This window comes from Hymenobacter sp. 102 (genome assembly GCF_049949205.1).
Lineage (GTDB): Bacteria > Bacteroidota > Bacteroidia > Cytophagales > Hymenobacteraceae > Hymenobacter.
Window position 1 is genome coordinate 1 of sequence record NZ_CP188174.1, and the last position, 167,872, is coordinate 167,872.

General features: G+C 59.8%; 156 protein-coding genes and 7 pseudogenes. 67 read left to right on the top strand and 96 right to left on the bottom strand.

The annotated features are described in order from the left end of the window. Window positions 1-284: 284 nt before the first annotated feature. Together ACN19L_RS23810 and ACN19L_RS23815 are read left to right on the top strand one after the other, a co-directional pair. Complete coding sequence (locus tag ACN19L_RS23810; protein WP_426491370.1) at window positions 285-1,115, top strand: 3'-5' exonuclease; 831 nt, start codon at window positions 285-287, stop codon at window positions 1,113-1,115. A gap of 3 nt (window positions 1,116-1,118) precedes the next feature. After that, window positions 1,119-2,672, top strand: a complete 1,554-nt coding sequence (locus ACN19L_RS23815) for a hypothetical protein (protein WP_426491371.1) — start codon at window positions 1,119-1,121, stop codon at window positions 2,670-2,672. Window positions 2,673-2,875: 203 nt separating this feature from the next. Here the strand turns inward: ACN19L_RS23815 and ACN19L_RS23820 are convergent, their stop codons facing one another. Next, window positions 2,876-3,061 (bottom strand): hypothetical protein, encoded by a 186-nt coding sequence (locus ACN19L_RS23820; protein ID WP_426491372.1) that lies wholly within the window; start codon window positions 3,059-3,061, stop codon window positions 2,876-2,878. A 206-nt stretch (window positions 3,062-3,267) separates the two neighbouring features. Between ACN19L_RS23820 and ACN19L_RS23825 the strand changes: the two genes are divergently transcribed. Then, entirely contained in the window at window positions 3,268-3,579 is a 312-nt protein-coding gene (locus tag ACN19L_RS23825) for a hypothetical protein (protein WP_426491373.1), read from the top strand. 274 nt (window positions 3,580-3,853) lie between these two features. Here the strand turns inward: ACN19L_RS23825 and ACN19L_RS23830 are convergent, their stop codons facing one another. After that, window positions 3,854-4,045 carry a hypothetical protein gene (locus tag ACN19L_RS23830; protein ID WP_426491374.1) on the bottom strand — a complete coding sequence of 64 codons (192 nt, stop codon included), beginning with the start codon at window positions 4,043-4,045 and terminating at the stop codon, window positions 3,854-3,856. A gap of 204 nt (window positions 4,046-4,249) precedes the next feature. Between ACN19L_RS23830 and ACN19L_RS23835 the strand changes: the two genes are divergently transcribed. From ACN19L_RS23835 to ACN19L_RS23875, 9 genes and pseudogenes are all read left to right on the top strand, one after another. Beyond that, window positions 4,250-4,741, top strand: a complete 492-nt coding sequence (locus ACN19L_RS23835) for a recombinase family protein (protein WP_426491375.1) — start codon at window positions 4,250-4,252, stop codon at window positions 4,739-4,741. After that, window positions 4,717-4,842, top strand: a pseudogene (locus tag ACN19L_RS23840) (hypothetical protein); the annotation flags it as partial. The gene ACN19L_RS23835 and the pseudogene ACN19L_RS23840, both read left to right, overlap by 25 nt. Before the next feature lie 93 nt (window positions 4,843-4,935). Next, on the top strand, window positions 4,936-5,613 hold the full coding sequence (locus ACN19L_RS23845; RefSeq protein WP_426491376.1) for a response regulator transcription factor: 678 nt from the start codon (window positions 4,936-4,938) through the stop codon (window positions 5,611-5,613). Then, a complete protein-coding gene (locus ACN19L_RS23850) occupies window positions 5,610-6,395 on the top strand; it encodes a hypothetical protein (protein ID WP_426491377.1) in 786 nt (261 codons plus the stop codon). The genes ACN19L_RS23845 and ACN19L_RS23850 overlap by 4 nt, the downstream gene beginning before the upstream one ends. Further along, window positions 6,341-6,883, top strand: a complete 543-nt coding sequence (locus ACN19L_RS23855; RefSeq protein ID WP_426491378.1) for a sensor histidine kinase — start codon at window positions 6,341-6,343, stop codon at window positions 6,881-6,883. Before ACN19L_RS23850 ends, ACN19L_RS23855 begins: the two co-directional genes overlap by 55 nt. Window positions 6,884-6,973: 90 nt before the next feature. Next, window positions 6,974-7,726, top strand: coding sequence for a phosphatase PAP2 family protein (locus ACN19L_RS23860; RefSeq protein ID WP_426491379.1), 753 nt, complete (start codon window positions 6,974-6,976; stop codon window positions 7,724-7,726). 108 nt (window positions 7,727-7,834) lie between these two features. Beyond that, window positions 7,835-9,247 (top strand): Omp85 family outer membrane protein, encoded by a 1,413-nt coding sequence (omp85, locus tag ACN19L_RS23865; RefSeq protein WP_426491380.1) that lies wholly within the window; start codon window positions 7,835-7,837, stop codon window positions 9,245-9,247. 93 nt (window positions 9,248-9,340) lie between these two features. Continuing rightward, window positions 9,341-10,060, top strand: a complete 720-nt coding sequence (locus ACN19L_RS23870; RefSeq protein ID WP_426491381.1) for a DUF4158 domain-containing protein — start codon at window positions 9,341-9,343, stop codon at window positions 10,058-10,060. Further along, entirely contained in the window at window positions 10,033-12,360 is a 2,328-nt protein-coding gene (locus ACN19L_RS23875; protein WP_426493614.1) for a Tn3 family transposase, read from the top strand. The genes ACN19L_RS23870 and ACN19L_RS23875 overlap by 28 nt, the downstream gene beginning before the upstream one ends. Before the next feature lie 15 nt (window positions 12,361-12,375). On the opposite strand, the gene ACN19L_RS23880 is transcribed toward ACN19L_RS23875, so the two are convergent. From ACN19L_RS23880 to ACN19L_RS23915, 8 genes and pseudogenes are all read right to left on the bottom strand, one after another. Continuing rightward, on the bottom strand, window positions 12,376-13,152 hold the full coding sequence (locus ACN19L_RS23880) for a bestrophin family protein (RefSeq protein WP_426491382.1): 777 nt from the start codon (window positions 13,150-13,152) through the stop codon (window positions 12,376-12,378). 40 nt (window positions 13,153-13,192) lie between these two features. Continuing rightward, entirely contained in the window at window positions 13,193-13,981 is a 789-nt protein-coding gene (locus tag ACN19L_RS23885; RefSeq protein ID WP_426491383.1) for a ZIP family metal transporter, read from the bottom strand. Between the two features lies 1 nt (window position 13,982). Further along, window positions 13,983-14,987, bottom strand: coding sequence for a cation diffusion facilitator family transporter (locus ACN19L_RS23890; RefSeq protein WP_426491384.1), 1,005 nt, complete (start codon window positions 14,985-14,987; stop codon window positions 13,983-13,985). 83 nt (window positions 14,988-15,070) lie between these two features. Then, the gene (locus tag ACN19L_RS23895) at window positions 15,071-15,901 is read right to left on the bottom strand and encodes a hypothetical protein (protein ID WP_426491385.1); all 831 of its coding nucleotides are present in this window, start codon (window positions 15,899-15,901) and stop codon (window positions 15,071-15,073) included. Window positions 15,902-15,959: 58 nt separating this feature from the next. Continuing rightward, window positions 15,960-17,150, bottom strand: coding sequence for an efflux RND transporter periplasmic adaptor subunit (locus tag ACN19L_RS23900; RefSeq protein ID WP_426491386.1), 1,191 nt, complete (start codon window positions 17,148-17,150; stop codon window positions 15,960-15,962). Window positions 17,151-17,189: 39 nt separating this feature from the next. Beyond that, entirely contained in the window at window positions 17,190-17,744 is a 555-nt protein-coding gene (locus ACN19L_RS23905; RefSeq protein WP_426493615.1) for a TolC family protein, read from the bottom strand. Between the two features lie 159 nt (window positions 17,745-17,903). Beyond that, a pseudogene (locus tag ACN19L_RS23910) lies at window positions 17,904-21,625 on the bottom strand (CusA/CzcA family heavy metal efflux RND transporter); the annotation flags it as partial. Window positions 21,626-21,722: 97 nt separating this feature from the next. After that, complete coding sequence (locus ACN19L_RS23915) at window positions 21,723-22,115, bottom strand: hypothetical protein (RefSeq protein WP_426491387.1); 393 nt, start codon at window positions 22,113-22,115, stop codon at window positions 21,723-21,725. A 160-nt stretch (window positions 22,116-22,275) separates the two neighbouring features. Between ACN19L_RS23915 and ACN19L_RS23920 the strand changes: the two genes are divergently transcribed. Next, complete coding sequence (locus ACN19L_RS23920; RefSeq protein WP_426491388.1) at window positions 22,276-23,508, top strand: MFS transporter; 1,233 nt, start codon at window positions 22,276-22,278, stop codon at window positions 23,506-23,508. A gap of 121 nt (window positions 23,509-23,629) precedes the next feature. Then, window positions 23,630-24,037 (top strand): hypothetical protein, encoded by a 408-nt coding sequence (locus ACN19L_RS23925; RefSeq protein WP_426491389.1) that lies wholly within the window; start codon window positions 23,630-23,632, stop codon window positions 24,035-24,037. A gap of 48 nt (window positions 24,038-24,085) precedes the next feature. On the opposite strand, the gene ACN19L_RS23930 is transcribed toward ACN19L_RS23925, so the two are convergent. The 4 genes from ACN19L_RS23930 to ACN19L_RS23945 form a co-directional block, all read right to left on the bottom strand. After that, on the bottom strand, window positions 24,086-25,123 hold the full coding sequence (locus ACN19L_RS23930; RefSeq protein WP_426491390.1) for a DUF1259 domain-containing protein: 1,038 nt from the start codon (window positions 25,121-25,123) through the stop codon (window positions 24,086-24,088). Between the two features lie 57 nt (window positions 25,124-25,180). Next, window positions 25,181-25,993 carry a DUF2490 domain-containing protein gene (locus tag ACN19L_RS23935; protein WP_426491391.1) on the bottom strand — a complete coding sequence of 271 codons (813 nt, stop codon included), beginning with the start codon at window positions 25,991-25,993 and terminating at the stop codon, window positions 25,181-25,183. Between the two features lie 104 nt (window positions 25,994-26,097). Beyond that, window positions 26,098-26,943 (bottom strand): chromate resistance protein ChrB domain-containing protein, encoded by an 846-nt coding sequence (locus ACN19L_RS23940; RefSeq protein ID WP_426491392.1) that lies wholly within the window; start codon window positions 26,941-26,943, stop codon window positions 26,098-26,100. Window positions 26,944-26,971: 28 nt separating this feature from the next. After that, the gene (locus ACN19L_RS23945) at window positions 26,972-27,583 is read right to left on the bottom strand and encodes a recombinase family protein (protein ID WP_426491393.1); all 612 of its coding nucleotides are present in this window, start codon (window positions 27,581-27,583) and stop codon (window positions 26,972-26,974) included. A 150-nt stretch (window positions 27,584-27,733) separates the two neighbouring features. Here ACN19L_RS23945 and ACN19L_RS23950 point away from each other — a divergent pair, with 150 nt between their 5' ends. Then, window positions 27,734-30,799: a Tn3 family transposase gene (locus tag ACN19L_RS23950; RefSeq protein ID WP_426491394.1), complete on the top strand. Its 3,066-nt coding sequence runs from the start codon at window positions 27,734-27,736 to the stop codon at window positions 30,797-30,799. A gap of 141 nt (window positions 30,800-30,940) precedes the next feature. Here ACN19L_RS23950 and ACN19L_RS23955 read toward each other — a convergent pair whose 3' ends face one another. From ACN19L_RS23955 to ACN19L_RS24005, 11 genes are all read right to left on the bottom strand, one after another. After that, on the bottom strand, window positions 30,941-31,252 hold the full coding sequence (locus ACN19L_RS23955; protein ID WP_426491395.1) for a conjugal transfer protein TraO: 312 nt from the start codon (window positions 31,250-31,252) through the stop codon (window positions 30,941-30,943). 233 nt (window positions 31,253-31,485) lie between these two features. Further along, the gene (locus ACN19L_RS23960; protein WP_426491396.1) at window positions 31,486-32,373 is read right to left on the bottom strand and encodes a hypothetical protein; all 888 of its coding nucleotides are present in this window, start codon (window positions 32,371-32,373) and stop codon (window positions 31,486-31,488) included. Between the two features lie 22 nt (window positions 32,374-32,395). Next, on the bottom strand, window positions 32,396-33,814 hold the full coding sequence (traM, locus tag ACN19L_RS23965) for a conjugative transposon protein TraM (RefSeq protein ID WP_426491397.1): 1,419 nt from the start codon (window positions 33,812-33,814) through the stop codon (window positions 32,396-32,398). Window positions 33,815-33,824: 10 nt separating this feature from the next. Continuing rightward, window positions 33,825-34,727 carry a DUF4138 domain-containing protein gene (locus ACN19L_RS23970; RefSeq protein ID WP_426491398.1) on the bottom strand — a complete coding sequence of 301 codons (903 nt, stop codon included), beginning with the start codon at window positions 34,725-34,727 and terminating at the stop codon, window positions 33,825-33,827. Window positions 34,728-34,756: 29 nt separating this feature from the next. After that, entirely contained in the window at window positions 34,757-35,521 is a 765-nt protein-coding gene (locus tag ACN19L_RS23975) for a conjugal transfer protein TraK (protein WP_426491399.1), read from the bottom strand. 64 nt (window positions 35,522-35,585) lie between these two features. Further along, window positions 35,586-36,212, bottom strand: a complete 627-nt coding sequence (locus ACN19L_RS23980) for a hypothetical protein (protein ID WP_426491400.1) — start codon at window positions 36,210-36,212, stop codon at window positions 35,586-35,588. Window positions 36,213-36,230: 18 nt separating this feature from the next. Then, window positions 36,231-37,346, bottom strand: coding sequence for a hypothetical protein (locus tag ACN19L_RS23985; protein ID WP_426491401.1), 1,116 nt, complete (start codon window positions 37,344-37,346; stop codon window positions 36,231-36,233). Beyond that, window positions 37,343-39,958 carry a type IV secretion system protein VirB4 gene (locus ACN19L_RS23990; RefSeq protein WP_426491402.1) on the bottom strand — a complete coding sequence of 872 codons (2,616 nt, stop codon included), beginning with the start codon at window positions 39,956-39,958 and terminating at the stop codon, window positions 37,343-37,345. The genes ACN19L_RS23985 and ACN19L_RS23990 overlap by 4 nt, the downstream gene beginning before the upstream one ends. Continuing rightward, window positions 39,927-40,256 (bottom strand): hypothetical protein, encoded by a 330-nt coding sequence (locus ACN19L_RS23995; RefSeq protein ID WP_149072702.1) that lies wholly within the window; start codon window positions 40,254-40,256, stop codon window positions 39,927-39,929. Before ACN19L_RS23995 ends, ACN19L_RS23990 begins: the two co-directional genes overlap by 32 nt. 9 nt (window positions 40,257-40,265) lie before the next feature. After that, window positions 40,266-40,646, bottom strand: coding sequence for a DUF4134 domain-containing protein (locus ACN19L_RS24000; protein WP_073288146.1), 381 nt, complete (start codon window positions 40,644-40,646; stop codon window positions 40,266-40,268). A 129-nt stretch (window positions 40,647-40,775) separates the two neighbouring features. Continuing rightward, window positions 40,776-41,444 carry a hypothetical protein gene (locus ACN19L_RS24005; RefSeq protein ID WP_426491403.1) on the bottom strand — a complete coding sequence of 223 codons (669 nt, stop codon included), beginning with the start codon at window positions 41,442-41,444 and terminating at the stop codon, window positions 40,776-40,778. A 287-nt stretch (window positions 41,445-41,731) separates the two neighbouring features. On the opposite strand from ACN19L_RS24005, the gene ACN19L_RS24010 reads away from it, so the two are divergent. After that, window positions 41,732-42,142 (top strand): hypothetical protein, encoded by a 411-nt coding sequence (locus ACN19L_RS24010; RefSeq protein ID WP_149072666.1) that lies wholly within the window; start codon window positions 41,732-41,734, stop codon window positions 42,140-42,142. Window positions 42,143-42,245: 103 nt separating this feature from the next. Further along, entirely contained in the window at window positions 42,246-44,849 is a 2,604-nt protein-coding gene (locus ACN19L_RS24015; RefSeq protein ID WP_426491404.1) for a toprim domain-containing protein, read from the top strand. A gap of 19 nt (window positions 44,850-44,868) precedes the next feature. Here the strand turns inward: ACN19L_RS24015 and ACN19L_RS24020 are convergent, their stop codons facing one another. Further along, the gene (locus ACN19L_RS24020) at window positions 44,869-45,345 is read right to left on the bottom strand and encodes a protein NO VEIN domain-containing protein (RefSeq protein ID WP_426491405.1); all 477 of its coding nucleotides are present in this window, start codon (window positions 45,343-45,345) and stop codon (window positions 44,869-44,871) included. 567 nt (window positions 45,346-45,912) lie between these two features. Between ACN19L_RS24020 and ACN19L_RS24025 the strand changes: the two genes are divergently transcribed. After that, the gene (locus ACN19L_RS24025; RefSeq protein WP_426491406.1) at window positions 45,913-46,206 is read left to right on the top strand and encodes a hypothetical protein; all 294 of its coding nucleotides are present in this window, start codon (window positions 45,913-45,915) and stop codon (window positions 46,204-46,206) included. A 364-nt stretch (window positions 46,207-46,570) separates the two neighbouring features. On the opposite strand, the gene ACN19L_RS24030 is transcribed toward ACN19L_RS24025, so the two are convergent. The 5 genes from ACN19L_RS24030 to ACN19L_RS24050 form a co-directional block, all read right to left on the bottom strand. Then, complete coding sequence (locus tag ACN19L_RS24030; protein ID WP_426491407.1) at window positions 46,571-46,720, bottom strand: hypothetical protein; 150 nt, start codon at window positions 46,718-46,720, stop codon at window positions 46,571-46,573. A gap of 45 nt (window positions 46,721-46,765) precedes the next feature. Beyond that, window positions 46,766-47,350: a hypothetical protein gene (locus ACN19L_RS24035; protein ID WP_426491408.1), complete on the bottom strand. Its 585-nt coding sequence runs from the start codon at window positions 47,348-47,350 to the stop codon at window positions 46,766-46,768. A 120-nt stretch (window positions 47,351-47,470) separates the two neighbouring features. Then, window positions 47,471-49,159, bottom strand: coding sequence for a UvrD-helicase domain-containing protein (locus ACN19L_RS24040; RefSeq protein ID WP_426491409.1), 1,689 nt, complete (start codon window positions 49,157-49,159; stop codon window positions 47,471-47,473). 90 nt (window positions 49,160-49,249) lie between these two features. Beyond that, window positions 49,250-49,606, bottom strand: coding sequence for a helix-turn-helix domain-containing protein (locus ACN19L_RS24045; RefSeq protein ID WP_426491410.1), 357 nt, complete (start codon window positions 49,604-49,606; stop codon window positions 49,250-49,252). Between the two features lie 40 nt (window positions 49,607-49,646). After that, window positions 49,647-49,931, bottom strand: coding sequence for a type II toxin-antitoxin system HigB family toxin (locus ACN19L_RS24050; RefSeq protein ID WP_345228239.1), 285 nt, complete (start codon window positions 49,929-49,931; stop codon window positions 49,647-49,649). A gap of 559 nt (window positions 49,932-50,490) precedes the next feature. On the opposite strand from ACN19L_RS24050, the gene ACN19L_RS24055 reads away from it, so the two are divergent. The 3 genes from ACN19L_RS24055 (at window position 50,491) to ACN19L_RS24065 (ending at window position 52,119) form a co-directional block, all read left to right on the top strand. Beyond that, window positions 50,491-51,513: an ArdC family protein gene (locus tag ACN19L_RS24055; RefSeq protein WP_426491411.1), complete on the top strand. Its 1,023-nt coding sequence runs from the start codon at window positions 50,491-50,493 to the stop codon at window positions 51,511-51,513. Window positions 51,514-51,651: 138 nt separating this feature from the next. Further along, window positions 51,652-51,879: a hypothetical protein gene (locus ACN19L_RS24060; RefSeq protein WP_426491412.1), complete on the top strand. Its 228-nt coding sequence runs from the start codon at window positions 51,652-51,654 to the stop codon at window positions 51,877-51,879. Window positions 51,880-51,888: 9 nt separating this feature from the next. Then, on the top strand, window positions 51,889-52,119 hold the full coding sequence (locus tag ACN19L_RS24065) for a hypothetical protein (protein ID WP_426491413.1): 231 nt from the start codon (window positions 51,889-51,891) through the stop codon (window positions 52,117-52,119). Between the two features lie 66 nt (window positions 52,120-52,185). Here ACN19L_RS24065 and ACN19L_RS24070 read toward each other — a convergent pair whose 3' ends face one another. From ACN19L_RS24070 to ACN19L_RS24080, 3 genes are all read right to left on the bottom strand, one after another. After that, on the bottom strand, window positions 52,186-53,412 hold the full coding sequence (locus ACN19L_RS24070; RefSeq protein ID WP_426491414.1) for a hypothetical protein: 1,227 nt from the start codon (window positions 53,410-53,412) through the stop codon (window positions 52,186-52,188). A gap of 185 nt (window positions 53,413-53,597) precedes the next feature. Then, window positions 53,598-54,131: a hypothetical protein gene (locus ACN19L_RS24075; RefSeq protein ID WP_426491415.1), complete on the bottom strand. Its 534-nt coding sequence runs from the start codon at window positions 54,129-54,131 to the stop codon at window positions 53,598-53,600. Continuing rightward, the gene (locus ACN19L_RS24080) at window positions 54,131-54,910 is read right to left on the bottom strand and encodes a ParA family protein (protein WP_426491416.1); all 780 of its coding nucleotides are present in this window, start codon (window positions 54,908-54,910) and stop codon (window positions 54,131-54,133) included. Before ACN19L_RS24080 ends, ACN19L_RS24075 begins: the two co-directional genes overlap by 1 nt. Before the next feature lie 783 nt (window positions 54,911-55,693). On the opposite strand from ACN19L_RS24080, the gene ACN19L_RS24085 reads away from it, so the two are divergent. The 11 genes from ACN19L_RS24085 (at window position 55,694) to ACN19L_RS24135 (ending at window position 64,927) form a co-directional block, all read left to right on the top strand. Further along, window positions 55,694-56,212, top strand: coding sequence for a BfmA/BtgA family mobilization protein (locus ACN19L_RS24085; RefSeq protein ID WP_426491417.1), 519 nt, complete (start codon window positions 55,694-55,696; stop codon window positions 56,210-56,212). Between the two features lie 14 nt (window positions 56,213-56,226). After that, complete coding sequence (locus ACN19L_RS24090; protein WP_426491418.1) at window positions 56,227-57,246, top strand: DUF5712 family protein; 1,020 nt, start codon at window positions 56,227-56,229, stop codon at window positions 57,244-57,246. 53 nt (window positions 57,247-57,299) lie between these two features. Next, entirely contained in the window at window positions 57,300-59,648 is a 2,349-nt protein-coding gene (locus ACN19L_RS24095) for a TraM recognition domain-containing protein (RefSeq protein ID WP_426491419.1), read from the top strand. Window positions 59,649-59,695: 47 nt separating this feature from the next. Continuing rightward, window positions 59,696-59,965, top strand: a complete 270-nt coding sequence (locus ACN19L_RS24100; protein WP_426491420.1) for an antitoxin VbhA family protein — start codon at window positions 59,696-59,698, stop codon at window positions 59,963-59,965. Next, window positions 59,965-61,374, top strand: coding sequence for a Fic/DOC family protein (locus ACN19L_RS24105; RefSeq protein WP_426491421.1), 1,410 nt, complete (start codon window positions 59,965-59,967; stop codon window positions 61,372-61,374). Before ACN19L_RS24100 ends, ACN19L_RS24105 begins: the two co-directional genes overlap by 1 nt. 18 nt (window positions 61,375-61,392) lie before the next feature. Next, entirely contained in the window at window positions 61,393-61,608 is a 216-nt protein-coding gene (locus ACN19L_RS24110) for a hypothetical protein (protein ID WP_426491422.1), read from the top strand. A 523-nt stretch (window positions 61,609-62,131) separates the two neighbouring features. Then, window positions 62,132-63,163, top strand: coding sequence for a hypothetical protein (locus ACN19L_RS24115; protein WP_426491423.1), 1,032 nt, complete (start codon window positions 62,132-62,134; stop codon window positions 63,161-63,163). A gap of 115 nt (window positions 63,164-63,278) precedes the next feature. After that, window positions 63,279-63,554 (top strand): hypothetical protein, encoded by a 276-nt coding sequence (locus tag ACN19L_RS24120; protein WP_426491424.1) that lies wholly within the window; start codon window positions 63,279-63,281, stop codon window positions 63,552-63,554. A gap of 60 nt (window positions 63,555-63,614) precedes the next feature. Next, complete coding sequence (locus ACN19L_RS24125) at window positions 63,615-64,067, top strand: hypothetical protein (RefSeq protein ID WP_426491425.1); 453 nt, start codon at window positions 63,615-63,617, stop codon at window positions 64,065-64,067. 8 nt (window positions 64,068-64,075) lie between these two features. Beyond that, window positions 64,076-64,420 (top strand): hypothetical protein, encoded by a 345-nt coding sequence (locus tag ACN19L_RS24130; protein WP_426491426.1) that lies wholly within the window; start codon window positions 64,076-64,078, stop codon window positions 64,418-64,420. Between the two features lie 192 nt (window positions 64,421-64,612). Beyond that, the gene (locus ACN19L_RS24135) at window positions 64,613-64,927 is read left to right on the top strand and encodes a hypothetical protein (RefSeq protein ID WP_426491427.1); all 315 of its coding nucleotides are present in this window, start codon (window positions 64,613-64,615) and stop codon (window positions 64,925-64,927) included. A 30-nt stretch (window positions 64,928-64,957) separates the two neighbouring features. Here ACN19L_RS24135 and ACN19L_RS24140 read toward each other — a convergent pair whose 3' ends face one another. The 16 genes from ACN19L_RS24140 to ACN19L_RS24215 form a co-directional block, all read right to left on the bottom strand. Beyond that, window positions 64,958-65,800, bottom strand: a complete 843-nt coding sequence (locus ACN19L_RS24140) for an agmatine deiminase family protein (RefSeq protein ID WP_426491428.1) — start codon at window positions 65,798-65,800, stop codon at window positions 64,958-64,960. Continuing rightward, the gene (locus ACN19L_RS24145) at window positions 65,788-66,804 is read right to left on the bottom strand and encodes a hypothetical protein (RefSeq protein WP_426491429.1); all 1,017 of its coding nucleotides are present in this window, start codon (window positions 66,802-66,804) and stop codon (window positions 65,788-65,790) included. Before ACN19L_RS24145 ends, ACN19L_RS24140 begins: the two co-directional genes overlap by 13 nt. Before the next feature lie 614 nt (window positions 66,805-67,418). Continuing rightward, a complete protein-coding gene (locus ACN19L_RS24150) occupies window positions 67,419-68,330 on the bottom strand; it encodes a hypothetical protein (protein WP_426491430.1) in 912 nt (303 codons plus the stop codon). Between the two features lie 3 nt (window positions 68,331-68,333). Then, window positions 68,334-69,197, bottom strand: coding sequence for a hypothetical protein (locus ACN19L_RS24155; protein WP_426491431.1), 864 nt, complete (start codon window positions 69,195-69,197; stop codon window positions 68,334-68,336). 98 nt (window positions 69,198-69,295) lie between these two features. After that, entirely contained in the window at window positions 69,296-70,423 is a 1,128-nt protein-coding gene (locus tag ACN19L_RS24160) for a replication initiation protein (protein ID WP_426491432.1), read from the bottom strand. Between the two features lie 720 nt (window positions 70,424-71,143). Beyond that, window positions 71,144-71,683 carry a hypothetical protein gene (locus ACN19L_RS24165; protein ID WP_426491433.1) on the bottom strand — a complete coding sequence of 180 codons (540 nt, stop codon included), beginning with the start codon at window positions 71,681-71,683 and terminating at the stop codon, window positions 71,144-71,146. Between the two features lie 150 nt (window positions 71,684-71,833). Beyond that, complete coding sequence (locus ACN19L_RS24170; RefSeq protein WP_426491434.1) at window positions 71,834-72,229, bottom strand: hypothetical protein; 396 nt, start codon at window positions 72,227-72,229, stop codon at window positions 71,834-71,836. Window positions 72,230-72,293: 64 nt separating this feature from the next. After that, the gene (locus tag ACN19L_RS24175) at window positions 72,294-73,244 is read right to left on the bottom strand and encodes an Abi family protein (RefSeq protein ID WP_426491435.1); all 951 of its coding nucleotides are present in this window, start codon (window positions 73,242-73,244) and stop codon (window positions 72,294-72,296) included. Between the two features lie 205 nt (window positions 73,245-73,449). Continuing rightward, window positions 73,450-75,540 (bottom strand): GmrSD restriction endonuclease domain-containing protein, encoded by a 2,091-nt coding sequence (locus ACN19L_RS24180; RefSeq protein ID WP_426491436.1) that lies wholly within the window; start codon window positions 75,538-75,540, stop codon window positions 73,450-73,452. A 39-nt stretch (window positions 75,541-75,579) separates the two neighbouring features. Continuing rightward, the gene (brxL, locus tag ACN19L_RS24185) at window positions 75,580-77,625 is read right to left on the bottom strand and encodes a protease Lon-related BREX system protein BrxL (protein WP_426491437.1); all 2,046 of its coding nucleotides are present in this window, start codon (window positions 77,623-77,625) and stop codon (window positions 75,580-75,582) included. A 13-nt stretch (window positions 77,626-77,638) separates the two neighbouring features. Next, window positions 77,639-79,972, bottom strand: a complete 2,334-nt coding sequence (gene pglZ / locus ACN19L_RS24190) for a BREX-1 system phosphatase PglZ type B (RefSeq protein ID WP_426491438.1) — start codon at window positions 79,970-79,972, stop codon at window positions 77,639-77,641. 55 nt (window positions 79,973-80,027) lie between these two features. Continuing rightward, entirely contained in the window at window positions 80,028-83,267 is a 3,240-nt protein-coding gene (locus ACN19L_RS24195) for an Eco57I restriction-modification methylase domain-containing protein (RefSeq protein WP_426491439.1), read from the bottom strand. Between the two features lie 205 nt (window positions 83,268-83,472). Then, the gene (brxC, locus tag ACN19L_RS24200) at window positions 83,473-86,910 is read right to left on the bottom strand and encodes a BREX system P-loop protein BrxC (protein WP_426491440.1); all 3,438 of its coding nucleotides are present in this window, start codon (window positions 86,908-86,910) and stop codon (window positions 83,473-83,475) included. A gap of 20 nt (window positions 86,911-86,930) precedes the next feature. After that, window positions 86,931-87,476, bottom strand: a complete 546-nt coding sequence (locus tag ACN19L_RS24205; RefSeq protein ID WP_426491441.1) for a BREX protein BrxB domain-containing protein — start codon at window positions 87,474-87,476, stop codon at window positions 86,931-86,933. Continuing rightward, the gene (locus ACN19L_RS24210) at window positions 87,460-88,218 is read right to left on the bottom strand and encodes a hypothetical protein (protein WP_426491442.1); all 759 of its coding nucleotides are present in this window, start codon (window positions 88,216-88,218) and stop codon (window positions 87,460-87,462) included. The genes ACN19L_RS24205 and ACN19L_RS24210 overlap by 17 nt, the downstream gene beginning before the upstream one ends. A 101-nt stretch (window positions 88,219-88,319) precedes the next feature. Beyond that, window positions 88,320-89,372: a tyrosine-type recombinase/integrase gene (locus ACN19L_RS24215; RefSeq protein WP_426491443.1), complete on the bottom strand. Its 1,053-nt coding sequence runs from the start codon at window positions 89,370-89,372 to the stop codon at window positions 88,320-88,322. 686 nt (window positions 89,373-90,058) lie between these two features. On the opposite strand from ACN19L_RS24215, the gene ACN19L_RS24220 reads away from it, so the two are divergent. Genes ACN19L_RS24220 through ACN19L_RS24230 form a run of 3 tightly spaced genes read left to right on the top strand, consistent with a single transcriptional unit; the run spans window position 90,059 to window position 95,343 of the window. Then, the gene (locus tag ACN19L_RS24220; RefSeq protein ID WP_426491444.1) at window positions 90,059-92,509 is read left to right on the top strand and encodes an Hsp70 family protein; all 2,451 of its coding nucleotides are present in this window, start codon (window positions 90,059-90,061) and stop codon (window positions 92,507-92,509) included. A gap of 29 nt (window positions 92,510-92,538) precedes the next feature. Then, window positions 92,539-93,723 carry a 3'-5' exonuclease gene (locus ACN19L_RS24225; RefSeq protein ID WP_426491445.1) on the top strand — a complete coding sequence of 395 codons (1,185 nt, stop codon included), beginning with the start codon at window positions 92,539-92,541 and terminating at the stop codon, window positions 93,721-93,723. Window positions 93,724-93,726: 3 nt separating this feature from the next. Then, window positions 93,727-95,343, top strand: a complete 1,617-nt coding sequence (locus tag ACN19L_RS24230) for a hypothetical protein (RefSeq protein WP_426491446.1) — start codon at window positions 93,727-93,729, stop codon at window positions 95,341-95,343. 141 nt (window positions 95,344-95,484) lie between these two features. Here ACN19L_RS24230 and ACN19L_RS24235 read toward each other — a convergent pair whose 3' ends face one another. Further along, window positions 95,485-95,670 carry a hypothetical protein gene (locus tag ACN19L_RS24235; protein ID WP_426491372.1) on the bottom strand — a complete coding sequence of 62 codons (186 nt, stop codon included), beginning with the start codon at window positions 95,668-95,670 and terminating at the stop codon, window positions 95,485-95,487. A 206-nt stretch (window positions 95,671-95,876) separates the two neighbouring features. On the opposite strand from ACN19L_RS24235, the gene ACN19L_RS24240 reads away from it, so the two are divergent. Continuing rightward, window positions 95,877-96,188 (top strand): hypothetical protein, encoded by a 312-nt coding sequence (locus tag ACN19L_RS24240; RefSeq protein WP_426491373.1) that lies wholly within the window; start codon window positions 95,877-95,879, stop codon window positions 96,186-96,188. A 274-nt stretch (window positions 96,189-96,462) separates the two neighbouring features. Here the strand turns inward: ACN19L_RS24240 and ACN19L_RS24245 are convergent, their stop codons facing one another. Continuing rightward, window positions 96,463-96,654: a hypothetical protein gene (locus ACN19L_RS24245; RefSeq protein WP_426491374.1), complete on the bottom strand. Its 192-nt coding sequence runs from the start codon at window positions 96,652-96,654 to the stop codon at window positions 96,463-96,465. 204 nt (window positions 96,655-96,858) lie between these two features. Between ACN19L_RS24245 and ACN19L_RS24250 the strand changes: the two genes are divergently transcribed. From ACN19L_RS24250 to ACN19L_RS24280, 7 genes and pseudogenes are all read left to right on the top strand, one after another. After that, complete coding sequence (locus ACN19L_RS24250; protein WP_426491447.1) at window positions 96,859-97,350, top strand: recombinase family protein; 492 nt, start codon at window positions 96,859-96,861, stop codon at window positions 97,348-97,350. Continuing rightward, window positions 97,326-97,451 (top strand): annotated as a pseudogene (locus ACN19L_RS24255) (hypothetical protein); the annotation flags it as partial. The gene ACN19L_RS24250 and the pseudogene ACN19L_RS24255, both read left to right, overlap by 25 nt. Window positions 97,452-97,544: 93 nt before the next feature. After that, a complete protein-coding gene (locus ACN19L_RS24260) occupies window positions 97,545-98,222 on the top strand; it encodes a response regulator transcription factor (protein ID WP_426491376.1) in 678 nt (225 codons plus the stop codon). After that, window positions 98,219-99,493, top strand: coding sequence for a sensor histidine kinase (locus ACN19L_RS24265; RefSeq protein WP_426491448.1), 1,275 nt, complete (start codon window positions 98,219-98,221; stop codon window positions 99,491-99,493). The genes ACN19L_RS24260 and ACN19L_RS24265 overlap by 4 nt, the downstream gene beginning before the upstream one ends. 90 nt (window positions 99,494-99,583) lie before the next feature. After that, window positions 99,584-100,336: a phosphatase PAP2 family protein gene (locus tag ACN19L_RS24270; RefSeq protein WP_426491379.1), complete on the top strand. Its 753-nt coding sequence runs from the start codon at window positions 99,584-99,586 to the stop codon at window positions 100,334-100,336. Between the two features lie 108 nt (window positions 100,337-100,444). Continuing rightward, complete coding sequence (omp85, locus tag ACN19L_RS24275) at window positions 100,445-101,857, top strand: Omp85 family outer membrane protein (RefSeq protein ID WP_426491380.1); 1,413 nt, start codon at window positions 100,445-100,447, stop codon at window positions 101,855-101,857. Window positions 101,858-101,950: 93 nt separating this feature from the next. Next, window positions 101,951-104,967 (top strand): annotated as a pseudogene (locus ACN19L_RS24280) (Tn3 family transposase). 15 nt (window positions 104,968-104,982) lie between these two features. On the opposite strand, the gene ACN19L_RS24285 reads toward ACN19L_RS24280, so the two are convergent. The 7 genes from ACN19L_RS24285 to ACN19L_RS24315 form a co-directional block, all read right to left on the bottom strand. Beyond that, on the bottom strand, window positions 104,983-105,759 hold the full coding sequence (locus ACN19L_RS24285) for a bestrophin family protein (protein WP_426491382.1): 777 nt from the start codon (window positions 105,757-105,759) through the stop codon (window positions 104,983-104,985). A gap of 40 nt (window positions 105,760-105,799) precedes the next feature. After that, on the bottom strand, window positions 105,800-106,588 hold the full coding sequence (locus ACN19L_RS24290; protein WP_426491383.1) for a ZIP family metal transporter: 789 nt from the start codon (window positions 106,586-106,588) through the stop codon (window positions 105,800-105,802). A 1-nt stretch (window position 106,589) separates the two neighbouring features. Then, complete coding sequence (locus ACN19L_RS24295; RefSeq protein WP_426491384.1) at window positions 106,590-107,594, bottom strand: cation diffusion facilitator family transporter; 1,005 nt, start codon at window positions 107,592-107,594, stop codon at window positions 106,590-106,592. 141 nt (window positions 107,595-107,735) lie between these two features. Continuing rightward, entirely contained in the window at window positions 107,736-108,503 is a 768-nt protein-coding gene (locus tag ACN19L_RS24300) for a hypothetical protein (RefSeq protein WP_426491449.1), read from the bottom strand. 58 nt (window positions 108,504-108,561) lie between these two features. After that, entirely contained in the window at window positions 108,562-109,752 is a 1,191-nt protein-coding gene (locus ACN19L_RS24305) for an efflux RND transporter periplasmic adaptor subunit (protein ID WP_426491386.1), read from the bottom strand. 39 nt (window positions 109,753-109,791) lie between these two features. Further along, entirely contained in the window at window positions 109,792-114,228 is a 4,437-nt protein-coding gene (locus ACN19L_RS24310; protein ID WP_426491450.1) for a CusA/CzcA family heavy metal efflux RND transporter, read from the bottom strand. A gap of 97 nt (window positions 114,229-114,325) precedes the next feature. Then, window positions 114,326-114,718 (bottom strand): hypothetical protein, encoded by a 393-nt coding sequence (locus ACN19L_RS24315; RefSeq protein ID WP_426491387.1) that lies wholly within the window; start codon window positions 114,716-114,718, stop codon window positions 114,326-114,328. Between the two features lie 160 nt (window positions 114,719-114,878). Between ACN19L_RS24315 and ACN19L_RS24320 the strand changes: the two genes are divergently transcribed. From ACN19L_RS24320 to ACN19L_RS24330, 3 genes are all read left to right on the top strand, one after another. Continuing rightward, a complete protein-coding gene (locus ACN19L_RS24320) occupies window positions 114,879-115,865 on the top strand; it encodes an MFS transporter (RefSeq protein WP_426491451.1) in 987 nt (328 codons plus the stop codon). Next, window positions 115,862-116,110 (top strand): hypothetical protein, encoded by a 249-nt coding sequence (locus tag ACN19L_RS24325; RefSeq protein ID WP_426491452.1) that lies wholly within the window; start codon window positions 115,862-115,864, stop codon window positions 116,108-116,110. Before ACN19L_RS24320 ends, ACN19L_RS24325 begins: the two co-directional genes overlap by 4 nt. 121 nt (window positions 116,111-116,231) lie before the next feature. Further along, a complete protein-coding gene (locus tag ACN19L_RS24330; protein ID WP_426491389.1) occupies window positions 116,232-116,639 on the top strand; it encodes a hypothetical protein in 408 nt (135 codons plus the stop codon). A gap of 48 nt (window positions 116,640-116,687) precedes the next feature. Here ACN19L_RS24330 and ACN19L_RS24335 read toward each other — a convergent pair whose 3' ends face one another. The 5 genes from ACN19L_RS24335 to ACN19L_RS24355 all read right to left on the bottom strand — a co-directional run bounded on the left by ACN19L_RS24335 (window position 116,688) and on the right by ACN19L_RS24355 (window position 120,183). Next, window positions 116,688-117,260, bottom strand: coding sequence for a DUF1259 domain-containing protein (locus ACN19L_RS24335; protein WP_426491453.1), 573 nt, complete (start codon window positions 117,258-117,260; stop codon window positions 116,688-116,690). Beyond that, window positions 117,145-117,723 (bottom strand): DUF1259 domain-containing protein, encoded by a 579-nt coding sequence (locus ACN19L_RS24340; RefSeq protein WP_426491454.1) that lies wholly within the window; start codon window positions 117,721-117,723, stop codon window positions 117,145-117,147. The genes ACN19L_RS24335 and ACN19L_RS24340 overlap by 116 nt, the downstream gene beginning before the upstream one ends. Before the next feature lie 57 nt (window positions 117,724-117,780). Next, window positions 117,781-118,593, bottom strand: a complete 813-nt coding sequence (locus tag ACN19L_RS24345; protein WP_426491391.1) for a DUF2490 domain-containing protein — start codon at window positions 118,591-118,593, stop codon at window positions 117,781-117,783. Between the two features lie 104 nt (window positions 118,594-118,697). Further along, window positions 118,698-119,543: a chromate resistance protein ChrB domain-containing protein gene (locus tag ACN19L_RS24350; protein WP_426491392.1), complete on the bottom strand. Its 846-nt coding sequence runs from the start codon at window positions 119,541-119,543 to the stop codon at window positions 118,698-118,700. A 28-nt stretch (window positions 119,544-119,571) separates the two neighbouring features. Continuing rightward, window positions 119,572-120,183, bottom strand: coding sequence for a recombinase family protein (locus ACN19L_RS24355; protein ID WP_426491393.1), 612 nt, complete (start codon window positions 120,181-120,183; stop codon window positions 119,572-119,574). A gap of 150 nt (window positions 120,184-120,333) precedes the next feature. Here ACN19L_RS24355 and ACN19L_RS24360 point away from each other — a divergent pair. Both ACN19L_RS24360 and ACN19L_RS24365 read left to right on the top strand, forming a co-directional pair. Then, window positions 120,334-123,244: pseudogene (locus ACN19L_RS24360) on the top strand (Tn3 family transposase); the annotation flags it as partial. Between the two features lie 24 nt (window positions 123,245-123,268). Beyond that, window positions 123,269-123,397: a hypothetical protein gene (locus ACN19L_RS24365; protein WP_426493624.1), complete on the top strand. Its 129-nt coding sequence runs from the start codon at window positions 123,269-123,271 to the stop codon at window positions 123,395-123,397. A 141-nt stretch (window positions 123,398-123,538) separates the two neighbouring features. Here the strand turns inward: ACN19L_RS24365 and ACN19L_RS24370 are convergent, their stop codons facing one another. From ACN19L_RS24370 to ACN19L_RS24420, 11 genes are all read right to left on the bottom strand, one after another. Beyond that, window positions 123,539-124,078: a hypothetical protein gene (locus tag ACN19L_RS24370; RefSeq protein WP_426491455.1), complete on the bottom strand. Its 540-nt coding sequence runs from the start codon at window positions 124,076-124,078 to the stop codon at window positions 123,539-123,541. 6 nt (window positions 124,079-124,084) lie between these two features. After that, window positions 124,085-124,708, bottom strand: a complete 624-nt coding sequence (locus tag ACN19L_RS24375) for a hypothetical protein (RefSeq protein WP_426491456.1) — start codon at window positions 124,706-124,708, stop codon at window positions 124,085-124,087. A gap of 285 nt (window positions 124,709-124,993) precedes the next feature. Then, window positions 124,994-126,412, bottom strand: coding sequence for a conjugative transposon protein TraM (traM, locus tag ACN19L_RS24380; protein ID WP_426491397.1), 1,419 nt, complete (start codon window positions 126,410-126,412; stop codon window positions 124,994-124,996). Window positions 126,413-126,422: 10 nt separating this feature from the next. Then, window positions 126,423-127,325 carry a DUF4138 domain-containing protein gene (locus tag ACN19L_RS24385; protein ID WP_426491398.1) on the bottom strand — a complete coding sequence of 301 codons (903 nt, stop codon included), beginning with the start codon at window positions 127,323-127,325 and terminating at the stop codon, window positions 126,423-126,425. Window positions 127,326-127,354: 29 nt separating this feature from the next. Continuing rightward, window positions 127,355-128,119, bottom strand: a complete 765-nt coding sequence (locus ACN19L_RS24390; protein WP_426491399.1) for a conjugal transfer protein TraK — start codon at window positions 128,117-128,119, stop codon at window positions 127,355-127,357. Between the two features lie 128 nt (window positions 128,120-128,247). Further along, window positions 128,248-128,808 (bottom strand): hypothetical protein, encoded by a 561-nt coding sequence (locus ACN19L_RS24395; protein ID WP_426491457.1) that lies wholly within the window; start codon window positions 128,806-128,808, stop codon window positions 128,248-128,250. An 18-nt stretch (window positions 128,809-128,826) separates the two neighbouring features. Continuing rightward, on the bottom strand, window positions 128,827-129,942 hold the full coding sequence (locus ACN19L_RS24400; protein WP_426491401.1) for a hypothetical protein: 1,116 nt from the start codon (window positions 129,940-129,942) through the stop codon (window positions 128,827-128,829). Next, window positions 129,939-132,554, bottom strand: a complete 2,616-nt coding sequence (locus tag ACN19L_RS24405) for a type IV secretion system protein VirB4 (RefSeq protein WP_426491402.1) — start codon at window positions 132,552-132,554, stop codon at window positions 129,939-129,941. Before ACN19L_RS24405 ends, ACN19L_RS24400 begins: the two co-directional genes overlap by 4 nt. Then, a complete protein-coding gene (locus ACN19L_RS24410) occupies window positions 132,523-132,852 on the bottom strand; it encodes a hypothetical protein (RefSeq protein ID WP_149072702.1) in 330 nt (109 codons plus the stop codon). Before ACN19L_RS24410 ends, ACN19L_RS24405 begins: the two co-directional genes overlap by 32 nt. 9 nt (window positions 132,853-132,861) lie before the next feature. Next, entirely contained in the window at window positions 132,862-133,242 is a 381-nt protein-coding gene (locus ACN19L_RS24415; protein ID WP_073288146.1) for a DUF4134 domain-containing protein, read from the bottom strand. 100 nt (window positions 133,243-133,342) lie between these two features. After that, entirely contained in the window at window positions 133,343-134,041 is a 699-nt protein-coding gene (locus ACN19L_RS24420) for a hypothetical protein (protein ID WP_426491458.1), read from the bottom strand. 287 nt (window positions 134,042-134,328) lie between these two features. Between ACN19L_RS24420 and ACN19L_RS24425 the strand changes: the two genes are divergently transcribed. Together ACN19L_RS24425 and ACN19L_RS24430 are read left to right on the top strand one after the other, a co-directional pair. Continuing rightward, window positions 134,329-134,739 (top strand): hypothetical protein, encoded by a 411-nt coding sequence (locus tag ACN19L_RS24425; protein WP_149072666.1) that lies wholly within the window; start codon window positions 134,329-134,331, stop codon window positions 134,737-134,739. A gap of 103 nt (window positions 134,740-134,842) precedes the next feature. Further along, on the top strand, window positions 134,843-137,446 hold the full coding sequence (locus ACN19L_RS24430) for a toprim domain-containing protein (RefSeq protein WP_426491404.1): 2,604 nt from the start codon (window positions 134,843-134,845) through the stop codon (window positions 137,444-137,446). A gap of 19 nt (window positions 137,447-137,465) precedes the next feature. Here ACN19L_RS24430 and ACN19L_RS24435 read toward each other — a convergent pair whose 3' ends face one another. Beyond that, window positions 137,466-137,825, bottom strand: coding sequence for a protein NO VEIN domain-containing protein (locus ACN19L_RS24435; protein ID WP_426493617.1), 360 nt, complete (start codon window positions 137,823-137,825; stop codon window positions 137,466-137,468). Between the two features lie 683 nt (window positions 137,826-138,508). Between ACN19L_RS24435 and ACN19L_RS24440 the strand changes: the two genes are divergently transcribed. Continuing rightward, a complete protein-coding gene (locus tag ACN19L_RS24440; RefSeq protein ID WP_426491406.1) occupies window positions 138,509-138,802 on the top strand; it encodes a hypothetical protein in 294 nt (97 codons plus the stop codon). Window positions 138,803-139,166: 364 nt separating this feature from the next. Here ACN19L_RS24440 and ACN19L_RS24445 read toward each other — a convergent pair whose 3' ends face one another. The 5 genes from ACN19L_RS24445 to ACN19L_RS24465 all read right to left on the bottom strand — a co-directional run bounded on the left by ACN19L_RS24445 (window position 139,167) and on the right by ACN19L_RS24465 (window position 142,526). Further along, a complete protein-coding gene (locus ACN19L_RS24445) occupies window positions 139,167-139,316 on the bottom strand; it encodes a hypothetical protein (protein WP_426491407.1) in 150 nt (49 codons plus the stop codon). Between the two features lie 45 nt (window positions 139,317-139,361). Further along, window positions 139,362-139,946 carry a hypothetical protein gene (locus ACN19L_RS24450; protein WP_426491408.1) on the bottom strand — a complete coding sequence of 195 codons (585 nt, stop codon included), beginning with the start codon at window positions 139,944-139,946 and terminating at the stop codon, window positions 139,362-139,364. A gap of 359 nt (window positions 139,947-140,305) precedes the next feature. After that, a complete protein-coding gene (locus ACN19L_RS24455; RefSeq protein ID WP_426491459.1) occupies window positions 140,306-141,754 on the bottom strand; it encodes a UvrD-helicase domain-containing protein in 1,449 nt (482 codons plus the stop codon). A gap of 90 nt (window positions 141,755-141,844) precedes the next feature. Next, the gene (locus tag ACN19L_RS24460; protein ID WP_426491410.1) at window positions 141,845-142,201 is read right to left on the bottom strand and encodes a helix-turn-helix domain-containing protein; all 357 of its coding nucleotides are present in this window, start codon (window positions 142,199-142,201) and stop codon (window positions 141,845-141,847) included. A 40-nt stretch (window positions 142,202-142,241) separates the two neighbouring features. Beyond that, window positions 142,242-142,526 carry a type II toxin-antitoxin system HigB family toxin gene (locus ACN19L_RS24465; RefSeq protein ID WP_345228239.1) on the bottom strand — a complete coding sequence of 95 codons (285 nt, stop codon included), beginning with the start codon at window positions 142,524-142,526 and terminating at the stop codon, window positions 142,242-142,244. Window positions 142,527-143,084: 558 nt separating this feature from the next. Here ACN19L_RS24465 and ACN19L_RS24470 point away from each other — a divergent pair. The 4 genes and pseudogenes from ACN19L_RS24470 to ACN19L_RS24485 form a co-directional block, all read left to right on the top strand. After that, a pseudogene (locus ACN19L_RS24470) lies at window positions 143,085-143,288 on the top strand (ArdC-like ssDNA-binding domain-containing protein); the annotation flags it as partial. Window positions 143,289-143,316: 28 nt separating this feature from the next. Continuing rightward, the gene (locus ACN19L_RS24475; RefSeq protein ID WP_426491460.1) at window positions 143,317-144,105 is read left to right on the top strand and encodes an ArdC family protein; all 789 of its coding nucleotides are present in this window, start codon (window positions 143,317-143,319) and stop codon (window positions 144,103-144,105) included. Window positions 144,106-144,243: 138 nt separating this feature from the next. Then, window positions 144,244-144,471, top strand: a complete 228-nt coding sequence (locus tag ACN19L_RS24480; RefSeq protein ID WP_426491412.1) for a hypothetical protein — start codon at window positions 144,244-144,246, stop codon at window positions 144,469-144,471. Window positions 144,472-144,480: 9 nt separating this feature from the next. Beyond that, window positions 144,481-144,711 (top strand): hypothetical protein, encoded by a 231-nt coding sequence (locus ACN19L_RS24485; protein WP_426491413.1) that lies wholly within the window; start codon window positions 144,481-144,483, stop codon window positions 144,709-144,711. A gap of 66 nt (window positions 144,712-144,777) precedes the next feature. On the opposite strand, the gene ACN19L_RS24490 is transcribed toward ACN19L_RS24485, so the two are convergent. The 3 genes from ACN19L_RS24490 to ACN19L_RS24500 all read right to left on the bottom strand — a co-directional run bounded on the left by ACN19L_RS24490 (window position 144,778) and on the right by ACN19L_RS24500 (window position 147,502). Beyond that, complete coding sequence (locus ACN19L_RS24490; RefSeq protein ID WP_426491414.1) at window positions 144,778-146,004, bottom strand: hypothetical protein; 1,227 nt, start codon at window positions 146,002-146,004, stop codon at window positions 144,778-144,780. Between the two features lie 185 nt (window positions 146,005-146,189). Further along, complete coding sequence (locus ACN19L_RS24495) at window positions 146,190-146,723, bottom strand: hypothetical protein (protein WP_426491415.1); 534 nt, start codon at window positions 146,721-146,723, stop codon at window positions 146,190-146,192. Further along, window positions 146,723-147,502 (bottom strand): ParA family protein, encoded by a 780-nt coding sequence (locus ACN19L_RS24500; RefSeq protein WP_426491416.1) that lies wholly within the window; start codon window positions 147,500-147,502, stop codon window positions 146,723-146,725. Before ACN19L_RS24500 ends, ACN19L_RS24495 begins: the two co-directional genes overlap by 1 nt. 783 nt (window positions 147,503-148,285) lie before the next feature. On the opposite strand from ACN19L_RS24500, the gene ACN19L_RS24505 reads away from it, so the two are divergent. The 10 genes and pseudogenes from ACN19L_RS24505 to ACN19L_RS24550 all read left to right on the top strand — a co-directional run bounded on the left by ACN19L_RS24505 (window position 148,286) and on the right by ACN19L_RS24550 (window position 156,144). Then, entirely contained in the window at window positions 148,286-148,804 is a 519-nt protein-coding gene (locus tag ACN19L_RS24505; protein WP_426491417.1) for a BfmA/BtgA family mobilization protein, read from the top strand. Window positions 148,805-148,818: 14 nt separating this feature from the next. Then, window positions 148,819-149,837, top strand: a pseudogene (locus ACN19L_RS24510) (DUF5712 family protein). Between the two features lie 53 nt (window positions 149,838-149,890). After that, window positions 149,891-150,199 carry a hypothetical protein gene (locus ACN19L_RS24515; RefSeq protein ID WP_426491461.1) on the top strand — a complete coding sequence of 103 codons (309 nt, stop codon included), beginning with the start codon at window positions 149,891-149,893 and terminating at the stop codon, window positions 150,197-150,199. Further along, window positions 150,190-150,771 (top strand): hypothetical protein, encoded by a 582-nt coding sequence (locus ACN19L_RS24520; RefSeq protein ID WP_426491462.1) that lies wholly within the window; start codon window positions 150,190-150,192, stop codon window positions 150,769-150,771. The genes ACN19L_RS24515 and ACN19L_RS24520 overlap by 10 nt, the downstream gene beginning before the upstream one ends. After that, window positions 150,689-152,215, top strand: coding sequence for a TraM recognition domain-containing protein (locus tag ACN19L_RS24525; protein ID WP_426491463.1), 1,527 nt, complete (start codon window positions 150,689-150,691; stop codon window positions 152,213-152,215). Before ACN19L_RS24520 ends, ACN19L_RS24525 begins: the two co-directional genes overlap by 83 nt. Before the next feature lie 70 nt (window positions 152,216-152,285). Beyond that, entirely contained in the window at window positions 152,286-152,555 is a 270-nt protein-coding gene (locus tag ACN19L_RS24530; protein ID WP_426491420.1) for an antitoxin VbhA family protein, read from the top strand. Next, window positions 152,555-153,964 (top strand): Fic/DOC family protein, encoded by a 1,410-nt coding sequence (locus ACN19L_RS24535; protein ID WP_426491421.1) that lies wholly within the window; start codon window positions 152,555-152,557, stop codon window positions 153,962-153,964. The genes ACN19L_RS24530 and ACN19L_RS24535 overlap by 1 nt, the downstream gene beginning before the upstream one ends. An 18-nt stretch (window positions 153,965-153,982) precedes the next feature. Continuing rightward, on the top strand, window positions 153,983-154,198 hold the full coding sequence (locus tag ACN19L_RS24540) for a hypothetical protein (protein ID WP_426491422.1): 216 nt from the start codon (window positions 153,983-153,985) through the stop codon (window positions 154,196-154,198). A gap of 523 nt (window positions 154,199-154,721) precedes the next feature. Next, window positions 154,722-155,753 carry a hypothetical protein gene (locus ACN19L_RS24545; RefSeq protein ID WP_426491423.1) on the top strand — a complete coding sequence of 344 codons (1,032 nt, stop codon included), beginning with the start codon at window positions 154,722-154,724 and terminating at the stop codon, window positions 155,751-155,753. Between the two features lie 115 nt (window positions 155,754-155,868). Further along, a complete protein-coding gene (locus ACN19L_RS24550) occupies window positions 155,869-156,144 on the top strand; it encodes a hypothetical protein (protein WP_426491424.1) in 276 nt (91 codons plus the stop codon). Between the two features lie 57 nt (window positions 156,145-156,201). Here the strand turns inward: ACN19L_RS24550 and ACN19L_RS24555 are convergent, their stop codons facing one another. Then, entirely contained in the window at window positions 156,202-156,489 is a 288-nt protein-coding gene (locus ACN19L_RS24555) for a hypothetical protein (protein ID WP_426491464.1), read from the bottom strand. A gap of 175 nt (window positions 156,490-156,664) precedes the next feature. On the opposite strand from ACN19L_RS24555, the gene ACN19L_RS24560 reads away from it, so the two are divergent. Next, entirely contained in the window at window positions 156,665-157,009 is a 345-nt protein-coding gene (locus ACN19L_RS24560) for a hypothetical protein (RefSeq protein ID WP_426491426.1), read from the top strand. A gap of 192 nt (window positions 157,010-157,201) precedes the next feature. Beyond that, the gene (locus ACN19L_RS24565) at window positions 157,202-157,516 is read left to right on the top strand and encodes a hypothetical protein (RefSeq protein ID WP_426491427.1); all 315 of its coding nucleotides are present in this window, start codon (window positions 157,202-157,204) and stop codon (window positions 157,514-157,516) included. A gap of 30 nt (window positions 157,517-157,546) precedes the next feature. Here ACN19L_RS24565 and ACN19L_RS24570 read toward each other — a convergent pair whose 3' ends face one another. From ACN19L_RS24570 to ACN19L_RS24620, 11 genes are all read right to left on the bottom strand, one after another. Continuing rightward, the gene (locus ACN19L_RS24570; protein WP_426491428.1) at window positions 157,547-158,389 is read right to left on the bottom strand and encodes an agmatine deiminase family protein; all 843 of its coding nucleotides are present in this window, start codon (window positions 158,387-158,389) and stop codon (window positions 157,547-157,549) included. Next, on the bottom strand, window positions 158,377-159,393 hold the full coding sequence (locus ACN19L_RS24575) for a hypothetical protein (protein WP_426491429.1): 1,017 nt from the start codon (window positions 159,391-159,393) through the stop codon (window positions 158,377-158,379). Before ACN19L_RS24575 ends, ACN19L_RS24570 begins: the two co-directional genes overlap by 13 nt. A gap of 613 nt (window positions 159,394-160,006) precedes the next feature. Continuing rightward, window positions 160,007-160,252 carry a hypothetical protein gene (locus tag ACN19L_RS24580; RefSeq protein WP_426491465.1) on the bottom strand — a complete coding sequence of 82 codons (246 nt, stop codon included), beginning with the start codon at window positions 160,250-160,252 and terminating at the stop codon, window positions 160,007-160,009. Window positions 160,253-160,278: 26 nt separating this feature from the next. Beyond that, the gene (locus ACN19L_RS24585; protein WP_426491466.1) at window positions 160,279-160,836 is read right to left on the bottom strand and encodes a hypothetical protein; all 558 of its coding nucleotides are present in this window, start codon (window positions 160,834-160,836) and stop codon (window positions 160,279-160,281) included. A gap of 84 nt (window positions 160,837-160,920) precedes the next feature. Beyond that, on the bottom strand, window positions 160,921-161,784 hold the full coding sequence (locus ACN19L_RS24590; protein ID WP_426491431.1) for a hypothetical protein: 864 nt from the start codon (window positions 161,782-161,784) through the stop codon (window positions 160,921-160,923). A gap of 98 nt (window positions 161,785-161,882) precedes the next feature. Further along, window positions 161,883-163,010, bottom strand: coding sequence for a replication initiation protein (locus ACN19L_RS24595; RefSeq protein ID WP_426491432.1), 1,128 nt, complete (start codon window positions 163,008-163,010; stop codon window positions 161,883-161,885). 720 nt (window positions 163,011-163,730) lie between these two features. Further along, a complete protein-coding gene (locus tag ACN19L_RS24600) occupies window positions 163,731-164,270 on the bottom strand; it encodes a hypothetical protein (RefSeq protein WP_426491433.1) in 540 nt (179 codons plus the stop codon). Window positions 164,271-164,420: 150 nt separating this feature from the next. Further along, window positions 164,421-164,816: a hypothetical protein gene (locus ACN19L_RS24605; protein WP_426491434.1), complete on the bottom strand. Its 396-nt coding sequence runs from the start codon at window positions 164,814-164,816 to the stop codon at window positions 164,421-164,423. A 63-nt stretch (window positions 164,817-164,879) separates the two neighbouring features. Next, entirely contained in the window at window positions 164,880-165,743 is an 864-nt protein-coding gene (locus ACN19L_RS24610) for an Abi family protein (RefSeq protein ID WP_426491467.1), read from the bottom strand. Window positions 165,744-166,033: 290 nt separating this feature from the next. Next, window positions 166,034-167,560, bottom strand: coding sequence for a GmrSD restriction endonuclease domain-containing protein (locus tag ACN19L_RS24615; RefSeq protein WP_426491468.1), 1,527 nt, complete (start codon window positions 167,558-167,560; stop codon window positions 166,034-166,036). Further along, entirely contained in the window at window positions 167,538-167,855 is a 318-nt protein-coding gene (locus tag ACN19L_RS24620) for a hypothetical protein (protein WP_426493626.1), read from the bottom strand. Before ACN19L_RS24620 ends, ACN19L_RS24615 begins: the two co-directional genes overlap by 23 nt. Between the last annotated feature and the right edge of the window lie 17 nt (window positions 167,856-167,872).

Here is a 167,872-nt window from a genome sequence, read left to right on the forward strand (position 1 = left end):
GGGCGGTAGCGGCAACGTCTGGATAAAGGGCACGCTGGCAGTGGTAAGTCGGTACTGCTGGTACACGGGCTTCGTGACAAGCTAGTTGAAAACAAAAATCTAAAAGTGGGCGTTGTGCTGTTCACGCGGGCATTGGTGGATTTGATACGAACCGGCCTTGATGAGTTGGGAGTGGAGAAGGAGTTTGGCGTTCGGGTGCCTGTGATGACGTACTATGAATTGCAAAGACCAGTCAGCAATTTGACTTGCTGTTTTGCGATGAAGTACAGGATTTGCCCTCCAGTATGATAACGCTGCTGCGCAATAAGGCGAAACGAGTTATTGTAGCGGGCGATTCGCAGCAGTCAATTTTTACGCATGACCCACAGACTCGTGAGCCGGTAGTAAGACCAGAGGAAATTGGCGCTTTGCTGGGCGGGCAGTCCCACGAGCTGCCGACGATTTATCGGTTAACACGGTCCATTATTAAGATGGTCAGCAGCCTGATTGGCGGCACCATTCTCGGAGCACGTCGCGATGCTACCAAGCTCGATGTGCAGGTACGCCTAGGCTACACCAATGATGTATCAAGGGAAATTAAGTATGTGTGGCGTGAAGCCAGTAAGCGGGCTCAAGCAAGCGAGTCAACGGTTATCCTGTTGCCTTTCCGGGAAAACATCGCGGCTTTTTGTAACGCCGTATTAACGATCAATGGCAAACCCGCTTGGACTGTTGTTCCTGACCGGTGGGGCAAAAACGAGGATTTTGCAGCCATGAACCGGCATTTAGAAGCACAAGGCATCAAGCTCGAATACATTGGTAATGGGGTTGGTACACTCGATGGGGCTTATACCAACCATCGGGTCGCGGTCATGACTTATCACAGCTCGAAAGGATTGGACTACGAAAACGTGTATTTGCCATGGGTATCAGCAGGACTGCACTTGAACGGTGGTGGCAAAGACAAGACCCTATTCATGGTTGCCATGACTCGCAGCCGCAAAAACCTGGTTCTAACCTATTGTGGTACTCGCAGCAGCATGGTGGACACGCTGGCCGGCGACTGCACCTTGTTTGAAATCACAGATGCCACAACAGCCTCGGCTCAACCACAGGCTACTACTTACGACTTCTAATTTATGGCTGCTCAACGTGCCTTGCTGCCTATTTATAGGCTTCGGTTCAATCTGTTGTATCAATTTGGTTTCATTGAGGTTAATCCGGATGAGTGGGTCCTTTATGAAAAGGACACGCCTGCAGGGCACCCTGATGTATCAGAGGCAAGCTTACTCGCTAAAATTCCTGCCTTCAGCACAGCTGACGAGGTAATTCTGTTGGATATTGAATTGCCAGAGCAAAGCAAAGCTGCTTTACAAGCTGCTAGTGCATCTATAGGGATACACTATCCACAACTCAGCATAGAGGCCCAAGCAGCTTTTGATACCCTAGCCGCAGAATTGAGTAAGCCGCATTCTATTAGCGAGAAATCTCGGTTAAACATTGTGCAGGTGCGGCGTCTGTATCCGCTCACTACACAAGCCGGACAATTATTAGCTTCTCGTTTAGACCCGCGTATTAAGCGGCAGCCAGCGGTGTTTGAAGCTGTAGCAGAGCAGGCTGACCACCGGTTATTGGCGTCGGAAACCCGATTAGGCAGCGAAGCACTTCTGGAAATAGCTGGGGTCCCTAGTAAACATCTTGACGAAGGGTTATTGCAAGATGTGGAAAAGGCTGTGGCAGTACGCCTAGAGCGACGTGAAATTCAAACGAGCGATTCTTTCTGGGTGCATTTAATCGTTTATGGACGATATGAGCCTTTTCCCAAAAACGATTATGGGTACCTATATGACCTATGTGTAGTTTTTCATCGCAGCCTCAGCGCCCGCGATGGCCGTCGAGGACATGATAACAGCTACGAAGCAACCAGATTTTACAAAGCACTAGAAGCTAACAGAGCAGCTTCTACTCGCGAGAGAGTCACCCAGTTGCTTCTCAACGCTGAATGGGCCGAGAAGCTGAGAAATGAATTAACAGACACTCGTACTAACCTCAGAATGTACCTGAGCGCATTCATCTACCTTAAATTCCGGGGGGAATTTGAAGCAGAGGACTATCAGTTCAGCGGTAAACTTCTCGATTTAATTCGTCTGACGGCCGACCACTATCCATCGGAAACGAGAGTTGCCCTGCAATTACTAGGCGGTTTTTTAACATTCAATAAGATTTCAGGGGCTTACTATGAAGTAAGACAAATCCCCTTATTTCAGGAGCGAGGGCAGAAATATATTCCAATTTCAGAATATAAAACAAGTTCCCAGCGCAGGGCTGAATTATTTGCTGTGCCGCCGACAGCATCAATCCTTTCAGGGCCGAGTAAAAAGGTAGTTCCTGACGAAGAGGCCCCGGTTTTCGAGTGGAACTTGACAGCTGAACAGGATGCTAGGCAGAGAGCGCAGGCATCGCAGCAGATGGATGCTCCTACTCAGGAAGCAGCCTCGGTTGGGTTAGAGGAGTTGCAAAGCGGACCTAATATTGTTCCTCTTCCCGAAGCACCTGCAATCAAACCAAAGCGCTCATACCAGAAGAAAGGAAATACTTCAGCCGTTCCTAAAGCTGAGAAGCTAGTTAAGGTTAAGGAGTCAACTAAAACTAAAAATAGGAGGGGCTGCTTGATTCCATCTCTGGCCAGCTGACAATATCTTCAGAGGAATCGCATACCGAAGCACCAGCACCTGATTCTACGCCCGAGTCGTAAACCACTTTAATATGGAGCAAACTTCTTATTCGCCTCCTAGTGCTATCGATGATGCTTTCCGGTCCAGGTCTTTAGCATAAGAGCAAAGAAGCTCAACCATATCAGGGTTGAGCTTCTTTGCTCTTATGCTAGGCAGTAAATCTATTCACCGATTACATACACCGGCACAGCCTGCGCGTCGACGCCCCGGCCGGTTTCCTTCTTGACCTCTCTGCCATCCAGCAGGATAGAGCAGGTGATTTCCGAGGCCGCCGTGCCTCCGTCGATACTGGCCAGGATGGTCAGGTTGTCGCCTTGCTTCATGGTCCGCTTAAACTTGTAGCTCACCGGCAGCGGTGTGTTGCTGAGCGTCGTATTGCCGCCGCTTTCATTGGTGTAGCTCAGGTAGTCCGAGGTTGGAGCATTGGAGGTAACCTTGTATTCTACCTGATACTGGCCTTGGTTAAAAGTTTGGTCCCAAAATTACATCGGGCCACCCATGGTTAGTTCGCCACAGCAACACGGGCAGCCGTGTCGGCGGCACTGGTAACCACTTGAGCAAAGACCTTACTTGCTTGAGGGGCACTGATGCAACGGGATCCTTCGGCAAGTTCGATTATCGCCGCTTCAAGCAAGGAGGCTTCATGTGGTTATTAACCCGGCGCTCACGGGACGTCTTCGATGCCCTGTATTTCGCCCTGCGGGGAGTAGTAGAAGAGTTGGTGCTTCCGTACTATGTGGCCGAGCGTATCGCGAAACTGGTAGCGGTGGGACACGAAGCATACTCGCTGTCCTTGCTTTGTTTGACAGGTCTGCCGGCCAAACGCTACACTTTCGTAGCTGTCCGGATTCGACAGATGCTGTAGCAAATAGGAGTGCACCTCTTGTTCAGGTGAACTGCCCTTGGCGGTGTCAGTAGTGACTGATTCGGAATCCTGCTGCCACTCCTGGACTACCCGCCACCCAATCCACCCCCAACTACCAAAAGCCAGCAGCAACAGAATTGCGACGCTAGCGACGCTGACCACCCGCCATGTTGCCGTGGGAGCAGTCCTGGATTTTTTAGGAAAGCGACGCGCGTGCATGCCAGAAGTAGTGATGGTGGGTAGATACCTGAAAAGGCCCTGGTTGGCGTCAGGACTACAGCAGCACGCTGTCGACGGGCCGGGCAACGGCCGGCAGGACTGACTCACCCAGCATCTGCCGCAGGTCTACCTCGATGGAGCGGCACAGCGCGGTCATGGGCACGTCGTTCATGCGGTTTTCAAAAGGGTCTTCGCTCATGTCGCCTACCAACTCAATGGTGCTGAACACCCACGATAGGGGTCGCACTAGAGTAGGAACGGAAAACAACGCTAAGGCCAGTTGGTCGAATTTTGGCGGGTCGGGGTGTCTCAGAATACGTGCGTTTTTCCGCTCCGCTGGTCGCGCTCGTTTGGCCTCCTTACGAGTCGGGCAAAAACTGTCTCATATGCTGTTCTCACGAATCAATGGCTCGCTATCTTTGCTCCTGCTGACTTCCTGAGAATACCGCCTATGATTTTCGGCTACGCCCGTGTTAGTACCCCCGACCAGCAGCTACACCTGCAAACCGATGCCTTGCAGGCCTACGGCTGCGCGGAGGTCGCGCAGGAAAAAGTATCGTCCGTGAAAGAGCGCCCGGCGCTGCAGCACCTGCTGACCCGCCTGCGGGCGGGCGATACGCTCGTGGTCTGGAAACTCGACCGACTGGGCCGCTCGCTCAAAGACCTGGTCACACTGGTCAGCGGCTTTCAGCAACAGGGGATTCACTTTGTCAGCCTGCAGGACCATCTGGACACGACCACCGCCCAGGGCCGCCTCATGTTTAACCTGTTTGCCTCGCTGGCTGAGTTTGAGCGCGACATCATTCGGGAGCGCACCAAGGCGGGCCTGACGGCGGCCCGGGCAGGGGGCGCCAGGGCGGCCGGCCTAAAGGTCTTTCCAAAGAAGCCCTCTCCAAAGCCCAGGCCGCAAAAACGCTTTACCTGCAACAAGACAAGACGGTAGCAGAAATCGGGCAACTGCTGGGAGTGGGCCGGGCCACTATTTACCGTTACCTGGCCTATCTGGGGGTAGCAACCGGCGGAAAAGCGCAGGAAGCGGCGTAGTTCGGGCCGTTCTATCCAGACAGCTCAGTGCCCCCGTCAGAAAGTCTTCAGAATTGCCAGCTACCTTTCAGCCGTTCCTCACCTTGCACTCCCGTGAAGCTGCTGATTGTAGAAGACGAGCCGGCCCTGCGCACCTCCTTGATGGAGTACCTGCGCCAGGACGGCTACGTGGTGGAAGCAGCGGCCAGCTACGAACAGGCGCACGAGAAAATCAAGCTCTACCAGTACGATTGCGTGCTGCTGGATTTGACCCTGCCCGACGGCAACGGGCTGGACGTGGTGCGCACGCTCAAGGCCGACCGCTCCCCGGCCGGCGTGCTCATCGTCTCGGCCCGGGGCGCGCTCGACGACAAGGTGCTGGGCTTGGAACTGGGGGCCGACGACTACCTGGCCAAGCCGTTTCACCTCTCGGAACTGAGCGCCCGGCTGAAGGCCATCATCCGGCGGCGGCAGTTTCAGGGGCAGCGCCACCTACTGTTTCAGGAGTTGACCGTGTTTCCCGACCAGGCCCGGGTACTGGTCAACGGGGAACCTGTAACGCTTACGCGCAAGGAATTTGACTTGCTGCTGTATCTGCTCACCAACCCCGGCCGCGTGCTGACGAAGGAGTCCATTGCCGAGCACGTCTGGGGCGACGCGGCCGATGCGGCCGACTCCTTCGACTTCCTCTACACCCACCTCAAGAACCTGCGGCGCAAGTTGCAGGACAAAGGAGCCGGCGACTACATCCGCTCCGTGTACGGGGTGGGCTACAAGCTTAGCGCAGAATGAAGCTGCTGGCCGCCACCAACCGCTACTACCTGCTGCTGGCCACCGTGCTCTTCACGGCCGGCAGTGTGTTCCTCTACTACGGCGTGCGCTGGACGCTGCAAAGCGAAGTGGAGGAGCGCCTGTTTCAGCAGCGTGACTACTTGCGGGCGCAGGTGCAGCGCACCGGCCACCTGCCCGGCACCCCGTTTGAGGGCCGCATGCAGCTCAGTGCGCAGCCGCAGCCGGAAGGGCTGCGCGATACCCTGCTGCTGGAGCCCCTGGAAAACGAGTTGGAGCCCTACCGCCAGCTCACGTTTCGGCTGCCGCTGAACGGGCAAACCCAGTGGGTATCGCTCAGCAAGGCCCTGCTGGAAACCCATGACGTGCAGCGCCTGATTGTGCTGTTGCTGGTGGGGGTGCTGGGTACGCTGCTGCTGGGCGTGGTGGGGCTCAACCGCTGGCTGACCCGCCGCCTCTGGGCCCCGTTTGAGCAGACCCTCCACCAGCTGCGCGGCTACGACGTGCGCCAGCACCAGGTGCTGCACCTGCCTGATGCCCACATTGAGGAGTTCGCCCAGCTCAACCACACGCTCACCCACCTGAGCGAGCGGGTCGCGGCCGACTACATGTTGCTCAAAGCGTTCACGGAAAACGCCGCCCACGAAACCCGCACCCCGCTGGCCATCATGCAGGCCAAGCTGGAACAGCTGCTCCAGCTGCCGGATTTGCCCGCGCCGGCCGGCCCTTGGTGGGCGACCTGTACGCGGCCGTGCAGCGGCTGGCCCGCCTGCACCAGGGGCTGACGCTGCTCAGCAAAATTGAGAACCAGCAGTTTGCCGCCGCCCAGCCGGTGCCGCTGGCCGAGCTGCTGCGCGAAAAGCTGAGCCAGCTGGAGGAATTCATCCAGCAGAAGGAGTTGCAGCTGGACGTGCAATTAAATGCCGCGCCGTTGCTTATGCTGCACCCCGCGCTGGCCGATTCGCTGCTCAGTAACCTGCTGCACAACGCCATCCGGCACAACTTGCCGGGCGGCCTGTTGCGGGTGCAGCTGCGTGCCACCGAGCTGGTCATCACCAATGCCGGCCCCGCCCTGGCGGCGCAGCAGAAACCCGCACAGTTTTTCGAGCGGTTTCGCAAGCAGAATGCCGCTTCGGACTCGCCCGGCCTGGGGTTGTCCATCGTGCAAAGCATCACGACCTTCTATGGCTTTACCGTGGCATACGACTACGCCCCGGATTCGGCGCGGCATACGCTGCGTGTCCGGTTCGCTTCAGCGGTTCCCCGCCCCTGACCCCTACAGAATGTGCACAGAATTGCGCTCTACGTTTGGGGCGTACCTGCTGCTTTTTTGTATGCCCCGCTCCGTGTTGCTCCCCTGGCTGTGCTGGCTGCTCCCCTGTTCCCGTCCCGGGCCCAGACGGCGCCTGCTGTTTCGGTACCGCCTTCCCTGCGTGACTCCACCACCCGCCCGCCGCTCTGGCAGGGGCCGGTGGCGCGGGCGCTGCTGGTGCCTACGCTGCTGCTCACGGCCGGCGCCCTGACCACCCATCGGGTGGAGGCGCTGGAATCAGACGAGGAGCTGCGGGAGGAAATCCGCGAGCATATGGGCCGGCCCACGACGACGCTCGACAACCAGCTCCGGTACCTACCAGGGGCCGTAACGCTCGGCCTGGGCCTGGCCGGGGTGCCGGGCCGTCACAAACCCGTGGACCAGCTGCTGCTGGCGGCGCTGGCCTTCACCCTCAACGATGCGGTGACCAGCAACCTGAAGAAGCTCACGCAGGTGCAGCGCCCCGACGGTTCCGACTTCCATTCCTTTCCCAGCCAGCACACCAGCCTGGCCTTCGCCTCGGCTACGTTTCTGCACAAGGAATACGGCGGGCGTAGCGTCTGGTACAGCGTGGGCGGCTACTCGCTAGCAGCGGCCACGGGAGGTATTCGCATGGCCAAAGACGTGCATTGGTTTTCCGATGTGCTGGCCGGAGCCGGCGTGGGCATTCTGTCAACGCAGGCCGCGTACTGGCTGTACCCGCTGGTAACAAAACCACTGCGCAAGGTGCTGGGCAACCGGGCGCTGGTCGTGCCCAGCTACCAGCAGGGGGCCATCGGGGCCACCGCCGTCATGGCGTGGTAAGGCAAGAGAAGGAAACTACAGAATGCCTTCAGAATCGTGCGGGAGCTTTGTCGGGCTAACCTGCGCCAACGAGCCAGCGCATGGCTTCCTCACTAACGGTCCCTCCCATTGCCCAGCAAAAAACAGATAAAAACAAGCCTGTTGCGTACCTGGCTCACGGCCTCTCTGGGCCTGTGCGCCGCCGCTGCCTCCGCCCAACAAGTGGACAGCCTCTCCTTTATCCGCTCCAAGCGCATGTCGGATGCCGACCTGGCCAAAAAACGGGAAGGCCTGTTCGTGACCGGCTTGCCCGACCTCTCGTCCGACCCGGTGACGGGCTTCGGTGTGGGGGTTAAAACCAACATCATCTGGAACGGCACCCGCGACAACCCGCTGTTTGCCTACACGCCCTACCTCACACGCCTGCGCGCCAACGCGGCGTACTTTACCACCAACGCCCGCGAGCTGACGCTGTCCCTGGACGTGCCCTACTACAAAGGCACGCGCTGGCGTTACCGCGTGGACTTCAAGGCCCAGCAAAACCCGGCCAACCTGTACTTCGGCTCGTCCGAAACCACGCTCGGCCGCCTGCGCCTGCCCTCCAACCCGGACGAGACGTTTGCCACCTACGCGGAATATGACGCGGCCCGCAAAACCCTGCGGCCCGGGCAGGCCGGCGAAGCCGCCGAGGTCACCGATGCGCTGTCCAACCGGTTCCGGGAAACCGAGTTCATGCTCAACCTCAAAGCTGACTACGCCCTGGGCAAAGGTCGCTGGCGCGTGATGGGCGGCTACGAGATTCAGCACCTCTCCTACGACACGTTCCAGGGCACCAAGGCCGAGGCCACCCGTAACGGCGAAGAAACCACGGCGCCTAACGGCACGTCGCTACTGCAGCGCGATGCCCAGCAGGGGCGCATCTTTGGCCTGGACGGGGGGTGGGTGTCCATTATCCAGACGGCGCTGATTCACGACACGCGCGACTTTGAGCCCGACCCGACCCGCGGGGTATACTTTGAAGCCGCCAACGAGTTTTCCAGCCCCGCCATCGGTTCGCAGTTCAGTTTCAACAAGCTGTTTTTCCAGGGCCGGGCCTACCGCAAGCTGCCCGTGGGTCCGCGCACGGTGCTGGCCGGGCGGGTCGGCGCGGGCACCATTTTCGGGAAAGAAGCGCCGTTTTTTGAGTTTCAGGACCAGTGGAGCCCCGACGGCAGCATCAACGCCCTGGGCGGGCGGCAGTCGCTGCGGGGCTACCGGGCCAACCGCTTCCTGGCCCGCTCGCTGGCCTTTGCCAACGCCGAGCTGCGCATCCGGCTGGCCGATGTCAAGCTGGGCAAGCAGAACTTCGGGCTGGGCGTGGCCCCGTTCGCGGACGCCGGCACGGTGCGCGACCGGTGGCAGGACCTAGGCTTTCGCGACGTCCGGTTTTCGTACGGAGCCGGGGCGCGCATTGCCTGGAACCTGTCCACCATGCTCTACGCGGACTACGGGGTGTCCAAGGAAGACCGGCTGTTCTACTTCGGCATCGGCCAGAATTTCTAACCCCGTGGCGGCGCGGCGCTTCCCGGCCGGTTGTTCGGGTTTGATAGCGGCACCGTGCGCCATTTGGCTTATTCTTTCGCGCCTCCCTGGCCCATGCCCGTAGAATTCCTCAGTGACGAGCAGGCCGCCCGCTTCGGCTGCTACGCCGACGAGCCCAGCCCCGAACAGCTGGCCCGGTTCTTTTACCTGAGCGCAGCCGATGGCCACCTCCTGGCCGCGCGCCGACGCCCCGCCAACAAACTCGGGTGTGCCGTGCAGCTCTGCACCCTGCGCTTTTTGGGCACCTTTCTGACCGACCCGCTGCGGGTACCGGCCGTGGTGGTGCAGACGCTGGCCGAGCAGCTGCACCTGCCTGCGGACGCCTTGGCCGCGTACCGGACCCGGCCGAACACGTGGTACGACCACCAGGCCCGGATTGTGGCCCACCTCGGGTACACCCCGTTTGACGGGCGGCAGACGTTCCGGCTCACCCGCTGGCTCTACGCGCAGGTGCTGACGAGCACCGTCCGGCCCAGCGTGCTGTTTGATTTGACCACGGCCCACCTGGTCGCCCAGCGGGTCGTCTTGCCCGGCGTTTCGTTACTCGCCCGCCTGATTGCGCGGGTCCGCGAGCGCACCGGCCGCCACCTCTACCGCCAGCTGCGCACCCGCCTGAACCCGTCCCAGCAAGCGGCGCTGGAAACCCTGTTGACCGTGCCGGCCGGCGAGCGGCTCACCCACCTGGAGCGCCTGCGCACCCGCCCACCCGCGTGTCCGCCCCGGCGCTGGCGGCCGCTTTGCGCCGGGTGGGCGAAATCCGCGCCCTGGGCGTGAGCGCCGTGCCCGTGGCCGACTTACCCGAAGCCCGGTTGGCGCGCCTGGCCCGCCATGCCCAGCTGGCTTGGGCACAGACGCTGGTGCGCATGGGCGAGGAACGCCGGCTGGCCACGCTGCTGGTCTTCGCCCAGACCCTGGAGCGCACCGCTACGGACGACGTGCTCGACCTCTTCGACAGCCTGCTCACGTCGCTGGCCCTGCGGGGCGAAACCAAGCGCCGGCGCGAACGCCTGCGCTCGCTCAAGGACCTGGACCAGGCCGCGTTGCTGCTCCAACAGGCCGTGGAACTGCTGCTCGACGAGGCCGTACCGGCCGGGCAGGTACGCCAGCAGGTGTTCGACCGCCTGGGCCAGGCGCCCTTGCGCGCTGCGGCGGCCACCGTGCAGGAACTAGCCAGTCCGCCGGAGGACCCGCTGGCCGAAGCCTTGAGCGGCAGCTACGCCACGGTGCGCCGGTTCCTGCCCGCCTTGCTGGCCGGCGTCGCCTTCGAGGGGACGCCCACCGCCAAACCGCTGCTGGAGGCCTGGGCCTTTTTGCAGCAGCAGGAAGCCGGCGGTCGGGGCCGCCCGAAGTGGTCGGCCGCGCCCCGCACGGTCGTCCCGAAGGGGTGGGCCCGGCGGGTGTTTCCCGCCAAAGGGGAAGTGAATCCCCAGGCGTACACCCTCTGCGTACTGGAACGGCTGCAGCACGCCGTGCGCCGCCGCGACGTGTTCGTGCCGACCAGCGAGCGCCACGCCGACCCACGGGCCGAACTGTTGCGCGGGGACGCCTGGGAAGCCGCCCGGGATTCGGTGGCCCGGGCCCTGGACCGCTCCCTGGACCCGGCAGTGGAACTGGCCCGTCTGGGGCAACTGCTGCGCACGGCGTATGCGGACGTTGGGGAGAACCTGGCGCAGCACACCACCCTGCAGGTGGTCGAGCAAGACGGTCAGCCGGTCGTCACCCTCAGCGCCTTACCGGCGCAAGAAGAGTCCGAGCACCTGGTGCACGTGCGCGAGCAGCTGGCGGCGGCCCTGCCCCAGGTCGAAGTAGCGGCCCTGTTGCGGGAGGTGGACGCGTTTACCGGCTTTTCCCTCGCCTTTACCCACGTGGCCGACGGGCAGCCCGCCGCCGCCGACCTGCCGCTCAGTATCTGTGCCGTGCTGTTGGCCCAGGCGTGCAACCTGGGGCTAAAAACCGTGGCCCGGGCCGACGTGCCGGCCCTGACGCTGGCGCGCCTGGCGTGGGTGCAGCAAAACTACCTGCGCGCCGAAACGCTCACCGCCGCCAATGCCCGCCTGGTGGATGCCCAGGCGGGGCTGCCATTGGCCCAGGCCTGGGGCGGCGGGGAGGTGGCCTCGGCCGACGGCATGCGCTTCGTGGTGCCCGTGCGCACGCTGCACGCGGGCTGGAACCGCAAATACTTCGGCTCCCAGCGCGGGGTGACGTACTATAACTTCACCAGCGACCAGTTCACGGGCTTTCACGGCATCGTCATTCCCGGTACGCTGCGCGACTCTTTGTTCATCCTGGCCGGGTTGCTGGAACAACAAACCCGCCTGGACCCGCGCGAAATCATGGCCGATACCCACGGCTACAGCGACGTGGTATTTGGCCTGTTTTCGCTGCTGGGCTACCGCTTCAGCCCCCGCCTGGCCGACTTGGCGGACCAGCGCTTCTGGCGGCTGGAAAAAGAGGACGACTACGGTCCGCTCAACGAGTTGGGCCGCCACGTGGTCAACGCCCGCCTGATTCACGCCCACTGGGACGACATGCTGCGCCTGGCCGGCTCTCTGAAACTCGGCAAAGTCAAGGCCACGGCCGTCATGCGCACCCTGCAGCGAGCGGGCTCGCTCTCGGGGCTGGGGCGGGCGGTCGCCGAATTGGGCCGCGTCGAAAAAACATTGTATTTATTAGCCTACGTGCAGGACGAGGCCTACCGCCGGCGCATCCTGGTGCAGCTCAACCGGGGCGAGGGGCGGCACGCCGTGGCCCGGGCCGTCTTTCACGGCAAGAAAGGGGAGCTGCGCCAGCGCTACCGCGAGGGCATGGAAGACCAGTTGGGCGCCCTTGGACTCGTGGTCAACGCCCTGGTGCTGTGGAACACCCGCTATCTGCAGCACGCCCTGGAACGGTGGCAGCAGACGGAAGGCGTGCTGAACCCGGACGACGTGGCGCGCCTCTCGCCCTTGCTGCACGAGCACGTTAACATGCTGGGCCGCTACGATTTCAGCCTGCCCGAAGACATTGCCGCCGGCGAAATGCGCCCGTTGCGCAACCCCGCCAACTGGGAAGAACGGCTGGTCGAATTTCCTTAGCGTTGTTTTCCGTTCCTACTCTAGTGCGACCCCCGATACCAGCACCGAGAAGGGCACCGTCAGCCAGAAGTGGCCGTGGCCGAGCTTCTCGAACTCCGCCAGCAGCCCGAGCGGCAGAATCAGGATGAACACCCACACGAACACCAGGCTGGAGAAGGCATACTGGCGCGGGTACGGGGTATTCTTGATTCGTTCGCAGCCGCCTTGCAGGTTGGCTAGCTCCCGCAGCTCCTCCATCAGGGTCCGGCGCTGCAGGTCGTTGAACAGTCCCTCGGCCTGGGCTACGGCGCGGCCCTGTAGCAACAGCAACTGCGCCGGGGCGTTGGCCACCCGGCGCAGCTGGTTATCTTCTTCGGCGGTCAGCAACGGGGTCACGGCTTCGGCCCACAGCTCGGGCTGCCGGCGTAGGTGCAGGCGGAGCGCGTTGCACCACGCCAGCTGCCGCAGCACCAAGGCTCGTTGCGGAGCGGTGATGGTCGGTGCCGGCTCTGTATCGGTCTGCTGGGTGTTGGTTAGCACGAATACCGACCAGCTACGGCTGCGGTTGACGATGCCGCCCCAGAGCGTACGGGCCTCGTTGAAGCGGGCGTAGGCACTGTTGTTTTTGAAGCCGACGTAGAAGGACACGGCCACCCCCACAATGCTGACCAGCTGCCAGGGTACGTCCAGCCAATGGAAACCCAGCGGGCCGAACAGCACCGCCAGCGTGAGGTCATAGAGGGTAAACAGCAGCACATTTTTCCAGGCGTAGCGCCACGCTATGCGCCAATGAATATTGCGACGAACGTACATACAGGGAGAAGCAGGAAGTGAATGGGGGAGTTAGGTCCGGCTACGCCATCATGCCCAGCAGCAGGAACAGCAGAAAGCCGCCGAAGAAGGCCAGCGTCTGTAGCGTGGTTTCGGGTAGCTCGTGCGCTTCGCTCAACAGCTCTTCCGTGACCAGATACAGCAGCGAGGCCAGCCCGAAGGACAAGACGGCCTCCACGAACTGATCGGAAGCGCCCTGCAGCACAAACAGGCCCAGGCCGGCTCCCACCAGAATCATACTGGCCAGGGCCGTCAGAATCAGGACTGTCTTGCCCCGGCTCTGCCCGCTCCGGCGCAGCTCCACGGCCGTGGTCAAACTGAGGGTGAGCATTTCCAGCGCAATGGCAATGGCTAGCAACGTCCCTTCCTTGGCCCCCACCGCGAAGCCGATGCCCAGCAGCAGTCCGTCGATAACGACGTCGATACTCACGGCCGCCAGCATCCCCCAGGGCAGCGCCTCGGGCGCGTCTGGCGTCGGCGTTTCGGTCGTGGAACCGGATTTCTCCAGGCGCTGAGTGAAGTACCGCAGGCCGAACATCACGGCCAGCCCCAGCGCGAAGCCCAGCCCAACTTCCAAGGGCGCGCGACGCTCCACGATGTCCGGCAGCACATCAACGGCAACGACCGAAAACACGACGCCGGCCGCGAAGTGCAGCAGCGCCCCGCGTAGCGCGGGGCTCGGCACGCGCCAGACCCCAAGTAGGGCCCCAATGACCATGACGCCGACTGGCAGTAGGGCATAGCCCAGCACGGTGGTCCACGGGGCCAGTGCTTCGGTGGGCACGAGCAACAGGATGGTAGTTAACAGCATATTACACATCGGTTGGGAGTACCTGAACGTCCTGAGCGTGGGCGGTGCCGGTGCCGTGCTGGTGCCCGGCCGCCGATACCGGGTCGGTGTGGACCAGCGCGGTATTGAGGTACTGCACGTCGCGGATGAGCTGCGCTTCCACGCGGCTGCCCAGGTCGTGGGCCTGACTTACCGTCAGCGAGTCGTCCACCGCCACGTCTACTTCGGCGTTGAGCTTGTGGCCCAGCCAGCGCAGCCGAATGGTATCGACGCCCTGCACACCGGGCACTTGCTGGGCACTGGCCCGCACCGCGTCCACCATTGCCGGGTCTACGCCGTCGAGCAGGCGGGTGAAGATGTCCTTACCCGAGCGCCAGACGATTTTCAGGATGACCAAGCTGATGAGCAGCCCGATAATGGGGTCGGCCAGCGGGAAGCCGAGCCAAATGCCGATGACGCCCAGCAGTACCGAGAGACTGGCAATACCGTCGGTACGGGCGTGGTAGCCGTCGGCCACCAGCGCGGCGCTGCCGATTTCCTTACCCACCTTGATGCGGAAGATGGCCACGGCTTCGTTGCCCAGGAAGCCGACTACCGAGGCTACCGCCACGGCCCCAAGATACTTCACCGGCTCGGGGTGGTAGAAGCGCTGGATGGACTCGTAGCCCGCCACGATGCCACTGGCCAGGATGATGACCAGGATGATGAGGCCGGCCAGGTCTTCAATGCGGCCGAAGCCGTAGGTGAAGCGCTTGGTAGGCGGCCGGTTAGTGAAGCGAAACGCAATCCAGAGCGGGACGGCCGTAGCTGCGTCGGCCACGTTGTGGATGGTATCGGCCAGCAGGGCAGTGCTACCCGAGTAGAAGAACACCACGATTTGAAGCACCGAGGTAATGGCCAGGCCGATGAAGGACCATTTCAGGGCCCAGATGCCGCGTTCCGAAGACGTAACGACGGCATCCAAGCCCTTCTTGGCCCCAGCGGGTCCTTTCTTCAGGAAGTCCTGCAGGAATTGAGGGAGTTGCATGGGTGAATGGGTTGTGGTGGAAAAGATGATGGCCCGGTAGGCCACGGCGTACACCCAGCCGGATGCACGCCGCGGCACTGGGTCTACTGCCCGGCGGCGGTTGCCTGTTGAATGTCCTGGGCACCACGCACCACCACCCGCTCACCCTCCCGGACGCCGCTGAGCAACTGTACCTGTTGCCCGTTCGTCGCGCCGGTCTTCACCGACCGCAGCTGAAACCGCTCGCCCGTGCGCTGCACGTAGACGTGCGGCTTGCCCTTGACGTCGACCAACGCCGTGCGGGGCACCACCAGGCCGGTGGTGGCCTTCTTCCCGCTGCCCACGCTACCCTTCGTCAACAGCTGAGTGGCGAAATCCGCCAGCACCCAGGACTTTTCCTTGATGTAGGTGATGTCGCCGGCTTCCTCGTTCTTCGGCTGCTGACGCGCGGCTTCCGCGTTGGCGTACACCATCACGTTCGGGATGGTGAACTGGTCGGTAAACTCCGGCGTCACGATGTCGATGACCAGCGTGCCGGTGCCAGCCGGGGCGGGCGGCAGCTGAAACCGGAAGATGCCGGGTGCGGCCGGCGCATCCGCCGACGCCTTCACCGTGTTGCCGCCTACCTGCAGGCTGACTGTCACCTGCCCGGCCGTGTAGGGCTTGAAGGTGGTGCCGAGCTTGGTGAGGTGGGCCGTGAAGCGGTTCGGAGCCCCCGCAATGAGCGGCTTCGATTCGGCGTACAGCTCCGATTTGGTGGTGAACAGCGTGTACGATACCGTCGGCAGCGACGGGGCGGCGGGCTTGGCGCCCTCGCTCGGGCTGGGGTGCGGATGGCCGTGGTCGGCTTCCGAGGTGGTCGGCACCTGGGCTTGGGCGGCAAGGGGAGCAGCCGCCAGCAGGCAGGCGAGGACAACAAATGTGTTACGAGTCATGGAAATGAAATCAGAAGTGAAGGAATGCGCAGCCGGCAGCTACCAGCTGCGGGGTGGGTTATTCGTCACTGGCGTTTTTGAGCTTGCTCAGCAGGGAGTAAGCGCCTTCGGTCACGTAGCGGGCGGCGGTATCGGCCGTAGCTTGCCCCGGTAGGAAGACCTCGCTGTAGCCGTCGGCCTGCTCTCCGCGCCGGACTTCGAGCATGCGGTAGCTGCGCTGGCCGTTCGCCGCCGATTCCTGCCGGAACACGTACTGCTTGCCCTCGTAGTCCACCACGGCCTTGTCGGGCAGCGCCGGCACGCGCCGGGAGGTGGTTTCGATAACGGCCCGCACGAACATGCCGGGGCGGAGGGCCGGGTCACTTTCCCGGTCCAGGTGGCCGTGGACGCGCACGGTGCGCTGTTCCTCGTCCACGGTGCGGCCGATGAGGTACACTTTCGCTCCCCGCTCGACGCTGCTGTCGTTGGGCACCGTGAAGCGGATGCGCTGGCCGATTTTCAGCTGGGCCGCATCCTTCTCGAACACGGTCAGCTCGGCATGCATGTGCTCGGGGTCCACAAGTTCAAACAGGGCGTCGGTCGGCGTCACGCTCTGGCCCACGGCCACGTTGACTGCTTTCACGAAGCCGTCTTTCGGGGCGCGTAGCGTCGCCGTGGACACGAACGGCTGCTTACCCACCGGCAGCCCCGCCAGACGCAGCTGGGCCGACAAACCGGCTGCCTGCGCCACCAGCATATCGTAGCGGCTCTGGGCCTGCTGCTCATTTTTGGCCGGGGCTACCTCTTCGCGCACCAGCTCCCGCTGCCGAACCAGATCGGTCCGGGCGTAGCGCAGCTGGCTTTGGGTTTCCAGGTACTGCTGCTGCAACTGGATAAACGCGGGGTTGCGGATGACGGCCAGCGCCTGACCCCTGCGCACGGGCGTGCCCTGCAGCAGCGAGGTGCTTTCCACGATGCCGCCCAGAGGCGCGTTGATGGAGAGCATTTTATCCGGCGGCACGTCGATGACGCCGTTGACTTTGAGGCCGGCGCCCAGCACGCGCTGGTCCAGCGTGGTCGTCTGGATGCCCGCGAGTTGCTGCTCGTCCGCGGTCAGCGTAATCAGGTCCGGGGCCGCGGCTGCAGCGGTGCTGTCGGCTGGGGCGGCAGTGGTTTCGGCGGCCGGCGTTTCGGAGGGCTCGTTGCCCTGGCAGCCGGCGCCGAGTACCAACAGACTCAGGGCCGCTACCTTATACAAAGGAGAGTTCATGCAAGAAAATATCAGATATGGGAAAGACGGCGCGGTGGCTTACTCGCCGGCGCTCAGCAGGTAGTCCAGCTCGATGACGGTCTGGTTGTGCTGCAGCAGCGCATCGAGGTAGTCGGTACGCAGACGTAGGGCGCGGTCCAAGTTGAGCAGGTACTCGGTGTAGCCGTTTTCGCCCGCCTTGAAGGCTTTGGTCGATACGCGGGTAATCACGTCGGCCTGCGGCAGCGCCGTCTGCTCGTAGAACTGCAGGCGCTGCTGCTGCTCGGCGCGTTGGGTGAGCAGCGTTTCCAGCCGACCGGCCAGCTCCGCCTGGTAGCGCACGTAGCCGATCTGGGCCACCCGCTCCTGCAGCCGGGCCGACTGCACCCGCGCCCGCTGCGGACCCTGCACCAGGGGCAGGGCCACGCTGGCCTGCACACCCTGAAACCGGTCGCTGCCGGTGAAGGTCCGCGTACCGCCGCCGTCGACCAGCTGCTCACCCCGGATGGACTGGTTGAAGTACCCCACGGTGAAACCGGGCTTGCCCTGTGCCTGCGCGACGCGGGTTTCGGCCTCGGCCACCCGAATCTGCTGCCGCAGCACCTGTGACAACATGCTGTTGGCCAGCAACGTGGTGTCGTCGGCCGCAGCGGCTACTTTGGGTGTGAGCAGCGTCAGGGTACTATCAGCCACCACAACCGGCTCGACGCGCTGCAGCAGAGCTTGCAACTGACGGATGGCGACCTGGTACTCCACGCGGGTCTGGGCCAGCCGGGTGCGGGTTTCGCCCTGCTGCACCAGCGCCGTGGATACTTCCAGCCGGGCCGTTTCGCCATTGCGGAAGCGCACTTGTGAGGCCCGCACAAACTCCGTGTACAGGCTGTCCTGCACGCGCAACGTGCGCAGCCGGTGTCGGGCGTATACGGCGGCTTCGTACTGCAGCCGCACCTGCCGGCGCACGTCGGCGCGGGCTAGGGCCAGTTGCTGCTCCTTGGTCACCACCTGCGCCTTAGCCAGGGCCGTGAGCGTGCGGTAGTACCCCGGCCAGGCCAGCGGCTGCGTGATGGTGAACAGGTTGTCGTTCTTGATGGAGTTGTACTGCCCGTAGCTGCCCTGAATGGTGGTGCGGCCTACTTCGCGGGCCGCCCGTACCGATGCCTGCTGGGCCGCTACCTGCTGCTGCGCGCCCAGCACCGTGCCGCTCTGGCCTAGCGCCACGTCCACGGCCTGCGTGGCATTCAGCACGTCGCCTTCCGCTGCTCCCGGCTTCTGCGCCCAACTGGTGCCAGGCAGCAGAGTCAGCGCCAGCAAGATGCTACCCGCGACGCCCAGCTTGGTGGTGTTCACCGAATCATCCTTCTTCGCGTCCCGTTTCGCCGTCCACGCTTCTTCCAGGTAATAGAGCACCGGCAACACCAGCAGGGTGAGCAGCGTGGCCGTCACCAGCCCGCCAATCACCACCGTGGCCAGCGGCCGTTGCACCTCGCTACCACCCGACGTGCTCAGGGCCATCGGCAGGAAGCCCAATGAGGCCACCATCGCCGTCATCAGCACCGGACGCAGCCGCACGTGCGTGCCCTCCAGAATGCGCTGGCGCAGGTCCGTCATGCCTTCTTCCTTGAGCTGGTTGAAGTAACCGATGAGCACGATGCCGTTGAGCACGGCCACCCCGAACAGGGCAATGAATCCTACTCCTGCCGAAATACTGAACGGCATGTCGCGCAGCCACAGCGCCAGCACCCCACCGATAGCCGACAGCGGAATGGCGGTGAAGATCATCACCGACTGGGTGAGGGAGTTGAACGTGGCGTAGAGTAGCAGGAAGATGAGCAGCAGCGCTATCGGCACGGCAATCAGGAGTCGGTCGCGGGCCGACTGCAGGTTCTCGAACTGCCCGCCGTAGGTCGCATAGTAGCCCGGCGCGAACTTCATTTCCTTGTTGATGCGCTGCTGGGCTTCGTTGACCAGGCTTTCCACGTCGCGGCCCCGCACGTTGAAGCCCACCGTGATGCGGCGTTTGGCGTCGTCGCGCTGAATCTGGCTTGGCCCGCTGATGAGCGATACCTTCGCCACCTGGTCGAGGGTACTTGCCGGCCGCTGGGCGTGGCAATGAACAACTGCCGCAGGCTGTTGATGTCTTGACGAGAACCCTCTTTCAGGCGCACCACTAGGTCGAACCGGCGTTCCTGCTCGAACACCTGGCCGGCTACCTCGCCCGCAAACGCGGCCTGCACCGTGCGGTTGACGGCTTCTACCGTCAGGCCGTACTGGGCCAGCCGGTCCCGGTCAATCTGCGCCACAATCTGCGCCTGGCCGGTAGCCCGCTCCACGTACAGGTCGGAAGCACCGGGCAGCGTGCGGATGATGTTGCCCACGCGGCTGGCATAGTCATCGAGCTGCTGCAGGTCTTCCCCGAAAATCTTGATAACCACGTCCTGCTTGGCGCCCGAAATCAGCTCGTTGAAGCGCATCTGGATAGGCTGTTGGAAGCCGAACGTCACGCCCGGAATCCGTCCCAGCCGCTCCGACATCTTCTCAACCAGCCCTTCACGGGTATCGGCCGTGGTCCACTCTTTCTTATCCTTGAGTACGATAATCAAGTCGCAGGCTTCCACCGGCATGGGGTCGGTCGGGATGGCCGAGGAGCCGACTTTGGCTACCACTTCCTTCACCTCGGGAAACTCCTTGAGCAGGATACCGGCCGCTTGCTGGGCCTTTTCGGCGGTGTAGGTGATGGACGAGCCGGGCAACACGCGGGTCTCTACCGCGAAGTCGCCTTCCTCCAGCTGCGGGATAAACTCGCCGCCGAGGGTGCGGAACAGCAGCAGCGCCCCGACGAAAAGCGCCACCGCTACGCCCAGAATCAACGTTTTGGCACCGAGTGCCCACTCCACCACGCGCTGGTAGCGCACGGCCAGGTTGCCCAGCACCCGGTCGGAGAGATTGGGCTTGTGCTCGGTGTTGCGGCTCAGGGTCAGCGCCGACATCATCGGCACGTAGGTGAGCGAGAGAATGAAGGCGCCAAGGATGGCAAACGCCACCGTCTGGGCCATCGGGCGGAACATCTTGCCCTCCACGCCGCCCAGCGCCAGCAGCGGCAGGTACACGATGAGGATGATGATTTCGCCGAACGCGGCCGAGGAGCGGATTTTGCTGGAGGCGTGGTACACCTCGTCGTCCATCTCCTCGCGGGAAAGTATCGTTGCTCCTGCGGCCCGGGGCAGGATGGCGAGCCGGTGCACGATGGCTTCGACGATAATCACGGCTCCGTCCACAATCAGTCCGAAGTCAATAGCGCCCAGACTCAGTAGGTTACCCGATACATCGAAGGTGCGCATCAGGCCGATGGCAAAGAACATGGCCAGCGGAATCACCGACGCCACCACGAGGCCAGCGCGCAGGTTGCCCAGGAAGATAACCAGCACGAAAATCACGATGAGCGCCCCTTCGGCCAGGTTTTTCGTGACGGTGTGAATGGCCTGGTCCACCAGCTTAGTGCGATCCAGGAACGGCTCGATAACCAGGCCCTCGGGGAGGGTTTTCTGAATCGTAGCCATGCGCTCTTTCACGTTCTTGATAACCTCCGAGGAGTTGGCACCCTTGAGCATGAGCACCAGTGCGCCCACCACTTCGCCCTCCTGGTTGCGCGTCATCATGCCGTAGCGCACGGCATGGCCGAAGCGCACCTCGGCCACGTCCCGCACCAGCACCGGCACGCCGTTGGCGTCCTCGGGGGCTTTTACCACCATGCGGCCCACGTCTTCCAACGACCCGGCCAAGCCCTCCGTGCGGATGAAGTAGGCGGCCGGGTTCTTGTCGATGTAAGCGCCACCCGTGTTCTGGTTATTCTGCTCCAGCGCGTTAAACAGCTCGCCGATAGTTACGTTGTAGCTGCGCAGCCGCTCGGGGTCCACGGCCACCTCGTACTGCTTAATGTTGCCGCCGAAAGACGACACGTCGGCCACGCCGGGCGTACCCAGCAGCTGCCTACGCACCAACCAGTCCTGCAACGTACGCAGCTCCGTGGGCGAGTATTTCTTCTCGTAGCCCTTCTTCGGGTGCAGCACATACTGGTAAATCTCACCCAGGCCCGTCGTCACCGGGGCCAACGCGGGCGACGCGACACCGGCCGGAATCTGCGCTTCGGCTTCCTTAAGCCGCTCTGTTACTTGGTTGCGCGCCCAGTACACGTCCACATCGTCGGGAAAGACAATGGTGACGACGGACAGTCCAAAGCGCGAGAAGGAGCGGACCTGCTCCACGTTGGGAATGGTCGCAATGGCCTGCTCGATGGGGAAGGTCACCAGCCGCTCCACGTCGGGGGCACCGAGGGAGGGCGTTTGGGTAATGACCTGAACTTGGTTGTTGGTGATGTCGGGGACGGCGTCGATGGGCAAGTGCGCCACGGAATAACCGCCCCAGGCCACAAGGGCCAGTGTCAGCAACCCGATCAGCAGCTTGTGCTTGATCGAGAAGCGAATAATGGAGTCCAGCATGAAAAAAGTCTAAATCAACACGATGTGCCGACGGCCACAGACCTTCCCTTAGGAAAAGCCGGACGTCGGAACGTAACCCAGAAAAGCGGGGGGTGATTTAGGCCCGGGGGGGCTGCCAGCACGGGCGCAGCACTCCTTGGCGGGCGGCGGGCTCGGCATGGTTCGGCAACCGGCTGGCCGCAGCGTACTGGGCCGGGTTGGGTTGCCAGGTTAGCGCAACCGGTAGCACGTACACTGCCGCAGAGGCCGTATCGTGGCCGTGGTGCAGCGGCAGGGACTGGTGGTCGGCGGCGTGGTCACCGCTGTGCTCATGCGAGTCAGCGGCCACAAAGTGGTCGTAGACGAAGTCCAGTAGGGTGCTGCTGGCGTGCTCGTGCGTGCGGTGCTGCCAAGCCGAAGCCACTTCCGTTAGCTCACGCGCATCCCCTCCCGGCAGCAAGCTGACGGCGAGCAGGTGAAAGCTGAGCAACAGAAGCAGAAAACGCGACATGGGCACAAATATACCCAGCGTTGGGCAAAGCGTCTACGTGCGCAACTAATTCAGGTTCATTTTTAATTCCGCAGCCGCCGGGTGGTGTAAGTGTCGTATGCTGTTTGCCTGGCTGTCCTGGCGGCTGGCACGTACACGGTCACGCATCACACTTGCTGCTATGCCTGTCGCTACCTTACTCGCGCCTTTCCAGACATTACGAAACCCGGTCTTCGCCCGCCTGTACGCGGCTCAGACCATCAGCCTCTTCGGTGACGCGCTGACCTGGGTGGGGTTGGCCCTGCTGGCCTACGAGCTAGGCGGAGCCGAATCGGCCGGCGTGCTGGCCTTTGCCCTGACGCTACGCGTGACGGCCTTCGTGGTTCTCTCACCGCTGGCTGGTCTGCTGGCCGACCGCTTCAACCGTAAGATCATTATGGTCACTGCCGACGCGGTGCGCATGATGGTCATTGCTCTGCTGCCCTTCGTCACGCAGGTGTGGCAGGTCTATGCGCTGATGTTTACCGTTAACGCCTTCACCGCGTTTTTCACGCCCACCTTTCAGGCTACGTTGCCGGCCGTCACGACCGACGAGGAGCTGGCGCCCGCCCTGAGTCTGGCCAGTGCTACTCAGGAGTTGCTGGGTGTACTCGGGCCGGGCCTGGCCGGCGGCGTGGCAGTCCTACTCGGCGCCCGCGACATCTTCTTTGTGGATGCCGTTTCGTTTCTCTTATCCGGCGTGCTGATTCTGACCCTGCCCGCCCGCCTGCGCGCCGAGAACGAAAACCAAGATGAACAGCGCATCACCGTGCCGAACCTGCTGGTGGGCACGCGCCGCCTCTGGAGCGACGGCCCGATGCGCTACGCCCTATTGCTGGAGTTGGGGGCCGCTGTGAGCGGAGCCCTGATTCTGGTGAACACTGTGGGCGACGTGAAGGGCCGCCTGGGCCTGGGCGACGCGGCTTACGGCTGGGTGATGGCCGCCTTCGGCATCGGGGCCACGGCCGCCGCTCTGCTGGCTGGAGGCCTGGCCAAGCGGGTGGCCCATGCCACGTTTCTGCTGGCTGGGGCCCTGCTCACCACCTTAGCGGTGCTGCCGGCCAATTACGCGAGGCTGGGGGGACTACTGGCGCTTTGGCTGCTGGCCGGGGCCGGACAAAACGCGGTGAATCTTGCCACGCAAACCATCATTGCCGAGCAAACACCCGAGGAATACCAGGGCCGGGTGTATGGGGCGCACTTCGCCTGGAGCCACCTGTGGTGGGCTTTCGCCTACCCGCTGGCCGGCTGGCTGGGTACCCGTTTCCCCACCCACTCATTTTGGTGGGGTGGGCTGCTGGGCCTGCTGCTGCTTGCTGGTTCTTGGTTATTCACGTGGCAAGCCATGAGGCCATCGGAGCCACGAAAACCCTGAGTGTTTGTTGCTCGCTGCGCTGGAGGAGACACATTTTCCTGTTAATCGTATTCTTGCGGGCTATTCCAGCGCTTGGTTTACTAAGAGGTGGTATTTTCGCGCACTTTACCACTCGTGCCGTATGCTATTCCCGGATTCTGCAATACAGTTACCTGCCGCCTCACTGCAACTCGACGCGGAGTTGATAGTACGCGTTACCTGGACTTCTCACCGGTATCAACCAGCGGAATTCCGGGCCGTATTGGAACAGGTGCTGCGGCTATTACTCGCCAGTGGTAGCGGCAAAGTCTTGGCCGATCAACGCCTGATGATGCCCATTCCGCCGCCCGAGCAGGAATGGTTGCTGCACGAGTGGTTGCCGCGGGCTCTGCGCGACGGGGGATATCGTTACGCCGCTGTTCTGCCCTCTCATGAAGTATTTGCTCGCCTAGCCAGCACAAATGTCAGTATGCGGGTTATGACTCCCTATCCGGTGTATCGGTGGTTTGACAACGAAGGCAGCGCCCTGGAGTGGCTGCGGCAGCAGTAAGTGTTGTCTGTGCGCAGTCTGCGCTGTATTGAACAATACAGTGCCCGCCTAATGCTCCGTGCCAGGCATGTGCTGTGGCTTGCTTTTACCTAGCTGGTTGAGGGCCAAGCGGAAGCCGGCGGCCAGCTGCGCGGCCGGGCCCCGGCCGTAGTAGTGCAGGAACACCATGCGGGGCTGGTCAAAAAGCATGTGGTTGTGCACGGCCACCACTTCCAGCTTGTGCGCGCGCAGGGCTTTGATGACGGGATTGACTTCGCCTTCGAGCATGGCAATGTCGCCGGCGATGTGGGCATCGTCCTGCTTGCCGGCAAACGCGGCCCAGGAGTTCAGCCCGATGGCGGCCGTCATTTCCGTGTTCATCATCACCACCTGCAGGTCTTCACGGCCGATGGTATACTTATAGGTGGGCCCGTTAACGGTGCCCTGGGCCCCCACCAGCTTGTCCAGCGCCGGCAGGTCGAACAGCTCCTTGCCCGTGGGGGCTGCCGGGGCGGCCGGCGTTCCATTATTGCCCGTCGCGGCACTGGGCGCGGCGGCCGAGGCGGGCTGGTTGGCGGGCAGCAGCTTGGAATTTTTCAGCGTGGCGGCAAACTTCTGCGCCAGCTCGGCCGGGCTGCCCATGCCGTGCACGTGCATGTAGAAGATGCGCGGCTCCTCGTAGAAGAAGTGGTTGTGCACCGCCCCCACTTCCAGCCCGTTGGCGTGGGCCGCGTCCATCAGGGGGGCCACTTCCTCCTGCAGCAGCACCGTGTCGCTCATGAGCATGGCCGACTTGCCATCGAGCGTGTGCTTGATAGCCATCCAGCCGCCGAAGCCGAAGGGAATGGGCACCGGCTCGCCCTTGATGCGCATGTTCAGGTCGTTGCGCGGTAGACTCACCACGTGCGTGGCCTGGGCCTCGTTGTAGGTACCCTTCTTGCCCAGAGCGGCGTCGATGGCGGCCTGGTCGGGCGCAGCCAGCGGGGGCGTCTTGCCCTTGCCGGGGGCAGCCGCCGCAGCCAGCGAGTCGGCGGGGTGTAGCAGGGAGGTGGCGCCGAGCAGGGCGGTGGCGCGTAGCGCGTCGCGGCGGGAAAGTAGATGGTCCATGGCGGGTGGGGCTAGTAGGTTGATGGGGCGTTGCTATGCCCCTTTACGGGCGCCGCCTTAGCCCGGCGGGGCTGGTGGTACAGCCAGCGGAACGGCGGCCGGCGCGGGGCAAAAATCGAGGTTATGGAAGAAAAACAGGCGAATGGTGTGCTGGTTGCGGTAGGTGTCGCCGGCCGGCAGCTGCTGAAACAGGTGCATGTAGCCCGCGTGCAGCTGGGCCTGCTTGCTGACCTGGTACACCAGCCCGGCGAAGGCCCGGTTCTGGTCGAAGTAGTTGTAGCGGATTTCCCGGCCCAGGTTCACCATCAGCTCGTCGTTGAGCAGCAGTTGCAGGCCGCCGGGCTCAAACCGGCGCTTGGTCAGCGGCAGAAACAGCGCCAGGTTGTAGCGGGTGCGCCAGTTGAAGTCGAATGCGTCGGTGCGCTCGTTCTGCACGATATGACGCCGAAACCGTTCTTCCAGCCGCACCCATTGCATCAGCCGGGCCTGCGGAAAGCGGGTGAACCACTGCACCTGTTGCCAGGGCCGGTGCTCGGCCTGCCCGATGGTGCGGGCCCCGTCGGGGAAGTGGTGCACGTAGGCGTAGCCGCCAGTCAGACGCACATCGTCGGTGAGGTAGTATGTGAGCCCGCCGCGGGCCACCGTTTGAAACAGGGCCTGCACGAAGTGGTCGTGCAGCCGCACATGCAGGTCGGTCCAGGTGCCCCAGTGCTGGGAGAAGCGCGTCTGGTTGAAGTAGCCCACCCAAGTCTGCTGCTCACGCACGAACTGCTTCTGCGCCCGCGCCGGCAGGGCCAGCAGCAGCCCCAGACCCCCGAGCACCACGGGGCCCTGCCAGGTCGAAGTAAGAAAGGAAAGTCGGTTGCGCATCAGGTCCGGCTGCTGCTCCCTTCACGCGAGAGGCACCACCCGACGGCAATGCTACGGCCCGCCTAGTGGGAAAAATAGAACGGAATTTTCCGTTGGTAGAATCTTTACCTCGCCGTGCGTTTCCGGCGGTAGGCGGCGGGGCTCTGGCCGGTGTGCTGCTTGAAAATGCGGGTGAAGTGGCTTTGGTCGGAAAAGCCCGTCAGGTAGGCAATTTCGCCCACCGGGTAGGTGGTCGTATCCAACAGCTGCAGGGCCTTGTCGATGCGCATCTTACGAATATACTCCCCAAAGGAAAGGTCGTCGAAATACCGGGCAAACTCGCGAGAGAGGTAGGTCGGGTTGACCTGTAGGGTTTCGGCCACCTCCGTCAGGCGCAGCGCCAGGTTCGTGTCGAGGTGGTCCTGGATCAGCTCGCGCAGCTGCACGGTCCACGCCGGGGGCGGGGCATTGCGGTCCTTGGCGCGCTGCAGGTAAGCGGTGTATACCTGCACCAACAGCTGCTCCTCGGGCTGCTGGGTGTGGGCCTGCCCCTGCAAGTGTTGGGCCCAGGTATAAAGCGCGTCGTAGAGCACCAGCCCCTGCTGCAACAGTTGCTGGTCGTCGCGGATGTTGTAGGCCAGCCCGGCCGAAATGGCCCACAGCCCGGCCGCCTGCTGGGCCAGGGCGTGGTTGTCGGTGTCGGCGCCGCGCACCACCGGCGCCATGGCCAGCAGGGCTGGGTCGCTCAGCTGGTACTTGCGCAGGAAATAGTCGAAAGTACATTCCGCCCCGTAGTGGGTGAACTCCACCCCCGGCACGTCAAACGGAATGGCGCCGGTGCGCTCGGCCGTGGCCGTTACCTCCGCCGCGGGCACGTAGATGATTTCAGCGGCCGGGTCGATGAAGCGTAGAATCAGCCAGGGGCAGGCCAGCCGGTCAATCTTGGGACGCTCGCGGGTAATCCAGTGCATGGGCAAGAGAACAATGCAATTACGGCCCTCAAACCACCGGGGAGGATGGTGCGCCAACAATGGCCTGGCTGCCCGTAGGAACGCCTAAGTGGGCTAAGTACCGGTAAATGGTTGCCCGGCCAACGCCGAGCAGTTGCCCGATTTCGGCCACGGTTTTGTCTTGCTGGAGATACAGCGTCTTGGCGGCCTGCGCCTTGGCCAGCGCTTGTTTCGACAGGCCTTTCGGTCGGCCGCCTTGACGACCCCGGGCACGGGCGGCCGTCAGCCCGGCCGTGGTTCGCTCGCGGATAATATCCCGTTCAAACTCGGCCAAGGAAGCAAACAGGTTGAACATCAGGCGTCCCTGGGCGGTAGTGGTATCCAGGTGGTCGTGCAAGCTGACAAACTGTACGCCCTTTGCCTGAAACCCGGTCACCAGTGTCACCAACTCTTTCAAGGAACGGCCCAGCCGGTCAAGTTTCCACACCACCAGCGTATCACTCGCGCGCAGTTGCGTCAGCAGCCGCTGCAAAGCCGGGCGCTCTTTCCCGGAAGAGACTTTTTCCTCTACTACTTCAGCGCAGCCGTACGCTCGCAGCGCATCGGTCTGCAAATACACCTGCTGGTCGGGGGTGCTCACTCGGGCGTAGCCGTACATCATGCGGATTATTCTCACAAAGTCAACGAGGCCGAAGATAGTGAGTTATTGATTCGTGAGAACAGGAAATGAGACAATTTTTGGGTAGGTTGGCGCGCAACGAACCGGCCGGGACAGATGCCTCGGTAAAACGTCCGTTTCGCGAGACACCCGATGGCCCGTACCCTACCCTTGCTCGACACGGCTCAGCGCCGGGCGTTCGACGCCCCGCCCCCGTTTACGCCGCTGCAACGCGAGTTATTTTTTGCCCTGCCTGAATGGACCGCGGCTGTGCTCCAACCCATGACGGCACCCCACATGCGCGGCGGCTTCATTCTGCAGCTCGGCTATTTTAAGGCCGCCGGCCGGTTTTTTCCCGTGGAGCAGTTCATGGCCGCCGACCGGGCCTACGTCCAGCAGCGGTTCCAGTTGGGGGCCGTGGACTGGAGCCGGTACGAAAACGTAGCCAGCTTCCGCCACCGGCCTGTGCTCTTGCACCACTTCGGGGTGCGCCCCTTTGCTGACGTGCTGGTCTTGGTGCAGCAGCAAGCCATCCATTTCGCCCGTCAGCAGCCCAACCCGGCCGCCGTCTTCCGCACCGTAGCCGATTATCTGCGGTCCCACCGGTGGGAAGTGCCCACTTACGCGGCCCTGGCCGGGGTGGTCACCGATGCCTTTCGCGCCGTTGACCAGCAGGTCACGGCCCAGTTGGCCCTGTTGCTGACGCCGACGTTGCGGCAGCGATTGGACGCTTTGTTCACCACCGCCGACGATGAGCCGGCCCATGCGCACCGGCCGTACCGCCTCACCACGCTCAAGCGCAGCCTGGAGCTGATGCGCCCGGCGGCCATCCGTGCGAATGTGCAGGACTATGCCGTGCTGCAATCCTTATTTAAGCAGGTACAGCCCGTCGTGCAGGCATTGGCGCTGTCGGACGAACTGGTCCGCTACTATGCCCGCTACGTCGAGCGGGCCCAGGTCTTCCAGGTGCAGCAGCAAGCGGAGAAGAAATACCTGATGGTGCTCTGTTTCGTGGTGTATCAATACTATCAGGTGGGCGACCTGCTCACCGACACCCTGCTGCAGGCCGTGCAGACTCACCGCAACGCCGCCCAACGCGACACCCAGCAGCGGGTCTACCGCCAGCAACAAGATACGGCCGCGCAGCTGCAGCAGGTGCTCGACGGGGTTGTCACGCACGGTGCCGCCCTCCAGGAACTGGAGCGGATGGCGTTTGCCTTTGATCGAACCAATGCGGACAAGGTAGCCGCGCTGCTGGCCTGGTTGCATACCCCGTCCGTAGCGGCGTTTGGGCAGTTGCGCTTGGCCGCCCAGCAGTTGCGGCGCACGAGTGGAGGCGGCTATGACCCGTATTTCCGCGTCATTGAGGAGCGTTCCCGGGCACTACAGCGCCGGCTCGGCGATATTTTGCGTACGGTAGCCTATGAAGGCCCTTCCGACAGCCCGTTGGCCCAGGCGTTGGTCCACTATCGGATGCGCGACGGACAGCTGGGTAACCACCCCCCAACGGCGTTCCTCAAAGCCGCTGAGCGGGCGGCCTTGCAGCAGGCGGAGAGTCCTGTATCGCTCTACAAGGCTCTATTGGCCGGGCACGTGGCGGACCACTTAAAAGCTGGCAAACTCAACCTGGTGCAGTCGCTCAGCTACCGTCCCTTCGAGGCCTATCTGCTCGACGCGGCGGCGTGGGCCGCACAGCGGGACCACTGGCTGTTTCAGGCCAGCCTCTCGCACTTGGCTGCTGCCGGGCCGTGGCTGGACGCGCTCCAGGACCGATTAGCTACCAGCATCACCCGTACCCTGGACCGCTTGACGGCCGGCACAAATCCCGGCGTGCGGCAGCGGGCCGGTGGCCGGCCGTATTTTCTGACCCCGGCCCGTGCGGCCGAAGACGCGCCCGCCGGGAGCCGGCCGCTGTTTCCGGGGCCAGGGCAGATTGCCTTGCACGAAGTGCTGCATACGGTCAACCAGCAGTGCCGCTTTACCGACTGCCTCGAGCACTGGAACCCGCGGCATCGCCCGCCCCGTCCCGCCGACCGGGTGTTCTTTGCGGGCGTGATGGCCTACGGCTGCAATCTGGGCTTGACGCGCATGGCCCATGCCACCAAACACGTGGCGCAGGCCACGCTGGAGAATACGGTCAACTGGTATTTTGCGCTGGAAAACGTGCGCCGAGCCAATGACGCGGTGATTGCCCTGACGGGCAAGCTGCCGGTCAGCCGCTTGTTCCGGCGGGTTCCCGACCAGCCAGTGCACACGGCATCGGATGGCCAGAAATACTACGTGGCGGTGGACTCGATCCACGCCAATTACTCCTACAAGTACTTCGGGCAGGAAAAGGGGCTCGTCTTCTACAGCTTCATTGATGACCGTCACCGCCTGTTCCATTCCGCCGCCTTCAGCTCGGCGGAGCGGGAGGCCCCGTACATGGTCGATGGCCTGCTGCACAACGAGGTGGTCGAGTCCGCGCTGCACTCCACCGACACGCATGGGTTTACGGAGGTCAATTTCGCCCTGACGGCCCTGTTAGGCATCGAGTTTGCCCCCCGCATCCAGTCCTTCCAGGAGCAACTGCTGTACCTGTTCGCCGGCATGGGCGCCCCCGACGTTGCAGCAGTCGGCCTGCGCCTGGGCAAGCCGCTGGACCGGCACCTTATCGAGGCCCACTGGGAGACGATGCTGCGCCTGGTGGTGAGTCTGAAGCTCAAGCACGTAACGGCCTCCACTGTGCTCAAGCGCCTCAATTCCTACGCGCACCAGCATCCCCTGTATGTAGCCCTGCGCGAACTGGGCCGGGCCGTGCGCACGGAGTTTTTGCTGCGCTACATGGACGACCAGGACCTGCGCAAACGCATCGACGACCAGTTGGACAAGCTCGAAAGCGCGCACCATTTCGCCCGGGCTGTCTTTTATGGGCAAAGCGGCCAGTTGCGCTACGCCGGCAAAGAGGAGCATCAGCTGGCCGACGCCTGCAAGCGGTTGGTACAGAACGTGATCGTCTGCTGGAACTGCCTGTACCTGAACCAGCAGCTGTTTCAGACGCCGGTTGCCGAGCGTCAGGCCGTGGCCGATGCTATTGCCCGCACCTCCCCCGTGAGCTGGCAGCACCTCAACCTGCAAGGGGAGTTCGATTTCTCCGATGAGGCCTTAACGGATGCCCTTCAGTTTGATGTGCAGGCCTGGCTGACGACTGATTGGCACATGGACTCGCCCACTATGTAATTTTTGGACCAAACTTTTAACCAAGGCCGATACTCTTTCGGGCCGGAGGGCGTGGCATCGTTGTCTTTCGAGCAGCTAGTGACCAGAGCCGCGCAGCTCAGCAGTAGATAGGCAAGTTGTTTCATAGGTTAGAAGGAGTGATTAGCGAAAGTGATACCGCAGGCCAACGCTGGCCAAGCCTGGCCACTGGTCGACCAACGGATTATTGAACAGGTAGCCTTTGGTGCCCGTGGCCACGAGCGAGAGCCGGTTGCCGAGGAAGAAATCCGCTTCGGCTCCTATCTGGGGGCCGTAAGTGAAGCGCTGCGGCTCTTTCGCACCGGTCATCATCTCCCCAGTGCCGTTCTGGTTGGTCCACTCGTAGCCCGCGCCAGCCCCCACCAGCAGATGCACGTAGGCCACCTCCCCGAGGCGGAATAGCTGGGGCGAGAGCAGAACCCGGCCCTGATACACCGAGTATTCGCCGCGAGTAGTAAGGGTGCCGTGCTCATAGCCCCGCTCAGGCGCAGGGCCAGGTGGTTGGTGAGCATGGGCATATAGCTCAACTCATAGTAGTTGCCGGTTTCGGAGCGGCCGAGGTGTGCCCCCCAAGAGGCCAGGTGCTTGACGTGCCGCTGGGCGGAGGCCGGCAGAATGCCGACCCCCGCGAGCAGGAGCACCACTAACAGGAGCTTTTTCATAAGATGCTAGCGCGGCCGTGCACGGTCCATTTTAATCAGAGCGTTCCGGCTGAGGGTCGAAGCGTACACTGCTTCGGCGGCCTGGTGGGCAGGGCCGGACTGCGAGGCTTCCATGAACAGCCGGTCGCCCTGCTCGCGCAGCTGCATAGCCTTAATCAGGTTGTCGTTCGAGGAGTTCAGGGCAGCTATCCGCTCCCCTTCCGTCATGGCGTAGCGGCCCGGATTCTTCAGCGTGGCCTGCATTTCCACGCTTTGCGCGGTCATCTCGTCGGCAATCTTGTAGTAGTTCACCGCCATGGCCAGCTTGCGCTTGGCCATCATCTCTTCGGCTGCAAACAGGGAAACCGTGGATTCCTCGCGCTTGGCTTGGTACTGGTCGCTGGTCATGTTGCCGTTGGGGTCGGCCGAGCTGGTGCCGAAGCGCGAGAACACGTCGTACATCGTATTCACGTCTTGCACGGGGTTGGTCAGCTGCAGGGCTTGGCGCAGGCGCTGGGCCTTGGCGTAGACGGGCATCATCTGGTTGGTCTGGCTGCGGCCGGACATGGCCAGGGCCCGCGCAAACAGCTCCTGCGGGTTGGAGAGCCGCAAGTCCTGAATGCTCTGCACCTTCCGCAGATCAGCCTGCACCTGCTTCTGCAGGTCGAGCCCCTCCTGGGTGAGGCTGCGAACCTCGCTGGTGATGTCCTTCGTAACGCCGGCAATCTGACGGGCGTCCTTTACTACCTGGTAATTCTGCACCGTGGAGGACCACTGCTGCAGGCGCTTGGCAAACTCGCCAATCTGCACACCCATGTGCAGCGGGTCATTCACCACCATCTGCGCCCAGGCCTGACCGGCCGGGGCCAGCAGCAGCGCAACGGCCGCCAGGGCCGGAAAAAGAGTCTTTTTCATTGTCGTAGAATTGATGAAAGGATTAGCGTCCCGACGCCGTAGCCGACCCCATTTGGCCGGCGGCAGCCGTAGTAATCAGGATGGGGTAGCCGTCGGGCAGCAGCACGTCCCGCAGCTTGGTGCGGGTTTTGGGCCGACTGAGCACGCCCATGGCCACGCGTCCGCCCACGCCCACCACCGAGTTGGCCGCCGAGGCGGAGCGGTCAATGGCGGTGCTGACCTCCTGCATGGACTGCTGCTGCAGGTCCTGGCCAGCGAGGCTGGCATCTTTGGCTACCCGCTTCACGGGGTCAATCATGATGCCGGGCATGTAGTTGTAGTCGTAGATGCTGGCCGCGACCCGGTTGGGCCCGAGGCGGTTGACTTCCAGCATCACATTGTTGGTACCCACGGTGGCAACGGCGGCGAAGACGGTATTCTTTGGGAAGGTCACGCCCGACACCACGGCGTCTTCCTGCAGCCGCAGCAGCACCACGGAGCCGGTTCGCACCTTTTGCTCGCCGTTGATGACGCACTTGAAAAAGACGTCGGGCACCAGCTCCACCTGGCTGCTCTGGGCCATCATCCGAGCGGAGCCCGCGGCCTTGACAGTATTAAAGCCATCCATACCGGGCGCGCTGGTGCGGCTGGCCAACGTCTGCGCGACGGCCCTGGGGTCGCGGTAGCGCTTGCCGGTTATGCGCTCGTAGGCGGCGCGGGTTTCGGGCGGAGATGTGCTCAGCATGGCCAGCACGTCCGGGTCGGTTTCAAACGGGGTGCCGTCGGTGTCGGTCGCCGGCAGCAGCGCGGCCCGCGCCCTGCGCGCCGCGCCGGAGCTGGTCTGGCGGGCAACGCTGCCGGCTACCTGGCCCGGCCGCCGCCGGGGCACCACCAGCGTCTGGGCATGGTACGAGCCCGTTGCGGGGTCCTGCACCGTGGCTTCAATGGTGTCCACGTCGGCCGCGGCGAGGCGGGCTTCCTCCTGCCGGCGGCGCGCTGCCGCCGTGAGGGCCGCCGCCCGCTGCTTCCGCCGCTGGGCCTGCCCCATCGTATCGGCCACGAAGGCTTCCGCGACCTCGTCGGTATTGAGGCGGGTGGGCGTGCTTTGGGCTTCCTGCTCCAGCCGGCGCTGCTGCTCTATCTGCGCGGAGGGCGACACTGGCTCTGCCGCCGCCGTGGGGGCCGCCTTAATCTCGGGCTCGATGTTTTCCGAGGCTGCCGCTACGACTTCCTTCTTCTGCTGCGCGGCCTGAGTGGCGGAGCGCAGCCAGAGAAACAGGCCCATGCCGACCAGCAGCACCAGCAGGCCGGTCAGGAGTAGCCAGTTGTTGCGCAGCGTTTCCAGCGGCGTGGCCTTGGGCTGGCCGGCGGGGGCAGGCCGCTGCGGGCCGAAGTGCTCCGCGTCGTCGTGCGGCGCGGAGCCCATGGCTGGGGGTTGGGTGTGGGGATTTGCGGGTTCCATAGCAGCGGCGTTAGATGGTAGAGGCTCGATTGATGACCCGCGAAGGCACTGGCAGCACCAGAACCCGCGCCCCGTTCAGCTCTCGCAGGGTCACTTCCAGGTAGCCCCGGTCGGTGGCCGCGTAGAGCGGAATAGCATAGGTTAGATAGCCGGTGGTGCGGCCCGTAACCACTTGGTTGGCTAAGCCGCCCGAGGGAGCCAGCGGCCGGCGCGCTTCGTTCTTCTTGCGGGCCAGAAACTTCTTATGGGCGTTTTCCACCAGCTGGAAGTCGGTGAAATCGACGTTGTAGTCAATGGCCGAGTGGTTGATGACCTTGAAGCGCAGGTAGGTAAAATCCTTGTCGTTGCGCACGTTGGCCAGCGACAGTACTAGGTCGTTGTCGACGACGGCCACGGCCTGGTGCTCTTCCCGCGTTTTGCGCAGCTGGCTGAGCTTGCCCTCCACGGCCGCTTTCTTCTCCCGCTCCTTGTCTAGGGCTAACTCATTCTCCGGGGCCGCGCCGGCCGCCGTGCCCTCGCTGCTGCCGCCGCTCACGCTCAGCGCACCGTCTTTCTGAAAGTCGTAGAGCTGCAGCACCGGCCGGTTCACGTACACGAGGCGGCCCATCCAGTACTTGGAGCCGTAGCGGATGAGGATGGGCGTGGGCGGCGCGGACTTGCGGCGGGCGCGCACGAACACGGCGTTAGCTTCAATCTTCACCAGGTAGTTGTTGGCCATGCCCACGTCGACCAGCGACACGGGGCCGCCGAAAACGAGGTAAGTAGTGGAGCTGTCGGACACGGCCACGTCCAGCAGCGCCGGGGCCGCCGGTGGTGCCGCGGCGGGCCGCAGCACGGCCGTGGAGGATTGGGCTGACGTGGCCGACGCCAGCAGCAGGGGCAGGCTCAAGGCCAGCAAAAGCTTGGAAAACATAGTGCGATGCGCTTGGAGAAAGGATAGGATTAGTTGCCCGCTGCGGGGGCGGCGGGTGTAACCGGAGTTGCTGCCGGGGCGGGCGCGTCGCCGGCTGCCGGAGCCAGGGCCCCGGCGCTGCGCTGGGCTTCCAGCAGGGCCCGCTGCCGGTCGGCTTCCTGCTCCTTCAGTGCCTGTATCTCCTCCCGCGACACCTGCGGGTTGTAGGGGATGTAGTCGAAGTTGGTGATGAGCATCCCGTAGGGGTTGGCATCGGAGCGGTTGGTTTCCGTCAGGTTGAACTTGGCAGCCAGCGGCAGGGGCTCTTTCTGCTCACCCCCGATGAAGATGCGCTGCTTGATATACACCCGGCCCGACCAGGGGCGGTGGTTCATGTCGATGCTCACGCTGTCGACTGTTACCACGTTGCGGGCGGCGTACCGCTCGTAGTTCTGCAGCACCTGGCCCCGCGTGAAGCCGTCGTAGATGCGCCGGCCGCCGCGGCCCTCAATCAGGGGCAGGGCCGCGTCCAGATTGGTTTTGTAGGTGTATTGGTCGTGGCCGAACATGGTCTGCATGAAGTTGCGCACCAGGTTGCGGGCCTCATAGGGCGTGTGGGTTTCGGTGCTGGGCGCGGAGAGGGCGGCCACCGAGCCGGTTTGGCCTACCACGTACACGCGCCGGCCGCTGTTCTCGTAGGCGCGGTACACCAGAAAGCCCGCCGCCAGCGACACGAGCAGCAGGGCCAGGACGCTCCCCATCGCCAGGTTGCGCATGGTGGAGAATGAGGTACTTAGGTTTTTGGCGGAGTCCATTAAAAAGGCTGATTAAGTCAACGAGAGGAGGTTTTTAAGGCCGGGGCTTTCTTCCCCACTGCCCTTAGTTGGCCAGGGGCAGATACACTTGCTTTTCTTGGTAGGGGTACACCAGCAGCCGCTGCGCATTATCCCGGTCGAGGTAGGTGTAGAGCACCCCCTGCACCGTGATGGGCTCCCCGGGCCGCACCTGCACGACCTTGCTGCCCACGCTCATCTCCGAGATGTAGAAGCGCATCAGCGAGTCTTTTGGCGTCTGCAGCACCAGCAAGGCCGATTTGGGCTTGGTCTCCACGTAGCCCGTGGGCTTCCAGCGCAGCACCGCCTCGAACGGAATCTTGTAGCCGGGGCCTACTTTGGGGTAGCCCGGCTTCACCCCGATGCGCCACATAGGGGGCAGGCCGAGCGTGATGGGCTGCAGGGCCTGCCCCTTCACCGACACCAGCTCCAGGTAGCCTTCGGCCGGCAGCAGCTGCTCCACGCCGGCCCGCACGTCAACCGCCGAGGCCGGCCGGGCCGGGGGCAGCGCGTAAGCCGCTTTTTGCGCCGCCATACGGGCCTGCTCAGCGGGGCTTTCCGCTTGCGCTTCTAGCGCGTCGGCGAGGGCCGCGTTGGCTTTTTCTTCTTTGGATTGACAGGCAGTGGCCAGGCCCAGGGTCAGCAGGGCCAGGTAGCGGGTGGGATAGTTCATCGGAAAGGAGGGGATTGGTTAGGCCGTCCACAGCCCGGAAGGCCGTTGCCGGTAGGAAGGATTGAGGGCATCGGACATGGTAATGGAGGGCAGGCCCGCCGAGGCCGAGCTGCCGCCGCTTGGGGCCGGGCTAGGGTCGGCTGAGCCGCCACCCCCACTATTGCCCCCGCCGGAGCTGCCCCCGCCCGAGGAGCTGCTGCTGCTCATGGCCCGGCCGATGGCCCCGGACACGCCGTGGCCGCCGCCGGCCATGCCAGCCGAAACACCGGCCGCCGCCGCTGCCGCCGAAGTGGCCATGCCCACCACGGAGCCCACGAACCCTTGCGCGGCCGAGGAGCCGATAAACAGGCTCGTCAGGTAAGGCACCATGAGGTAGAGCATGATGAAAGCCACCGAGACAATCAGCTGGCGGGTATCCGACTCCGCCGCCACCGGGGCGGAGAAAACCCCGCCAAACGTGGTGTTGGAAGCCGTGTAGAAGGTGTAGAGCAAATCCAGTAGGGCGAACGAGAGCCCCCAGAACTGCACGGCCAGGAAGTTCTGCAGCCACTTGATGGCCAGCTGGCCAAAGGCCGGCACCACCGACAGGCACAGGGAAATGGGGCCGCACACGAACAGGAATCCCAGAATGAACTGCTGGATGAACTGCATGATTTGCCGAATCAGCAGCACCACTTCCCCGGTCACCAGCTGCAGCAGAATGTTGGTCAGGCTGAACGAGGTGATGGTTTTGAGCAGGTTGGCTATTTCCTGCGCCCCTTGCTCCACCACCGTTTTCTGCGAGAGCGTTTCCGAGGTGCTGATGGTCGCGCCCAGTGCCGAAGCGGCCGTGGAGCCGTCTGGGGTGGCAAACATGCGGGTGAACCCGGCAATGCCCGAGCTAAGCGTGTCAATCAGCTCCTTATAGAAGAAGAGCAGGAAGAATATCCATACTGCCTTGATGATGGGGCCCCAGTCCATGGCCAGCCCGTTGCCCGAGATAAAGCCGCGCCCGATGGTGTAGAGCAGGGCAATGAGCATGAAGGTGGGCGTGATGTAGCGGCAGGCGCGCAGCACGATTTGCAGGGTCTGGTCGCAGGCGCTCAGAAAGCCCGGGTCGGCCCCGTAGGCGACCATTAGGTACAGGCTGCTCATTGGGCCAGGACGCCCTTGCGGGCCTGTTTATCCTCCACAAACTGGTCAACGGCGTAGTCCAGCCGCTGCACCTTCACGGGCTCGTATTGCGTGTTGCCCTCGGCGTCCAGCTTCGGCCGGCCGTTTCGGTCGAGCACCGGCTTCAGGTTGGTCTGCTGATAGAACTTGACCAGCTTGTTGAGGTAGTTGCGCTCCACGGGCTTGGAGGTCAGGATGGCGTCGAGCTGCGGCGAGGCCTCCACCCCGAATATCTTGCCCTTCGCGCCCTGCTTGATGAATATCTCGCGCAGCGCCTCGGTGGAGCGCACCGACTTAATCAAATCCATCTCGTGGCCGGTCAGGCCCAGCGGGGCCTGCAGCTGGGCCAGCGAGTCGGGGTTGACGTGGCGCAGGATAATCTTGGTGGCCGAGTTGTTGATGATGGCCGGCCCGATTTTGCTGCTGGTAATCTCGGTGATGCCCTGGGTGATGATGGTGACCGAGCCGTTGGTTTTGCGGATGGTGCGGTACATCGACTCGATGAACTCCGAGAGCACGCCCGAGAGCATGGTCCAGGCCTCGTCCAGGGCGATGTACTTGATGTCGTCGGGAAACTTGCGGAACAGGTCCAGGCTTAGCTCGGTGATGAGCATGGCCACCACCGGGTAGAGGTCGGGGTCGGCTTGCACCTTGGCCAAGTCAAAGCAGATGAGCCGGTACTCCGACAAGTCCACGTCGCGCTTGGCGTTGAGCACCCGCTCGTAGCGGCCGCCGGTGATGTACTGGCCCAGCACCAGGAAGAACTGGTGCATGTCGATGTACTTCAGGTTTTTCTGGTACTGCCGGCGGGCCCCGTCCAGCGGGTCGGGCTCCACCCCGTCGCCGGGCACGGCCACGGGCTTCTGCATCTCGTGGTCGAACTGCTCCACGAAGCGGTAGAAGCTTTCCATGCCGGGAAACTCCTCGTCCTTCTGGTTCAGACGGTCACTTTCGTTCAGGCAGGCGTAGTACTCAATCAGAAAGCGCGATAGGATGGTGCGCTCCGACTTGTCCAGCCCGGTATCCTTGCCGCCCTTCCACAGGGCGGCGAGCAGGGCCAGGTGGAAGTTGGTTTTCTCGTCGTTGTAGAGCCACTTGCCCGAAGCGTCGCGGGGCACCACAAAGGGGTTGAACTCGATGGGCCGCTGCGGGTCGTACTCGAAGTAGGTGTTATCGAAGTCCTCGCCGTTGAGCGACTGCAGCACGTTGCGGTAGGTGCCGCCCACGTCCATGATGATTTGCCGGGCACCCTTCTCGAAGCGCTGCACAATCAGGTTGCCGAAGGTGTAGCTCTTGCCCGAGCCAGAAGGGCCGATGACAATGGCGTTCTGATTGTCCAGGGCCGTGTTGAAGAGGTTTACCTGCACCAGATTGCGGAACCTGTCGGTGAGGTACTCGCCCACCGGGTCGGTTTTGTAGGTGGCCGTCCAGTGGGTGTAGCACGCGCCCCGGTCCGACGAGCAGGTCAGCCAGCGGTCCGGCACTTGGTAGGCGTTGCCGGGCAGCAGGCCGAAGAACACGGGCAGGGCCAGGTAGCTTTCCACCACGCTCTCGGTACCGAACATGTATCGAAAGGCGGCCGTGGCCCGCTCCACGTTTTCCCGGCGGCTGGTGTCGTTGGTATCCCACAGTAGCAGGGAGAGGTGCAGGCCCACAATCTGCTTGTTTTCGGCCCGCACCTCGGCGGTAAATTCCTCAACCTCCGCCGCCCGCAGCGCATTGTCCTGCGTGGAGAGAAACGAGAGCGAGGCATTGAGCTTGCGGTCGGTATCCAGCGAGCTAAGCTCGGCGCGGGTATCCTGAACCAGCAGCGCCTGCGTCAGAATGTGCGGGCACTGCAGGACGTGGGTGAGCGGGTAGAGCATGGGCGCGGTGACGCCGTAGCTGTTCTTCACCGCCGGGTGGGCCTCGCTGCCCTGACCCACCATCGAGAGAATGTTTACCCGGTGCTCGCCCACGCTGAGCGCGCCCATGTCGTTGCCAATCTCACGCTCCTGCCGGGTAGGCTGGCCATCAAAGCTGAGGTTGAAATACTGCAGGTAAAGCTGGTGCATCTCCCTCCCGCCGAGGCGCTCAAACGCAACGCCGCCCAGGTTCTTGATGCCCTGCACGAATTCTACGGCGCTGGCCTCGGCCAATTCGAGGGTCTGAACGAGTTGCGCGAAGGGGTTTTTCATCAGCGCTTCGCCGGCGCGGGCCACCAAGGCATTCACGGCGTTGGTGCGGGGCGCTTTCACGGCCACCGGGGCGAAGGAGAGAAATAGGTAGGACTTCTGAAACAGCACCAGCCGCTCGAAGAAGTGCTTGTTCATCTTGCCCTCGAAGTAGGTCTGCTGGGTTTTATCCTCGCGGTAGGGCCGGTCGTAGTAGATGTCGGTTTTCTGCGCAATGGTGCCCACGGGCAGGGGCCGCAGCACGCCCACCAGCGCGGTCTGGAAGGCCTCGTAGTCATCCACCGTCCAGCTTTCCATCTCGGCCGGCTCAATAGCGAAGCCCACCGCGACGCGACCATCTTTGAAGACCACCTTGTCGCCCTCGAAGCTGTGCACGGGCATCACGGCGTCAAACGCGGCCGTTTTTGGTTTTTTTGCCATGAAGAGTGGGAATGGGAAGGGAGCCCACCGCCAGGCGGCGGGGCTGGATGAAGGTGTAGGAGAGCCAGCCCATCAGGAAGCCGGGAGCTTGCGTGCGGGTGAGGTAGCGCAGGCTCAGAATCAGGCCCACTTCCGTGAGGATGACCACCAGATAGACCATGCGCGGAATCTTGACGGCCATGCCCAGGAAGCCCAGCAGCAGCACGGAGCCGATGAACAGGCCCACCAGCAGCCCCAGGTCCTGCAGGTTCATGCCCAGCACCTGCGCGGGGCGCTCAATGGATTTGTAGGAACGCATAGCAGCGGCCTAGTCGGTGATACCACCCCCGTCGCTGCCACCCACGGCGCTGACCAAATCGTCCTTGAAGAGCTGGAAGCCGAACCAAAGCAGCACCCCGCCCACCAGCCAGCCTAAGGAGCCCAGCGCGTCGGGTGAGCCCTGGATAAACTTCATTACCACCCGAATCAGGCCGATAATCAGGATGATTGCGAAGATGACCTGCACGATGCCAATCACCTTTTCCTTGACCTGGGTGAGGGCCGCTTCGGCGCTTTGCGCCCGCGCCGCGCCGGTGGAGAGGGCCAGCACCGTCAGCAGCGCGTAGCCGCGCTGCTCCAGCTTGGAAGGTTGGTAGGCTTTGCCGGCTACCACCAGGTTTGCCGCCAGATTGAGGGGTTTGTTGAGCATAGGAGTAAGAAAAAAAGGGGAAGGAAGCAGGGCGCTTATCGCCCGAAAAGCAGGGCAGAAAGAGCGCGGAAATAAGGTGTAGTGCCGGAGGGATGCATGGCTAGGCGGAGCCTTCCTTGATGAGGGCGGTCAGGGCGGCTTTCTGGCTATCGGTGCCGTTGCGGAGGGCCGCCCGGTTGCTTTTCTCAGCTCTGCGGCGGCTTTGCGGTTGGCCTCATCATTCTTGGTGCGCGTGGCTTCCGTGAGCGGGTTGCTGTAGATGGCCTGGGGCACGGTGGCTTCCCTGGCCGCTTCTGGCTCGGCCGGTTCGCTGTCGGCAACTGTCGCCGCTTCGGCTGTGGCCGGTGCTACTGTGGGCGCAGGCCTATCAGTGCCGAGTATATCCAGCACATTCACCTTTGCGCCGGGCGCGTGGCGCGAGGACTGCAGCGGGGCCGCTGCGGCATCTTTGCCGGAAGCCAGCCCCGGCGTGTCTGGCTGTTGCGCCTGTTCAGCGGTGCGGTTCTTGGTCGCTTCGCTGTCAGCTGCCGCTGCGGCCCGGGCCTGCTCTTGCTGTACCCGCTGGTCCTCGTCGGGCATGAGCCGGGCCAGCGCATTGCCGGTAGCCGGCGGCGGACTTGGCGCGACTACCTCCCGGGAAGGTAGAATAGTTGCGGGGCCATAATGAAAAGACCACACCGAGTGGTGGTTGCTCTTGGCCACGAGGTCAGCCGGCTTGCTCTTACTCTTGATGCGCCGCCAGGCCAAGCCGGACAGGGCAAACAGTAAAAACAAGGTGAACACAACGATAAAGGCCATTTTCATATGAGCCCTGCTTACGGCTTGTGTTCTGAAAGAGTTCTGAAAGATTTCTAAAATGATTCTTTTAATATTCTGTAAAACTTCTGATAAGTTTCTTCGTTAGGGATGGGCAACCGCGTTTAGGCCGAGCCAACTGCTGTTGAGCTGCTACCGGAGCGCGGGGTACCATTGCGGGTTTTGTATTAGCCATTTGCAGCGAATGGCTTGAATTCGTGTCTTTGTAGATTATGCCTCTCGTTAGGTCTACTAGCACACCTGTTCACCCTCACAAAGCCACCTCTTGCATGGTACCATCTGCACACATTTCGGCCCCCTTGGGCTTTCCCGACCTAAATCTCACCGTCCCTTATGCCGACGTTTTACGCTATGCCCAATTCCGCCTGCTGATGCTTCCTAAAGGGGAGCTGAAATCGTTCTGCGAGCAGCATGAGCTGCCCTACACCAGTATTGTAGGACTAAAAAACAACTCCCTGAAGCGCGAAGAGCCCCGCCTGCTGCAGCGCTTGCTCCGCAACCTCGACGTGGCCACTGAGCTAATCAGGATTCCGCCCAACAGCGAGAGCCCGCGCTTTCTATTTCCCAGCCAGGAGGCCCTGACCACTTTCCAGAAGCAGTTGAAGTGCTTCGACAGCGGCACCCCTCCCCTGCCCGGCACCGAGCACGCCGCCGGCGCATCGGCAGCCCCAGCCCCGTAACCTCGACCGGATAGTTTTCTGGGTAGCCAGGCGGACTCATTCCCGTCTGCCCTTCCCCGCCCGGAGCTACTGGTCATCAACGACCACTTGTAAGCTCCCCGCGATGAATGCCCCTATTCGAGAAAACGACCCCACCGAGCTTGACCGGTTCAAGCGTGACATCGACCTCGTAGACTACGCCGAGCGGCAAGGCTACCAAGTCAGGAAGGAAGGCAAGCGCGGCGACTGGCACCAGCTCGAAAAAGACGGGGAAGTGCTCATTGTCACCCGCAAGGCCGACCACCAGGTATACCTGAACACCGGCGACGACCGGGACAAGGGCAGCGTTATTGATTTCGCGAAAACCCGGGGCGGCAACGGCCACGGATTGAATTTGGGGCAGGTTCGCCAGCAGCTACGCGAGTATCTGCATGACGGGCCTGTCCCAGCCCGTGTCTACACCGCCCCGTTGGAGGTGAGCCGACTCAATGCCCTGCCCGTGGGCGACCCCGACCATGAGCGCCAGCAGCAGGAAGACCGCAAAACGCGCCTCATTGCCGAGGTGCTGGGCGTGAATAAGGAGCTAACCGACCGCAGCTACCTGCACAGCCGGAGTATTACCGATAGCACGATTGACAGCCCGGCCTTTCAGGGGCGCATCTTCACCGCGCAGCAGAACGAGCACAAGAACACCGCTTTCCCGCTCTACAACGAGCAGGGCTTGGCCAGCGTCGAGCAGAAGAACGAGCACTACAAAAACCTGCTGCCGCTGCCCAAAAACGGCATCTGGGTATCGCACCCCACCCAGGGTAAGGATACGCCGGTCGAGCGGGTGGTCGTGTCCGAATCGGCCATTGACTCCCTCTCTCACTACCAGCTGAAGCACGCGCAGGCCCCCCGGAACACGCTTTACGTGGCTACCAGCGGCACGCCCACCGAAGCGCAGGTGGCCCTGATTCAGCGGGTGATTGACAAGCAGGAGCCCAAGGAAATCGTGCTGGCCAATGACCGCGACGCCGGCGGGCGGCAGTTCAACATGAACTACATGAACGAGCTGCACCCGGCCCGCCCGCTGGTTCCCGTAGCCGACCAGGAAGCATACAAAGAAGCCAGTCGACCAGTGGAATGGCATGCCACGTCGGACAAGTACCACACGGCCCTGAAAGTGAGCTACCGCCACGACAGCGCCGAGAGCGGGGCAGCCCAGGTGCAGCAGCTGACCGAGCGGGTAGCCCGGATGAACGGCACCCAGGAAGCCGGCCCTACCATTGAGCTGGAAGTGCAGCGCAGCACCGAGCGGGAAACCGTTCTGCGCCTGTCGGTGGCCAAGGCCGATACCGCCCAGCTCGAAGTAATCAGCCAGGAGCTGTATCGCCAGCGGGAGCAGCTGCGGCCTGAGCAGGAGCGCGGCCAGGAGACTTTCATTCGGGTCGATTATCCGCAGGCCAAAGACTGGAACCGGGAGCTGGAGCTAACGGCGCAAGGCCTGAGCGCCGAGCAAATCCGCGCCCAGGCGCAGCTGGACGAGCAGCAGCGCGCCGCCGAGCGTGACCAGCGCGAGCAGCAGCGACAGGCAGAGTACGCCCGCTCCGCCGCGATGGAGCGCGCCGAGCAGGAAACCCGCCGCCAGTACGACGAGCGGCAGCGGCAGCAGCGGGCAGACGACAACAGCCCCGAAAGCCAGGCCGAGCAGCAGGAGGAGGACCGTCGCTTCAATCAGGCAATGATGGGAGGGGCAGTCGCTGACGCCGGCCGCCAGGATGCGGAGCAGCCGTTCCGCTCTTACCGAACCGAGCAGGAAGCGGCAGCGCACACGGCGCAGTTCGTGCACGCCCGTGATGCGGGCCTAGTGCTGCTAAAGGAGTACATCAACGATAACCCCCCTCCTACCGGCCGCAAAGTTGATGAGGCCGAGCAGGCTGAGCTACGCGACCAGGCCCGCTTCGCGGCGCGCCCGGCGGCAGCCGACCTGCCGGTAGCCCAGGCGGAGGTGAAGGTAGCAACCTGGCAAATCGATGAGTTGGAGCCCAACACCACCGGCCGCGCCGAAGCCTGGAAGGAAATTCTGGATAATTCCGGCTACTCGATGCGGACGAGTGAGATTCGCAGCACCGTGGATGAGCAGGGCATCCGGCGGGCGGAGTTCGACATGACCTACCGCAACGACCAGCCCGATATTGCCATCATTCACGCCATTGTGACGAATACCAACGCCCGCGCCGAGGCTGGGCGGGAGCAGTATGCTGGTGTGCGGGTAGCGGAGAGCGAAGCCAACCAGGCAGCGCGCCAGGCGGCAGCCGAAGTTGCTCCCATTCAGCCCCACAACCGGGACCGTAGCCTGGATGTGGCTGATAAACCGCCGCTGGAATCTACGGCTAATGCGCTAAGCAGCGAAAAGCAAGTAATCATCAAAGTGGATGAGCCCGCCATTACCCCAGGCGAGCGGGGCCAGGCCGAGGCCGTACAGGCCGCGGTTATCGGCAGCGGAGCCAAAGCCGGCGACATTCAGAGCACCACCGCTAACGATGGTATCCGCCACTCGGAAATGAAAGTCACTTACCGCACCGACCAGCCGGAGCTTAGCCGGATTAGCCACACGCTGGACGCAGTGGCAGAGCAGCCCGGTAGCCACGTTGTGGAGCACAGCAGCGACCGGGCCGAGCGGCGCGAGCTAAGCAAAAGTCAGGAGGTGGCCACGCCGGCGCGGAATACGGAAATCACGCGGTGAGTGCGGCGGTTTCGGCCGACTACCCCGCAAACACCCGGGCGCTGGTGACTTTTTCAAATGACAACTCAAGGCCTTCCTCACTCACCCAAAGGTCAACGGTTTTAGAATAAGAGAAAATGTGCAGCAGGGGCTTGGTAAGCGCATTTGTTACCATGCACACCCGATAGTTGGGGCTATCTGCCAACAGACTGCTGTACTCGTTGGCCGTCAGCTCGGCGGCAATGGCGGTTCCGGATAGCCCTTTCACCTCCAGCTTCAGTCTGACATTTCCGTTGGTAGCGGTCAGGTCCCACCCGACCTTCGCGGCTTCTACGGACTCTATGTCGTACCCTAGCTTTTGATAGTAGTCCCACGTTGTTTCAATAGCCTTTTGCTCGATGGCTAGCCGTTTGAGTACGTCGGGCTGCCTGGGCGACTGGCCTTTATTTCGGGTAGCTGGAGGGGAAAGTATCCCGCCCCTGGCAATGTAGGCTTGCACCTGCTGCACAAAGTCCACGTTGGCTTCATCGTCGGCGTACCAGACGTTCGTTTTGGCTATTTTCTTCCGATTGTATTAAGGGGCTTGTAAAACTATCGACCCTCGCTACTCTTATGGCACATTTATGCCTTATCAGTAGCATTCAAGCTGTTTGGCTTCCGAGTCGGAGGTTTTGCCAATTTGTTTAACTACACATAACTTTGGAGGGGGGGGAGCGATAGGTTTGGGAAGTTGTTGAGGGTTAAAATAGGAAAGCGCGCCAACCTCAAGCCCACCAACTCTCCGTGGAGACCAGCACCCACGCTAAAAAACGGGCCTTACCAACCAAACGTGGCGACATTACGCACCAAGCACCATGAAGATGATACAGGAACTTTTTTACGTTTACTGGCGCTGCAAAAAGTGCGGAGCCGAGAGCAACAAAGGCACTAGTAATGCTCCTGACCGTGACGGCTGTCCTAAAGCTGGTGGTCGCCACGATTGGGTATCGGTGTAAGCGAAAGTTCACCCAAATCGCCTCAAAAACACCCCGCATAACCGTTTCGCGGGGTGTTTTTAAAGGGTAGCTGATTACCCAAAAGACCCATGCCAACGGTCGACCCGGAAGAATACCAGAGTCATGAGGGCCGGGCGCATCACTTGGCCCGAGCCCAACCGCTGGACTATGCTGCCCTGCTGCGTGATACCCTGGCCCTGGCCAAATGGAAGCTCACCAGCCACGACGTGTACATGGTGCACATAAAGCACATCTACCGGGCCAAAAACCCGGCCGGCGCGTTGCAGCGCAGTGCTTTCGACTTCGACTATTTCCCGAAGCGCGACAGCCTGGTGCTGGTAGCCAACAACCCCACCTACACCGACGGGCCGACCGCGCCATGAGCACCGGCCTGCCCACCCGGCTGCTGCTGGCCGCCCCTGTTGCCCGCACCCAAACCAGGCCCGCCCCCGCGCCCGCCGGCCCAGCCTGAAAACCTGGCCTTGGTTAAAAGCTTAGTCCAAAGGTTAAGCGGATTGCTTACGATGGACACATTCACCCTTCAAAATAGGGCGCCCACAGGTTAATGAGGCTGGCTTGTTCAGTAAAATGTCCGTATTCTGAAACAGCCGCCCACGCAGTTTTTCCCTACCGATACTTTCTGCTCCTACTCTTGTGCTACCCCTATAGAACTCCATCAGGTGGTCCTGCCACAGGTGACGGGAGTTAGCTGGGCGCGGCTGTTCCGTGCGGAATAACGTTGCGTTCTTATACCAACCCACGATGTAGCTGCCACCACCCTCCTTCCCACCCTTGCTCCCTGGTATGGGCCCCGCCTCCCGTGATGGTGTCGAGGTTCCGGTGGTTGCCCGCGTAAGAATCCATCCAGCCGGTATTGAAAAAGATGATGCGCGGCATGGATAGCAGGGGTGATGGTTTTAATAGATTTTGCGGATACAAGGCTTAGGCAAGCGCGGATTTCGGTTGTAAAGAACTTCCTCGCATTTTAACAGACTTCAGTGCCCGCTCAGTGCTGCCTACAAACGGATGCCATTCCAGTTGGTCGTAGTCAGTGGGCTTGGGTGGGATTGCGCCCCGGTAGAACCCGTACAGCTGGTAAGCCCGGTACTTCAGTATCTGTTTACACTCTGGGAAATGGTCCGCGAGACTGTGAATGGCACTCGGAATGAGCACCAAATTTGGCAGTGCACAGTAATACAGCGGGTCATATGCTTCGCCCTGCTCGTCGTAGATGTGGCAGGTATGAAACTTCTTGATTTCCTCCGTTTTGGTACGGTAACCAAGCGCCGTTTTGATGGCAATATTTGCTTTGGAGTTATCATCCAAGTAATTGCCATCGGCGAAAGCGCGGACCGTCTCGTTATTTTTCGTCCGGGCCCGGCGCACGTTGCGAAACCACCGGGCTGTATCGTTGCCGTCTTCCTGGCGCAGGGCTTCAATTACCTTGGGATGCACCCAGAGTGAAGTAGATGCTACAAGTTGCAGAAGCGGAGTAATATGGGCATGGAGTAGGTCGTTTCCATTCATAGTACAGCTAAGAAAAGACGCTTCACCGTCATCTTAAGACGCGGCGTCCGTGAATTGGAGAAAGTCCGTCACCGCATCTCCTGCGCGCTGGCAGATGAGCTTTTGGACTTTGGGGAGCAATTAACCATTTGGTGATTTGCTGCTTGCGTCCAGCTTCTGTTGCAGTGAGGCAAAGCGAGGGTCCAAAGTAACCTGGGCGGGAGTATACTCCACCCATTCTCTTCTATGAGCAGGAGCCGCTGCAGGTGCTGCGAGCAGGACCGTGCCGCCTGTACCGTGGAAGCCCTGCACGGCCGCGTGGGGCTCAAATCCATCGGGAAGGCAATCAGACGGTACATGTACCCGGGCCTTGGCCCGCGTCAGGGCGACGTAAAGCAGGTTGATTTCCTCGAATACACGGGCCCTGACGCCCGTCTCCGGGGGCTTGGCTGCAAATTCCTCTTCCAGCTTGTCAACGGTGGCCTGCGTGATAAAATCCGGGGTGAGCTGCACTTGGTCGTACTCCAAGCCCTTGCAGCGGTGTACCGTGGAGAAGTAGAGTTGCGCCTGGTCGCGGGCACCATCAGCAACGTGCAGGCGCTTCAACTCTTTGATAAGGTCGATAACGTCGTTGCCGTAATCCTCCACGATGGTGATGAGCATCTGCAGCTGCCCATCCTCGGTCTGCTCGGCGTAGTCGGCCAATTCATCCAGATTGGCCATTTTGCGAATCAACGGGTCTTTAATGGCCTCGCTACGGCCGTTATAGAGGGCCAGTACATCCGTTAAGCTCGCGCCCTCCCCCGCGTAGGTGTAGGAGTTAATGTTGCCCTCGAAGTACACCCGACGCAGCTGCTGCCGGTGCTCCTTAACGTACTCAATAGCCTTGAGCAGCAACCCCAGGTTGGTGCGGCCAATTACGGCGCGAGTAGTTCCCTCGCTTGGCGCTTCCTGCGCGGCACCCGTCACCACGAGTTGGGGACCCGCGCCCAGTTGCGTTTTCCAGCTCAGAACGTGTGAGGCCAGTTTGGCGATGGGAGGTCCAAACCGGAAGCTGGTACTTAGCTGCAGGCTGGGATAATCCGTTCTTTCCAGCGAGTTGACCGCGTGCCGCCAGCCGTAAATCTGCTGATGGGTATCCCCGACAATCACCTTAGTAGCGGGTTGACGGAAGAAGATATCCAGCATGGCCCCGGAGGCGTCCTGGCCCTCATCGAACAGGATAACATCAGCCGGCAGCAGGGTGTGGCTCAACTGAAATTTCTTCAGGTAGAAGTCATGGGTAATAGCAATTTCACCGCGGTCCATGCGGGCCAGCAATTCCCGGCAGCTTCGCTCGATAGTAGCGTAGTGCTTGCCGACAAATTCCCGAGCCTTCGGGTCGATTAGCGTGGACAGGTAATCGAGCCGTTGCACCTGCGCCTGGTCGCTGTTGCAGAAATAGGTCACGAACTTGGCAATGTGGTTGGCCAGCACATACTCCTGGTGGCGCTCCTGCCCGGTGCCCCGGGGCAGCTTGAGCATTTCTACCAGCTCGTGCGCCCGATACCCTTTGTTGTTGAGTTGGTAGCGGCTGCCGCGCACCACGTAGCGGTAGGCCAAGGAATGCGCTGTTTCTACCACCACGTTCGGTAAGCCAGCTGCCTGAAACTTGCGAATGGCCTCCTGCCGCACCGTCTTGTTGAAGGCGAGGTACAGGATGCGGGCCGTTGCCGGTTGGGCGCGGGCATATTCGACCATCGTAGTGGTTTTACCACTCCCGGCAACGGCGTTGATTTTCAAATGGCCACGGGAAGCCAGGATGGCAGACTGCTCAGCCGTAAGATTCATCACGAATTATTTCCGCCGGCCAGCGGCTAACGCCCTGCCGGACTTGGTATAGTGTTGTCTGCTGGAATACACCTAAAGCCCGCGGGGCAGCTACGCGTATTCCAAGATAAGTTCGGCAGAGATACCCAGCTTTTGGTAAAGGCGCTTGGCTAGGTCCAGGTTGATGGCGCGCTTGCCGTTGAGAACTTCGCTCAGTCGGCTGTTTGCAATGCCGAGCAGGGCAGCCATATCCTGCTTTTTCAGGCGGCGCGCTACCATCTCCCGCTCCAGCATGCCGACCAGCGAGGTGGGCGAGATGGGACGGTGGCCATGGTCGTTTTCGTATTCGTTCGCGGCGCGACCGAGGGACTTGATTTCGTCCAGGTTGCCGGGCTCGTTGTCGATGAGGTATTCAAGCCGCGTCATAGCGGCCTGATACTCCTTTTCAGTGTGCAGGATGAGTGCCATTGTGCGTGTGGGGTGAATGATTGGGATAGAAGAAGGTGGCTCAGACCGTCGAAGTGTCGGGGATGCGGTCGTACTCAGCGTGGGTGCCCACGAAGCGGACGTACACCTGGTAAGCCGGGAAAAAGATGCGGACAATCAGGCGGAAGCGGTTGCCCAGAATATTGAACACGTAGCGGTTGTTGCCGACGTAGCGAGCGGGTACATCAGCGGCTGTCTGCCACTCAGCCGCCTCGGCCATCTCGAACCACTCCAGCAGGGCTTGGGCTACATCAGGGTGTTGGGTATTTCCATAGTCTCTCAATGTTTTCTTAGTAAGTATCTCCATAGTCAATAAGCATAATGTCTAGCAAAAAGCGGCGCGAGGGCACGGGTTACAGGTCTTAAGTAAAGATACGTAAAATTTCTGGATAAGGTAAAAAAATTTACACAATACAGAAATTGGGGCGTGTCCCTTCGGGCCGGGCTGTTCGGAGCTGCGGCTGCGCCTACGGTCCTGCGGACTAAACCCCTGCCATCCCTCACGCAAAAGGCCGTCGCACAGGCCATCAGACGGAGCCGCCGGGCTGCCGACGACTGTGCTGCGCTACATCGACCGCAGGCCGGTGGCTCCGCCTGATGGCCTCTTCCATTGAAAAGAGAGTCGGAGCTGTGAGCCAGCCGGCTGAAAAAGCCGCCCCACTCCCAGCAGAGCGCGGATAAGTCTTCTGCCATTTCGTGGCCAAGCGGAATTAGGGGCGGTGGGGAAAAAAGGCGGAGATAGAGGGACTATAAGAAAGAAAATAACTTGTATAAAATACGAATTATAATCGCATAAAGTGCAACTAATTGTGTGCCGCTGCCGTTTAATAAGTATAACAAACGAACGGAACAACAGCCTTTTAGCCATGAAAAAGACCAGCAAGCCTGCCGCCAAGAAAGCCACCAAAGCAGCCGCAACCCGGCCCGACGTGTACCAGATTGTGACGGACCGGATTATTTCGGCGCTGGAAGGCGGCATCATTCCGTGGCGCAAGCCGTGGAACGCGGTGTATGGCCTGCCCCGCAACTACGCCACCGGCCGCGTGTACAGCGGAATCAACCTGTTTCTGCTGCATTTCAGCGGAGCCCTCCCCTTCTTCATGACATTCAAGCAGGCGCTGGCGCTAGGCGGCAACGTGAGAAAAGGGGCCAAAGGCCATCAGGTAGTGTATTACAACATCAGCAAGCGCGAGAACAAGGAAACCGGCAAGGAAGAGAAAACGCCCTTCCTGAAGTATTACACCGTGTTTTCAGTGGAAGACATTGAGGGCATCGAGTTCAATCTGCCCGAGGTAACCAAGCAGGAGTTCACCCCCAGCGAAGTGGCCGAAGGCATCGTGGAGGCGTGGGACGGCAAGCCCGCCATTCAGTACCTGCACCAGCGGGCCTACTATTCGCCGGCGCTGGACTTTGTGAACATGCCCAAGCCGGAAACCTTCACCACGTCGGAGGGCTACTATCAGACCCTGTTTCACGAACTGACGCACAGCACCGGCCACCAGAGCCGCCTTGACCGCGCCGACCTGACCGCTGGCGAGGGAAAGCAGAGCAGCAGCTACGCCCGCGAGGAGCTGACCGCTGAAATGGGCGCATCCTTTCTGAGCGCGGCGGCCGGCATTGCTACCGAGCAGACCGAAGAAAACGCCGTGGCCTACATTCAGAACTGGCTGGAACGGTTGAAGAATGATAAGAGGCTTGTGGTACAGGCCGCCAGCAAAGCCCAGCGCGCCGCTGAGATGATACTAGGGACGACAGCGGAGCCGGAGGGCGAAGCCGACGAGGTACAGGCCCCGGCAGCCGCGCCGGTAGCCAGCGAGCCGGTTGCGGTGCTCGACGACATCGACCGCGAGTTTATGGCCGCCGAGCTAAGCTGGCTGCAGCTCGCATAGCCCGCCGGGCGGGGCTGGCCGCTTGCGAGCGGCTAGCCCTAGCCTTAATCCTAGCCCTAGCTCTAATTCTAGCCTGCTTATGAAAGCCAGTGAAGCCCCACTATCCAGAGCCCAGCTTGGAACGAGTACCGCAGCCGGGTGATTGCCGCCGTTGCCGACGTAGAAAATCTGATGCGGCAGCTGGATAAAGGCATTAACAGCGAAGTGCTTACCGAGGAGGTTGCCGAGCGGCTGGAACTGGAGATTGACACGTCAGCCGCCTACGAGTCCCTTTTGAAGCTGGTACGGGCAGTTCGCCCCATTGCCTGCGAAGGTCTGCGCCGCACCAGCGAGCAGCACGGCGGGCAGTTCCAGCTAGCACTATAACCCCTAACGATGAGCAGCCCCCTATCCACCATCAGGCACGCTACCCGTGACGTGCAGCAGGCCCTTGCCAACAATTGCTGGGCGGTATTTCACCAGCCCGCCGCCACCGAAGCAGCGCCAGCGCCGGCAGCGTACCGCGTGAGCCAGGCCCGGACCCGGCGGGGCCAGTTTCAGGTTCGCTACCTGCAGACCGGAGAGTGGCACCAGGTAGCACCGGCCGACCTGCTTTTTCAACAGTAGCCCCTACCCTTTTACAGCAAAGCGTATCGAAGGCTACACATCTGGCTAGTGAGGCAATCTTCAAAATCAATCAACGGGTTCATGCCAGTCTTCCCAAGTTCCGTTTTGGCCGTCTGTCAATTCTTCCCAGTTTTCACGGTCTGAATCGTCGTCGGCTTCAGAATCTTCGGAACGCCAAAACGCTTGACGATTTTGCCACACTCGTTTACGCCTGAGGTCATATGTTTTGATGTTATTTTTAGATTCATACCACTGCTTAGTTAACTCGTCAACTTCATCTGAATGATAGGTAAATTGTAGAGAGCTGAAGTATTCATATAATATAGTAGTGTTGAATAGATTTTTATTTGGAAACGCCTGGCGGTTAATTGTGTATGATTCTAATATCTCATCGAGCAAATTTACTGGGGCATATATTGGAATTTTTTTCTTGGAATAGTATTCTGGTGTCCTTTTTTGCGCATTCGGTTTGCGCTCATGAAAGGCGACTATGTCAGCTTCAATTTCAGCATCTGTCATCTCTCGGTCTGATATCCGTTGATTTATCGTGAGATGATTATTTGCGATATGCAAGACACAGTCGGCATCGTCAGGTAGAATCCTTATCCATCCTTCTGTGCCAAAACCCATACCCTGTGGACGAAAATTTCGGCAGTCCATAGCTAATGCAAGGACAACTAAGCCGCTAGACAGTAATCGTATAACTTCAAAAGTCTTGACTCCTGGCGTACAATAAGCGGCATCATATTTTTTGAACGTTCCAAAGTCTTTGAAGTCTATAATTCTCACGGAGAATTTAATTTTGTTCTCTTCCTCTCTTGTTAATTCCTCCTGTATATATCCTTGCTTGGCATATTGCTCTTCTAATTCAACGGCTATACCTTTTGCATTAACTGTACTAGCTTTTGCTCTTTTGAAACATGCTTTTAGTGTTATTTTATCCGTATTAACATAGGCTATTTTATTAATAAAGGTTGATAATGGCCGATTGCGGCCTTCATCGTTGTGGGTATTATTTCTCAAAATACGGTTTACTTCGAATATTTTATTAATATAATATATAAAATAATTTCTACTTGTTTCATTATTGAAATACTCTTTGTCTTGATTGTATATAGCATTCCATCCACTAGTGGTTAACGTGAATTTTGGTATGCTTTCCAGGCAGAAACCAATGTATGATGGGTCCTGCTTGAATACGTCAATGACTGATTCCCCTTTATGCTTGCCAAATGGGAATATGGACTTATCATCGAACTGCCAGAATCGAGCGTTAGCCAAAATGTCTTTCATATCTGGTTGTCTTGCATACTATTTAACAAGTAAGGTAGTGTCCGGATACCAAAATGAGCAAGGGCAGCCCGGTTAGGAACTGCCCTTAACAAGCGATTTGGAAGCCGAAGCACTTAATGATGAGGACTAGTGGAATGTCGACGCCCGAACCGGCTAGTCACTCTTAACCAGTCCTGCCAAGCGCGCTAATTGACTGGGGGGAGCTTGCCCTGCTTGCGCAGGTGCGCCTCGTAGTGCCGGTGGGCCGCGTGCAGGTAGCCGATGATATTTGTCGGCATATCCGGCCCTTTAGGAAGCTGAACGATAATCCTGCGAATCTCCGACCACACAGATTCCGCAATCCGCACCCCTTTCAACTCACCCGTTGGCTCCGGTCCCGCTGCTGCCGGCTTGCGGCCACGGGGTCGGCGCTCAACCGGGGCCGCTGGCACGGAAGCAGCTGCGGCTTCCGCCACCGGCTGCTCAGCAGACGGCGCGGGCTCTGGTGCTGGCTCAACTGCTGCTACCGGCTCGGGCGTTGGCACAGGCGCGAGCGCTACTGGGGCCGTTACCGCTTCTGCAGGGGCAGCCGCCGCTGGGGTAGTTGCCTTGCCTTCGGCTTCCAGGCGGGTTTGCTCCCCTCCCATCCCGGCGCGGGCTTCGGCGCGCAAGGTCTCATCAACCGGAATACGCTTCCGGGGGCCTTCAATTTTCGCTTTTACAAAGGGAGACTTTGCCATTACTTGATTTCGGTTGGGGTGGTATCGGTCGTTTCTTCCAGCTCAGCTTCGACGTCGGCTTTGCGCCGGGGCAAGTCCAGCTTTTCTATCAGCTCTTCGCATACGCGCCGGATTTCCTCTGAGCTATCTTTGGTGCCCCCGGCGTAGTTGCGGTAGGCCGGGGTCAGCAGGCTGTGCAGCGTGGAGGCGCGGCTGTACACCATGCGGTGGCTCAGATAGGACTGGAAGCGCGAGAGGCCCAGCTCGTCAATGTAGTCGTCCATCTCCTTTTCCTCCCGTCGGCCGCTGATGCGCTTCGTGGCCAAGCCGAAATACTGGAAATCCACCTCGGCCTTGTCGGCCGCCTTTTTCAGCGCTTCGAGGATGCCCATAAACTCGGCCGTGGAGGCGCGGTCCAGGTAATCCGATACCAGCGGCACTATTACCGCGTCGCAGCCCGTGAGGGCGTTGAAAACGTCTTCCCCGTCGGCCCGGCCGGGAATGTCGATGATGATAAGGTCGTAGTCGTTTTCCGGATTGTCGATGAAATCAAAGATGCTCTTCAGCGACATGGGAAACACGTCGTAGGGGTAATCTGCCGCAGGGTCTGACTCACGCAGGATAGCCAGGCTGGGCTCGTCCAGCTGCTTGCGGGTTTTGACGATGCTCTGCTGGTAGTCACAATCCAGGATGGCGATTTTCAGTCCGTACTCGATAGCCAGAGGAGCCGCGAGGACGAGGGCCAGGGTTGACTTGCCCGAGCCCCCCTTTTGGGTAGCAAAGCTGATGACTTTTGACATGGGGTTACTGATTAAGGTAAGCTAGCGCTGATGCCCCAGATGGTCAGGCCCGGGGAAAGCAAATGTAAGCGGAAATGTCGCAAAGTAGTAAAGTAGCTTTGTCGCAAAGTTGTGTAGTAGTAAAATGACTAAGTAGTAAAAGCAACAAATTGCAAAGTATTATTTACTACAAGTAGTAAAGTTACTTTGTGGTAAAGTTGCAATGTCGTAAAATATCAAAAATAAAGAAGCGGTGCTTTGATGTACCTTGTGAGTAGTAAAGTTGCATTGTAGTAAAGTAGTAAAAATTCGGGCGGGGGTACTTCATAAACGTAGTAAAGTAGTAATGTAGTAAAGTGGTAATATGGGTGCTGGTAGGCAAGGCTGAGCTTGATGACGATAACAGTTATTATACATGGGTTAAAGTCGTAAAGTAGTAATGTTGTAAAGTAGTAATAAATCTTAAAAGGCCTTTCTGAGATAATGAGAGTGGGAAAGGATAGCAACTATAACCAGTACCCAGACACAAAATCAGGTCGGGGTAACGATAAATAAAGGCTAACCCAATGCCGCTCGTAATACGTATCCGTGATTCTGAAATAGTTCTCAAATAATTCTGAAAACCCTCTTGGATGTAGTGTATGTAGTCTTAGCAAGAAGAGTATCACATACAGGGTGCTAAGCACCTGTAAGCGTGAGACTTGTATTTAAGCAGAGCTTAAATTTGCAGGTTTGTTAAGATAACTAGCTGATTTGTAGGTTAAAAATAACCTAGAGAGGGCGGGCAGAAGATTGATTCTACCTATGCCAACCAACCCCGCTACGAAGAGCGTCAACGTACCTGCGGCTACTCATTTTCTGCTGAGCAAAGAGGCTAAGCGGCTGCAGATAAGCCAGGCCGACTACACCGGAGCGGCCGTGCGCTACTTCGCGGAGCGCGGACTACACCCGGTGGAGGATGTGGCCCGCGAAGGCCAGCTGATTATGCAGCAGGTAAAGAAGCTCGGGGACCGGGTATTTGGGTATCTGCAGGAGCAGGAGCGTAGTCTGCTGGTACCAATGCTGGAGGAAATGCTTCGTAGCCGGGTGACGCTGGAGCGCGTGCTGCGCATGAATGAAATCCTGGTAAATAACCTGACGCAGCAGCTGAGCAGCCTTAATGAGGCGCAGCTAAACGAGCAGCGGGAAGGCTTAAAGCAGTTGCGGGCGCAGAACGAAGACATGATTGAGCGGCAGGCAAAAGAGGCAATAGCTGCCGCTCAACAAGCGGGCGCAGGCAGAATAAATGATGGCGATACAGTGGCAAAAGCAGTCAAGAATTAAGCACACAGCCACCGATGTATATCAAGCTAATCAACCCCGCGACGCACGGAAAAGCGGCTTACAGCAACAGCGGAAGCAGCGCGCAAACGCTCAATTATCTGAAGCAGGAAGCCGGACGCGATGGAGAGGAAGCCACGTTTTTCGGGGCTAAACGCGACGACCTCAGCGCGGCCGAGGTGGGGCAGAATATCGATTCTAACGTGAAGGGACTGCGGGCCGGCGAGGCCAAATTCTATTCCCTGGTGATTAGCCCCAGCGAGGCTGAGTTGACGCATATTGGCAACGACGAGGCCAAGCTGAAAAACTATACCCGGCAGGTGATGGCGCAGTACGCCGCCAACTTCAAGCTGAAGGATGGACGGGAGCTAGGCAGCCAGGACCTGGTGTGGGGAGCCACGCTGCACCAGCAGCGCAGCTACCGGGGCACCGACCCGGAGGTGAGTATTGGTCAGGCCAAGATGGGCGAGCAGCGGCCGGGCCTGCAGACGCATATTCACGTCATCGTGAGTGCCCGCGACGCGCAGCAGAGAATCACGCTCAACCCCGGCGGACGCCGCAGCCGCTTCGACCTGATGCAGTGGCAGGCGGCGGCCGGGCGGCAGTTTGAAAAGCAGTTTGGCTACACGGCCCAGGCGCACGAAAAGCTACGACCCAAGCAGCGCGATGGTAGCCGGGATGCCGGCCGGGCAGTCAGGATTGGGGAGCGGGTGGCCGCCCTCAACCTGCGCGTGCTGAAGGAAGAGCGACTGGACCCGCAGCGGGTCCAGCAGATTGCCCAGGGCCGCGAGTACGACAAGACGTTTTACCGCTCCCTGGCTACCGTCGAGCGGCGGGCGCAGCAGGGCCAGCCCATTGATAACGCCTATCATCTGCTGAGCACGGGCCGCGAGCAGCCGGCACCGCAGCACGCGGCCAGTACCATGCTCCACGCCGTGCAGCAGGCGGTGCGCTCCAACACGGGCCGCGAGGAAAAGACCGAGCACCTCAGCGAGAAAAGGGGGCGCAACAGCGCGGAGCTGGATATTGAAATGTAGCGTGCCCACTCGCCCCGTCATCATCCTACCCACCTAAATCAGCTTTCAAGCCTATGACCAGTCAAGCACCCCGGCCGGCGGCCGGTACCCAGGGCGCGGGCCTCTTTGTTGTCCTGCTGCTGCTGGCCATTATCGGCGGCGACTACTACGTGCTCCTGCACGGCCCCGAAATTGCCGAGGCCCGCCGGGCGCAGTTCATTCAGGCGGCCGGCATACCAGCGGACAGCCTGACGCCCAAAGAGCGGCTGGCGGCTACCACGGCGCGCATTGCCGAGCGGCAGCGCCAGGCACGCATTGCCAAGGCCGAAGCCGCTGCCCGCCCGGTGGTAGGGGAGGGGGCAGCTAGCGGCGCGGTGGCCATAACGCACTCCACCGACCAAGCGCTTACTAAGACCAAAGGCGGGACCGACGCGCTGGCCAAAGCCGGCAGCGGTATGGGCAGCAAGCTGCTGGTAAAAGCTGCCCGCTTCTACGGAGCGGCTGGGGTGTACCTGCGGGCGCTGCTGCTGCTGGCCGGGCTGGTACTCGTATTCGTGCAGAAAGCCCCGCAGGCGAAGCCCGGGCAGGGCAGGCGCAACGTCATCAACCGGCAGGCCCTGCGCGTCGTGGCGGGCCTGTGCGGGGCCTTGTTCCTGGCAGCGGGCTATACCCTGCTGAACATGCACCGCTACTCACCGGGCTTTATCGAGTTTGGCTATCCGGGAGCCGCCGTGGCCGTGCTGGGCAGTGGGGGAGTAGTGGGGCTGCTGTGGGCCATGACTAAAAAGCCGGCTTTCGGGCTGAGCACCGAGCGCCGAAAGGTGAAAAGCCCGGATGCCGTGCACTTCCCCACGGCGGACGGGGGCTGGATTACCGTGGCCAACCCGTACCGGGGCACGCTGGTGCTGGGCGGCGCGGGCGCGGGCAAGACCTACTCGATAGGAGAGCCGCTGATTGAACAGTTTGCCTACCAGAACTTCGCCGGGCTGGTGTACGACTTCAAGTTTCCGGTGCTGGCCGAGGCGATGCAGAAAGCCCTGGTACTGGCCGAGCGCCGCAAGGAGCGCGAGCAGCAGCAAGCCACCAGCTACGCGGCCAGCTTCCAGGGCCGGCTGCAGACCAGGCTGACAGGTCTGTTCAGCAAGGCCGAGCCGCAGCCGGCGGCGGAGCCGCCCGTGCAGCTGCACATCATCAACTTCCGGGACCTGACGCGCAGCGAGCGGGTAAACCCGCTGCGACCGGCGGATATGCCAGTGGTGGCCTTCGCCGAGGAGTACAGCAAGGCCATCATCAACAACCTGAACCCGTCGAGCATCCGCAAGATGGAGTTCTTCGATACCAGCTCCGTGGCGTATCTGACCGGTATCATCTGGTTTTACAAGAAGCATTACCCGCAGTACTGCACCATTCCGCACGTGGTGGCCACGGCCATGTACAAGGACTACACCCACGTCCTGAGTATGCTGGAAACTGATTTGGAGTGCGGCGACCAGGCCCGAAGCCTTATCTCGGCGGTGCAGACCCGCGCCGACAAGCAGGTGGGCGCGGTGCTGGGCACGCTGCAGGTGAACCTGACCAAGATAAACAGCCCCGAGGTGGTGTGGGTGCTGACCCCGGACGAGGCAAACGGCGAGGGCTTTTCGCTCGACCTGAACGACAAGCAGCGGCCCAAGCTGCTGTGCATCGGCAACGACCCGACGCTGAAGGATACGTTTTCGCCGGTGGTCAGCTGCGTGATTACCGTGGCGCTCAAGCTAATGAATCAGCAGAATAAGCACCGCAGCTACGTGTTTCTCGATGAGGCCGCGACGCTCTACGTGCCGGGGCTGGAGGTGATTCCGGCCACGGCCCGCAGCAACAAGGTGGCGATGGTGTACATGACCCAGGACCTGAGCCAGATGACGGACGCCTACGGCAAGGAGAAAATGCAGGTGATGGTGAGCAACCTCAACAACCAGTTTTTCGGCAAGGTGAACTCGCTGGAAACGGCCAAGTTCATTTCTGAGCTGGTGGGCCGCGAGGACAAGCAGATGGTAAGCACAAGCACCGGCACCAGCCAGGGCAGCGGGGCGCGCAACAACTCCACTAACCAGAGCACGAGCTACCAGGAGCGCAGCCTGGTGCGGGTGCAGGATACCATCGGCCTGCAGCAGGGCGAGTTTATCGGCCAGACAGTGGAAACCGGCAGCACCTTTTTCCAGGGCACCATTGCCCGGGCCGACGTTACGCCCGAGCGGTTTCCCCTGCACCAGATGGTGAGCTTCGGCGGCCCGGGGGAAGACCCGGCCAGCGCCCTTTCGCGCGGTGCAGGAGAACTTTCTGCGGGTGCGCCAGGAGGTGAAAGAAACCTTGGCCAAGCATGTAAACACCTTAGCAGTAGGGACAAAAACAGAGGCATAAAACCGCTTAAAAGTGACAAATAGGGCCGTTTTAGCGTTCTACTAGTACCACCTTCTATTTCCGAAAAGCCATGAGCAAGACCTTTTTTGCGCCCGCCCCGGCCGGCCTCATTGCCGAAGAGCTAGCCGCCCGCCAGCAGCGCGAGCACGACAGCAACAACGCCATTGCCACGATGATGAGCAACGGCCCCGCGCCCAGCCCGGAGGCTCTGGCCCTGATGCAGCGCCACGTCGACGGCGAGCTGACCATTGAGCAGGTGATTGAGCTAACCGACGAGATGCTCAGGGCCCGCTACGCGGCCAAGCCCGGAGCCGGCACGCCCACCAGCCCGGCGCAGTAATGGCGGTGCTCAATGACCGGTTCAGCGACGAGAACGGCGTGCGGCTGAACAAGCTCGGAATTACCAACAAGGAGGATTTGGCGCAGGCCGAGTCTGATTCCTCCATTCCCCGCCTGAAGCTGCTCAACACGCAGGGCGGCATTCAGGGCGGGAAGTACGACCAGGCCCACCTGAAGCAGGTGCACGAGCGGCTATTCAGCGGCGTGTACCAGTGGGCCGGCGAGACCCGGGCCGACCGCGGGTTTCAGGGCCATAAGGATACCCGCGTCACTGGCTTCCGCGAAACCATGACTTACGCGCCCCACAAGGAAATACCTGAGCGGCTGGATGCTATCGGGGCGCAGCTTAACCGCGAGAACAACCTGAAAGGCCTCTCGGACGAGAAGTTTGCCGAGCGGGCCGCCTACTACCTCGACCAGTACAACCATGCCCACGCTTTCCGGGACGGCAACGGCCGCACCATCCAGGCCACCTTCACCCAGCTGGGCAAGGAAGCCGGCTACGACGTGGACTTTAACCGGGCCAGCCCGGAGATTCTAAACCGCAGCCGCGACCTGGCCATCGTGCGGCAGTACCCGCCCGCCGAGGCGGCGAAGAATCTGCAGCCGCTGAAAGAGATGTTTCAGAAAATTATTACCCCAACCCCGGGGGCGATAGGGGAGGAGCTGCGCGACCCCCGCCAGGCCGTGACGCCCACCCCGGAGCTGAGCCCGGCCATGAAGGCAATGGATGCCCGGCGTGAGTTGGAGGTGACCGGCTACCGCGTGGCCAGCGTAGTGGCCAACATGCCCGGACCCGGCAACCGGGAGCAGGGCATCCGGCTGGGGCAGCAGGTGGAGGCCGTGAACCTGGACTCCAAGGCTATCCAGGGCAAAAGCATCACCGAGTTTCAGCAGGCGGCGGATAAGATTCTCAAGCACCCGGCCATGAAGGATACCCCGCTCGACCTGGCCGACGCCCAGCGCCTGAAAGCCGCTTCGGTGCAGGTGCTGCAGCTTGCCGAAGGCAAAGAGTTGGTAGCGCCGCCAGCACAGCGGCAGCCTGCGGCTTCGGCGGCAAGGAGTAGCGGCCAGCCGGTGCTTGCCGCCCCCAAGACACACGCCGAGGCCCAGCCCGTGTTTGCTACTGCCGCCCGCGAGGTGGCCAAGGCGCTGGAAGCCCACGGCCAGGCTGCCGCTGGGGCCGGCCTGCGCGAGGTGGCGAAGGACGTGGCTCGTAACCCGGTAATTGTCGGCCCCAACGCGGAGAGCTTCCGCCGGTCGCTCGACGCGGCCGAGAAGCTGCCGGGGCTGGGCACCAGCAAGCATCTGGAAGACTTGCGCAGCTCCGCCCAGGTACTGACCACTGTCCCGCCACAGGAGCGCGGCAGTTCCGGCATTGGTCGCAGCAGCGGTGGCATCGAACGGTAAGCCTCGTACCTTGCTGCTATGCAGGACGACGAACTACACTTTCTGGAAGAGCAGCTGGCCGGCACCGAGCTACTGGCTTGCGTGACGTGCGGAGAGGATACGCTGCACGCCCACTTGGAAGTGCTGGAAGTTTACCTCGTAGGAACGGAGTTGCTGATGCAATGCACCCACTGCCAAACCGAGCGGAAGTGGATGGACTGGACGCCGACCAAGCCGAAAGGTCAGGAGAACTAAGGGAAGCAGAGGAAGTATGACATTTATGTTGTAAATTCTAGGTGTACCTCTTCACTCTGTTGCCATGTCAACCGCATACTACCCGCTTCTGCACCTACTAGACGAACACGTTCCCGTTACTTTCACCCTGAATATGTTCGGCAATCATTGCCATGTATTCAGGGGGCAAACCGAGCTTGGCCATGTGGGCCTCTCTGACGAAGACGTGCGCCGTATCAAAGCCCACGCGTGGGGTAACACGCACCCCTTCACTCCCGGAATCCCCATTGAGCGGCTCATCAGCATCTTAGCCCCAGCCACGTCTTAGCGCGGTAGAAGCCCTTCCTGTAGCACAGAGCTACCAAAAGCCTTTTCGGTCACGCGGCCGAAAAGGCTTTTGAGTTTTTGCATGGCAATCAGATACACCACAAGACAAGAAATATTAGCATAAAGTGCTAATAAAAATTGTATAAAATGCAACTAAGGGCAAAGGGCGAATGTTGACCATTTAGAATCAATAACCACTCTAAACGCCCTTTAAAGCATGAAAAACCCCCATCTTGCCAGCTATCAATTTGAAGTTCTCCGCCAGTACGGGGACAGCTTCCCGGCGGCGCTGTTCGCTACCATTGCTGAGGCAGCAGCCTATTGCCGCGTAGAGTTGAGCGGCTACCTTAACCGCACTGACGACAGGGCCGAGGCGGCTTCGGTGGCGGCGGGCCAGCAGGTGCGGTTTCGTGGCCCACAGGGCCTACGCTGGGTGAAAGGCCTAACTCACCCTGTACCGGCCGGAACCGCACCGGCGCGCTTTAATCCCGGGCAGACCGTGCGCCTTTTTGGGGTAGAGCAGCCGCTGACGGTAGCGGCCCGCGACTTTGTGCAGGGAGCTTGGCACTACCAGCTCAAGGATGGTTCCGGGGCAGTGGCGGAGGCATTGCTGTTTGGGGTGGACGACGAGCCCACACCACCGGCGGCAGCCGTGGCGGCTGAGCCGTTGCTGTTCAGCCTGCACAGCAGCCAGATATTGGCCGGTGACGAACAGGGGCAGCCGTTCTGGAAGCCCTTGCCGCCGCGCCTGTTTGTGCAGGTGCAGGTGGGGCAGCCTGACCAATCGCGCATCGTGGCGCTGTGCGGTACCACCGGCAAGAGGTTTCTAACCCATGCCTACGAGCATGGCCCTTTTCAACTCGCGGACGGGCAGCGGCTGGCCAGCGTGAAGGCCCTGGGCGACTACTTCGCCCGCCAGTATCGCGCCATGCTCCCGGCCGAGGGGGCGGCCATGCTGTTGGGAGTCGACGGCAGTATCCAGGAGGTGCGACCCGTGAAGGGCCGGACGTTCAAGCTGGCGCAGCTGTATGCGGCTTTGGGATGCGACTACATCGACGTGCATCATCCCCAGCACGGAGCTTACCAGGACTGGATTCTGGTCTTCGACGACGAGGGCAAATTCAAGGAGCGCCCCATCAACCCGCTGGCCACGGCCCTGTGGTACGAAACCTATCCGCTTGACCAGTACTCCCCCGTGGATGTGGTGGCCGGTCCGGTCCTGCTCATGCGGTCTGAGATGATGAGGTAATGCCCGCAGCATCCCGGTTGGCCAGTGGCCGACCGGGATGTTTTGCAAATAGGCCGCTTCCCACTGGCTTCGCAGTAAGTGCAATTATACTTCGTACATTGTGCATAGAATAGCTATGGCTGTTTCCGTTCCTATCGACCACTTTACGGCTGACCCGCTACCACTGGAAAAAGCCCGGGCCTGGCTGGCACTCGTTCTCAACCACCCGGCCTTTTCTATTGAGCGCCGGCAGAAGGCGGGCCAGCTGATGGCCGCCGCGTCGGATGCCCGGCAGGTCTGCCGGTGGGCTGTGCTGGCGCTAGTGGAAAGCGAGCGGTGGGAGGATGCGATGCTGCTCCGTGAAGAAGCGTCGCGGGGCAGCCGTTCAAGTTTCCCGCGCTGCTGCCACTAACAACGCGCCTGTACGTAAGCCGAACCTAGTACCTGAATTACCATTCCTGACCCTCTACTATTGGAAAGCCTGCTTCGCATCCCCGGTATTCAACAAGCCGAACCATTCTACTTCTTTGATGACCAGGCCCAGTCCGCCCGGTGTGAGGTACTGGTTCACCCGGCCCACGGGTGGGCCATCGCCCTTGACCTGCCCCAGTTCTTCTGGGACCGTATTGCGTTGGGCGTTGTGGACCTGGCCGGTAAGCTCTGTGAGCAGTACGCCATTGCTCCGCCGGCGCTGGTAATGCTGGTGCGATACGCTGCGCCGTATGACGACCGCTACTATCTGCTGCGATTCGTGCACGGCGACGAGAGCATATTCGGAGGGTTCACCTTTATCGGCCCTATGCGCGAGCTACTCGAACTGGAGCAGGTAGAAGAGTTGCTAGCCCAGGTGCGGGCCGGCGAGCCGCCCCAACGCTCATTCCGCGCCATTAAAAATCCTTTGCTCCCCCTTACCAGCAGAAAGTAGCCTTGCCCATGACACGTCACCTCATCTCCATCCAGGCGCAGGCTGCCACCGTCACGGCCAGCACCCTCGCCGAACTGCTGCGGCAGACCGGTACCAAGATTATGCAGCTCACGGAGGGCTTGGATATCAACCACCGCACGGCCCAGCGCCGCATCAAGGAGCCCGAAACCCTGACCATAAAGGAACTGCTGGCGCTGGCTGCGCTGCTAAGAGTGCCCGAGCAGCAGCTTATCGACCTCATTCGCGACGAGTATCAGAACCGGCCGGCGGAGCCAAGTGAGGATGCAAGCGAGGAGCCATCCCAATCTGCTGCAGCTAAGAAAAAGCCGTCCAAAAAGGCTTCAAAATCCTGATTCAGCCAGTCGCAGAAACAAGCTATGCCCAGCTACGAGCCATCCGTGATTACACTTCCCGCCAGTGAAACGGCGCATTTAATCGAAAAGCAGCTTATCCACTCCAGGCCGGCCAAGGAAAACCTGCTTAGCCGTGACCGATACTACTGCTTTCGGGCGGGTAACAGTGAAATGCAGAGAATCTATAGCATCGTGCACGTTTTATCTAACGTGGACCCGGTACTCACGCTACAGAAACTCAACCAAGCTGTCTATCCCAACTCATTTGAGTTGACTGAGGACCAAGCTACTCGCCTGAAAAACTATCTGAATGGGATAGAGAACGGTATCCGTGCAGGGCGAATTAAGCCTTACACGTACCACGAGCCGCAGGTATTCTATTTCCTGGCCACCAAAGAAGACGATACGCTCCCCCCGCATACGCGCCCGGCAAAACCAACCACAGGACCAATAAACTACACCCGGGATGAGTTGAAGGCCGGGGGCGTATTGCCTGCCAAAAGCTAGCGCCTTCGCAGCTAAAGGGCTAGGGCTTTCTCAATCCGTATTCCACGTCACGCAGTGAAACACGCCCCCTTGCTTGGCCACCGCTCTGCCATCGAGCGGAATTATTTCAAAGTCGGGGTAGAGTTCGTGCAGGCGGCGCAGGACTAGCTCATCCTCTGCTTGGTGGTAGACGGGAATAATTAGTGTCTTCCCCACACTCAGATAGTTGATATACTCGCCCACTGCCGATGTGTAATCGGTATTCTGGTAGGGATTGTAGGGCAAGGGTACACAGTCGAAGCCAGCGCGTCGCAGGGCCTTTAGCAGGCGTTGCCAGATGACGGGCTCATGCCGGCGGTAGTCATTTACCAGGGCCGTTCGCTCATCGAGCAGCTGCACCAACCCGTCAGCATGGCCGGTGAAGTCGTCGGGGTGAGCCGGTACCAAGTCAATCCGGTCTACTTCCAAGGCATCAGCCAGCATGCGCAGCAGCCGGGAGCGGGGCACCATGGGATTCTCGCGTAGCACTTTGTCCGACATAAGTACCCGGCCGAACCGGCTGACCACGTTGCCGCCGTCGACTATGAGCGGGCTCCGCTGGAGCGGTAGGCCCAGCCGGTTTGCTACTGCAGCGCCGTCGGTGATGGTCGTATGCCACCGCTTAGGGCGCAAGTAGTCCGGGAAATAGCGAAACTGCATCAGGCGTCCGCGGGCGGTAGGCACGGGCATAAAATCCCGGGCCCAGATATCCCGGGTTCCGGGCAGGGTAGCGACTGTCGCCCCACTTTTAAGCAGCGCATCAGTAAGGGCCGTCGCGGTAGCGGGGTGCCGCTGGGTGAGGGTGTCGGCCAGGTAGAAGCGGGCAACCGGGCTGGCCGCAATCATAGCCAGCATGGCTTATAGCCCAGGATGCGGCGAACCGTATCAGCATCCATGCGCTGCTGCTTGCAGATGCTTTCCTTGTTCTTGAGGCGGGATAAGTAGCCTTCGTCGGCCAGGAAGCGGTAAGGCCGCGTCACGTAGGGAAGCGCTGTGTCTTCCTCATCAGGCCGAAAGGTTAGCCCTACGCGGGCCGTGCGCCAGGCTGTGGGCGGTGCTTCCGTCGGGGTAGAACTCTCTTCCAGGGAAAGGTACGTCGCGCCGTTCAGCGCGCTGCCCCAGCTGGCTACCAGCGCTCTGGTCAGGAGCTGCGGGCCCATGATGTAGGGGTAGGAGGGCGTTACCTCGTCGGTAGGGGCAGTGCTCAGCAATTGAAGCCCCCGCAGCAGAATGCCACCAAAGCTGTTGCTGTCCCGGTCGCCAAACGTAAGGTCTAGGCTGGTAGCCTTGTTGAAATACCAGTGCAAAGGCTTTAGCTGTTCCGCGTCTCTGTGTACGTAGGGGTCGGGGTGGTTTCGGCTGTGATAGTAAAACTCAAGCTCCGTGATGCGGAAGATTTTGGTTTCTGTCCGCACCACCAAGCGATGCTGAAGCGTGGCGGCTATCTCCGTGAAGAAGTAGTCGATGTCTTCGGGCTGCGCCTCGTGAATCTGCTGCGTCAGGTACTGAAGCCATTCCTTCGGCCGGCTGTAGTTGCGGCGGTCGGCGGCCAACAGGTATTCGCTGAACTCAGCGGCAAAAGGTACTTTCTGCTCGATGAGGTAGCGGGTTTGCGGCAGCCGCCCCGCCAGTGCAGTATGATAGTAGTGACAGATGAATCCTCCCAGCTCAGGTGACCCCGCTACGCGCAGGCCTTCAAGCAGCTCGGGCAGCGAGGCCTGGTCCGTGAGCCAGCACTCGTCATACAGAAAGTAGGTATAGGTCGATGAAGGCAATGCCGCCTCGGTGATGACACGGCTGGCCGGTAGCTGGGCCGCTTTGCCGGCTTTTAAAGTCTCGATTTGATGGGAAGAGAGCATGCGTAATACTGGGCTGATTGGTAATAGATGCCACAACATTACACCGCGAATACATCCGCTCCTAGCGAATTACGAGCATTTTAAAAATGAGCTAAGTAGTTGTTTTAGTAGCAATTATAAAATTTATAATTGCTGCAATAGCAATGATTTATACTGCCGATTTTGCTTGCGCCAACTCTCAGAGGACTGCTAGCGCATCCTTAGTCAGGGTCTTCTTCTAACTCCAGGCTATTGAGATTAAGGAGTGAGTCGCAGGTCCTCTCCACGCTGGTAAGCAGCTTAGTCAGCAGTTGAACATTCGTGTCGCTGCAGCTTTCCAATAGCTCTTTCGAGATGGAGTGTACCTCTCCCTCCTCTACGGTATCCGACCAGTCTCTCAATTCATTGGTGATGGCGACCTGAAAAGTGGCGTCGAATAGTAGCTCCCGAATATATATCAGCCTGGCAGCGGCATCGGTTAAGCTCTGCTTATAGGGGTCAGGACTCATGTTATTTAAGGGCTATTGACTTGAGCCAAAGCGAAGCAGATGCAATACTGTTGGCTAGCCGCGTGGACCGCCTATGCTCTAAAGCTCACGGTGCTGCTTAAGCCTTGTAATTGGATATTTTATAACTCACTTCTTCTCATGATATGTATACGCATAGTATTTTCTTGGTCCCAAACTCAACTCTCTACGCTGATACCAAGCAGACATTTCTTCTTTATGTTTACTAATTGAAAATATACTTTCTAAAGTCAAGTATTTGTTGTAATCCGCAATGTTGTCAAGCTCTCCAAAGGTCTTGCCTACTCCCTTTGTATCTAACTGTAAAATTCTTAAAAACTTAAATGCATCACTGTAAACATTGAAAAAAGTCATTAGTCTTTCAAGTAAGTATATATTGTCTAAAGATTTTTCTTTTTCAAGAATAAAACTGATAACAGTATCATAATTTGCTTTATATTTATTATTTCTGATATATTGCCTTTTATCTCGAATGCTGTTAAGGGCTTGTTTTATGATATCTCTACCAAGGAAGTCAATGATAATATCAAATTCTATCCCAAGCATTAGCATTGCTACTGCAATTTTCGCATCTTCTTTGTAAAGCATATTAGAAATCTTTAACAAATAAGGGCCATGCGGTGAGCATCTTGCGGTTGACAGTTGAGAAATAACATGAAGAATTCTCCATTGTTTCTCAAAATCAATTTTTACGAAATTAAGGTTCTTGCCGTCGTAATACCAATCTCCTCCATAATAGCTTGAGCAAAATTCAACTGGCATGGTCCAGTAATTCCAAAAATATATCATCATTGTGTCTGCAAGCTCAAAAACACTGGATGATTGCTTTGGAGTATTCATTAACTCCCAATGAACATACCTATTGGTTATAGAATTATAAGGCAGGTCAGAACCTGGCAGTGACACCTCGCTAAGTAGTTCGAGGTTTATTGCAACCATGCCTGGAGGATAAAGAGAGTTATTGTTCTTGAAATACGAGCTTATGTGCATTATGTACTCTGTACTTAGTGCATGTGACATGTTTTAGTACGTATAGGTTATTGCAAAGCCGTGCGGTAGTACGCTTGCTATGGTAAACTGATGCTTCTTATGCACAGCATTCATGATGAGCGATGCTGTATTACCGGATTTGAGGAATCTAAATTTCTGAAACGAGTTGATATTGCCTAAAAACGTTTCATAAATTTCGTCAGCTTCAATCAGCTCAAGAGGGCTTTCAAATATTATCTCACCATTATGCGAAACTCTTAGTTGACTGTTGCTTATATCAAACAAGCAATTTTCCCATGACTTCATAGCGTCTGCAAGATTTTTCTCAGAAGCGATGGAACCATAGTTAATAGTTTCTACAGAAGGTTTGCAAACAATAGAGAATGGGGGAATATTCTTTTTAACATAATAATCTCCTAAATAGAATGTGAATAATTCGTCTACTGTAAATGTGTCATTCTTCACATGTTGAGGCAGATTGTTATAGCTAAGATGAATGCCACAAAGTTCATGGATTCTCCCAGCTAGAATCTGAACACCATCGAATGTAAAATAGCCATCGCGGCTATAATTAAAAGCACCCTTTTGTTTTAAAACTTGGGCAAGCGAATGATTCATAATGAAAGCAGTCGCAATGCATCTATCCGTCAAAGTGTTAGTATTAATTATCAACCCTGCGTCCTTCATTGCCTTCAGGCTCCCTACTTCTATGACATGGGTTAACACATTGTTTATTTCACTGGTGTCATCGCTGCCAGCGTATCTGCTAACGGTGCCTTTGCCAAATTTTTTTATCAAAGAGTCAATAATCGTTTCACTTATGTCGATAAATGTACTTTGGCTAATTTTATTGTCGATGAGCGTATATGCTTCCTTGAGGATTTCAGTGGTCGACACAAGCTTGTGTTTTGAAGGTTAAAGGTCAGTGAAGATATGGATTCTCTTTTTTTTGTGGCCTCCCCCTACGAGCATGTAAGGTAAACCTCAAACGCTAGTTACGTTTTGTCGGCTGCCGTCGCGAACAGGCCAAGCTGCAGGTCCTTGCGAACCTGCAGCGCTTCGGCTTTCTGCTCGGCCAGTAACTGCTTCGCCGCCCGCGAAATAGCCGTGTTGCAATACTTTTCCTTGCTGTTGATGCGGTCCGTTGGATGAATAGCTTTCAGGTCCCACTCCCGCAGAATCTTCTTTACCCCGTCGCGGCCCAGGGTAGGGGCATGAAGCGCGATGTTGCGGTCAGTGACCTTCCAGGCGCGGAGTCGCTCGATGAGTGAGGCCGTGACCGGGTCGGCCAGCCAGGAGGCCGGAATCTTGGTTTGCTGCTTCTGATTTAACTCAAAGCGTAGCCGCACAATCCGGGGCCGGCCCCGGGTGGCCCGCTCAGCTTCGTAGACAGGCTGCATGGTAAAGGCCACGTCGCTTTCGGCCAGCTCCTCCAGCGGCTCTTTAGTGGTGTAGTGCACCAGGTCTTTCACCAGCGGGTACTTCATGAGCACCTTGCCGGACTTGTCTTTTTTGGGCTGCTGGCGCTTGTCCAGCACCGGGCCGCAATCCATCAGCGTCCGGTATTCCTCAATGGTAACTTCCCAGAAGCCGGTATCCTTGAACGCAGATAGTATCTCGAAGAACCGCATGGAGTACCAGCTTTTCAGCCGCATATAGTGCGAGAGCTGGTAGCTGGTATAATGGGCTACGTTGATGAAGTAGTCGGATAGCGCCGGATTCAGCGGTATAGATATAATACCGTTTTTATACCCGGCCGTCTCATCCTTACTGGTATCGAGCAGGTGGCGGGCCCGCCACTCCGACGAGTCCGGGCTCTTGAATGTCCAGATAACCGCCAGCAGTTCCAGAATAGCACCCTCCACCTCTTTATAGACGGTTTCGGCCTTCACGCCGGCGTCCACTACCACGTCGCTGACGCGCATCTGGTAGAAGGGCCGCAGCTCAAAGTCATCATCCCGGATTTGGTCGAGCACCCGTGCCATAATACGCTTCGCCAGCACGCTCATCTTCCGCTGCCGGGAGAAGGTTACGTTCCAATGCTGCTTCACCAGCTCCTTGTGCTGCGGCTCGTAGACCAGCCCCAGGGGTAGCGAGGCGGTGGTCACTTTCTTGTTACTCATAGCGGCTAGATTCCAAATGCAGAAGGACAGTTGGGGATAGAGAGTGACAAAGTAACACGAAATAAAAGGAGTAAGAAATTATCAACTCCTAATAGGTAGGGGTAAAACTCCTTTTAATCATTTCCAGGGTAGGGGTAAAACTCCTTTTAATCGAGAAATGAGTGGGGGTAAAGCTCCTTTTATTCAGTTCAGCCAGTAGGGGTAAAACTCCTTTTAATGCTTCCTACTCCTTATAGTGAACTACCTTGTCTTTTTTAAAAGACAATCAGTAAAAATTCCAACTATGTAGTTTCCCCGAGAAGGAAGCTTTTAGGGATGGTATAAAACCCGTCAGAACCCCGAAAAGCAGACAAACAAAACAGTAAAAAAGAGCATAAAAGCCAAAAAATGGGATTGCACTTTTTTACTATTTAATACTATTATTTTTATAAAGCGTATACTGCTCATCTTACGCCTACGTGCCATTCCTTTGACTTGCCCCAAGCCGGCTAATTCCGATAAAGCGTGGCACTGCCTACACAACGAACAGCCCGTTCCACCCAGGATACAGCGCGTAGGAGAGATGCAGCCATTAAGGACTGAACTGCACCTGCTTCACTGGTCGAAGACGCCACACAGCGCAGATTTGGCCTTGGTTAGATATGTAGTCCAAAAGCTGACCGATAAGGCCATCAGGAGCACCACCTGATTCCATAATTTTCCGGAGTCGATTGCCACAGGCTAAGGTCTAACCAGCGAAATTGCCGCTGGGTCCGGATTGCCCCCCATGGTAGCTAGTCGCTCTTTCAGGCCCGCAATCCACCTTCCTGCCCCGTGGTTGTCCTTTGGATTGATAAGCACTAGAAATTCAAATAGGGCCAGCGCCTCGGCCCACCGCTTCGCTTTCTGCAACTCGACACCCATGGCATAATAGGCCGTTAGCACGAAGCCATTACCAGTGGACTCATAAAGCAATACGTCCCGGCCTTCCTCAAAGGCTTTGGGAAACAGTAGCCGGGCCTGCATAAAGGCCTGCATGAGATAGGTAAGGCCCAAGCCGGGCGTTCGGTTATTGAGCAGCATTCCCAAATGCGAAACCGCGTCTAGGTGCAGTTCCCCGCAGGCGGCCATAATACGCCGGTAGATTCGCTCCGCCTCTTGCGGCGCAGAGGTGTGCAGCGCTTTACCCTGCTGGAATAACGCTTCGTGCTCCAGCACGACTGCCGGATACACCACGCGCCAGTAGCGCGGCTGGTATTCTATCATGCGGAGCTGGTCCATGCGCAGGAACGATAGGAAGGAGGAAGCTCAAAAATACGGAGAAGCTGTACTGCTCCTTAACGGGAAATTCTGCTCCAACTCTAGTGGCCCGTGCGCGAGCCAACGCAATGCTTAGCGTGTAAATCCGCCCAATTGGAAGAACAGCCGCTTCTATACTTCCGCATCAAAGTCTGCCAGTTCCTGTTGAAAGCGAGCCAGACGACCCTTTGTCTTCAGGAAGAGCATGTAGCGCATCTTACCCCGTGTCGGCCCGACATCAAAGCCCAACAAGGTAGCTTGGTAGCCGAAGACATCCAGTAGGCTTTGAATCAGCTTGGGCTCCTGCTTAACAAGGGGGCCATAGTATACCCAGTCCAGCTGCTGCGCATCAACTGCCACGCCCAGGTCCGCGCAGCGGTTCAGTAGCTCCGGCAGGGCCGCCGGCTCGTAAGCGCGCAGATACCCCCGCACCAGGCGTAGTGCGTCTTCATACGTCACGGCAAACGAAGCGTCGAACGAGGGAAAATCGGCTTCAAAACGTGCGGCGGAATCATCATCAAACGTCATACGGTCTGGGGCAGAACTAAAAATGATGGTACAGAGGGGGAAACAACGCTAATATTGCCGGTATCTATGGCTCCAGCCACATAATCTCCTGGTCCCAGCCGGCCGGAAAACCCATGTGTTGCCGGTGTAGGCCCGGCGTAATGAGGTCGTATTCGCGCAGTAGCGCTACCACGCGCCGTCCAAAGCTGGAGGTCTGGCTGACCTTCACCATCAGGAAGTTGAAGATGGAGAGGGTGTAATAAATTTTGGTGTTGATGGCCGTGACATTGTGTTCCGTAAGCCAGTAGCCGGCGTGGCCCCGCTGATTGGAGAGCATGGGCTTCATGGAAATGTCCCAGAGCCGGTCGTGGTGCGCGCACTTGTTGCGGACATCGTTGATGCTTTGCATCCAGGAGTCAAACACCCGTAACGCTAGGTTGAAATGGTTGGCAATGGCCAGCTTGGGCGTGGTGTCCACAAACTGGGTAAACAGGTTATAGAGTGTGCCGAAGGAGAGCAGTTCCAGCACCATCCAGGCGGGCGGGTTACGCGGCTGGTCGTAGAAGTGGTAGTAATCGGCGATAAATGTTTTGCTTTTAGCACGGTCCAACTCCCCCCGAATAGTGGAAAGGAGTTTGGAGGAAGCCGCCTGTTCCGCCGGGGTGCCGCGCTTGAAGAAGCGGGCCTGCTCGTACCAGTTGTTGTCGCCGGTATAGCGGGTGATGTGGTAAATGATTTGGGTGCGAAACGATATTTCCAGCCTCTCAATGGCTTCCAGGCAGAGTAGGCGCAGCTGCTTGTCGAACTGATAACGGTGCAGAATGTCGTCGAAAGTAGTGCCGGGCTGAAACTGGCTAGTACCCGGCACCAGAAAGCTGCCCCAGTAGCCACTGAGTCGGTAATAGCTGATGTTGGCCAGGTAACGCAGGGCTCGCGGCTCGTCTGCCACCACCAAGCCCCTAGCCTGCAGCTTCTGCAGCTGCTGGGTAAAATCAATAGCTGGCTTGGTGAAGTGGCGGATGGGACGGGGCGGCATAGGGCAGAACGGCAGGCAAAAAAAAACCCACCCTCAGCGGGGTGGGCTTCCGGTCAAACAGCAAGCCGAAACTTGTGACCGAAGAATTTTACGGTACCAACCAAACAGCACCGGCAAAGCCGATGTGGCGGATACTTTTTTTGTAGGGCAAAGATACGGCTTTCGGAAAGAAAAGTCAATACGAACGAACTGCTGGCTCCGGCACTCAGTTCTCCAGTTGCCATTCGTAGGCTTGCCGGACTAAATGCATGGCATCGTCCAGGTCGGCGGGCGAGGCGAGGCCGACTTCTGCCTCCCCATTGCCCCAGCGGCCCAGGCCCCGCACATCCTTGCAGAGGTTGCGAGGGTCCCGAATTTCTTCAAAGGGTAAGTTCAGCGAAAGGCGTAGCCGGCTTTTCTGCGGTATGACGTCCACAAAGTTGGTGTCCAGCTTGAAGGCGATGTACAGCTTCTTTACCTCCTGCTTAACCGTGGCATCCAGGTTGAGCACTCGCTTCTGAAAGGCATGAAATAAATCGCCCATCTCGCCGGTCAGAAAGTTAAACTGCTCCAATTTGTACTCCCCATCGGCAGCGGCCTCCGGTTCACGGTAGGGGGTTAACTGCGCGTCGGTTAATGCCGGGGCCACCCAGATTTTCAGGGCCTTCGTGGCCAGGGTCTGCCCGCGCCGCTTGATGGCGTCCTCCGTCCACTGGGCTTCCTTGGCTACGCCGGCATTCAGGCGGATGGGGCTGTCGGCAAAGCCTCCCTCCACTGTTTTCTTGAAAGCAAACGGCTTGTCGCTCAACCGGGAGTTATAGCCCGTCAGCGTGAGGTTGCCGATGGTGTGCAGACGTTCCTCTTGTATCCGACGCCACTCCGGTCCCAATTCATCCCGCCAGGCTTTGGATAGGTTTTCGTTCTGGGGCAGAATATGCTCGATGGTGTATTCATCGACCAGCACCCGCTCTTTGCGCCCGAAGTTTTCCAGCCGGTCAAGGATGTAGTTGCGGAGCCGCAGGTTGTATAAATCCCGGTCCTGAAACTCGCGCTTAAACTCCGCGTCCGTGGGAAAGCGACGGTAGCTGTCTTTTAGCTGAAAGGCCGCATACAGGCTTTCCAGGTACTGTGGCTTGCGAACCAGCCGCCCCAAGGCCGCGAAGGTTTTGTTCAGGCTATTGGTGGGAATGCCGCACACGACGCGCCGGAACACATAGGCCTCAATCAGGCGAACCACCTGCTCGTGCTCCTCGGCCGTCAGATGCCCGTCTTCGTAGTCCGCGTATACTTCCAGCAGAAACGGGGTAGCGGTATCGGCCCGCAGCTCCAACAAATCCTGGTGCGCTCTGCGCAGCCGCACGTCCGCTTCGTGATTGGCTTCGGGCAGCACGATGCGCACGTAATACCCGGCGTAGCGGTGCAGGTCGCGTAGCCGCTCTTCCACCACCGCGGGCACTTTCGTGTCTTTCAGGAAGGTTTTATAGCTGGCATACACCCCGTCGATGCGGGGAATATGCCCGGTTTTGAGCGTCAGATAATCCCGGACAAACCAGTCGAAGTAGTTCGCGTAGTGCTCCCCAAACAGCTGTTCCATCGGGAACCAATAGTGCTCGTAGAGCCGAGCCTGCGTTTTAGGCTCCTGGCCCATGAGTACGTAGTTTCGAATCAGGTCGGCCTGCGAAAGCGCCAGCCCCGTCGAGTTCATGCTCTCGAATATCATCTGCGGGTTGTCAACGCCGCGCTCCAGCGCCACATCCACGATAAATAGCCGCTGCAGGCCGGCATATACCGTCCGGGCATTTTCCAGGGTCAGGTGCTTGCGGAAGTATTCGTAGTTGCGCCGCACGTTGCTGGCCACCTCGACGGGTGGTTTGGGATGCCCTTCCAGCACGTCAATTAAGGACTGCTTATCACCCCGGGTGAGCATGAGCTTGTAGCGAAGCGCACCCTCTTCTTCGGCATTGAACAGATAGTAGTTTTTCAGCTTGGTGGCCGAGGTGCTTTCCAGCACGTCAGGGTACTGCTGCACCAGTTCCGCCAGCGCTGCCAATAACAGCGTCAGCGTCGTGACCCGCTGCTGGCCGTCAATAATCAGCAGCTCCGGTACCTCCGACGCGTTGTGGTGGTCCTGCTCAAAGTAGACCACCGACCCGACAAAGTGCCCGGCATTGTCTTCGGCTTTGCTGATGCCGATAATGTCGTGCAGCAGCTGCTGGCACTGGCTTTCCTGCCAGCTGTAGGTCCGCTGATAAATCGGGATGATGAACTGCTTCGAGGTTTGCAGAAACTTGAGGAGGTTGGCCTGCTTGGCTTTCATGGGTAGGGAGGTAGCGTATGTTTGATAAGCCAGGGGCGGTTAATCCTGCAGGGCCTTCAGCAGACAGTCACGCAAATCGGTGTAATACTGAATGTTGATTTTGGTAATCATCTCATCCGAGAGGTCGTTGAGCTGCTTGCGAGCATTGAGCGGAATGAGCAAGGTAGAGGCCCCCTTCTCCACGGCCAGCTCCGCTAGGTTGACGGCGTTGTAAACCAGGTCTATTGAGCCGCCCAGGTTCAACTGCCCCACCAGGGCCAGGCCGCCCTTGGTGCTCTTTTCCAGCAGCGAGCTACACAGCGCAATTAGCACCCCCATGCCCAAGCCGCTGCCGTTTTTGGAGGCATCAAAAGAGCGCAGCTGCACAGAGAATTCGTGGGCGCGGGGCTCCCGGTCGCCCAGCAGCTCCTTGGCTTTGCTGTAGAGGTTTTGCTCGGCGAAGCGCACGCTTTCCTGGAAAGCGGGCGGGGCCGGCCGGTTGAGCACTTTCACCCCACTGCCCGGACCCACGTTGACTTCAATTTTGTAAAGGCCCGCAGGCTCATCGGTGCCTCCCGTATTCAGCGTCCACACCTGTCCGGGGGGCTGGGGGTCTTCGCCAATGGTATTCTCACTGTGCAGTTCGGGCGTCGTAACGAAGGTTTCGATGCCGTCCACGCCCAGGCGGTAGCTAAAATGGGTGTTGCGAAACTCAGCCGAGCCAATGCGCTTCTGCTGCTCTTTTACCCGGCGGCGGTATTCCAAGGCCAGTTTCACGGCCCATTCTAGCAGTTCGTCCGAGATGGGGGCCGCTGGGTCGGGCTGCATCAGCTTCAGCAGGCCGTTGATGGTTTTGTGCACGGCAGTGGTGTCGCGGCCGCTTAGGGCCCCGCCGAAATCCACCCGAGGCAGCACGGCCGAAATCCGGCTGGTGTCGCGCAGCCGCGTCCAGCACTCAGCCAGGAAGTCGCTGACCAGGCCAAAATGGGTGGTGAAGTAGGCCTTGTGCAGCTTAGGGAAGTCCCAACCGGGCACGAAGGCGTGGATGCGGTCCATAAAGGCCGTGTCGTCGCGCATCTCCTTGGGCAACGGACCGAACAGGTGCCCCACGCGCTGCTGGTGCTCCACGTCCACGTCAAAGTTGCCGACCAGCACCACGCCCCCATCGGCGCGAATAGGCTCCTTGCCGCGGCTGAACTCCCCGCTTTCCATGTAGCCCTTCATGATGTTCACGCCGTCCTTCTGGTCGAAGCTCACGCCCGACACTTCATCGAAGCACACCACGTCGTACTTGCACACCAGGCCCCGCTCCCCGTTGCTCAGGTTCACAAACATTTTGGTGACGGTGGTTTTACCTCCCGATACCAGGTGCGAATAGGGCGAAATCTGCTGGTACAGGTGCGACTTGCCCGTACCACGCGGCCCCAGCTCCACCAGGTTATAGTTGCGCTCCACGAAGGGCAGCATCCGCACGAAAAGCACGTTTTTGGCCCGCTCGCTCATGCCGCCGGGCTCCATGCCCACGCTGCGCACCAGAAAGTCCTGCCACTCGGCCAGCGTAAACTGCTCCCGGCCCCGATACAGCTCATTCAGCACGTTGCGCTGGGAGAGTTGGATGGGCCGCAGGCTGGCAATGCCGAACGGCCGGCCGCTGTTTTCCTGAGCAATGGTGGGGTCGTAGTCCAGCTCCACTTCGGCGTAGAAGCCGCCCGTCAGCATCCGGTCGTTCTCGTTCACCATCTCCGGCGCGATGCGCACGTTATTCAGGCGCAAGCTGGGCAGGGTGGCCACGTAGCTGTCGGTGCGGGCATCCAGCTTCGCGGTGATGATGTCAATGAGCTTGATGGAGCCTTTCTCGCGAGCTTTGGACTTGAAGTATTCCTCCTCGCCCGGCCGCACGGTGCGGTCGGCCAGCTGCCGCTTCACTATCTCCAGGCCTTCCTGAATTTCCTGCTCGTCGGTGGTGGCACAATAGCGCCCCAGCAGAAACTCGATAACGTAAGTGGGCACCGGGTAGGTCTTGCGGAACTGCTCCAGCAAGTCTTTGCGCACGATAAAGCCCTCGAAGGCGCGAGCGGCAATGTGGTCAATGGTATCTAATTCCATAACGTGCGCAACATCATTCGCCCACTAGCGTGGACTGTTTATCCAGAATCGTATTGTCCGGTCCCAGGAGCACCAAAATAGCCGGCTGACCCTGCTTGGCGTCATCGGCCATCAGCGAGGCCTTGCCCCCGGCAACGGCTTTGGGCGGGTGCAGCAACAGAGAGGAGCCCGCATCTGTCAGGGAGGTACGTAGGTCAACTACGGACCCTTCGGGCGCGTCTTCCACGGCCACGGTGCAGCGTAGGTTCACCCATTTTTGAGCCGTGATTTTGCCGCTGACCGGGCCTGCCGCGGCACCGCCCTTGCTGATGATGAGCACCGGCACGAGGCATTCGTGTAGGGAAAGGCCCCCGTGGGCAAACTCCACGTTGGCCTTGAAAAAGGAAATGCCTGGCGCGTAGGTGATGAATTCCTGCGGATTCCAGCTCCAGGGCAGTTGCAGCAGGGAGGAAGTGGCTCCGGGCTTCAGCAGGGCGCAGCGGCCCCAGCGGGTATCCACCAGGTCTTTCGAGAGCTGCTCTTTGGGCAGGCCGCCCGGCAGTAGCAGCCAGCCGTGGTCGGTGACGAGGCGGATGCGCGGGGCGCCGCCCTCCAGAGCCCGGTCAACGGCTTCTTTCACCCGGCGCAGCAGCTCGGGGATGCGGTGCACGATGCCCGCCTGTTCCTCGTGGCCCTTTGTGTCTACGTCGCCGATTTCCTGCCAGTAGCGCTGCCCAGCTTGTGGGGCGGTGCCGAGGGGTAGATACGAGTAGCCGACCTGGGGCAGCGCACCACGAAAGTTGGCCGTGTTCAGCACTTTGCCGGAATCGGCTAGCTGGGGCACGAAGTCGGCTACTGCGCTTTGGCGGGACACGATGCCGGCCAGCGGCGACGACCAGGCTTTAGCCGTGGGCGTCACGCTGGGCAGGGCCGACCAGGCCGTGGTCAGCTCCACCTCGTAGCCTTGCTGGCGGAGCTGCGCCACAAATTCCTGGGCCACTTCCAGACGGAAGGCATCCACGAACAACACAAAGGCTTCTTCGGAGGGCGGCGGCACACTGGCGGGCAGCAGCGCGCTGGCATCGGCCCGCAGTAGTTGCTGAAACCGGTCAGTGACCAACTCCAACCAGGGCTGGTAAAACAGCCGAACGACTGCCTGCACCGCTTCCTTATCGGGGCCGGTGCTCACGGCGGCCAGTGCCAGGCGCATGGCCTGGTCGGCCTGGTAGCCCTGCTGCTCGTAGTAGTGGCGCAGCTTAGTCAGGTCGTGGTTGGGCACGGGGCCGGTGGCCACTTGCACCAGGTGCAGCAGGTGCGGCAGAGCCTGCGCCAGCGGGGCTTGTTGCAAATCGGCCCACACCCAGGCGCGGCGCATGCCGTGGGCGGCCTCCAACGCGGCCAGCTGGGCGGCGGCGGCGGGCGGTAGCTGGGCCGCGGCTTTCACTAAGCCCTGGCGCAGCACGGTTTCCTGGTCTTCGTTTACCTGGGGCCAGCTCTCGGGGTTGGTGGTGAGCATACCGCCCAGGCCAGGCGGCTGGGCTTGCCGGAGCAGGGCCGGCAGTTCCTTGAACTTGTGCGGGGCGTGGGTGAAGTGCTGCCAAACGGGCTGCCACACCGCCTGCCGCCGAATGCCGAGCCACTGCGCCACCACCAGGCGCTGGCTGGCCTCGGGCGTGAAGTCGTAGCGGGTTTCGCAGAGGGTACGGAACAGGGCCTGGCGGCCCGGCTCCAGCCCGGCCAGGTAGGCGTCGCCTTCTTCCAGCCAGCGCAGCACGCAGGCGGGCTCGTCGGGGAACAGGGCGGCCAGCACGTGGCCGGCATCGAGGGTGCCCTTGCCGTAGAGCGTTTCGCTTTCCTCAAACAGCCAGGGCAGCGCGTGCAGCAGGGTGTCTTTGGTGGCGGTGTCGGTGGCGGTGCGGCGGCCCTGGCCACTGCCGGGGTTCTGGATGAAGGCGCTGATGGTCCATTCCTTGCCGTTGTCCTGCAGCCAAACGACGCCCGTGAACTGGTATTCGCGCAGCGGGGCCAGCTGCAGACCCTGCGGCTCGGGCGTGCGGAGGTCTTTCTTGGAAATGCCGGGCAGGTAGATAACCGGAATGGTGCCGGCTGGCCAGTCGGCGGTGGGAAGTGTGCGGGCTACCATGCACTTCAGCCACACCGCCGGGCCTTGCCGCAGGTCAGCTTTGTAGTCTCCCAAGGTCAGCAGCTCGGGCAGCACCGGGCGCAGCAGGGGCAGCACGGCCTCCCACTGTCGCTCGGGGTCGGGCCACAGAATTACCTCCGGCGGCACCATACTGCTGCTGTTGTGCTGGGCCACCTCGCGCAGGCTGGCCAGTACTTTGTCTTTCAGGGTGAGCTTGGGGGGCATGGAGGGCGCAGTGGGCTACGGAGCGGTGAAGCGAATCAGGGGGAAGCTAGGATGACTACGAGGGCTTCTTCTGACTTTCGGCGGCGTCGCGGGCGGCGCGCTTTTCGGCTAGGGTGCAGTGCTTGTCGTTGTCGCGCAGCTCGCCCCAGGGGGCGGAGGCGGGGTTTTTGCCCCGGTCGGTGCCCCACTTGATGGCGGGCTTGCGGCGCAGCACTTCGGCTTCCATGAAGGGGCGGATGTTGAGGCGCACGCCGTCGTTGAGGTCGGGCTCCCAGCCCATAGGCTGCTGGGCGAGGGGCTTCCAGCGCACGAAGATGTCGTAGGGGCTTTCGCCGGCCTGAATGGCTTTGAGCTTACGGTCGAGGGCCTGGGCGGCCAGTAGGCGGCCGTCGGCCCCGCTTTCGTTGCGCTTCACCTGCTGCTCGCACTGCCGCAGCCAGTCGCCGAGGTAGGTGTAGATGAGCTTTTGCAGGCCCTCGCGGGTGAGCTGGTGGTAATTGACGATGGCGCTGAAGCCGTCGGCGCGGCCGTCCCAGATGTGCCACAGGAAGGGGCGCTGCTGAAACAGCTTGCAGTGCTGGGCGAAAAACTCCTCGCGCAGCCACTTGTCCAGGTTGCCCTTGGCGCCTTCGCGGCCCAGCAGCGTTTCCAGAGTGGTGGTGGTGTAGGCCGCGCCGTACACGGCCTGCAGGTAGGTGCGCAAGGCCTCGGCGGCGGCTGGCTCGCCATTCACGGGGGGCAGGCACACGATGCCGTCGCGGTCGGTGAGGTGGTCGTACTGTTGGATATCCGCCAGGTGGGCGCGGGCTTCGGGGGCCAGCTCCATGTCGGCATCGGTTTCGGCGGGCCAGCGGTAGCCGAGCAGCCGCGCCAGCGCCACGTGCAGCGGGGCCGTGCTGGGCTCGGGGTGGCCGTGGAACAGCCACTGCGTTGGGTCGTCGCTGTAGGGCAGGGGCAGGCCGTTAGGGTATTGTTCTTTGGCTACTTTCTGCCAGTGAGCTAGGTCGAAGGGAACTTTGACAACTGATGACGTTGAAACAGCAAGATTAGAATCAATCTTTCTTAACTCAGATTCAAAATCTTTTGAACTTAAATAAGCTTTTACTGCTGGTAAGTGGTGTTTTTCGTTAGGAATTACAATTGTGACTTCGCTAGTGAAAGCTGTTTTGTGATAATCACTTACAACTATGCTTCCTACATTAGTCACGTATACGCCGTCCCTGCCATAAGCTTTAAAACCCTGGTATCTAGCAAAATCATTCTTCGCGTTCAACCACTTTAAAGCATAACTAGCGCCAGAAGATGCGCCCTGAGTCGGGCCACCGTAAGACAGTTTCCAGTTTTTTAGATTTTGCTGGTCCCAGAAAAAGCTTTTATATCTGAAATCATCTCCGGTTTTGATTCCTTGGAATGAAGTACAGTATTTGCCTAAAAGAGGCAAGTTGTTTTTGGGTGTGGAACCATCTTCAATGAGAATACGAGCATCTGGATTGTTCAATTGCTGCTTCTGAGACATTAACACGGGTTCATCCGTCAGAAGCGCGTTGTTCTTATTATAAGTGCCTTTGGCATCTGATATATCGAGCCCGAGTAGAGTGTCAGATTCTGATTTCAGCCCGTTGCTTATAGCTACTAAAATAGCCTTAACCACTTCTCCACCAATTTCATTAAAGGCTCCCGGACCAAGTTTGATGATTGTGTTCCAATCCTTCCTTTTTAGAAGATTCTCTCTGAAGGTCTTATAAGAGGACATGAATAGCCAATTCTGGGGCATCACACTGCAAGCGGTGCAGCCCTGTTTGGTTATTTTGAACATCCTCTCTAAGAATGTTGTGGCTAGGTCAGCTTTCGAAAGTGGGTAATAATCCGAGCAGTATTGTGCCAGCACTTTAGCCTGTTTCCCTCGCGCCAGGTAAGGCACATTGGTAATGAGCAAGGTGTATTTCTGAGCTAGAAGCTTGCCCGCCAGCGCAATGCCCTGCGCTACTACCCCACGCTCTACCTGCTCATCGTCGTGTTTGGCTTGTTCCTGCGCAATGGCAGTTTCCAGCATCGGCCGTAGTTCGTCGAAGCTGGCTGTGTAAATGTCAGCGGCTACTGTGGCAGGGTCAATAAGGCTACCTAGTTCTGGGGCTTTCTGAAACAGCTCATAGAGGCGCTTCATGCCGTTGCGCAAGCGGGTGTCGGTGCCCGCCAGGCGTTGCCATTCCTCTACTTTACCGGTAGGGGCCAGGCCACTACACGCTAGGTTCAGCACCGGCAGGGGCCGGTAACCCTTGCAGAATTTCCAGACGGTGAGGGCGAGGTTGAAGGCGGCAATCTGGGTGCAGCGAGCATCCAGCTCCAGGCCGTGCAGGTTGTCGGTGAGCACCCGGTCAGTGGCTTCTTCGGCGCTGAGGTTTTCCTCATGCATCCGCAGCCGGGCCAGCATGGGGAAGGCGGCGGCCACAAAATGGCCCGAGCCCATGCAGGGGTCCAGCAGGGTTACCTCGGCCGTAGTGGCGGGCCAGCCGGCGAAGGTGCCGGCGGCCGGCTGGCCATCGGACAGGCGGCGCAGGTAGTCGAGACGCACGGGAGGCTTTTCGCCGGGGTGGCGGGCCACCCACCATGCGCCCAGGGTGTTGTCGAGCAGGAAATGCACCATGTAGGGCTCGGTGAAGAGCTGCGTCACGGCCGGCAGCCGGGCCCCGTCAATCTTGTCGCCGCTGGCGTTTATTTCCGCTTTGCGCTCCGTCTGCCAAAACTGGTACACCCAACCCAGAGCATCGTCGGCGGTGAAAATGGCTTCTTCCAGCTTTTCCAGCAGGCTTTCCAGCGCAATCCGGTCGTCGGGCGCGAAGCTCACCTGCAGCAGCGGGTCTTCGGGCCGGAAGATGGCCGGCAGCATCCGCGAGGCGTAGGCCCCGGCGGCGCTCCACTTGTCGGCGTAGCCATCCTCGGGGCCCAGCTCGGCCACGTCTTCCAGCGTCACGCTCACGCCGTCGTACATCAGCAGGTGGTTGGCTTCCAGAAACCGGGCAAACAGCATTCGGTGCCAGTATTCGTAGGCCAGCTCGGTGTTCAGGTGGTCGAGCGGCTGGCGGCCATCGGCGGCGCGGGTATCGCCCAGCAGCCGGCCTTTCGCCCGCAGGCGTACCCGCAGCTCCCGCCCGGCCGCGTCGAGGTGGCCAAACGGCTCGGCCTGGTCCACGGCCAGCGCCGCCAGGGCGTTGCGCGCGCCCGTTTCGGCCACCTTGCGGGCTTTGATGACGGTGTTTTCGAGGGTGCCCCGTTGGGGCGCGGTCAGGACGGACATGCGGGTTTGGTTCGGGAGGGTGGGCGGTAAGGATAGGATATGCGGGCCAGGCGAGCAGGCGGTAGGAAGTAAGCAGCAGGCAGCAAAAAGAACGTCATGCTGAGCGAAGCGGAGCGTAGCCGAAGCATCCTACCGCGTCGTTGCATCGTTGCGGACGAAGCGGTAGAGATGCTTCGACAAGCTCAGCATGACGGCCAGGTGAGGTCTAGTTCAGAATCACCGACTCCCCGTTGTCTAACATTTCTTCCAACTCGGCGCGGAGGTCGTTCAGGTACTCTTCCAGCTCAGGGCGCGAGGCAATGGTGGTGCGCGGCAGCTTGTACATCTGGGCTTTGGGCTGCGTCAGCTTCACGGCCGCCGCGTGCACCGCCTGAAACTGCCCCGGCAGCGCGGCCAGCTTGGTTTCCCAGGTTTCCAACGAGGCCTTTTGCAGGTCGCTCAGCAGGCCGGCGGCGTCCAGCGGTTTTAGTTCAGGTTTCTTCAGCAGCTGGTTCTGGCTTAGCAAGTCATGCTTCTGCGGCTGGGCCAACTTGGTAAAATAGGAGTCGGCCTGCAGCGTGTTCATGCGCGCATCGTAGTCGTCGATGTAGCGTTGTTTGCGTTCGGTTAGAGCGGTTTTCAGCTCGTCGGCCAGCCGCGCCAGCAGAGGCGCTACCAGGTCGGGCTCGTGCAGCAGCAGGCGGCCGGCACGCAGCGCGTCGGCTTCCTCACGGATGGGCTCGATGACGGGCGAGACTGCCGGCGCTAGGCGCAGCAGGTCAGCCAGCAGCTGCCACTGTGGCTGGCGCTGCTTGGCAATGGCGGCTTGCTGGGTCCAGTCGGCGTGGAGCTTGCGCAGCTCGGCTTGCTGCTCCAGCAGGCCCAGCAGCCGCTCATTGCCTTCGCGGCCTTCCAGGTCGTGCAGGGCCTGGGTGTTGGGCGGCGCGGGCATAGGCGCTTCGCCGCCCGCCCGGTCGGCCAGGGCCAGCAGGGCGCGCAGGTAGTTGCCCGAGGCCGCCAGCTCCTCACCCGACTGGCACTTGATATCCGCCGAGGCGAACAGCTGACGTAGCTTCACCCGGTCCTTCGCCTCCACGGAGTGAACTTCCTTCCGGAACTCGGCCGCGCTAATCTTGCTCTGGTTGAGGGTGGTTTCGGTGGTCGAAATCTGGTCGGTCAGGCGCAGCATCAGCAGCATGGTGTCCACGGCGTCCTGCTCGAAGCCGTAGGGGCTCTTCATGAAGTGCTGCCGAATGGCCTTGCCCTGGTGGGTGCCGTTGCCCATGAAGCGCAGAATCTCCACGGCCACGGGGTGGTCTTTCACGTCGTTTTTCCAGCCCACTTTGGCCAGCGCGTCGGGCGCGTTGCCGATGGCCTTGGTCAGGGCCGCGCCCCAGCCGGTGAAGTCCCCTTTAGCCTTGAACTCCGGGAATTGCCGGTCAGCCAGGCTGCCGAGGGCGTCGCGCACGTCGGCCATTACGTCGCCGGTGTCGATTTTTTTGCCGCCGGCCAGGTACACGGCCGCTTCTTTGCACGCCGCTTCAATTAAATCCTGCAGGGCCTGGTGGGCCAGGCCGCGCTGGGTGGCCATGCTGCGCCGGGCCTGCTCCGATTCCGGCGACAGGTTATTGGCCTTTACCTTTAAGGTATGGTCGGCAGCCAGGTAGCGCACAATTTCGCGGCGAATATCCGCATCCCGGTACTTGGCCACGTACACGTAAGACAGGGGTACGGCCGCGCCCTCACTGCGTATTTCGTTAAGCAACAGGCTTTCCCCGTCGTTCCACCCATCCCGAATCCAGACGTACAGCAGCCGGTTTTCGGTGGTTGGGCGGGTGGTCAGCTGGTCCCAGATTTCAAAGTCGCGCTTCACCCGGGAGGTGCCGTGCACGATGTTGATGGCCTTGGACCGCTCCTTGAAGAAGTTCACGATACGTTCGCGTAGCTCCCGCTGAATCTGGTCGCCGCCGGTGTTGGTCAGCTTGGCTTCGTGCTTTTTGTATTCCTGCTGCCACTCGGCTCCTACTTTCGTTTGCAGGCGGTACTCGTTCGCAATCTGCATCAGGTGCTGCTGCTGCACTAGCCGCTGAATGGCGGCCTTCACTTGCTCGCGGAAGTCATCCGAGGCTTGGTTCAGGTTGTCGAGCAGCAGGTCGGCAATGGTGTTGTCGTCGGCCTGGATTTTGTTGCCCGGCACGTTGTCGGGCAGCAGGTCCAGCAGGAATACCACGGCCAGAATCCGGCTTTCCAGCTCACCGTGCGGCCCTTTGGTCTTTTGCAGCTCAATCAGGTTGAGCGTTTCGTTGAGCAATACCGGGCTCTGCGACATCTGGGCCTTTTTCTGCCAGAACACGAAGTCGGCCGGTACGATGTGGCCCAGTGGCTTGTGAGCCACGTCGTTCACCCCGTCGTTCACGATGCGCAGCTGGCTGCGCAGCTGCCCGTCCATGCCGGCGGTGTCGATGATTTGTAGGATGCGCTTCCAAAACTTGCGCGTGGAAGGCAGCATGGGGTAGTCGGCGCTCAACAGCTCCCGCTCGGCGGTGCTGTAGCTGAAATCCGAGCCGCTCAGGTTGCGCGAAATCTCGCCCAGCCGGTCTTCCAGCAGCTTATTGAGCGGTACTACCGCCGAAGGCTTTTTGTGCAGTACGGTTTTACGCGTCACCGTTTCCACGTCGGTATCCGAGAGCAGCACGCTCACCGAGAAGCGGTGAGTCAGGGGCAACAGCTGGGGCGTGTCGGTCAGGGCGTTCTGGCCCGTGGCCACCAGCAGAAATTTGCCCTCAAACTCGGCGCAGAGGTCCTGGGCCAGGTTTTGAATCTCAATGGTGCGGCTGCTGTCTTGCCCGATAAACTGCTGCACCTCATCCAGCACGATGATGGTACACGGAATCTTGTCGCCGAACTTCAGCGGCAGGATTTCCTTTTTGATGGTGTAAATCAGCTGCTCCCGGCTCAGCATTTCATTCGGGCTCTGGGGCCGGAAGTTGGTTTCAAACCGGTCCAGCACCTGGGCTTCCGAATCGGCAAAGCTGGGCAGCAGCTCCAGCACGGCCCGCGCCAGAATGGGCGAAACCGACAGGTTCTGGGCTTCTTCTTCCAGCGTGGTTCCTTCTGCCTCCATGCGGGCTACAAGTTCATCGTGAATGCCCTGCTTGATGCACCAGTGCACGAATTTGAACAGGTGCAGCTGCGCCGGCAGGTCCAGTGCCTTCAGCAGCAGACTGAGGAAGGAATATCGGATATCGGGCGAAGGAAAGTCCTTCAAGGTGCCAATCACGGCCAGCTTGCCCTGCACCTTCTGCTTGCGGCCCAGCTCCACGAACAGGTCGTTTACCGGGGTCGGCAGTTGCTTGATAGTCCGGGCGGTATCGCCCGAAGGAAACGCAAAATCCTCCCACAGGTAGCCCAGCATTTTCACCAGGTGCGACTTACCACTGCCGAAGAAGCCGCTCACCCACACGGCCGGCTGCTGCGGCTTTTCCAGATGCTTCAGGTAAGTATCCAGAATGCGCTGCAAGCCCCGCTCGTATTCGCCTTCGCACACGAAAGTCTCCAGCTCGTAGCGGACAATCTTTTGTTCCTGTGCGTTGATATTAACAACCCCATCGTTGAGCAGATTGCTGGATTGCGGGGTGAGGGTAAATAAGTCGCGGTTTAACATGGAAGGGTAAGCAAGGAGAATTAACCCGTGATGGGGCGGGCGAGGTAGTTCCAGCCGTCGCGGGCATCCAGCAGACGGTATTGATTTTGGCTGTATTCGCCGGGAAAGAAAACCAGGAGCCGGCCGCGGCAGCTGCTGGCCACAGCTTCCAGCACATCGGCCAGGCGCACGAAGCCAAATAGCGCGCCGGCGTCCCGCACCACCACCAGGGTTTGCTCGTCGGGCTGGCCCGCCTCGATGGCTGTGCGCAGGTAGTCGATGGCGTACTGCCGGAAGCCGACTTCCAGCTGTGTCATCAGGGCACTTGGCTTGGCAAAGTAGCTTTCCCGGTATTTGTGGGCAGCCATCCACTGCGGAAAGCAGGGCTTCAGGGAGACCAGCAGCCATTTCTTGCCGGCTTGCTTGGCTGCCACCTCGAAGTCGCCGAAGTTCAGGTCGATTTTTCGCTGTTCCGCCGGGTCATATACCAGGAACCACACCCGCTCGTGGCCGGAAAGCGTGTTGGCCCAGGGCTCGCGCAGCACCGACTGGAACGCCAGCAGCAGGGATTCAACTTTCGAGGCCATGCAGGTCGAGCAATTTATAGAGTTGAGGGAAAGCAAAGACCGTAACGGCGGCGGCAGCCTGATACTGGAGCAGGTTGTGCAGGGCCGCTTCGGCGGCCAGCTTGCGCACTTCGGCCTCGGGCAGGCCCAGCGCCTGAACCCATTTGCTGCGCAGAATAAACTCACCTCGCTCCCCGTGTAGATAGGCCAGCAGCAGGGCATAAGTCACCGCGTAGAGTTGCGGTTGGGGCTGCACCCGGCGGGTTTTCACTTTGCCTTCCAGGTACCCGGCCTGCTTCCAGGAACTGGCCAAGCGCTGTGCAATGGCATGGGCGCTGCCCTTGCTGTACCGGTCAGGATGCCGATGCTCCAAGCCTTCCAGGAATTGCTCCACGGTAGCGGATTCCCCCAGCCGCGTGTTCAGGACCAGGTCTGCACTCTCGGCCAGCAGCGGCTCCCGCGTCAGGGCGAGCAGCAAAGCCATGATGCGCTGGTCGGTTTCGCTGGCCAGGGGCCAGAAATAAGCAAAAGCCCGGAACGGGGCGTACTGCGGATTAAACGTGTAGAGCTTTTGGAGCAGAATGTTGGTTTTATCCAGATTCGATTTCGTGCGCTTCCCTACTACGTTCTCGCTCAGCGAATCGTGAAAAGTACCGCTGCCGGCTGCGTAATTCATCACCCGGGCCAGCTCCGCAAACATGATGGTGCGGCTCGTGTGGATAGTAGTAGTGGTGCTCAACTGTTTCGAAACAAAAGCCGGCAAAAAGGCTAAGATAAGGGTAGGACTTTTAGCGTAAAGCTACTCAATTGCGAGGGCACAAGTAATAGGAATCTCCCGTTAGTTAAGGCTTGTCGGGGTGTCCATTACAGCCCCAGGCTTTGGGCTGCATTGTAAGATACCACGTTGTTGAGCTGGGTGTAGCGCTCAATCATGGCGTCCGTTTTCTGCTTGGTCTGGTTCTTAATGGCCTTATGGGACTGCCCATTAAGCACGGCCACCGTCACAAAAGACACGCGCAGCGAGTGCGCTGAGTAATCGGGGCCGAGTCGCTTTTGCACTAGCTTGTTGATGGATATGTCCGAAAGCCGCTTGTCCGAGGGGGCGGCCATCTGCCCCGGCCGGGCCCGGGGAATCTTCACAAACAGCGGCCCCGTGGTGCGGTCCAGCAGCTTTAGCCAGGCGCGCAGGCAGCGCACGGGGCAGTAATCCGCGTTGGGCGCGTAGAAAATGGCTTTGTCCTCGACCGCCCCGTATTGGTTGGTCTTGCTTTTGGCCAGATGCACCAGCAACGCCCGCTCCGTAAACTCCAGCTGCTCGATGTTCAGGTCCACCAGCTCAGAGCGGCGGAAGGCCCCGGCGAAGCCCAGCAGCAACAGGGCCCGGTCGCGCAGGCCGGCTGACGTTTCTAAGTCGATGCGGCGGATGGCCTGCTTCAGCTCCTCGACGGTGAAGGCCTGCGCCTGCTCCTGACGCTTGCCCAGGGTGCGGGCAATACCTTCCATCACGATATTAAGGGCATCCAAAGTGGCCGGCAGCCGGTGCCCCGCGAGCTGATGGGCTTTGCGGATGGCGGCCAGGTGGCGCTTGATGGTCGCCAGTGCGTGGGGCCCAGTGAGCGGCTGCTGGCCCTTCTTTTTTCCCCGACTGCCCCTAGGTGCTGGTTCGATTTTCTCGGAGGCCAGGTAGGCGACGTACTCCGTGAGGGTATCCACGTCGGCCGGCACGGCGACGAATCCGTGCTGCTCGCAAAAGGTCACGTAGCTTTTCAGGTCCGAGGTATAGGCCCGCTCCGTGTTGGCCGCGCCCTGCAGACCGGCCTCCAGAAAGCCCACGACTTTAGCAGAGGCCCGGCCTAAGTGGTGGCTGAGCGATTGGGAAGCGTCGGGTGCTGGGAGAAGGGACAGGTCTTCGCTCATGGAATGGTTCGGCGGTGCCAACGCCGGGGCTGTCGCACACCTTATATAATAGGTGGCGGAACGGGCTAAACTGCTCCGATTTTCACGAGCAAAGATAAGTTATGATAAGTAAAGCTTATCATAACTTAAAATTAATCATTCAGATAAGGAGAGTGGGGATGATAATTAACACTTATGATTCCTAGAATCCATTGAGTAGGTAAATCATATTACTCACGAACAGAGTTGCTTTTAAAGGCCCATTACCTAGTGGTGTACCTTGTCTTAGGATATGAGAAATTCACGGAAGTCACTTTTCTCTTTCATCCCAGTTAGGCTGTGTAGGACTCCCGTCAAGGATGAACTTTGTTCATACAATTTATGCGGTCAAGGCAATGTTATTACCTGGTGGTTACACTGCTTGAGTTGAGCTTGTTGTAAGTGGGCAAAGTCCTGCGAAGCTAGTGCACCATCAGCATGGTACCGACTAAGCTGCAAAAAAGGCCCAGTGACTTCTCGCTGCCCATCCTAGCTAGACCCCGTCAATGAATCAGCGGTGAATCACTCGCAAAAGCGACTGGTCAGACGGAATGGTAGCATGGAGAAGGGGCGGAGGTAAGGCTTTCGAATATTTATAAATATCTATTATTGATTTTGTTACTGACCAAGATTGTTTGCCATATATTAGTTTCCTTTTCTGCCTTCATATGACAGCCATCGCTACTGCACTTACTATTCAAAGCCTATTTCCAGCTGTACGAAATGCAGGAGTTAGTCAAAACGGGAGAACTACAGGGATGGTCTTTGTAGGTATAGACTTTGGCACGTCAACTACAGTCATCAGTATCGCGCAGCTGAACGGCGGGCTGGAGGCACCTATTCAAGTGCAGCCCGTCTGGACCGAGCAGGCACAAGCAGATGGTATTGGCACCGAGTCCGCAGACAAATTGCCTTCAGTTATTGCTTGGCACGGGGAAAAGCTACTGATAGGAAATGGAGCGGCAGAGTTAAAGCATCAGCTCAAGCGCGGGGTGAATGTTTGGTACTCCTTTAAAATGGAGTTGGGGGAGGACTTGGGGTCTAAATATTTCAACAGTGAACTGAAGCGCAACCACCCGGTAGCCACTATTTTAAAGCCAACGGACGCGGCAACGGTCTTCTTTAGTTATCTGAAAGAACAACTAGACCGGCACCTTGACAAGCTGGGCACTCGCCCGCAAGTTGAGTATGCAGTGAGTATTCCGGCTTCATTTGAGGCGAATCAGCGGCGGGATTTACTCAACTCACTCGCAGAAGCAGGCATTAAGCTCGGCTCGCAGGCACTGATTGATGAGCCTAATGCAGCTTTTTTAAGCTACTTGGTGGCCAGCACGGCCACCGAGCGGGGAACTCAGCTACTGCTTACTCCTGATTACCCAATCCATCTACTCGTTTTTGACTTTGGTGCTGGCACCTGCGACGTTTCGGTCCTTGAAATAGGTACCGCACTGCAGGGTACTTATTCCAAAAACCTGGCTATTTCCCGTTTTGAGAAATTGGGAGGAGATGATGTAGACCGACTTATTGCGCTGCGGGTGCTGTTGCCACAGCTGCTGGCCGAAAATGGCGTTACTCTGAAGGACTTCCGGACTCCCCAAATCAATAAAGGCATTTTGCCTCGATTGCTGAAGGCTGCGGAAGAGCTGAAAATTCGCCTCTGCAAACAAGTGGCAATGGAGATGCAGACGGCATCGGAACTTCCAATTGTAGCGAATAGTGAAACGGCCGTTACGTTGGGATTCCCGATTGAGATTTTTCTTCCCAAACATCAGCTAACGCTCAAGCAACCGCGCTTGTCCTATAGGGAGTTTCAAGAGCTAATGGGGACGTTTACGGGCAAGGCCGGGCGCACTGCGGCGCATCAGGAAGGTCAGGAAGAGTTTGTCAGCATCTTCAGTCCCGTTGAATCGGCGTTGAAAAAGGCAGGGCTAGCCAAGGCAGAAATTGATTATGTTCTGCTGATAGGGGGCAGTGCCAAAAACCCTTACATCCAACAAGCTTTAGCAGCTTATTTTGACGACTCGGAACTGATAATCCCGCAGGACTTGCAAACGCATGTGGCCGCAGGAGCGGCAATTCATTCCCTCATCTACAATGGCTTCGGCAAGAACATTATTCAGCCGATTGTTAGTGAACCGCTACTCATCGTGACAAAGGGTGGCCAGCCTGAGGTGTTGGTCAAGGCTGGAACCTGCATACCGTGCGAACCGGTGGCGTTGGACGAGCTGGTGACTCAGCGTGACGGACAGGCGCAGATTGAAATTCCTATCTGCGTATCGAGCACAGATAAGGTATTACAGGTGCTCAAAGTATTTGCGCCCGCCAACCAGCCTTTTAAGGCCGGAACACCTATTCGACTGGAATGCAGCATTAGCGCTGACAAGCTCGTACACGTGCAAGCCACTGTCAATGGGCAGGTGGTACGCGTAGAGCCTATGAATCCGTTTGCGAACCGCGCTCTGAGCACAGCCGAGCGGATGCTTTACCAGGCGGAACGCAATGCTAACATTGCGGCCGAGCAGCAAGGCGGCAAACCAGCTGAGAGCACCTTGTATAAGCTTTTCCAAGCTTATGAGTTTGCAGAGAATCATTTGCGGGCGGCAGAGACCCTTGAACTCATTCAGGAGTTGTATCCAACTAATGCGTATCATAACAGCATTGGCTACCACTATGACATGGCCGGGCATCGCGACAGGAGCCAGCCTTGGTACGAACAAGCCTATCAGCGCAATCCGGCTCCGGTAACGGCCTTCAACTTGGGTATGAGCTTCAGGTACAAAGAACCTGCCCGGTATGAAGAGCTTATGGAGGAGGTAATGCGAATGGACCCCTCCTACCCCTATGCTCCGCACTATTATGGGGAGTATTTGATGAATCGGGGCGATGCCAGGGGAAAGCCTCTGGTGCAGAAGGCGTTTGATATTTTCAATGCCCGTTTTGAGGCCGGTACACTAGGTTCCAACGACTATCATCGACTAGCTGACTGCGCGCGAATTTTGGGCGACAAGGCCACAGCCCAACGAGTGGAGAGCAGGGCACCTACAAGGCAGGAAAAGGGGCTGTACGACGACCAAAACCTGGCAAAACTGCGCGATAACACTGGTTTAGCAAAGCTATAACCCTTCACCTTTTACTACTCTGCAAGATTATGAAATGGATGGTTCAACGCACGAAGCTGGACAGCGACCAAGAAGAGTTGATTACGCGCCACATCAGGGGCGGTAGCGGCAACGTCTGGATAAAGGGGCACGCTGGCAGTGGTAAGTCGGTACTGCTGGTACACGGGCTTCGTGACAAGCTAGTTGAAAACAAAAATCTAAAAGTGGGCGTTGTGCTGTTCACGCGGGCATTGGTGGATTTGATACGAACCGGCCTTGATGAGTTGGGAGTGGAGAAGGAGTTTGGCGTTCGGGTGCCTGTGATGACGTACTATGAATTGCAAAAGACCAGTCAGCAATTTGACTTGCTGTTTTGCGATGAAGTACAGGATTTGCCCTCCAGTATGATAACGCTGCTGCGCAATAAGGCGAAACGAGTTATTGTAGCGGGCGATTCGCAGCAGTCAATTTTTACGCATGACCCACAGACTCGTGAGCCGGTAGTAAGACCAGAGGAAATTGGCGCTTTGCTGGGCGGGCAGTCCCACGAGCTGCCGACGATTTATCGGTTAACACGGTCCATTATTAAGATGGTCAGCAGCCTGATTGGCGGCACCATTCTCGGAGCACGTCGCGATGCTACCAAGCTCGATGTGCAGGTACGCCTAGGCTACACCAATGATGTATCAAGGGAAATTAAGTATGTGTGGCGTGAAGCCAGTAAGCGGGCTCAAGCAAGCGAGTCAACGGTTATCCTGTTGCCTTTCCGGGAAAACATCGCGGCTTTTTGTAACGCCGTATTAACGATCAATGGCAAACCCGCTTGGACTGTTGTTCCTGACCGGTGGGGCAAAAACGAGGATTTTGCAGCCATGAACCGGCATTTAGAAGCACAAGGCATCAAGCTCGAATACATTGGTAATGGGGTTGGTACACTCGATGGGGCTTATACCAACCATCGGGTCGCGGTCATGACTTATCACAGCTCGAAAGGATTGGACTACGAAAACGTGTATTTGCCATGGGTATCAGCAGGACTGCACTTGAACGGTGGTGGCAAAGACAAGACCCTATTCATGGTTGCCATGACTCGCAGCCGCAAAAACCTGGTTCTAACCTATTGTGGTACTCGCAGCAGCATGGTGGACACGCTGGCCGGCGACTGCACCTTGTTTGAAATCACAGATGCCACAACAGCCTCGGCTCAACCACAGGCTACTACTTACGACTTCTAATTTATGGCTGCTCAACGTGCCTTGCTGCCTATTTATAGGCTTCGGTTCAATCTGTTGTATCAATTTGGTTTCATTGAGGTTAATCCGGATGAGTGGGTCCTTTATGAAAAGGACACGCCTGCAGGGCACCCTGATGTATCAGAGGCAAGCTTACTCGCTAAAATTCCTGCCTTCAGCACAGCTGACGAGGTAATTCTGTTGGATATTGAATTGCCAGAGCAAAGCAAAGCTGCTTTACAAGCTGCTAGTGCATCTATAGGGATACACTATCCACAACTCAGCATAGAGGCCCAAGCAGCTTTTGATACCCTAGCCGCAGAATTGAGTAAGCCGCATTCTATTAGCGAGAAATCTCGGTTAAACATTGTGCAGGTGCGGCGTCTGTATCCGCTCACTACACAAGCCGGACAATTATTAGCTTCTCGTTTAGACCCGCGTATTAAGCGGCAGCCAGCGGTGTTTGAAGCTGTAGCAGAGCAGGCTGACCACCGGTTATTGGCGTCGGAAACCCGATTAGGCAGCGAAGCACTTCTGGAAATAGCTGGGGTCCCTAGTAAACATCTTGACGAAGGGTTATTGCAAGATGTGGAAAAGGCTGTGGCAGTACGCCTAGAGCGACGTGAAATTCAAACGAGCGATTCTTTCTGGGTGCATTTAATCGTTTATGGACGATATGAGCCTTTTCCCAAAAACGATTATGGGTACCTATATGACCTATGTGTAGTTTTTCATCGCAGCCTCAGCGCCCGCGATGGCCGTCGAGGACATGATAACAGCTACGAAGCAACCAGATTTTACAAAGCACTAGAAGCTAACAGAGCAGCTTCTACTCGCGAGAGAGTCACCCAGTTGCTTCTCAACGCTGAATGGGCCGAGAAGCTGAGAAATGAATTAACAGACACTCGTACTAACCTCAGAATGTACCTGAGCGCATTCATCTACCTTAAATTCCGGGGGGAATTTGAAGCAGAGGACTATCAGTTCAGCGGTAAACTTCTCGATTTAATTCGTCTGACGGCCGACCACTATCCATCGGAAACGAGAGTTGCCCTGCAATTACTAGGCGGTTTTTTAACATTCAATAAGATTTCAGGGGCTTACTATGAAGTAAGACAAATCCCCTTATTTCAGGAGCGAGGGCAGAAATATATTCCAATTTCAGAATATAAAACAAGTTCCCAGCGCAGGGCTGAATTATTTGCTGTGCCGCCGACAGCATCAATCCTTTCAGGGCCGAGTAAAAAGGTAGTTCCTGACGAAGAGGCCCCGGTTTTCGAGTGGAACTTGACAGCTGAACAGGATGCTAGGCAGAGAGCGCAGGCATCGCAGCAGATGGATGCTCCTACTCAGGAAGCAGCCTCGGTTGGGTTAGAGGAGTTGCAAAGCGGACCTAATATTGTTCCTCTTCCCGAAGCACCTGCAATCAAACCAAAGCGCTCATACCAGAAGAAAGGAAATACTTCAGCCGTTCCTAAAGCTGAGAAGCTAGTTAAGGTTAAGGAGTCAACTAAAACTAAAAATAGGAGGGGGCTGCTTGATTCCATCTCTGGCCAGCTGACAATATCTTCAGAGGAATCGCATACCGAAGCACCAGCACCTGATTCTACGCCCGAGTCGTAAACCACTTTAATATGGAGCAAACTTCTTATTCGCCTCCTAGTGCTATCGATGATGCTTTCCGGTCCAGGTCTTTAGCATAAGAGCAAAGAAGCTCAACCATATCAGGGTTGAGCTTCTTTGCTCTTATGCTAGGCAGTAAATCTATTCACCGATTACATACACCGGCACAGCCTGCGCGTCGACGCCCCGGCCGGTTTCCTTCTTGACCTCTCTGCCATCCAGCAGGATAGAGCAGGTGATTTCCGAGGCCGCCGTGCCTCCGTCGATACTGGCCAGGATGGTCAGGTTGTCGCCTTGCTTCATGGTCCGCTTAAACTTGTAGCTCACCGGCAGCGGTGTGTTGCTGAGCGTCGTATTGCCGCCGCTTTCATTGGTGTAGCTCAGGTAGTCCGAGGTTGGAGCATTGGAGGTAACCTTGTATTCTACCTGATACTGGCCTTGGTTAAAAGTTTGGTCCCAAAATTACATCGGGCCACCCATGGTTAGTTCGCCACAGCAACACGGGCAGCCGTGTCGGCGGCACTGGTAACCACTTGAGCAAAGACCTTACTTGCTTGAGGGGCACTGATGCAACGGGATCCTTCGGCAAGTTCGATTATCGCCGCTTCAAGCAAGGAGGCTTCATGTGGTTATTAACCCGGCGCTCACGGGACGTCTTCGATGCCCTGTATTTCGCCCTGCGGGGAGTAGTAGAAGAGTTGGTGCTTCCGTACTATGTGGCCGAGCGTATCGCGAAACTGGTAGCGGTGGGACACGAAGCATACTCGCTGTCCTTGCTTTGTTTGACAGGTCTGCCGGCCAAACGCTACACTTTCGTAGCTGTCCGGATTCGACAGATGCTGTAGCAAATAGGAGTGCACCTCTTGTTCAGGTGAACTGCCCTTGGCGGTGTCAGTAGTGACTGATTCGGAATCCTGCTGCCACTCCTGGACTACCCGCCACCCAATCCACCCCCAACTACCAAAAGCCAGCAGCAACAGAATTGCGACGCTAGCGACGCTGACCACCCGCCATGTTGCCGTGGGAGCAGTCCTGGATTTTTTAGGAAAGCGACGCGCGTGCATGCCAGAAGTAGTGATGGTGGGTAGATACCTGAAAAGGCCCTGGTTGGCGTCAGGACTACAGCAGCACGCTGTCGACGGGCCGGGCAACGGCCGGCAGGACTGACTCACCCAGCATCTGCCGCAGGTCTACCTCGATGGAGCGGCACAGCGCGGTCATGGGCACGTCGTTCATGCGGTTTTCAAAAGGGTCTTCGCTCATGTCGCCTACCAACTCAATGGTGCTGAACACCCACGATAGGGGTCGCACTAGAGTAGGAACGGAAAACAACGCTAAGGCCAGTTGGTCGAATTTTGGCGGGTCGGGGTGTCTCAGAATACGTGCGTTTTTCCGCTCCGCTGGTCGCGCTCGTTTGGCCTCCTTACGAGTCGGGCAAAAACTGTCTCATATGCTGTTCTCACGAATCAATGGCTCGCTATCTTTGCTCCTGCTGACTTCCTGAGAATACCGCCTATGATTTTCGGCTACGCCCGTGTTAGTACCCCCGACCAGCAGCTACACCTGCAAACCGATGCCTTGCAGGCCTACGGCTGCGCGGAGGTCGCGCAGGAAAAAGTATCGTCCGTGAAAGAGCGCCCGGCGCTGCAGCACCTGCTGACCCGCCTGCGGGCGGGCGATACGCTCGTGGTCTGGAAACTCGACCGACTGGGCCGCTCGCTCAAAGACCTGGTCACACTGGTCAGCGGCTTTCAGCAACAGGGGATTCACTTTGTCAGCCTGCAGGACCATCTGGACACGACCACCGCCCAGGGCCGCCTCATGTTTAACCTGTTTGCCTCGCTGGCTGAGTTTGAGCGCGACATCATTCGGGAGCGCACCAAGGCGGGCCTGACGGCGGCCCGGGCACGGGGCGCCAGGGCGGCCGGCCTAAAGGTCTTTCCAAAGAAGCCCTCTCCAAAGCCCAGGCCGCAAAAACGCTTTACCTGCAACAAGACAAGACGGTAGCAGAAATCGGGCAACTGCTGGGAGTGGGCCGGGCCACTATTTACCGTTACCTGGCCTATCTGGGGGTAGCAACCGGCGGAAAAGCGCAGGAAGCGGCGTAGTTCGGGCCGTTCTATCCAGACAGCTCAGTGCCCCCGTCAGAAAGTCTTCAGAATTGCCAGCTACCTTTCAGCCGTTCCTCACCTTGCACTCCCGTGAAGCTGCTGATTGTAGAAGACGAGCCGGCCCTGCGCACCTCCTTGATGGAGTACCTGCGCCAGGACGGCTACGTGGTGGAAGCAGCGGCCAGCTACGAACAGGCGCACGAGAAAATCAAGCTCTACCAGTACGATTGCGTGCTGCTGGATTTGACCCTGCCCGACGGCAACGGGCTGGACGTGGTGCGCACGCTCAAGGCCGACCGCTCCCCGGCCGGCGTGCTCATCGTCTCGGCCCGGGGCGCGCTCGACGACAAGGTGCTGGGCTTGGAACTGGGGGCCGACGACTACCTGGCCAAGCCGTTTCACCTCTCGGAACTGAGCGCCCGGCTGAAGGCCATCATCCGGCGGCGGCAGTTTCAGGGGCAGCGCCACCTACTGTTTCAGGAGTTGACCGTGTTTCCCGACCAGGCCCGGGTACTGGTCAACGGGGAACCTGTAACGCTTACGCGCAAGGAATTTGACTTGCTGCTGTATCTGCTCACCAACCCCGGCCGCGTGCTGACGAAGGAGTCCATTGCCGAGCACGTCTGGGGCGACGCGGCCGATGCGGCCGACTCCTTCGACTTCCTCTACACCCACCTCAAGAACCTGCGGCGCAAGTTGCAGGACAAAGGAGCCGGCGACTACATCCGCTCCGTGTACGGGGTGGGCTACAAGCTTAGCGCAGAATGAAGCTGCTGGCCGCCACCAACCGCTACTACCTGCTGCTGGCCACCGTGCTCTTCACGGCCGGCAGTGTGTTCCTCTACTACGGCGTGCGCTGGACGCTGCAAAGCGAAGTGGAGGAGCGCCTGTTTCAGCAGCGTGACTACTTGCGGGCGCAGGTGCAGCGCACCGGCCACCTGCCCGGCACCCCGTTTGAGGGCCGCATGCAGCTCAGTGCGCAGCCGCAGCCGGAAGGGCTGCGCGATACCCTGCTGCTGGAGCCCCTGGAAAACGAGTTGGAGCCCTACCGCCAGCTCACGTTTCGGCTGCCGCTGAACGGGCAAACCCAGTGGGTATCGCTCAGCAAGGCCCTGCTGGAAACCCATGACGTGCAGCGCCTGATTGTGCTGTTGCTGGTGGGGGTGCTGGGTACGCTGCTGCTGGGCGTGGTGGGGCTCAACCGCTGGCTGACCCGCCGCCTCTGGGCCCCGTTTGAGCAGACCCTCCACCAGCTGCGCGGCTACGACGTGCGCCAGCACCAGGTGCTGCACCTGCCTGATGCCCACATTGAGGAGTTCGCCCAGCTCAACCACACGCTCACCCACCTGAGCGAGCGGGTCGCGGCCGACTACATGTTGCTCAAAGCGTTCACGGAAAACGCCGCCCACGAAACCCGCACCCCGCTGGCCATCATGCAGGCCAAGCTGGAACAGCTGCTCCAGCTGCCGGATTTGCCCGCGCCGGCCGGCCCCTTGGTGGGCGACCTGTACGCGGCCGTGCAGCGGCTGGCCCGCCTGCACCAGGGGCTGACGCTGCTCAGCAAAATTGAGAACCAGCAGTTTGCCGCCGCCCAGCCGGTGCCGCTGGCCGAGCTGCTGCGCGAAAAGCTGAGCCAGCTGGAGGAATTCATCCAGCAGAAGGAGTTGCAGCTGGACGTGCAATTAAATGCCGCGCCGTTGCTTATGCTGCACCCCGCGCTGGCCGATTCGCTGCTCAGTAACCTGCTGCACAACGCCATCCGGCACAACTTGCCGGGCGGCCTGTTGCGGGTGCAGCTGCGTGCCACCGAGCTGGTCATCACCAATGCCGGCCCCGCCCTGGCGGCGCAGCAGAAACCCGCACAGTTTTTCGAGCGGTTTCGCAAGCAGAATGCCGCTTCGGACTCGCCCGGCCTGGGGTTGTCCATCGTGCAAAGCATCACGACCTTCTATGGCTTTACCGTGGCATACGACTACGCCCCGGATTCGGCGCGGCATACGCTGCGTGTCCGGTTCGCTTCAGCGGTTCCCCGCCCCTGACCCCTACAGAATGTGCACAGAATTGCGCTCTACGTTTGGGGCGTACCTGCTGCTTTTTTGTATGCCCCGCTCCGTGTTGCTCCCCTGGCTGTGCTGGCTGCTCCCCTGTTCCCGTCCCGGGCCCAGACGGCGCCTGCTGTTTCGGTACCGCCTTCCCTGCGTGACTCCACCACCCGCCCGCCGCTCTGGCAGGGGCCGGTGGCGCGGGCGCTGCTGGTGCCTACGCTGCTGCTCACGGCCGGCGCCCTGACCACCCATCGGGTGGAGGCGCTGGAATCAGACGAGGAGCTGCGGGAGGAAATCCGCGAGCATATGGGCCGGCCCACGACGACGCTCGACAACCAGCTCCGGTACCTACCAGGGGCCGTAACGCTCGGCCTGGGCCTGGCCGGGGTGCCGGGCCGTCACAAACCCGTGGACCAGCTGCTGCTGGCGGCGCTGGCCTTCACCCTCAACGATGCGGTGACCAGCAACCTGAAGAAGCTCACGCAGGTGCAGCGCCCCGACGGTTCCGACTTCCATTCCTTTCCCAGCCAGCACACCAGCCTGGCCTTCGCCTCGGCTACGTTTCTGCACAAGGAATACGGCGGGCGTAGCGTCTGGTACAGCGTGGGCGGCTACTCGCTAGCAGCGGCCACGGGAGGTATTCGCATGGCCAAAGACGTGCATTGGTTTTCCGATGTGCTGGCCGGAGCCGGCGTGGGCATTCTGTCAACGCAGGCCGCGTACTGGCTGTACCCGCTGGTAACAAAACCACTGCGCAAGGTGCTGGGCAACCGGGCGCTGGTCGTGCCCAGCTACCAGCAGGGGGCCATCGGGGCCACCGCCGTCATGGCGTGGTAAGGCAAGAGAAGGAAACTACAGAATGCCTTCAGAATCGTGCGGGAGCTTTGTCGGGCTAACCTGCGCCAACGAGCCAGCGCATGGCTTCCTCACTAACGGTCCCTCCCATTGCCCAGCAAAAAACAGATAAAAACAAGCCTGTTGCGTACCTGGCTCACGGCCTCTCTGGGCCTGTGCGCCGCCGCTGCCTCCGCCCAACAAGTGGACAGCCTCTCCTTTATCCGCTCCAAGCGCATGTCGGATGCCGACCTGGCCAAAAAACGGGAAGGCCTGTTCGTGACCGGCTTGCCCGACCTCTCGTCCGACCCGGTGACGGGCTTCGGTGTGGGGGTTAAAACCAACATCATCTGGAACGGCACCCGCGACAACCCGCTGTTTGCCTACACGCCCTACCTCACACGCCTGCGCGCCAACGCGGCGTACTTTACCACCAACGCCCGCGAGCTGACGCTGTCCCTGGACGTGCCCTACTACAAAGGCACGCGCTGGCGTTACCGCGTGGACTTCAAGGCCCAGCAAAACCCGGCCAACCTGTACTTCGGCTCGTCCGAAACCACGCTCGGCCGCCTGCGCCTGCCCTCCAACCCGGACGAGACGTTTGCCACCTACGCGGAATATGACGCGGCCCGCAAAACCCTGCGGCCCGGGCAGGCCGGCGAAGCCGCCGAGGTCACCGATGCGCTGTCCAACCGGTTCCGGGAAACCGAGTTCATGCTCAACCTCAAAGCTGACTACGCCCTGGGCAAAGGTCGCTGGCGCGTGATGGGCGGCTACGAGATTCAGCACCTCTCCTACGACACGTTCCAGGGCACCAAGGCCGAGGCCACCCGTAACGGCGAAGAAACCACGGCGCCTAACGGCACGTCGCTACTGCAGCGCGATGCCCAGCAGGGGCGCATCTTTGGCCTGGACGGGGGGTGGGTGTCCATTATCCAGACGGCGCTGATTCACGACACGCGCGACTTTGAGCCCGACCCGACCCGCGGGGTATACTTTGAAGCCGCCAACGAGTTTTCCAGCCCCGCCATCGGTTCGCAGTTCAGTTTCAACAAGCTGTTTTTCCAGGGCCGGGCCTACCGCAAGCTGCCCGTGGGTCCGCGCACGGTGCTGGCCGGGCGGGTCGGCGCGGGCACCATTTTCGGGAAAGAAGCGCCGTTTTTTGAGTTTCAGGACCAGTGGAGCCCCGACGGCAGCATCAACGCCCTGGGCGGGCGGCAGTCGCTGCGGGGCTACCGGGCCAACCGCTTCCTGGCCCGCTCGCTGGCCTTTGCCAACGCCGAGCTGCGCATCCGGCTGGCCGATGTCAAGCTGGGCAAGCAGAACTTCGGGCTGGGCGTGGCCCCGTTCGCGGACGCCGGCACGGTGCGCGACCGGTGGCAGGACCTAGGCTTTCGCGACGTCCGGTTTTCGTACGGAGCCGGGGCGCGCATTGCCTGGAACCTGTCCACCATGCTCTACGCGGACTACGGGGTGTCCAAGGAAGACCGGCTGTTCTACTTCGGCATCGGCCAGAATTTCTAACCCCGTGGCGGCGCGGCGCTTCCCGGCCGGTTGTTCGGGTTTGATAGCGGCACCGTGCGCCATTTGGCTTATTCTTTCGCGCCTCCCTGGCCCATGCCCGTAGAATTCCTCAGTGACGAGCAGGCCGCCCGCTTCGGCTGCTACGCCGACGAGCCCAGCCCCGAACAGCTGGCCCGGTTCTTTTACCTGAGCGCAGCCGATGGCCACCTCCTGGCCGCGCGCCGACGCCCCGCCAACAAACTCGGGTGTGCCGCAGCTCTGCACCCTGCGCTTTTTGGGCACCTTTCTGACCGACCCGCTGCGGGTACCGGCCGTGGTGGTGCAGACGCTGGCCGAGCAGCTGCACCTGCCTGCGGACGCCTTGGCCGCGTACCGGACCCGGCCGAACACGTGGTACGACCACCAGGCCCGGATTGTGGCCCACCTCGGGTACACCCCGTTTGACGGGCGGCAGACGTTCCGGCTCACCCGCTGGCTCTACGCGCAGGTGCTGACGAGCACCGTCCGGCCCAGCGTGCTGTTTGATTTGACCACGGCCCACCTGGTCGCCCAGCGGGTCGTCTTGCCCGGCGTTTCGTTACTCGCCCGCCTGATTGCGCGGGTCCGCGAGCGCACCGGCCGCCACCTCTACCGCCAGCTGCGCACCCGCCTGAACCCGTCCCAGCAAGCGGCGCTGGAAACCCTGTTGACCGTGCCGGCCGGCGAGCGGCTCACCCACCTGGAGCGCCTGCGCACCCCGCCCACCCGCGTGTCCGCCCCGGCGCTGGCGGCCGCTTTGCGCCGGGTGGGCGAAATCCGCGCCCTGGGCGTGAGCGCCGTGCCCGTGGCCGACTTACCCGAAGCCCGGTTGGCGCGCCTGGCCCGCCATGCCCAGCTGGCTTGGGCACAGACGCTGGTGCGCATGGGCGAGGAACGCCGGCTGGCCACGCTGCTGGTCTTCGCCCAGACCCTGGAGCGCACCGCTACGGACGACGTGCTCGACCTCTTCGACAGCCTGCTCACGTCGCTGGCCCTGCGGGGCGAAACCAAGCGCCGGCGCGAACGCCTGCGCTCGCTCAAGGACCTGGACCAGGCCGCGTTGCTGCTCCAACAGGCCGTGGAACTGCTGCTCGACGAGGCCGTACCGGCCGGGCAGGTACGCCAGCAGGTGTTCGACCGCCTGGGCCAGGCGCCCTTGCGCGCTGCGGCGGCCACCGCAGGAACTAGCCAGTCCGCCGGAGGACCCGCTGGCCGAAGCCTTGAGCGGCAGCTACGCCACGGTGCGCCGGTTCCTGCCCGCCTTGCTGGCCGGCGTCGCCTTCGAGGGGACGCCCACCGCCAAACCGCTGCTGGAGGCCTGGGCCTTTTTGCAGCAGCAGGAAGCCGGCGGTCGGGGCCGCCCGAAGTGGTCGGCCGCGCCCCGCACGGTCGTCCCGAAGGGGTGGGCCCGGCGGGTGTTTCCCGCCAAAGGGGAAGTGAATCCCCAGGCGTACACCCTCTGCGTACTGGAACGGCTGCAGCACGCCGTGCGCCGCCGCGACGTGTTCGTGCCGACCAGCGAGCGCCACGCCGACCCACGGGCCGAACTGTTGCGCGGGGACGCCTGGGAAGCCGCCCGGGATTCGGTGGCCCGGGCCCTGGACCGCTCCCTGGACCCGGCAGTGGAACTGGCCCGTCTGGGGCAACTGCTGCGCACGGCGTATGCGGACGTTGGGGAGAACCTGGCGCAGCACACCACCCTGCAGGTGGTCGAGCAAGACGGTCAGCCGGTCGTCACCCTCAGCGCCTTACCGGCGCAAGAAGAGTCCGAGCACCTGGTGCACGTGCGCGAGCAGCTGGCGGCGGCCCTGCCCCAGGTCGAAGTAGCGGCCCTGTTGCGGGAGGTGGACGCGTTTACCGGCTTTTCCCTCGCCTTTACCCACGTGGCCGACGGGCAGCCCGCCGCCGCCGACCTGCCGCTCAGTATCTGTGCCGTGCTGTTGGCCCAGGCGTGCAACCTGGGGCTAAAAACCGTGGCCCGGGCCGACGTGCCGGCCCTGACGCTGGCGCGCCTGGCGTGGGTGCAGCAAAACTACCTGCGCGCCGAAACGCTCACCGCCGCCAATGCCCGCCTGGTGGATGCCCAGGCGGGGCTGCCATTGGCCCAGGCCTGGGGCGGCGGGGAGGTGGCCTCGGCCGACGGCATGCGCTTCGTGGTGCCCGTGCGCACGCTGCACGCGGGCTGGAACCGCAAATACTTCGGCTCCCAGCGCGGGGTGACGTACTATAACTTCACCAGCGACCAGTTCACGGGCTTTCACGGCATCGTCATTCCCGGTACGCTGCGCGACTCTTTGTTCATCCTGGCCGGGTTGCTGGAACAACAAACCCGCCTGGACCCGCGCGAAATCATGGCCGATACCCACGGCTACAGCGACGTGGTATTTGGCCTGTTTTCGCTGCTGGGCTACCGCTTCAGCCCCCGCCTGGCCGACTTGGCGGACCAGCGCTTCTGGCGGCTGGAAAAAGAGGACGACTACGGTCCGCTCAACGAGTTGGGCCGCCACGTGGTCAACGCCCGCCTGATTCACGCCCACTGGGACGACATGCTGCGCCTGGCCGGCTCTCTGAAACTCGGCAAAGTCAAGGCCACGGCCGTCATGCGCACCCTGCAGCGAGCGGGCTCGCTCTCGGGGCTGGGGCGGGCGGTCGCCGAATTGGGCCGCGTCGAAAAAACATTGTATTTATTAGCCTACGTGCAGGACGAGGCCTACCGCCGGCGCATCCTGGTGCAGCTCAACCGGGGCGAGGGGCGGCACGCCGTGGCCCGGGCCGTCTTTCACGGCAAGAAAGGGGAGCTGCGCCAGCGCTACCGCGAGGGCATGGAAGACCAGTTGGGCGCCCTTGGACTCGTGGTCAACGCCCTGGTGCTGTGGAACACCCGCTATCTGCAGCACGCCCTGGAACGGTGGCAGCAGACGGAAGGCGTGCTGAACCCGGACGACGTGGCGCGCCTCTCGCCCTTGCTGCACGAGCACGTTAACATGCTGGGCCGCTACGATTTCAGCCTGCCCGAAGACATTGCCGCCGGCGAAATGCGCCCGTTGCGCAACCCCGCCAACTGGGAAGAACGGCTGGTCGAATTTCCTTAGCGTTGTTTTCCGTTCCTACTCTAGTGCGACCCCCGATACCAGCACCGAGAAGGGCACCGTCAGCCAGAAGTGGCCGTGGCCGAGCTTCTCGAACTCCGCCAGCAGCCCGAGCGGCAGAATCAGGATGAACACCCACACGAACACCAGGCTGGAGAAGGCATACTGGCGCGGGTACGGGGTATTCTTGATTCGTTCGCAGCCGCCTTGCAGGTTGGCTAGCTCCCGCAGCTCCTCCATCAGGGTCCGGCGCTGCAGGTCGTTGAACAGTCCCTCGGCCTGGGCTACGGCGCGGCCCTGTAGCAACAGCAACTGCGCCGGGGCGTTGGCCACCCGGCGCAGCTGGTTATCTTCTTCGGCGGTCAGCAACGGGGTCACGGCTTCGGCCCACAGCTCGGGCTGCCGGCGTAGGTGCAGGCGGAGCGCGTTGCACCACGCCAGCTGCCGCAGCACCAAGGCTCGTTGCGGAGCGGTGATGGTCGGTGCCGGCTCTGTATCGGTCTGCTGGGTGTTGGTTAGCACGAATACCGACCAGCTACGGCTGCGGTTGACGATGCCGCCCCAGAGCGTACGGGCCTCGTTGAAGCGGGCGTAGGCACTGTTGTTTTTGAAGCCGACGTAGAAGGACACGGCCACCCCCACAATGCTGACCAGCTGCCAGGGTACGTCCAGCCAATGGAAACCCAGCGGGCCGAACAGCACCGCCAGCGTGAGGTCATAGAGGGTAAACAGCAGCACATTTTTCCAGGCGTAGCGCCACGCTATGCGCCAATGAATATTGCGACGAACGTACATACAGGGAGAAGCAGGAAGTGAATGGGGGAGTTAGGTCCGGCTACGCCATCATGCCCAGCAGCAGGAACAGCAGAAAGCCGCCGAAGAAGGCCAGCGTCTGTAGCGTGGTTTCGGGTAGCTCGTGCGCTTCGCTCAACAGCTCTTCCGTGACCAGATACAGCAGCGAGGCCAGCCCGAAGGACAAGACGGCCTCCACGAACTGATCGGAAGCGCCCTGCAGCACAAACAGGCCCAGGCCGGCTCCCACCAGAATCATACTGGCCAGGGCCGTCAGAATCAGGACTGTCTTGCCCCGGCTCTGCCCGCTCCGGCGCAGCTCCACGGCCGTGGTCAAACTGAGGGTGAGCATTTCCAGCGCAATGGCAATGGCTAGCAACGTCCCTTCCTTGGCCCCCACCGCGAAGCCGATGCCCAGCAGCAGTCCGTCGATAACGACGTCGATACTCACGGCCGCCAGCATCCCCCAGGGCAGCGCCTCGGGCGCGTCTGGCGTCGGCGTTTCGGTCGTGGAACCGGATTTCTCCAGGCGCTGAGTGAAGTACCGCAGGCCGAACATCACGGCCAGCCCCAGCGCGAAGCCCAGCCCAACTTCCAAGGGCGCGCGACGCTCCACGATGTCCGGCAGCACATCAACGGCAACGACCGAAAACACGACGCCGGCCGCGAAGTGCAGCAGCGCCCCGCGTAGCGCGGGGCTCGGCACGCGCCAGACCCCAAGTAGGGCCCCAATGACCATGACGCCGACTGGCAGTAGGGCATAGCCCAGCACGGTGGTCCACGGGGCCAGTGCTTCGGTGGGCACGAGCAACAGGATGGTAGTTAACAGCATATTACACATCGGTTGGGAGTACCTGAACGTCCTGAGCGTGGGCGGTGCCGGTGCCGTGCTGGTGCCCGGCCGCCGATACCGGGTCGGTGTGGACCAGCGCGGTATTGAGGTACTGCACGTCGCGGATGAGCTGCGCTTCCACGCGGCTGCCCAGGTCGTGGGCCTGACTTACCGTCAGCGAGTCGTCCACCGCCACGTCTACTTCGGCGTTGAGCTTGTGGCCCAGCCAGCGCAGCCGAATGGTATCGACGCCCTGCACACCGGGCACTTGCTGGGCACTGGCCCGCACCGCGTCCACCATTGCCGGGTCTACGCCGTCGAGCAGGCGGGTGAAGATGTCCTTACCCGAGCGCCAGACGATTTTCAGGATGACCAAGCTGATGAGCAGCCCGATAATGGGGTCGGCCAGCGGGAAGCCGAGCCAAATGCCGATGACGCCCAGCAGTACCGAGAGACTGGCAATACCGTCGGTACGGGCGTGGTAGCCGTCGGCCACCAGCGCGGCGCTGCCGATTTCCTTACCCACCTTGATGCGGAAGATGGCCACGGCTTCGTTGCCCAGGAAGCCGACTACCGAGGCTACCGCCACGGCCCCAAGATACTTCACCGGCTCGGGGTGGTAGAAGCGCTGGATGGACTCGTAGCCCGCCACGATGCCACTGGCCAGGATGATGACCAGGATGATGAGGCCGGCCAGGTCTTCAATGCGGCCGAAGCCGTAGGTGAAGCGCTTGGTAGGCGGCCGGTTAGTGAAGCGAAACGCAATCCAGAGCGGGACGGCCGTAGCTGCGTCGGCCACGTTGTGGATGGTATCGGCCAGCAGGGCAGTGCTACCCGAGTAGAAGAACACCACGATTTGAAGCACCGAGGTAATGGCCAGGCCGATGAAGGACCATTTCAGGGCCCAGATGCCGCGTTCCGAAGACGTAACGACGGCATCCAAGCCCTTCTTGGCCCCAGCGGGTCCTTTCTTCAGGAAGTCCTGCAGGAATTGAGGGAGTTGCATGGGTGAATGGGTTGTGGTGGAAAAGATGATGGCCCGGTAGGCCACGGCGTACACCCAGCCGGATGCACGCCGCGGCACTGGGTCTACTGCCCGGCGGCGGTTGCCTGTTGAATGTCCTGGGCACCACGCACCACCACCCGCTCACCCTCCCGGACGCCGCTGAGCAACTGTACCTGTTGCCCGTTCGTCGCGCCGGTCTTCACCGACCGCAGCTGAAACCGCTCGCCCGTGCGCTGCACGTAGACGTGCGGCTTGCCCTTGACGTCGACCAACGCCGCGGGGCACCACCAGGCCGGTGGTGGCCTTCTTCCCGCTGCCCACGCTACCCTTCGTCAACAGCTGAGTGGCGAAATCCGCCAGCACCCAGGACTTTTCCTTGATGTAGGTGATGTCGCCGGCTTCCTCGTTCTTCGGCTGCTGACGCGCGGCTTCCGCGTTGGCGTACACCATCACGTTCGGGATGGTGAACTGGTCGGTAAACTCCGGCGTCACGATGTCGATGACCAGCGTGCCGGTGCCAGCCGGGGCGGGCGGCAGCTGAAACCGGAAGATGCCGGGTGCGGCCGGCGCATCCGCCGACGCCTTCACCGTGTTGCCGCCTACCTGCAGGCTGACTGTCACCTGCCCGGCCGTGTAGGGCTTGAAGGTGGTGCCGAGCTTGGTGAGGTGGGCCGTGAAGCGGTTCGGAGCCCCCGCAATGAGCGGCTTCGATTCGGCGTACAGCTCCGATTTGGTGGTGAACAGCGTGTACGATACCGTCGGCAGCGACGGGGCGGCGGGCTTGGCGCCCTCGCTCGGGCTGGGGTGCGGATGGCCGTGGTCGGCTTCCGAGGTGGTCGGCACCTGGGCTTGGGCGGCAGGGGCAGCCGCCAGCAGGCAGGCGAGGACAACAAATGTGTTACGAGTCATGGAAATGAAATCAGAAGTGAAGGAATGCGCAGCCGGCAGCTACCAGCTGCGGGGTGGGTTATTCGTCACTGGCGTTTTTGAGCTTGCTCAGCAGGGAGTAAGCGCCTTCGGTCACGTAGCGGGCGGCGGTATCGGCCGTAGCTTGCCCCGGTAGGAAGACCTCGCTGTAGCCGTCGGCCTGCTCTCCGCGCCGGACTTCGAGCATGCGGTAGCTGCGCTGGCCGTTCGCCGCCGATTCCTGCCGGAACACGTACTGCTTGCCCTCGTAGTCCACCACGGCCTTGTCGGGCAGCGCCGGCACGCGCCGGGAGGTGGTTTCGATAACGGCCCGCACGAACATGCCGGGGCGGAGGGCCGGGTCACTTTCCCGGTCCAGGTGGCCGTGGACGCGCACGGTGCGCTGTTCCTCGTCCACGGTGCGGCCGATGAGGTACACTTTCGCTCCCCGCTCGACGCTGCTGTCGTTGGGCACCGTGAAGCGGATGCGCTGGCCGATTTTCAGCTGGGCCGCATCCTTCTCGAACACGGTCAGCTCGGCATGCATGTGCTCGGGGTCCACAAGTTCAAACAGGGCGTCGGTCGGCGTCACGCTCTGGCCCACGGCCACGTTGACTGCTTTCACGAAGCCGTCTTTCGGGGCGCGTAGCGTCGCCGTGGACACGAACGGCTGCTTACCCACCGGCAGCCCCGCCAGACGCAGCTGGGCCGACAAACCGGCTGCCTGCGCCACCAGCATATCGTAGCGGCTCTGGGCCTGCTGCTCATTTTTGGCCGGGGCTACCTCTTCGCGCACCAGCTCCCGCTGCCGAACCAGATCGGTCCGGGCGTAGCGCAGCTGGCTTTGGGTTTCCAGGTACTGCTGCTGCAACTGGATAAACGCGGGGTTGCGGATGACGGCCAGCGCCTGACCCCTGCGCACGGGCGTGCCCTGCAGCAGCGAGGTGCTTTCCACGATGCCGCCCAGAGGCGCGTTGATGGAGAGCATTTTATCCGGCGGCACGTCGATGACGCCGTTGACTTTGAGGCCGGCGCCCAGCACGCGCTGGTCCAGCGTGGTCGTCTGGATGCCCGCGAGTTGCTGCTCGTCCGCGGTCAGCGTAATCAGGTCCGGGGCCGCGGCTGCAGCGGTGCTGTCGGCTGGGGCGGCAGTGGTTTCGGCGGCCGGCGTTTCGGAGGGCTCGTTGCCCTGGCAGCCGGCGCCGAGTACCAACAGACTCAGGGCCGCTACCTTATACAAAGGAGAGTTCATGCAAGAAAATATCAGATATGGGAAAGACGGCGCGGTGGCTTACTCGCCGGCGCTCAGCAGGTAGTCCAGCTCGATGACGGTCTGGTTGTGCTGCAGCAGCGCATCGAGGTAGTCGGTACGCAGACGTAGGGCGCGGTCCAAGTTGAGCAGGTACTCGGTGTAGCCGTTTTCGCCCGCCTTGAAGGCTTTGGTCGATACGCGGGTAATCACGTCGGCCTGCGGCAGCGCCGTCTGCTCGTAGAACTGCAGGCGCTGCTGCTGCTCGGCGCGTTGGGTGAGCAGCGTTTCCAGCCGACCGGCCAGCTCCGCCTGGTAGCGCACGTAGCCGATCTGGGCCACCCGCTCCTGCAGCCGGGCCGACTGCACCCGCGCCCGCTGCGGACCCTGCACCAGGGGCAGGGCCACGCTGGCCTGCACACCCTGAAACCGGTCGCTGCCGGTGAAGGTCCGCGTACCGCCGCCGTCGACCAGCTGCTCACCCCGGATGGACTGGTTGAAGTACCCCACGGTGAAACCGGGCTTGCCCTGTGCCTGCGCGACGCGGGTTTCGGCCTCGGCCACCCGAATCTGCTGCCGCAGCACCTGTGACAACATGCTGTTGGCCAGCAACGTGGTGTCGTCGGCCGCAGCGGCTACTTTGGGTGTGAGCAGCGTCAGGGTACTATCAGCCACCACAACCGGCTCGACGCGCTGCAGCAGAGCTTGCAACTGACGGATGGCGACCTGGTACTCCACGCGGGTCTGGGCCAGCCGGGTGCGGGTTTCGCCCTGCTGCACCAGCGCCGTGGATACTTCCAGCCGGGCCGTTTCGCCATTGCGGAAGCGCACTTGTGAGGCCCGCACAAACTCCGTGTACAGGCTGTCCTGCACGCGCAACGTGCGCAGCCGGTGTCGGGCGTATACGGCGGCTTCGTACTGCAGCCGCACCTGCCGGCGCACGTCGGCGCGGGCTAGGGCCAGTTGCTGCTCCTTGGTCACCACCTGCGCCTTAGCCAGGGCCGTGAGCGTGCGGTAGTACCCCGGCCAGGCCAGCGGCTGCGTGATGGTGAACAGGTTGTCGTTCTTGATGGAGTTGTACTGCCCGTAGCTGCCCTGAATGGTGGTGCGGCCTACTTCGCGGGCCGCCCGTACCGATGCCTGCTGGGCCGCTACCTGCTGCTGCGCGCCCAGCACCGTGCCGCTCTGGCCTAGCGCCACGTCCACGGCCTGCGTGGCATTCAGCACGTCGCCTTCCGCTGCTCCCGGCTTCTGCGCCCAACTGGTGCCAGGCAGCAGAGTCAGCGCCAGCAAGATGCTACCCGCGACGCCCAGCTTGGTGGTGTTCACCGAATCATCCTTCTTCGCGTCCCGTTTCGCCGTCCACGCTTCTTCCAGGTAATAGAGCACCGGCAACACCAGCAGGGTGAGCAGCGTGGCCGTCACCAGCCCGCCAATCACCACCGTGGCCAGCGGCCGTTGCACCTCGCTACCACCCGACGTGCTCAGGGCCATCGGCAGGAAGCCCAATGAGGCCACCATCGCCGTCATCAGCACCGGACGCAGCCGCACGTGCGTGCCCTCCAGAATGCGCTGGCGCAGGTCCGTCATGCCTTCTTCCTTGAGCTGGTTGAAGTAACCGATGAGCACGATGCCGTTGAGCACGGCCACCCCGAACAGGGCAATGAATCCTACTCCTGCCGAAATACTGAACGGCATGTCGCGCAGCCACAGCGCCAGCACCCCACCGATAGCCGACAGCGGAATGGCGGTGAAGATCATCACCGACTGGGTGAGGGAGTTGAACGTGGCGTAGAGTAGCAGGAAGATGAGCAGCAGCGCTATCGGCACGGCAATCAGGAGTCGGTCGCGGGCCGACTGCAGGTTCTCGAACTGCCCGCCGTAGGTCGCATAGTAGCCCGGCGCGAACTTCATTTCCTTGTTGATGCGCTGCTGGGCTTCGTTGACCAGGCTTTCCACGTCGCGGCCCCGCACGTTGAAGCCCACCGTGATGCGGCGTTTGGCGTCGTCGCGCTGAATCTGGCTTGGCCCGCTGATGAGCGATACCTTCGCCACCTGGTCGAGGGGTACTTGCCGGCCGCTGGGCGTGGCAATGAACAACTGCCGCAGGCTGTTGATGTCTTGACGAGAACCCTCTTTCAGGCGCACCACTAGGTCGAACCGGCGTTCCTGCTCGAACACCTGGCCGGCTACCTCGCCCGCAAACGCGGCCTGCACCGTGCGGTTGACGGCTTCTACCGTCAGGCCGTACTGGGCCAGCCGGTCCCGGTCAATCTGCGCCACAATCTGCGCCTGGCCGGTAGCCCGCTCCACGTACAGGTCGGAAGCACCGGGCAGCGTGCGGATGATGTTGCCCACGCGGCTGGCATAGTCATCGAGCTGCTGCAGGTCTTCCCCGAAAATCTTGATAACCACGTCCTGCTTGGCGCCCGAAATCAGCTCGTTGAAGCGCATCTGGATAGGCTGTTGGAAGCCGAACGTCACGCCCGGAATCCGTCCCAGCCGCTCCGACATCTTCTCAACCAGCCCTTCACGGGTATCGGCCGTGGTCCACTCTTTCTTATCCTTGAGTACGATAATCAAGTCGCAGGCTTCCACCGGCATGGGGTCGGTCGGGATGGCCGAGGAGCCGACTTTGGCTACCACTTCCTTCACCTCGGGAAACTCCTTGAGCAGGATACCGGCCGCTTGCTGGGCCTTTTCGGCGGTGTAGGTGATGGACGAGCCGGGCAACACGCGGGTCTCTACCGCGAAGTCGCCTTCCTCCAGCTGCGGGATAAACTCGCCGCCGAGGGTGCGGAACAGCAGCAGCGCCCCGACGAAAAGCGCCACCGCTACGCCCAGAATCAACGTTTTGGCACCGAGTGCCCACTCCACCACGCGCTGGTAGCGCACGGCCAGGTTGCCCAGCACCCGGTCGGAGAGATTGGGCTTGTGCTCGGTGTTGCGGCTCAGGGTCAGCGCCGACATCATCGGCACGTAGGTGAGCGAGAGAATGAAGGCGCCAAGGATGGCAAACGCCACCGTCTGGGCCATCGGGCGGAACATCTTGCCCTCCACGCCGCCCAGCGCCAGCAGCGGCAGGTACACGATGAGGATGATGATTTCGCCGAACGCGGCCGAGGAGCGGATTTTGCTGGAGGCGTGGTACACCTCGTCGTCCATCTCCTCGCGGGAAAGTATCGTTGCTCCTGCGGCCCGGGGCAGGATGGCGAGCCGGTGCACGATGGCTTCGACGATAATCACGGCTCCGTCCACAATCAGTCCGAAGTCAATAGCGCCCAGACTCAGTAGGTTACCCGATACATCGAAGGTGCGCATCAGGCCGATGGCAAAGAACATGGCCAGCGGAATCACCGACGCCACCACGAGGCCAGCGCGCAGGTTGCCCAGGAAGATAACCAGCACGAAAATCACGATGAGCGCCCCTTCGGCCAGGTTTTTCGTGACGGTGTGAATGGCCTGGTCCACCAGCTTAGTGCGATCCAGGAACGGCTCGATAACCAGGCCCTCGGGGAGGGTTTTCTGAATCGTAGCCATGCGCTCTTTCACGTTCTTGATAACCTCCGAGGAGTTGGCACCCTTGAGCATGAGCACCAGTGCGCCCACCACTTCGCCCTCCTGGTTGCGCGTCATCATGCCGTAGCGCACGGCATGGCCGAAGCGCACCTCGGCCACGTCCCGCACCAGCACCGGCACGCCGTTGGCGTCCTCGGGGGCTTTTACCACCATGCGGCCCACGTCTTCCAACGACCCGGCCAAGCCCTCCGTGCGGATGAAGTAGGCGGCCGGGTTCTTGTCGATGTAAGCGCCACCCGTGTTCTGGTTATTCTGCTCCAGCGCGTTAAACAGCTCGCCGATAGTTACGTTGTAGCTGCGCAGCCGCTCGGGGTCCACGGCCACCTCGTACTGCTTAATGTTGCCGCCGAAAGACGACACGTCGGCCACGCCGGGCGTACCCAGCAGCTGCCTACGCACCAACCAGTCCTGCAACGTACGCAGCTCCGTGGGCGAGTATTTCTTCTCGTAGCCCTTCTTCGGGTGCAGCACATACTGGTAAATCTCACCCAGGCCCGTCGTCACCGGGGCCAACGCGGGCGACGCGACACCGGCCGGAATCTGCGCTTCGGCTTCCTTAAGCCGCTCTGTTACTTGGTTGCGCGCCCAGTACACGTCCACATCGTCGGGAAAGACAATGGTGACGACGGACAGTCCAAAGCGCGAGAAGGAGCGGACCTGCTCCACGTTGGGAATGGTCGCAATGGCCTGCTCGATGGGGAAGGTCACCAGCCGCTCCACGTCGGGGGCACCGAGGGAGGGCGTTTGGGTAATGACCTGAACTTGGTTGTTGGTGATGTCGGGGACGGCGTCGATGGGCAAGTGCGCCACGGAATAACCGCCCCAGGCCACAAGGGCCAGTGTCAGCAACCCGATCAGCAGCTTGTGCTTGATCGAGAAGCGAATAATGGAGTCCAGCATGAAAAAAGTCTAAATCAACACGATGTGCCGACGGCCACAGACCTTCCCTTAGGAAAAGCCGGACGTCGGAACGTAACCCAGAAAAGCGGGGGGTGATTTAGGCCCGGGGGGGCTGCCAGCACGGGCGCAGCACTCCTTGGCGGGCGGCGGGCTCGGCATGGTTCGGCAACCGGCTGGCCGCAGCGTACTGGGCCGGGTTGGGTTGCCAGGTTAGCGCAACCGGTAGCACGTACACTGCCGCAGAGGCCGTATCGTGGCCGTGGTGCAGCGGCAGGGACTGGTGGTCGGCGGCGTGGTCACCGCTGTGCTCATGCGAGTCAGCGGCCACAAAGTGGTCGTAGACGAAGTCCAGTAGGGTGCTGCTGGCGTGCTCGTGCGTGCGGTGCTGCCAAGCCGAAGCCACTTCCGTTAGCTCACGCGCATCCCCTCCCGGCAGCAAGCTGACGGCGAGCAGGTGAAAGCTGAGCAACAGAAGCAGAAAACGCGACATGGGCACAAATATACCCAGCGTTGGGCAAAGCGTCTACGTGCGCAACTAATTCAGGTTCATTTTTAATTCCGCAGCCGCCGGGTGGTGTAAGTGTCGTATGCTGTTTGCCTGGCTGTCCTGGCGGCTGGCACGTACACGGTCACGCATCACACTTGCTGCTATGCCTGTCGCTACCTTACTCGCGCCTTTCCAGACATTACGAAACCCGGTCTTCGCCCGCCTGTACGCGGCTCAGACCATCAGCCTCTTCGGTGACGCGCTGACCTGGGTGGGGTTGGCCCTGCTGGCCTACGAGCTAGGCGGAGCCGAATCGGCCGGCGTGCTGGCCTTTGCCCTGACGCTACGCGTGACGGCCTTCGTGGTTCTCTCACCGCTGGCTGGTCTGCTGGCCGACCGCTTCAACCGTAAGATCATTATGGTCACTGCCGACGCGGTGCGCATGATGGTCATTGCTCTGCTGCCCTTCGTCACGCAGGTGTGGCAGGTCTATGCGCTGATGTTTACCGTTAACGCCTTCACCGCGTTTTTCACGCCCACCTTTCAGGCTACGTTGCCGGCCGTCACGACCGACGAGGAGCTGGCGCCCGCCCTGAGTCTGGCCAGTGCTACTCAGGAGTTGCTGGGTGTACTCGGGCCGGGCCTGGCCGGCGGCGTGGCAGTCCTACTCGGCGCCCGCGACATCTTCTTTGTGGATGCCGTTTCGTTTCTCTTATCCGGCGTGCTGATTCTGACCCTGCCCGCCCGCCTGCGCGCCGAGAACGAAAACCAAGATGAACAGCGCATCACCGTGCCGAACCTGCTGGTGGGCACGCGCCGCCTCTGGAGCGACGGCCCGATGCGCTACGCCCTATTGCTGGAGTTGGGGGCCGCTGTGAGCGGAGCCCTGATTCTGGTGAACACTGTGGGCGACGTGAAGGGCCGCCTGGGCCTGGGCGACGCGGCTTACGGCTGGGTGATGGCCGCCTTCGGCATCGGGGCCACGGCCGCCGCTCTGCTGGCTGGAGGCCTGGCCAAGCGGGTGGCCCATGCCACGTTTCTGCTGGCTGGGGCCCTGCTCACCACCTTAGCGGTGCTGCCGGCCAATTACGCGAGGCTGGGGGACTACTGGCGCTTTGGCTGCTGGCCGGGGCCGGACAAAACGCGGTGAATCTTGCCACGCAAACCATCATTGCCGAGCAAACACCCGAGGAATACCAGGGCCGGGTGTATGGGGCGCACTTCGCCTGGAGCCACCTGTGGTGGGCTTTCGCCTACCCGCTGGCCGGCTGGCTGGGTACCCGTTTCCCCACCCACTCATTTTGGTGGGGTGGGCTGCTGGGCCTGCTGCTGCTTGCTGGTTCTTGGTTATTCACGTGGCAAGCCATGAGGCCATCGGAGCCACGAAAACCCTGAGTGTTTGTTGCTCGCTGCGCTGGAGGAGACACATTTTCCTGTTAATCGTATTCTTGCGGGCTATTCCAGCGCTTGGTTTACTAAGAGGTGGTATTTTCGCGCACTTTACCACTCGTGCCGTATGCTATTCCCGGATTCTGCAATACAGTTACCTGCCGCCTCACTGCAACTCGACGCGGAGTTGATAGTACGCGTTACCTGGACTTCTCACCGGTATCAACCAGCGGAATTCCGGGCCGTATTGGAACAGGTGCTGCGGCTATTACTCGCCAGTGGTAGCGGCAAAGTCTTGGCCGATCAACGCCTGATGATGCCCATTCCGCCGCCCGAGCAGGAATGGTTGCTGCACGAGTGGTTGCCGCGGGCTCTGCGCGACGGGGGATATCGTTACGCCGCTGTTCTGCCCTCTCATGAAGTATTTGCTCGCCTAGCCAGCACAAATGTCAGTATGCGGGTTATGACTCCCTATCCGGTGTATCGGTGGTTTGACAACGAAGGCAGCGCCCTGGAGTGGCTGCGGCAGCAGTAAGTGTTGTCTGTGCGCAGTCTGCGCTGTATTGAACAATACAGTGCCCGCCTAATGCTCCGTGCCAGGCATGTGCTGTGGCTTGCTTTTACCTAGCTGGTTGAGGGCCAAGCGGAAGCCGGCGGCCAGCTGCGCGGCCGGGCCCCGGCCGTAGTAGTGCAGGAACACCATGCGGGGCTGGTCAAAAAGCATGTGGTTGTGCACGGCCACCACTTCCAGCTTGTGCGCGCGCAGGGCTTTGATGACGGGATTGACTTCGCCTTCGAGCATGGCAATGTCGCCGGCGATGTGGGCATCGTCCTGCTTGCCGGCAAACGCGGCCCAGGAGTTCAGCCCGATGGCGGCCGTCATTTCCGTGTTCATCATCACCACCTGCAGGTCTTCACGGCCGATGGTATACTTATAGGTGGGCCCGTTAACGGTGCCCTGGGCCCCCACCAGCTTGTCCAGCGCCGGCAGGTCGAACAGCTCCTTGCCCGTGGGGGCTGCCGGGGCGGCCGGCGTTCCATTATTGCCCGTCGCGGCACTGGGCGCGGCGGCCGAGGCGGGCTGGTTGGCGGGCAGCAGCTTGGAATTTTTCAGCGTGGCGGCAAACTTCTGCGCCAGCTCGGCCGGGCTGCCCATGCCGCACGTGCATGTAGAAGATGCGCGGCTCCTCGTAGAAGAAGTGGTTGTGCACCGCCCCCACTTCCAGCCCGTTGGCGTGGGCCGCGTCCATCAGGGGGGCCACTTCCTCCTGCAGCAGCACCGTGTCGCTCATGAGCATGGCCGACTTGCCATCGAGCGTGTGCTTGATAGCCATCCAGCCGCCGAAGCCGAAGGGAATGGGCACCGGCTCGCCCTTGATGCGCATGTTCAGGTCGTTGCGCGGTAGACTCACCACGTGCGTGGCCTGGGCCTCGTTGTAGGTACCCTTCTTGCCCAGAGCGGCGTCGATGGCGGCCTGGTCGGGCGCAGCCAGCGGGGGCGTCTTGCCCTTGCCGGGGGCAGCCGCCGCAGCCAGCGAGTCGGCGGGGTGTAGCAGGGAGGTGGCGCCGAGCAGGGCGGTGGCGCGTAGCGCGTCGCGGCGGGAAAGTAGATGGTCCATGGCGGGTGGGGCTAGTAGGTTGATGGGGCGTTGCTATGCCCCTTTACGGGCGCCGCCTTAGCCCGGCGGGGCTGGTGGTACAGCCAGCGGAACGGCGGCCGGCGCGGGGCAAAAATCGAGGTTATGGAAGAAAAACAGGCGAATGGTGTGCTGGTTGCGGTAGGTGTCGCCGGCCGGCAGCTGCTGAAACAGGTGCATGTAGCCCGCGTGCAGCTGGGCCTGCTTGCTGACCTGGTACACCAGCCCGGCGAAGGCCCGGTTCTGGTCGAAGTAGTTGTAGCGGATTTCCCGGCCCAGGTTCACCATCAGCTCGTCGTTGAGCAGCAGTTGCAGGCCGCCGGGCTCAAACCGGCGCTTGGTCAGCGGCAGAAACAGCGCCAGGTTGTAGCGGGTGCGCCAGTTGAAGTCGAATGCGTCGGTGCGCTCGTTCTGCACGATATGACGCCGAAACCGTTCTTCCAGCCGCACCCATTGCATCAGCCGGGCCTGCGGAAAGCGGGTGAACCACTGCACCTGTTGCCAGGGCCGGTGCTCGGCCTGCCCGATGGTGCGGGCCCCGTCGGGGAAGTGGTGCACGTAGGCGTAGCCGCCAGTCAGACGCACATCGTCGGTGAGGTAGTATGTGAGCCCGCCGCGGGCCACCGTTTGAAACAGGGCCTGCACGAAGTGGTCGTGCAGCCGCACATGCAGGTCGGTCCAGGTGCCCCAGTGCTGGGAGAAGCGCGTCTGGTTGAAGTAGCCCACCCAAGTCTGCTGCTCACGCACGAACTGCTTCTGCGCCCGCGCCGGCAGGGCCAGCAGCAGCCCCAGACCCCCGAGCACCACGGGGCCCTGCCAGGTCGAAGTAAGAAAGGAAAGTCGGTTGCGCATCAGGTCCGGCTGCTGCTCCCTTCACGCGAGAGGCACCACCCGACGGCAATGCTACGGCCCGCCTAGTGGGAAAAATAGAACGGAATTTTCCGTTGGTAGAATCTTTACCTCGCCGTGCGTTTCCGGCGGTAGGCGGCGGGGCTCTGGCCGGTGTGCTGCTTGAAAATGCGGGTGAAGTGGCTTTGGTCGGAAAAGCCCGTCAGGTAGGCAATTTCGCCCACCGGGTAGGTGGTCGTATCCAACAGCTGCAGGGCCTTGTCGATGCGCATCTTACGAATATACTCCCCAAAGGAAAGGTCGTCGAAATACCGGGCAAACTCGCGAGAGAGGTAGGTCGGGTTGACCTGTAGGGTTTCGGCCACCTCCGTCAGGCGCAGCGCCAGGTTCGTGTCGAGGTGGTCCTGGATCAGCTCGCGCAGCTGCACGGTCCACGCCGGGGGCGGGGCATTGCGGTCCTTGGCGCGCTGCAGGTAAGCGGTGTATACCTGCACCAACAGCTGCTCCTCGGGCTGCTGGGTGTGGGCCTGCCCCTGCAAGTGTTGGGCCCAGGTATAAAGCGCGTCGTAGAGCACCAGCCCCTGCTGCAACAGTTGCTGGTCGTCGCGGATGTTGTAGGCCAGCCCGGCCGAAATGGCCCACAGCCCGGCCGCCTGCTGGGCCAGGGCGTGGTTGTCGGTGTCGGCGCCGCGCACCACCGGCGCCATGGCCAGCAGGGCTGGGTCGCTCAGCTGGTACTTGCGCAGGAAATAGTCGAAAGTACATTCCGCCCCGTAGTGGGTGAACTCCACCCCCGGCACGTCAAACGGAATGGCGCCGGTGCGCTCGGCCGTGGCCGTTACCTCCGCCGCGGGCACGTAGATGATTTCAGCGGCCGGGTCGATGAAGCGTAGAATCAGCCAGGGGCAGGCCAGCCGGTCAATCTTGGGACGCTCGCGGGTAATCCAGTGCATGGGCAAGAGAACAATGCAATTACGGCCCTCAAACCACCGGGGAGGATGGTGCGCCAACAATGGCCTGGCTGCCCGTAGGAACGCCTAAGTGGGCTAAGTACCGGTAAATGGTTGCCCGGCCAACGCCGAGCAGTTGCCCGATTTCGGCCACGGTTTTGTCTTGCTGGAGATACAGCGTCTTGGCGGCCTGCGCCTTGGCCAGCGCTTGTTTCGACAGGCCTTTCGGTCGGCCGCCTTGACGACCCCGGGCACGGGCGGCCGTCAGCCCGGCCGTGGTTCGCTCGCGGATAATATCCCGTTCAAACTCGGCCAAGGAAGCAAACAGGTTGAACATCAGGCGTCCCTGGGCGGTAGTGGTATCCAGGTGGTCGTGCAAGCTGACAAACTGTACGCCCTTTGCCTGAAACCCGGTCACCAGTGTCACCAACTCTTTCAAGGAACGGCCCAGCCGGTCAAGTTTCCACACCACCAGCGTATCACTCGCGCGCAGTTGCGTCAGCAGCCGCTGCAAAGCCGGGCGCTCTTTCCCGGAAGAGACTTTTTCCTCTACTACTTCAGCGCAGCCGTACGCTCGCAGCGCATCGGTCTGCAAATACACCTGCTGGTCGGGGGTGCTCACTCGGGCGTAGCCGTACATCATGCGGATTATTCTCACAAAGTCAACGAGGCCGAAGATAGTGAGTTATTGATTCGTGAGAACAGGAAATGAGACAATTTTTGGGTAGGTTGGCGCGCAACGAACCGGCCGGGACAGATGCCTCGGTAAAACGTCCGTTTCGCGAGACACCCGATGGCCCGTACCCTACCCTTGCTCGACACGGCTCAGCGCCGGGCGTTCGACGCCCCGCCCCCGTTTACGCCGCTGCAACGCGAGTTATTTTTTGCCCTGCCTGAATGGACCGCGGCTGTGCTCCAACCCATGACGGCACCCCACATGCGCGGCGGCTTCATTCTGCAGCTCGGCTATTTTAAGGCCGCCGGCCGGTTTTTTCCCGTGGAGCAGTTCATGGCCGCCGACCGGGCCTACGTCCAGCAGCGGTTCCAGTTGGGGGCCGTGGACTGGAGCCGGTACGAAAACGTAGCCAGCTTCCGCCACCGGCCTGTGCTCTTGCACCACTTCGGGGTGCGCCCCTTTGCTGACGTGCTGGTCTTGGTGCAGCAGCAAGCCATCCATTTCGCCCGTCAGCAGCCCAACCCGGCCGCCGTCTTCCGCACCGTAGCCGATTATCTGCGGTCCCACCGGTGGGAAGTGCCCACTTACGCGGCCCTGGCCGGGGTGGTCACCGATGCCTTTCGCGCCGTTGACCAGCAGGTCACGGCCCAGTTGGCCCTGTTGCTGACGCCGACGTTGCGGCAGCGATTGGACGCTTTGTTCACCACCGCCGACGATGAGCCGGCCCATGCGCACCGGCCGTACCGCCTCACCACGCTCAAGCGCAGCCTGGAGCTGATGCGCCCGGCGGCCATCCGTGCGAATGTGCAGGACTATGCCGTGCTGCAATCCTTATTTAAGCAGGTACAGCCCGTCGTGCAGGCATTGGCGCTGTCGGACGAACTGGTCCGCTACTATGCCCGCTACGTCGAGCGGGCCCAGGTCTTCCAGGTGCAGCAGCAAGCGGAGAAGAAATACCTGATGGTGCTCTGTTTCGTGGTGTATCAATACTATCAGGTGGGCGACCTGCTCACCGACACCCTGCTGCAGGCCGTGCAGACTCACCGCAACGCCGCCCAACGCGACACCCAGCAGCGGGTCTACCGCCAGCAACAAGATACGGCCGCGCAGCTGCAGCAGGTGCTCGACGGGGTTGTCACGCACGGTGCCGCCCTCCAGGAACTGGAGCGGATGGCGTTTGCCTTTGATCGAACCAATGCGGACAAGGTAGCCGCGCTGCTGGCCTGGTTGCATACCCCGTCCGTAGCGGCGTTTGGGCAGTTGCGCTTGGCCGCCCAGCAGTTGCGGCGCACGAGTGGAGGCGGCTATGACCCGTATTTCCGCGTCATTGAGGAGCGTTCCCGGGCACTACAGCGCCGGCTCGGCGATATTTTGCGTACGGTAGCCTATGAAGGCCCTTCCGACAGCCCGTTGGCCCAGGCGTTGGTCCACTATCGGATGCGCGACGGACAGCTGGGTAACCACCCCCCAACGGCGTTCCTCAAAGCCGCTGAGCGGGCGGCCTTGCAGCAGGCGGAGAGTCCTGTATCGCTCTACAAGGCTCTATTGGCCGGGCACGTGGCGGACCACTTAAAAGCTGGCAAACTCAACCTGGTGCAGTCGCTCAGCTACCGTCCCTTCGAGGCCTATCTGCTCGACGCGGCGGCGTGGGCCGCACAGCGGGACCACTGGCTGTTTCAGGCCAGCCTCTCGCACTTGGCTGCTGCCGGGCCGTGGCTGGACGCGCTCCAGGACCGATTAGCTACCAGCATCACCCGTACCCTGGACCGCTTGACGGCCGGCACAAATCCCGGCGTGCGGCAGCGGGCCGGTGGCCGGCCGTATTTTCTGACCCCGGCCCGTGCGGCCGAAGACGCGCCCGCCGGGAGCCGGCCGCTGTTTCCGGGGCCAGGGCAGATTGCCTTGCACGAAGTGCTGCATACGGTCAACCAGCAGTGCCGCTTTACCGACTGCCTCGAGCACTGGAACCCGCGGCATCGCCCGCCCCGTCCCGCCGACCGGGTGTTCTTTGCGGGCGTGATGGCCTACGGCTGCAATCTGGGCTTGACGCGCATGGCCCATGCCACCAAACACGTGGCGCAGGCCACGCTGGAGAATACGGTCAACTGGTATTTTGCGCTGGAAAACGTGCGCCGAGCCAATGACGCGGTGATTGCCCTGACGGGCAAGCTGCCGGTCAGCCGCTTGTTCCGGCGGGTTCCCGACCAGCCAGTGCACACGGCATCGGATGGCCAGAAATACTACGTGGCGGTGGACTCGATCCACGCCAATTACTCCTACAAGTACTTCGGGCAGGAAAAGGGGCTCGTCTTCTACAGCTTCATTGATGACCGTCACCGCCTGTTCCATTCCGCCGCCTTCAGCTCGGCGGAGCGGGAGGCCCCGTACATGGTCGATGGCCTGCTGCACAACGAGGTGGTCGAGTCCGCGCTGCACTCCACCGACACGCATGGGTTTACGGAGGTCAATTTCGCCCTGACGGCCCTGTTAGGCATCGAGTTTGCCCCCCGCATCCAGTCCTTCCAGGAGCAACTGCTGTACCTGTTCGCCGGCATGGGCGCCCCCGACGTTGCAGCAGTCGGCCTGCGCCTGGGCAAGCCGCTGGACCGGCACCTTATCGAGGCCCACTGGGAGACGATGCTGCGCCTGGTGGTGAGTCTGAAGCTCAAGCACGTAACGGCCTCCACTGTGCTCAAGCGCCTCAATTCCTACGCGCACCAGCATCCCCTGTATGTAGCCCTGCGCGAACTGGGCCGGGCCGTGCGCGGAGTTTTTGCTGCGCTACATGGACGACCAGGACCTGCGCAAACGCATCGACGACCAGTTGGACAAGCTCGAAAGCGCGCACCATTTCGCCCGGGCTGTCTTTTATGGGCAAAGCGGCCAGTTGCGCTACGCCGGCAAAGAGGAGCATCAGCTGGCCGACGCCTGCAAGCGGTTGGTACAGAACGTGATCGTCTGCTGGAACTGCCTGTACCTGAACCAGCAGCTGTTTCAGACGCCGGTTGCCGAGCGTCAGGCCGTGGCCGATGCTATTGCCCGCACCTCCCCCGTGAGCTGGCAGCACCTCAACCTGCAAGGGGAGTTCGATTTCTCCGATGAGGCCTTAACGGATGCCCTTCAGTTTGATGTGCAGGCCTGGCTGACGACTGATTGGCACATGGACTCGCCCACTATGTAATTTTTGGACCAAACTTTTAACCAAGGCCGATACTCTTTCGGGCCGGAGGGCGTGGCATCGTTGTCTTTCGAGCAGCTAGTGACCAGAGCCGCGCAGCTCAGCAGTAGATAGGCAAGTTGTTTCATAGGTTAGAAGGAGTGATTAGCGAAAGTGATACCGCAGGCCAACGCTGGCCAAGCCTGGCCACTGGTCGACCAACGGATTATTGAACAGGTAGCCTTTGGTGCCCGTGGCCACGAGCGAGAGCCGGTTGCCGAGGAAGAAATCCGCTTCGGCTCCTATCTGGGGGCCGTAAGTGAAGCGCTGCGGCTCTTTCGCACCGGTCATCATCTCCCCAGTGCCGTTCTGGTTGGTCCACTCGTAGCCCGCGCCAGCCCCCACCAGCAGATGCACGTAGGCCACCTCCCCGAGGCGGAATAGCTGGGGCGAGAGCAGAACCCGGCCCTGATACACCGAGTATTCGCCGCGAGTAGTAAGGGTGCCGTGCTCATAGCCCCCGCTCAGGCGCAGGGCCAGGTGGTTGGTGAGCATGGGCATATAGCTCAACTCATAGTAGTTGCCGGTTTCGGAGCGGCCGAGGTGTGCCCCCCAAGAGGCCAGGTGCTTGACGTGCCGCTGGGCGGAGGCCGGCAGAATGCCGACCCCCGCGAGCAGGAGCACCACTAACAGGAGCTTTTTCATAAGATGCTAGCGCGGCCGTGCACGGTCCATTTTAATCAGAGCGTTCCGGCTGAGGGTCGAAGCGTACACTGCTTCGGCGGCCTGGTGGGCAGGGCCGGACTGCGAGGCTTCCATGAACAGCCGGTCGCCCTGCTCGCGCAGCTGCATAGCCTTAATCAGGTTGTCGTTCGAGGAGTTCAGGGCAGCTATCCGCTCCCCTTCCGTCATGGCGTAGCGGCCCGGATTCTTCAGCGTGGCCTGCATTTCCACGCTTTGCGCGGTCATCTCGTCGGCAATCTTGTAGTAGTTCACCGCCATGGCCAGCTTGCGCTTGGCCATCATCTCTTCGGCTGCAAACAGGGAAACCGTGGATTCCTCGCGCTTGGCTTGGTACTGGTCGCTGGTCATGTTGCCGTTGGGGTCGGCCGAGCTGGTGCCGAAGCGCGAGAACACGTCGTACATCGTATTCACGTCTTGCACGGGGTTGGTCAGCTGCAGGGCTTGGCGCAGGCGCTGGGCCTTGGCGTAGACGGGCATCATCTGGTTGGTCTGGCTGCGGCCGGACATGGCCAGGGCCCGCGCAAACAGCTCCTGCGGGTTGGAGAGCCGCAAGTCCTGAATGCTCTGCACCTTCCGCAGATCAGCCTGCACCTGCTTCTGCAGGTCGAGCCCTCCTGGGTGAGGCTGCGAACCTCGCTGGTGATGTCCTTCGTAACGCCGGCAATCTGACGGGCGTCCTTTACTACCTGGTAATTCTGCACCGTGGAGGACCACTGCTGCAGGCGCTTGGCAAACTCGCCAATCTGCACACCCATGTGCAGCGGGTCATTCACCACCATCTGCGCCCAGGCCTGACCGGCCGGGGCCAGCAGCAGCGCAACGGCCGCCAGGGCCGGAAAAAGAGTCTTTTTCATTGTCGTAGAATTGATGAAAGGATTAGCGTCCCGACGCCGTAGCCGACCCCATTTGGCCGGCGGCAGCCGTAGTAATCAGGATGGGGTAGCCGTCGGGCAGCAGCACGTCCCGCAGCTTGGTGCGGGTTTTGGGCCGACTGAGCACGCCCATGGCCACGCGTCCGCCCACGCCCACCACCGAGTTGGCCGCCGAGGCGGAGCGGTCAATGGCGGTGCTGACCTCCTGCATGGACTGCTGCTGCAGGTCCTGGCCAGCGAGGCTGGCATCTTTGGCTACCCGCTTCACGGGGTCAATCATGATGCCGGGCATGTAGTTGTAGTCGTAGATGCTGGCCGCGACCCGGTTGGGCCCGAGGCGGTTGACTTCCAGCATCACATTGTTGGTACCCACGGTGGCAACGGCGGCGAAGACGGTATTCTTTGGGAAGGTCACGCCCGACACCACGGCGTCTTCCTGCAGCCGCAGCAGCACCACGGAGCCGGTTCGCACCTTTTGCTCGCCGTTGATGACGCACTTGAAAAAGACGTCGGGCACCAGCTCCACCTGGCTGCTCTGGGCCATCATCCGAGCGGAGCCCGCGGCCTTGACAGTATTAAAGCCATCCATACCGGGCGCGCTGGTGCGGCTGGCCAACGTCTGCGCGACGGCCCTGGGGTCGCGGTAGCGCTTGCCGGTTATGCGCTCGTAGGCGGCGCGGGTTTCGGGCGGAGATGTGCTCAGCATGGCCAGCACGTCCGGGTCGGTTTCAAACGGGGTGCCGTCGGTGTCGGTCGCCGGCAGCAGCGCGGCCCGCGCCCTGCGCGCCGCGCCGGAGCTGGTCTGGCGGGCAACGCTGCCGGCTACCTGGCCCGGCCGCCGCCGGGGCACCACCAGCGTCTGGGCATGGTACGAGCCCGTTGCGGGGTCCTGCACCGTGGCTTCAATGGTGTCCACGTCGGCCGCGGCGAGGCGGGCTTCCTCCTGCCGGCGGCGCGCTGCCGCCGTGAGGGCCGCCGCCCGCTGCTTCCGCCGCTGGGCCTGCCCCATCGTATCGGCCACGAAGGCTTCCGCGACCTCGTCGGTATTGAGGCGGGTGGGCGTGCTTTGGGCTTCCTGCTCCAGCCGGCGCTGCTGCTCTATCTGCGCGGAGGGCGACACTGGCTCTGCCGCCGCCGTGGGGGCCGCCTTAATCTCGGGCTCGATGTTTTCCGAGGCTGCCGCTACGACTTCCTTCTTCTGCTGCGCGGCCTGAGTGGCGGAGCGCAGCCAGAGAAACAGGCCCATGCCGACCAGCAGCACCAGCAGGCCGGTCAGGAGTAGCCAGTTGTTGCGCAGCGTTTCCAGCGGCGTGGCCTTGGGCTGGCCGGCGGGGGCAGGCCGCTGCGGGCCGAAGTGCTCCGCGTCGTCGTGCGGCGCGGAGCCCATGGCTGGGGGTTGGGTGTGGGGATTTGCGGGTTCCATAGCAGCGGCGTTAGATGGTAGAGGCTCGATTGATGACCCGCGAAGGCACTGGCAGCACCAGAACCCGCGCCCCGTTCAGCTCTCGCAGGGTCACTTCCAGGTAGCCCCGGTCGGTGGCCGCGTAGAGCGGAATAGCATAGGTTAGATAGCCGGTGGTGCGGCCCGTAACCACTTGGTTGGCTAAGCCGCCCGAGGGAGCCAGCGGCCGGCGCGCTTCGTTCTTCTTGCGGGCCAGAAACTTCTTATGGGCGTTTTCCACCAGCTGGAAGTCGGTGAAATCGACGTTGTAGTCAATGGCCGAGTGGTTGATGACCTTGAAGCGCAGGTAGGTAAAATCCTTGTCGTTGCGCACGTTGGCCAGCGACAGTACTAGGTCGTTGTCGACGACGGCCACGGCCTGGTGCTCTTCCCGCGTTTTGCGCAGCTGGCTGAGCTTGCCCTCCACGGCCGCTTTCTTCTCCCGCTCCTTGTCTAGGGCTAACTCATTCTCCGGGGCCGCGCCGGCCGCCGTGCCCTCGCTGCTGCCGCCGCTCACGCTCAGCGCACCGTCTTTCTGAAAGTCGTAGAGCTGCAGCACCGGCCGGTTCACGTACACGAGGCGGCCCATCCAGTACTTGGAGCCGTAGCGGATGAGGATGGGCGTGGGCGGCGCGGACTTGCGGCGGGCGCGCACGAACACGGCGTTAGCTTCAATCTTCACCAGGTAGTTGTTGGCCATGCCCACGTCGACCAGCGACACGGGGCCGCCGAAAACGAGGTAAGTAGTGGAGCTGTCGGACACGGCCACGTCCAGCAGCGCCGGGGCCGCCGGTGGTGCCGCGGCGGGCCGCAGCACGGCCGTGGAGGATTGGGCTGACGTGGCCGACGCCAGCAGCAGGGGCAGGCTCAAGGCCAGCAAAAGCTTGGAAAACATAGTGCGATGCGCTTGGAGAAAGGATAGGATTAGTTGCCCGCTGCGGGGGCGGCGGGTGTAACCGGAGTTGCTGCCGGGGCGGGCGCGTCGCCGGCTGCCGGAGCCAGGGCCCCGGCGCTGCGCTGGGCTTCCAGCAGGGCCCGCTGCCGGTCGGCTTCCTGCTCCTTCAGTGCCTGTATCTCCTCCCGCGACACCTGCGGGTTGTAGGGGATGTAGTCGAAGTTGGTGATGAGCATCCCGTAGGGGTTGGCATCGGAGCGGTTGGTTTCCGTCAGGTTGAACTTGGCAGCCAGCGGCAGGGGCTCTTTCTGCTCACCCCCGATGAAGATGCGCTGCTTGATATACACCCGGCCCGACCAGGGGCGGTGGTTCATGTCGATGCTCACGCTGTCGACTGTTACCACGTTGCGGGCGGCGTACCGCTCGTAGTTCTGCAGCACCTGGCCCCGCGTGAAGCCGTCGTAGATGCGCCGGCCGCCGCGGCCCTCAATCAGGGGCAGGGCCGCGTCCAGATTGGTTTTGTAGGTGTATTGGTCGTGGCCGAACATGGTCTGCATGAAGTTGCGCACCAGGTTGCGGGCCTCATAGGGCGTGTGGGTTTCGGTGCTGGGCGCGGAGAGGGCGGCCACCGAGCCGGTTTGGCCTACCACGTACACGCGCCGGCCGCTGTTCTCGTAGGCGCGGTACACCAGAAAGCCCGCCGCCAGCGACACGAGCAGCAGGGCCAGGACGCTCCCCATCGCCAGGTTGCGCATGGTGGAGAATGAGGTACTTAGGTTTTTGGCGGAGTCCATTAAAAAGGCTGATTAAGTCAACGAGAGGAGGTTTTTAAGGCCGGGGCTTTCTTCCCCACTGCCCTTAGTTGGCCAGGGGCAGATACACTTGCTTTTCTTGGTAGGGGTACACCAGCAGCCGCTGCGCATTATCCCGGTCGAGGTAGGTGTAGAGCACCCCTGCACCGTGATGGGCTCCCGGGCCGCACCTGCACGACCTTGCTGCCCACGCTCATCTCCGAGATGTAGAAGCGCATCAGCGAGTCTTTTGGCGTCTGCAGCACCAGCAAGGCCGATTTGGGCTTGGTCTCCACGTAGCCCGTGGGCTTCCAGCGCAGCACCGCCTCGAACGGAATCTTGTAGCCGGGGCCTACTTTGGGGTAGCCCGGCTTCACCCCGATGCGCCACATAGGGGGCAGGCCGAGCGTGATGGGCTGCAGGGCCTGCCCCTTCACCGACACCAGCTCCAGGTAGCCTTCGGCCGGCAGCAGCTGCTCCACGCCGGCCCGCACGTCAACCGCCGAGGCCGGCCGGGCCGGGGGCAGCGCGTAAGCCGCTTTTTGCGCCGCCATACGGGCCTGCTCAGCGGGGCTTTCCGCTTGCGCTTCTAGCGCGTCGGCGAGGGCCGCGTTGGCTTTTTCTTCTTTGGATTGACAGGCAGTGGCCAGGCCCAGGGTCAGCAGGGCCAGGTAGCGGGTGGGATAGTTCATCGGAAAGGAGGGGATTGGTTAGGCCGTCCACAGCCCGGAAGGCCGTTGCCGGTAGGAAGGATTGAGGGCATCGGACATGGTAATGGAGGGCAGGCCCGCCGAGGCCGAGCTGCCGCCGCTTGGGGCCGGGCTAGGGTCGGCTGAGCCGCCACCCCCACTATTGCCCCCGCCGGAGCTGCCCCCGCCCGAGGAGCTGCTGCTGCTCATGGCCCGGCCGATGGCCCCGGACACGCCGTGGCCGCCGCCGGCCATGCCAGCCGAAACACCGGCCGCCGCCGCTGCCGCCGAAGTGGCCATGCCCACCACGGAGCCCACGAACCCTTGCGCGGCCGAGGAGCCGATAAACAGGCTCGTCAGGTAAGGCACCATGAGGTAGAGCATGATGAAAGCCACCGAGACAATCAGCTGGCGGGTATCCGACTCCGCCGCCACCGGGGCGGAGAAAACCCCGCCAAACGTGGTGTTGGAAGCCGTGTAGAAGGTGTAGAGCAAATCCAGTAGGGCGAACGAGAGCCCCCAGAACTGCACGGCCAGGAAGTTCTGCAGCCACTTGATGGCCAGCTGGCCAAAGGCCGGCACCACCGACAGGCACAGGGAAATGGGGCCGCACACGAACAGGAATCCCAGAATGAACTGCTGGATGAACTGCATGATTTGCCGAATCAGCAGCACCACTTCCCCGGTCACCAGCTGCAGCAGAATGTTGGTCAGGCTGAACGAGGTGATGGTTTTGAGCAGGTTGGCTATTTCCTGCGCCCCTTGCTCCACCACCGTTTTCTGCGAGAGCGTTTCCGAGGTGCTGATGGTCGCGCCCAGTGCCGAAGCGGCCGTGGAGCCGTCTGGGGTGGCAAACATGCGGGTGAACCCGGCAATGCCCGAGCTAAGCGTGTCAATCAGCTCCTTATAGAAGAAGAGCAGGAAGAATATCCATACTGCCTTGATGATGGGGCCCCAGTCCATGGCCAGCCCGTTGCCCGAGATAAAGCCGCGCCCGATGGTGTAGAGCAGGGCAATGAGCATGAAGGTGGGCGTGATGTAGCGGCAGGCGCGCAGCACGATTTGCAGGGTCTGGTCGCAGGCGCTCAGAAAGCCCGGGTCGGCCCCGTAGGCGACCATTAGGTACAGGCTGCTCATTGGGCCAGGACGCCCTTGCGGGCCTGTTTATCCTCCACAAACTGGTCAACGGCGTAGTCCAGCCGCTGCACCTTCACGGGCTCGTATTGCGTGTTGCCCTCGGCGTCCAGCTTCGGCCGGCCGTTTCGGTCGAGCACCGGCTTCAGGTTGGTCTGCTGATAGAACTTGACCAGCTTGTTGAGGTAGTTGCGCTCCACGGGCTTGGAGGTCAGGATGGCGTCGAGCTGCGGCGAGGCCTCCACCCCGAATATCTTGCCCTTCGCGCCCTGCTTGATGAATATCTCGCGCAGCGCCTCGGTGGAGCGCACCGACTTAATCAAATCCATCTCGTGGCCGGTCAGGCCCAGCGGGGCCTGCAGCTGGGCCAGCGAGTCGGGGTTGACGTGGCGCAGGATAATCTTGGTGGCCGAGTTGTTGATGATGGCCGGCCCGATTTTGCTGCTGGTAATCTCGGTGATGCCCTGGGTGATGATGGTGACCGAGCCGTTGGTTTTGCGGATGGTGCGGTACATCGACTCGATGAACTCCGAGAGCACGCCCGAGAGCATGGTCCAGGCCTCGTCCAGGGCGATGTACTTGATGTCGTCGGGAAACTTGCGGAACAGGTCCAGGCTTAGCTCGGTGATGAGCATGGCCACCACCGGGTAGAGGTCGGGGTCGGCTTGCACCTTGGCCAAGTCAAAGCAGATGAGCCGGTACTCCGACAAGTCCACGTCGCGCTTGGCGTTGAGCACCCGCTCGTAGCGGCCGCCGGTGATGTACTGGCCCAGCACCAGGAAGAACTGGTGCATGTCGATGTACTTCAGGTTTTTCTGGTACTGCCGGCGGGCCCCGTCCAGCGGGTCGGGCTCCACCCCGTCGCCGGGCACGGCCACGGGCTTCTGCATCTCGTGGTCGAACTGCTCCACGAAGCGGTAGAAGCTTTCCATGCCGGGAAACTCCTCGTCCTTCTGGTTCAGACGGTCACTTTCGTTCAGGCAGGCGTAGTACTCAATCAGAAAGCGCGATAGGATGGTGCGCTCCGACTTGTCCAGCCCGGTATCCTTGCCGCCCTTCCACAGGGCGGCGAGCAGGGCCAGGTGGAAGTTGGTTTTCTCGTCGTTGTAGAGCCACTTGCCCGAAGCGTCGCGGGGCACCACAAAGGGGTTGAACTCGATGGGCCGCTGCGGGTCGTACTCGAAGTAGGTGTTATCGAAGTCCTCGCCGTTGAGCGACTGCAGCACGTTGCGGTAGGTGCCGCCCACGTCCATGATGATTTGCCGGGCACCCTTCTCGAAGCGCTGCACAATCAGGTTGCCGAAGGTGTAGCTCTTGCCCGAGCCAGAAGGGCCGATGACAATGGCGTTCTGATTGTCCAGGGCCGTGTTGAAGAGGTTTACCTGCACCAGATTGCGGAACCTGTCGGTGAGGTACTCGCCCACCGGGTCGGTTTTGTAGGTGGCCGTCCAGTGGGTGTAGCACGCGCCCCGGTCCGACGAGCAGGTCAGCCAGCGGTCCGGCACTTGGTAGGCGTTGCCGGGCAGCAGGCCGAAGAACACGGGCAGGGCCAGGTAGCTTTCCACCACGCTCTCGGTACCGAACATGTATCGAAAGGCGGCCGTGGCCCGCTCCACGTTTTCCCGGCGGCTGGTGTCGTTGGTATCCCACAGTAGCAGGGAGAGGTGCAGGCCCACAATCTGCTTGTTTTCGGCCCGCACCTCGGCGGTAAATTCCTCAACCTCCGCCGCCCGCAGCGCATTGTCCTGCGTGGAGAGAAACGAGAGCGAGGCATTGAGCTTGCGGTCGGTATCCAGCGAGCTAAGCTCGGCGCGGGTATCCTGAACCAGCAGCGCCTGCGTCAGAATGTGCGGGCACTGCAGGACGTGGGTGAGCGGGTAGAGCATGGGCGCGGTGACGCCGTAGCTGTTCTTCACCGCCGGGTGGGCCTCGCTGCCCTGACCCACCATCGAGAGAATGTTTACCCGGTGCTCGCCCACGCTGAGCGCGCCCATGTCGTTGCCAATCTCACGCTCCTGCCGGGTAGGCTGGCCATCAAAGCTGAGGTTGAAATACTGCAGGTAAAGCTGGTGCATCTCCCTCCCGCCGAGGCGCTCAAACGCAACGCCGCCCAGGTTCTTGATGCCCTGCACGAATTCTACGGCGCTGGCCTCGGCCAATTCGAGGGTCTGAACGAGTTGCGCGAAGGGGTTTTTCATCAGCGCTTCGCCGGCGCGGGCCACCAAGGCATTCACGGCGTTGGTGCGGGGCGCTTTCACGGCCACCGGGGCGAAGGAGAGAAATAGGTAGGACTTCTGAAACAGCACCAGCCGCTCGAAGAAGTGCTTGTTCATCTTGCCCTCGAAGTAGGTCTGCTGGGTTTTATCCTCGCGGTAGGGCCGGTCGTAGTAGATGTCGGTTTTCTGCGCAATGGTGCCCACGGGCAGGGGCCGCAGCACGCCCACCAGCGCGGTCTGGAAGGCCTCGTAGTCATCCACCGTCCAGCTTTCCATCTCGGCCGGCTCAATAGCGAAGCCCACCGCGACGCGACCATCTTTGAAGACCACCTTGTCGCCCTCGAAGCTGTGCACGGGCATCACGGCGTCAAACGCGGCCGTTTTTGGTTTTTTTGCCATGAAGAGTGGGAATGGGAAGGGAGCCCACCGCCAGGCGGCGGGGCTGGATGAAGGTGTAGGAGAGCCAGCCCATCAGGAAGCCGGGAGCTTGCGTGCGGGTGAGGTAGCGCAGGCTCAGAATCAGGCCCACTTCCGTGAGGATGACCACCAGATAGACCATGCGCGGAATCTTGACGGCCATGCCCAGGAAGCCCAGCAGCAGCACGGAGCCGATGAACAGGCCCACCAGCAGCCCCAGGTCCTGCAGGTTCATGCCCAGCACCTGCGCGGGGCGCTCAATGGATTTGTAGGAACGCATAGCAGCGGCCTAGTCGGTGATACCACCCCCGTCGCTGCCACCCACGGCGCTGACCAAATCGTCCTTGAAGAGCTGGAAGCCGAACCAAAGCAGCACCCCGCCCACCAGCCAGCCTAAGGAGCCCAGCGCGTCGGGTGAGCCCTGGATAAACTTCATTACCACCCGAATCAGGCCGATAATCAGGATGATTGCGAAGATGACCTGCACGATGCCAATCACCTTTTCCTTGACCTGGGTGAGGGCCGCTTCGGCGCTTTGCGCCCGCGCCGCGCCGGTGGAGAGGGCCAGCACCGTCAGCAGCGCGTAGCCGCGCTGCTCCAGCTTGGAAGGTTGGTAGGCTTTGCCGGCTACCACCAGGTTTGCCGCCAGATTGAGGGGTTTGTTGAGCATAGGAGTAAGAAAAAAAGGGGAAGGAAGCAGGGCGCTTATCGCCCGAAAAGCAGGGCAGAAAGAGCGCGGAAATAAGGTGTAGTGCCGGAGGGATGCATGGCTAGGCGGAGCCTTCCTTGATGAGGGCGGTCAGGGCGGCTTTCTGGCTATCGGTGCCGTTGCGGAGGGCCGCCCGGTTGCTTTTTCTCAGCTCTGCGGCGGCTTTGCGGTTGGCCTCATCATTCTTGGTGCGCGTGGCTTCCGTGAGCGGGTTGCTGTAGATGGCCTGGGGCACGGTGGCTTCCCTGGCCGCTTCTGGCTCGGCCGGTTCGCTGTCGGCAACTGTCGCCGCTTCGGCTGTGGCCGGTGCTACTGTGGGCGCAGGCCTATCAGTGCCGAGTATATCCAGCACATTCACCTTTGCGCCGGGCGCGTGGCGCGAGGACTGCAGCGGGGCCGCTGCGGCATCTTTGCCGGAAGCCAGCCCCGGCGTGTCTGGCTGTTGCGCCTGTTCAGCGGTGCGGTTCTTGGTCGCTTCGCTGTCAGCTGCCGCTGCGGCCCGGGCCTGCTCTTGCTGTACCCGCTGGTCCTCGTCGGGCATGAGCCGGGCCAGCGCATTGCCGGTAGCCGGCGGCGGACTTGGCGCGACTACCTCCCGGGAAGGTAGAATAGTTGCGGGGCCATAATGAAAAGACCACACCGAGTGGTGGTTGCTCTTGGCCACGAGGTCAGCCGGCTTGCTCTTACTCTTGATGCGCCGCCAGGCCAAGCCGGACAGGGCAAACAGTAAAAACAAGGTGAACACAACGATAAAGGCCATTTTCATATGAGCCCTGCTTACGGTTTGTGTTCTGAAAGAGTTCTGAAAGATTTCTAAAATGATTCTTTTAATATTCTGTAAAACTTCTGATAAGTTTCTTCGTTAGGGATGGGCAACCGCGTTTAGGCCGAGCCAACTGCTGTTGAGCTGCTACCGGAGCGCGGGGTACCATTGCGGGTTTTGTATTAGCCATTTGCAGCGAATGGCTTGAATTCGTGTCTTTGTAGATTATGCCTCTCGTTAGGTCTACTAGCACACCTGTTCACCCTCACAAAGCCACCTCTTGCATGGTACCATCTGCACACATTTCGGCCCCCTTGGGCTTTCCCGACCTAAATCTCACCGTCCCTTATGCCGACGTTTTACGCTATGCCCAATTCCGCCTGCTGATGCTTCCTAAAGGGGAGCTGAAATCGTTCTGCGAGCAGCATGAGCTGCCCTACACCAGTATTGTAGGACTAAAAAACAACTCCCTGAAGCGCGAAGAGCCCCGCCTGCTGCAGCGCTTGCTCCGCAACCTCGACGTGGCCACTGAGCTAATCAGGATTCCGCCCAACAGCGAGAGCCCGCGCTTTCTATTTCCCAGCCAGGAGGCCCTGACCACTTTCCAGAAGCAGTTGAAGTGCTTCGACAGCGGCACCCCTCCCCTGCCCGGCACCGAGCACGCCGCCGGCGCATCGGCAGCCCCAGCCCCGTAACCTCGACCGGATAGTTTTCTGGGTAGCCAGGCGGACTCATTCCCGTCTGCCCTTCCCCGCCCGGAGCTACTGGTCATCAACGACCACTTGTAAGCTCCCCGCGATGAATGCCCCTATTCGAGAAAACGACCCCACCGAGCTTGACCGGTTCAAGCGTGACATCGACCTCGTAGACTACGCCGAGCGGCAAGGCTACCAAGTCAGGAAGGAAGGCAAGCGCGGCGACTGGCACCAGCTCGAAAAAGACGGGGAAGTGCTCATTGTCACCCGCAAGGCCGACCACCAGGTATACCTGAACACCGGCGACGACCGGGACAAGGGCAGCGTTATTGATTTCGCGAAAACCCGGGGCGGCAACGGCCACGGATTGAATTTGGGGCAGGTTCGCCAGCAGCTACGCGAGTATCTGCATGACGGGCCTGTCCCAGCCCGTGTCTACACCGCCCCGTTGGAGGTGAGCCGACTCAATGCCCTGCCCGTGGGCGACCCCGACCATGAGCGCCAGCAGCAGGAAGACCGCAAAACGCGCCTCATTGCCGAGGTGCTGGGCGTGAATAAGGAGCTAACCGACCGCAGCTACCTGCACAGCCGGAGTATTACCGATAGCACGATTGACAGCCCGGCCTTTCAGGGGCGCATCTTCACCGCGCAGCAGAACGAGCACAAGAACACCGCTTTCCCGCTCTACAACGAGCAGGGCTTGGCCAGCGTCGAGCAGAAGAACGAGCACTACAAAAACCTGCTGCCGCTGCCCAAAAACGGCATCTGGGTATCGCACCCCACCCAGGGTAAGGATACGCCGGTCGAGCGGGTGGTCGTGTCCGAATCGGCCATTGACTCCCTCTCTCACTACCAGCTGAAGCACGCGCAGGCCCCCCGGAACACGCTTTACGTGGCTACCAGCGGCACGCCCACCGAAGCGCAGGTGGCCCTGATTCAGCGGGTGATTGACAAGCAGGAGCCCAAGGAAATCGTGCTGGCCAATGACCGCGACGCCGGCGGGCGGCAGTTCAACATGAACTACATGAACGAGCTGCACCCGGCCCGCCCGCTGGTTCCCGTAGCCGACCAGGAAGCATACAAAGAAGCCAGTCGACCAGTGGAATGGCATGCCACGTCGGACAAGTACCACACGGCCCTGAAAGTGAGCTACCGCCACGACAGCGCCGAGAGCGGGGCAGCCCAGGTGCAGCAGCTGACCGAGCGGGTAGCCCGGATGAACGGCACCCAGGAAGCCGGCCCTACCATTGAGCTGGAAGTGCAGCGCAGCACCGAGCGGGAAACCGTTCTGCGCCTGTCGGTGGCCAAGGCCGATACCGCCCAGCTCGAAGTAATCAGCCAGGAGCTGTATCGCCAGCGGGAGCAGCTGCGGCCTGAGCAGGAGCGCGGCCAGGAGACTTTCATTCGGGTCGATTATCCGCAGGCCAAAGACTGGAACCGGGAGCTGGAGCTAACGGCGCAAGGCCTGAGCGCCGAGCAAATCCGCGCCCAGGCGCAGCTGGACGAGCAGCAGCGCGCCGCCGAGCGTGACCAGCGCGAGCAGCAGCGACAGGCAGAGTACGCCCGCTCCGCCGCGATGGAGCGCGCCGAGCAGGAAACCCGCCGCCAGTACGACGAGCGGCAGCGGCAGCAGCGGGCAGACGACAACAGCCCCGAAAGCCAGGCCGAGCAGCAGGAGGAGGACCGTCGCTTCAATCAGGCAATGATGGGAGGGGCAGTCGCTGACGCCGGCCGCCAGGATGCGGAGCAGCCGTTCCGCTCTTACCGAACCGAGCAGGAAGCGGCAGCGCACACGGCGCAGTTCGTGCACGCCCGTGATGCGGGCCTAGTGCTGCTAAAGGAGTACATCAACGATAACCCCCCTCCTACCGGCCGCAAAGTTGATGAGGCCGAGCAGGCTGAGCTACGCGACCAGGCCCGCTTCGCGGCGCGCCCGGCGGCAGCCGACCTGCCGGTAGCCCAGGCGGAGGTGAAGGTAGCAACCTGGCAAATCGATGAGTTGGAGCCCAACACCACCGGCCGCGCCGAAGCCTGGAAGGAAATTCTGGATAATTCCGGCTACTCGATGCGGACGAGTGAGATTCGCAGCACCGTGGATGAGCAGGGCATCCGGCGGGCGGAGTTCGACATGACCTACCGCAACGACCAGCCCGATATTGCCATCATTCACGCCATTGTGACGAATACCAACGCCCGCGCCGAGGCTGGGCGGGAGCAGTATGCTGGTGTGCGGGTAGCGGAGAGCGAAGCCAACCAGGCAGCGCGCCAGGCGGCAGCCGAAGTTGCTCCCATTCAGCCCCACAACCGGGACCGTAGCCTGGATGTGGCTGATAAACCGCCGCTGGAATCTACGGCTAATGCGCTAAGCAGCGAAAAGCAAGTAATCATCAAAGTGGATGAGCCCGCCATTACCCCAGGCGAGCGGGGCCAGGCCGAGGCCGTACAGGCCGCGGTTATCGGCAGCGGAGCCAAAGCCGGCGACATTCAGAGCACCACCGCTAACGATGGTATCCGCCACTCGGAAATGAAAGTCACTTACCGCACCGACCAGCCGGAGCTTAGCCGGATTAGCCACACGCTGGACGCAGTGGCAGAGCAGCCCGGTAGCCACGTTGTGGAGCACAGCAGCGACCGGGCCGAGCGGCGCGAGCTAAGCAAAAGTCAGGAGGTGGCCACGCCGGCGCGGAATACGGAAATCACGCGGTGAGTGCGGCGGTTTCGGCCGACTACCCCGCAAACACCCGGGCGCTGGTGACTTTTTCAAATGACAACTCAAGGCCTTCCTCACTCACCCAAAGGTCAACGGTTTTAGAATAAGAGAAAATGTGCAGCAGGGGCTTGGTAAGCGCATTTGTTACCATGCACACCCGATAGTTGGGGCTATCTGCCAACAGACTGCTGTACTCGTTGGCCGTCAGCTCGGCGGCAATGGCGGTTCCGGATAGCCCTTTCACCTCCAGCTTCAGTCTGACATTTCCGTTGGTAGCGGTCAGGTCCCACCCGACCTTCGCGGCTTCTACGGACTCTATGTCGTACCCTAGCTTTTGATAGTAGTCCCACGTTGTTTCAATAGCCTTTTGCTCGATGGCTAGCCGTTTGAGTACGTCGGGCTGCCTGGGCGACTGGCCTTTATTTCGGGTAGCTGGAGGGAAAGTATCCCGCCCCTGGCAATGTAGGCTTGCACCTGCTGCACAAAGTCCACGTTGGCTTCATCGTCGGCGTACCAGACGTTCGTTTTGGCTATTTTCTTCCGATTGTATTAAGGGGCTTGTAAAACTATCGACCCTCGCTACTCTTATGGCACATTTATGCCTTATCAGTAGCATTCAAGCTGTTTGGCTTCCGAGTCGGAGGTTTTGCCAATTTGTTTAACTACACATAACTTTGGAGGGGGGGGAGCGATAGGTTTGGGAAGTTGTTGAGGGTTAAAATAGGAAAGCGCGCCAACCTCAAGCCCACCAACTCTCCGTGGAGACCAGCACCCACGCTAAAAAACGGGCCTTACCAACCAAACGTGGCGACATTACGCACCAAGCACCATGAAGATGATACAGGAACTTTTTTACGTTTACTGGCGCTGCAAAAAGTGCGGAGCCGAGAGCAACAAAGGCACTAGTAATGCTCCTGACCGTGACGGCTGTCCTAAAGCTGGTGGTCGCCACGATTGGGTATCGGTGTAAGCGAAAGTTCACCCAAATCGCCTCAAAAACACCCCGCATAACCGTTTCGCGGGGTGTTTTTAAAGGGTAGCTGATTACCCAAAAGACCCATGCCAACGGTCGACCCGGAAGAATACCAGAGTCATGAGGGCCGGGCGCATCACTTGGCCCGAGCCCAACCGCTGGACTATGCTGCCCTGCTGCGTGATACCCTGGCCCTGGCCAAATGGAAGCTCACCAGCCACGACGTGTACATGGTGCACATAAAGCACATCTACCGGGCCAAAAACCCGGCCGGCGCGTTGCAGCGCAGTGCTTTCGACTTCGACTATTTCCCGAAGCGCGACAGCCTGGTGCTGGTAGCCAACAACCCCACCTACACCGACGGGCCGACCGCGCCATGAGCACCGGCCTGCCCACCCGGCTGCTGCTGGCCGCCCCTGTTGCCCGCACCCAAACCAGGCCCGCCCCCGCGCCCGCCGGCCCAGCCTGAAAACCTGGCCTTGGTTAAAAGCTTAGTCCAAAGGTTAAGCGGATTGCTTACGATGGACACATTCACCCTTCAAAATAGGGCGCCCACAGGTTAATGAGGCTGGCTTGTTCAGTAAAATGTCCGTATTCTGAAACAGCCGCCCACGCAGTTTTTCCCTACCGATACTTTCTGCTCCTACTCTTGTGCTACCCCTATAGAACTCCATCAGGTGGTCCTGCCACAGGTGACGGGAGTTAGCTGGGCGCGGCTGTTCCGTGCGGAATAACGTTGCGTTCTTATACCAACCCACGATGTAGCTGCCACCACCCTCCTTCCCACCCTTGCTCCCTGGTATGGGCCCCGCCTCCCGTGATGGTGTCGAGGTTCCGGTGGTTGCCCGCGTAAGAATCCATCCAGCCGGTATTGAAAAAGATGATGCGCGGCATGGATAGCAGGGGTGATGGTTTTAATAGATTTTGCGGATACAAGGCTTAGGCAAGCGCGGATTTCGGTTGTAAAGAACTTCCTCGCATTTTAACAGACTTCAGTGCCCGCTCAGTGCTGCCTACAAACGGATGCCATTCCAGTTGGTCGTAGTCAGTGGGCTTGGGTGGGATTGCGCCCCGGTAGAACCCGTACAGCTGGTAAGCCCGGTACTTCAGTATCTGTTTACACTCTGGGAAATGGTCCGCGAGACTGTGAATGGCACTCGGAATGAGCACCAAATTTGGCAGTGCACAGTAATACAGCGGGTCATATGCTTCGCCCTGCTCGTCGTAGATGTGGCAGGTATGAAACTTCTTGATTTCCTCCGTTTTGGTACGGTAACCAAGCGCCGTTTTGATGGCAATATTTGCTTTGGAGTTATCATCCAAGTAATTGCCATCGGCGAAAGCGCGGACCGTCTCGTTATTTTTCGTCCGGGCCCGGCGCACGTTGCGAAACCACCGGGCTGTATCGTTGCCGTCTTCCTGGCGCAGGGCTTCAATTACCTTGGGATGCACCCAGAGTGAAGTAGATGCTACAAGTTGCAGAAGCGGAGTAATATGGGCATGGAGTAGGTCGTTTCCATTCATAGTACAGCTAAGAAAAGACGCTTCACCGTCATCTTAAGACGCGGCGTCCGTGAATTGGAGAAAGTCCGTCACCGCATCTCCTGCGCGCTGGCAGATGAGCTTTTGGACTTTGGGGAGCAATTAACCATTTGGTGATTTGCTGCTTGCGTCCAGCTTCTGTTGCAGTGAGGCAAAGCGAGGGTCCAAAGTAACCTGGGCGGGAGTATACTCCACCCATTCTCTTCTATGAGCAGGAGCCGCTGCAGGTGCTGCGAGCAGGACCGTGCCGCCTGTACCGTGGAAGCCCTGCACGGCCGCGTGGGGCTCAAATCCATCGGGAAGGCAATCAGACGGTACATGTACCCGGGCCTTGGCCCGCGTCAGGGCGACGTAAAGCAGGTTGATTTCCTCGAATACACGGGCCCTGACGCCCGTCTCCGGGGCTTGGCTGCAAATTCCTCTTCCAGCTTGTCAACGGTGGCCTGCGTGATAAAATCCGGGGTGAGCTGCACTTGGTCGTACTCCAAGCCCTTGCAGCGGTGTACCGTGGAGAAGTAGAGTTGCGCCTGGTCGCGGGCACCATCAGCAACGTGCAGGCGCTTCAACTCTTTGATAAGGTCGATAACGTCGTTGCCGTAATCCTCCACGATGGTGATGAGCATCTGCAGCTGCCCATCCTCGGTCTGCTCGGCGTAGTCGGCCAATTCATCCAGATTGGCCATTTTGCGAATCAACGGGTCTTTAATGGCCTCGCTACGGCCGTTATAGAGGGCCAGTACATCCGTTAAGCTCGCGCCCTCCCCCGCGTAGGTGTAGGAGTTAATGTTGCCCTCGAAGTACACCCGACGCAGCTGCTGCCGGTGCTCCTTAACGTACTCAATAGCCTTGAGCAGCAACCCCAGGTTGGTGCGGCCAATTACGGCGCGAGTAGTTCCCTCGCTTGGCGCTTCCTGCGCGGCACCCGTCACCACGAGTTGGGGACCCGCGCCCAGTTGCGTTTTCCAGCTCAGAACGTGTGAGGCCAGTTTGGCGATGGGAGGTCCAAACCGGAAGCTGGTACTTAGCTGCAGGCTGGGATAATCCGTTCTTTCCAGCGAGTTGACCGCGTGCCGCCAGCCGTAAATCTGCTGATGGGTATCCCCGACAATCACCTTAGTAGCGGGTTGACGGAAGAAGATATCCAGCATGGCCCCGGAGGCGTCCTGGCCCTCATCGAACAGGATAACATCAGCCGGCAGCAGGGTGTGGCTCAACTGAAATTTCTTCAGGTAGAAGTCATGGGTAATAGCAATTTCACCGCGGTCCATGCGGGCCAGCAATTCCCGGCAGCTTCGCTCGATAGTAGCGTAGTGCTTGCCGACAAATTCCCGAGCCTTCGGGTCGATTAGCGTGGACAGGTAATCGAGCCGTTGCACCTGCGCCTGGTCGCTGTTGCAGAAATAGGTCACGAACTTGGCAATGTGGTTGGCCAGCACATACTCCTGGTGGCGCTCCTGCCCGGTGCCCCGGGGCAGCTTGAGCATTTCTACCAGCTCGTGCGCCCGATACCCTTTGTTGTTGAGTTGGTAGCGGCTGCCGCGCACCACGTAGCGGTAGGCCAAGGAATGCGCTGTTTCTACCACCACGTTCGGTAAGCCAGCTGCCTGAAACTTGCGAATGGCCTCCTGCCGCACCGTCTTGTTGAAGGCGAGGTACAGGATGCGGGCCGTTGCCGGTTGGGCGCGGGCATATTCGACCATCGTAGTGGTTTTACCACTCCCGGCAACGGCGTTGATTTTCAAATGGCCACGGGAAGCCAGGATGGCAGACTGCTCAGCCGTAAGATTCATCACGAATTATTTCCGCCGGCCAGCGGCTAACGCCCTGCCGGACTTGGTATAGTGTTGTCTGCTGGAATACACCTAAAGCCCGCGGGGCAGCTACGCGTATTCCAAGATAAGTTCGGCAGAGATACCCAGCTTTTGGTAAAGGCGCTTGGCTAGGTCCAGGTTGATGGCGCGCTTGCCGTTGAGAACTTCGCTCAGTCGGCTGTTTGCAATGCCGAGCAGGGCAGCCATATCCTGCTTTTTCAGGCGGCGCGCTACCATCTCCCGCTCCAGCATGCCGACCAGCGAGGTGGGCGAGATGGGACGGTGGCCATGGTCGTTTTCGTATTCGTTCGCGGCGCGACCGAGGGACTTGATTTCGTCCAGGTTGCCGGGCTCGTTGTCGATGAGGTATTCAAGCCGCGTCATAGCGGCCTGATACTCCTTTTCAGTGTGCAGGATGAGTGCCATTGTGCGTGTGGGGTGAATGATTGGGATAGAAGAAGGTGGCTCAGACCGTCGAAGTGTCGGGGATGCGGTCGTACTCAGCGTGGGTGCCCACGAAGCGGACGTACACCTGGTAAGCCGGGAAAAAGATGCGGACAATCAGGCGGAAGCGGTTGCCCAGAATATTGAACACGTAGCGGTTGTTGCCGACGTAGCGAGCGGGTACATCAGCGGCTGTCTGCCACTCAGCCGCCTCGGCCATCTCGAACCACTCCAGCAGGGCTTGGGCTACATCAGGGTGTTGGGTATTTCCATAGTCTCTCAATGTTTTCTTAGTAAGTATCTCCATAGTCAATAAGCATAATGTCTAGCAAAAAGCGGCGCGAGGGCACGGGTTACAGGTCTTAAGTAAAGATACGTAAAATTTCTGGATAAGGTAAAAAAATTTACACAATACAGAAATTGGGGCGTGTCCCTTCGGGCCGGGCTGTTCGGAGCTGCGGCTGCGCCTACGGTCCTGCGGACTAAACCCTGCCATCCCTCACGCAAAAGGCCGTCGCACAGGCCATCAGACGGAGCCGCCGGGCTGCCGACGACTGTGCTGCGCTACATCGACCGCAGGCCGGTGGCTCCGCCTGATGGCCTCTTCCATTGAAAAGAGAGTCGGAGCTGTGAGCCAGCCGGCTGAAAAAGCCGCCCCACTCCCAGCAGAGCGCGGATAAGTCTTCTGCCATTTCGTGGCCAAGCGGAATTAGGGGCGGTGGGGAAAAAAGGCGGAGATAGAGGGACTATAAGAAAGAAAATAACTTGTATAAAATACGAATTATAATCGCATAAAGTGCAACTAATTGTGTGCCGCTGCCGTTTAATAAGTATAACAAACGAACGGAACAACAGCCTTTTAGCCATGAAAAAGACCAGCAAGCCTGCCGCCAAGAAAGCCACCAAAGCAGCCGCAACCCGGCCCGACGTGTACCAGATTGTGACGGACCGGATTATTTCGGCGCTGGAAGGCGGCATCATTCCGTGGCGCAAGCCGTGGAACGCGGTGTATGGCCTGCCCCGCAACTACGCCACCGGCCGCGTGTACAGCGGAATCAACCTGTTTCTGCTGCATTTCAGCGGAGCCCTCCTTCTTCATGACATTCAAGCAGGCGCTGGCGCTAGGCGGCAACGTGAGAAAAGGGGCCAAAGGCCATCAGGTAGTGTATTACAACATCAGCAAGCGCGAGAACAAGGAAACCGGCAAGGAAGAGAAAACGCCCTTCCTGAAGTATTACACCGTGTTTTCAGTGGAAGACATTGAGGGCATCGAGTTCAATCTGCCCGAGGTAACCAAGCAGGAGTTCACCCCCAGCGAAGTGGCCGAAGGCATCGTGGAGGCGTGGGACGGCAAGCCCGCCATTCAGTACCTGCACCAGCGGGCCTACTATTCGCCGGCGCTGGACTTTGTGAACATGCCCAAGCCGGAAACCTTCACCACGTCGGAGGGCTACTATCAGACCCTGTTTCACGAACTGACGCACAGCACCGGCCACCAGAGCCGCCTTGACCGCGCCGACCTGACCGCTGGCGAGGGAAAGCAGAGCAGCAGCTACGCCCGCGAGGAGCTGACCGCTGAAATGGGCGCATCCTTTCTGAGCGCGGCGGCCGGCATTGCTACCGAGCAGACCGAAGAAAACGCCGTGGCCTACATTCAGAACTGGCTGGAACGGTTGAAGAATGATAAGAGGCTTGTGGTACAGGCCGCCAGCAAAGCCCAGCGCGCCGCTGAGATGATACTAGGGACGACAGCGGAGCCGGAGGGCGAAGCCGACGAGGTACAGGCCCCGGCAGCCGCGCCGGTAGCCAGCGAGCCGGTTGCGGTGCTCGACGACATCGACCGCGAGTTTATGGCCGCCGAGCTAAGCTGGCTGCAGCTCGCATAGCCCGCCGGGCGGGGCTGGCCGCTTGCGAGCGGCTAGCCCTAGCCTTAATCCTAGCCCTAGCTCTAATTCTAGCCTGCTTATGAAAGCCAGTGAAGCCCCACTATCCAGAGCCCAGCTTGGAACGAGTACCGCAGCCGGGTGATTGCCGCCGTTGCCGACGTAGAAAATCTGATGCGGCAGCTGGATAAAGGCATTAACAGCGAAGTGCTTACCGAGGAGGTTGCCGAGCGGCTGGAACTGGAGATTGACACGTCAGCCGCCTACGAGTCCCTTTTGAAGCTGGTACGGGCAGTTCGCCCCATTGCCTGCGAAGGTCTGCGCCGCACCAGCGAGCAGCACGGCGGGCAGTTCCAGCTAGCACTATAACCCCTAACGATGAGCAGCCCCCTATCCACCATCAGGCACGCTACCCGTGACGTGCAGCAGGCCCTTGCCAACAATTGCTGGGCGGTATTTCACCAGCCCGCCGCCACCGAAGCAGCGCCAGCGCCGGCAGCGTACCGCGTGAGCCAGGCCCGGACCCGGCGGGGCCAGTTTCAGGTTCGCTACCTGCAGACCGGAGAGTGGCACCAGGTAGCACCGGCCGACCTGCTTTTTCAACAGTAGCCCCTACCCTTTTACAGCAAAGCGTATCGAAGGCTACACATCTGGCTAGTGAGGCAATCTTCAAAATCAATCAACGGGTTCATGCCAGTCTTCCCAAGTTCCGTTTTGGCCGTCTGTCAATTCTTCCCAGTTTTCACGGTCTGAATCGTCGTCGGCTTCAGAATCTTCGGAACGCCAAAACGCTTGACGATTTTGCCACACTCGTTTACGCCTGAGGTCATATGTTTTGATGTTATTTTTAGATTCATACCACTGCTTAGTTAACTCGTCAACTTCATCTGAATGATAGGTAAATTGTAGAGAGCTGAAGTATTCATATAATATAGTAGTGTTGAATAGATTTTTATTTGGAAACGCCTGGCGGTTAATTGTGTATGATTCTAATATCTCATCGAGCAAATTTACTGGGGCATATATTGGAATTTTTTTCTTGGAATAGTATTCTGGTGTCCTTTTTTGCGCATTCGGTTTGCGCTCATGAAAGGCGACTATGTCAGCTTCAATTTCAGCATCTGTCATCTCTCGGTCTGATATCCGTTGATTTATCGTGAGATGATTATTTGCGATATGCAAGACACAGTCGGCATCGTCAGGTAGAATCCTTATCCATCCTTCTGTGCCAAAACCCATACCCTGTGGACGAAAATTTCGGCAGTCCATAGCTAATGCAAGGACAACTAAGCCGCTAGACAGTAATCGTATAACTTCAAAAGTCTTGACTCCTGGCGTACAATAAGCGGCATCATATTTTTTGAACGTTCCAAAGTCTTTGAAGTCTATAATTCTCACGGAGAATTTAATTTTGTTCTCTTCCTCTCTTGTTAATTCCTCCTGTATATATCCTTGCTTGGCATATTGCTCTTCTAATTCAACGGCTATACCTTTTGCATTAACTGTACTAGCTTTTGCTCTTTTGAAACATGCTTTTAGTGTTATTTTATCCGTATTAACATAGGCTATTTTATTAATAAAGGTTGATAATGGCCGATTGCGGCCTTCATCGTTGTGGGTATTATTTCTCAAAATACGGTTTACTTCGAATATTTTATTAATATAATATATAAAATAATTTCTACTTGTTTCATTATTGAAATACTCTTTGTCTTGATTGTATATAGCATTCCATCCACTAGTGGTTAACGTGAATTTTGGTATGCTTTCCAGGCAGAAACCAATGTATGATGGGTCCTGCTTGAATACGTCAATGACTGATTCCCCTTTATGCTTGCCAAATGGGAATATGGACTTATCATCGAACTGCCAGAATCGAGCGTTAGCCAAAATGTCTTTCATATCTGGTTGTCTTGCATACTATTTAACAAGTAAGGTAGTGTCCGGATACCAAAATGAGCAAGGGCAGCCCGGTTAGGAACTGCCCTTAACAAGCGATTTGGAAGCCGAAGCACTTAATGATGAGGACTAGTGGAATGTCGACGCCCGAACCGGCTAGTCACTCTTAACCAGTCCTGCCAAGCGCGCTAATTGACTGGGGGGAGCTTGCCCTGCTTGCGCAGGTGCGCCTCGTAGTGCCGGTGGGCCGCGTGCAGGTAGCCGATGATATTTGTCGGCATATCCGGCCCTTTAGGAAGCTGAACGATAATCCTGCGAATCTCCGACCACACAGATTCCGCAATCCGCACCCCTTTCAACTCACCCGTTGGCTCCGGTCCCGCTGCTGCCGGCTTGCGGCCACGGGGTCGGCGCTCAACCGGGGCCGCTGGCACGGAAGCAGCTGCGGCTTCCGCCACCGGCTGCTCAGCAGACGGCGCGGGCTCTGGTGCTGGCTCAACTGCTGCTACCGGCTCGGGCGTTGGCACAGGCGCGAGCGCTACTGGGGCCGTTACCGCTTCTGCAGGGGCAGCCGCCGCTGGGGTAGTTGCCTTGCCTTCGGCTTCCAGGCGGGTTTGCTCCCCTCCCATCCCGGCGCGGGCTTCGGCGCGCAAGGTCTCATCAACCGGAATACGCTTCCGGGGGCCTTCAATTTTCGCTTTTACAAAGGGAGACTTTGCCATTACTTGATTTCGGTTGGGGTGGTATCGGTCGTTTCTTCCAGCTCAGCTTCGACGTCGGCTTTGCGCCGGGGCAAGTCCAGCTTTTCTATCAGCTCTTCGCATACGCGCCGGATTTCCTCTGAGCTATCTTTGGTGCCCCCGGCGTAGTTGCGGTAGGCCGGGGTCAGCAGGCTGTGCAGCGTGGAGGCGCGGCTGTACACCATGCGGTGGCTCAGATAGGACTGGAAGCGCGAGAGGCCCAGCTCGTCAATGTAGTCGTCCATCTCCTTTTCCTCCCGTCGGCCGCTGATGCGCTTCGTGGCCAAGCCGAAATACTGGAAATCCACCTCGGCCTTGTCGGCCGCCTTTTTCAGCGCTTCGAGGATGCCCATAAACTCGGCCGTGGAGGCGCGGTCCAGGTAATCCGATACCAGCGGCACTATTACCGCGTCGCAGCCCGTGAGGGCGTTGAAAACGTCTTCCCCGTCGGCCCGGCCGGGAATGTCGATGATGATAAGGTCGTAGTCGTTTTCCGGATTGTCGATGAAATCAAAGATGCTCTTCAGCGACATGGGAAACACGTCGTAGGGGTAATCTGCCGCAGGGTCTGACTCACGCAGGATAGCCAGGCTGGGCTCGTCCAGCTGCTTGCGGGTTTTGACGATGCTCTGCTGGTAGTCACAATCCAGGATGGCGATTTTCAGTCCGTACTCGATAGCCAGAGGAGCCGCGAGGACGAGGGCCAGGGTTGACTTGCCCGAGCCCCCCTTTTGGGTAGCAAAGCTGATGACTTTTGACATGGGGTTACTGATTAAGGTAAGCTAGCGCTGATGCCCCAGATGGTCAGGCCCGGGGAAAGCAAATGTAAGCGGAAATGTCGCAAAGTAGTAAAGTAGCTTTGTCGCAAAGTTGTGTAGTAGTAAAATGACTAAGTAGTAAAAGCAACAAATTGCAAAGTATTATTTACTACAAGTAGTAAAGTTACTTTGTGGTAAAGTTGCAATGTCGTAAAATATCAAAAATAAAGAAGCGGTGCTTTGATGTACCTTGTGAGTAGTAAAGTTGCATTGTAGTAAAGTAGTAAAAATTCGGGCGGGGGTACTTCATAAACGTAGTAAAGTAGTAATGTAGTAAAGTGGTAATATGGGTGCTGGTAGGCAAGGCTGAGCTTGATGACGATAACAGTTATTATACATGGGTTAAAGTCGTAAAGTAGTAATGTTGTAAAGTAGTAATAAATCTTAAAAGGCCTTTCTGAGATAATGAGAGTGGGAAAGGATAGCAACTATAACCAGTACCCAGACACAAAATCAGGTCGGGGTAACGATAAATAAAGGCTAACCCAATGCCGCTCGTAATACGTATCCGTGATTCTGAAATAGTTCTCAAATAATTCTGAAAACCCTCTTGGATGTAGTGTATGTAGTCTTAGCAAGAAGAGTATCACATACAGGGTGCTAAGCACCTGTAAGCGTGAGACTTGTATTTAAGCAGAGCTTAAATTTGCAGGTTTGTTAAGATAACTAGCTGATTTGTAGGTTAAAAATAACCTAGAGAGGGCGGGCAGAAGATTGATTCTACCTATGCCAACCAACCCCGCTACGAAGAGCGTCAACGTACCTGCGGCTACTCATTTTCTGCTGAGCAAAGAGGCTAAGCGGCTGCAGATAAGCCAGGCCGACTACACCGGAGCGGCCGTGCGCTACTTCGCGGAGCGCGGACTACACCCGGTGGAGGATGTGGCCCGCGAAGGCCAGCTGATTATGCAGCAGGTAAAGAAGCTCGGGGACCGGGTATTTGGGTATCTGCAGGAGCAGGAGCGTAGTCTGCTGGTACCAATGCTGGAGGAAATGCTTCGTAGCCGGGTGACGCTGGAGCGCGTGCTGCGCATGAATGAAATCCTGGTAAATAACCTGACGCAGCAGCTGAGCAGCCTTAATGAGGCGCAGCTAAACGAGCAGCGGGAAGGCTTAAAGCAGTTGCGGGCGCAGAACGAAGACATGATTGAGCGGCAGGCAAAAGAGGCAATAGCTGCCGCTCAACAAGCGGGCGCAGGCAGAATAAATGATGGCGATACAGTGGCAAAAGCAGTCAAGAATTAAGCACACAGCCACCGATGTATATCAAGCTAATCAACCCCGCGACGCACGGAAAAGCGGCTTACAGCAACAGCGGAAGCAGCGCGCAAACGCTCAATTATCTGAAGCAGGAAGCCGGACGCGATGGAGAGGAAGCCACGTTTTTCGGGGCTAAACGCGACGACCTCAGCGCGGCCGAGGTGGGGCAGAATATCGATTCTAACGTGAAGGGACTGCGGGCCGGCGAGGCCAAATTCTATTCCTGGTGATTAGCCCCAGCGAGGCTGAGTTGACGCATATTGGCAACGACGAGGCCAAGCTGAAAAACTATACCCGGCAGGTGATGGCGCAGTACGCCGCCAACTTCAAGCTGAAGGATGGACGGGAGCTAGGCAGCCAGGACCTGGTGTGGGGAGCCACGCTGCACCAGCAGCGCAGCTACCGGGGCACCGACCCGGAGGTGAGTATTGGTCAGGCCAAGATGGGCGAGCAGCGGCCGGGCCTGCAGACGCATATTCACGTCATCGTGAGTGCCCGCGACGCGCAGCAGAGAATCACGCTCAACCCCGGCGGACGCCGCAGCCGCTTCGACCTGATGCAGTGGCAGGCGGCGGCCGGGCGGCAGTTTGAAAAGCAGTTTGGCTACACGGCCCAGGCGCACGAAAAGCTACGACCCAAGCAGCGCGATGGTAGCCGGGATGCCGGCCGGGCAGTCAGGATTGGGGAGCGGGTGGCCGCCCTCAACCTGCGCGTGCTGAAGGAAGAGCGACTGGACCCGCAGCGGGTCCAGCAGATTGCCCAGGGCCGCGAGTACGACAAGACGTTTTACCGCTCCCTGGCTACCGTCGAGCGGCGGGCGCAGCAGGGCCAGCCCATTGATAACGCCTATCATCTGCTGAGCACGGGCCGCGAGCAGCCGGCACCGCAGCACGCGGCCAGTACCATGCTCCACGCCGTGCAGCAGGCGGTGCGCTCCAACACGGGCCGCGAGGAAAAGACCGAGCACCTCAGCGAGAAAAGGGGGCGCAACAGCGCGGAGCTGGATATTGAAATGTAGCGTGCCCACTCGCCCCGTCATCATCCTACCCACCTAAATCAGCTTTCAAGCCTATGACCAGTCAAGCACCCCGGCCGGCGGCCGGTACCCAGGGCGCGGGCCTCTTTGTTGTCCTGCTGCTGCTGGCCATTATCGGCGGCGACTACTACGTGCTCCTGCACGGCCCCGAAATTGCCGAGGCCCGCCGGGCGCAGTTCATTCAGGCGGCCGGCATACCAGCGGACAGCCTGACGCCCAAAGAGCGGCTGGCGGCTACCACGGCGCGCATTGCCGAGCGGCAGCGCCAGGCACGCATTGCCAAGGCCGAAGCCGCTGCCCGCCCGGTGGTAGGGGAGGGGCAGCTAGCGGCGCGGTGGCCATAACGCACTCCACCGACCAAGCGCTTACTAAGACCAAAGGCGGGACCGACGCGCTGGCCAAAGCCGGCAGCGGTATGGGCAGCAAGCTGCTGGTAAAAGCTGCCCGCTTCTACGGAGCGGCTGGGGTGTACCTGCGGGCGCTGCTGCTGCTGGCCGGGCTGGTACTCGTATTCGTGCAGAAAGCCCCGCAGGCGAAGCCCGGGCAGGGCAGGCGCAACGTCATCAACCGGCAGGCCCTGCGCGTCGTGGCGGGCCTGTGCGGGGCCTTGTTCCTGGCAGCGGGCTATACCCTGCTGAACATGCACCGCTACTCACCGGGCTTTATCGAGTTTGGCTATCCGGGAGCCGCCGTGGCCGTGCTGGGCAGTGGGGGAGTAGTGGGGCTGCTGTGGGCCATGACTAAAAAGCCGGCTTTCGGGCTGAGCACCGAGCGCCGAAAGGTGAAAAGCCCGGATGCCGCACTTCCCCACGGCGGACGGGGGCTGGATTACCGTGGCCAACCCGTACCGGGGCACGCTGGTGCTGGGCGGCGCGGGCGCGGGCAAGACCTACTCGATAGGAGAGCCGCTGATTGAACAGTTTGCCTACCAGAACTTCGCCGGGCTGGTGTACGACTTCAAGTTTCCGGTGCTGGCCGAGGCGATGCAGAAAGCCCTGGTACTGGCCGAGCGCCGCAAGGAGCGCGAGCAGCAGCAAGCCACCAGCTACGCGGCCAGCTTCCAGGGCCGGCTGCAGACCAGGCTGACAGGTCTGTTCAGCAAGGCCGAGCCGCAGCCGGCGGCGGAGCCGCCCGTGCAGCTGCACATCATCAACTTCCGGGACCTGACGCGCAGCGAGCGGGTAAACCCGCTGCGACCGGCGGATATGCCAGTGGTGGCCTTCGCCGAGGAGTACAGCAAGGCCATCATCAACAACCTGAACCCGTCGAGCATCCGCAAGATGGAGTTCTTCGATACCAGCTCCGTGGCGTATCTGACCGGTATCATCTGGTTTTACAAGAAGCATTACCCGCAGTACTGCACCATTCCGCACGTGGTGGCCACGGCCATGTACAAGGACTACACCCACGTCCTGAGTATGCTGGAAACTGATTTGGAGTGCGGCGACCAGGCCCGAAGCCTTATCTCGGCGGTGCAGACCCGCGCCGACAAGCAGGTGGGCGCGGTGCTGGGCACGCTGCAGGTGAACCTGACCAAGATAAACAGCCCCGAGGTGGTGTGGGTGCTGACCCCGGACGAGGCAAACGGCGAGGGCTTTTCGCTCGACCTGAACGACAAGCAGCGGCCCAAGCTGCTGTGCATCGGCAACGACCCGACGCTGAAGGATACGTTTTCGCCGGTGGTCAGCTGCGTGATTACCGTGGCGCTCAAGCTAATGAATCAGCAGAATAAGCACCGCAGCTACGTGTTTCTCGATGAGGCCGCGACGCTCTACGTGCCGGGGCTGGAGGTGATTCCGGCCACGGCCCGCAGCAACAAGGTGGCGATGGTGTACATGACCCAGGACCTGAGCCAGATGACGGACGCCTACGGCAAGGAGAAAATGCAGGTGATGGTGAGCAACCTCAACAACCAGTTTTTCGGCAAGGTGAACTCGCTGGAAACGGCCAAGTTCATTTCTGAGCTGGTGGGCCGCGAGGACAAGCAGATGGTAAGCACAAGCACCGGCACCAGCCAGGGCAGCGGGGCGCGCAACAACTCCACTAACCAGAGCACGAGCTACCAGGAGCGCAGCCTGGTGCGGGTGCAGGATACCATCGGCCTGCAGCAGGGCGAGTTTATCGGCCAGACAGTGGAAACCGGCAGCACCTTTTTCCAGGGCACCATTGCCCGGGCCGACGTTACGCCCGAGCGGTTTCCCCTGCACCAGATGGTGAGCTTCGGCGGCCCGGGGGAAGACCCGGCCAGCGCCCTTTCGCGCACGGTGCAGGAGAACTTTCTGCGGGTGCGCCAGGAGGTGAAAGAAACCTTGGCCAAGCATGTAAACACCTTAGCAGTAGGGACAAAAACAGAGGCATAAAACCGCTTAAAAGTGACAAATAGGGCCGTTTTAGCGTTCTACTAGTACCACCTTCTATTTCCGAAAAGCCATGAGCAAGACCTTTTTTGCGCCCGCCCCGGCCGGCCTCATTGCCGAAGAGCTAGCCGCCCGCCAGCAGCGCGAGCACGACAGCAACAACGCCATTGCCACGATGATGAGCAACGGCCCCGCGCCCAGCCCGGAGGCTCTGGCCCTGATGCAGCGCCACGTCGACGGCGAGCTGACCATTGAGCAGGTGATTGAGCTAACCGACGAGATGCTCAGGGCCCGCTACGCGGCCAAGCCCGGAGCCGGCACGCCCACCAGCCCGGCGCAGTAATGGCGGTGCTCAATGACCGGTTCAGCGACGAGAACGGCGTGCGGCTGAACAAGCTCGGAATTACCAACAAGGAGGATTTGGCGCAGGCCGAGTCTGATTCCTCCATTCCCCGCCTGAAGCTGCTCAACACGCAGGGCGGCATTCAGGGCGGGAAGTACGACCAGGCCCACCTGAAGCAGGTGCACGAGCGGCTATTCAGCGGCGTGTACCAGTGGGCCGGCGAGACCCGGGCCGACCGCGGGTTTCAGGGCCATAAGGATACCCGCGTCACTGGCTTCCGCGAAACCATGACTTACGCGCCCCACAAGGAAATACCTGAGCGGCTGGATGCTATCGGGGCGCAGCTTAACCGCGAGAACAACCTGAAAGGCCTCTCGGACGAGAAGTTTGCCGAGCGGGCCGCCTACTACCTCGACCAGTACAACCATGCCCACGCTTTCCGGGACGGCAACGGCCGCACCATCCAGGCCACCTTCACCCAGCTGGGCAAGGAAGCCGGCTACGACGTGGACTTTAACCGGGCCAGCCCGGAGATTCTAAACCGCAGCCGCGACCTGGCCATCGTGCGGCAGTACCCGCCCGCCGAGGCGGCGAAGAATCTGCAGCCGCTGAAAGAGATGTTTCAGAAAATTATTACCCCAACCCCGGGGGCGATAGGGGAGGAGCTGCGCGACCCCCGCCAGGCCGTGACGCCCACCCCGGAGCTGAGCCCGGCCATGAAGGCAATGGATGCCCGGCGTGAGTTGGAGGTGACCGGCTACCGCGTGGCCAGCGTAGTGGCCAACATGCCCGGACCCGGCAACCGGGAGCAGGGCATCCGGCTGGGGCAGCAGGTGGAGGCCGTGAACCTGGACTCCAAGGCTATCCAGGGCAAAAGCATCACCGAGTTTCAGCAGGCGGCGGATAAGATTCTCAAGCACCCGGCCATGAAGGATACCCCGCTCGACCTGGCCGACGCCCAGCGCCTGAAAGCCGCTTCGGTGCAGGTGCTGCAGCTTGCCGAAGGCAAAGAGTTGGTAGCGCCGCCAGCACAGCGGCAGCCTGCGGCTTCGGCGGCAAGGAGTAGCGGCCAGCCGGTGCTTGCCGCCCCCAAGACACACGCCGAGGCCCAGCCCGTGTTTGCTACTGCCGCCCGCGAGGTGGCCAAGGCGCTGGAAGCCCACGGCCAGGCTGCCGCTGGGGCCGGCCTGCGCGAGGTGGCGAAGGACGTGGCTCGTAACCCGGTAATTGTCGGCCCCAACGCGGAGAGCTTCCGCCGGTCGCTCGACGCGGCCGAGAAGCTGCCGGGGCTGGGCACCAGCAAGCATCTGGAAGACTTGCGCAGCTCCGCCCAGGTACTGACCACTGTCCCGCCACAGGAGCGCGGCAGTTCCGGCATTGGTCGCAGCAGCGGTGGCATCGAACGGTAAGCCTCGTACCTTGCTGCTATGCAGGACGACGAACTACACTTTCTGGAAGAGCAGCTGGCCGGCACCGAGCTACTGGCTTGCGTGACGTGCGGAGAGGATACGCTGCACGCCCACTTGGAAGTGCTGGAAGTTTACCTCGTAGGAACGGAGTTGCTGATGCAATGCACCCACTGCCAAACCGAGCGGAAGTGGATGGACTGGACGCCGACCAAGCCGAAAGGTCAGGAGAACTAAGGGAAGCAGAGGAAGTATGACATTTATGTTGTAAATTCTAGGTGTACCTCTTCACTCTGTTGCCATGTCAACCGCATACTACCCGCTTCTGCACCTACTAGACGAACACGTTCCCGTTACTTTCACCCTGAATATGTTCGGCAATCATTGCCATGTATTCAGGGGGCAAACCGAGCTTGGCCATGTGGGCCTCTCTGACGAAGACGTGCGCCGTATCAAAGCCCACGCGTGGGGTAACACGCACCCCTTCACTCCCGGAATCCCCATTGAGCGGCTCATCAGCATCTTAGCCCCAGCCACGTCTTAGCGCGGTAGAAGCCCTTCCTGTAGCACAGAGCTACCAAAAGCCTTTTCGGTCACGCGGCCGAAAAGGCTTTTGAGTTTTTGCATGGCAATCAGATACACCACAAGACAAGAAATATTAGCATAAAGTGCTAATAAAAATTGTATAAAATGCAACTAAGGGCAAAGGGCGAATGTTGACCATTTAGAATCAATAACCACTCTAAACGCCCTTTAAAGCATGAAAAACCCCCATCTTGCCAGCTATCAATTTGAAGTTCTCCGCCAGTACGGGGACAGCTTCCCGGCGGCGCTGTTCGCTACCATTGCTGAGGCAGCAGCCTATTGCCGCGTAGAGTTGAGCGGCTACCTTAACCGCACTGACGACAGGGCCGAGGCGGCTTCGGTGGCGGCGGGCCAGCAGGTGCGGTTTCGTGGCCCACAGGGCCTACGCTGGGTGAAAGGCCTAACTCACCCTGTACCGGCCGGAACCGCACCGGCGCGCTTTAATCCCGGGCAGACCGTGCGCCTTTTTGGGGTAGAGCAGCCGCTGACGGTAGCGGCCCGCGACTTTGTGCAGGGAGCTTGGCACTACCAGCTCAAGGATGGTTCCGGGGCAGTGGCGGAGGCATTGCTGTTTGGGGTGGACGACGAGCCCACACCACCGGCGGCAGCCGTGGCGGCTGAGCCGTTGCTGTTCAGCCTGCACAGCAGCCAGATATTGGCCGGTGACGAACAGGGGCAGCCGTTCTGGAAGCCCTTGCCGCCGCGCCTGTTTGTGCAGGTGCAGGTGGGGCAGCCTGACCAATCGCGCATCGTGGCGCTGTGCGGTACCACCGGCAAGAGGTTTCTAACCCATGCCTACGAGCATGGCCCTTTTCAACTCGCGGACGGGCAGCGGCTGGCCAGCGTGAAGGCCCTGGGCGACTACTTCGCCCGCCAGTATCGCGCCATGCTCCCGGCCGAGGGGGCGGCCATGCTGTTGGGAGTCGACGGCAGTATCCAGGAGGTGCGACCCGTGAAGGGCCGGACGTTCAAGCTGGCGCAGCTGTATGCGGCTTTGGGATGCGACTACATCGACGTGCATCATCCCCAGCACGGAGCTTACCAGGACTGGATTCTGGTCTTCGACGACGAGGGCAAATTCAAGGAGCGCCCCATCAACCCGCTGGCCACGGCCCTGTGGTACGAAACCTATCCGCTTGACCAGTACTCCCCCGTGGATGTGGTGGCCGGTCCGGTCCTGCTCATGCGGTCTGAGATGATGAGGTAATGCCCGCAGCATCCCGGTTGGCCAGTGGCCGACCGGGATGTTTTGCAAATAGGCCGCTTCCCACTGGCTTCGCAGTAAGTGCAATTATACTTCGTACATTGTGCATAGAATAGCTATGGCTGTTTCCGTTCCTATCGACCACTTTACGGCTGACCCGCTACCACTGGAAAAAGCCCGGGCCTGGCTGGCACTCGTTCTCAACCACCCGGCCTTTTCTATTGAGCGCCGGCAGAAGGCGGGCCAGCTGATGGCCGCCGCGTCGGATGCCCGGCAGGTCTGCCGGTGGGCTGTGCTGGCGCTAGTGGAAAGCGAGCGGTGGGAGGATGCGATGCTGCTCCGTGAAGAAGCGTCGCGGGGCAGCCGTTCAAGTTTCCCGCGCTGCTGCCACTAACAACGCGCCTGTACGTAAGCCGAACCTAGTACCTGAATTACCATTCCTGACCCTCTACTATTGGAAAGCCTGCTTCGCATCCCCGGTATTCAACAAGCCGAACCATTCTACTTCTTTGATGACCAGGCCCAGTCCGCCCGGTGTGAGGTACTGGTTCACCCGGCCCACGGGTGGGCCATCGCCCTTGACCTGCCCCAGTTCTTCTGGGACCGTATTGCGTTGGGCGTTGTGGACCTGGCCGGTAAGCTCTGTGAGCAGTACGCCATTGCTCCGCCGGCGCTGGTAATGCTGGTGCGATACGCTGCGCCGTATGACGACCGCTACTATCTGCTGCGATTCGTGCACGGCGACGAGAGCATATTCGGAGGGTTCACCTTTATCGGCCCTATGCGCGAGCTACTCGAACTGGAGCAGGTAGAAGAGTTGCTAGCCCAGGTGCGGGCCGGCGAGCCGCCCCAACGCTCATTCCGCGCCATTAAAAATCCTTTGCTCCCCTTACCAGCAGAAAGTAGCCTTGCCCATGACACGTCACCTCATCTCCATCCAGGCGCAGGCTGCCACCGTCACGGCCAGCACCCTCGCCGAACTGCTGCGGCAGACCGGTACCAAGATTATGCAGCTCACGGAGGGCTTGGATATCAACCACCGCACGGCCCAGCGCCGCATCAAGGAGCCCGAAACCCTGACCATAAAGGAACTGCTGGCGCTGGCTGCGCTGCTAAGAGTGCCCGAGCAGCAGCTTATCGACCTCATTCGCGACGAGTATCAGAACCGGCCGGCGGAGCCAAGTGAGGATGCAAGCGAGGAGCCATCCCAATCTGCTGCAGCTAAGAAAAAGCCGTCCAAAAAGGCTTCAAAATCCTGATTCAGCCAGTCGCAGAAACAAGCTATGCCCAGCTACGAGCCATCCGTGATTACACTTCCCGCCAGTGAAACGGCGCATTTAATCGAAAAGCAGCTTATCCACTCCAGGCCGGCCAAGGAAAACCTGCTTAGCCGTGACCGATACTACTGCTTTCGGGCGGGTAACAGTGAAATGCAGAGAATCTATAGCATCGTGCACGTTTTATCTAACGTGGACCCGGTACTCACGCTACAGAAACTCAACCAAGCTGTCTATCCCAACTCATTTGAGTTGACTGAGGACCAAGCTACTCGCCTGAAAAACTATCTGAATGGGATAGAGAACGGTATCCGTGCAGGGCGAATTAAGCCTTACACGTACCACGAGCCGCAGGTATTCTATTTCCTGGCCACCAAAGAAGACGATACGCTCCCCCCGCATACGCGCCCGGCAAAACCAACCACAGGACCAATAAACTACACCCGGGATGAGTTGAAGGCCGGGGGCGTATTGCCTGCCAAAAGCTAGCGCCTTCGCAGCTAAAGGGCTAGGGCTTTCTCAATCCGTATTCCACGTCACGCAGTGAAACACGCCCCCTTGCTTGGCCACCGCTCTGCCATCGAGCGGAATTATTTCAAAGTCGGGGTAGAGTTCGTGCAGGCGGCGCAGGACTAGCTCATCCTCTGCTTGGTGGTAGACGGGAATAATTAGTGTCTTCCCCACACTCAGATAGTTGATATACTCGCCCACTGCCGATGTGTAATCGGTATTCTGGTAGGGATTGTAGGGCAAGGGTACACAGTCGAAGCCAGCGCGTCGCAGGGCCTTTAGCAGGCGTTGCCAGATGACGGGCTCATGCCGGCGGTAGTCATTTACCAGGGCCGTTCGCTCATCGAGCAGCTGCACCAACCCGTCAGCATGGCCGGTGAAGTCGTCGGGGTGAGCCGGTACCAAGTCAATCCGGTCTACTTCCAAGGCATCAGCCAGCATGCGCAGCAGCCGGGAGCGGGGCACCATGGGATTCTCGCGTAGCACTTTGTCCGACATAAGTACCCGGCCGAACCGGCTGACCACGTTGCCGCCGTCGACTATGAGCGGGCTCCGCTGGAGCGGTAGGCCCAGCCGGTTTGCTACTGCAGCGCCGTCGGTGATGGTCGTATGCCACCGCTTAGGGCGCAAGTAGTCCGGGAAATAGCGAAACTGCATCAGGCGTCCGCGGGCGGTAGGCACGGGCATAAAATCCCGGGCCCAGATATCCCGGGTTCCGGGCAGGGTAGCGACTGTCGCCCCACTTTTAAGCAGCGCATCAGTAAGGGCCGTCGCGGTAGCGGGGTGCCGCTGGGTGAGGGTGTCGGCCAGGTAGAAGCGGGCAACCGGGCTGGCCGCAATCATAGCCAGCATGGCTTATAGCCCAGGATGCGGCGAACCGTATCAGCATCCATGCGCTGCTGCTTGCAGATGCTTTCCTTGTTCTTGAGGCGGGATAAGTAGCCTTCGTCGGCCAGGAAGCGGTAAGGCCGCGTCACGTAGGGAAGCGCTGTGTCTTCCTCATCAGGCCGAAAGGTTAGCCCTACGCGGGCCGTGCGCCAGGCTGTGGGCGGTGCTTCCGTCGGGGTAGAACTCTCTTCCAGGGAAAGGTACGTCGCGCCGTTCAGCGCGCTGCCCCAGCTGGCTACCAGCGCTCTGGTCAGGAGCTGCGGGCCCATGATGTAGGGGTAGGAGGGCGTTACCTCGTCGGTAGGGGCAGTGCTCAGCAATTGAAGCCCCCGCAGCAGAATGCCACCAAAGCTGTTGCTGTCCCGGTCGCCAAACGTAAGGTCTAGGCTGGTAGCCTTGTTGAAATACCAGTGCAAAGGCTTTAGCTGTTCCGCGTCTCTGTGTACGTAGGGGTCGGGGTGGTTTCGGCTGTGATAGTAAAACTCAAGCTCCGTGATGCGGAAGATTTTGGTTTCTGTCCGCACCACCAAGCGATGCTGAAGCGTGGCGGCTATCTCCGTGAAGAAGTAGTCGATGTCTTCGGGCTGCGCCTCGTGAATCTGCTGCGTCAGGTACTGAAGCCATTCCTTCGGCCGGCTGTAGTTGCGGCGGTCGGCGGCCAACAGGTATTCGCTGAACTCAGCGGCAAAAGGTACTTTCTGCTCGATGAGGTAGCGGGTTTGCGGCAGCCGCCCCGCCAGTGCAGTATGATAGTAGTGACAGATGAATCCTCCCAGCTCAGGTGACCCCGCTACGCGCAGGCCTTCAAGCAGCTCGGGCAGCGAGGCCTGGTCCGTGAGCCAGCACTCGTCATACAGAAAGTAGGTATAGGTCGATGAAGGCAATGCCGCCTCGGTGATGACACGGCTGGCCGGTAGCTGGGCCGCTTTGCCGGCTTTTAAAGTCTCGATTTGATGGGAAGAGAGCATGCGTAATACTGGGCTGATTGGTAATAGATGCCACAACATTACACCGCGAATACATCCGCTCCTAGCGAATTACGAGCATTTTAAAAATGAGCTAAGTAGTTGTTTTAGTAGCAATTATAAAATTTATAATTGCTGCAATAGCAATGATTTATACTGCCGATTTTGCTTGCGCCAACTCTCAGAGGACTGCTAGCGCATCCTTAGTCAGGGTCTTCTTCTAACTCCAGGCTATTGAGATTAAGGAGTGAGTCGCAGGTCCTCTCCACGCTGGTAAGCAGCTTAGTCAGCAGTTGAACATTCGTGTCGCTGCAGCTTTCCAATAGCTCTTTCGAGATGGAGTGTACCTCTCCTCCTCTACGGTATCCGACCAGTCTCTCAATTCATTGGTGATGGCGACCTGAAAAGTGGCGTCGAATAGTAGCTCCCGAATATATATCAGCCTGGCAGCGGCATCGGTTAAGCTCTGCTTATAGGGGTCAGGACTCATGTTATTTAAGGGCTATTGACTTGAGCCAAAGCGAAGCAGATGCAATACTGTTGGCTAGCCGCGTGGACCGCCTATGCTCTAAAGCTCACGGTGCTGCTTAAGCCTTGTAATTGGATATTTTATAACTCACTTCTTCTCATGATATGTATACGCATAGTATTTTCTTGGTCCCAAACTCAACTCTCTACGCTGATACCAAGCAGACATTTCTTCTTTATGTTTACTAATTGAAAATATACTTTCTAAAGTCAAGTATTTGTTGTAATCCGCAATGTTGTCAAGCTCTCCAAAGGTCTTGCCTACTCCCTTTGTATCTAACTGTAAAATTCTTAAAAACTTAAATGCATCACTGTAAACATTGAAAAAAGTCATTAGTCTTTCAAGTAAGTATATATTGTCTAAAGATTTTTCTTTTCAAGAATAAAACTGATAACAGTATCATAATTTGCTTTATATTTATTATTTCTGATATATTGCCTTTTATCTCGAATGCTGTTAAGGGCTTGTTTTATGATATCTCTACCAAGGAAGTCAATGATAATATCAAATTCTATCCCAAGCATTAGCATTGCTACTGCAATTTTCGCATCTTCTTTGTAAAGCATATTAGAAATCTTTAACAAATAAGGGCCATGCGGTGAGCATCTTGCGGTTGACAGTTGAGAAATAACATGAAGAATTCTCCATTGTTTCTCAAAATCAATTTTTACGAAATTAAGGTTCTTGCCGTCGTAATACCAATCTCCTCCATAATAGCTTGAGCAAAATTCAACTGGCATGGTCCAGTAATTCCAAAAATATATCATCATTGTGTCTGCAAGCTCAAAAACACTGGATGATTGCTTTGGAGTATTCATTAACTCCCAATGAACATACCTATTGGTTATAGAATTATAAGGCAGGTCAGAACCTGGCAGTGACACCTCGCTAAGTAGTTCGAGGTTTATTGCAACCATGCCTGGAGGATAAAGAGAGTTATTGTTCTTGAAATACGAGCTTATGTGCATTATGTACTCTGTACTTAGTGCATGTGACATGTTTTAGTACGTATAGGTTATTGCAAAGCCGTGCGGTAGTACGCTTGCTATGGTAAACTGATGCTTCTTATGCACAGCATTCATGATGAGCGATGCTGTATTACCGGATTTGAGGAATCTAAATTTCTGAAACGAGTTGATATTGCCTAAAAACGTTTCATAAATTTCGTCAGCTTCAATCAGCTCAAGAGGGCTTTCAAATATTATCTCACCATTATGCGAAACTCTTAGTTGACTGTTGCTTATATCAAACAAGCAATTTTCCCATGACTTCATAGCGTCTGCAAGATTTTTCTCAGAAGCGATGGAACCATAGTTAATAGTTTCTACAGAAGGTTTGCAAACAATAGAGAATGGGGGAATATTCTTTTTAACATAATAATCTCCTAAATAGAATGTGAATAATTCGTCTACTGTAAATGTGTCATTCTTCACATGTTGAGGCAGATTGTTATAGCTAAGATGAATGCCACAAAGTTCATGGATTCTCCCAGCTAGAATCTGAACACCATCGAATGTAAAATAGCCATCGCGGCTATAATTAAAAGCACCCTTTTGTTTTAAAACTTGGGCAAGCGAATGATTCATAATGAAAGCAGTCGCAATGCATCTATCCGTCAAAGTGTTAGTATTAATTATCAACCCTGCGTCCTTCATTGCCTTCAGGCTCCCTACTTCTATGACATGGGTTAACACATTGTTTATTTCACTGGTGTCATCGCTGCCAGCGTATCTGCTAACGGTGCCTTTGCCAAATTTTTTTATCAAAGAGTCAATAATCGTTTCACTTATGTCGATAAATGTACTTTGGCTAATTTTATTGTCGATGAGCGTATATGCTTCCTTGAGGATTTCAGTGGTCGACACAAGCTTGTGTTTTGAAGGTTAAAGGTCAGTGAAGATATGGATTCTCTTTTTTTTGTGGCCTCCCCCTACGAGCATGTAAGGTAAACCTCAAACGCTAGTTACGTTTTGTCGGCTGCCGTCGCGAACAGGCCAAGCTGCAGGTCCTTGCGAACCTGCAGCGCTTCGGCTTTCTGCTCGGCCAGTAACTGCTTCGCCGCCCGCGAAATAGCCGTGTTGCAATACTTTTCCTTGCTGTTGATGCGGTCCGTTGGATGAATAGCTTTCAGGTCCCACTCCCGCAGAATCTTCTTTACCCCGTCGCGGCCCAGGGTAGGGGCATGAAGCGCGATGTTGCGGTCAGTGACCTTCCAGGCGCGGAGTCGCTCGATGAGTGAGGCCGTGACCGGGTCGGCCAGCCAGGAGGCCGGAATCTTGGTTTGCTGCTTCTGATTTAACTCAAAGCGTAGCCGCACAATCCGGGGCCGGCCCCGGGTGGCCCGCTCAGCTTCGTAGACAGGCTGCATGGTAAAGGCCACGTCGCTTTCGGCCAGCTCCTCCAGCGGCTCTTTAGTGGTGTAGTGCACCAGGTCTTTCACCAGCGGGTACTTCATGAGCACCTTGCCGGACTTGTCTTTTTTGGGCTGCTGGCGCTTGTCCAGCACCGGGCCGCAATCCATCAGCGTCCGGTATTCCTCAATGGTAACTTCCCAGAAGCCGGTATCCTTGAACGCAGATAGTATCTCGAAGAACCGCATGGAGTACCAGCTTTTCAGCCGCATATAGTGCGAGAGCTGGTAGCTGGTATAATGGGCTACGTTGATGAAGTAGTCGGATAGCGCCGGATTCAGCGGTATAGATATAATACCGTTTTTATACCCGGCCGTCTCATCCTTACTGGTATCGAGCAGGTGGCGGGCCCGCCACTCCGACGAGTCCGGGCTCTTGAATGTCCAGATAACCGCCAGCAGTTCCAGAATAGCACCCTCCACCTCTTTATAGACGGTTTCGGCCTTCACGCCGGCGTCCACTACCACGTCGCTGACGCGCATCTGGTAGAAGGGCCGCAGCTCAAAGTCATCATCCCGGATTTGGTCGAGCACCCGTGCCATAATACGCTTCGCCAGCACGCTCATCTTCCGCTGCCGGGAGAAGGTTACGTTCCAATGCTGCTTCACCAGCTCCTTGTGCTGCGGCTCGTAGACCAGCCCCAGGGGTAGCGAGGCGGTGGTCACTTTCTTGTTACTCATAGCGGCTAGATTCCAAATGCAGAAGGACAGTTGGGGATAGAGAGTGACAAAGTAACACGAAATAAAAGGAGTAAGAAATTATCAACTCCTAATAGGTAGGGGTAAAACTCCTTTTAATCATTTCCAGGGTAGGGGTAAAACTCCTTTTAATCGAGAAATGAGTGGGGGTAAAGCTCCTTTTATTCAGTTCAGCCAGTAGGGGTAAAACTCCTTTTAATGCTTCCTACTCCTTATAGTGAACTACCTTGTCTTTTTTAAAAGACAATCAGTAAAAATTCCAACTATGTAGTTTCCCCGAGAAGGAAGCTTTTAGGGATGGTATAAAACCCGTCAGAACCCCGAAAAGCAGACAAACAAAACAGTAAAAAAGAGCATAAAAGCCAAAAAATGGGATTGCACTTTTTTACTATTTAATACTATTATTTTTATAAAGCGTATACTGCTCATCTTACGCCTACGTGCCATTCCTTTGACTTGCCCCAAGCCGGCTAATTCCGATAAAGCGTGGCACTGCCTACACAACGAACAGCCCGTTCCACCCAGGATACAGCGCGTAGGAGAGATGCAGCCATTAAGGACTGAACTGCACCTGCTTCACTGGTCGAAGACGCCACACAGCGCAGATTTGGCCTTGGTTAGATATGTAGTCCAAAAGCTGACCGATAAGGCCATCAGGAGCACCACCTGATTCCATAATTTTCCGGAGTCGATTGCCACAGGCTAAGGTCTAACCAGCGAAATTGCCGCTGGGTCCGGATTGCCCCCCATGGTAGCTAGTCGCTCTTTCAGGCCCGCAATCCACCTTCCTGCCCCGTGGTTGTCCTTTGGATTGATAAGCACTAGAAATTCAAATAGGGCCAGCGCCTCGGCCCACCGCTTCGCTTTCTGCAACTCGACACCCATGGCATAATAGGCCGTTAGCACGAAGCCATTACCAGTGGACTCATAAAGCAATACGTCCCGGCCTTCCTCAAAGGCTTTGGGAAACAGTAGCCGGGCCTGCATAAAGGCCTGCATGAGATAGGTAAGGCCCAAGCCGGGCGTTCGGTTATTGAGCAGCATTCCCAAATGCGAAACCGCGTCTAGGTGCAGTTCCCCGCAGGCGGCCATAATACGCCGGTAGATTCGCTCCGCCTCTTGCGGCGCAGAGGTGTGCAGCGCTTTACCCTGCTGGAATAACGCTTCGTGCTCCAGCACGACTGCCGGATACACCACGCGCCAGTAGCGCGGCTGGTATTCTATCATGCGGAGCTGGTCCATGCGCAGGAACGATAGGAAGGAGGAAGCTCAAAAATACGGAGAAGCTGTACTGCTCCTTAACGGGAAATTCTGCTCCAACTCTAGTGGCCCGTGCGCGAGCCAACGCAATGCTTAGCGTGTAAATCCGCCCAATTGGAAGAACAGCCGCTTCTATACTTCCGCATCAAAGTCTGCCAGTTCCTGTTGAAAGCGAGCCAGACGACCCTTTGTCTTCAGGAAGAGCATGTAGCGCATCTTACCCCGTGTCGGCCCGACATCAAAGCCCAACAAGGTAGCTTGGTAGCCGAAGACATCCAGTAGGCTTTGAATCAGCTTGGGCTCCTGCTTAACAAGGGGGCCATAGTATACCCAGTCCAGCTGCTGCGCATCAACTGCCACGCCCAGGTCCGCGCAGCGGTTCAGTAGCTCCGGCAGGGCCGCCGGCTCGTAAGCGCGCAGATACCCCCGCACCAGGCGTAGTGCGTCTTCATACGTCACGGCAAACGAAGCGTCGAACGAGGGAAAATCGGCTTCAAAACGTGCGGCGGAATCATCATCAAACGTCATACGGTCTGGGGCAGAACTAAAAATGATGGTACAGAGGGGAAACAACGCTAATATTGCCGGTATCTATGGCTCCAGCCACATAATCTCCTGGTCCCAGCCGGCCGGAAAACCCATGTGTTGCCGGTGTAGGCCCGGCGTAATGAGGTCGTATTCGCGCAGTAGCGCTACCACGCGCCGTCCAAAGCTGGAGGTCTGGCTGACCTTCACCATCAGGAAGTTGAAGATGGAGAGGGTGTAATAAATTTTGGTGTTGATGGCCGTGACATTGTGTTCCGTAAGCCAGTAGCCGGCGTGGCCCCGCTGATTGGAGAGCATGGGCTTCATGGAAATGTCCCAGAGCCGGTCGTGGTGCGCGCACTTGTTGCGGACATCGTTGATGCTTTGCATCCAGGAGTCAAACACCCGTAACGCTAGGTTGAAATGGTTGGCAATGGCCAGCTTGGGCGTGGTGTCCACAAACTGGGTAAACAGGTTATAGAGTGTGCCGAAGGAGAGCAGTTCCAGCACCATCCAGGCGGGCGGGTTACGCGGCTGGTCGTAGAAGTGGTAGTAATCGGCGATAAATGTTTTGCTTTTAGCACGGTCCAACTCCCCCCGAATAGTGGAAAGGAGTTTGGAGGAAGCCGCCTGTTCCGCCGGGGTGCCGCGCTTGAAGAAGCGGGCCTGCTCGTACCAGTTGTTGTCGCCGGTATAGCGGGTGATGTGGTAAATGATTTGGGTGCGAAACGATATTTCCAGCCTCTCAATGGCTTCCAGGCAGAGTAGGCGCAGCTGCTTGTCGAACTGATAACGGTGCAGAATGTCGTCGAAAGTAGTGCCGGGCTGAAACTGGCTAGTACCCGGCACCAGAAAGCTGCCCCAGTAGCCACTGAGTCGGTAATAGCTGATGTTGGCCAGGTAACGCAGGGCTCGCGGCTCGTCTGCCACCACCAAGCCCTAGCCTGCAGCTTCTGCAGCTGCTGGGTAAAATCAATAGCTGGCTTGGTGAAGTGGCGGATGGGACGGGGCGGCATAGGGCAGAACGGCAGGCAAAAAAAAACCCACCCTCAGCGGGGTGGGCTTCCGGTCAAACAGCAAGCCGAAACTTGTGACCGAAGAATTTTACGGTACCAACCAAACAGCACCGGCAAAGCCGATGTGGCGGATACTTTTTTGTAGGGCAAAGATACGGCTTTCGGAAAGAAAAGTCAATACGAACGAACTGCTGGCTCCGGCACTCAGTTCTCCAGTTGCCATTCGTAGGCTTGCCGGACTAAATGCATGGCATCGTCCAGGTCGGCGGGCGAGGCGAGGCCGACTTCTGCCTCCCCATTGCCCCAGCGGCCCAGGCCCCGCACATCCTTGCAGAGGTTGCGAGGGTCCCGAATTTCTTCAAAGGGTAAGTTCAGCGAAAGGCGTAGCCGGCTTTTCTGCGGTATGACGTCCACAAAGTTGGTGTCCAGCTTGAAGGCGATGTACAGCTTCTTTACCTCCTGCTTAACCGTGGCATCCAGGTTGAGCACTCGCTTCTGAAAGGCATGAAATAAATCGCCCATCTCGCCGGTCAGAAAGTTAAACTGCTCCAATTTGTACTCCCCATCGGCAGCGGCCTCCGGTTCACGGTAGGGGGTTAACTGCGCGTCGGTTAATGCCGGGGCCACCCAGATTTTCAGGGCCTTCGTGGCCAGGGTCTGCCCGCGCCGCTTGATGGCGTCCTCCGTCCACTGGGCTTCCTTGGCTACGCCGGCATTCAGGCGGATGGGGCTGTCGGCAAAGCCTCCCTCCACTGTTTTCTTGAAAGCAAACGGCTTGTCGCTCAACCGGGAGTTATAGCCCGTCAGCGTGAGGTTGCCGATGGTGTGCAGACGTTCCTCTTGTATCCGACGCCACTCCGGTCCCAATTCATCCCGCCAGGCTTTGGATAGGTTTTCGTTCTGGGGCAGAATATGCTCGATGGTGTATTCATCGACCAGCACCCGCTCTTTGCGCCCGAAGTTTTCCAGCCGGTCAAGGATGTAGTTGCGGAGCCGCAGGTTGTATAAATCCCGGTCCTGAAACTCGCGCTTAAACTCCGCGTCCGTGGGAAAGCGACGGTAGCTGTCTTTTAGCTGAAAGGCCGCATACAGGCTTTCCAGGTACTGTGGCTTGCGAACCAGCCGCCCCAAGGCCGCGAAGGTTTTGTTCAGGCTATTGGTGGGAATGCCGCACACGACGCGCCGGAACACATAGGCCTCAATCAGGCGAACCACCTGCTCGTGCTCCTCGGCCGTCAGATGCCCGTCTTCGTAGTCCGCGTATACTTCCAGCAGAAACGGGGTAGCGGTATCGGCCCGCAGCTCCAACAAATCCTGGTGCGCTCTGCGCAGCCGCACGTCCGCTTCGTGATTGGCTTCGGGCAGCACGATGCGCACGTAATACCCGGCGTAGCGGTGCAGGTCGCGTAGCCGCTCTTCCACCACCGCGGGCACTTTCGTGTCTTTCAGGAAGGTTTTATAGCTGGCATACACCCCGTCGATGCGGGGAATATGCCCGGTTTTGAGCGTCAGATAATCCCGGACAAACCAGTCGAAGTAGTTCGCGTAGTGCTCCCCAAACAGCTGTTCCATCGGGAACCAATAGTGCTCGTAGAGCCGAGCCTGCGTTTTAGGCTCCTGGCCCATGAGTACGTAGTTTCGAATCAGGTCGGCCTGCGAAAGCGCCAGCCCCGTCGAGTTCATGCTCTCGAATATCATCTGCGGGTTGTCAACGCCGCGCTCCAGCGCCACATCCACGATAAATAGCCGCTGCAGGCCGCATATACCGTCCGGGCATTTTCAGGGTCAGGTGCTTGCGGAAGTATTCGTAGTTGCGCCGCACGTTGCTGGCCACCTCGACGGGTGGTTTGGGATGCCCTTCCAGCACGTCAATTAAGGACTGCTTATCACCCCGGGTGAGCATGAGCTTGTAGCGAAGCGCACCCTCTTCTTCGGCATTGAACAGATAGTAGTTTTTCAGCTTGGTGGCCGAGGTGCTTTCCAGCACGTCAGGGTACTGCTGCACCAGTTCCGCCAGCGCTGCCAATAACAGCGTCAGCGTCG

Coding starts and splice junctions, on each gene's coding strand:
- ACN19L_RS24595 (WP_426491432.1), bottom strand. CDS start 163,010: ATGAGTAACAAGAAAGTGACCACCGCCTCGCTACCCCTGGGGCTGGTC.
- ACN19L_RS24460 (WP_426491410.1), bottom strand. CDS start 142,201: ATGGCACTCATCCTGCACACTGAAAAGGAGTATCAGGCCGCTATGACG.
- ACN19L_RS24550 (WP_426491424.1), top strand. CDS start 155,869: ATGGCTGTTTCCGTTCCTATCGACCACTTTACGGCTGACCCGCTACCA.
- ACN19L_RS24195 (WP_426491439.1), bottom strand. CDS start 83,267: ATGTCCGTCCTGACCGCGCCCCAACGGGGCACCCTCGAAAACACCGTC.
- ACN19L_RS24110 (WP_426491422.1), top strand. CDS start 61,393: ATGCAGGACGACGAACTACACTTTCTGGAAGAGCAGCTGGCCGGCACC.
- ACN19L_RS24570 (WP_426491428.1), bottom strand. CDS start 158,389: ATGCTGGCTATGATTGCGGCCAGCCCGGTTGCCCGCTTCTACCTGGCC.
- ACN19L_RS24310 (WP_426491450.1), bottom strand. CDS start 114,228: ATGCTGGACTCCATTATTCGCTTCTCGATCAAGCACAAGCTGCTGATC.
- ACN19L_RS24180 (WP_426491436.1), bottom strand. CDS start 75,540: ATGAAAGCCAAGCAGGCCAACCTCCTCAAGTTTCTGCAAACCTCGAAG.
- ACN19L_RS24055 (WP_426491411.1), top strand. CDS start 50,491: ATGAAAAAGACCAGCAAGCCTGCCGCCAAGAAAGCCACCAAAGCAGCC.
- ACN19L_RS23870 (WP_426491381.1), top strand. CDS start 9,341: ATGCCCGTAGAATTCCTCAGTGACGAGCAGGCCGCCCGCTTCGGCTGC.
- ACN19L_RS23945 (WP_426491393.1), bottom strand. CDS start 27,583: ATGATGTACGGCTACGCCCGAGTGAGCACCCCCGACCAGCAGGTGTAT.
- ACN19L_RS23890 (WP_426491384.1), bottom strand. CDS start 14,987: ATGCAACTCCCTCAATTCCTGCAGGACTTCCTGAAGAAAGGACCCGCT.
- ACN19L_RS24015 (WP_426491404.1), top strand. CDS start 42,246: ATGAATGCCCCTATTCGAGAAAACGACCCCACCGAGCTTGACCGGTTC.
- ACN19L_RS24220 (WP_426491444.1), top strand. CDS start 90,059: ATGACAGCCATCGCTACTGCACTTACTATTCAAAGCCTATTTCCAGCT.
- ACN19L_RS24160 (WP_426491432.1), bottom strand. CDS start 70,423: ATGAGTAACAAGAAAGTGACCACCGCCTCGCTACCCCTGGGGCTGGTC.
- ACN19L_RS23880 (WP_426491382.1), bottom strand. CDS start 13,152: ATGTACGTTCGTCGCAATATTCATTGGCGCATAGCGTGGCGCTACGCC.
- ACN19L_RS24370 (WP_426491455.1), bottom strand. CDS start 124,078: ATGAAAAAGCTCCTGTTAGTGGTGCTCCTGCTCGCGGGGGTCGGCATT.
- ACN19L_RS24215 (WP_426491443.1), bottom strand. CDS start 89,372: ATGAGCGAAGACCTGTCCCTTCTCCCAGCACCCGACGCTTCCCAATCG.
- ACN19L_RS23835 (WP_426491375.1), top strand. CDS start 4,250: ATGATTTTCGGCTACGCCCGTGTTAGTACCCCCGACCAGCAGCTACAC.
- ACN19L_RS23995 (WP_149072702.1), bottom strand. CDS start 40,256: ATGCGTTCCTACAAATCCATTGAGCGCCCCGCGCAGGTGCTGGGCATG.
- ACN19L_RS23850 (WP_426491377.1), top strand. CDS start 5,610: ATGAAGCTGCTGGCCGCCACCAACCGCTACTACCTGCTGCTGGCCACC.
- ACN19L_RS23960 (WP_426491396.1), bottom strand. CDS start 32,373: ATGAAAAAGACTCTTTTTCCGGCCCTGGCGGCCGTTGCGCTGCTGCTG.
- ACN19L_RS24230 (WP_426491446.1), top strand. CDS start 93,727: ATGGCTGCTCAACGTGCCTTGCTGCCTATTTATAGGCTTCGGTTCAAT.
- ACN19L_RS24500 (WP_426491416.1), bottom strand. CDS start 147,502: ATGTCAAAAGTCATCAGCTTTGCTACCCAAAAGGGGGGCTCGGGCAAG.
- ACN19L_RS24075 (WP_426491415.1), bottom strand. CDS start 54,131: ATGGCAAAGTCTCCCTTTGTAAAAGCGAAAATTGAAGGCCCCCGGAAG.
- ACN19L_RS24010 (WP_149072666.1), top strand. CDS start 41,732: ATGGTACCATCTGCACACATTTCGGCCCCCTTGGGCTTTCCCGACCTA.
- ACN19L_RS24440 (WP_426491406.1), top strand. CDS start 138,509: ATGCCAACGGTCGACCCGGAAGAATACCAGAGTCATGAGGGCCGGGCG.
- ACN19L_RS24420 (WP_426491458.1), bottom strand. CDS start 134,041: ATGGCCTTTATCGTTGTGTTCACCTTGTTTTTACTGTTTGCCCTGTCC.
- ACN19L_RS24065 (WP_426491413.1), top strand. CDS start 51,889: ATGAGCAGCCCCCTATCCACCATCAGGCACGCTACCCGTGACGTGCAG.
- ACN19L_RS24580 (WP_426491465.1), bottom strand. CDS start 160,252: ATGACTTTTTTCAATGTTTACAGTGATGCATTTAAGTTTTTAAGAATT.
- ACN19L_RS24515 (WP_426491461.1), top strand. CDS start 149,891: ATGACCAGTCAAGCACCCCGGCCGGCGGCCGGTACCCAGGGCGCGGGC.
- ACN19L_RS24545 (WP_426491423.1), top strand. CDS start 154,722: ATGAAAAACCCCCATCTTGCCAGCTATCAATTTGAAGTTCTCCGCCAG.
- ACN19L_RS24415 (WP_073288146.1), bottom strand. CDS start 133,242: ATGCTCAACAAACCCCTCAATCTGGCGGCAAACCTGGTGGTAGCCGGC.
- ACN19L_RS24490 (WP_426491414.1), bottom strand. CDS start 146,004: ATGAAAGACATTTTGGCTAACGCTCGATTCTGGCAGTTCGATGATAAG.
- ACN19L_RS23810 (WP_426491370.1), top strand. CDS start 285: ATGATAACGCTGCTGCGCAATAAGGCGAAACGAGTTATTGTAGCGGGC.
- ACN19L_RS24410 (WP_149072702.1), bottom strand. CDS start 132,852: ATGCGTTCCTACAAATCCATTGAGCGCCCCGCGCAGGTGCTGGGCATG.
- ACN19L_RS24080 (WP_426491416.1), bottom strand. CDS start 54,910: ATGTCAAAAGTCATCAGCTTTGCTACCCAAAAGGGGGGCTCGGGCAAG.
- ACN19L_RS24430 (WP_426491404.1), top strand. CDS start 134,843: ATGAATGCCCCTATTCGAGAAAACGACCCCACCGAGCTTGACCGGTTC.
- ACN19L_RS24290 (WP_426491383.1), bottom strand. CDS start 106,588: ATGCTGTTAACTACCATCCTGTTGCTCGTGCCCACCGAAGCACTGGCC.
- ACN19L_RS24315 (WP_426491387.1), bottom strand. CDS start 114,718: ATGTCGCGTTTTCTGCTTCTGTTGCTCAGCTTTCACCTGCTCGCCGTC.
- ACN19L_RS24175 (WP_426491435.1), bottom strand. CDS start 73,244: ATGCCGCCCCGTCCCATCCGCCACTTCACCAAGCCAGCTATTGATTTT.
- ACN19L_RS24455 (WP_426491459.1), bottom strand. CDS start 141,754: ATGAATCTTACGGCTGAGCAGTCTGCCATCCTGGCTTCCCGTGGCCAT.
- ACN19L_RS24085 (WP_426491417.1), top strand. CDS start 55,694: ATGCCAACCAACCCCGCTACGAAGAGCGTCAACGTACCTGCGGCTACT.
- ACN19L_RS24605 (WP_426491434.1), bottom strand. CDS start 164,816: ATGACGTTTGATGATGATTCCGCCGCACGTTTTGAAGCCGATTTTCCC.
- ACN19L_RS24355 (WP_426491393.1), bottom strand. CDS start 120,183: ATGATGTACGGCTACGCCCGAGTGAGCACCCCCGACCAGCAGGTGTAT.
- ACN19L_RS24330 (WP_426491389.1), top strand. CDS start 116,232: ATGCTATTCCCGGATTCTGCAATACAGTTACCTGCCGCCTCACTGCAA.
- ACN19L_RS24530 (WP_426491420.1), top strand. CDS start 152,286: ATGAGCAAGACCTTTTTTGCGCCCGCCCCGGCCGGCCTCATTGCCGAA.
- ACN19L_RS24205 (WP_426491441.1), bottom strand. CDS start 87,476: ATGGCCTCGAAAGTTGAATCCCTGCTGCTGGCGTTCCAGTCGGTGCTG.
- ACN19L_RS24225 (WP_426491445.1), top strand. CDS start 92,539: ATGAAATGGATGGTTCAACGCACGAAGCTGGACAGCGACCAAGAAGAG.
- brxC (WP_426491440.1), bottom strand. CDS start 86,910: ATGTTAAACCGCGACTTATTTACCCTCACCCCGCAATCCAGCAATCTG.
- traM (WP_426491397.1), bottom strand. CDS start 126,412: ATGGAACCCGCAAATCCCCACACCCAACCCCCAGCCATGGGCTCCGCG.
- ACN19L_RS24115 (WP_426491423.1), top strand. CDS start 62,132: ATGAAAAACCCCCATCTTGCCAGCTATCAATTTGAAGTTCTCCGCCAG.
- ACN19L_RS23905 (WP_426493615.1), bottom strand. CDS start 17,744: ATGTTGTCACAGGTGCTGCGGCAGCAGATTCGGGTGGCCGAGGCCGAA.
- ACN19L_RS24000 (WP_073288146.1), bottom strand. CDS start 40,646: ATGCTCAACAAACCCCTCAATCTGGCGGCAAACCTGGTGGTAGCCGGC.
- ACN19L_RS24170 (WP_426491434.1), bottom strand. CDS start 72,229: ATGACGTTTGATGATGATTCCGCCGCACGTTTTGAAGCCGATTTTCCC.
- ACN19L_RS24585 (WP_426491466.1), bottom strand. CDS start 160,836: ATGGTTGCAATAAACCTCGAACTACTTAGCGAGGTGTCACTGCCAGGT.
- ACN19L_RS23980 (WP_426491400.1), bottom strand. CDS start 36,212: ATGAACTATCCCACCCGCTACCTGGCCCTGCTGACCCTGGGCCTGGCC.
- ACN19L_RS24385 (WP_426491398.1), bottom strand. CDS start 127,325: ATGTTTTCCAAGCTTTTGCTGGCCTTGAGCCTGCCCCTGCTGCTGGCG.
- ACN19L_RS24540 (WP_426491422.1), top strand. CDS start 153,983: ATGCAGGACGACGAACTACACTTTCTGGAAGAGCAGCTGGCCGGCACC.
- ACN19L_RS23970 (WP_426491398.1), bottom strand. CDS start 34,727: ATGTTTTCCAAGCTTTTGCTGGCCTTGAGCCTGCCCCTGCTGCTGGCG.
- ACN19L_RS24350 (WP_426491392.1), bottom strand. CDS start 119,543: ATGCACTGGATTACCCGCGAGCGTCCCAAGATTGACCGGCTGGCCTGC.
- ACN19L_RS24130 (WP_426491426.1), top strand. CDS start 64,076: ATGACACGTCACCTCATCTCCATCCAGGCGCAGGCTGCCACCGTCACG.
- ACN19L_RS24600 (WP_426491433.1), bottom strand. CDS start 164,270: ATGGACCAGCTCCGCATGATAGAATACCAGCCGCGCTACTGGCGCGTG.
- pglZ (WP_426491438.1), bottom strand. CDS start 79,972: ATGCCCCCCAAGCTCACCCTGAAAGACAAAGTACTGGCCAGCCTGCGC.
- ACN19L_RS24560 (WP_426491426.1), top strand. CDS start 156,665: ATGACACGTCACCTCATCTCCATCCAGGCGCAGGCTGCCACCGTCACG.
- ACN19L_RS24305 (WP_426491386.1), bottom strand. CDS start 109,752: ATGAACTCTCCTTTGTATAAGGTAGCGGCCCTGAGTCTGTTGGTACTC.
- ACN19L_RS24100 (WP_426491420.1), top strand. CDS start 59,696: ATGAGCAAGACCTTTTTTGCGCCCGCCCCGGCCGGCCTCATTGCCGAA.
- ACN19L_RS24005 (WP_426491403.1), bottom strand. CDS start 41,444: ATGGCCTTTATCGTTGTGTTCACCTTGTTTTTACTGTTTGCCCTGTCC.
- ACN19L_RS24090 (WP_426491418.1), top strand. CDS start 56,227: ATGTATATCAAGCTAATCAACCCCGCGACGCACGGAAAAGCGGCTTAC.
- ACN19L_RS24320 (WP_426491451.1), top strand. CDS start 114,879: ATGCCTGTCGCTACCTTACTCGCGCCTTTCCAGACATTACGAAACCCG.
- ACN19L_RS24405 (WP_426491402.1), bottom strand. CDS start 132,554: ATGGCAAAAAAACCAAAAACGGCCGCGTTTGACGCCGTGATGCCCGTG.
- ACN19L_RS23935 (WP_426491391.1), bottom strand. CDS start 25,993: ATGCGCAACCGACTTTCCTTTCTTACTTCGACCTGGCAGGGCCCCGTG.
- ACN19L_RS23815 (WP_426491371.1), top strand. CDS start 1,119: ATGGCTGCTCAACGTGCCTTGCTGCCTATTTATAGGCTTCGGTTCAAT.
- ACN19L_RS24105 (WP_426491421.1), top strand. CDS start 59,965: ATGGCGGTGCTCAATGACCGGTTCAGCGACGAGAACGGCGTGCGGCTG.
- ACN19L_RS24495 (WP_426491415.1), bottom strand. CDS start 146,723: ATGGCAAAGTCTCCCTTTGTAAAAGCGAAAATTGAAGGCCCCCGGAAG.
- ACN19L_RS23975 (WP_426491399.1), bottom strand. CDS start 35,521: ATGGACTCCGCCAAAAACCTAAGTACCTCATTCTCCACCATGCGCAAC.
- ACN19L_RS23930 (WP_426491390.1), bottom strand. CDS start 25,123: ATGGACCATCTACTTTCCCGCCGCGACGCGCTACGCGCCACCGCCCTG.
- ACN19L_RS23920 (WP_426491388.1), top strand. CDS start 22,276: ATGCCTGTCGCTACCTTACTCGCGCCTTTCCAGACATTACGAAACCCG.
- ACN19L_RS24140 (WP_426491428.1), bottom strand. CDS start 65,800: ATGCTGGCTATGATTGCGGCCAGCCCGGTTGCCCGCTTCTACCTGGCC.
- ACN19L_RS23900 (WP_426491386.1), bottom strand. CDS start 17,150: ATGAACTCTCCTTTGTATAAGGTAGCGGCCCTGAGTCTGTTGGTACTC.
- ACN19L_RS24095 (WP_426491419.1), top strand. CDS start 57,300: ATGACCAGTCAAGCACCCCGGCCGGCGGCCGGTACCCAGGGCGCGGGC.
- ACN19L_RS23895 (WP_426491385.1), bottom strand. CDS start 15,901: ATGACTCGTAACACATTTGTTGTCCTCGCCTGCCTGCTGGCGGCTGCT.
- ACN19L_RS24395 (WP_426491457.1), bottom strand. CDS start 128,808: ATGAACTATCCCACCCGCTACCTGGCCCTGCTGACCCTGGGCCTGGCC.
- ACN19L_RS24040 (WP_426491409.1), bottom strand. CDS start 49,159: ATGAATCTTACGGCTGAGCAGTCTGCCATCCTGGCTTCCCGTGGCCAT.
- ACN19L_RS24345 (WP_426491391.1), bottom strand. CDS start 118,593: ATGCGCAACCGACTTTCCTTTCTTACTTCGACCTGGCAGGGCCCCGTG.
- ACN19L_RS23940 (WP_426491392.1), bottom strand. CDS start 26,943: ATGCACTGGATTACCCGCGAGCGTCCCAAGATTGACCGGCTGGCCTGC.
- ACN19L_RS24035 (WP_426491408.1), bottom strand. CDS start 47,350: ATGAATGGAAACGACCTACTCCATGCCCATATTACTCCGCTTCTGCAA.
- ACN19L_RS24335 (WP_426491453.1), bottom strand. CDS start 117,260: ATGGGCAGCCCGGCCGAGCTGGCGCAGAAGTTTGCCGCCACGCTGAAA.
- ACN19L_RS24165 (WP_426491433.1), bottom strand. CDS start 71,683: ATGGACCAGCTCCGCATGATAGAATACCAGCCGCGCTACTGGCGCGTG.
- ACN19L_RS24250 (WP_426491447.1), top strand. CDS start 96,859: ATGATTTTCGGCTACGCCCGTGTTAGTACCCCCGACCAGCAGCTACAC.
- ACN19L_RS23885 (WP_426491383.1), bottom strand. CDS start 13,981: ATGCTGTTAACTACCATCCTGTTGCTCGTGCCCACCGAAGCACTGGCC.
- ACN19L_RS24400 (WP_426491401.1), bottom strand. CDS start 129,942: ATGAGCAGCCTGTACCTAATGGTCGCCTACGGGGCCGACCCGGGCTTT.
- ACN19L_RS24340 (WP_426491454.1), bottom strand. CDS start 117,723: ATGGACCATCTACTTTCCCGCCGCGACGCGCTACGCGCCACCGCCCTG.
- ACN19L_RS24300 (WP_426491449.1), bottom strand. CDS start 108,503: ATGACTCGTAACACATTTGTTGTCCTCGCCTGCCTGCTGGCGGCTGCC.
- ACN19L_RS24295 (WP_426491384.1), bottom strand. CDS start 107,594: ATGCAACTCCCTCAATTCCTGCAGGACTTCCTGAAGAAAGGACCCGCT.
- ACN19L_RS24050 (WP_345228239.1), bottom strand. CDS start 49,931: ATGGAGATACTTACTAAGAAAACATTGAGAGACTATGGAAATACCCAA.
- traM (WP_426491397.1), bottom strand. CDS start 33,814: ATGGAACCCGCAAATCCCCACACCCAACCCCCAGCCATGGGCTCCGCG.
- ACN19L_RS24465 (WP_345228239.1), bottom strand. CDS start 142,526: ATGGAGATACTTACTAAGAAAACATTGAGAGACTATGGAAATACCCAA.
- ACN19L_RS24265 (WP_426491448.1), top strand. CDS start 98,219: ATGAAGCTGCTGGCCGCCACCAACCGCTACTACCTGCTGCTGGCCACC.
- brxL (WP_426491437.1), bottom strand. CDS start 77,625: ATGGAATTAGATACCATTGACCACATTGCCGCTCGCGCCTTCGAGGGC.
- ACN19L_RS24150 (WP_426491430.1), bottom strand. CDS start 68,330: ATGTCACATGCACTAAGTACAGAGTACATAATGCACATAAGCTCGTAT.
- ACN19L_RS24485 (WP_426491413.1), top strand. CDS start 144,481: ATGAGCAGCCCCCTATCCACCATCAGGCACGCTACCCGTGACGTGCAG.
- ACN19L_RS23985 (WP_426491401.1), bottom strand. CDS start 37,346: ATGAGCAGCCTGTACCTAATGGTCGCCTACGGGGCCGACCCGGGCTTT.
- ACN19L_RS24575 (WP_426491429.1), bottom strand. CDS start 159,393: ATGCTCTCTTCCCATCAAATCGAGACTTTAAAAGCCGGCAAAGCGGCC.
- ACN19L_RS24475 (WP_426491460.1), top strand. CDS start 143,317: ATGACATTCAAGCAGGCGCTGGCGCTAGGCGGCAACGTGAGAAAAGGG.
- ACN19L_RS24390 (WP_426491399.1), bottom strand. CDS start 128,119: ATGGACTCCGCCAAAAACCTAAGTACCTCATTCTCCACCATGCGCAAC.
- ACN19L_RS24030 (WP_426491407.1), bottom strand. CDS start 46,720: ATGCCGCGCATCATCTTTTTCAATACCGGCTGGATGGATTCTTACGCG.
- ACN19L_RS24505 (WP_426491417.1), top strand. CDS start 148,286: ATGCCAACCAACCCCGCTACGAAGAGCGTCAACGTACCTGCGGCTACT.
- ACN19L_RS23925 (WP_426491389.1), top strand. CDS start 23,630: ATGCTATTCCCGGATTCTGCAATACAGTTACCTGCCGCCTCACTGCAA.
- ACN19L_RS23915 (WP_426491387.1), bottom strand. CDS start 22,115: ATGTCGCGTTTTCTGCTTCTGTTGCTCAGCTTTCACCTGCTCGCCGTC.
- ACN19L_RS23990 (WP_426491402.1), bottom strand. CDS start 39,958: ATGGCAAAAAAACCAAAAACGGCCGCGTTTGACGCCGTGATGCCCGTG.
- ACN19L_RS24120 (WP_426491424.1), top strand. CDS start 63,279: ATGGCTGTTTCCGTTCCTATCGACCACTTTACGGCTGACCCGCTACCA.
- ACN19L_RS24425 (WP_149072666.1), top strand. CDS start 134,329: ATGGTACCATCTGCACACATTTCGGCCCCCTTGGGCTTTCCCGACCTA.
- ACN19L_RS24445 (WP_426491407.1), bottom strand. CDS start 139,316: ATGCCGCGCATCATCTTTTTCAATACCGGCTGGATGGATTCTTACGCG.
- ACN19L_RS24070 (WP_426491414.1), bottom strand. CDS start 53,412: ATGAAAGACATTTTGGCTAACGCTCGATTCTGGCAGTTCGATGATAAG.
- ACN19L_RS24285 (WP_426491382.1), bottom strand. CDS start 105,759: ATGTACGTTCGTCGCAATATTCATTGGCGCATAGCGTGGCGCTACGCC.
- ACN19L_RS23950 (WP_426491394.1), top strand. CDS start 27,734: ATGGCCCGTACCCTACCCTTGCTCGACACGGCTCAGCGCCGGGCGTTC.
- ACN19L_RS24145 (WP_426491429.1), bottom strand. CDS start 66,804: ATGCTCTCTTCCCATCAAATCGAGACTTTAAAAGCCGGCAAAGCGGCC.
- ACN19L_RS24025 (WP_426491406.1), top strand. CDS start 45,913: ATGCCAACGGTCGACCCGGAAGAATACCAGAGTCATGAGGGCCGGGCG.
- ACN19L_RS24450 (WP_426491408.1), bottom strand. CDS start 139,946: ATGAATGGAAACGACCTACTCCATGCCCATATTACTCCGCTTCTGCAA.
- ACN19L_RS24535 (WP_426491421.1), top strand. CDS start 152,555: ATGGCGGTGCTCAATGACCGGTTCAGCGACGAGAACGGCGTGCGGCTG.
- ACN19L_RS24045 (WP_426491410.1), bottom strand. CDS start 49,606: ATGGCACTCATCCTGCACACTGAAAAGGAGTATCAGGCCGCTATGACG.